The 228,921-nt window shown below is 68.1% G+C and carries 203 protein-coding genes and 1 riboswitch (1 of these 204 only partly in view); of the genes, 85 read left to right on the forward strand and 118 right to left on the reverse strand.

Annotated features, from left to right (window positions below; genetic code table 11):
- The 6 genes from DK368_RS10950 to DK368_RS10975 all read right to left on the reverse strand — a co-directional run.
- The coding region (locus DK368_RS10950; protein ID WP_275668506.1) for a pyruvate formate lyase family protein at window positions 1-320 on the reverse strand (320 nt) is incomplete at its 3' end.
- A gap of 203 nt (window positions 321-523) precedes the next feature.
- Entirely contained in the window at window positions 524-1,372 is an 849-nt protein-coding gene (locus tag DK368_RS10955; protein ID WP_114394000.1) for a fumarylacetoacetate hydrolase family protein, read from the reverse strand.
- A 172-nt stretch (window positions 1,373-1,544) separates the two neighbouring features.
- Window positions 1,545-3,845, reverse strand: coding sequence for an NADP-dependent malic enzyme (locus DK368_RS10960; RefSeq protein WP_114394001.1), 2,301 nt, complete (start codon window positions 3,843-3,845; stop codon window positions 1,545-1,547).
- Window positions 3,846-4,025: 180 nt separating this feature from the next.
- Complete coding sequence (locus tag DK368_RS10965) at window positions 4,026-6,539, reverse strand: sensor histidine kinase (protein ID WP_114394002.1); 2,514 nt, start codon at window positions 6,537-6,539, stop codon at window positions 4,026-4,028.
- Window positions 6,529-7,203 (reverse strand): response regulator transcription factor, encoded by a 675-nt coding sequence (locus tag DK368_RS10970; RefSeq protein WP_114394189.1) that lies wholly within the window; start codon window positions 7,201-7,203, stop codon window positions 6,529-6,531. The genes DK368_RS10965 and DK368_RS10970 overlap by 11 nt, the downstream gene beginning before the upstream one ends.
- Before the next feature lie 220 nt (window positions 7,204-7,423).
- Window positions 7,424-7,630, reverse strand: a complete 207-nt coding sequence (locus tag DK368_RS10975) for an MbcA/ParS/Xre antitoxin family protein (RefSeq protein WP_114394003.1) — start codon at window positions 7,628-7,630, stop codon at window positions 7,424-7,426.
- A gap of 327 nt (window positions 7,631-7,957) precedes the next feature.
- On the opposite strand from DK368_RS10975, the gene DK368_RS10980 reads away from it, so the two are divergent.
- The 13 genes from DK368_RS10980 (at window position 7,958) to DK368_RS11035 (ending at window position 22,144) form a co-directional block, all read left to right on the forward strand.
- Window positions 7,958-9,316: a 2-hydroxycarboxylate transporter family protein gene (locus DK368_RS10980; protein ID WP_114394004.1), complete on the forward strand. Its 1,359-nt coding sequence runs from the start codon at window positions 7,958-7,960 to the stop codon at window positions 9,314-9,316.
- Between the two features lie 187 nt (window positions 9,317-9,503).
- Complete coding sequence (locus DK368_RS10985; RefSeq protein ID WP_114394005.1) at window positions 9,504-10,556, forward strand: AbrB family transcriptional regulator; 1,053 nt, start codon at window positions 9,504-9,506, stop codon at window positions 10,554-10,556.
- 253 nt (window positions 10,557-10,809) lie between these two features.
- Entirely contained in the window at window positions 10,810-11,916 is a 1,107-nt protein-coding gene (gene citC / locus DK368_RS10990; RefSeq protein WP_114394006.1) for a [citrate (pro-3S)-lyase] ligase, read from the forward strand.
- A 42-nt stretch (window positions 11,917-11,958) separates the two neighbouring features.
- Window positions 11,959-12,255 carry a citrate lyase acyl carrier protein gene (gene citD / locus DK368_RS10995; protein WP_114394007.1) on the forward strand — a complete coding sequence of 99 codons (297 nt, stop codon included), beginning with the start codon at window positions 11,959-11,961 and terminating at the stop codon, window positions 12,253-12,255.
- Complete coding sequence (citE, locus tag DK368_RS11000) at window positions 12,252-13,124, forward strand: citrate (pro-3S)-lyase subunit beta (protein WP_114394008.1); 873 nt, start codon at window positions 12,252-12,254, stop codon at window positions 13,122-13,124. Before citD ends, citE begins: the two co-directional genes overlap by 4 nt.
- A 15-nt stretch (window positions 13,125-13,139) precedes the next feature.
- Complete coding sequence (gene citF / locus DK368_RS11005; protein ID WP_114394009.1) at window positions 13,140-14,660, forward strand: citrate lyase subunit alpha; 1,521 nt, start codon at window positions 13,140-13,142, stop codon at window positions 14,658-14,660.
- 6 nt (window positions 14,661-14,666) lie between these two features.
- Window positions 14,667-15,203: a citrate lyase holo-[acyl-carrier protein] synthase gene (gene citX, locus DK368_RS11010; RefSeq protein ID WP_114394010.1), complete on the forward strand. Its 537-nt coding sequence runs from the start codon at window positions 14,667-14,669 to the stop codon at window positions 15,201-15,203.
- Window positions 15,187-16,119 carry a triphosphoribosyl-dephospho-CoA synthase CitG gene (gene citG, locus DK368_RS11015; RefSeq protein ID WP_114394011.1) on the forward strand — a complete coding sequence of 311 codons (933 nt, stop codon included), beginning with the start codon at window positions 15,187-15,189 and terminating at the stop codon, window positions 16,117-16,119. Before citX ends, citG begins: the two co-directional genes overlap by 17 nt.
- An 81-nt stretch (window positions 16,120-16,200) precedes the next feature.
- Window positions 16,201-16,794 (forward strand): RBBP9/YdeN family alpha/beta hydrolase, encoded by a 594-nt coding sequence (locus tag DK368_RS11020; protein ID WP_114394190.1) that lies wholly within the window; start codon window positions 16,201-16,203, stop codon window positions 16,792-16,794.
- 488 nt (window positions 16,795-17,282) lie between these two features.
- The gene (locus DK368_RS21380) at window positions 17,283-17,432 is read left to right on the forward strand and encodes a hypothetical protein (RefSeq protein WP_155524548.1); all 150 of its coding nucleotides are present in this window, start codon (window positions 17,283-17,285) and stop codon (window positions 17,430-17,432) included.
- A gap of 572 nt (window positions 17,433-18,004) precedes the next feature.
- Entirely contained in the window at window positions 18,005-19,012 is a 1,008-nt protein-coding gene (gene pseB, locus DK368_RS11025; RefSeq protein ID WP_114394012.1) for a UDP-N-acetylglucosamine 4,6-dehydratase (inverting), read from the forward strand.
- A gap of 9 nt (window positions 19,013-19,021) precedes the next feature.
- Complete coding sequence (gene pseC / locus DK368_RS11030; RefSeq protein WP_114394013.1) at window positions 19,022-20,236, forward strand: UDP-4-amino-4,6-dideoxy-N-acetyl-beta-L-altrosamine transaminase; 1,215 nt, start codon at window positions 19,022-19,024, stop codon at window positions 20,234-20,236.
- A gap of 111 nt (window positions 20,237-20,347) precedes the next feature.
- Window positions 20,348-22,144 (forward strand): chloride channel protein, encoded by a 1,797-nt coding sequence (locus DK368_RS11035; protein WP_205028160.1) that lies wholly within the window; start codon window positions 20,348-20,350, stop codon window positions 22,142-22,144.
- 15 nt (window positions 22,145-22,159) lie between these two features.
- On the opposite strand, the gene DK368_RS11040 is transcribed toward DK368_RS11035, so the two are convergent.
- The 10 genes from DK368_RS11040 to flgK form a co-directional block, all read right to left on the reverse strand.
- The gene (locus tag DK368_RS11040) at window positions 22,160-22,894 is read right to left on the reverse strand and encodes a PIG-L deacetylase family protein (protein ID WP_205028162.1); all 735 of its coding nucleotides are present in this window, start codon (window positions 22,892-22,894) and stop codon (window positions 22,160-22,162) included.
- A 2-nt stretch (window positions 22,895-22,896) separates the two neighbouring features.
- Window positions 22,897-23,610: a WbqC family protein gene (locus tag DK368_RS11045; protein ID WP_114394014.1), complete on the reverse strand. Its 714-nt coding sequence runs from the start codon at window positions 23,608-23,610 to the stop codon at window positions 22,897-22,899.
- Window positions 23,607-24,263: a class I SAM-dependent methyltransferase gene (locus DK368_RS11050; RefSeq protein ID WP_114394015.1), complete on the reverse strand. Its 657-nt coding sequence runs from the start codon at window positions 24,261-24,263 to the stop codon at window positions 23,607-23,609. Before DK368_RS11050 ends, DK368_RS11045 begins: the two co-directional genes overlap by 4 nt.
- On the reverse strand, window positions 24,260-24,949 hold the full coding sequence (locus DK368_RS11055) for a class I SAM-dependent methyltransferase (protein WP_114394016.1): 690 nt from the start codon (window positions 24,947-24,949) through the stop codon (window positions 24,260-24,262). The genes DK368_RS11050 and DK368_RS11055 overlap by 4 nt, the downstream gene beginning before the upstream one ends.
- On the reverse strand, window positions 24,946-26,010 hold the full coding sequence (locus DK368_RS11060; RefSeq protein ID WP_162305991.1) for an N-acetylneuraminate synthase family protein: 1,065 nt from the start codon (window positions 26,008-26,010) through the stop codon (window positions 24,946-24,948). The genes DK368_RS11055 and DK368_RS11060 overlap by 4 nt, the downstream gene beginning before the upstream one ends.
- A 123-nt stretch (window positions 26,011-26,133) precedes the next feature.
- Window positions 26,134-26,916 carry a DUF1217 domain-containing protein gene (locus DK368_RS11065; RefSeq protein WP_114394018.1) on the reverse strand — a complete coding sequence of 261 codons (783 nt, stop codon included), beginning with the start codon at window positions 26,914-26,916 and terminating at the stop codon, window positions 26,134-26,136.
- Window positions 26,917-26,920: 4 nt separating this feature from the next.
- Window positions 26,921-27,334: a flagellar biosynthesis regulator FlaF gene (locus DK368_RS11070; RefSeq protein ID WP_162305992.1), complete on the reverse strand. Its 414-nt coding sequence runs from the start codon at window positions 27,332-27,334 to the stop codon at window positions 26,921-26,923.
- A gap of 188 nt (window positions 27,335-27,522) precedes the next feature.
- On the reverse strand, window positions 27,523-28,938 hold the full coding sequence (locus tag DK368_RS11075) for a flagellin (RefSeq protein WP_114394020.1): 1,416 nt from the start codon (window positions 28,936-28,938) through the stop codon (window positions 27,523-27,525).
- Between the two features lie 115 nt (window positions 28,939-29,053).
- Window positions 29,054-30,568, reverse strand: a complete 1,515-nt coding sequence (locus tag DK368_RS11080) for a flagellin N-terminal helical domain-containing protein (protein ID WP_114394021.1) — start codon at window positions 30,566-30,568, stop codon at window positions 29,054-29,056.
- 17 nt (window positions 30,569-30,585) lie between these two features.
- Complete coding sequence (gene flgK / locus DK368_RS11085) at window positions 30,586-32,166, reverse strand: flagellar hook-associated protein FlgK (RefSeq protein WP_114394022.1); 1,581 nt, start codon at window positions 32,164-32,166, stop codon at window positions 30,586-30,588.
- A 287-nt stretch (window positions 32,167-32,453) separates the two neighbouring features.
- Between flgK and DK368_RS11090 the strand changes: the two genes are divergently transcribed.
- The 4 genes from DK368_RS11090 to DK368_RS11105 all read left to right on the forward strand — a co-directional run bounded on the left by DK368_RS11090 (window position 32,454) and on the right by DK368_RS11105 (window position 37,197).
- A complete protein-coding gene (locus tag DK368_RS11090; protein ID WP_114394023.1) occupies window positions 32,454-33,452 on the forward strand; it encodes a KpsF/GutQ family sugar-phosphate isomerase in 999 nt (332 codons plus the stop codon).
- 80 nt (window positions 33,453-33,532) lie between these two features.
- The gene (locus tag DK368_RS11095) at window positions 33,533-33,742 is read left to right on the forward strand and encodes a hypothetical protein (RefSeq protein WP_114394024.1); all 210 of its coding nucleotides are present in this window, start codon (window positions 33,533-33,535) and stop codon (window positions 33,740-33,742) included.
- Between the two features lie 165 nt (window positions 33,743-33,907).
- A complete protein-coding gene (locus DK368_RS22285) occupies window positions 33,908-36,337 on the forward strand; it encodes a flagellar hook-basal body complex protein (protein ID WP_114394025.1) in 2,430 nt (809 codons plus the stop codon).
- 245 nt (window positions 36,338-36,582) lie between these two features.
- Window positions 36,583-37,197 carry a hypothetical protein gene (locus DK368_RS11105; RefSeq protein ID WP_114394026.1) on the forward strand — a complete coding sequence of 205 codons (615 nt, stop codon included), beginning with the start codon at window positions 36,583-36,585 and terminating at the stop codon, window positions 37,195-37,197.
- Window positions 37,198-38,094: 897 nt separating this feature from the next.
- Here DK368_RS11105 and DK368_RS11110 read toward each other — a convergent pair.
- Window positions 38,095-39,099 (reverse strand): OmpA family protein, encoded by a 1,005-nt coding sequence (locus DK368_RS11110; RefSeq protein ID WP_114394027.1) that lies wholly within the window; start codon window positions 39,097-39,099, stop codon window positions 38,095-38,097.
- Entirely contained in the window at window positions 39,086-39,916 is an 831-nt protein-coding gene (locus tag DK368_RS11115; RefSeq protein ID WP_240002447.1) for a motility protein A, read from the reverse strand. The genes DK368_RS11110 and DK368_RS11115 overlap by 14 nt, the downstream gene beginning before the upstream one ends.
- 489 nt (window positions 39,917-40,405) lie before the next feature.
- Here DK368_RS11115 and DK368_RS11120 point away from each other — a divergent pair, with 489 nt between their 5' ends.
- Together DK368_RS11120 and DK368_RS11125 are read left to right on the forward strand one after the other, a co-directional pair.
- A complete protein-coding gene (locus DK368_RS11120; protein ID WP_162305993.1) occupies window positions 40,406-42,130 on the forward strand; it encodes a putative bifunctional diguanylate cyclase/phosphodiesterase in 1,725 nt (574 codons plus the stop codon).
- 21 nt (window positions 42,131-42,151) lie between these two features.
- Window positions 42,152-43,615 (forward strand): methyl-accepting chemotaxis protein, encoded by a 1,464-nt coding sequence (locus tag DK368_RS11125; protein ID WP_114394029.1) that lies wholly within the window; start codon window positions 42,152-42,154, stop codon window positions 43,613-43,615.
- Between the two features lie 23 nt (window positions 43,616-43,638).
- Here the strand turns inward: DK368_RS11125 and DK368_RS11130 are convergent, their stop codons facing one another.
- From DK368_RS11130 to DK368_RS21385, 5 genes are all read right to left on the reverse strand, one after another.
- A complete protein-coding gene (locus DK368_RS11130) occupies window positions 43,639-44,511 on the reverse strand; it encodes an SDR family oxidoreductase (RefSeq protein ID WP_114394030.1) in 873 nt (290 codons plus the stop codon).
- A 581-nt stretch (window positions 44,512-45,092) separates the two neighbouring features.
- Window positions 45,093-45,848 carry a Crp/Fnr family transcriptional regulator gene (locus DK368_RS11135; protein WP_240002448.1) on the reverse strand — a complete coding sequence of 252 codons (756 nt, stop codon included), beginning with the start codon at window positions 45,846-45,848 and terminating at the stop codon, window positions 45,093-45,095.
- 20 nt (window positions 45,849-45,868) lie between these two features.
- Window positions 45,869-46,618: a TfuA-like protein gene (locus DK368_RS11140; protein ID WP_114394031.1), complete on the reverse strand. Its 750-nt coding sequence runs from the start codon at window positions 46,616-46,618 to the stop codon at window positions 45,869-45,871.
- 31 nt (window positions 46,619-46,649) lie between these two features.
- On the reverse strand, window positions 46,650-47,882 hold the full coding sequence (locus DK368_RS11145; protein ID WP_205028164.1) for a YcaO-like family protein: 1,233 nt from the start codon (window positions 47,880-47,882) through the stop codon (window positions 46,650-46,652).
- A 78-nt stretch (window positions 47,883-47,960) separates the two neighbouring features.
- On the reverse strand, window positions 47,961-48,125 hold the full coding sequence (locus DK368_RS21385) for a hypothetical protein (protein WP_155524549.1): 165 nt from the start codon (window positions 48,123-48,125) through the stop codon (window positions 47,961-47,963).
- Between the two features lie 225 nt (window positions 48,126-48,350).
- On the opposite strand from DK368_RS21385, the gene DK368_RS11150 reads away from it, so the two are divergent.
- Window positions 48,351-48,689, forward strand: coding sequence for a ribbon-helix-helix domain-containing protein (locus DK368_RS11150; RefSeq protein WP_114394032.1), 339 nt, complete (start codon window positions 48,351-48,353; stop codon window positions 48,687-48,689).
- An 82-nt stretch (window positions 48,690-48,771) separates the two neighbouring features.
- Here the strand turns inward: DK368_RS11150 and DK368_RS11155 are convergent, their stop codons facing one another.
- The gene (locus DK368_RS11155) at window positions 48,772-51,675 is read right to left on the reverse strand and encodes an AAA family ATPase (RefSeq protein ID WP_114394033.1); all 2,904 of its coding nucleotides are present in this window, start codon (window positions 51,673-51,675) and stop codon (window positions 48,772-48,774) included.
- 212 nt (window positions 51,676-51,887) lie between these two features.
- Window positions 51,888-53,081, reverse strand: a complete 1,194-nt coding sequence (locus DK368_RS11160) for an outer membrane beta-barrel protein (protein WP_240002450.1) — start codon at window positions 53,079-53,081, stop codon at window positions 51,888-51,890.
- Window positions 53,082-53,801: 720 nt separating this feature from the next.
- Here DK368_RS11160 and DK368_RS21390 point away from each other — a divergent pair.
- On the forward strand, window positions 53,802-54,728 hold the full coding sequence (locus tag DK368_RS21390) for a phytanoyl-CoA dioxygenase family protein (RefSeq protein WP_155524550.1): 927 nt from the start codon (window positions 53,802-53,804) through the stop codon (window positions 54,726-54,728).
- Here the strand turns inward: DK368_RS21390 and cobD are convergent.
- On the reverse strand, window positions 54,719-55,780 hold the full coding sequence (gene cobD / locus DK368_RS11170; protein WP_240002451.1) for a threonine-phosphate decarboxylase CobD: 1,062 nt from the start codon (window positions 55,778-55,780) through the stop codon (window positions 54,719-54,721). The genes DK368_RS21390 and cobD overlap by 10 nt on opposite strands.
- Between cobD and cbiB the strand changes: the two genes are divergently transcribed.
- Window positions 55,779-56,756 (forward strand): adenosylcobinamide-phosphate synthase CbiB, encoded by a 978-nt coding sequence (gene cbiB, locus DK368_RS11175; protein WP_114394036.1) that lies wholly within the window; start codon window positions 55,779-55,781, stop codon window positions 56,754-56,756. The two genes, cobD and cbiB, sit on opposite strands and share 2 nt — an antisense overlap.
- A 9-nt stretch (window positions 56,757-56,765) precedes the next feature.
- Here the strand turns inward: cbiB and bluB are convergent, their stop codons facing one another.
- Genes bluB through DK368_RS22290 form a run of 8 tightly spaced genes read right to left on the reverse strand, consistent with a single transcriptional unit; the run spans window position 56,766 to window position 64,492 of the window.
- Window positions 56,766-57,401, reverse strand: a complete 636-nt coding sequence (gene bluB, locus DK368_RS11180; protein WP_114394037.1) for a 5,6-dimethylbenzimidazole synthase — start codon at window positions 57,399-57,401, stop codon at window positions 56,766-56,768.
- Window positions 57,398-58,885, reverse strand: a complete 1,488-nt coding sequence (locus tag DK368_RS11185; RefSeq protein WP_114394038.1) for a cobyric acid synthase — start codon at window positions 58,883-58,885, stop codon at window positions 57,398-57,400. The genes bluB and DK368_RS11185 overlap by 4 nt, the downstream gene beginning before the upstream one ends.
- Window positions 58,885-59,499 (reverse strand): cob(I)yrinic acid a,c-diamide adenosyltransferase, encoded by a 615-nt coding sequence (gene cobO, locus DK368_RS11190; RefSeq protein WP_420818898.1) that lies wholly within the window; start codon window positions 59,497-59,499, stop codon window positions 58,885-58,887. The genes DK368_RS11185 and cobO overlap by 1 nt, the downstream gene beginning before the upstream one ends.
- On the reverse strand, window positions 59,496-60,026 hold the full coding sequence (gene cobU, locus DK368_RS11195) for a bifunctional adenosylcobinamide kinase/adenosylcobinamide-phosphate guanylyltransferase (RefSeq protein WP_114394040.1): 531 nt from the start codon (window positions 60,024-60,026) through the stop codon (window positions 59,496-59,498). The genes cobO and cobU overlap by 4 nt, the downstream gene beginning before the upstream one ends.
- The gene (locus DK368_RS11200) at window positions 60,016-60,810 is read right to left on the reverse strand and encodes an ABC transporter ATP-binding protein (RefSeq protein ID WP_114394041.1); all 795 of its coding nucleotides are present in this window, start codon (window positions 60,808-60,810) and stop codon (window positions 60,016-60,018) included. The genes cobU and DK368_RS11200 overlap by 11 nt, the downstream gene beginning before the upstream one ends.
- A complete protein-coding gene (locus DK368_RS11205) occupies window positions 60,807-61,811 on the reverse strand; it encodes a FecCD family ABC transporter permease (protein ID WP_114394042.1) in 1,005 nt (334 codons plus the stop codon). Before DK368_RS11205 ends, DK368_RS11200 begins: the two co-directional genes overlap by 4 nt.
- A complete protein-coding gene (locus DK368_RS11210; RefSeq protein ID WP_155524551.1) occupies window positions 61,808-62,635 on the reverse strand; it encodes an ABC transporter substrate-binding protein in 828 nt (275 codons plus the stop codon). Before DK368_RS11210 ends, DK368_RS11205 begins: the two co-directional genes overlap by 4 nt.
- Before the next feature lie 9 nt (window positions 62,636-62,644).
- Window positions 62,645-64,492, reverse strand: coding sequence for a TonB-dependent receptor plug domain-containing protein (locus tag DK368_RS22290; RefSeq protein WP_162305994.1), 1,848 nt, complete (start codon window positions 64,490-64,492; stop codon window positions 62,645-62,647).
- Between the two features lie 197 nt (window positions 64,493-64,689).
- A riboswitch (cobalamin riboswitch) is annotated at window positions 64,690-64,902 on the reverse strand.
- Between the two features lie 294 nt (window positions 64,903-65,196).
- On the opposite strand from DK368_RS22290, the gene DK368_RS11220 reads away from it, so the two are divergent.
- Both DK368_RS11220 and DK368_RS11225 read left to right on the forward strand, forming a co-directional pair.
- Window positions 65,197-66,480, forward strand: coding sequence for a tetratricopeptide repeat protein (locus DK368_RS11220; RefSeq protein WP_114394045.1), 1,284 nt, complete (start codon window positions 65,197-65,199; stop codon window positions 66,478-66,480).
- A gap of 42 nt (window positions 66,481-66,522) precedes the next feature.
- A complete protein-coding gene (locus DK368_RS11225) occupies window positions 66,523-68,610 on the forward strand; it encodes a motility associated factor glycosyltransferase family protein (RefSeq protein ID WP_114394046.1) in 2,088 nt (695 codons plus the stop codon).
- An 84-nt stretch (window positions 68,611-68,694) separates the two neighbouring features.
- On the opposite strand, the gene DK368_RS11230 is transcribed toward DK368_RS11225, so the two are convergent.
- The 5 genes from DK368_RS11230 to DK368_RS11250 all read right to left on the reverse strand — a co-directional run bounded on the left by DK368_RS11230 (window position 68,695) and on the right by DK368_RS11250 (window position 73,610).
- A complete protein-coding gene (locus DK368_RS11230) occupies window positions 68,695-69,231 on the reverse strand; it encodes a GNAT family N-acetyltransferase (RefSeq protein WP_114394047.1) in 537 nt (178 codons plus the stop codon).
- Between the two features lie 12 nt (window positions 69,232-69,243).
- Entirely contained in the window at window positions 69,244-71,292 is a 2,049-nt protein-coding gene (locus DK368_RS11235) for an aminotransferase class III-fold pyridoxal phosphate-dependent enzyme (RefSeq protein ID WP_205028167.1), read from the reverse strand.
- Window positions 71,289-72,302, reverse strand: coding sequence for a Gfo/Idh/MocA family protein (locus tag DK368_RS11240; RefSeq protein WP_162305995.1), 1,014 nt, complete (start codon window positions 72,300-72,302; stop codon window positions 71,289-71,291). The genes DK368_RS11235 and DK368_RS11240 overlap by 4 nt, the downstream gene beginning before the upstream one ends.
- Before the next feature lie 130 nt (window positions 72,303-72,432).
- Window positions 72,433-73,077 (reverse strand): HAD family hydrolase, encoded by a 645-nt coding sequence (locus tag DK368_RS11245; protein WP_114394049.1) that lies wholly within the window; start codon window positions 73,075-73,077, stop codon window positions 72,433-72,435.
- Window positions 73,074-73,610, reverse strand: coding sequence for a GNAT family N-acetyltransferase (locus DK368_RS11250; RefSeq protein WP_114394050.1), 537 nt, complete (start codon window positions 73,608-73,610; stop codon window positions 73,074-73,076). Before DK368_RS11250 ends, DK368_RS11245 begins: the two co-directional genes overlap by 4 nt.
- 59 nt (window positions 73,611-73,669) lie before the next feature.
- Between DK368_RS11250 and DK368_RS11255 the strand changes: the two genes are divergently transcribed.
- Both DK368_RS11255 and DK368_RS11260 read left to right on the forward strand, forming a co-directional pair.
- On the forward strand, window positions 73,670-74,383 hold the full coding sequence (locus DK368_RS11255; RefSeq protein WP_155524553.1) for an NUDIX hydrolase: 714 nt from the start codon (window positions 73,670-73,672) through the stop codon (window positions 74,381-74,383).
- Between the two features lie 465 nt (window positions 74,384-74,848).
- Window positions 74,849-75,445: an HD family hydrolase gene (locus DK368_RS11260; RefSeq protein ID WP_205028169.1), complete on the forward strand. Its 597-nt coding sequence runs from the start codon at window positions 74,849-74,851 to the stop codon at window positions 75,443-75,445.
- Window positions 75,446-75,496: 51 nt separating this feature from the next.
- On the opposite strand, the gene DK368_RS11265 is transcribed toward DK368_RS11260, so the two are convergent.
- The 6 genes from DK368_RS11265 to DK368_RS11290 form a co-directional block, all read right to left on the reverse strand.
- Window positions 75,497-76,783, reverse strand: a complete 1,287-nt coding sequence (locus DK368_RS11265) for an ABC transporter substrate-binding protein (protein ID WP_114394053.1) — start codon at window positions 76,781-76,783, stop codon at window positions 75,497-75,499.
- A gap of 185 nt (window positions 76,784-76,968) precedes the next feature.
- The gene (locus tag DK368_RS11270) at window positions 76,969-78,120 is read right to left on the reverse strand and encodes an MFS transporter (protein ID WP_114394054.1); all 1,152 of its coding nucleotides are present in this window, start codon (window positions 78,118-78,120) and stop codon (window positions 76,969-76,971) included.
- A 97-nt stretch (window positions 78,121-78,217) separates the two neighbouring features.
- The gene (locus DK368_RS11275; RefSeq protein WP_162305996.1) at window positions 78,218-79,558 is read right to left on the reverse strand and encodes a maltoporin; all 1,341 of its coding nucleotides are present in this window, start codon (window positions 79,556-79,558) and stop codon (window positions 78,218-78,220) included.
- Window positions 79,559-79,754: 196 nt separating this feature from the next.
- Window positions 79,755-80,909 (reverse strand): ABC transporter ATP-binding protein, encoded by a 1,155-nt coding sequence (locus DK368_RS11280; protein WP_114394056.1) that lies wholly within the window; start codon window positions 80,907-80,909, stop codon window positions 79,755-79,757.
- 44 nt (window positions 80,910-80,953) lie between these two features.
- On the reverse strand, window positions 80,954-81,787 hold the full coding sequence (locus DK368_RS11285; protein WP_114394057.1) for a carbohydrate ABC transporter permease: 834 nt from the start codon (window positions 81,785-81,787) through the stop codon (window positions 80,954-80,956).
- Between the two features lie 14 nt (window positions 81,788-81,801).
- Complete coding sequence (locus tag DK368_RS11290; protein ID WP_114394058.1) at window positions 81,802-82,755, reverse strand: carbohydrate ABC transporter permease; 954 nt, start codon at window positions 82,753-82,755, stop codon at window positions 81,802-81,804.
- A gap of 681 nt (window positions 82,756-83,436) precedes the next feature.
- Here DK368_RS11290 and DK368_RS11295 point away from each other — a divergent pair.
- The 6 genes from DK368_RS11295 to DK368_RS11320 all read left to right on the forward strand — a co-directional run bounded on the left by DK368_RS11295 (window position 83,437) and on the right by DK368_RS11320 (window position 89,613).
- Window positions 83,437-84,702: an ABC transporter substrate-binding protein gene (locus DK368_RS11295; protein WP_240002452.1), complete on the forward strand. Its 1,266-nt coding sequence runs from the start codon at window positions 83,437-83,439 to the stop codon at window positions 84,700-84,702.
- Window positions 84,703-84,719: 17 nt separating this feature from the next.
- Entirely contained in the window at window positions 84,720-85,751 is a 1,032-nt protein-coding gene (locus DK368_RS11300; protein ID WP_240002453.1) for a carbohydrate ABC transporter permease, read from the forward strand.
- Entirely contained in the window at window positions 85,741-86,631 is an 891-nt protein-coding gene (locus DK368_RS11305) for a carbohydrate ABC transporter permease (protein ID WP_240002454.1), read from the forward strand. Before DK368_RS11300 ends, DK368_RS11305 begins: the two co-directional genes overlap by 11 nt.
- A gap of 4 nt (window positions 86,632-86,635) precedes the next feature.
- On the forward strand, window positions 86,636-87,766 hold the full coding sequence (locus DK368_RS11310; protein WP_114394060.1) for an ABC transporter ATP-binding protein: 1,131 nt from the start codon (window positions 86,636-86,638) through the stop codon (window positions 87,764-87,766).
- Window positions 87,767-87,902: 136 nt separating this feature from the next.
- Window positions 87,903-88,631 (forward strand): sulfotransferase family 2 domain-containing protein, encoded by a 729-nt coding sequence (locus tag DK368_RS11315; protein ID WP_162305997.1) that lies wholly within the window; start codon window positions 87,903-87,905, stop codon window positions 88,629-88,631.
- A 76-nt stretch (window positions 88,632-88,707) separates the two neighbouring features.
- Complete coding sequence (locus DK368_RS11320) at window positions 88,708-89,613, forward strand: ROK family protein (RefSeq protein ID WP_114394062.1); 906 nt, start codon at window positions 88,708-88,710, stop codon at window positions 89,611-89,613.
- Here the strand turns inward: DK368_RS11320 and DK368_RS11325 are convergent.
- The 6 genes from DK368_RS11325 to DK368_RS11345 all read right to left on the reverse strand — a co-directional run bounded on the left by DK368_RS11325 (window position 89,608) and on the right by DK368_RS11345 (window position 96,290).
- Window positions 89,608-90,660: an ATP-binding protein gene (locus tag DK368_RS11325; RefSeq protein WP_240002455.1), complete on the reverse strand. Its 1,053-nt coding sequence runs from the start codon at window positions 90,658-90,660 to the stop codon at window positions 89,608-89,610. The genes DK368_RS11320 and DK368_RS11325 overlap by 6 nt on opposite strands.
- 1 nt (window position 90,661) lies before the next feature.
- Window positions 90,662-91,399 (reverse strand): response regulator, encoded by a 738-nt coding sequence (locus DK368_RS11330; protein ID WP_114394200.1) that lies wholly within the window; start codon window positions 91,397-91,399, stop codon window positions 90,662-90,664.
- A gap of 137 nt (window positions 91,400-91,536) precedes the next feature.
- Entirely contained in the window at window positions 91,537-93,741 is a 2,205-nt protein-coding gene (locus DK368_RS11335; protein WP_114394064.1) for a TonB-dependent receptor, read from the reverse strand.
- Window positions 93,742-93,972: 231 nt separating this feature from the next.
- Window positions 93,973-94,146 (reverse strand): hypothetical protein, encoded by a 174-nt coding sequence (locus tag DK368_RS21395; RefSeq protein ID WP_155524554.1) that lies wholly within the window; start codon window positions 94,144-94,146, stop codon window positions 93,973-93,975.
- A gap of 126 nt (window positions 94,147-94,272) precedes the next feature.
- Window positions 94,273-94,722: a YbaN family protein gene (locus tag DK368_RS11340; RefSeq protein WP_155524555.1), complete on the reverse strand. Its 450-nt coding sequence runs from the start codon at window positions 94,720-94,722 to the stop codon at window positions 94,273-94,275.
- 98 nt (window positions 94,723-94,820) lie between these two features.
- Window positions 94,821-96,290 (reverse strand): catalase, encoded by a 1,470-nt coding sequence (locus tag DK368_RS11345; protein ID WP_114394066.1) that lies wholly within the window; start codon window positions 96,288-96,290, stop codon window positions 94,821-94,823.
- Between the two features lie 171 nt (window positions 96,291-96,461).
- On the opposite strand from DK368_RS11345, the gene DK368_RS11350 reads away from it, so the two are divergent.
- A complete protein-coding gene (locus DK368_RS11350; RefSeq protein ID WP_114394067.1) occupies window positions 96,462-97,394 on the forward strand; it encodes a LysR substrate-binding domain-containing protein in 933 nt (310 codons plus the stop codon).
- Window positions 97,395-97,447: 53 nt separating this feature from the next.
- Here the strand turns inward: DK368_RS11350 and DK368_RS11355 are convergent, their stop codons facing one another.
- Complete coding sequence (locus DK368_RS11355; RefSeq protein WP_114394068.1) at window positions 97,448-98,848, reverse strand: porin; 1,401 nt, start codon at window positions 98,846-98,848, stop codon at window positions 97,448-97,450.
- Between the two features lie 452 nt (window positions 98,849-99,300).
- On the opposite strand from DK368_RS11355, the gene DK368_RS11360 reads away from it, so the two are divergent.
- From DK368_RS11360 to DK368_RS11375, 4 genes are all read left to right on the forward strand, one after another.
- Entirely contained in the window at window positions 99,301-100,329 is a 1,029-nt protein-coding gene (locus DK368_RS11360; RefSeq protein WP_205028170.1) for an ABC transporter substrate-binding protein, read from the forward strand.
- A gap of 6 nt (window positions 100,330-100,335) precedes the next feature.
- Window positions 100,336-101,085, forward strand: coding sequence for an ABC transporter permease (locus DK368_RS11365; protein WP_114394069.1), 750 nt, complete (start codon window positions 100,336-100,338; stop codon window positions 101,083-101,085).
- Window positions 101,054-101,824, forward strand: coding sequence for an ABC transporter ATP-binding protein (locus DK368_RS11370; RefSeq protein WP_114394070.1), 771 nt, complete (start codon window positions 101,054-101,056; stop codon window positions 101,822-101,824). The genes DK368_RS11365 and DK368_RS11370 overlap by 32 nt, the downstream gene beginning before the upstream one ends.
- A 170-nt stretch (window positions 101,825-101,994) precedes the next feature.
- Window positions 101,995-102,240 (forward strand): hypothetical protein, encoded by a 246-nt coding sequence (locus tag DK368_RS11375; RefSeq protein ID WP_114394071.1) that lies wholly within the window; start codon window positions 101,995-101,997, stop codon window positions 102,238-102,240.
- A 38-nt stretch (window positions 102,241-102,278) separates the two neighbouring features.
- Here DK368_RS11375 and DK368_RS11380 read toward each other — a convergent pair whose 3' ends face one another.
- From DK368_RS11380 to DK368_RS11390, 3 genes are all read right to left on the reverse strand, one after another.
- Window positions 102,279-102,674, reverse strand: coding sequence for a c-type cytochrome (locus tag DK368_RS11380; RefSeq protein ID WP_114394072.1), 396 nt, complete (start codon window positions 102,672-102,674; stop codon window positions 102,279-102,281).
- 95 nt (window positions 102,675-102,769) lie between these two features.
- The gene (gene fghA / locus DK368_RS11385; RefSeq protein WP_114394073.1) at window positions 102,770-103,630 is read right to left on the reverse strand and encodes an S-formylglutathione hydrolase; all 861 of its coding nucleotides are present in this window, start codon (window positions 103,628-103,630) and stop codon (window positions 102,770-102,772) included.
- 10 nt (window positions 103,631-103,640) lie between these two features.
- The gene (locus DK368_RS11390) at window positions 103,641-104,756 is read right to left on the reverse strand and encodes an S-(hydroxymethyl)glutathione dehydrogenase/class III alcohol dehydrogenase (protein ID WP_114394074.1); all 1,116 of its coding nucleotides are present in this window, start codon (window positions 104,754-104,756) and stop codon (window positions 103,641-103,643) included.
- A gap of 561 nt (window positions 104,757-105,317) precedes the next feature.
- Between DK368_RS11390 and DK368_RS11395 the strand changes: the two genes are divergently transcribed.
- A complete protein-coding gene (locus DK368_RS11395; protein WP_240002456.1) occupies window positions 105,318-105,695 on the forward strand; it encodes a hypothetical protein in 378 nt (125 codons plus the stop codon).
- 36 nt (window positions 105,696-105,731) lie between these two features.
- Here DK368_RS11395 and DK368_RS11400 read toward each other — a convergent pair whose 3' ends face one another.
- Both DK368_RS11400 and DK368_RS11405 read right to left on the reverse strand, forming a co-directional pair.
- The gene (locus DK368_RS11400; protein WP_240002457.1) at window positions 105,732-106,547 is read right to left on the reverse strand and encodes a quinoprotein dehydrogenase-associated SoxYZ-like carrier; all 816 of its coding nucleotides are present in this window, start codon (window positions 106,545-106,547) and stop codon (window positions 105,732-105,734) included.
- Between the two features lie 5 nt (window positions 106,548-106,552).
- Window positions 106,553-107,464 (reverse strand): quinoprotein relay system zinc metallohydrolase 2, encoded by a 912-nt coding sequence (locus tag DK368_RS11405; RefSeq protein WP_114394076.1) that lies wholly within the window; start codon window positions 107,462-107,464, stop codon window positions 106,553-106,555.
- Between the two features lie 227 nt (window positions 107,465-107,691).
- On the opposite strand from DK368_RS11405, the gene DK368_RS11410 reads away from it, so the two are divergent.
- Together DK368_RS11410 and DK368_RS11415 are read left to right on the forward strand one after the other, a co-directional pair.
- Entirely contained in the window at window positions 107,692-108,984 is a 1,293-nt protein-coding gene (locus tag DK368_RS11410; RefSeq protein WP_114394077.1) for an ABC transporter substrate-binding protein, read from the forward strand.
- A gap of 30 nt (window positions 108,985-109,014) precedes the next feature.
- Entirely contained in the window at window positions 109,015-109,983 is a 969-nt protein-coding gene (locus DK368_RS11415; protein WP_205028172.1) for a PQQ-dependent catabolism-associated beta-propeller protein, read from the forward strand.
- Window positions 109,984-109,994: 11 nt separating this feature from the next.
- Here the strand turns inward: DK368_RS11415 and DK368_RS11420 are convergent, their stop codons facing one another.
- Window positions 109,995-110,480 (reverse strand): DUF3280 domain-containing protein, encoded by a 486-nt coding sequence (locus DK368_RS11420; protein WP_114394079.1) that lies wholly within the window; start codon window positions 110,478-110,480, stop codon window positions 109,995-109,997.
- 39 nt (window positions 110,481-110,519) lie between these two features.
- Between DK368_RS11420 and DK368_RS11425 the strand changes: the two genes are divergently transcribed.
- Complete coding sequence (locus DK368_RS11425) at window positions 110,520-111,119, forward strand: hypothetical protein (RefSeq protein WP_155524556.1); 600 nt, start codon at window positions 110,520-110,522, stop codon at window positions 111,117-111,119.
- A 53-nt stretch (window positions 111,120-111,172) separates the two neighbouring features.
- On the opposite strand, the gene DK368_RS11430 is transcribed toward DK368_RS11425, so the two are convergent.
- The 5 genes from DK368_RS11430 to DK368_RS11450 form a co-directional block, all read right to left on the reverse strand.
- Window positions 111,173-112,477 carry a quinoprotein dehydrogenase-associated putative ABC transporter substrate-binding protein gene (locus DK368_RS11430; protein WP_114394081.1) on the reverse strand — a complete coding sequence of 435 codons (1,305 nt, stop codon included), beginning with the start codon at window positions 112,475-112,477 and terminating at the stop codon, window positions 111,173-111,175.
- A gap of 13 nt (window positions 112,478-112,490) precedes the next feature.
- Window positions 112,491-112,967: a c-type cytochrome gene (locus DK368_RS11435; RefSeq protein ID WP_240002458.1), complete on the reverse strand. Its 477-nt coding sequence runs from the start codon at window positions 112,965-112,967 to the stop codon at window positions 112,491-112,493.
- Between the two features lie 182 nt (window positions 112,968-113,149).
- Window positions 113,150-114,934, reverse strand: coding sequence for a methanol/ethanol family PQQ-dependent dehydrogenase (locus tag DK368_RS11440; protein ID WP_338045701.1), 1,785 nt, complete (start codon window positions 114,932-114,934; stop codon window positions 113,150-113,152).
- Between the two features lie 508 nt (window positions 114,935-115,442).
- The gene (locus DK368_RS11445) at window positions 115,443-116,255 is read right to left on the reverse strand and encodes an ABC transporter permease (protein WP_114394083.1); all 813 of its coding nucleotides are present in this window, start codon (window positions 116,253-116,255) and stop codon (window positions 115,443-115,445) included.
- Window positions 116,252-116,995, reverse strand: coding sequence for an ATP-binding cassette domain-containing protein (locus tag DK368_RS11450; RefSeq protein ID WP_114394084.1), 744 nt, complete (start codon window positions 116,993-116,995; stop codon window positions 116,252-116,254). The genes DK368_RS11445 and DK368_RS11450 overlap by 4 nt, the downstream gene beginning before the upstream one ends.
- A 426-nt stretch (window positions 116,996-117,421) precedes the next feature.
- Between DK368_RS11450 and DK368_RS11455 the strand changes: the two genes are divergently transcribed.
- From DK368_RS11455 to DK368_RS21400, 3 genes are all read left to right on the forward strand, one after another.
- Window positions 117,422-118,105 carry a response regulator transcription factor gene (locus DK368_RS11455; protein WP_114394085.1) on the forward strand — a complete coding sequence of 228 codons (684 nt, stop codon included), beginning with the start codon at window positions 117,422-117,424 and terminating at the stop codon, window positions 118,103-118,105.
- Between the two features lie 25 nt (window positions 118,106-118,130).
- On the forward strand, window positions 118,131-118,676 hold the full coding sequence (locus DK368_RS11460) for an ankyrin repeat domain-containing protein (protein WP_114394086.1): 546 nt from the start codon (window positions 118,131-118,133) through the stop codon (window positions 118,674-118,676).
- A 737-nt stretch (window positions 118,677-119,413) separates the two neighbouring features.
- The gene (locus DK368_RS21400) at window positions 119,414-120,130 is read left to right on the forward strand and encodes an AbiU2 domain-containing protein (protein ID WP_155524557.1); all 717 of its coding nucleotides are present in this window, start codon (window positions 119,414-119,416) and stop codon (window positions 120,128-120,130) included.
- Between the two features lie 337 nt (window positions 120,131-120,467).
- On the opposite strand, the gene DK368_RS22055 is transcribed toward DK368_RS21400, so the two are convergent.
- From DK368_RS22055 to pqqA, 10 genes are all read right to left on the reverse strand, one after another.
- A complete protein-coding gene (locus tag DK368_RS22055) occupies window positions 120,468-123,143 on the reverse strand; it encodes a hybrid sensor histidine kinase/response regulator (RefSeq protein WP_114394087.1) in 2,676 nt (891 codons plus the stop codon).
- Window positions 123,140-124,285: a nitric oxide-sensing protein NosP gene (gene nosP / locus DK368_RS11470; protein ID WP_114394088.1), complete on the reverse strand. Its 1,146-nt coding sequence runs from the start codon at window positions 124,283-124,285 to the stop codon at window positions 123,140-123,142. Before nosP ends, DK368_RS22055 begins: the two co-directional genes overlap by 4 nt.
- A gap of 98 nt (window positions 124,286-124,383) precedes the next feature.
- Window positions 124,384-125,403 (reverse strand): CBASS cGAMP-activated phospholipase, encoded by a 1,020-nt coding sequence (locus DK368_RS11475; RefSeq protein ID WP_162305998.1) that lies wholly within the window; start codon window positions 125,401-125,403, stop codon window positions 124,384-124,386.
- A complete protein-coding gene (locus tag DK368_RS11480) occupies window positions 125,384-125,881 on the reverse strand; it encodes a hypothetical protein (protein ID WP_114394090.1) in 498 nt (165 codons plus the stop codon). Before DK368_RS11480 ends, DK368_RS11475 begins: the two co-directional genes overlap by 20 nt.
- A 6-nt stretch (window positions 125,882-125,887) precedes the next feature.
- Complete coding sequence (locus DK368_RS11485; RefSeq protein WP_114394091.1) at window positions 125,888-126,388, reverse strand: hypothetical protein; 501 nt, start codon at window positions 126,386-126,388, stop codon at window positions 125,888-125,890.
- A 73-nt stretch (window positions 126,389-126,461) separates the two neighbouring features.
- Window positions 126,462-127,547 carry a pyrroloquinoline quinone biosynthesis protein PqqE gene (pqqE, locus tag DK368_RS11490; RefSeq protein ID WP_114394092.1) on the reverse strand — a complete coding sequence of 362 codons (1,086 nt, stop codon included), beginning with the start codon at window positions 127,545-127,547 and terminating at the stop codon, window positions 126,462-126,464.
- Window positions 127,544-127,822 (reverse strand): pyrroloquinoline quinone biosynthesis peptide chaperone PqqD, encoded by a 279-nt coding sequence (gene pqqD / locus DK368_RS11495; protein ID WP_114394093.1) that lies wholly within the window; start codon window positions 127,820-127,822, stop codon window positions 127,544-127,546. Before pqqD ends, pqqE begins: the two co-directional genes overlap by 4 nt.
- 41 nt (window positions 127,823-127,863) lie before the next feature.
- Window positions 127,864-128,613, reverse strand: coding sequence for a pyrroloquinoline-quinone synthase PqqC (pqqC, locus tag DK368_RS11500; protein ID WP_114394094.1), 750 nt, complete (start codon window positions 128,611-128,613; stop codon window positions 127,864-127,866).
- Window positions 128,610-129,515, reverse strand: coding sequence for a pyrroloquinoline quinone biosynthesis protein PqqB (gene pqqB / locus DK368_RS11505; RefSeq protein WP_114394095.1), 906 nt, complete (start codon window positions 129,513-129,515; stop codon window positions 128,610-128,612). The genes pqqC and pqqB overlap by 4 nt, the downstream gene beginning before the upstream one ends.
- Window positions 129,516-129,567: 52 nt before the next feature.
- On the reverse strand, window positions 129,568-129,648 hold the full coding sequence (gene pqqA / locus DK368_RS22395; RefSeq protein ID WP_114394096.1) for a pyrroloquinoline quinone precursor peptide PqqA: 81 nt from the start codon (window positions 129,646-129,648) through the stop codon (window positions 129,568-129,570).
- A 137-nt stretch (window positions 129,649-129,785) separates the two neighbouring features.
- On the opposite strand from pqqA, the gene DK368_RS11515 reads away from it, so the two are divergent.
- Together DK368_RS11515 and DK368_RS11520 are read left to right on the forward strand one after the other, a co-directional pair.
- Window positions 129,786-130,244, forward strand: coding sequence for a DUF2946 family protein (locus DK368_RS11515; protein ID WP_162305999.1), 459 nt, complete (start codon window positions 129,786-129,788; stop codon window positions 130,242-130,244).
- Window positions 130,245-130,351: 107 nt separating this feature from the next.
- Complete coding sequence (locus tag DK368_RS11520; protein ID WP_240002460.1) at window positions 130,352-132,370, forward strand: TonB-dependent copper receptor; 2,019 nt, start codon at window positions 130,352-130,354, stop codon at window positions 132,368-132,370.
- A gap of 305 nt (window positions 132,371-132,675) precedes the next feature.
- Here DK368_RS11520 and DK368_RS11525 read toward each other — a convergent pair whose 3' ends face one another.
- A complete protein-coding gene (locus DK368_RS11525; RefSeq protein ID WP_162306000.1) occupies window positions 132,676-133,656 on the reverse strand; it encodes a glycosyltransferase family 2 protein in 981 nt (326 codons plus the stop codon).
- A gap of 599 nt (window positions 133,657-134,255) precedes the next feature.
- Here DK368_RS11525 and DK368_RS21645 point away from each other — a divergent pair.
- Entirely contained in the window at window positions 134,256-135,125 is an 870-nt protein-coding gene (locus tag DK368_RS21645) for a hypothetical protein (protein ID WP_162305990.1), read from the forward strand.
- A gap of 94 nt (window positions 135,126-135,219) precedes the next feature.
- Here DK368_RS21645 and DK368_RS11540 read toward each other — a convergent pair whose 3' ends face one another.
- The 15 genes from DK368_RS11540 to DK368_RS11610 form a co-directional block, all read right to left on the reverse strand.
- A complete protein-coding gene (locus DK368_RS11540) occupies window positions 135,220-136,200 on the reverse strand; it encodes a LysR family transcriptional regulator (RefSeq protein ID WP_162306001.1) in 981 nt (326 codons plus the stop codon).
- Between the two features lie 93 nt (window positions 136,201-136,293).
- Window positions 136,294-136,701: a DUF779 domain-containing protein gene (locus tag DK368_RS11545; RefSeq protein WP_205028173.1), complete on the reverse strand. Its 408-nt coding sequence runs from the start codon at window positions 136,699-136,701 to the stop codon at window positions 136,294-136,296.
- A 178-nt stretch (window positions 136,702-136,879) separates the two neighbouring features.
- On the reverse strand, window positions 136,880-138,400 hold the full coding sequence (gene adh, locus DK368_RS11550; protein WP_114394103.1) for an aldehyde dehydrogenase: 1,521 nt from the start codon (window positions 138,398-138,400) through the stop codon (window positions 136,880-136,882).
- 139 nt (window positions 138,401-138,539) lie between these two features.
- Complete coding sequence (locus DK368_RS11555; RefSeq protein ID WP_114394104.1) at window positions 138,540-139,220, reverse strand: response regulator transcription factor; 681 nt, start codon at window positions 139,218-139,220, stop codon at window positions 138,540-138,542.
- An 80-nt stretch (window positions 139,221-139,300) separates the two neighbouring features.
- Window positions 139,301-141,688, reverse strand: coding sequence for a TonB-dependent receptor (locus tag DK368_RS11560; RefSeq protein ID WP_114394105.1), 2,388 nt, complete (start codon window positions 141,686-141,688; stop codon window positions 139,301-139,303).
- A 193-nt stretch (window positions 141,689-141,881) separates the two neighbouring features.
- Complete coding sequence (gene treZ / locus DK368_RS11565) at window positions 141,882-147,440, reverse strand: malto-oligosyltrehalose trehalohydrolase (RefSeq protein ID WP_205028175.1); 5,559 nt, start codon at window positions 147,438-147,440, stop codon at window positions 141,882-141,884.
- A gap of 127 nt (window positions 147,441-147,567) precedes the next feature.
- Complete coding sequence (locus DK368_RS11570) at window positions 147,568-147,732, reverse strand: hypothetical protein (protein WP_155524558.1); 165 nt, start codon at window positions 147,730-147,732, stop codon at window positions 147,568-147,570.
- 103 nt (window positions 147,733-147,835) lie between these two features.
- A complete protein-coding gene (locus tag DK368_RS11575) occupies window positions 147,836-148,318 on the reverse strand; it encodes a hypothetical protein (protein WP_114394107.1) in 483 nt (160 codons plus the stop codon).
- A 112-nt stretch (window positions 148,319-148,430) separates the two neighbouring features.
- On the reverse strand, window positions 148,431-149,612 hold the full coding sequence (locus DK368_RS11580) for a Gfo/Idh/MocA family protein (protein WP_205028177.1): 1,182 nt from the start codon (window positions 149,610-149,612) through the stop codon (window positions 148,431-148,433).
- A gap of 22 nt (window positions 149,613-149,634) precedes the next feature.
- Entirely contained in the window at window positions 149,635-150,687 is a 1,053-nt protein-coding gene (locus DK368_RS11585; protein WP_114394109.1) for a sugar phosphate isomerase/epimerase family protein, read from the reverse strand.
- Between the two features lie 83 nt (window positions 150,688-150,770).
- Window positions 150,771-151,787 carry a LacI family DNA-binding transcriptional regulator gene (locus tag DK368_RS11590; protein WP_205028179.1) on the reverse strand — a complete coding sequence of 339 codons (1,017 nt, stop codon included), beginning with the start codon at window positions 151,785-151,787 and terminating at the stop codon, window positions 150,771-150,773.
- Complete coding sequence (locus tag DK368_RS11595; protein WP_114394110.1) at window positions 151,787-152,782, reverse strand: ABC transporter permease; 996 nt, start codon at window positions 152,780-152,782, stop codon at window positions 151,787-151,789. The genes DK368_RS11590 and DK368_RS11595 overlap by 1 nt, the downstream gene beginning before the upstream one ends.
- A 13-nt stretch (window positions 152,783-152,795) precedes the next feature.
- Window positions 152,796-153,764, reverse strand: a complete 969-nt coding sequence (locus DK368_RS11600) for an ABC transporter permease (protein ID WP_114394111.1) — start codon at window positions 153,762-153,764, stop codon at window positions 152,796-152,798.
- The gene (locus DK368_RS11605; RefSeq protein ID WP_205028180.1) at window positions 153,761-155,311 is read right to left on the reverse strand and encodes a sugar ABC transporter ATP-binding protein; all 1,551 of its coding nucleotides are present in this window, start codon (window positions 155,309-155,311) and stop codon (window positions 153,761-153,763) included. Before DK368_RS11605 ends, DK368_RS11600 begins: the two co-directional genes overlap by 4 nt.
- Before the next feature lie 84 nt (window positions 155,312-155,395).
- Complete coding sequence (locus DK368_RS11610; RefSeq protein ID WP_114394112.1) at window positions 155,396-156,421, reverse strand: ABC transporter substrate-binding protein; 1,026 nt, start codon at window positions 156,419-156,421, stop codon at window positions 155,396-155,398.
- Window positions 156,422-156,921: 500 nt separating this feature from the next.
- On the opposite strand from DK368_RS11610, the gene DK368_RS11615 reads away from it, so the two are divergent.
- From DK368_RS11615 to tatA, 9 genes are all read left to right on the forward strand, one after another.
- Window positions 156,922-159,114, forward strand: coding sequence for a NosR/NirI family protein (locus DK368_RS11615; RefSeq protein WP_114394113.1), 2,193 nt, complete (start codon window positions 156,922-156,924; stop codon window positions 159,112-159,114).
- 53 nt (window positions 159,115-159,167) lie between these two features.
- Window positions 159,168-161,108, forward strand: coding sequence for a TAT-dependent nitrous-oxide reductase (gene nosZ, locus DK368_RS11620; RefSeq protein ID WP_114394114.1), 1,941 nt, complete (start codon window positions 159,168-159,170; stop codon window positions 161,106-161,108).
- A gap of 86 nt (window positions 161,109-161,194) precedes the next feature.
- Window positions 161,195-162,595, forward strand: a complete 1,401-nt coding sequence (locus tag DK368_RS11625) for a nitrous oxide reductase family maturation protein NosD (RefSeq protein WP_240002461.1) — start codon at window positions 161,195-161,197, stop codon at window positions 162,593-162,595.
- Window positions 162,592-163,512, forward strand: a complete 921-nt coding sequence (locus DK368_RS11630; RefSeq protein WP_114394115.1) for an ABC transporter ATP-binding protein — start codon at window positions 162,592-162,594, stop codon at window positions 163,510-163,512. Before DK368_RS11625 ends, DK368_RS11630 begins: the two co-directional genes overlap by 4 nt.
- On the forward strand, window positions 163,509-164,339 hold the full coding sequence (locus DK368_RS11635; RefSeq protein ID WP_114394116.1) for an ABC transporter permease: 831 nt from the start codon (window positions 163,509-163,511) through the stop codon (window positions 164,337-164,339). Before DK368_RS11630 ends, DK368_RS11635 begins: the two co-directional genes overlap by 4 nt.
- Window positions 164,339-164,920 carry a nitrous oxide reductase accessory protein NosL gene (locus DK368_RS11640; RefSeq protein WP_114394117.1) on the forward strand — a complete coding sequence of 194 codons (582 nt, stop codon included), beginning with the start codon at window positions 164,339-164,341 and terminating at the stop codon, window positions 164,918-164,920. Before DK368_RS11635 ends, DK368_RS11640 begins: the two co-directional genes overlap by 1 nt.
- Window positions 164,910-165,914 (forward strand): FAD:protein FMN transferase, encoded by a 1,005-nt coding sequence (locus DK368_RS11645; protein WP_114394118.1) that lies wholly within the window; start codon window positions 164,910-164,912, stop codon window positions 165,912-165,914. Before DK368_RS11640 ends, DK368_RS11645 begins: the two co-directional genes overlap by 11 nt.
- Before the next feature lie 66 nt (window positions 165,915-165,980).
- Entirely contained in the window at window positions 165,981-166,430 is a 450-nt protein-coding gene (locus tag DK368_RS11650; protein ID WP_114394119.1) for a pseudoazurin, read from the forward strand.
- Window positions 166,431-166,576: 146 nt separating this feature from the next.
- Window positions 166,577-166,738, forward strand: coding sequence for a twin-arginine translocase TatA/TatE family subunit (tatA, locus tag DK368_RS11655; RefSeq protein WP_114394120.1), 162 nt, complete (start codon window positions 166,577-166,579; stop codon window positions 166,736-166,738).
- Between the two features lie 9 nt (window positions 166,739-166,747).
- Here the strand turns inward: tatA and DK368_RS11660 are convergent, their stop codons facing one another.
- Genes DK368_RS11660 through DK368_RS11685 form a run of 6 tightly spaced genes read right to left on the reverse strand, consistent with a single transcriptional unit; the run spans window position 166,748 to window position 173,505 of the window.
- The gene (locus DK368_RS11660) at window positions 166,748-168,118 is read right to left on the reverse strand and encodes a sigma-54-dependent transcriptional regulator (RefSeq protein WP_114394121.1); all 1,371 of its coding nucleotides are present in this window, start codon (window positions 168,116-168,118) and stop codon (window positions 166,748-166,750) included.
- Window positions 168,115-169,860 (reverse strand): sensor histidine kinase, encoded by a 1,746-nt coding sequence (locus DK368_RS11665; protein WP_162306002.1) that lies wholly within the window; start codon window positions 169,858-169,860, stop codon window positions 168,115-168,117. Before DK368_RS11665 ends, DK368_RS11660 begins: the two co-directional genes overlap by 4 nt.
- Window positions 169,857-170,990: a GNAT family N-acetyltransferase gene (locus tag DK368_RS11670; RefSeq protein ID WP_114394123.1), complete on the reverse strand. Its 1,134-nt coding sequence runs from the start codon at window positions 170,988-170,990 to the stop codon at window positions 169,857-169,859. The genes DK368_RS11665 and DK368_RS11670 overlap by 4 nt, the downstream gene beginning before the upstream one ends.
- Window positions 170,980-171,852, reverse strand: coding sequence for an alpha/beta hydrolase (locus tag DK368_RS11675; protein ID WP_114394209.1), 873 nt, complete (start codon window positions 171,850-171,852; stop codon window positions 170,980-170,982). The genes DK368_RS11670 and DK368_RS11675 overlap by 11 nt, the downstream gene beginning before the upstream one ends.
- Entirely contained in the window at window positions 171,849-172,808 is a 960-nt protein-coding gene (locus DK368_RS11680; RefSeq protein ID WP_114394124.1) for a hypothetical protein, read from the reverse strand. The genes DK368_RS11675 and DK368_RS11680 overlap by 4 nt, the downstream gene beginning before the upstream one ends.
- Before the next feature lie 10 nt (window positions 172,809-172,818).
- The gene (locus tag DK368_RS11685) at window positions 172,819-173,505 is read right to left on the reverse strand and encodes an HAD-IB family phosphatase (RefSeq protein WP_240002462.1); all 687 of its coding nucleotides are present in this window, start codon (window positions 173,503-173,505) and stop codon (window positions 172,819-172,821) included.
- 424 nt (window positions 173,506-173,929) lie between these two features.
- Here DK368_RS11685 and DK368_RS11690 point away from each other — a divergent pair, with 424 nt between their 5' ends.
- The 6 genes from DK368_RS11690 to DK368_RS11715 all read left to right on the forward strand — a co-directional run bounded on the left by DK368_RS11690 (window position 173,930) and on the right by DK368_RS11715 (window position 179,330).
- On the forward strand, window positions 173,930-175,273 hold the full coding sequence (locus DK368_RS11690; RefSeq protein WP_114394126.1) for an aspartate aminotransferase family protein: 1,344 nt from the start codon (window positions 173,930-173,932) through the stop codon (window positions 175,271-175,273).
- Complete coding sequence (locus DK368_RS11695) at window positions 175,270-176,073, forward strand: MipA/OmpV family protein (RefSeq protein ID WP_114394127.1); 804 nt, start codon at window positions 175,270-175,272, stop codon at window positions 176,071-176,073. The genes DK368_RS11690 and DK368_RS11695 overlap by 4 nt, the downstream gene beginning before the upstream one ends.
- A gap of 10 nt (window positions 176,074-176,083) precedes the next feature.
- Window positions 176,084-176,437 carry an EamA family transporter gene (locus DK368_RS11700; RefSeq protein WP_114394128.1) on the forward strand — a complete coding sequence of 118 codons (354 nt, stop codon included), beginning with the start codon at window positions 176,084-176,086 and terminating at the stop codon, window positions 176,435-176,437.
- Window positions 176,434-176,823 carry a DMT family transporter gene (locus DK368_RS11705; protein WP_240002463.1) on the forward strand — a complete coding sequence of 130 codons (390 nt, stop codon included), beginning with the start codon at window positions 176,434-176,436 and terminating at the stop codon, window positions 176,821-176,823. The genes DK368_RS11700 and DK368_RS11705 overlap by 4 nt, the downstream gene beginning before the upstream one ends.
- The gene (locus tag DK368_RS11710) at window positions 176,810-178,018 is read left to right on the forward strand and encodes a DegT/DnrJ/EryC1/StrS family aminotransferase (protein WP_114394129.1); all 1,209 of its coding nucleotides are present in this window, start codon (window positions 176,810-176,812) and stop codon (window positions 178,016-178,018) included. Before DK368_RS11705 ends, DK368_RS11710 begins: the two co-directional genes overlap by 14 nt.
- Window positions 178,019-178,136: 118 nt before the next feature.
- A complete protein-coding gene (locus DK368_RS11715; protein WP_114394130.1) occupies window positions 178,137-179,330 on the forward strand; it encodes a hypothetical protein in 1,194 nt (397 codons plus the stop codon).
- Between the two features lies 1 nt (window position 179,331).
- Here DK368_RS11715 and DK368_RS11720 read toward each other — a convergent pair whose 3' ends face one another.
- The 3 genes from DK368_RS11720 to DK368_RS11730 form a co-directional block, all read right to left on the reverse strand.
- Entirely contained in the window at window positions 179,332-180,177 is an 846-nt protein-coding gene (locus tag DK368_RS11720) for a ParB/RepB/Spo0J family partition protein (RefSeq protein WP_114394131.1), read from the reverse strand.
- Window positions 180,167-180,940 (reverse strand): ParA family protein, encoded by a 774-nt coding sequence (locus DK368_RS11725; RefSeq protein WP_162306003.1) that lies wholly within the window; start codon window positions 180,938-180,940, stop codon window positions 180,167-180,169. Before DK368_RS11725 ends, DK368_RS11720 begins: the two co-directional genes overlap by 11 nt.
- Before the next feature lie 187 nt (window positions 180,941-181,127).
- On the reverse strand, window positions 181,128-181,913 hold the full coding sequence (locus DK368_RS11730) for an alpha/beta fold hydrolase (RefSeq protein ID WP_114394133.1): 786 nt from the start codon (window positions 181,911-181,913) through the stop codon (window positions 181,128-181,130).
- Between the two features lie 371 nt (window positions 181,914-182,284).
- Between DK368_RS11730 and DK368_RS21405 the strand changes: the two genes are divergently transcribed.
- Entirely contained in the window at window positions 182,285-182,476 is a 192-nt protein-coding gene (locus tag DK368_RS21405; RefSeq protein ID WP_155524559.1) for a hypothetical protein, read from the forward strand.
- A gap of 18 nt (window positions 182,477-182,494) precedes the next feature.
- Here DK368_RS21405 and DK368_RS11735 read toward each other — a convergent pair whose 3' ends face one another.
- The 6 genes from DK368_RS11735 to DK368_RS11760 form a co-directional block, all read right to left on the reverse strand.
- A complete protein-coding gene (locus tag DK368_RS11735; protein ID WP_114394134.1) occupies window positions 182,495-183,850 on the reverse strand; it encodes a pentapeptide repeat-containing protein in 1,356 nt (451 codons plus the stop codon).
- Between the two features lie 292 nt (window positions 183,851-184,142).
- The gene (locus DK368_RS11740) at window positions 184,143-184,838 is read right to left on the reverse strand and encodes a response regulator transcription factor (RefSeq protein ID WP_114394135.1); all 696 of its coding nucleotides are present in this window, start codon (window positions 184,836-184,838) and stop codon (window positions 184,143-184,145) included.
- 9 nt (window positions 184,839-184,847) lie between these two features.
- A complete protein-coding gene (locus DK368_RS11745) occupies window positions 184,848-186,833 on the reverse strand; it encodes an ATP-binding protein (protein WP_162306004.1) in 1,986 nt (661 codons plus the stop codon).
- A gap of 216 nt (window positions 186,834-187,049) precedes the next feature.
- Window positions 187,050-187,835 (reverse strand): MetQ/NlpA family ABC transporter substrate-binding protein, encoded by a 786-nt coding sequence (locus tag DK368_RS11750; RefSeq protein ID WP_114394137.1) that lies wholly within the window; start codon window positions 187,833-187,835, stop codon window positions 187,050-187,052.
- A 13-nt stretch (window positions 187,836-187,848) separates the two neighbouring features.
- A complete protein-coding gene (locus DK368_RS11755) occupies window positions 187,849-188,514 on the reverse strand; it encodes a methionine ABC transporter permease (RefSeq protein WP_114394138.1) in 666 nt (221 codons plus the stop codon).
- Complete coding sequence (locus DK368_RS11760; RefSeq protein ID WP_114394139.1) at window positions 188,483-189,571, reverse strand: methionine ABC transporter ATP-binding protein; 1,089 nt, start codon at window positions 189,569-189,571, stop codon at window positions 188,483-188,485. The genes DK368_RS11755 and DK368_RS11760 overlap by 32 nt, the downstream gene beginning before the upstream one ends.
- A 335-nt stretch (window positions 189,572-189,906) precedes the next feature.
- Here DK368_RS11760 and DK368_RS11765 point away from each other — a divergent pair, with 335 nt between their 5' ends.
- The 4 genes from DK368_RS11765 (at window position 189,907) to DK368_RS11780 (ending at window position 194,333) form a co-directional block, all read left to right on the forward strand.
- Window positions 189,907-190,518: a YceI family protein gene (locus DK368_RS11765; protein WP_114394140.1), complete on the forward strand. Its 612-nt coding sequence runs from the start codon at window positions 189,907-189,909 to the stop codon at window positions 190,516-190,518.
- 23 nt (window positions 190,519-190,541) lie between these two features.
- Window positions 190,542-191,786 carry a YceI family protein gene (locus tag DK368_RS11770; protein ID WP_114394141.1) on the forward strand — a complete coding sequence of 415 codons (1,245 nt, stop codon included), beginning with the start codon at window positions 190,542-190,544 and terminating at the stop codon, window positions 191,784-191,786.
- A gap of 301 nt (window positions 191,787-192,087) precedes the next feature.
- Window positions 192,088-193,860: a GGDEF domain-containing protein gene (locus tag DK368_RS11775; protein WP_114394142.1), complete on the forward strand. Its 1,773-nt coding sequence runs from the start codon at window positions 192,088-192,090 to the stop codon at window positions 193,858-193,860.
- 92 nt (window positions 193,861-193,952) lie between these two features.
- Window positions 193,953-194,333 (forward strand): hypothetical protein, encoded by a 381-nt coding sequence (locus DK368_RS11780; protein WP_114394143.1) that lies wholly within the window; start codon window positions 193,953-193,955, stop codon window positions 194,331-194,333.
- 19 nt (window positions 194,334-194,352) lie between these two features.
- On the opposite strand, the gene DK368_RS11785 is transcribed toward DK368_RS11780, so the two are convergent.
- Window positions 194,353-194,736 carry a rhodanese-like domain-containing protein gene (locus DK368_RS11785; protein WP_240002465.1) on the reverse strand — a complete coding sequence of 128 codons (384 nt, stop codon included), beginning with the start codon at window positions 194,734-194,736 and terminating at the stop codon, window positions 194,353-194,355.
- A 200-nt stretch (window positions 194,737-194,936) separates the two neighbouring features.
- Here DK368_RS11785 and DK368_RS11790 point away from each other — a divergent pair, with 200 nt between their 5' ends.
- Entirely contained in the window at window positions 194,937-195,458 is a 522-nt protein-coding gene (locus DK368_RS11790; protein ID WP_193552282.1) for a ferritin-like domain-containing protein, read from the forward strand.
- 6 nt (window positions 195,459-195,464) lie between these two features.
- Here the strand turns inward: DK368_RS11790 and DK368_RS11795 are convergent, their stop codons facing one another.
- The 6 genes from DK368_RS11795 to kaiC all read right to left on the reverse strand — a co-directional run bounded on the left by DK368_RS11795 (window position 195,465) and on the right by kaiC (window position 201,363).
- On the reverse strand, window positions 195,465-196,172 hold the full coding sequence (locus DK368_RS11795; protein ID WP_114394144.1) for a Crp/Fnr family transcriptional regulator: 708 nt from the start codon (window positions 196,170-196,172) through the stop codon (window positions 195,465-195,467).
- Window positions 196,173-196,300: 128 nt separating this feature from the next.
- The gene (locus DK368_RS11800) at window positions 196,301-197,353 is read right to left on the reverse strand and encodes an oxidoreductase (protein WP_114394145.1); all 1,053 of its coding nucleotides are present in this window, start codon (window positions 197,351-197,353) and stop codon (window positions 196,301-196,303) included.
- A gap of 115 nt (window positions 197,354-197,468) precedes the next feature.
- Complete coding sequence (locus DK368_RS11805; protein ID WP_114394146.1) at window positions 197,469-198,965, reverse strand: HWE histidine kinase domain-containing protein; 1,497 nt, start codon at window positions 198,963-198,965, stop codon at window positions 197,469-197,471.
- The gene (locus DK368_RS11810; RefSeq protein WP_240002466.1) at window positions 198,965-199,291 is read right to left on the reverse strand and encodes a circadian clock KaiB family protein; all 327 of its coding nucleotides are present in this window, start codon (window positions 199,289-199,291) and stop codon (window positions 198,965-198,967) included. Before DK368_RS11810 ends, DK368_RS11805 begins: the two co-directional genes overlap by 1 nt.
- A 7-nt stretch (window positions 199,292-199,298) precedes the next feature.
- A complete protein-coding gene (locus DK368_RS11815) occupies window positions 199,299-199,631 on the reverse strand; it encodes a circadian clock KaiB family protein (RefSeq protein ID WP_114394147.1) in 333 nt (110 codons plus the stop codon).
- Between the two features lie 10 nt (window positions 199,632-199,641).
- Entirely contained in the window at window positions 199,642-201,363 is a 1,722-nt protein-coding gene (kaiC, locus tag DK368_RS11820; RefSeq protein ID WP_114394148.1) for a circadian clock protein KaiC, read from the reverse strand.
- A gap of 647 nt (window positions 201,364-202,010) precedes the next feature.
- Between kaiC and DK368_RS11825 the strand changes: the two genes are divergently transcribed.
- Genes DK368_RS11825 through rfaE1 form a run of 10 tightly spaced genes read left to right on the forward strand, consistent with a single transcriptional unit; the run spans window position 202,011 to window position 214,203 of the window.
- Window positions 202,011-202,388, forward strand: coding sequence for a response regulator (locus DK368_RS11825; protein WP_114394149.1), 378 nt, complete (start codon window positions 202,011-202,013; stop codon window positions 202,386-202,388).
- 11 nt (window positions 202,389-202,399) lie between these two features.
- Entirely contained in the window at window positions 202,400-202,930 is a 531-nt protein-coding gene (locus tag DK368_RS11830; protein WP_155524560.1) for a chemotaxis protein CheW, read from the forward strand.
- Entirely contained in the window at window positions 202,909-204,345 is a 1,437-nt protein-coding gene (locus DK368_RS11835; RefSeq protein WP_114394151.1) for a CheR family methyltransferase, read from the forward strand. The genes DK368_RS11830 and DK368_RS11835 overlap by 22 nt, the downstream gene beginning before the upstream one ends.
- Window positions 204,342-204,968: a chemotaxis protein CheW gene (locus DK368_RS11840; protein WP_114394152.1), complete on the forward strand. Its 627-nt coding sequence runs from the start codon at window positions 204,342-204,344 to the stop codon at window positions 204,966-204,968. The genes DK368_RS11835 and DK368_RS11840 overlap by 4 nt, the downstream gene beginning before the upstream one ends.
- 11 nt (window positions 204,969-204,979) lie before the next feature.
- A complete protein-coding gene (locus DK368_RS11845; RefSeq protein WP_162306005.1) occupies window positions 204,980-206,602 on the forward strand; it encodes a methyl-accepting chemotaxis protein in 1,623 nt (540 codons plus the stop codon).
- Window positions 206,599-208,803 carry a hybrid sensor histidine kinase/response regulator gene (locus DK368_RS11850; protein ID WP_114394154.1) on the forward strand — a complete coding sequence of 735 codons (2,205 nt, stop codon included), beginning with the start codon at window positions 206,599-206,601 and terminating at the stop codon, window positions 208,801-208,803. The genes DK368_RS11845 and DK368_RS11850 overlap by 4 nt, the downstream gene beginning before the upstream one ends.
- The gene (locus tag DK368_RS11855; RefSeq protein WP_114394155.1) at window positions 208,800-209,867 is read left to right on the forward strand and encodes a chemotaxis protein CheB; all 1,068 of its coding nucleotides are present in this window, start codon (window positions 208,800-208,802) and stop codon (window positions 209,865-209,867) included. Before DK368_RS11850 ends, DK368_RS11855 begins: the two co-directional genes overlap by 4 nt.
- On the forward strand, window positions 209,864-211,801 hold the full coding sequence (locus DK368_RS22295; RefSeq protein WP_114394156.1) for a response regulator: 1,938 nt from the start codon (window positions 209,864-209,866) through the stop codon (window positions 211,799-211,801). Before DK368_RS11855 ends, DK368_RS22295 begins: the two co-directional genes overlap by 4 nt.
- A 54-nt stretch (window positions 211,802-211,855) precedes the next feature.
- Window positions 211,856-212,701 (forward strand): fumarylacetoacetate hydrolase family protein, encoded by an 846-nt coding sequence (locus DK368_RS11865; RefSeq protein WP_114394157.1) that lies wholly within the window; start codon window positions 211,856-211,858, stop codon window positions 212,699-212,701.
- A gap of 50 nt (window positions 212,702-212,751) precedes the next feature.
- On the forward strand, window positions 212,752-214,203 hold the full coding sequence (rfaE1, locus tag DK368_RS11870; RefSeq protein ID WP_114394158.1) for a D-glycero-beta-D-manno-heptose-7-phosphate kinase: 1,452 nt from the start codon (window positions 212,752-212,754) through the stop codon (window positions 214,201-214,203).
- A gap of 45 nt (window positions 214,204-214,248) precedes the next feature.
- Here the strand turns inward: rfaE1 and cysN are convergent, their stop codons facing one another.
- The 7 genes from cysN to cysG are packed head-to-tail and all read right to left on the reverse strand — an operon-like array spanning window position 214,249 to window position 221,839.
- Window positions 214,249-216,177: a sulfate adenylyltransferase subunit CysN gene (gene cysN / locus DK368_RS11875; RefSeq protein ID WP_114394159.1), complete on the reverse strand. Its 1,929-nt coding sequence runs from the start codon at window positions 216,175-216,177 to the stop codon at window positions 214,249-214,251.
- Complete coding sequence (cysD, locus tag DK368_RS11880) at window positions 216,177-217,127, reverse strand: sulfate adenylyltransferase subunit CysD (protein WP_240002467.1); 951 nt, start codon at window positions 217,125-217,127, stop codon at window positions 216,177-216,179. The genes cysN and cysD overlap by 1 nt, the downstream gene beginning before the upstream one ends.
- Before the next feature lie 13 nt (window positions 217,128-217,140).
- A complete protein-coding gene (locus DK368_RS11885; protein ID WP_114394161.1) occupies window positions 217,141-217,851 on the reverse strand; it encodes a phosphoadenylyl-sulfate reductase in 711 nt (236 codons plus the stop codon).
- Complete coding sequence (locus tag DK368_RS11890) at window positions 217,848-218,354, reverse strand: DUF934 domain-containing protein (protein WP_114394162.1); 507 nt, start codon at window positions 218,352-218,354, stop codon at window positions 217,848-217,850. The genes DK368_RS11885 and DK368_RS11890 overlap by 4 nt, the downstream gene beginning before the upstream one ends.
- On the reverse strand, window positions 218,341-220,050 hold the full coding sequence (locus DK368_RS11895) for a nitrite/sulfite reductase (protein WP_114394163.1): 1,710 nt from the start codon (window positions 220,048-220,050) through the stop codon (window positions 218,341-218,343). Before DK368_RS11895 ends, DK368_RS11890 begins: the two co-directional genes overlap by 14 nt.
- Before the next feature lie 11 nt (window positions 220,051-220,061).
- Window positions 220,062-220,394 (reverse strand): DUF2849 domain-containing protein, encoded by a 333-nt coding sequence (locus tag DK368_RS11900; protein ID WP_205028183.1) that lies wholly within the window; start codon window positions 220,392-220,394, stop codon window positions 220,062-220,064.
- Between the two features lie 23 nt (window positions 220,395-220,417).
- Entirely contained in the window at window positions 220,418-221,839 is a 1,422-nt protein-coding gene (gene cysG, locus DK368_RS11905; RefSeq protein WP_114394164.1) for a siroheme synthase CysG, read from the reverse strand.
- A gap of 423 nt (window positions 221,840-222,262) precedes the next feature.
- Between cysG and DK368_RS11910 the strand changes: the two genes are divergently transcribed.
- The 7 genes from DK368_RS11910 to DK368_RS11940 form a co-directional block, all read left to right on the forward strand.
- Complete coding sequence (locus tag DK368_RS11910; RefSeq protein ID WP_114394165.1) at window positions 222,263-222,715, forward strand: RrF2 family transcriptional regulator; 453 nt, start codon at window positions 222,263-222,265, stop codon at window positions 222,713-222,715.
- Between the two features lie 158 nt (window positions 222,716-222,873).
- Entirely contained in the window at window positions 222,874-224,319 is a 1,446-nt protein-coding gene (locus tag DK368_RS11915) for an FAD/NAD(P)-binding protein (protein WP_114394166.1), read from the forward strand.
- Window positions 224,320-224,625: 306 nt separating this feature from the next.
- Window positions 224,626-225,642 (forward strand): sulfate ABC transporter substrate-binding protein, encoded by a 1,017-nt coding sequence (locus DK368_RS11920; RefSeq protein ID WP_114394167.1) that lies wholly within the window; start codon window positions 224,626-224,628, stop codon window positions 225,640-225,642.
- A gap of 6 nt (window positions 225,643-225,648) precedes the next feature.
- A complete protein-coding gene (gene cysT / locus DK368_RS11925) occupies window positions 225,649-226,506 on the forward strand; it encodes a sulfate ABC transporter permease subunit CysT (RefSeq protein ID WP_114394168.1) in 858 nt (285 codons plus the stop codon).
- A 79-nt stretch (window positions 226,507-226,585) separates the two neighbouring features.
- On the forward strand, window positions 226,586-227,440 hold the full coding sequence (cysW, locus tag DK368_RS11930; protein WP_205028201.1) for a sulfate ABC transporter permease subunit CysW: 855 nt from the start codon (window positions 226,586-226,588) through the stop codon (window positions 227,438-227,440).
- Window positions 227,441-227,481: 41 nt separating this feature from the next.
- Window positions 227,482-228,522, forward strand: a complete 1,041-nt coding sequence (locus DK368_RS11935) for a sulfate/molybdate ABC transporter ATP-binding protein (protein WP_114394170.1) — start codon at window positions 227,482-227,484, stop codon at window positions 228,520-228,522.
- A gap of 83 nt (window positions 228,523-228,605) precedes the next feature.
- On the forward strand, window positions 228,606-228,921 hold the beginning of the coding sequence (locus tag DK368_RS11940) for an HAD hydrolase-like protein (protein WP_114394214.1). Its footprint extends 329 nt past the window's final position; 316 of the gene's 645 nt are visible here — the first part of the coding sequence; it begins with the start codon at window positions 228,606-228,608; its stop codon lies beyond the right edge, outside the window.

The following is a 228,921-nucleotide window of genomic DNA, read 5'->3' on the forward strand; positions in this document are numbered from 1 at the left end:
AGCGGCGCGTCGGTCTGCAGACCGACGATGATCTCGTTGTCGCGGTCGATATAGCCGGCATCATGCGCCGTGATGCTGGACGCCCGGTCCGCCGAGACGTCCAGAACACCCTTGGCCCGCTCCTGCTTCAGCAACGCGCCCAGACGCGCCCACAGCGCCGTCGTCCGCGCCGTCGGACCCGCCAGAAACGACGAGTCCCCCGTGTACGGCGTGTAGTTCGCCTTGATGAAGGCCGAAACGTTGACCTGATCCTGCCAATCGCTGCCGCTGAACCCGCGCCAGGCGTCGGTGGTGTCGAGAGGACGTGAAATCATGTTCATGTCAGGCTCCTGGAGAGCTGGGATCGGGCGCACCGCTCGACGGTGGCGTCACCGACTCCCGGTTGGTTCACGGGTGCAGCGGGAGCATGTTCCAGAATTTCATGCTGAGGCGCATTGATCTGGAACATTTGTTTCCACATTTACCGCATGGACCGCGGTGGAAAGGCAAGGCCCGCCCCTGCCGGAGCAGGCCGTCTGCGCGATCAGGCCGCAGCGGCCTCGCGCTGGATGATGTTGGACAGGCGGCCGATCCGCTCGATCTCCACCTCGATGTGGTCGCCTTCCTTCAGGAACAGCGGCGGGGTCCGCTTCTTGCCCACGCCGCCGGGCGAACCGGTGATGATGACGTCACCGGGCGCCAGCGCGCTGAAGGTGCTGATATATTCGATCAACGCCGGGATCCGGTGGATCATGTTGCCGGTATTGTCGTTCTGCACCTGCTGGCCGTTGAGGAAGGTGCGGATGCCCAGGGCATGGGGATCGGGGATCTCGTCGGCGGTCACCAGCCACGGCCCGAAGGCGCCGGTGCTGCGCCAGTTCTTGCCGGCCGTGAACCAGCTATGCTGCCAGTCGCGCACCGACCCGTCCATGTAGCAGCTGTACCCGGCCACATGGGACAGCGCCTCCTCGCGGGTCAGGCGGAAGCCGCTCTTGCCGATGATGACGGCCAGTTCGCCCTCATAGTCGAACTCGCTGGTGAAGGTCGGCTTGATCACCGGACAGGCATGGCCGGTTTGCGAGTCGGGAAAGCGGATGAACAGCGTCGGAGCGGCATTCGTCTCACCGAACTCCACGCGCTTGTCGGCATAGTTCATGCCGACGCAAAAGATCTTGCCGGGGTTCTCGATGGTGGGCAGGAACTCGATGGCGGACTCGGCGTAATCCGGTGCCGCGTCCAGACAGGCGGCAGCCTCGGCCAGACCGCCGCCGGCCAGCATCCCCTTGAGATCCGCATATTTTGGCCCCAGACGGCGCCTCAGATCGACGATGCCGCCAGCCACGGCCACGCCATAGCTGCGCGTGCCGTTGTGCCGGAAATTGACCAACTTCATCTCTTGTCTCCACGAAGACCGATCCTGGCAGGGGCCGCACGGGCCTACGGTCGGGCGACCGCGCGCATGGAACGACGCGCCCGGACAGCGGCGCACGGACACCAGGATGTTCCGATGAACCGGGCCGGCCCACCCGGACGGAGGAGGCCGGCCCGGTCGCCTGTTCCGCCGCCTACTCCGCCGCCTGGCGCAGCGGCACCGGGGCCGTGTCCAGCTGGGCATCCACCACCGCCAGCGCCGTCACATTGACAAGGCCGCGGGTGGTGATGGCGGGCGTAACGATGTGGGCGGGCGCACCGACACCCAGCAGGATGGGGCCGACAGCCAGCCCGTCGCCCAGCACCTTCAGCATCTCCACGGTGATGTTGGCCGCGTCCAGGTTCGGCATCACCAGCAGGTTCGCCGCCCCACGCAGCCGGCTGTCCGGCAGGATGGCGCCGCGCACCGTCTCCGACAGTGCCGCCTCGGCATGCATCTCGCCATCGGCCTCCAGCTCCGGTGCCCGGCGCCGCAGCAGTTCCAGCGCGGCCCGCATCTTCAGCGCCGACGGCGCGTCCGAACTGCCGAAATTGGAGTGGGACAGCAGCGCCACCTTCGGTTCGATACCGAAATGACGGACCTTTTCCGCGGCCAGGACGGTGATCTCGGCAATCTCCGCCGCTGTCGGGTCGGTGTTCACCTGGGTATCGGCCAGGAAATAGGTGCCCTTGCCCAGAATCAGCAGCGTCATCGCCGCCGACAGCGGCGCATCACCGTGGCGCCCCAGCACATCGCGCACATGGCGGTGATGATCGGCATAGCGGCCGGCCGTGCCGCAGATCATGGCATCGGCCGCCCCCCGCCGCACCATCAGGGCGGCGAAGACGCTGGCATCGGAGCGCACCAGCGTGGCCGCCTGCGCCGGCGACACGCCGCGCCGGCCCATGACCTGCTGATAGACATGGGCGTATTCGTGGCAGCGCGGGTCGCGCACAGGCTCCACCACCTCCACATCGCGGCCGGGGACCAGACGCAGGTTCAGCTCGGCCAGCTTGCGGGCCACCACCTCCGGCCGTCCCAACAGAATGGGCTTGGCGATGCCGTCATCCACGGCCACCTGGGCCGCGCGCAACACGCGGTCATCCTCGCCCTCGGCATAGACCACCCGCTTCGGCGCCTGGGCCGCCTTCTGGAACACCGGCTTCATCACCAGGCCGGAGCGGAACACATACTGCCCCAGACGCTCGCGATAGGCGCGCAGATCCGCCAGCGGCCGCGTCGCCACGCCGCTGTCCATGGCCGCCTTGGCCACGGCCGAGGCCACCTCGACGATCAGCCGCGGATCGAACGGCTTGGGCAGGATGTAGTCCGGGCCGAAGCGCAACTGCTCGCCGGTATAGGCCGACGCCACCACGTCGGAGGCCTCGATGCGCGCCATGTCGGCGATGGCCTTGACGCAGGCGATCTTCATTTCCTCATTGATGGTGGTGGCCCCCACATCCAGCGCGCCGCGGAAGATGAAGGGGAAGCAGAGGACATTGTTGACCTGGTTGGGATAGTCGGAGCGGCCGGTGGCGATGATGGCGTCCGGACGGGCCGCCCGCGCCTCCTCCGGCATGATCTCCGGCGTCGGATTGGCCAGGGCCAGGATCAGCGGCCGCGGCCCCATGGCCTTCACCATATCGCCGGTCAGCACGCCGGGGCCGGACAGGCCCAGGAACAGATCGGCCCCCACCATGGCGTCGGCCAGACTGCGCACGCCGCTGGCTGTGGCGTAGCGCTCCTTCTGCGGGGTCATGCCGCGGTTGCGGCCCGGATAGACCACGCCCTCGCGGTCGGCCAGGATGACATTGTCACGCCGCAGACCCATGCCCACCAGCAGATCCAGGCAGGCGATCCCCGCGGCGCCGCCGCCGGTGGACACCACCTTGATATCCTCGATCCGCTTGCCCACCACATTCAGCCCGTTATGGACGGCCGCAGCCACCACGATGGCGGTGCCATGCTGGTCGTCATGGAAGACCGGGATCTTCATGCGCTCACGCAGCCGGCGCTCCACCTCGAAGCAGGCCGGCGCCCCGATATCCTCCAGATTGATGGCGCCGAAGGTCGGCTCCAGCCGCGCGATGGTGTCCACCAGCGCGTCCACATCCTTCTCGTCGATCTCGATGTCGAACACGTCGATGTCGGCGAACTTCTTGAACAGGACGGCCTTGCCCTCCATGACCGGCTTCGACGCCAGCGGACCGATGTCCCCCAGCCCCAGCACCGCCGTGCCGTTGGAAATCACTGCCACCAGATTGCCGCGCGCCGTCACCTCGGCCACCCGCGACGGGTCGGCGACGATGTCCTCGCATGCGAAGGCCACACCCGGCGAATAGGCCAGCGCCAGATCGCGCTGGGTCAGCATCGGCTTGGTCGCGACGATGGCCAGCTTCCCGGCCTTGCCGCAGCGGTGATAATCGAGTGCGCGCTCTTTGAGATCGCCGGACATGGGAACGTCCCCCCTGATTGGCTTGACTGAACGACCAGGACCGGCATCCCGGTCCGATCGCCGGCGATGCAGTGCGCCGTCCGACGGGGCCGTTCGCGATCCGGTTGCTGACGAACGTCTTGCCTTATAGGCAGCCAACCTGTCGGAAGTCTGTCGGGGGGTCGGACCGGCCGTCGCAGATCAGGGCCGGGCCATGATCATCTGCCATTGCCGCAGGAAGCGCATGCGCTTGGTCTCGTCCAGGAAGACCAGCAGCGGCGGGCCGAGATCGGCGTGCTGCAACGGACCGTTCAGCTCCGCCATCAGCTGCGCCGCCGAGAACGGTCCCTCCAGTACCGGAAAGACCGTATAGAGCGGGGTGCTGTGGGCGATCAGCCCCTGCCCTTCCGGCGACAGCAGATAGTCGATGAAGCGGCCGGCCAGGGCGCGTGCCGACGATGCCTTGGGAATGACGGCGACGCGGGTGATCACCAGCGTGTAATCGCTGGGCAGCACGATCCCGATGGGCGCGCCTGCCAGCTGCCGGGCCCGGGCATAGGACCCCAGCAGGTTATAGCCGATGAGGCTGTCGCCGCGTTCAATGGAGTCCAGCATCTCGCCGGTACAGCAGAACTGGCGCACATGCCGGTCGGCCAACGCATCGGCCAACTGCCAGAACTGGCTGTTCAGCACGGAATCCTGGGTCGCCAGCAGATAGCCGATGCCGCTCTGGACGATATCGTAAGTGGCGATCCGTCCGTTATAGGCGTCGGCCTTGTCCCGGATCAGATGGATCAGATCGTCGCGGGTCTGCGGGACATCCGCCTCCGGCACGAGGGTGCGATTATAGACGAAGACCGCCGGCTCCTGGGTGAAGGCGAAGGCCTCGTCGCGCCAATTGGCCCAACGCGGCAGCTGGGCCGTGAACTTCGAATGGTGCGGCTGGGTCAGCCCATCATTGACCAGCTTCACCTGCAGGTCGGCCGCCGAGCTGATGACCAGATCCGTCACCCGGCCGCGCGGATGCGCCACATGATCGTAGAGTTCACCCGTGGTCACCTCGTCATATTCGACGGTGACGCCGGGATGGTGCGCCTGGAAATCACGGATCAGCACATCCATCACGGCAAGATCCGTGGCCGAGGCGATGCGCAGCCGCTCCGTCTCGGCGGCAGGTGCGGGATAGACCAGCTGCCGTGCCTGGCCCGACTCCGGCCACAGCAACAGGACGGCGAGTGGCAGCAGCGCCAGCATGCCTCCCCGCCGCCGTGCCGGCGATGGCGGTGGAACGCTGCACAGATTCTCCTGCGGGAAGGTGATGCGGGCGATCAAACCGCCGCCCGGCCGGTCGAGCAGATCGAAGCCGGCACCATGCCCGTCCGCCACCGCCGCCACGATGGCGAGACCGAGTCCGCTGCCGACAGTGCCGGCCGACGAGCTGCCGCGGCCGAACCGGCTGAGCACCGCCGGCTTTTCCTCATCGGGGATGCCGGGACCACGGTCGGCCACCTCCACCACCGGGCCACGCGTGCCGTCGCCCGGATAAAGCCGCATCTCCACCGCCCCGGCCTGGCCGCCATATTTGACGGCATTGTCCACAAGGTTCACCAGCGCTTCGCGCAGGATGACGGCATCGCCACAGACGGTGACGGGGTCCTCCCCGTCCTGCTCGACCCGGAACACCGTATCCTCGGCCAGGGTGGCGGCCCGCTGGACCACCTGATTGGCCAGAAGCGTGAGGTCCAGCATCGCCGGATGCAGAGCCTCGCTGCGATGGACGACCATGGCGTGGCTCAACAGCTGTGTCGTCAATTCGCTGGCCTCGACGGCATTGTGGTGGATGCGCTCGACACTGCGGCGCAGCTTGTCGGGGTCCCGCCCCTCGAGCGCCAGTTCGGCCTGGGACCGCAAGGCCGCCAGCGGCGTGCGGATCTGGTGCGCCATGTCGGCAAGGAAGGTCTTGGTTGATTCCAGGTGACCGTGGAGACGGCCCGTCAAGGTGTTGATGGCGCCCAGCAACTGGCGGACCTCGGTCGGCGCCGCCGCCTCGATGGGGCTGAAATCATTGGGCCGGCGACTGCGGATGAGATCTCCCAGGAAGGTCAGAGGCGCCAGTGCCTGCCGCACCCCGAACCAGACCAGTCCGGTGCTGACCAGCACCAGCAGGATGATGTGCCGGAAGGAATTCAGGAACAGGCTCTGGGTCAGGGCGTTGCGCTCCTCCCGGGTCTGGGCGACGACGATGGTCACCCAATGCGGACTGCGCGCCTGGACGATGAGGTGCCCCAGCGACACCATCCGCACCGGAACACCGAGGTAGGAACTGTCGCTGAACACCGCCGTATCGTCCTGCCGCGGGGATCCCGGCAGATCGCCATAGCCGATGACCGGGGTCGCCGCGGCGTCCAGCACCTTGTAGAAGACGCGGCTTTGCTGCGCCATGGCCAGGATGCTGAGTGAGGACGGGGGCAGATCCACGGTAACCGACTGGTTCTCCACCCGCACGGCATCGGCAATGGTCAGGGCCGAGGCCAGAAGCAGCTGGTCGTAGGCGCTGTCCGCGGCGCGCTTGGCGTCCATCCGGGTCTGGACGAAAAGGAACCCGGCGACAACCGCCAGGACGATCAGCAGACGCACCATCAGCCGCTGGCGCAGCGACCCCGCATCCTGGACGGCATCGAGACCGGTTTTGGGGGATCCGGGCCTAAGGGGCATGCGTCAGTTCCGCCATATAGCCCTGTCCATGCAGTGTCCGGATCGTCACCGAGGCCCCCTCCAGCTTGCGCCGCAGGCGGGAGACATAAAGCTCGATGGCATTGGGGGCCACGGCCTGATCGAGACTGCACAGCTGGTCGATCAGCGTGTCCTTGCTCATGACCCGGTTGAGGTGGGACAGGAACAGCTCCAGCAGGCGGAATTCGCGGGCGCTGAGATCCACCGGCCGCTTGTCGATGCTGACCTTCTTCGAGGCGGCATCGAAGGTCAGATTGCCGAAGATCTGTTCGGACGAGGCCATGCCGTGCTGGCGGCGCAGCAAGGCCCGGCAGCGCGCCTCCACCTCACGCAGGTCGAAGGGCTTCACCACATAATCGTCGGCCCCCAGATCCAGCGCATCCACCTTGGTATCGACACGGGAGCGCGCCGTGATCACCAGGACGGGGGTCTGATCGCCCCGCCGACGCAGCTGTTTCAGGATGGTCTGCCCATCCGGGCCGGGCAGCATCAGGTCGAGAATGATGAGCTGGTACTTCTCGGTTGCCAGCAGATCCTGGGCCAGATGGCCGTCGGACGCCCAGTCGATGCCGTAGCCGAGCTTGCGCAGCCGCTGGATCACGGCATCGGCAAGGTCTTCGTTGTCTTCCACGACGAGAATACGCACGGCGATCAACTCCCTGACGGCACGAACTCTTTCCGGGACTGGCGCCGGATCGGTCCATGCTCATTGTCGGCCGACGGACGGCCTGACAGACGGCTTTCGCGATACTATCGTCGAAAGACCTGTCAAGAAACTGTCAGGGAGCTTGCGGACGCGCCCCGGCACGCTGGGCCGGTCCGGACAGCGCCGAACCGGTCCTGCGCGCCGGGTTACGGATGCCGCGTCAGGCGCACTTCAGCAGTTCGATGTTGCGCAACTGGCGCAGAACCAGGATCAGCCCATCCTGGGATTCGGCCAGGTCGGCAGGCTTGGCCGCCAGGGCACTGTCCGGACACTCCAGCCATTCCGCCGCACGCTCGGGCGTTCCCCAGACCTCGACGGCCCGGTCGAATACGGTCGCACCGTGAAGAATGTCGTTGGCAATGGTCATGGCGGGCCTCGCTCGCGCAATAGGGTGACACGGGATACGTGAACATCCCGCGCACCCTGCCATGCCGGCCTGTCCCGATCCTGTCATCGGCGGCGCCACCTCTCTCCATCGATAGGCGAAGAGGGAGAGGCGAACTTTCCGACATCGCCCCGAACAAGGCGCCGGCACAGACAGGTTTCCGACAGATCTTAGCGCTAGGACCAACACTGGAAAGCAGGAGCAGACTGCGCCAGCGAAGCATAAGGCCCGAAGAACCCGGCGTTCTTCCGGAAATCGCCATGCAGTCTGCCAGGGCAACCGGCGAAATCTCTAAGAAGGAGCGCCCCAATGACCAGCGTTGAAGCTGCGGCCGGTATTGCGGCACAAAAAACGGCGGAAAAAGAGCGTTTCTGGCCTTATGGCTGGTGGAAGATCATGGACTTCCGCATCGGGATCATCCCGCTGCCGGCATTCCTGATCCTGTCCGGCATCATTTACTATCACGTCTGCGCGGGGAAGGTTCCCGGCGAGATCACCATGATCATCGCCCTGCTGGCGGTGTTCGGCTTCACCTGCGCCGAAATCGGCAAGCGCACGCCTGTTCTCAAGAACATCGGGGCGGCCGCCATCTTCGCCACCTTCATTCCCTCGGCGCTGACCTACTACCACATCATTCCGGTGGAAGTGGTCAAGGTGACCACCGACTTCACCAAGCAGAGCCAGTTCCTCTACCTGTTCATTGCCTGCATCATCGTGGGCAGCATCTTCGGCATGGATCGGCAAGTCCTGATCAAGGGCTTCTTCAAGATCTTCGTGCCGCTGGCCGTGGGCTCCGTGGCCGCAGCCATCGTCGGCACCCTGGTCGGCATGCTGGTGGGCAAGACCGCCTATGAGACCTTCTTCTTCCTCGTCGTGCCGATCATGGCCGGCGGCGTCGGTGAAGGTGCCATTCCGCTCTCCATCGGCTACAGCGAGATCCTGGGCCTGCCGCAGGGCGAAATGTTCGCCACCGTGCTGCCGCCGGTGATGCTGGGCAGCCTGACGGCCATCCTGCTCTCGGGCACCCTCAACTATATCGGCAAGCGCTATCCGCACCTCACCGGTGAAGGCCGCCTGCAGCCGGGCGTCGAGAACGAGATCTCGTCCGCTGCCGCCGCCCCGACCACCGGTCCGATCGACCCGGCCACCGTCGCCGCCGGCGGACTGATCGCCATCTGCCTGTATCTGATGGGCACGCTGTCGCACAAGCTGTTCGGCCTGCCGGCCCCGGTGGCGATGCTGTTCATCGCCGTGCTGTTCAAGCTCAGCAACGCCATCTCCCCGCGTCTGCAGGAAGGCGGCACCGTGGTCTACAAGTTCTTCCAGACCGCGGTGACCTATCCGCTGCTGTTCGCCGTGGGCGTGTCGATGACGCCCTGGGACAAGCTGATGGCCGCCTTCACCCTGCCCAACCTGGTGACCATCTTCGCCACCGTGGCGACACTGATGGGCACCGGCTTCCTGGTCGGCCGCCGCATCGGCATGTACCCGATTGAGGCCGCCATCGTGAACGCCTGCCACAGCGGTCAGGGCGGCACCGGCGACGTCGCCATCCTGACGGCTGCCAACCGCATGGTGCTGATGCCCTTCGCCCAGATCGCCACCCGCATCGGTGGGGCGCTGACGGTGACCTGCACGCTGATCGTCCTGGCGAAGTTCATCGCCTGACGACCACCCAGTATTCCGACGGGCGGAGCCGCCCATGGCCGGTGCCCTCAAGGCCGGCCGTGGGCGGCCTCCGTCTTTTTGCCGTTCCGTCGGCGGCGAACGCCCCTGCCACCGCAGACAGTGGGCACCTCCGGGCATCTGATACGGGGACGGGCCGGGTGCAGCGTCCTCCAGGCAAGGAAATCCGATGAAGAGCCTTCCCCCTCCCGCGCAATGGGCAGTGCTGGCCCTGCTGTCCGCAGTCCTGACGGCCGGGCTGCACTGGGCGGCGTTGCCGGCCTCGTCCCTGCTGGCACCGATGGTTGCCGGCATCGTGCTCGGCATCCGGGGGACGACGCTGCGGCTGCCGCGGGTGGCCTTCGTCGGTGCCCAGGCCGTGGTCGGCTGTCTCGTGGCCCACGCCATCACCGCGGCGACGCTGGTGGCCGTGGCGCAGAACTGGTTCTCGATGCTGGCCGTGGTGATGAGCACGGTCCTGGCCAGCGGATTGGTCGGCTGGCTGATGGTCCGGTTCGGCAGTCTGCCGGGAACGACGGCCGCCTGGGGATCGTCCCCGGGCGGTGCCGCGGCCATGGTGGCCATGGCCGCCGAATTCGGGGCCGATGCACGGCTGGTGGCCTTCATGCAGTATTTCCGCGTGGTCCTGGTGGTGCTGTCGGCGTCGCTGGTCTCACGCTTCCTGCTCGGCGGACATCTGGTCGCACCGGCGGCCCCCGCCGTCCTTGCGGTTCCGCTGGGGGAGCAGCTGTCCGCCTACGCCGTGACGCTTCTGGTGGCCGTCGGCGGAGCCTGGCTGGCGGGGCGGCTGCGGGTGCCGGCCGGGGCGATGCTGCTGCCGATGATCGGCGGGGCCGTGCTGCACGGATCGGGACTGGCCGAACTGTCCATGCCCGCCGGATTGCAGGACATCGCCTATTGCGCCATCGGCTGGACCGTCGGTCTGCGGTTCACCCCGGAGGTGATCCGCCACGCCGTCCGCGCCGTACCGCAGATGCTGGTTTCCACCCTGGCCCTTATCGGCCTGTGCGCGGCCTCGGCCTGGGGATTGATGCGGCTGCTGGGCATGGACGGGCTGACGGCCTTCCTGGCCACCAGCCCGGGCGGGCTTGAATCGATCGCCGCCATCGCCGTCGGCAGCGATGCCGACGTGTCGTTCGTGCTGGCCCTGCAGACGCTCCGCCTCGCCGTCGTCATTCTGACCGGACCGCCGGTCGCCCGGCTGATCGCCCGCTTCGCCTGACCCGGCGCATCGCGGCACCATCAAGGCCGCTCGCAGCGGCCCCTGCCACGGCCGCCTGCCCGGCGGCCATGCCGCAGCCCACCGCGCCCCCTGCGCCTCCGGCGCGCAGGCCTTTGACAGCGCTGTGACAGCAATCGCGGCTAGCCTTTCCCCATTGAGCGGTCCTGGCCGGCATCGGCCGGCAGAGGACCCGGACAGGTCCGGGATGTCCCTCATCCCGGTTCCGACAGACGCTCCAAGGGGAGCACGGCCCGTGACTGACGATTTCGAGTTCTACGCGGTTGACCCGGCTGCAAGCCCCGACGAGCGGCATGCCATCCGGCAGCTTCTGACCCGGTGCGGGCTTGATTACGAAGAGCACATCCAGGTCTTCGTGGCCTGCCGCCACGAGGGGCGGCTGGTGGCCTGCGCCGGGCTGGAAAGCAACATCGTCAAGTGCTGCGCCATCGAACCCGACCTGCGCGGCGGCTCGCTGAGCCTGACGCTGCTGAGCGAAGTGGTCCATCTGGCCTATGAGCGCGGCCATTCGCACCTCTTCCTCTACACCCGGCCGGAAAACGTGTCCTTCTTCCAGGGCTGCGGCTTCTATCCGCTGGCCGAAGTGCCGGGCTACGTCACGCTGATGGAGAACACGCCGGTCGGCATCCGCAGCTACTGCGACCGCCTGCGGACCAAGCGGATCGCTGGCGCGAAGATCGGCGCCATCGTCATCAATGCCAACCCCTTCACGCTGGGCCACCAGTACCTTGTGCGGCTGGCGGCGGCGCAGTGCGACTGGCTGCATCTGTTCGTGGTCAGCGAGGATGTCTCCTTCGTCTCCTACCGCGACCGCTATGCGCTGGTGGAACAGGGCGTCCAGGGGATCGAGCGGCTGACCCTGCACCACGGGTCGCAGTACATGGTCTCGCGCGCCACCTTCCCCGACTATTTCTTCAAGGAAAAGGGCGTGGTGGGCGATTGCTGCACGGCCATCGACCTGCTGCTGTTCCGCAGATACATCGCGCCGGCGCTGGGCATCACGCACCGGTTCGTCGGCACCGAACCCTTCTGCGAAACCACGCGCAAATACAACGCGGACATGAAGTACTGGCTGCAGACCGCGGATGCGGCAGCCCCGGCCGTCACCGTGATCGAAGAGGCACGCACCCGTGCGGGAGGCACGCCGATCTCCGCCTCGGAGGTGCGCCGCCTGCTGCGCAGCCGCGATGTCGACCGTATCCGCGCCCTGGTCCCGTCGGCGACCTTCGAGCTGCTGCAGGACAAGTACATGCCCAAGATCGTGCCGTTCGTTCCAGACCTGGCCGGCGCCGCGGGTGAACCCGACGCGGTGCCGCGGCGGGCCGTGGCGGCTGGTGTCTGAACCGGTCCGGCGGCTGCCGCCGGCCCAAGTGGAGTGAGGTCGATGAAGATCGTTAAGGAGGCTCTGGCAGGAACGCTGGAATCCAGCGACCTGCTGGTCAAGGTGTCCCCCGCTGCGGGGGACGGGCTGGACGTGGTCATCAGCAGCGAGGTGATGCAGCAGTTCGGCGCCCAGATCGAACAGGTGGTGCGCGACACGCTGAACGCGCTTGGCGTCACCGACGGGCTGGTCGTGGTGGAGGACAAGGGGGCGCTCGATTGCGCCATCCGCGCACGGGTCCAGACGGCCGTGCTGCGCGGGGCCGAGGTTCAAACCTTCAACTGGAGCGCCCTGTCATGAAACTGCGCCGCAGCATGCTGTTCCTGCCCGGTGCCAACGCCGCCATGCTGAGCACGGCGTTCGTCTACAAGCCGGACTCCATCATGTTCGACCTGGAAGACGCCGTCTCGCTTCGCGAGAAGGACGCCGCCCGTCTGCTGGTCTTCCACGCCCTCCGGCTCCCGGTCTATCGCGGGATCGAGACGGTGGTGCGCATCAATCCCCTCAACACCCCCTTCGGCCATGCCGATCTGGAAGCGGTGGTGCGGGCCGGGGTCGATGTGGTGCGCCTGCCGAAGACCGACAGCGCCGAGGACGTCGAGGTCCTGGAGCGCGAGGTCGAGCGGATCGAGCGCGCCTGCGGCCGCGAGGTCGGATCGACCCGGCTGATGGCGGCCATCGAATCCGCCAGCGGCGTCATCAATGCCCTGAGCATCGCCAAGGCGTCGCCGCGGCTGATCGGCATAGCCCTGGCCGGCTTCGACTATGTCATGGACATGCAGACCGAGCGTGGCGACGGCACCGAGCTGTTCTACGCCCGCTGCGCCGTCCTTCACGCCGCCCGCGCCGCCAAGATCGACGCCTTCGACGTGGTGTGGTCCGACCTCAACGACGAGGCAGGCTTCCTCAAGGAAGTCGACCTGATCAAGCGGCTGGGCTTCAACGGCAAGTCACTGATCAATCCGCGCCAGATCGAACTGCTGCACAACGCCTTCGCCCCCACCGAGGAAGAGGTGGACTACGCCCGCCGCGTGGTCGCGGCCGCGATTGAGGGCGAGCGCAAGGGGCTCGGCGTCGTCTCGCTCAACGGCAAGATGGTCGACGCCCCGGTCATCGACCATGCGCGGCGTGTGCTGCAGCGGGCCGAAGCCTCTGGAACCCGCAAGTAACTGGAGTGCTGTGTTGTGAACGACCTCAACGCCAACCGGCTCTCCAACGAGCCAGCTCTCGATCGCCTGCCGCGTTTCGACGGCTACGCGAAACAGACACCGTATCTCAAGGACCCCGTGCAGAAACGCGCGCGCAAGGTCTGTGAGACGCTGGAGGATGCCATCCGCCGCTCCGGTCTCAAGGACGGCATGACCATCTCCTTCCATCACGCCTTCCGGGAGGGCGACAAGACCATCAACACGGTGGTCGAGCTGCTGGCCCGCATGGGCTACAAGGATCTGACGCTCGCCTCCTCCTCGCTGCTGAGCTGCAACGCGCCGCTGATCGAGCATATCCGCAACGGCGTCGTGACCCGCATCTATACCTCGGGCATGCGCGGCAAGCTGGCCGAGGCCATCAGCAACGGGTTGATGCAGAATCCCGTCAACATCCACTCCCATGGCGGGCGGGTGAAGCTGATCCAGGACGGTGAGCTGAAGATCGACGTCGCCTTCCTCGGCGTGTCCACGGCCGACTGCTTCGGCAACGCCAACGGCATCAGTGGCCGGTCCCGCTGCGGCTCGCTGGGCTATGCCATGGTGGATGCGCAGCATGCCGGCACGGTCATTCTGCTGGCCGAGGAGATCGTGCCCTTCCCCAACGCGCCGGCCAGCATCTCGCAGGATCAGGTCGATTGGGTGGTCAAGGTCGACCAGATCGGCGATCCGTCGAAGATCAGCGTCGGGGCAGCCCGCATCACCTCCAACCCGCGCGAGCTGCTGATCGCCCGCTACGCGGCGGAGGTCATGATCCATTCCGGCTATTTCGAGCAGGGGTTCTCGCTGCAGACCGGCTCGGGCGCCGCATCCACGGCGGCCACGCGCTTCCTGGAAGGCCATATGCGCCGCAAGGGCATCACCGCCAGCTTCGCGCTGGGCGGCATCACCGGCGGCATCGTCGACCTGCACAAGAAGGGCCTGATCTCCCGGATCATCGACACCCAGAGCTTCGATGCCGATGCCGCGGAGTCGCTGCGGACCTCGCCCGACCATATCGAGATCTCCACCAACGAGTACGCCAACCCCGGCTCCAAGGGTGCCTTCGTCGATCAGATGGATCTGGTGATCCTCAGCGCGCTGGAGATCGACCTGGACTTCAACGTCAACGTCATCACCGGGTCCGACGGGGTCATGCGCGGTGCATCGGGCGGCCACTGCGATGTGGCGGCCGCGGCCAACCTGTCCATCGTCGTGGCACCGCTGATCCGCAGCCGCATTCCCACCGTGGTGCGCCGCGTGACGACGGTGGTGACGCCGGGCGAATGCATCGGTGTGCTGGTGACCGACCATGGCATCGCCGTCAATCCCAACCGGCCCGACGTGCGGGAGCGGCTGACGGCGGCGGGCCTGCCGGTCATGACCATCGAGGAGTTGCAGCAGCGCGCCGAGTCCATCACCGGCGAGCCGCGGCCGATCGAATTCCTCGACAAGGTGGTCGGGATCATCCGCTACCGCGATGGCAGCGTGATCGATGTGGTCCGGCAGGTGAAGGCCTGATCCCCCATGCCGGCCCCGTCCCCCCCCACCGGCGCGCCGGTGACGCTCGACGCCATGCTGGCGGCCCGCGACCAGCGGGCCGCGCACCAGCGCGACGCGCTGGCCCGGTTCCAGCTGCCCGTCGTCTCCGTCACGCTGGTGGCCCCGGGGCCGGTCAAGGATACGCCGCGGACGCGCTTCGCCATGGAGGTGGCCGCGGCGGACCTTGACGCGCTGTTCCGCCGCCAGGGCTGGGCCGTGCCGTTCCAGGAAATACGGACCGCGCCCACAGGGCCGGAGGCCCTCTACGCCGTCGCCGCCGACGCCCTGGCACTCAAGCGGGCGCTGGCGGAGCGGGAGGATACCCACCCGCTGGGGCGGCTCTGGGATCTGGACGTCATCTGCCCACAGCGGGGGGGGCTGTCGCGGACGGCCCTGGGTCTGGAACCACGCCGCTGTCTGGTCTGCGGCGAGCCGGGCCATGCCTGCGCCCGCGCCCGCCGGCATCCGCTGGAAACGCTGCTGGGCGTGATCGAGGAGAGGATCGATGCGTACCGGGCTTGATGACAGCTCCCTTCTCCGTCCGGCCGGATGTGGCCCGACGGACGGAGGTCCGGTGGACGGGGCGGCGCACGACCTGGCAGGCCGTCTCGCCCATCTCGTCCACCGGGCACTTCTGCATGAGGTGCTGCTGACGCCCAAGCCAGGGCTGGTCGACCGTCGCAACACTGGCGCCCACCGTGACATGGATGTCCACAGTTTCCTGGCCAGCGCCCGGGCCATCGCACCCTGGGCCCGGGTCTTCTTCGCCCGCGGCCTTGCCGCCACGGCAGTGCCGGCCAGCCTGTTCCTGCCGCTGATCCGGGCCGACGGCATGGCCTGCGAACGCGACATGCTGCGGGCGACCCGGGGGGTGAACACCCACAAGGGCAGCATTTTCGCCTTCGGTCTGCTGTGCGCCGCAGCCGGACGGCTGGCCGGGCGGGGACGCCCCCTGAGCCGCGAACCGCTCTGTGCCGAAGTGGCGGCCATTTGCGACGGCATCGTCGATGAGCTGTGCCGCACGGCAGAGGCAACAACGGCCGGGGAACATCTCTATCGCCGGTATGGCCTGACCGGCGCCCGTGGCGAAGCGGCCTCCGGCTTCGCCACGGTGCGGCAGCACGCGCTGCCGGCCTATGAACGGCTGCTCACCGCCGGGCTGGGAACGGAGACAGCCCTGCACGGGGCGCTGCTGGAACTGCTGGCCGTCAATCCCGACACCAATGTCGTGGCCCGCGGTGGCCTGGACGGGCTGGCCTTCCTCCAGGATTCCGCCCGCTGCCTGCGCCGTGACGGCGGCGTGCTGGCCCCCGATTTCCGTCGGCGCATGGACCGGCTCGATGATGCTGCCATCGCCCGCAATCTCAGCCCGGGCGGCAGCGCCGATCTGCTGGCCGTCACCTGGTTTCTGTCCCGGTTGCCGGCGGAGAGGACTTGAGACGGTCGGGGAAGCCGGCTTACTGTTGGGTGGTGGCATATTTCCGGCGCACCACCGCTGCGCCCCATGGGATTCGATCAGATGCTGGAGGTTGATGCGGCTCTGGCCGATGCGTCGGCACGTTACCGCTTCGTACTGGTACCGGGGCTCTATGACAGCGGGCCGGAGCATTGGCAGTCGCGCTGGCAGCACCGCCATGCCTTCTGGGACCGGATCACCCAGCGCAACTGGAACGACCCCGATATCGAGGCCTGGATCGGTGCCATCCGCCGCTTATTGACCGACAGGTCGCGGCCGGCCATCCTGGTCGGGCACAGCTTCGGGGCACTGGCCTCGTGTTGTCTGGCCGGCGACCGCACCCATGCCGTCGCCGGTCTGATGCTGGTCGCCCCTGCCGAACCGGCGCGCTTCGAGGTGGAAGACCGTGTCCCCACCGGCGATCTGGGCGTGCCGACCGTGGTGGTGGCCAGCCACAATGACCCGGTGATGCGGTTCTCCCGCGCCATTCACTGGAGCAACGCCTGGCATGCCGAGTTGGTCGATGTCGGCGAGGCCGGGCATATCAATGCCGAGGCAGGGTTCGGACCCTGGCCCTTCGGGCTGCATGTGCTGCGGAAGCTGGTGCTGCATATCGATGCCGAGGCCCGCAGCGGGACGCATGCCCGCGCCTGCTAAGGTCCCGGCGCAGACGCAGGATTCATGTCGTCATATCGACATTGATGTATAGCACATTGAAGTACCGAGGGCGGCGGACCGGCAGAGACGACGCCTTCGCCGGAGTCGATGTACTCGCGCATAATCCGACCACCGACCAAACCCGCGCCGCTGTCCCGCGTGATCCCGGCGCGTTGCATCCATCCTTGCGGCATCTCCACTGGCAATCGCCGCGGCCACCCTCTTAATAGCGCTAAGACTCCAGCCATAGAACGACGGAAGCACGCCCCGTCTTTACTATGATCAAGAACCGCCGGATTCAGCGGTTGGCCCTTGGCTTCTGCCTCCGATCTTCAAGATCACCCGCCGGATGATCTCATATGCGCAAAACTGCGTTGTCTTGCCGCATGCGCCGATCTACAGTACACAGATGAGAAGGGAGCAATGGCCTCCCGCGATTCGAGCCCCCTCACGCTCGGTTTCATCCACGGCTGACTGGGAGCAACGGCATGAAGGACAATTCGCTTTTCCGCTTCGTCGCCGTCAGCGGCGCCGCCTTCCTCCTGCTGATGAGCGTTGCCGCCAGCGCCGCCGGTCCCACCGCGCCGGCCTCCTCCGTGTCCCATGTGGTGAGCCGGACCGCCACGCCGGCCCCCTGAGGCGCAGGCGGTCCGTTCTGCCAGGTCGTCACCTCCCCGGTCACAGCGTTCGGCGCCGTGAAGAACAGGTCGGACGACACCCCGCCAGGCGCGAAATTCCGGACACTCCCGCTGGCAGCAGGGTCCCCGTGTTCCTGCTGCCTTGGCGCGTATCTCCCCGATCTGGTGACACTCCGACCCGGGCAGCCCGTCCAGGGACTTGGCGACTGCTCCCGCCGCGCTTGTTTATGGAACAAGGGGTGCAACCGGGCCGTTGCCCCACTCAACCCGGTTGACCAGAGTCCCATCAGTTCCTCGACGCCAGATCCCCACATCGCGACCTCCCAAAGGCCCGCTCAACAGGCGGGGGCCGCTCCGTCACAACTGGAGTGCTACGCCCTGTCGCACTTTCCGGAGCCATCGTTCCCAGACAGATTGCATGTCCGTGGCATATCCGGCGGTTGCGGCTTGCCACCGGATTCCGCAGACGACTAGATTGGAGTGGGCACTTCTTAGGCAGTCCGCCCCCGGCAGGGACGCCGGACTGCAGCGACGCCGGACAACCACCGGCGCACAGGTCGGGGGTTCGATAGATGGTGGATCTGAACGGCAAGTCGGTGCTGATCACGGGCGGCACGGGGTCCTTCGGCAAGAGCTTCGCCAAGACCATCCTGGGCCAATACAAGCTGCGCCGGCTGGTCATCTATTCCCGCGACGAGCTGAAGCAGTACGAGATGGCCCAGGACCCGGCCTTCGCCGGGCGGCCGGAGATCCGGTTCTTCATCGGTGATGTGCGCGACGTGGAACGGCTGCGCACGGCCATGCGCGGCATCGACTATGTGGTGCATGCCGCGGCGCTGAAACATGTGTCCATCGCCGAATACAACCCGTTCGAATGTGTCCGCACCAACATCATCGGTGCGGAGAACGTGGTGAAGGCAGCCATGGGCAGTGCGGTGCAGCGGGTCATCGCACTGTCCACCGACAAGGCCTGCAACCCCATCAACCTGTACGGCGCCAGCAAGCTGGCCTCCGACAAGATCTTCATCGCCGCCAACAATTATTCCGGTGGCGACGGCCCGCGCTTCGCCGTGGTGCGCTATGGCAATGTGGTGGGATCGCGCGGCAGCGTCGTGCCCTTCTTCCGCAAGCTGGTGCAGCAGGGTGCGACCGAGATCCCCATCACCGACCCGCGCATGACGCGGTTCTGGATCACCCTGCCCCAGGGCGTGGATTTCGTGCTGTCGTCGCTGACCATGATGAAGGGGGGCGAGGTCTTCGTGCCGAAGATCCCCAGCATGCGCGTCACGGATCTGGCCGACGTGGTGGCCCCCGGCCTGCCGCACAAGGTGGTGGGCATCCGGCCCGGCGAGAAGCTGCACGAGATGATGATCTCGTCCGACGACAGCCGCAGCACACTGGAACTGGCCGACCGCTATATCATCTGTCCGAATTTCAGCTATTGGCGCACCGACAATTACGAGGTGGACGGCGCCCATCCCGTGGCTGACGGGTTCTGCTACGCCAGCGACACCAACACCGACTGGCTGGACGGCGAAGGTCTGCGCCGGCTGCTGGACGAAACGCCCGACGGGCTGTGAGGCACCCCCATGACCACCGCGCCCTTCTTGCCCTATGGCCGGCAGTGCCTCGATGAGGATGACATCGCCGCCGTGGCGGCGGTGCTGCGGGGCGACTGGCTGACCGGCGGCCCCAGCGTGGCCCGGTTCGAGCAGGCGGTGGCCGCGTATGTGGGCGCACCGGAGGGGGTGGCCTGTTCCAACGGCACCGCCGGGCTGCATCTGGCCATGCTGGCGCTGGGCATCGGCCCCGGCGACGTGGTGGTGGTCCCCAGCCTGACCTTCCTGGCCACGGCCAATGCCGCCCGCTATGTCGGAGCGGAGGTGGTCTTCGCCGATGTGGACCCGGCCACGGGCCTGACCAGCGCCGCACATCTGGAGGCGGCGCTGGCGCGGGTGGCCGCGGGGCGGCCGCGGGTGCTGGCGCCGGTGCATCTCAACGGCCAGTGCGTGGAAATGGGCGAGGTGGGCGCCCTGGCCCGCCGGCACGGGCTGCGGGTGGTGGAGGATGCATGTCATGCCATCGGCGCGGCACATGTGGCCGCCGATGGCACGGTCGTGCGCGTGGGCGCCTGCCCGCAGTCCGACATGGCCGTATTCTCCATGCATCCCGTCAAGACCATCGCCATGGGTGAAGGATCGGTCGTCACCACGCGCGATGCCGAGCTGGCCCGCCGGCTGCGCCGGTTCCGCAGCCACGGCATGATCCCGGCCGCCGAGGGGGTGAGCCAGCCCGGCGAGGGGCTGGCCGCCGACGGCCAGCCCAACAGCTGGTACTATGAGATGCTCGAGCCGGGCTTCAACTACCGTGCCACCGACATCCAGTGCGCGCTGGGGCTGAGTCAGCTGGCCAAGATCGACCGTTTCCTGGCCCGCCGGCAGGCGCTGGTGGATTTGTACGACCGGTTGCTGGCCCCGCTGGCCCCTGTGGTGGCACCGATCCGGCGTATTCCCGGCTGCCGGCCGGGCTGGCATCTGTATGTGGTGCACATCGACTTCGCTGCCCTGGGCCTGGACCGGGATGCGGTGATGCGGCGGCTACGGACCGCGGGGATAGGGACCCAGGTGCATTACCTGCCGGTTCACCGCCAACCCTATTACCGCCAGCGCTATCCCGGCACGGTGCTGCCGGGCGCCGACGCGTATTATGCACGCTGCCTGTCGCTGCCGCTGTTCCCGGCCATGACCGACGGCGATGCCGAGCGGGTGGCCGCCGCTCTGGCCGATCTGGCGCGGTGCGGTTGACCCCGCCGACCGATCCCGGCGGCCCTGTCCTGCATTTCCCGAGAATCGGGGACTGGATCGTCTGTGGCATAGTCCGCGCCCTGCCGGACCCTATTCGTCTGCCCTGCCCCTATGTCGATCCTGCACCCGTCCCCCCGTTTCCTGTCCGGTGGCAGCATCCGTGCCCGGCTGGGCCTGCATCTGCGCGACAATGATCTGGCCATCGCCCTGCTGAGTGCCGCCATCGGGCTGGTGGTGGGGCTGGGCGTTCTGGGGGTGCATCAGCTGGTCGGGCTGCTGCACACGCTGCTGTTCGGCGTGCCGGCCGGCGGGCATCTGAGCGCGGGCCGCGGACTGGCGCCGCTGGCCATCAGCATCGTGCCGGTGCTGGGAGGCCTGACACTGGGGGGCCTGGCCTGGCTGTTCGGGCGCATCACCGCCCGCGAGATCGTCGACCCGGTGGAGGCCAATGCGCTCTATGGCGGGCGCATGTCGGTGGTGGACAGCCTGCGCCTGACCGCGGTCACGCTGGTGTCCAACGGCAGCGGCGGATCGGTGGGGCTGGAAGCCGCCTATACCCAGCTGGGATCGGGCATTGCCAGCCGGCTGGGTCAATGGGCCAATCTGCGCCGCAGCGATCTGCGGCTGCTGGTGGGCTGCGGGGCGGCGGCGGCCATCGCCGCCGCCTTCAATGCGCCGCTGGCCGGCGCCTTCTACGCCTTCGAACTGGTGATCGGCGCCTATACCCTGCCAGCGTTGGTGCCGGTCTGCCTGGCCGCCGTCAGCGCCGGTCTGCTGCCGCAACTGCTGGGCCAGCCGCACCTGTTCAGCCTGGAGGGCGATCTTGCGATCCACCCGGCCGATTATGGTGTCTTTCTGGTCCAGGGCGTGCTGATCGGGCTGACCGCCATTGCCGTCATGCGCTCCGTGTCGCTGGCCGAGACGCTGTTCCGCGGCACCGGCCTGCCGGGCTGGAGCCGCCCGGCCCTGGGCGGCGCCCTGCTGGGTGGTCTGGCCCTGGTCTATCCGCAGGTGCTGGGCAGCGGCCAGGGCGCAATCCAGGATGCGCTTGACCTGCATTACGGGCTGGGCCTGGCTGCGTCCCTGTTGCTGGCCAAGGCGCTGGCCGCCGCCATCAGCCTGGGCAGTGGCTTCCGCGGCGGCCTGTTCAGCAGCAGCCTGTTCCTGGGCGCCCTGTTCGGTGTCGTGCTGGCCGAGCTGCTGCATCTGGCCCTGCCCGGCCTGGGTCCGCAGCCGGAAGCGCTGGTGCTGGTGGGCATGGCCGCCTTCGGCGCCGCGATCGTGGGCGCCCCCATCACCATGGTGCTGCTGGTGCTGGAGATGACCGGCAGCCTGCCGGCGGCGGCGGGTGTACTGACCGGCGTGCTGATGGCGGGCATGGTGGTGCGCCAGCTGTTCGGCTACAGTTTCGCCACCTGGCGCTTCCATCTGCGCGGCGTGCCGATCCAGGGCGCCCATGATGTGGGCTGGCTGCGCGAGCTGACGGCCAAGCGGCTGATGCGCACTGATCCCAAGACCGTGGCCGCCAGCATCACGCCGGCCGATCTGCGCCGGCTGCACCCGCTGGGCGGGACCAAAACCGTCTATGCGCTGGACGGCGAGGGCCGCTATGCCGGCCGGGTGGACATGGCCCATGCCCATGAGCTGGCCGACGAGCAGCTGCCGCAGACCGTGGCCGGGCTGGCCGTGGGCGCAGACCAGTTCCTGCTGCCGGATACGCCGGTGCGCACGGCGCTGAAGCGCTTCTCCGAGACGGGAGCGGAACGGCTGCCGGTGCTGGATGGGCCGGTGACGCGGCATGTGCTGGGCTATCTCAGCGAAGCCTATGCCCTGCGCCGCTATTCGCTGGAGCTGGAGCGGCGGCGCAGCGACGAGCTGGGCGAGCGCAGCCTGTATGGCGGTGCCTGACCCGCATCGGCGGGATCAGGCCCGCGCCAGCTCCCGCAGCACCATGAATCCTTCCGCCGCCGCCATGCCCACCATGGCACCGGTCCAGCAATCCAGCGCCGCCACCCCCTCCAGCGAGCGGGAATGGGGGAAGGGCCGCATCTCGGCGGCGTAGGCCTCCAGCGCTGCGCGCTTGGCCGGCTGATGGCCGCTGATATCGACGAAGCGGGTGGGCTGGAAGGCGGGGCCGATGCCGGGGCCGGCCCATTCGCTGCTGGAGGGAACGGCGAAGGCGTAGAGCGCCTGCACCGGTGACCAGGCCTGCGGCCGGCAGGCCGTCAGCACCGCCTGATGCACCACGCGGTGGTCCACATTGAGGTCGCCGCCATGATGGGTGTAGATGACGTCCGGCGTGACCGCCGCGATCTGCCGCTCCACCGCCTGGACCACGTCCAGCAGGGCCAGGCTGTCCATGCGGTTGTCGGGAAAATCCAGCAGCACCGGCGGCTGCGCCCCCAGCAGGGCGGCGGCGGTGCGGGCCGCCTGCCGCCGGGCCTCCACATGGCCGGCGGGGACATTGCCGCGGGCATCCTCGCCATTGGTCATGAACAGCAGATGCACGACATCGCCGCCGGCGGCGTGGCGGGCGATGGTGCCGCCGCAGCCCAGCACCTCGTCATCCGGGTGGGCGGCCACGACCAGCACAGTGCGGGACAGGACGGCAGGGGCCGGAACGGCGGGGATGGTGGGAGCCGGAACGGTCGGGACCATGGTCACTCCTGCGCCAGCCCGCCGTCGGTGGCCAGGATGCCCAGGCTGTCGGGGCCATGGGTCAAGGCCAGATCAATGGCGGACATGTAGGGCTCGAAGCCGGGGAACGCCTGGGTATAGGTGGGATGCCGGTAATCGTGGAACAGCAGCTCGATTCCGGCCGCACGGAAGGCCGCGCGGTCAAGATAGTCGCGGCCGAACGGACCGGACAGGTAGGTGGTGGCCCCCACCTCGCGGCAGAGATTGAGGATCAGCAGATCCTTGGCGTCGCGGCAGGCGAGATCGAGGCTGGAAACCACGGGCGTGGTGATGCCGAACCCCCGCAGCAGGTCACCGGTCAGCCGACGGCAGAGCGGCAGCAGCTGGCCCGGCGGATCGGCATAGACCGGTGCCAGCCGCGCCTGCCAGTCTGCGAAGAAGGGCGCGCGGCGGTAGCTGCCCTCGATGGTCTTCCAGTGCCTAGCCGCCCAATCCTGGCCGCTGTCGATGTCGATGGCGTCCAGCGGCATGTCGCCATAGCGGCCGCCACTGCGGATCGGCACGGTCAGCCAGGTCCAGCCCTGGGCCGTGCGCACCTTGTTGCGGTTGGCGAATTTGGTCCTGCTGTTGCGGTCGATCTGCACATGATCCAGCGAGATGCACAGATCCGACCGGCGGATGCGGTCGAAATAGCCGAGCCAGGGCAGATAGGCCGGCTGCATGATGGTGACGATCATGCGCCAAGCCTTTCCCGCCGCAGATAGAGGGTGAAGTCGCCGCCATGGTAGTCGTGGCGCAGGGCGAGATGCGGGCTCACCGCCCGGCAGGCCGCCAGCACGGCCAGGGGATCGGCCTTGAACTCCCCCGCCTCCGCCGGGCCGCCCCAGAGGCTGAGGCAGTTGAAGGCGGCGGCCACGCGCGCGGCCCGGAACAGCCGCGCCGCCGTCGCGGCCAGGAACCCCATGGGGTCGGTGCTGCGGCGGTAGAAGATGCCGCTGGCCAGCACGAAATCATAAGCCCGGTCGCCCAGATCGGCGGCGCCGTCGGACAGAAGATGGAAGGCAGCGCCGGAATGGTGGCGGCGCGCATGCTCAACCATGGCGGGGGTGATGTCGACGCCGGTATAGGCGACCTCCAGCCCCTGCCCCCGCAGCCAGCCCAACAGATCGCCCTGGCCGCAGCCCACATCGAGCACGGAACAACCAGACCTCAGCCCGACCTCGGCCAGGACGCGGAAGCGCAGCTCCTGCCCGGCGCGGCTGCCCCAATCCACCGCCGCCGGGGTGCCAGCATGACGGCGAACCTGCTCGGTGAAGAAGGAGATGGTGCCGGCGTCGTCACCCGACACGGGCGGTGCAGGCGGGGACTGCGTGAAAGGGGGCACGGTCATGGCAGCCGCTCCGCCACCACGCGCCAGAAGCAGTTTGAGACGCGCCCGGGCAGCGCCATTTCCTCCACGCCGACATGCTTGACCTCGCGCAGGGTCCAGCCTACGGCGAAGAGGGCCATCAGTTGGGCATGGCCGAGGAAGCAGAGCTGGCCGCAGCCGACCAGCGGCCCGTCGGTGATGTCCACCGTCAGCCCGTCATCGATCTGGCGGCCGGCGACAAAGCTGCTGTCACGGTCGCTGTAGGCTTCCATGAAAAAGCGGCCGCCGGGACGCAAGACCCGGCGCAGTTCGGCCACGGCCCGGCGCATCCCCTCATAGCCGACACAGACCAACCCCGCCCGGTCGACGGCCAGATCGAAGAGACCGTCGGCAAAGGGCAGTGCCGTAAAGTCCCCCTGGCGCAGATCGCCCTCCAGCCCCTCGGCGGCAAAGCGGGCGCGGGCGGCGTCGATGGCGCTGGGGCTGCCGTCGATCCCGGCAACCTGGAACCCCTCCCGTGCCGCGAACCAGAGATTGTTGGCGAGGCCGCAACCGACCTCAAGCACCCGGACCGCGCTCCGCAGCCGGTCGCGCGGGGCGTTGCGATAGACGAAGCTGACGACACTGTCCCAGGGATAGCGGGCGCCGCCCCCCTCGGCATAGGTCTGTTCCCACACCGGATCGAAGGCCAGACCGGCGCCGCTCATGCGAAATCCTCCGGGGTGAAGACATGGCCGGCGGGCACGGCCCGTTTCAGCCGCAAGCCAGTGATCCAGTCCGCCGCCTTGGGCGGCAGGCCGGTGCCGGGCCGGCCGAAGCCGATATCCGCCTGCATCAGCACATGGCCGGCCGGAAGCTCCGCCGCCGCCTGGCAGGACAGGCGGAAGCTGGGCTTGAACTGGCGGTCCGGGCTGACGGCCGGGACGGACAACGCCGCCTCCAGCCCGCGCACATCCCGCACCAGGGCGGCAAAGCTGTCCGGCGTTTCGGAGAACCAATGATCGGGGCCGGGCAGCCCGCGGTCGGTGGTGAAGTGCTTCTCGATCATGACGGCGCCCAGGGCCACGGCGCCCAGGGCCGCCACGGAACCGTCGGTGTGGTCGCTGAAGCCGACGAGGCAGTCCAGCGCCGCGCCCAGCCGCTGCATGCGCCGCAGATCGACGCCGTCCAGCGGCGCTGGATAGGCCGAGACGCAATGCAGCACCACAAGATCACGTCCGCCGCCGCGCCGGAACGCCTCCACCGCATCTTCGATCTCGGCCAGGGTGGACATGCCGGTGGACAGGATGGTGGGCAGGCCGGACCGACCCATGGCCTCCACCAGTGGCAGATGGGTCAGATAATCGGAGCCGTTCTTCAGCACCGGGGCGCCGGCCGCCAGCAGATCGTCGATGCCGTCGCTATTGGTGGGCGTACTGAAGAACAGGATGCCGATGCGGCGCGCATGCTCTGCCAGATCCGCCAGTTGGCCACGCTCCAGTTCGCAGCGCTTGAACAGATCATATTGCGGTTCGGTGACGGTGCGGCCCTGGGATCGGTAGGTCAGGGTCAGGTCCCGGCTGCGCAGGAAATCCTCGGTCCGGTAGTTCTGGAACTTGACCGCGTCGGCACCGGCGGCCTTGGCCGCCTCCATCATGGTGCGGGCCAGATCCATGTCGCCATTGTGGTTGATGCCGATCTCCGCCACCAGGAAGCAAGGATGCCCGCGCCCGATGACACGGTCGCCGAGGCGGATTTCACCGGGGAGGGTGGGGACAGACGGGCTCATAGGCACCATGCGCTGGCACGGGAACACGGTCCGCAGCGACCGCGGAGGTCAACCTAGCGCCGCCAATGGGCGGCGGCAATGCCGGTCGGGTCTGGCTGCCGGAGGATCGGAAATGGAAGCGGATCAGACGTGGAGATTGATCTTCTGGCCCAGAAGTGAGGTGAGGCTTCCCCCCCCGCCGCCGAGGATGGTCAGCGCCGCCGATGCCGCGCTGTTGACGCTGCCGGACGCCTGATCGCCGCCGACGCTGATGAGGAAGCGCTTGACGAACTTCTGCTGTTCGTCCGGGTCCTTGAGCTTGTCCAGATCCACCCGCTCCTTCATCAGCTTCAGCTGGCTGTCGAAAGGCAGTTGGGTATAGCTGTCCGGCATGCCAAGGCCGATGCGGGTGACGTAGAGCAGGGCCTTGTCGGCCATCAACTGCGGCACCGTTTCCACGGACTTGATATTGCGCAGGAAATAGAGCGCCTCCTGCAGACCCGGATTGCCGTCGCCCTGTTCCCGCTCGAAGCGCACGGTCATGGCGTTGTTCATGACCTTGGTCATGAGTTCGGCATTCTTCGAAGGCTGGGTGGTCCAGTTGGAGAAATCTTTGGCGAACTGGGCAAAGCGCGGATCGGCCAAGCGGGCCGCCATCGACTTGCTGTCGTTGGGGTCCTCCGTCATCAGCTTCTTCAACAGCCCGGTTTTCCAGGACTCGCTGTCCAGCTGATAGGAGGAGAGCACGAACTCCAGAGCCTTGCGGTCCTTCAGCAATTCCTCCGGCGTGGTGATCTTGGCCATGCGCGTCTGGAAATCGGTCAGATCCTTCTGGACAAGCTTGGACGACGTGAATTTCTGCGTCAGTTCCGCGCCCTGACGCTGAATCACATTGTAGGCTGCCAGTGACCCGATTCCCTCGAGCATGGGCTTACACCGCCGTGACCGACGGCGCCTCCTTGGATGCTGCCAGGGCCGCCTGCTGCGCCGCGGACTGCTGGGCGCGCGTCTGATCGGCAAGACCGCCGGCGATTTCCTTGTTGACGTCGATCAGCGACTGCAGGCTGCGGTCGGGATCGCTCATGGCATCGAGACTGGTCCGCATCGACCAGAGACCCAGGGAGATCAACTGGGCGCGGACTTCGCGCGGCAGGGCATTCCCCTCACCCGCCAGATCGGAGATGAAGGCCAGCCACATATCGTGGTTGCGCTGCAGAGCACGGATCCGCTGCACCGGATCGCGGGCCGTGCCGAGAGCCTGGGTCACGAACCCGATCAGACGCAGTTCCAGCCCCACGGGGGTCTCAGCGGCGGCCTGACGGGATTGGTAGGCGGACAAACTCATGGTCGTGGTCTTTCGTCGTTCCGTAGGACACATCTGACCGGAATTCTGCCGGTCCGCGTTGAAAGAAGCCTTAACAGCAGAACCTTGACGCGGGCGACACCCTCACCGCCGGAGGACCGTGAACCAGGAATTTCCGGACGCTGAGAGGAAAACGGGGGCGGCGCGGACGCCGCCCCCGGGACTTACGCTTAGCGGAACAGACCCAGCAGAGACTGCGGCTGCTGGTTGGCAATCGACAGCGACTGGATGGCCAGCTGCTGACGGGACTGCAACGACTGCAGACGCGCACTCTCTTCCGCCAGGTCGGCGTCCACCAGGGCGCCCAGACCGTCCTTCAACGAGTCCATCAGGGTCTTCGAGAACTCCTGCAGACCCTGGACCTGCTTGGTGGCAGCACCCAGGGTGGAGATCTTCGTGTTCATCGCCTCGATGGCCTGGTTGACGGTATCGATCGCGGACGCCGCATTGCCGAAGCGGGCCGTGGCCGAACCGGCCGTCGTCACCGCGCCAGCACCGTCCTCGGCCCGGCCGTTGACGACCGAGACAAGGGCCGCACCGTTGGTGCCGACGGAGTTCGCCGTGTTGATACCCGCCGTGCCCACAGCCATGGTGACGTTGGACGCGGTGAGGGCAGAACCCTGGGACAGGAAGAAGGTTTCCGTGCCCGAGGTGGCCTTGGTCAGGGCGACCTGCGCGGTAGCGGCACCGCCGAAGGCGGCGACACCAACACCCACCTGGGTGATGTCCGCGCGGAAGACGTCAACGGTATTGTCGCTGTTGAGGCGGATACCGAAACCGGCTTCCTTCATCTTGTCGACGAGGTTGCCCAGCTCCTTGCCCGAGGAGAAGGCGTCATCCGCCGTTCCCAGGTTCACGGAGATGACCTTGACGTCGGCGCCGGCGGCGTTGGACAGACCGCCCGCCGTCACGGCGGTGTTGGTGCCGTCCTGGTTGAACTCGAAGACGTAAGTCTGCGTCGCCGTACCCGAACCGACCTGGAAGGAGATGGTGTCGCCATCCACGAAGTCGGTCGCGTCCGCCGAGAAGTCCAGCCGGATGCCGCCATTGTCAGCCTGAAGACCTTCCAGACCCAGGTCCTTCGACGTCGCCTGGGCATTGGCGACCGTCAGCTGACGGCCGGAAATGTCCTGCAGGAAGCTCAGCGTCGTCTCGTCACGATCGCCGCCGGTGGAGTTCACCAGCAGGTTGATGCCGTTATACGTCGCGGAGGTGGCGAAGGTGTCGATGTCGTCCAGCGTGCTCTGCAGCTGGGCGTTCATCGTCGCCTTGTCGAGACCCTGCTGCTGGGCCTGGGTGACGGTCTGCTTCAGCGAAGTCAGCTTGTCAGAAATGCTCTTGGCGCCGTTGTTCGCCACATTGATGGCAGCGAGACCGAACGCCTGATTGTCCTGAACGGCCTTCAGACCGGCCATGTCCGCGCGCATGCCCTGGGCGATGGAGAACACCGCCGGATCGTCCGAGGCCTTGTTGACCGCCAGGCCCGACTCAATGCGGGACTGGGTGGTCCGGGTATCCCGGTCGATGGTGAACAGCGAACGGATGGCGGCCTGGGCGGCCGAGTTGGTGACAATCGAGTTGGCCATGGTATTTTCTCCTGAATTGGCAAGCCACTTTTGCGGCTCTCTTACATTGACATACCCACCCCCCTTTCGCAAGGGATTCCCCGCTCCAAAGGGATAGGTCTCCCGCCTGACCGGCTTAGGTCAGGAAGTCCAGAATGGATAAGCGGTTGAACGTGGTGATCGCCTGATAACTTGCTTGAAGTTGCGTGTCAGCCGCTTTCATTTTCATCGACACCTCGGCGGCATCGGCATCCTCGGCCTTTTCCAGACCGTCCTTCGCCACACCGATCATCGACTTGTGTTTCTCTTCCAGCTTATCCACTTGACTGCGCACAGATCCGAGATGACTCACGGCCTGGTTGAGGTCGGACTGCCCCTGCTTGAGGGTATCGCGGGCGCTGGAAACGACGGCCAGATAGCGATCCCGTTCGGCCCGGCCTTCCGGTGACGAGGCATCGGCAATCGGCGCATTGTCCATGGTGGCGACGGCGGTCAGCCCCTGAATGATGCGGCGGAAATAGCTGGCATCGGCCCGCACCCCGTAATTGACGTCGAGATTGTCGTCCACGCGGGCGGTGGTGGGAGCGGTGCCATAGCGCAGCGTGCTGGAGTAGATATTGCCCACCTCCAGGCGCGGCCGGCCGGCCACCTGCTGATCGACGCCCTTGTAGGCGAAGTCAGGGTCGAAGACCACGCGCTCCATGGCCTCGTTCAGGGTCGCCAGATCCTTGTCCTTGTCGCCGGTGAAGACATAGCGTGGCTTCACATAGGTACCGGCCGGCGGAACAGTGCCGTTGAACCGCTCCAGCTGATCATCCACATCGTCGACGCTGTTGCCGTCCTGATCGACATCAAGCGCCGGCCCGACAACCGCGGTGCTGGCCCCTTTGATCTCCACCGCCGTGGCCGGCGTGCCGCTGGACGCGGTGATGGTCATGCGGTTCTCGGCATTGCCGCCGGCCGGCTTGTCGATGCTGATGGTGAAATCGGAGAAGCGCGCGTCGGCCAGGATCTTGCCACGCAGATCGGTGAGGATGCCCTCCACGGTGTCCAGAGGCGGAGCGCCGGCGGTCGAATTGAAGGTCACGCCATTCAGCGTGATGGAATAGGCCCCCGAAGGCGCGCCAGCATCGATCTGCACCGTCTTCGGCGCCGCAGCCGCATCCTGGTACTGCTTGAAGAAGCTGTCATAGGTCAGCAGAACCTGATCGAAATCACCGACCGGCGGCGTGTCGAGATCGCTGCCGGCAAAGATGTAACGGCCCTCGACCTGGGTGTTCAGCAGCCCCTTGATCTGGTCCAGCGCATTGCGGGCGTTCTGCTTGATGACGGACGGGTCCTGCACCAGCGTGCCGTCGGCCAGGGTGAGGTCGGACACCACACTGTCGACGATGCTGTTGATGCGGTTCATGGTCGTGTCCGCGACCGAGGTGCGGGTCTGCACCAGGTCGATGTTCTTCTGGTAGGTGTTCAGCCGCGCCTGCATGTCACGCAGGCCGACCGAGCGCCCCGCATCGAGGCCCAGACCGCTGAGCGTCTCCGACTTCTTGCCCGTGTCCAGCTGGCGGAACAGATCGTCATACTGGCTCCGGATCTGGTTGGTGTCCCGCAGCATCCGGAGGTAGGTGGGCATGGTGGCGATCGAGGTCATGATGGCTTCCCTCCGGCTCAGGCCGCCCGGAACAGGGCGTCGTACATCTGTTCGATGGTGGTGACCACGCGCGAGGCGGCGGCGTAGGACCGTTGCAGCGTCAGCAGTTTGACGATCTCGTCATCCAGGCTGACGCCGGTGGCGTTCTGATATTCCAACGTCATGTTCTCCGAGGTGGTCTTGGCCTCGGAAGCGGCGGCCGTGGCCGCGCCCGCCTCGCCGGAATGCTTCAGCAGCATCTGCTGGGCATAGTCGATCAGCGACAGGTTGGCCGGGAGCGTGGACTGCAGATTGCGCCGCGGATCGGCTCCCAGTCCGCCGGTGTTGAAGGCTTGGTGCGGCTTGCCGTCCAGGGCCGTGGCCCCGAAGACATGCTCCACGGCGTTCTTCAGGAACAGCGTGTCCCCGGCGACGACATCGGGCGGGTTCGAACCGCCAGCCGGCGGCGCCACCGGCGCACCGGCATCGCCATAGCGGACCAGTTCCGGCTGATCCAGCACCTTCTGGCTGACACGGATGCGCGAGGCGAAGCCCACATAGGTCGAGGGATGGGCATAGTCGACGGCCCCGCTGGTATCGCCGGGGATGCTGACACCGTCGGCATCGGAGAACAGGTGCAGGCCGGGGATCTGGCGCGTCGGGCTGTCCTTGCCGGCGAAGCGTGTGGCCACCTCATGCGCCAGCCCGTCCAGTTCGCCCTGCATGCGCGGAATCGTCTCGTCGCGCAGGTCGATCAGGGCGCCCAGCTTGCCGCCACGGATACTGGAGGTGATGTCCAAGCCGCTGACAGGATCCCCCAGCCGGATCGGTGGAATGCCGCCCCCGCCATCGGGGCTGTAGTAATCACTGGCCTGCGGCACGCAGCTGGCGGTGGAGAGGGTGTTGGCCACCCGGTCCACCAGCATGGAGCCGCTCTGCGACATTACCAGCACCGTGCCGTCGGCGCGGTTGGTCACGGTGATGTCCATGTACTGCGCCAGCTGGCGGATGCTCTCGTCACGCTTGTCGACCAGATCGGCGATGGTGGCGCTGCCGGTATTGCCGGCGCGGAAAATGGCGCTGTCCACCGAGGCGATGGTGTCGAGCAGCTGATTGACCTGGTTGACGCCTTCGACGATCTGCTGCTGGGCCTCGTTGCGCAGGTCGATATAGGCCTGGCCCGTGCTGTTCAGGGTGGTGGTGAAGGACTGTGCCTGACGGATGACCTTCTGCTGGTATTCCAGCGACTCCGGCTTGGCCTGCAGCTGCACGAAGGCGTCGCGCAGCTGGGTCAGCGAAGCCGCCACCGAGCTCTCGTCCTCCGGCTTGCCCTGGGTCTTCTCGAGGCGGCTGAGATAGCTCTGGGTGATGTCGGTCTGCGCCGCCAGACTCTGCTGCCGCAGCATTTCCCGCATCAGGGATTCGTTGTAGGCCCGCTCGACCTTGCCGGTCATGACGCCGCCGAGGCCATTGCCATAGGGCAGCGCCTCCTGCGTCAGCGACTTGCGGGTATAGCCCGGCGTCTGCGCATTGGAGACGTTCTGCGACGTCACGCCCATATTCGCCTGCGTATTGCGCAGGGAGCTCAGGGCGGAGGACATGGCGACGTTCAAGGACATGGCGAACCAATCCGTTCAGGCTTGCCGGAAGGGAAAGCAATGCCCGTGCCAAGGCGGCAAACCGCCGGTTGCCGCCAGTTGCGGACGGCGGCTGGCCGGCATGAACCCGGCGAAAGGGGGAACGGCCGGCAAAGACTGCCGCCCTGCCGGGGCAAGAGCTGCCGCCCTGTCGCGACCAGAGGGCGCGGGGGGCATGCGGTGCCCGGGGGATGCAAATCGGCGGCAATGGGGCTACACCCTTGCCCACTTTCCCCGCCAGGGGGAGCGCCCAGACCGGATGAAGTGCCATGTCCCGACCCGATGATCCCGCGCTGGCGGCCGCCCGCGCCCTTCTGCACATCGAAGCCCGCGCCGTGCTGGCGCAGGAACAGGCGCTGGATGCGGATTTCCAGGCCCTGGTCCGTGCCATCGGCGCCGATGAGGGCACGACGCTGGTGGCCGGTGTCGGCAAATCCGGCCTGATCGCACGTCTGCTGGCCAGCAAGCTGGCCTCTGTCGGAACCCGCGCCTTCTACTACAGTGCCCTGGACGCCCTCCATGGCGAGCTTGGCGCCATCCGGCGCGGCGACATCATCATTCTTCTGTCCAACAGCGGCCAGACCCAGGAGCTGGTGGATGTGGCCAAGGCGGCCCAGCTGCGCGGCGCCCGCATCGTCGCCATGGTGTCGCGGGTGCCGTCGGCCCTGTCGCGCATCGCCGACTGGACCCTGCGCTGCGCCGTGGAGCGTGAGGCCACTGACACCAAGCTGCCCACGGCCAGCACCACGGCCATGCTGGCTCTGGCCGATGCGCTGGTGGTGGCCGTGGCCCGCCAGCGCGACTTCTCCGCCGAGGATTTCGGCCGCAACCATCCGGGCGGCACCCTGGGCATCGTGCTGTCCGCCAAAGTGCGCGACCTGATGGTGGCGGCCCCGCAGTCGGTGGCGCTGGTATCCGCCGGCCAGCCCATCTTCGAGACGCTGCTGGCCATGACCTCCTTCCCCAACGGCGCCGCCCTGGTGGTCGATGGCGACCGCGTGCTGCAGGGCATCGTCACCGAAGGCGACATCCGCCGCGGCCTGGGCACCCATGGCCGGGGCTTCCTGGACCTGGACACCGGCTCCTGCATGACGGCACCGGTGCGCCGTACCTGCGGCCCGGACCTGACGGCGCTGCAGGCGCTGGAGATCATGGAGACGCCGCACCAGATCAATGTGGTGCCCGTGGTCGATGGGGACCGCCGCGTGCTGGGGCTGCTGCGCCTGCACGACATTGCCGGCATGGAAGTGGAGAAGGCGCTGGGCTGAGACACCCGACCAGGGGGACGGCCCGCCGCCCCGGTCACGCCGGACGATAAGACCGCTTCCCCCTGCCCCCACCCGACGCCATGCCCATGACGCCCGCCGATCCCGCCAGCACCAGCCTGACCCTGTACGGGACCCTGGCCCTGGTGGTCCTCTATCTGCTGTTGCTGGCCCGCAGCGCCTGGAAGCAGGGGGAGCTGGGCCAATATCTGCGTGCCCTGCTGATCGTGGCCGGGCTGATCGCCGCCCTGGGGCTGGCGGTCTGGGCCTGGGTCCGCTTCGTCGCGGGGTAAGCGCTGCCTAGCCCACCCGGTAAGTTCTGACCGGCACCCCCGGCCCGCCACCGCGGACGCGGAGCAGAATTACCCGATGATCTCCTTTGGAATCAAAGACCTTGGCACTTGGCACGGTCATTGCTTTCCCAGCGGCCCGAGCAATCTTTGCGCGGGAGAGAGATCATGAGCGTCTTCGGTGCGATGACCACAGCGGTGGGGGGCCTCTCGGCCCTCAGCAAGTCGCTGGGTCACATCTCCGACAATATCGCCAATTCCCAGACCATCGGGTACAAGCGGGTGGAAACCAGCTTCCAGACCCTGGTGACCCAGTCCAGTTCCTCGGGCCACAGCCCCGGCGGGGTGCGCGCCCGTCCCGACTTCACCAATGGGGTCCAGGGCAATATCTCGCAGACCCAGACGGCCACCAACATGGCCATTTCCGGCAACGGCTTCTTCCAGGTCAGCCGCGGCGAAGAGGTCGGCGGCAATGTCAACTTCAACAGCCAGGCCTATTTCACCCGGGCCGGCGACTTCTCGCTGGACAAGAACGGGTTCCTGCGCAACAGCGCCGGCTATTACCTGAATGGCTGGACGCTGCAGCCCGGCTCCAATCAGATCGTCAAGGGGACGCCGCAGCCGATCCGCATCCAGCAGCTGATCGACAACCCGACCGCGACCAGCAGTATCAACCTGCAGGCCAACCTGCCGCTGACGCCCAAGGCCGACCAGACCCTGGCACCGATCGAGGTGCCCATCATCGACCGCAACGGCGAAACCCGCTCGGTCACTATGAACTGGCGCAAGCAGGGCACCGACCAGTGGCGCCTGCAGATCGATGCGCCGGGCAGCAGCATCCAGCCCACGTCCGGCACCCTGGCCGGGCAACCCCAATCCTTCGGCACCCCCCTGGAGCTGAGCCAGAACACCACGCCGCAGCGGCAGGTGAGCCTGGTGACACTGACACCGGGCGGCACCGCACCCAACGAGATCGAGGATGGCAAGGCCTACAGCATCACGCTGAACGGCAAGACCTTCTCCTATACGGCGCAGAGCTTCGATACCAGCGAGTCCGTCATGGGCAATCTGGTCAATCAGGTCAATGCCAGCGGCAGCTTCAGCGATTACAGCCTGGAGATCCTTGACAGCGATGCCAGCAACCCGAACAGCACCATGCGGCTGCGCGTCACTGGCCCGTCGGACGGATCGGCCTTCACCCTGGCTTCGACCACGACGGCGACCACCGGGTCTTCCATGGCCACCAATGCCGCCCCGTCGGGCGCCACGGCCCAGGTTTCCACCTTCACCTTCAACGACCTGTCCCCCGGAGCCGGCGACACCTACAGCCTCAGCATCAATGGCCACACCTTCAGCTACACCGTGACGGCCACGGACAATCTGCGGACCGAGGATATCGCCACCAAGCTGGCCAACCAGGCCAACGAGGCCTTTGCCAATGACCAGTCCCTTGCCGGCTTCCACCTGAGCGTCAGCGGCGATACGGCGGGAACGGACAATGATCCCGTCACGATCTCCGTCACCGGCCCCAGCACCGGCGCCGCCTTCACCGCCGCCTCCTCCGCCAGCATCACCACCGCGACCCCGACGGCCGCGGTGGCCGAAGCCAGCGGCTTCGGCCTTGCCAATGCGGTGCCTGGGATCAAGCAGCAGGTGTTCCTGCCGCTGAACGGCGTGGTGGGGGATGTGGGTGACGTCTTCACCATCCCCTTCGGCGGGGACGGCCAGGGCGTCAGCTACACCACCGATGGAACCGAACAGTCCATGGAGACCATCGCCACCCGGCTTGCGGCGCTGGTGAACGGGAATGCCGACTCGCCCTACACGGCCAAGGTCAGCGGGGCCGGGCTGGTGCTGACGCGTCGGACCTACACCAACCCGCCCATGGCAACCAACGCCGGCCTCGGCCCGTCCCGGGATGAAGCCTCCACCTTCCCGTCGGCACAGAACGGCTTCGGGACCACAGACGGCCGGACTCCGGCCCACCTGTCGGTCACCTTCGGCGAGGGCGGCGTGCTGCAGAGCCTGTCCTCCGGCAACCGGGGGGCCGGCAATGCCACGGTCTCGCCCACGCAGAATGCCAACGATCCGGCCTATGTCACCTTCACCGTCGACTACGGCAACGGCCCGCAGGAGGTGCGGCTGAATCTCGGTCAGTTCGGCAGCAGCGTCAACGGCCTGACCCAGTTCGCCGGCTCCGATGTCGAGGTCTTCAACAAGACCCAGGACGGCTTCACCCGCGGCACCTTCCGTGATCTGACCGTGCTGTCCTCGGGCGAAGTGGTGGCCAATTACGACAATGGCCGCAGCCGCGTGCTGGCCCAGGTGCCCATCGTCCAGGTCAACAATGTGGACGGGCTACAGAAGGTGGATGGCAATGCCTGGGTGCCCACCACCGAAAGCGGCGCCCAGCGCCTGACGGCGGCCGGTGAGAACGGCTCAGGCAATCTGGTGGTCAGCAGCACCGAGGGCTCGAACGTCGATATCGCCGACGAGTTCACCAAGCTGATCGTCACCCAGCGCGCCTACAGCGCCAATACCCGCGTGGTCAATGCCAGCGACCAGATGCTGCAGGACGTGCTGAACCTCAGCCGCTGATGCCTTGACCGGTTGATTGCTCGATTGCTCTCTCCCAAGGCCGCCCGTCCCCGCGGGCGGCCTTTCCGTTTCGGCCACCCGACGGGCCAAGGGGAGGGGTGGCCACCAGGCTCCGTCAGCATCTCCGGCCGATTGGAATGGAAAGGTCGACAATAGATGCAGATCATTGCCCTATATCGGTTGTGAATATTTTGCTGGACCTCTCCGCGAGATTTGGGTAGCCTTCAGTCAGGAGAACCCTGACCATGATGATCGGAGCAACCCAGCCCGCCTATCGGACCTTCGAAGCGACCTCGACCGCGGTCGCCAAGGGCTCAGACTCCGGCTTCTCCGCGGCTGATCCGGCCAGCGCCTCTGTCGCGCTCTATTACAGCCCCAAGCTGCGCTTCGACACCGAGGCCAATGTGGCGGTGCTTGAGTACCGCGATGTGCTGACCGGCAAGATGGAGCGCAGCATCCCGACCAAGGCGCAGCTTGAAGCCTATGAAAAGGCGGCCAAGATCGCCCGCGAGGAGGAGGCCGACAAACGGCTCCAGGACCTGCTGGGTCTGGCCCAGGAGGAAGCGGCACTGGCCGCTGGCGGCGAGTCCGCCGCGATGGGCACCGATCCCCTGGCAATCGCCGGCGCCGGCGACATGACCGCCAGCGGTCCGTCCTTCACCAGACCGGCGGCGGCCGGCACGCTGTCCCCAGGCGCGCCCCCTGCCAGTTCCGCGTTTTCAGCGGCCGCGTTCTCCGTGACATCAATGGCCAGCGCCGTATCGAGCGGAACCGTCGGCATGGCCTCCGTCAGCACGGCATCCACCGGCAGCCCTGGCGATGCCCCCACCGGCACGGGCCGGGATGGCGTAACCGCCTGAGGGGCGGCCACCAGCGCCAGGATCCGAAAGCGCCGCCCACCGCTTGACGCTGCCGGCGACGATGTCCGGTGAGCAGTGCTGATTCTGCCCTGCGACGGCGCAGCGGCGGCCTGTCCGTGCGGGAGGGCCGGTGCGGCCGCTTCCGGTGCATGGCATGGTCCGCGCGGACCAGCAGCGGAGCGCGCCGCGGCCCCTCTGCCGATATGCGCACATCCTGGGACCAGAGCTGGAGACGACGCTCCAGATGTGCGGCGACCGCGAGAGCACGCCGTCGGAGGACCTGTCCTGATCCTTGACAGGGGACCGGCGGAAGCGGTGGATGTGCGGGTGGAAAATCTGGGCAAGCGCTCCCGGCGCCATCCTCCGCGAGGCGCGCGCCATCAAGGCCTGTCTGCCGACCACGACCGCGAGCGGCGCGATACCCACAAAAAGGCGGGACCCGCTCGACTCCACCTGGAAAAGCCAGGGATTTACAGCAGGTTGGACCAGGGGGTCTTCCTCGGCCCATCCGGCCGAGGCGTCACGGACGCGCGCAGACCTGGATTGGGGAGGCACTGGAGGAGGCCCCGGCCCGCTATGGCGCCCCGAAATCCCCAACACCGACCAGGGCCGCAATGTACGGATTCAGCGATGGACCGGAACACCAGGATCGGCCCAGGATCGGCATGGAAGGAGGCCGGGAATGGACGGCGTCTTTATCAAGCGGGCCATGGCGGAAACATGCAGGCATCCATCTGCCTGCCTTCGAGACCGGAGCGGAGTGCCGGCCGGGCTGACGGAATCACGGCCGGCATGACAATGCCCGAGGCCCCCCGTCGGCACTGGGGGGAAGGACACCGGACGGGGCATATCCTCGGAACCCGGGATCAAACATCGAAACCCACCGCCACAACCGGTTCAGGGGGCCGTGTCCACCAGGATCTCGACCCGGCGATTGCGGGCTCGGTTCTCGGGCGTGCGGTCCAGCGGGCGGGTGTCGGCATAACCCACCGCCTGTAACCGCTCCGCCGGCACACCGCTGGCGATCAGCGTGCGGACCACGGCCGCCGCCCGGGCCGAGGACAGCTCCCAGTTCGAGGGGAAGCGGGCGGTGCTGATGGCCACATCGTCGGTGTGGCCGGCAACGGTGATGGTGCCGGGCACGGCGGCCAGTGTGGCCGCCAGGGTCTCCAGCGTGGCCAGGGCCGTCGGCTCCAGCGCCGCGGAGCCGGAGGCAAACAGGATGCGGTCCTGCAGGGTGATGGTGACACGTTGCCTGCTGACCGCCAGATCCACCGTGGGCGGCAGGCCAGCCGCCTGCAGCCGGGCCAGCAGCCGCGCCGCATCGGGCGACAGGGCCGGCCCTCCGCCGGCATCGGTGGCTTCCCCGCCGTCGGGTGGACGAGCGGGGGCGGCGCCGGGCCGGGCAACCGTCGCCGTGGCCACACCACCCGTCCCCTCGCCTGTCGCCTCGCCCGCACGGCCGCCGCCATCCCCCGCGCCGCCGCCCTCGTCGCCGCCTGCGCCGGACGCGGCGCCGGCCGGCAGCAGGCCGTTCCCTCCCGGCCACAGCCCGGCGCCAGACAGCGCCCCCGGCCCGCCGCCGGATATGGTCTGGGCTCCGCCGGGCGCGCGCGCGCCCGGTGCCGCGGCGCCCTTGGGCTGCATGCCCAGGATGGCGACCATGCCCAGAAACACGGTCATCAGCAGCGTGACCATGTCCATGTAGCTGATGACCCAGTCCTCCTGCTCCTCCACCTCGGTGCTGGTGCGGCCACTGGTGGTGTCGGACAGGCTCTCGCCCGGCAGACGGCGGGGAAAGGCCGGCGGGGCCTCCGGCGGTGCGCCGGGAGCGCCGCCGGGTGGCGCCGCGGGCGGCCGGGCGCCCCCCCGCCGGACCGGCGGCGGATCAATCGTCGCCATGGCCGCCCTCGCCGGACTCCTGCAGATAGGAGGCCAGCATGTCCTGGATCATGCTGGGCGAGCGGCCGAGATGGGTCAGCACCACCCCGTCCAGCAGCACGTTCAGCATGGCCACCCGGCGGGCGGTCCGCTGCTCCAGCTTGATGGCGATGGGCTTGAACACCAGATTGGCCAGAATCAGGCCATAGAGCGTGGCCAGCATGGCCACAGCCATGCTGGCACCGATCAGGCCGATATCGCCGGCGCCGAGATTCTTCAGCATGCCGACCATGCCGGCCAGGGTGCCCAACAGGCCGAAGGCGGGCGCAAAGGAGGACAGGGTGCGGAACACCCGCGATTTGGCGGATTCGTTCTCCACGAATTTCTGGATACGCCAGTTCATGACATGCATCAGATCTTCCAGCGGGGCCGCATCGACCACCAGCTGCAGGCCCAGACGCAGGAAGTGATTGCGAACGGCGCGGGCCTTTTCGTCGGCCGCCTGGATCTGGCGTCCGTGCAGCAGCCGCGCCACCTCCAGCAGCTGCTGGACGTCGGCATCAATGGTGGAATGGTCGCGGAAGATGTTCGACAGCGCCCCGACCGCGGCCCGCAGCTCGTCGCCGCGGAAGGCCAGCAGCGCCACACAGAAGACCCCGCCGACGACGATGGCCAGCCCCTCCACATTCAGGAAGAAGCGGGCATCGCCACCGATACTGACGACGAAGGTCAGCAGGGCGATGCTGGTCACAATGCCCAGCACCGAGGTGAGGATGACGCGGGGGGCGGAAGGCCGGGCGGTACGAGTCGACGGCATGGCGGGCCTGGATGCGGGCATGCCGCACCCTGCCCGCTTTTCCGGCCATTGCCAATGATCGAGATCAACGGCCGGGCCAACCAGTCCGTCCGCGCACCGTTCAGCGGCGCCGTTCGTTCAGTTCATCAATCCAATCAATCTAAATGTTGCTGCATTCACATGGACGTTATACACAAGTCTCCCATCCCAGCCTGGGGTTGCGGCGGCAGAATGATACGCGGCGCTCCAAGCCGGTGAAACGAACCGGCCCGACGGATGCAACAAAAAGTCCGCACCCTTGATTTGGATCATGCCGCCCAAGCGTATAGCGGGCGAATGATGTGCTCCCCGGCCAATTCCGGCCAGGCTCCCGGTCCCTTCTCCCAAACGGGCGCAGCCGGGTCACACCGGGCAGAGATCATGGACGCAGCACACGGCCCCTGCATGGTCGCCGCCCCGGTGGCACAGGCGCAGCGGACAGCCGCCCCGACAGGCGGCATGCCTGGCATTCACCCTGCCGGTCCGGACGGGATGAAGTCGCCGGCCAATCTGCCGCTCAACAGTGGCGCCCTGCTGCATACGCTGATGGCTTCCACCAGCGATGGCATCGTCGTCACCGACGCCAATGGCACCATCCTCATGATCAATCCGGCCTTTACCCGGGTGACGGGGTACAGCGCCGACGAGGCGATCGGTCAGAAGACCTCGCTCCTGCGCTCTGGCCGGCACGACCGCGCTTTTTATGAGACGCTCTGGGCGGCGCTGGAAACCGAGAACCAGTGGAAGGGCGAGATCTGGAACCGCAGCAAGAGCGGTGAGATCTATCTGGAGTGGTTGCGGATCTTCCGTGTCGTCGATCCCGAGCATGGGGCTGTCCGGCACATCGGCATCTTCACCGACATCACCGATCATCACCGGGCCGAAGAGCGGGAGTTGACCGGCGATGACCGCGATGCCCTGACCGGGCTCATGACCCGGACCCGCTTCCTCCAGCGGCTGGAAGCCGCGGTCCGGCACGCCCGCCAGACCGGTGCGCATGTCGGGCTGCTGATCGTCAATATCGACCGCTTCCGCCGCATCAATGAACATTTCGGCCATGCCGTGGGCGATACCGTGCTGGTTTCCGCCGCCCACGGTCTGCGGCGCCGGCTGCCGGCGGGCGATGCCATCGCCCGCCTGTCGGGGGACGAATTCGCCATCCTGCTGTCCGCTGTTTCCGATGCCCGGCTGCTGACAGAAGTGGCGCGGTCGCTGCAGCAGGGCATCACCGCCGCCGGCGATGCCGCCGGGCTGACGACTCCCCTGACCGCCTCCGTCGGGCTGGCGCTGATGCCGGAGGATGGCGACACGCCGGACGAGCTGATGCGCCATGCGGCAGCGGCCGTGGACGAGGCGCACAAGCAGGGGGATGCAGGCATCGCCTGCCACAGCAGCAGCGCCGCCGCCCGCACCGGCCAGCGCTTCCGGCTGGAGGCGGCATTGCGGCGGGCCATCCGCACCCAGGCCTTCACCCTGGTCTATCAGCCACGGATCGATATGCGCCGGCACACGCTAGTCGGTGCCGAAGCGCTGCTGCGCTGGCATGACCCGGATCTGGGTGAGGTCTCCCCCGCCACCTTCATTCCGGTGGCGGAAGAGACGGGCCTGATCCGGGAAATCGGCGATTGGGTCCTGGAAGAGGTGGCGCGGACGGCGGCCATCTGGCGGCAGACCGACCTGCCGGCCATTCCCCTGGCGGCCAATGTCTCCGCCCTTCAGCTCAGCGATGACCGGATCGTGGAGCATGTGCGGCATCTCCTGCACAAATACGGCCTGCCACCGTCTGCGCTCCAGATCGAGGTGACCGAGACCGCCCTGATCCGCGATGCCGACCGGGCCCGCACCGTGCTGTCCGGGCTCCGGGCCTGTGGCATCCAGGTGTCTCTCGACGATTTCGGCACCGGCTTCGCCACCTTGTCGGCGCTGCGCGATCTCCCGGTCGACGAGATCAAGATCGACCGCTCCTACATCTCCCCCTTGGACCAGGCCTCTGTGGACCGGGCCGATATGGAGATCGTGCGCATGATCGTCGCCCTCGGCGGCGCCCTGGGCAAGGACATCGTCGCCGAAGGCGTTGAAACCGAGCGGCAGGCCGCCCTGCTGCGCGGAATGGGCTGCAATCTGGCACAGGGCTGGCTCTATGGCCGGCCGATGCCGTTGCAGCACCTCATGGGCCAGGCACGCCGGTCGGCCGGCATTTTGTCCGGTCAAGAGTAAGGCCGCCAAGGACAAGGACCGATGATGCAACTCGCGAACATCCGTCGACTGACATCGCTGCTGATCCTGGGCCTGCTTCTGGTCCAGATTCCCGCCATCGCCGCCGGCGAGATGGTCCTGACCGGCCATTTCACCGGAACGGCGGCTCTGCTCTCCGCCGGCCTGTTCCTGGCCGCCCTTGCCGCCTGGTGGTTCCTGCGCGGGACCGCGACGGAGCGCATGATCCTGGGCGGCCTTCTGCCCCTGGCCGCCGCCGCCGCCATGGTCGCTGTCCACGGTCTGCCCTGGCAGACCGATCTGCATATCTATTTCTTCGTGCTGATGGCCGTGGTGGCCGGCTATTGCGACCGCGCGGCCCTGATCGCCTCGGCCGTGACGCTGGAGATCCATCATGTGGCGACCAGCCTGCTGGCGCCCTCCTACCTGTTCGCCGGAGAGATCGATATTCTGCGGCTCGTCCTGCATTGCTGGCTGATCCTGTTCCAGACCGGTCTGCTGATCGCCCTGGCGACCATCCTGTCGCGCGCCTTCCACACCTCGGAAGCCGCGCTGGAGGAGGCGCATCACGCCAAGGCCGAAATCGAAAAGGCCACCGCCGAACGCGAGGCGCTGGCGGAGCGCGCCCGCGAGGAGCGGCTGACCGCCCTGCAGCAGGTGGCGGACCGGCTGGAATCGGATGTGGGCAATCTCGCCCGCGAGGTCGCCACCGTCGCCCGCCAGGCGTCGGAAGATGCCGAATCCCTGAGGCGGTTCGCCAGCGAGGGGCTGCAGATCGCCGACGGCGTCAGCCGCTCCAGCCAGGGGGCATCGCAGAGCGTCGAAACCCTGGCGGCTGGAACCGAACAGCTGGCATCCTCCATTTCGGAAATCGGCGAACAGCTGGAGCGCTCCACCCGCGCCTCGCACCGTGCGGCCCAGAAGGCGCTGGAGAGCCAGCGGATCGTGGCCAGCCTGTCGGAAACCACGCGCAGCATCGACAGCGTGCTCAGCGCCATCACCGACCTGTCGAGCCAGACGCAGTTGCTGGCCCTCAACGCCACCATCGAAGCCTCCCGGGCCGGAGAGGCCGGAAAGGGCTTCACGGTCGTGGCCAACGAGGTGAAGAATCTCGCGGCCCAAAGCGCCCGGTCCGCCCAGGAGGTGGGGGAAAAGATCGCCGCCATCCGCCAGAGCACCGAGGATGCCGTCGCCGCCATCGAGGAAATCGCCCAGGTCATCACCGATCTGGATCAGGTCAACTCGATCATTGCCGGGGCCGTGACGGAGCAGGATGCGGCCACGCGCGACATGGCAACCCATGCCGTCGATGCCGCCGCTGCGGCCAGGATGTCGGCCCAGCTGGGCGGAGATGTGGTGCGCGTCGGCACCTCGACCGGCGATGCGGCCGACCGCATGACGCAACTGTCGGACATGCTGCGCCAGCGGGTGGAAGGCTTGACCGTGGCCGTGGCCGATTTCGCCACCCAGGTCCGCCGCTCCGCCTGACCCGCGGCGCAGGACACCCTGCGTTACACCCCGGCGAATACCGCATCCAGCACCGGATCGGGATCGGGCCGTCCGATCCCGAATGACCGCTCGGCGCGCCCACTGTCGAGGGTGGTGAAGCGGGCCGGCGGTTCGTCGCCGGCCACGCCCGGCACCGGCCGGACCAATGCGGGGTCGGCCCCGATTTGCCCGGCAAGACGGAAAGCGGCCTCGGCATAGGTCAGATCCCGGCTGCCGGAGAGCTGCCATACGCCGCCGGCGCGGTCGGGATCGTCGGCAAGCCGCCCCAGAATCCCGGCACAGAGACGGGCGATCAGATCCACCGGCAGCGGCGCCATACGCAGGTCGGAGAACGGCGCGAGCGGCTGTCCGGCCCTCAGCTGTTCGGCCCATGTGGCCATCAAGGCATCTTCGGGGGCGATGACCCGCGACAGGCGGAGGATGGCCATTCCCGGCAGGGACCGCAAGGCCGCCTCGGTCGCAGCCTTCTGACGCCCATAGACGCTGACCGGACAGCATGGCTCGTCGCTGCGGCGGTCCGGACGGGCGCCATCGAAGACCTTGTCCGTCGACAGGAACAGCAGCGGAATTCCCCGCGCCGCCGCTTCGGTCGCCAGCCGGAGAGGTCCGGTGACGTTGACAGCCGCCGATCCCTCCGGGTCCGCACGGCAGGCCGCCATCCGTGCCACCGCGGCGGCGACCACGATGGCACCGGGATTCGCTGGCAGCCTGTCGAGGGAGGGCGATTCCGCCAGATCGAGCCAGGGCCGCTCCGCCGCGGCTTGCTCCCGCCGGCGGGTCGTTGCCAGCACCTCCGTGCCTTGCATCCGCAGATGGCTGGCCAGATGCCGACCGACCATGCTGTCGCCGCCAACCACCACGATAGGGTCCGGCATGCGCAAACCTCCCCCTTTGTCCGGGCGGAACCTTACAGGCGGAGGGCCGGTCACCCCAGATCTCTTCTGGAACTCTTCAGGACGCGATGGGCTGGGCCAGCTTCCGTCCCACCTGGATGCCTGGGACAGAAGCCGAGCGATCGGCCATGCCGGATGTTCGCAGCACGCTTCTGCTGATGAGCCCGGCACAGCCGAGGCACCGCCGAGCTTTCTTTCCCCCGTTCGGTGGACGCCGGATCGGGGTCGCCGATCGCCTATTTCGGCGTGTTTGCGCGCGCTGGCACCGTCTGCGCAGCCGGAGAGGAGCCGGATGGCGCGGCCTGGGACGTCGACGGCGGCGATGTCGGGCTGCCGGACTGTCCGGGAGAGGCAGGCGCTGGAACGGCCTCCGGCACCGGATTTGAAGGCACGAACATGAACTGGCGGGGCACCTGATCGCGATGGCTGGTACAGCCGATAAGAGGCACGACCAGCAAAGCGAGGACAGCTGAACGCATCAATTCCGGCCTCATCGCCAGTTCACTCCCGGCCCCCGATTCCGCGGAGATCAGGCCGGGGCCGCAGCCAATCTCTCTGCGTGATCATTGGGACATACGTTCCAAAAAAGGCAGATCGTGAACGACCATATACCCATTGCGGTAGGAGATGGCACCACTGGCCTGAAAACTCTTCATGGTCTTGTTCACGATCTCCCGCGAGACCCCCAGCATATTCGCCAGATCCTCCTGGGAAATGAAGGTTCCGATCCGGGTGCCGGAGGGGGTCGCCCGTCCAAAGCTCTGCGCCAACATGGTGATCCTCTTGGCCAGACGACGGGTGACATTCAGAAAGACCGTGTCTTCGATAATCCCACTGGTCCAACGCACCCGCGCGCACAGGACGCCCATCAGCCGGATGCACAGGCTGGAACGTGCCTCGAGAAACGGCATGAAGTCTCTGCGGTCGACACGAAGAAGTTCGGAAGGTTCCTGGGCAACGACCGTGGCTGTCCGTTCCCCCCCATCCAGCATCGCGATTTCCCCGAACATTTCTCCGGCGTCGAGAATGTTCAGCAGCATGACCTTGGCATCGGTCGACTCGGTGACAACCCCCATACGCCCCCGCAGGATGACATAGAGGCAGTCCCCTGGATCTCCCTTGGCGAAGACGCGTTCATCCGCCTGGAAACGAACCGTCCGTGAAAACTCCAGGACGGCCTCCAGCTCCGCCGGGTCCAGAACCGAAAATACACTGTTGCGCCGAAGGAACTCCTTGTCGATCAGAGAGCCGGCTACCGTATTTCGTTTCATGGCCACGCGAAGAGAGTGAACCCAGTCTTGGACATGATTCACATCCATCCGCGCGCATTGCAACCAAATTACACAGTCATGGGCATGTCCAGCGCGGAGCGGGCGGCACGCTCCCACATGACGGTATGCTCGAAAGGAAATAGGGGTCGCGGCCTCTGTGAACCGGACGGATGTTCGACGCCCAGCGTCCGCAGCATGTCCAGGGCATCTTCCCGCTTCTGATCGGCCCGGCCACAGGGCAGCCAATCCCGGAGACCCGCCAATTCGCTGCCGGGAACCCCGGCCTCCTTGGCCCGGAGCAACAGCGAACCGTACCCCCGCATCTTGTAAGGCATCGCTTTGGCCAAACACTCGAGGTGCCGGCGCAACGGGGTGGAGAGCACCCCGGCGGCATGGGCATCGGACAAGGTGCGGCGAATATTGACCATGGCCTCACTCAGCAGGGGATAGCCAAGTTCGGCCGGACCATGGGTCACCGCCACTTCGTCATCATCCTCAAGCCGTCCATCCAGGAAGGCAGAGAAAATGGCGCCAACCCCGACCATGCCGAAACCGTGCAACTCCGCAGCCCGGAGAGCCCCCATGCTCGCCGCACCGAAAACCGGAATGCCGCGGTCCAGGGCAAACAGGATCTCCTTGTGCCAGACCGCGGGGACATTCTCGAAATACCCGTCGATGATGCCGATGGCCGCGGGCTGGTCCATCACCGCCCGCAGCACATCGCCCTGGGACACCGGGGGACGGTAATCAGCGGGCAATACCTGCCGCGCCTCGGATACGGGCAGGGTCGGACCGAGGAAAATGATGGCATCGGACATCGGAATTCCCCTTCCTTGCTCCCGATCTCTGTTAGCGCCCGAGAACGCGCCGGGCGCGCGGGCCGGGCAACAATCCTGATGAGGTCTGCACCCCCTCCAGGCCCGGGACGATGACGCGCACGACCGGGATGCCGAATTCCCGGCGCGTAAGGTCGACGACCAGGGCCTGTGCCAGTCCCACAGCGGCCAACCGGTCCAGCAACGCGTCCAGATCGCCACGAAGACTGCGCCCCCCCCAGGTGGGAAGCGCATTGAAATCGCGGACGGGCGCGCCAAGACGAATGCGGGAAAGCCAGCGCGCCTGCTCGGCCGGCGCCAGAAGGCGCTGGTAATCCTCCCGCAGCAGATCATCACGTGCGCCGGAGATATAGGTGAGACGGCATTGCGCCGCCTCCGTCAGCGCCCGGGCAAGGGCGACCTCCCGGATCAGGTGCGTTCCGGAACCGTAGGCCGGTCCGATGCACTGTCCTGGACCTTCGGAGCCTTGGACCACCCGGCAATAGAAAGAGGGTATGCCCAGATCGGACGTCATATCCCAAACGCCCACTTCGACCCCGGCGCAGGCGAACCGTGTCAACAACCGGCGGCAGAGCGGGTCCGCCACGGTCTCCAGATCCAATCGGGTTTCGTCCTGGGTCTCCTCATCGCGCAGGGACCACAAGGTGCGCGCATCGCGCTCGATCACCTCGCACAGTCCGTGGATGATCGCCTCGAGCCGGTGATTCCCCGAGGCAAGCCCGTTCGACGAGGCCAGGAAACACCCGTGCCCCTGGGGAAATGGAAGCCGGTAGTCCATATGGACCAGTTCGTAGGGGACCCAAGCGGTTACGCCCGCGATCAGATCGTCGGCCTCGATCCAGAGCAGGGGCATGAACGGGGTATAGGGGCTGGACGCCGGTCGGGGAAGCGCTGCCGGATCAACAAGCCGGTTGCTGTAGCGCAGATCCTCGTAACTGCCGCGTTTGAGCGGCAGATCGATATGCTCGGCGTGCCAGCTCTCGATGGCTTCCATGAGGCCGGAAACCTTGGCCGCGGCCAGGGACGTTCCCTTGCCCTGGCTGACCGCAAGCGCCCGCGCATTGGGACGGTTCACCATCACCACCGGAATGCCGACACTGTCCAGACCGGTGACATTGGCAATTCTCGTGATCCCGAAGATCGGAAGCAATGGCCGCATGCGCGTCAGCGTCTCCTCGGCCGGCACGATGCGCCGCCAGGATAAGCTGGGCAGATGATCCGCCATTTCGTTGCTGCGGCGGAACATGCGCTCTGCGTCCTGTCGGAGCGGTTCGACCGGCCGGGAGAGCCGTGCGTGATCCCCTGAGCCTGCCATCGGGGCCGATCAGGGGAACCGCGGATTGACAAAATCGGCACCGGCCGTGAGATCAAAGACAGGTGCATCTTGATGATCCGAATGCGGCGCCTCGGACGGCAGCGCTTCGGCAACGACCCTGACGCCGGCCGGCGTCACTTCATAAAGGCGACCATCTGCACCGCGAACCAGCATGGACAGACTCCTCCTGATGGATGATCGTCATCGGCCCCGTCGGACCGACCGCTCAACGGGTCTTCCGGACCCTGGCGCAGGCCAAAAGCCCCGGTTAACCACGTTCCGGCGGTGACCGTAGCGCCTGGGATGCATGCTGGTGTGTGAAGCAGTTCACAGAGTGTTGGAGGCGCCTACGCCTAGTTTCCACAGCCATGTACACGCTCTGCCGGGGAAAGGAGCAACATGATGGGCGCGGAAAAAGAAGTGAAGACAAACAGGGCGGATCGGTCAATCCCTGTGCATCATCCTGATGACATGGACGTGGACGGGCAGCTGATCAGCCACAATGTCTGGGTGCAGGGTCACCGGACCAGCGTCAGACTGGAAGCCGTCATGTGGCAAGCCCTGCATGAGATTGCCGCCCGCGAAGAAATCACCATTCACCAGCTGATCACGCTTATTTCCGATAAGCAGGGTATCAATTCTTCCCTCACGGCGACCATCCGCGCATTTCTTGTCGCTTATTTCCGGACCTTGTTCCGAACGGCTGGCGATTTCCGCCTCCGCCCGATGAACAGCTGACCCGGAGAGGGGATCAGGGGAGCAATGCCGGGATCGTCTCGGCGGCTCCTCCTATGCAGCGGTCCGGCGCATCCGTGCCCTGTCAGGGATTGACCAGGATCGGTCTTGCCTCGCGGGTGGTCCGGTCCCCATCCGGCTTGTACGCGGCGGCATCGTGCGCCTGAGCCAGACGATCCAGACGCGCAAGCAGAAGATGGGCCCCGCGGCCCCGGGCCAGTGTCTGTGCCCGTCGCAAGGCGCTCCATCCCCTGTCCGCATGTCCCGCCAGCAGATACGCGGACGCCTCCGCATAAAGCTGCCAGGCGGTATTGCCCGTAAGCGCCTGTCGAGCGGCCAGCCGGGAGGCTTTGGCCAGATAGACGAGCCCCCCCGCCCCATCGCCGGTCCGCACCCGCATCCATCCGGCCAGCGCCAGCAGCCGCGGTTCGAAAAGAACGGCCCCCAGAGACCGCATCACCTGCAGCGCCTCCTCCGCCAAGCCCAGCGCCTCACCGGTCCGACCCTGCCAGGCCCAGATTTCGGCGACATAGGTCCAGGCATAGATCCGCTCGAAGGGAAAATCCGAGACGGATGCAAGATCCAGAATGGTTTCGACGCTCGCCGTAAGCGCTGACCAGTCCTGGAGTTCGGCCAGACAACGCGCCCGATGCACCTCTGTCATCAGCAGCGCATCCAGCTGCATGAAGCGCAGCCGCCCCGGATCAACCGGCGTATCCCCGCCGATGGCGCGTTCTGCAACCTGCAGCGCGGCATGAACCTGGCCATTCTCCGCCAGAGCCCCGACCAGCCAAGACCTTGGCTCGGGAAGGGGACGGCCGCTGAAACGGCTGGAGAGTTCAAAGGCCTGCCAACCGAGGGACACAGCTGTATCGACCTTGCCATGCACCCAATGATGGCTGATCAGGCCTCCCAATGCGGTCAGTTGCCGCCGCGGATCCCCCAGGATTTCGCATTGCCGCAGCGCCTCCTGCAGATGATCGGCGGCAGCCGTTCCCCGAGTCATGGCTGCCTTGGCCAGCAGAAGCCGGGCATCGATCCCCGTTGCCGGCTCAGCCGCCGGGACATGGCCCGACGCGGTCACAGCCAGAGTCAGAAGCTCGAAGGCTTCGTCAGCCCGGGATTGCAGGAAGGCATCCCGGCCTGAACGCAATCCGGCCTGTGCCGCTATGGCCCAGTCCGTAGCGCGAAAGGCATGGCGGCTTAACGCCGCCTCGCGCCCCCTCAAATCAGAAAATTCCGTCGCCTGCAGAAGCTCGGCCACCCTGGCATGGAGCCTGATCCGCTCTTTCCTGGTCAGATTGGCGTAGACCGCTTCATGGAGAAGCGCATGGCGGAAACTGTACTCCAGCCGCGGCAGGAGACGGGTTCCATCGATGAAGCCATCCGCCGCGAGCCGGGAAAGGTGTGGGTCGAGATCGGGCCGGGCCGCTCCCAGCACAGCCCCCAGAAGATCCACGTCGAAGGTCGGTCCGATAACCGCTGCAGCCCACAAAATGGGACGCAGCTCTGCCGGGAGCCCGTCGATCCTGGCCGACAGCACTGCCTGCACACTGGTGGGTATGGTCGGGAGCACCGGACCGACCGGCTGCAGATCCCCCCACTGGCCGGCCAGCATCCCCCCGGCAACCAGCGCACGGACGCTTTCCAGCAGAAAGAATGGATTGCCCTGGCAGCGCCGCAGCAGCCCGTCCTTCACCGGGTCGAGGAGGACTTCCGCGCCCATCAGATGATCGAGCAGCTGGCTGGCAATATCGCCGGGAAGTGGCAGCAGGTCATGCCGGGCTGCACCATCCCAGTACAATTCAGGCGCAGTCCGGGTCGACGCAACAGCAACGAGAGGAAACTCGGTTGTTGCCAGGGCGAGCCTGTCGGCAATGACCTGAAGGTCCTTATCGGCCCAATGCAGATCCTCGACAATCAACAGCAAAGGGCCGGAGCCGGCGGCACGACGGACCAGCGAGACCAGGGCATCTGCCGCCAGATAAAGGCGGGCCGTCGGATCGCCCGCCAAACCGGGGTAGGGATGGAGCAACTCGGCCAGGGCACGTCCGGGCAAGTCCCGGACCCCGTGATCAGCCAGCATAGTGCGGACCGCTTCAAGATCCGGCGGCAATGATGCGCCCAACAGGGCGGATACGAATTCATGCACGGGATCAGCGGCGCCAGCCGCCCGGACCTGTGGCAGAACCCACTCCAGCACAGGAATACCCAGTCGTCGCACGCGGGAGGCAAGTTCGGCCAGAACCCGGCTTTTCCCGATTCCCGCCTCTCCCAGCAGCAGATGGGCGCTGCCGAAACCAAGCTGTGCCTCAACCAGGGCATCCAACAACGGAGAGATGGCCTTTGTCCGCCCAAGCAGCGGCAACCGGTTGGCCGCAGTGGCCGGTCGCGCATGCACGCCGAGCTGGCGTTGACTGGGGACGGCGTCCTCGGCCCCGAGGGCGACGACGGCCGCGGGTTCCATGTCGATCCAGTCGGCAACCAGCGGCGCCAGACCGTCGCACAGGAGAATGCCGTCGACAGGGGCCGCCTGCTGCAACTTGGCCGCCAGATGGACGGGCCTGCCCGTGGCCGGCGGCCGGAAGCGCCCGCCCAACGCCTCGGGGTCCCACAGGATCTCACCAGCGCTGAGTCCGATACGGACATGGATGTCGCCAAGGCTGCCCCAGCGCACCTCGCGCAGAATGGCATCGGCAGCATAGCAGGCCCGGACACCGTGGCTTTCAAGGCTGTTCGGGACACCGAACAGGGCCAGCACGCCGTCGCCCATGGTCTGACAGACCATCCCGCCGAACCGCTCGATCTGCCGGTGCATGGCCGAAATCGCGCGGGACAGCCGGTCCTGGGCATCTTCCAGCTCCTCCGTCGCGATCAAGCCGCTGGAACCAACGATGTCACAGAACAGGACACTGGCTACACGCCGCTCCGTCCGGTGTAGCACAGCGGCTGGTACCGTCCTGGTCTGCGCGCTTTCTGCCCGCTGCACGCCCCGCTCCGCCTCGTGTCGGCCCCTCTACCCCGGCTTGAACAGCACCTGCCCCCTCAGGCGCGAGCGTGCCGACACTGTCGAGGCACGCTCTGTCTGTCCCAACCAGATATTTTGACTTTAGCACGAAAGCCGGAGTTTCGATACAAAGGTAATCGACGCTGATGTGGCGCCCGCTCGATTCCAGGGCGAACAGACGCACCCACTGCGCATTAGTATGTCGCGGTCAGCCGCAGAAAGGCAGCATTGCTTTCAAAATCACGTCCAGGGATGTTCGAAACACGGCTGGAGAAACCATATCCGACATCGATGTTGAAGAATTGGTTAAACAGGTACTTCATGCCGATTCCTGCTGAGTACAACTCCTCCTCGCGCACGCTGCCTTTGTAGTCATCCTCGGCATAACCGGCATAGCCACCGAGGATGAGATTGCGCAGGAGTTCATGATCGACCCGCACCTGGTATTCCGTCTGTACGAAGGACGAACTACCGGACAGGGTTGTCTCCTCGACCGTGTTGGAGACGCCGACGGACACCGTGGTCAGCGGCGTTGGGTTCCAATCGAGGCTGGCGCCATAGGTCAGCCCATCAACAGACGCATAGGCGGAGTCCTTGTAGTTTTGGCGGCGGTAACCGGCGAAGACTTCCCCCGTCGTGATGCCGCTGATATCGACCGCGACGCCGCCCGTCGCGGCATAACCATCGGAGTCACGCGCCGATCCCTGATCATACCGGCGCCAATTGAAGCCCCCTTGGACGAACGCAGACAGGTTGGGCGATGTCGCATAGGCAAGGCGGCCGGTGACCCCATACTCGTTGCGGTCACGGGTGTCCTGATCCAGCAGCCCGCCGCCAAAGGCGGCCACATCCTCGAAGTCGTAATTCCGCCAGTCGGCCATCAAACGGCCTGACAACCTGGCGACCTCGCGGCGCAGCGTGACACCGGCCGTCGTCAGATCATATTCTGTCGGCTCGGCCCCGCCGACATCGTTGGCAGCGCCCCGTTCCTCGTGGCGATTCTGATAGCCCGCATTGACATTGAGCGCAGTCCCCGCGGTGATATCGAAACGGCTGTCCGCCAAGGCAAAATAGTCCGTGTAGTTCTCGCTGCTGTTATCGGCATGTCGGCCCAGCTCCGCGCCGGCCCGGAGACCGACGGCATGCCGGCCCCAGTCAGAGCGCACCCGCAGTTCCGGACGGGCAATGAAGATGAAGTCGTCTACTTTTCCGGTCTGGCTTGCGTAGATATTGTCATCATATTCGCTGCTCAGCGCCAACTGGGGGAAGAGCAGGAATGAACCGGCCCGCAGCCCTTTCGCATCATAATCCGGCCGGGCGCGCTCCGTCACTGTCTGGCCGCGCCGCGGTTCCTGGGCCGAGGCAGGGCTGGCCACGGACGTCAGCATGCTGGTGCTCAGCAAACCGGCCCCTACGGCGAAGAGCGCTTTCCGCATAGTCTCTGTACCCCTTCCGTAAATTCTTCAAAACCCTCCACTGCAAGGCAGTGCATTAGCCGCCTAACACTTCGGATTTCGAGCAGCAAGAAGGGCAAATGGAGAATTCCCACTACCACGTATGGCATCCACCATCTTTCTTGACTTGTACTTTCCAAACAACCCCGGCGCAATTCAGAAAAAATTCTCTACGTCCAGACGAATTTTTCAGTATTACTTCATGTCCTCCATACACTTGATCTCTCATACAAAGCGGCGGCAATGATGGCGTTCAGATCCTCCAATTGCGGCCACCACCCGAGGTCACGAATCGCAGCGGCGGGATCGGCCACGACCTACATGGCATCCCCCCAACCGTTCCGCACGCGGCATGGATTGCCGACACGCGCGGAAGCCGGCGGGACCTGCGGAAAGGAAGCGCGTCTCCCTTCATCGATCACCATGCAAGGTCCGCCTCCCCGGGGGGCATAGGCTTGCCATAGCTGGATCTCGGCCGGAAGGCCGAATGGATACCCGTTCGATCCCGGCGCAGTGTCACCAGCGCGAGAACCCCACCTTGGCCAAAGGGTCAAGGCCCGGCATGGAATACGCTAATTGTCCGGGCTGCGCGTCGAATACAGGATTAAGTATTCACCCCTTGCGGCCCCCGCCCCTTAAATCAGGATAATGTCAATGACGGGGATCTACACCGATCATGGTTTTTCCGACACTCAACGGCGAGAGCATGTCTTGGCAGGGCATTTGTTCATTCTCTCCGACAGGCCTGGGCTTCAAGCGCTCTGCGTGCATGCGGATAAACTGATCCGGGAGGCCTTCGATGGAATAGACCCCCTGATGGCTCAACATGCCTTGACCGTCGACCAGTTTGTCGCCTGTGTCTCCCCATTGAAATCAACCTTCACGAACAGCGACGAGACAAAGTCGCTGATGCAGGCCTGTTTACGGGAGCTGGGGTGCGATCCCGCGGACACCTATTTTGATCTGCCTCGGCTTCGGGCAATTCCCAGTCACGATTATCTGACATCCGGGGTCAGCTACAATTATCAACCCCACCGGGACACCTGGTATGCCCACCCACAGGCCTTGATCAATTTCTGGATGCCTGTCTATGGCATCACGGCTGATGGCGGCATGGACATGTTTCCGGGATATTTCAACCATCCGGTCCCCAACGGGTCAGCAGGGTTCCATTATGGCGACTGGGTCGCAACGGCCCGGTACGCGGCAGCACAGCACATCACCAGCGATCCTCGTCCGCATCCCTGGCCGGATCGCCCCATCGACCGCACCGGCGCGGTTCGGCTGGCGCTCGGCGCCGCCGAGGCCATGTGTTTCTCCGGCCACCATCTGCATGCATCCGCCCCCAACCGCATGGGCTTCACCCGGTTCAGCATCGATTTCCGAACCATAAGCCTGAGCGATCTGCGCGATGGCCGCGGCCCTGCAAATCTGGACAGCGATGCCCGCGGCACGACCCTGGCAGATTTTCTCCGGGTGACCGACCTCGCCCCCCTCGATATCAACGTGATCGATATGGACCGGGTGTACCCGCCGTCGCGGCTGTCGCTGGAGGGGGCATCGGCCCTGGCTCAACCCTGACCCTTGCCGCAACCGGTGGAGGCGATGGCGCCCAAAGCCACGCGCAGCCGGTCCAGCGCCGCGGTATCGGCGGGAAGACCAAAGCGCAAAAGCGTCGGCCGATCCGCAAACCGCCGGACCAGGATCCCCCTGCCCGCCAGGGCCTCGGCCACCTGCGTCGCATCCGGGTGCGATACCAACCGGAACAGCGGAGTACCACCGCGCAGGGCCAGCCCGCCCCGGCTGAGACAATCATCCAGGTCGCGTGCGGACGCCGCAAGCCGCTGCCGCATGCGGTCAGCCCAACTCCGGTCCGCCAACGCCATCGACGCCAGGGCGATCGCCGGGCCGGGCACAGCCCATGGACCGATGGCACGGCGGAGGATCGTCGCCGAAGCGGGTGCGGCCAGGACGAAGCCCAGGCGAAGCCCGGCCAGTCCGTAGAATTTGCCGAACGACCTCAACACCAGCAGCGCCGGGTGGTCGACGTCCGCAGCCAGGCTGTGGACGGGGTCGACATCCATGAAGGCCTCATCGACCACCAGCCAGCCGCCACGCCGCCCCAGAGTCGCGGCGGCCCGCAGAAGCGTATCCCGCTCCAGCACGCGCCCGTCCGGATTGTTGGGATTGACCACCACCACGACGCCGGCACCGCTCCCCAGGGCGGCCTCCAGGTCCGGCACCATCATGGTGTCGTGACCGGCCAGCCGCCAGCAGGCGGCATGTTCGGCATAGGTCGGCCCCAGGATGGCGACACCGTTTCGTGGGACAAGGCGTGGCAGCCATTGGATGACGGCCTGGGTCCCCGGCGCGGCGACGACATGCTCCGCGCCGGGTGCGCCGTAGCAAAGGGCAGCTGCCTGGTGCAAGGCCCCCAGGGCCGCGGTCTCAGGCAATCGCGTCCACGCCTGCGCGGGAATGGGCGGCAGCGGATAGCACCAGGGATTGATGCCGGTGCTGAGGTCGATCCAGGGATCTGGTGCGTCCGGCCACGCGGCACGGGCAGCATCCAGCCCGCCCCCATGCGCTTCGTCCTGGATTACGGCAGCATCCGTGTTAAGCATCAGCGCCATGTTCGATCTATCCCTGACCCTTCCGGTCCTCTGTGTGGCGTTGCTGGTGGAACGCATCGCCGGCTACCCGGATAGCCTGTTCCGGCGGATTGCGCACCCCGTTGTCTGGATCGGTGCTCTGATCGGCTGGCTGGACAGGCGGCTGAACCGCGATGGCGACACATTCCGCAGCCGTCGTCTGTCCGGGCTGCTTGCCGTCTTGCTGCTGCTGGCGGTCGCCATGGGCGTGACTGTGCCCCTGGCACTGACCCTTCGCCAGCTTCCCGGCGGCTGGATCCTGGAGGCCGTTCTCGCCTCCAGCCTGCTGGCCCAGCGCAGTCTGGACAGCCATGTGGCGGCCGTCTCCGCCGGGCTGCGGACATCCCTGGCCGAAGGAAGGCGCGCGGTGTCCATGATCGTCGGCCGCGATCCCGAGTGCCTGGACCGGGCGGGTGTGGCCCGCGCCGCCTGCGAGAGCCTGGCCGAGAACTTCTCCGATGGTGTCGTGGCACCGGCCGTGTGGCTGCTTCTGGGCGGGCTGCCCGGCATCGTCCTCTACAAGGCCGTCAATACCGCCGACAGCATGATCGGCCACCGCAGCCCCCGGTTCCTGGCCTTCGGCTGGGCCGCGGCCCGGCTGGACGATGGGCTGAACCTGCCCGGCGCGCGCCTGACCGCCGGACTGCTGACAGGGGCTGCCTGGACGCTGCCCGGTGCCGATGCGGCCGCGGCCGGGCGGGCCGTGTTGCGCGACGCCGGGAAGCATCGTTCTCCCAATGCCGGCTGGCCGGAGGCCGCCCTGGCCGGTGCCCTGGGATTCCGCCTGGCGGGACCACGGCGCTATGGCGGCACCATGGTCGAGGATGCCTGGATGGGCGACGGGCGCGCGGACCTGGGGGCGGACGACATCGACCGGGCGCGGCGGCTGGTCTGGCGCGCCTGGACCGGAATGCTGCTGCTGGCCGGTGCGGGACTGCTGCTGACAGCCTGCCCCTGACCGGCGCCGTCAGCGGCGCAGGATCTTCTCGGCCATGGGGCGTCGATGCTCCCAGCCTTCCCGCTCCAGTTCGGGCACCGGGTCGTCCTTCACGGGATAGCCCAGGCAGAGGTAGCCGACGAAATTCCATTCCTCCGGCACATCCATCACCTGCCGCACCTCGACCGGGTCGAGGATCGACACCCAGCCGAGGCCGATGCCATGGGCGCGGGCGCTGAGCCACAGGGTATGGATGGCCATGACGGCGGAATAGGCCAGCGTTTCCGGCATGGTGCGCCGCCCCAGCCCGTGCCCCTGGTCGGGGTCGGGGTCGGCGAAGACGGCGATCTGCACCGGCGCCCGGTCGATTCCCTCCAACTTCAGCTTGGCATACTGGGCCACACGCTCGCCCTGCTCGGCCAGGGCCTGGGTATTCTCGCGCAGGAAGATCTCCCGCACAGCGGCCCGGCGGGCCGGATCGTCCACACGGACGAAGCGCCAGGGCTCGCTGAGCCCGACGCTGGGTGCCATGGCCGCATCGGCGAACAGCTGCGTCATCACCGATTCGGAGATGGGATCGGTGCGGAAATGCCGGATGTCCCGGCGCCACCGCAGCAGGGCGCGGAAGTTATCCTGGAACGGCGGGTCGAAGTCGGGAACGATCATGGTTCACCACGCGAACGGGCCACGGCCAGCAGGCCATCCAGATCCAGATGCTGTTCCATGGCATCGGCAATCTCATCCAGCGCCGCCTCGACGACCACCCGATGATCCATGCCGTCCGAGGCAGCACCCAGTCCGGATAACAACTCGGCCCGAGCAGCACCCGCGGTCAAGAGCCCATGCACGTAAGTGCCCCGGATGCGACAATCCACCGACATGGCGCCATCGGACCGGCCATCGCCCAGGGTCAGCGCCGGGCGGACGCAATCCGGACCGCTTGTGACACCCACATGGATCTCGTATCCCGAAAACATGGCACCACCCGGAAGCCGGCCCCCGACCTCCCGCACGGTTTTCCGGCTGGTCAGCACCGTCTCCACATCCAGCAGCCCCAGACCGGGCGCCGAACCCGGTGTTCCCTCCACGCCGTCGGGATCGGCAATGAAGCGGCCGAGCATCTGGTAGCCGCCGCAGAAGCCCCAGACATGGCCGCCCCGGCGGACATGGCCGGCCAGATCCACATCCCAGCCCTGGGCACGGAAAAAGGCCAGATCCGCCAGCGTCGCCTTGCTGCCCGGCAGCACCACCAGATCGGCATCACCGGGCAAGGGCCGGCCGGGCGGAACGAAGGTCAGCGAGACGCCGGCTTCGCGCGCCAACGGGTCCAGATCATCGAAATTGGCGATGCGGGCCAGCATCGGCACGGCCACCCGCAGGGCCTTTCCCTCCGGTCCCGTCGGCCGCGTCTCCAGCACCACCGCGTCTTCCGCGGGCAGACGGGCCGCCGCAGGCAGCCAGGGCAGGACACCGAATGCCGGCCATCCCGTCCGCTCCGCGATGATGCGGAGGCCGTCATCGAACAACCGGATGTCGCCGCGGAAGCGGTTGATGAGGAAACCACGGATCATGGCACGGTCGGCAGGGTCCAGCACGGCGGCGGTGCCCACCAGACTGGCGATGACGCCACCGCGGTCGATGTCCCCCACCAGCACCACGGGCACGCCGGCCGCCCGGGCAAAGCCCATATTGGCGATGTCGCCGGGGCGGAGATTGACCTCCGCCGGGCTGCCAGCCCCTTCCACCAGGACCAGATCAGCCTCCGCCTCCAGGTGGACGAAGCTCTCCAGGACACGGGGTAGCAGGGTCGGCTTCAGGGTCAGATAGTCGCCGGCCCGGGCCGTGGTCAGTACCCGCCCCTGAACCACGACCTGGGCCCCCACATCGCTCTGGGGTTTCAGCAGCACCGGATTCATGTGGACGCTGGGCGCCACGCCGCAAGCCAGGGCCTGAAGCGCCTGGGCCCGGCCGATCTCGCCGTGGCCGCCCTCCACACCCGCGGCCACAGCCGCATTGTTCGACATGTTCTGCGCCTTGAACGGACGCACGGCCAGACCGCGGCGGCGGTAGGCGCGGGCAAGCCCCGCCACCAGCAGCGACTTGCCCACATCCGACCCGGTTCCCTGCAGCATCAAAGCAGGGACGCGCATCAGAACTCGATCCCCTGCTGCGCCTTGATGCCCGCCTCGAACGGGTGCTTGACCGCGGTCATCTCCGTGACCAGATCGGCAGCGGCAATCAGCTCCGGCTTGGCATTGCGCCCGGTGACCAGCACATGCAGGTCCGGGCGGCGGGTGGAAAGGACGGCGACCACCTCCTCGATCGGCAGGTAATCGTAGCGCAGGGCCACATTCAGCTCATCCAGGACCACAAGCCGGCAGGACGGGTCCGCCATCATCCTGCACGCCACCTCCCAGGCGGCGCGGCAGGCCGCGACGTCGCGCTCCCGATCCTGGGTCTCCCAGGTGAACCCCTCGCCCATGACCCGGTGCTCGATGAGGTCGGAGAAGCGCTTCAGCGCCTCCTGTTCGCCGGTGGCCCAGGTGCCCTTGATGAACTGTACCAGACCACAACGGAAGCCATGGCCGGCGGCCCGCATCAACAGACCGAAGGCCGCCGTGCTCTTGCCCTTGCCCGCCCCGGTATGGACCATCAGCAAGCCCTTCTCGTCGGTGTTCCGGGCCACCCGCGCATCCTGGAGGGCCTTGCGCTTCTCCATCTTGGCCTTGTGGCGGCGGTTCGCCTCGTCCTGATCCATGCTCATCCTCCCTTGTCGGGCAGCACGCCCTTTACGGCCAGCGGCAGTCCGGCCACCGTGAACACCACCCGGTCGGCGCGGGCGGCGAGATGCTGGTGCAGGCGCCCCGCCTCGTCCCGAAAGCGGCGGGCCAGGGCGTTGTCCGGCACGATGCCCAGCCCGACCTCATTGGCGACCAGCACCACGGGTGCCGCCGCCCGCGCCAGGGCCGCCGTCAGATCGGCGGTCGCGGCAGCGATATCCCGGTCCGCCAGCAGCAGATTCGACAGCCACAAGGTCAGGCAGTCGACCAGCACCGGCCGGCCCGCGGCAACGTCGATGGCGCCCGGCAGGTCCAGCGGGGCCTCGACTGTCTCCCAGCCCGGCACGCGGCTGGCCCGGTGATGGGCGATGCGCTGGACCATCTCCGCATCGAAGGCCTGCGCCGTGGCGATATAGACCCATGGCCCCGGCAGGGCCGTCACCAGCCCTTCGGCGAAGCGGCTCTTGCCCGAGCGGGCGCCACCAAGCACCAGTGTCAGGTCAGCCGCCATGGCCCACCTCGCGGTTGAGACGCCAGGGCAGGGCATAGGCCTGCCCCTCGTGCCGGCCCGTCAGCAGATCCACACCATAGATGTCGGCCAGCGTCCCGCGCTCCAGCAGATCCAGCGGCGCACCGTCGGCCACCACCGCCCCGCCGGCCAGACAGACCAGGCGATGGCAGTAGCGCAGGGCGAGGGCCATGTCGTGCAGCACCACGATGACGCCCTGCCCGGCGGCGGCCCGCTGCTTCAACAGATCCATGACCTGCAACTGATGCGCCGGATCAAGGCCCGCGACCGGTTCATCGGCCAGGATCATGCGGGGCTGTCCGGCCAGAACACGGGCCAGCATGGCGCGCGTCCGCTCGCCACCGGACAGGGTGGTGACCGTCTGCTCCGCCAGTTGCAGCACGCCGCAATCGCGCATGGCGGACTGGATGGCAGCCCGATCGTCGGCCCCCTCCCCCGCCAGCGGCCCGCGATGGGGCAGACGCCCCAGCGCCACGGTATGGCGGACGCTGAGCGGCCAGTGGGCCATGCTGCCCTGTTCCAGATAGCCGATGGCGCGGGCTCTGGCGCGGGCCTCAAGACCCGACAGCGGCCTATCCTCCAGCAGCACGGCTCCCTCGGCCGGGGAGCGCAACCCGGCCAGCACGGTCAGCAGCGTGCTCTTTCCGGCACCGTTCGGGCCGATCAGCCCGACCATTTCCCCGGCAGCGACGGCCAGACCGGCCCGGTCCAGCAGAGTGCGGCTGCCGATCCGGACGGTGACGTCCCTGGCCTCCAGACGGATCATCGCATCTCTCTCCGCAGACGGGTGAGAAGGTACAGGAAGAACGGGGCGCCGATCAGGGCGGTGACCACGCCCAGCTTCAGTTCGTCATTGGTGGGCAGCAGCCGCACGCTGATATCGCCGGCCAGCAGAAGGCAGGCACCGGCCAGACCGCTGGGCAGCAGGGCCGCACCCGGCCGCTGCGCCACCAGGGACCGGACCAGATGCGGAACCACCAGCCCGACGAAACCGATGCTGCCACTGACCGACACAGCGGCCCCCACGGCCAGGGCCGTCCCCAGGACCAGGGCCGTCCGCACCCGCGGCAGGCTGACACCCAGGCTGGCGGCCGTGCATTCCCCCAGCGCCAGGGCATCCAGCGCCCGGGACTGGGACAGCAGCACCAGGCAGCCTGCCAGCATGAACGGCAGGGCAAGGCCCACATGGGACAGGCTGCGGTCGGTCAGCGAGCCCATCAGCCAGAAGGCGATCTCCAGCGCCGCATGGGCGTTCGGCGCCAGATTGAGGGCCAGGGAGGTGAAGGCCGAGGCCAAGGCCGTCACCGCGACACCGGCCAGGACGAGCGTGAGCGTCCCCGGTTCGCGGCCGGCGATGAGATGCACGATCCCGACGGCCACCAGCGCGCCCGCGATCCCGGCCAAGGGCAAGGCCAGGCCGGCAAGACCGGCGATGCCGAAATAGATGACGCAGACAGCCCCGAAGGCAGCGGCACCGGACGTGCCCAGCAGGCCTGGCTCGGCCAAGGGGTTCCGCAACAGCCCCTGCAAGGCCGCACCGGAAAGGCCGAGAACGAATCCGACCATCGCCCCCAGCACCGCACGCGGCAGCCGGATCTCCCGCGCCACCAGCGCCGTGGGGGAGTCGCCGCCGGCCAGCAGCGCCTGTGACAATTCCAGCGGCGCAATATCGGCGGGTCCCACCAGAAAGGACAGGACCAGCAGCCCCAGCATCAGCAGGGTCAGCGACGCGATCAGGGGACCGGTGCGGATCATATTGCCAATCATGGGGCACCTCCCTGTGCCGCGGAGGCCAGCAACGGCACGCCCTCCACGGCTCCCGGCCCGGCGCAGAGCCAGTAACGCAGGGGGAATTCGACAGGGCGCATGCGGCCAGCCACAGGCGCCAGCGCCGGATGGTCCAGCAGGGCCTGCCCCTGGCTGTCATGGCCGCTGCGGCGGCTGTCGATGACAAGGATATCCGGGGGATTCAGCACCAGGTCCTCCAGCGCCACACGGCCGGTCGCCCCGTGGGCATAATGGTCGGCAATGTTCTGCAGTCCGGCACGCGCCAGCATATCGGTGATGAGGCTGCGGCCACCCGGCACGTCGCCGCCGGGTCGGAACAGGGCGGCAGTCAGCCGGGAGCGGCCAGGGGGCGGCGTGATCTGGGTACGGATCCGGTCCGCCAGGGCATGCCCCCGCGCGGAGGCGCCCACGGCGGCGGCCAGCTGTTCGATCTGACCGGGAATATCGTCAAGGGAGGAGGCCGTCGGCAGCTTCAGGACGGGAACCCCCAACCGTTCCAGCATCTCCAGTGTGGACCGCCGCGTGAACCCGCCGGTCACCACCAGATCCGGCTTCAGCATCAGCACGGATTCGGCCCGGCCATCATGCCGGGGCAGGCCCTCGGCCAGGGACGCCGCCGGTGACAGGTATGGATCGCCGGCCAGCAGGCTGACAGCGGCGATCCGGTCCCGGTCCGCCACCGCCAGCACGAACTGGTCGGCACACAGGCTCAACGACACGATGCGGCGCGGCGCTTCCCCCGCGGCAACCGCCGACGCTCCCGTCAGCATCGCCAGCAGAACAGCCGGGAGCAGGCGCCGCACCGCCACGGCTCAGAACGCCCCCCGCACGCCCACATAGGCGGCGGTTCCGGAGGTGCGATAGCCGTAGACTTCCTGGTAATTCTCATCGAACAGGTTTTCGACCCGCCCGAAGACGCTGACCGCGTCGGTGACCTGCTGGCTGACGCGCAGATCCACCACCGTGTAGCTGTCCAGGATCGGGGCGCTGGCTGAGGCGCGGTCACGCTGGCGCGAGACATAGCGCAGGTCCGTGCCGATCTCGGTGCCGGCCAGCGGCCGCACCGCCGCCGAGAGATTGACCGTATGGCGCGGCCGCCGCGGCAGCGCCCGGTTGGTGGCCGGGTCCTCCGTATCCAGCAGCGTGTAATTGCCGCTCAGATCCAGCCAGTCCAGCGGACGCAGGGTCGCCGCCAGTTCGACACCCTTGGTCTTTGCCTTGGCGATATTGACGTAACCGCTGGTGAAGGCGATCAGATTGTCATAGTCGGTGTGGAAGACACCGGCTTCCAGCTCGATCCGGCCATCCAGGAAGCTCTGGACCACGCCGGCATCGATGCCCTTGCTGGTTTCCGTCTTCAGGTCGCGGTTGCCATAATCCGGATCGAACAGCTGGTACAGGCTGGGCGCCTTGGCGGCGGTGCCGTAGCTGGCGCGCAGGCGCGTGCCCGTGGGCAGGCTCCAGGACGCGGCGATGCGGCCGGTGGTCTTGCCGCCGAACCGGCTGTTGTCGTCATGGCGCACACCGCCGGTGATGAAGACCGCATCGGTGACGGCCAGCTGATACTGGGCGAACACCGCGTCGGTATGGACCTCCGCGTCGGTACCGGTGGTCTTGACCCCGCTGATGGTGGAGGTGTTCTTGGCCTTTTCCCATTCCCGCGAGGCGCCGGCGGTCAGGACATCGGCGGAACGCAGCTTGAGCTCGGTCTGGTAATCGAGGCCAGTCCGGGACCCGTCATAAGTGGAGTAGCGGTAATAACCGAGCGGCTCGTCAAAATCCCGGTCGGTATCGCTGCCGGACAGGGTCAGCGTGTGGCTCCAGCGTCCATCCAGAAGATCGAAGCCGGCCGATGCGCTGCCGTGCAGGACCTTCTTCTTCTGGCTGGCCGGGCCATCCTGACTGGTGGATGGATCGAAATCGGAGTCCATATCTTCATAACCGCCAGACAGGTTGAGGCGGACAGTGTCGGCGATGACCGTGCCCAGACGCCCCGACAGGTTCAACGCCTCGGCCCCGTCATTCTCGCCACCGGCGGCGACGCGGGAGAAGCCGTCCGACTTCACCCAGGCGGCATTGAAGCTGCCCGAAACCGTACCCACGCGGCCGGCCACCGTCCCCTGGATCCGGCGCGTATCGAACGCGCCATATTCGGCCAGCCCATTGACCCGCACCGGCCCATCAGCCTGCTTGGTGATGATATTGATGACGCCACCCATGGCATCGTTGCCATAAAGGGCCGACTGCGGACCACGCAAGACCTCGATGCGCTCGATTCCCGCCGTGGTCATAGCACTGAAATCAAAGTCATTTCCGGCACCGCTGGGGTCGTTGACCTCGACGCCGTCGATCAGAACCTTGACCTGGCCGGTGTCGGAACCGCGGATGCGCACGGCGGACGAGGCGCCCAACCCGCCTGTGCGGGAAATCGAGACGCCGGGGGTGCGTGCCAGCACGTCCAGCACCTGGGTCCGCTGGCTGGACTCGATCTCTTCTGCGGTCACGACGGTGATGGCGCTGCCGACCTGATTGAGCGGCGTCGGGCGGCGCGTGGCGGTGACTACGATCTCGGACAGGGAATCGCTGGACTGGGCGGCGGCGGCACCGGGGGCCAGGACGGCGGCGGTGGCCAACAGGGTCGAAAGATGGATGTGACGCACGGCGATGATGATCCCTTCGCAACAGTTGGACGGCGAAGGGCTGCACCCGGATCGACAACTGCCGATCCGGCGTCGTTGACACAGGCAGCATCCGGGCAGGGATCTCCCTTCCCGAACGGCAGGCCGGCACGCGCCCCTTCGCAGCGCCGGCGCGATACGGGATACCCCGCGCCCCCAGGACACCCCGCCCGGCGACCACGCAGCGCATTGCCGAGGCAGGTCTCCTGGCTCACGGGTCAATGCGGCGGCCCAGCCTTCCCAGCGCACCGGGTTCCCCGGATTGCCAGTGGCATTGATGGGCGCCGCTCACCGCTTACAGTTGCGGGGGCAGCCGCGGCTTGGACGAATATCGCCTCCACCGCGTTCCCTTTTCATCCGCTTGCGCGGAACCATCGGTGCAGCGACCCTAATCAAGCGGAGGCGCAAGAACAAGAGGCGATCCGCATCATACGGGGAAGGGCAGGCTTCGCCCCGAATGATTTTGCCGCGGAACGGCGCTGCTGCAGCGCCTGCGGATGTCACCCGGATGCCCCCTCAATTGTCCCGTTTGGAGTGGACATTCTGCTGAATTGCATGCCTATTTCTGAAGCATCGGGGTTGCAGCGGCGCAGGCTCCGAACCGGTCTTTGACCGGCATCCGGCGTGGGGCGCCGGAACCAGCCGCACGGGGGAAACCCCGTCTTCTCTGGATGGGCAGACAGCGAATGAGCAATGACATCTCCGCCCTTGCGGATATCGTGACCAGCGCCATCACCGTCGCGCAGTTCGACAAGGCGGTGGAGGCGGCCCGTAAGCTGTCGGAGATGGGGGCGTCCGACCAGATCCCGTCCCGGGCGGTCGCGCAGATGCTCTATGCCAACGGCGTAACCGAGAGCGCGCTTCCGCTGCTCCGCCGCATGGCCCAGTACCAGACCGACGACCATGTCCCGCTTTATGTCCTGGCCCACCATGCCCAGAAGCTCGGGCTGGAGAAGGAGGCGCGCCGCTATCAGGCAACGGCTCTGGAGCGGGCTCATACCCGCATCGCCCAACGGTTGAGCGATCTTGCCTCCAGCGCCGGTCCGGTTCTGCTCGGCCCCTGGCTGGGCGAGCCGGAGTTCGAGGTGCTGTACTGGATTCCGTTCCTGCGCAAGGTGCTGTCCCAATACGGGATCGATCCGGCCCGGTGCATCGCGGTGTCCCATGGCGGCGCCAGCAGCTGGTATGCCGGCCTGGCCGCCCGATGCTGGGATGTGTCGGAAAACAGTGATGCCGGAACCGTGACACGGTTGCAGGCGGAGCGTGTCGCCGCCACGGGCTTCACCTTGCAGGCAACCATCCGCAGCCAGGATGCCGCCGTGGTCAATGCCTGCCGCGAAGCCCTGGGATTGGACAGCGTGAAGGTGCTTCACCCGCTGGCCATGTTCGACATCCTGCATCCCTATTGGGCCGGGCAGATGCCCGTCGAACACGCCCTGGCGTTCCTGTCGCCCTATCCCGCCAACTGGAAGGCGGCGCCGGAGGGCGCGGTACCGGCGTGCGACATCGTCAGCAGCTTCCAGCAACGGCCCTATTTCGTTCCCTCGCCACTGACCGAGAACTTCGCCAACAGTCTTGCTGCCGCGGCGGGCCAGTTGGGCCGGTCCCTGCTGGATGTCTCGGCCCTGGTCGATGGCGGGGCGGAGAACCCGTTCGTCCCTTCGCCACGCGACAATGTCCTGGCCCTGTCAACCGACGATGTCTCGCCGGAACTGTCCCTGGCCGCCGTTGCCGCCACATTGGGTGCCGGAAAGGTCTATATGGGGACCTATGGCGTCGGCTGCTTCCTGGCGCTGGCCCAGGGGCGCCCCGCATTCGGTGCCGTCTATGGTGCCGGAACCATCGTCGCCGCACATACCCGGCTGGCCGAGGCGCTTCTTGGCTCCGACACCGTCCGCCTGCATGTGCTGGATGTGACGGACTGGGATATGTGGATGGCTGCCCTGTCCGCCGTCGAAGCCAGGGTCTGACCGGCCTTTCCTTTGCCCACCCCTTGATCAGGTAGTCGTTGCATGACCGAGCAAACGCCCCCGGCCGCCCCCGCCCCTTCTGCGGCGGACCCCAGCCAGGTGCCGCCGCTGGAGGCCATCGACCTGTTCGAGCGCAATATGCGCTTCTTCGCCCGGGCCTTGCCGTCGCTTTACCAGGGCTTCCTGACCTACAAGCCGACCAAGCAGCTGCTCTGGTACCCGGATGGAGAGGTGAATGTCCGCGGACCCAACGGGCTGATGTATCCCACCGGGGGCCGGGCCGAGAACGAAGCACAGGCCAAGAAGGCCATGCTGAGTCCGCAGCAGATCGTGATCGGCGGCGCCAGTACGATCCCCGAGGCTCCCCGCCTTTTTTCGAAGAAACGGCGCGCGGCGCTGCCGACGTTTGACTGGCCGACCCAGTATTATGACGATCGTGACCAGGACGCCCATTCCGACGATTTCCTGGTCGATGTCTTTGACTATCTGGAAAGCAACGGCATCAAGCTGAGCACCCTGCCCAAGGTGCAGAATCCCTATTTCGTCGTTCTGTATGGCATGGGGTTGGGCACGGACCTGTTACAGATCCTCGAATACCACCGCCCGCGGGTCCTGCTGCTCTGCGAGATCGACATCGATCTCGTCTACTTCTCCTGCTTCCTGATGGATTGGGAAAAGTTGTACCGGACCGCGGAATCCTGGGGTGGCAAGGTCCTGCTGAACATGGCGCTGTCTGCGGTCGAAATCTATCGCACCGTGGCCGGAACCGTGGCAGCCGAGTGCAACCTGGCCATCGATGGCATGATCAGCTATGTCCACACCCCCTGCGAGGCACCGTTGCGCATTGCCGCGGCGGAGTTCCATACGCAGCGGACGGCCCAGTTCGCCTCCTTCTTCGGTTTCATCGTCGATGAAATCAACATGATGAAGAACACGTTCCGGAATCTGCAATCCGGGACGCGGCGGGTGCTGGGTCATGTCAGCGAAAGCTGCAAGCTGCCGGTCATCGTCGTGGCCTCCGGCCCCTCGGTGACGGCCAGCCTGGACTTCATCCGCGAGAACAAGGACCGCGCCATCATCATCAGCTGTGGCTCGGCGTTGCGCATCCTGACCCGAGCGGGGATCAAGCCCGATTTCCACTGCAATCTGGAACGGGCCAAGGAAGTGTACGACATGCATGTCGAGCTCCAGAAGGAGACCGACCTGTCGGACATCTATGCCGTGATGACGACCACGGTCTGGCCGGGCATCGACAGCTTCTTCAAGGACACCATCTATTTCTTCCGTGCGCCGCTGTCGCCCGTGGGCGTCTTCGTTGACCGGGATGACGAGATCCTGAACCACGAAGGCCCGACCGTCACCAACACCGCTTTCTCGCTGGCCATGCGCCTGCAGGCGCCGGAAGTGTATCTCTGCGGTGTCGATCTGGGCTCGGCCGATCCCAAGCGCACCACCCGCAATCCCGACGCCTGGGGCGTCACTCCGCGCGAGCTGACCATCCCCGTGCGCGGCAATTACGGCACCACCGTCTTCACCGACCAGACGCTGGTGCGCCAGCGCCTGAACCTGGAGGAGCAGATCCGTCTGGCGACGGGGCAGGCCAGCCAGACCAAGGTCTACAATCTCAGCAACGGCGTGCGCATCGACGGCGCCATGCCGGCCCGTCCCGGCTATGTCCGCATGGCGCAGCCGGTGGTGGAGAAGGCGGAACATCTGACCGCCCTGGTGCAACAGTTCCCCGTCTACACCCGCGAACGGTTCGAGACGGCCTGGCTCAGCTCCGAGGTGCGTGACGGCGTGCAGGAATTGATCAAGTTCCTGACCGAGTCCCTGGTCAAAGCGGATGATTGGGACCACACGTTGATGCACGCGCTGGATCAGGTGAACCAGTACAGCCACCTGTCCTTCCGCCGGCAATATGCACGCCGGCTGTTGCGCGGATCGCTGACCACCATGTCCCAGACCTTCCAGTCCGTGTTGAACCGGCTGGAAGACCAGTCGCGCCGCAAGGAGGTGTTCAACACCTTGCGCAATCTGTATCTGGACATGCTGGAACGGGCGGAGCGGGAAGCCTACGGCCTTGCCGACGAGCTGGAAGCCGAGGACGGAGCCTTCGGCGTGATGATCTGAACGGGACCGGGGAGCTCACACCGCGCTCCCTCCCCTGACCGAGCGGGTTCCGGCCGCCCCGGACGGCGGTCCCCAGCCGATCGTTCAGACCGGGGTCAAGATCTCCAGCAGGATATCATCCTGCCAGTCGCCCTCGCAGAGCCAGTGGCGCGGGCGGCGGGCCGCTTCGTGGAAGCCCGCCTTGAGGAAGGCCCGGCGGGATCCCTCGTTGTTGCCATAACAACTGGCCGTGACCTTGTTCAGTCCGAGCATCTCGAACGCATAGCCGGTCAGGGCGGCAATGGCCTCCGCCGCCAGACCCTGCCCCCAGCAGGCACGCTCCCCCAGCATCAGCCCCAGATCGGCCCGGCGGTGATACGGGTCGATGGGGCCGAGCTTGATGTTGCCCACATGCAGGCCGCCCTCGCGCAGCACCATGCCCAGCAGCAGCGTGTCCGGGCTGGCGTTCGCCTCCTCCACGAAGGCAAGGGTGGCGGCGGCGCTGCGGTCGCCGTGGCGCACTTCCAGGAAACGGGTGACCTCCGCATCCCGGAGCCAGCCGAGATAGCGTGGCCCCACATCCGCCGCGGTCAGGGTCCGCAACAGCAGCCGCGGCGTGGCAAGGGGTGTGTGCAGGCGCATCGCCGCCCGCCCTCAGCGTACCTTGAAGATGGACTCGATGGCCGGACGGCCGAGGCGGGCCTCCAACTGCCCGGTCGCCAGTTCCTCAGCCACCACATCCAGGGCCGCACGGTAGCCCGCCAGGACCTGGGCCACGTCCACAGCGGTGTGGGCGTAGGTGACATTGTGGTTGCCGGCCGTCAGCACGCCCCGCTTCAGGATTTCCATCAGGAAGCGGGTCCGGATCGCCTCCTTGCGGGCCTTGGGATGGTCGTCGATGGAAAGAATGCTCCAGGGAGCCAGACCGATGGGGGCGAAGATCCCGTCCAGCCCGGCCGCGGTGATGGCGTTGCACACGCCATCGGCCACCGTCTTGCCCGTGCTCCACAGGCGTTCGATCACCGGCTCCCGCCGCATCTTGTCGATGGTGGCGATGCTGGCCGCCAGGGACAGGGCCTCGCCGCCGAAGGTGCCGGAGAAGAAGATCTCCTCCATCTCCCGCATGACATCGGCACGGCCGACCACGGCGGAGATGGGGAAGCCGTTGGCCATGGCCTTGCCGAAACTGGCCAGATCCGGCGTGACGCCGAACAGCTGCTGCGCGCCGCCGAGGGAGAAGCGGAAACCGGTGATGACCTCGTCGAACACCAGCAGGGCGCCATGCTTGTGCACCAAGGCCTTCAACTCCTCCAGGAAGCCCGGCGCCGGCTCGACGACCGACATGGGTTCCAGGATCAGGGCCGCGACGTCGCCGGCATGCTGCTCCAGCACGCTTCTGATGGCGTTCAGATCGTTGTAGGGCACGGCATGGGTCAGGGCACGCACGGCCTTGGGCACGCCCTTGTGGCGTGTGGTCGAGCCGATATACCAGTCCTGCCAGCCATGGTAGCCGCAGACCAGGACATGATCGCGGCCCGTATAGGCGCGGGCCAGACGGATGGCGGCCGAGGTGGCGTCGGTGCCGTTCTTGCCATAGCGCACCATCTCGGCGCAGGGGATGATCTCCACCAGCCGCTCGGCCAGCTCGGTCTCCAGCGCCGTCGCCAGACTGTAGCTGACGCCGTTCAGCATCTGATCGCGCACGGCCTGATCCACATCGGGATCATGGTAGCCGAGGACCACCGGCAGCAGGCCGCTGATCAGGTCCACATATTCGTTGCCGTCCACGTCCCAGACGCGCCCGCCCTCACCATGGGTGAGGAACAGCGGAGAGGCGCCGGTCGGAAACTGGATCCAGCTCTTGCTGAAGGTCTGGCTGCCCAGCGGGATGACCTTCAGTGCCCGCTCCAACAAGGCATTGGAGGTAGAGAAATCCGTGGCTGTGACGGTGCCCACCTCGTCGGCCAGAGACTTGGCAAAACCTTCGTCACGGACGGCCGGCGCCTGCTGCTGGCGCAGGCCGGGCACGCTGTCCAGCACCGACAGGATGTCCAGGTGCGACGGCACGCGGTCCGCCGGCAGATGGGCGGCGATGGCGCGGAGATAGGCCAGATCGGCGGGCTCGTCCACGGTCCAGCGATGGGCCGCCAGACCGGGCACGGCACAGGTCAGGTTGCGGACCTTGAAACGGTGACGGTTGTTGGCCAGGAAGGCCGTGACATGCTCCCGGTCGGAAGGACGAGTCGCCTCCAGATGCGCCGTCTTCAGGGCGGCCGCCGTCATCACCTCACAGTCGAGGCCATCGGGCCAGGTGGGCGGGCTCTGGTTGGTGGCGTAGTCGGCCCCGGTTTCCTTCAGCAGGCGCAGCACCTGACCGCAGATGGCGGGGTCGAGGAACGGGCAGTCCCCTGTCAGCCGCAGGACGATGTCCGCGCCTTCAACCAGAGCCGCCTGCGCGTAGCGGGCCAGCACATCCTGCTCGGAGCCGCGATGACAGGGGATGCCGCGCTCGGCACACCAGGCGGCCACCGGATCATCGCTGGAAGCGACGGTGGTCGCCACCACGGCGCGATCGACACCGGGAATGGACTGGGCGGCCCGGACGACCCAGGACAGGACCTCTCGTCCGGCCAGATCGGCCAGGATCTTCTGCGGCAGGCGGGTCGAGCCCATACGGGCCTGGATGATGGCGACGGTCGTCATGGCGACTTGCTCTTGGCTGCGTCGGGAAGGTTGGCAAGACGGCGGGCGGCGATGACCTGGTCCAGCACGGCCAGGGCCTCCCGCCCGTCACAGACGGGTGCGGTTCCCCGGTCGATGGCGTCCAGGAAGGCCCGCATCTCGTCCACATAATCCTCATCATCGCTGCCGGGCAGCACGGCATCGACCAGAACCCTCCCATCCGCGCCGAAATGGCGCAGGCGGCGGCCCAGCAGATCCAGCTCCAGCAGGCCCTCCGTCCCGACGATCTCCGTCGCCCGGCGGTCGGGCCGCGTCACATAATCCAGATGGATGGTCGAGCGGGCTCCGTCCGCATGGTCCAGCACGATGTCGGCCATGTCCTCCGACGGCATGTCGAGCAAACCGCTGCGCCGGGCCAAGGCCGCGACGGTACGGGCCGGACCCAACAGGTGCCAGGCCAGGTCGAATTCATGGATGATGTCGAACAGCACCCCGCCAGTGCCGGCGTCGGCGGTATAGCCGGCCCGGTAATCCTGCCAGGGTCGCCAGGCCGGCAGGTAGGAGGCGCAGATCAGACGGCCCCAGAGCAGACGGCCGATGCCGCCCGCGGCAATGATGCACCGCGCCTGCCGCACCACCGGATTAAAGCGCATGTTCAGCCCGGCGAAGACCACCAGTCCGGCCGCGGCCGCCCGGCCCAGCACGGCGGCCGCGGCATCCGGGTCATGGGCCAGCGGCTTCTCGACGAAGGCCGGCAGGCCGGCGGTGATGGCGGCATCCAGGTCGGCCAGATGGAAGCGGTTGGGACTGGCGATCAGGGCGGCACCGGCAGCGGCCAGGGCCTGATCCCGCGACTCCACGGCCCGTCCACCGGCCTGGACCAGCAGGGTCCGCCGGTCGGGCGAGGGATCGAAGCCGACCACCCCGCGTCCGAGCGCCAGCAGATTGCGGGCATGGCGGAGGCCGATGGAGCCGAGGCCGAGGACCGCGACAGGAGCAGGGGAAACGCCGGAAACGGACCGACCAGTCACGATGGCTACCCAGTGAGAACCGGCCGGGAAAGGCCGGAGGCAGGAACCGATGCGCCCATCGGCGCCATCGGATTCCTTAAGCCTAATCCATCGGGGATGCCATGTCCAAGCACGCCATGTCCCAGGACAATCACAGGAATTCGGCGATGGCGGCGAAGCGGTCGAGGCGGCCGCGCAGTCCCGCATGCCCGGCCAGGGCCGGCGGCACCGCCCGCATCAGCACGAAGGTCGGCAGGCCGGCGGCCAGGGCCGCCATCGCCCCCTGCGCCCCGTCCTCCAGCGCCAGCGAGGCGGCAGGATCACAGCCCAGCCGGGCCAGGGCGGTGCGGTACGGTTCCGGGTCGGGCTTGCCGCAGCCGACATCGTCACCGCCCACCACAAGATCGACAGCTCCCTCCAACCCGACCTGCCGCAGCCAGGCCTGCGTATGGGCGTGGGTGGAGGATGTGACCACGGCCACCTTCCAGCCCCGGTCCGCCGCCCGGACCAACACCGCCGCGGCTTCCGGAGCCGGCGGGACCATGGTGAGCGCATCGCGGGCCATGTCGGCATAGAGCCGCATCAGCGCACCATGGTCACCGGGCAATCCGTGCCGGGACATCAGTTCGGCCACGATGGCGGAGAGCGGGGGGCCGTTGAGGCGCTGGAACTCCTCCTCCGTGCCGGTGGCGCCATGGCGGGCCAGGAAAGCGTGATAGACCCCGCGCAGGGCGCCGATGCTGTCGGCCAGGGTGCCGTCCAGATCCAGGAACAGGCCGCGCCGCCCGCTGCTCATGGCCGCAGATCCTTCATGAAGCGGACGATGGCGGCCTGTTCGCCGGTGTCGGCCACCAGCACCACCGCCGGTCCCAGATCCTGGTAGCCGGCAGCGGCGAAGGCGCGCAGCGAGGCGGCGTTGCCAGCCCGTACCTCGGCCATGACCCCATCGACGCCCTGGGCACGCAGATGCCCGTCCAGGGCCAGGAGCACCGCCACACCCAGGCCACGGCCGCGGCTGTCGGGCGCCAGATTGATGCCGATTTCCACGAAGCGGCCGGACCGCGGCGGATGGTCCGCCGGCTCCAGCCGCAGGAAGCCGATGCGCCGGCCCAGATGGACGGCGAAGACCGGCCCCGGCACCGCCGTGAAATAGGTGCTGCGGAATTCCTCCAGAAAGTCCGGCCAGAGCTTCGGCCTGGGGTGGTAAGCGGCGGCCAGCGAAACGGGATCGTTGCGCCACGCCATCACCAGCCGGGCGTCGGCGGCATCGGGGCGGGCGGGTTCGAACCCGATCTCGGCGGGCAGCGGCCGGGGGCCGGCGGTGGTCACGGCTTCTCCAGGACGGGGCAAGTTGCTACCGTCCCCTTCATGCCATGGAGGCCCGCCGCTTGTCCCGCCCGATCATCCCCGCAGTCCCCGTCCTTGCCCATGCCCTGACGCCGCACCCCACCATGTGCGTGGAACCGGAGCCGTTGACCTATGACGCCGGAATCGAGGCCGAGGTGGCGCGGATCTGGGGCGAACGGCAGGCCGCCAGCAGCGGACGCCTGTTCGACGGACCGGTCTATGGTGTGGCCGGCATCGCCCCCGACCGGCTGGTGCTGCGGCCCGGCCAGTTCCGCCACGCCCTGGCGCGCTGCCTGGAACCCGAGCTGCGCCACCGGGGGCTGGACATCCGGCAGGCCGCCGTTTCCGGCCTGCTGCTGTGCCCAGAGGGGCTGGTGCTCGGGCGGCGGGCCGGCAGCGTGGCCACCGACGCCGGCCGCTGGGAGCCGCCGCCGTCCGGCGGTTTGGACCGGCCAGACCCGGTGGCGCAGATCCACGCGGAATTGCGGGAGGAGTTGGGGCTGACTCCGGCCGATCTGGACGAAACCCGGTTGATCGGTGCCCTGGAGCAGACGGACACGGGACTGGTGGACCTGCTGCTGTGCCTGACCACCCCCCTGCCCTTCGCGCTGGTCGACCAGCGCTGGCGCCAGACGGGCAGCGACGAGTACAGCGCCCTGCGCGTGGTGCCACAGACGGCGCTGCCAGATCTCGCCGCCAGCGCCAACGCCGTACCGCTGCTCCGCCCCATGCTGGCCCTGGCCGGGCTGATCTGACGCACGCCGGGAGACCGAGCAGCCAGGCCCGTCGCCACAGTGGCTTTCATTACAGGTGCCCCCGACGCCGATGAGCATCGGTGGCGATGGCCCGATGTGAACCGTGCCGGGTTTGCCGGAGCTCGCCCCCCCCATGGACCGGAGCATCATGAGCCAGACGACGAACAGGTTCTTGCCTGAGGTGCGCGACCGCGGCGTGGCTGATGTTGGACAATGAGGGTCAGCACGGCTCGCATTGGCGGGCCATCCTGTCGCTCGCGGCAAAAGTGGGCTGTTCAGCCCACCCTGAACGATTGGGTCAGGAAGGCAGGGATTGGTCGCGGCCGACGGGCTGACCTTCCCGGCCGAGAGGGCATGGGCATGGGCATTGACGCTGGCCTTCCCGGCGCGCTATCGCGGGCGGGGAGCAATTCCGCCGACGGGATGTGACAGAGTATGACGGCAAGGCCACGGGCATGGGTAAGATTGCCCTCCAGGAAGCGCCTGGACCTGCTGGATCCGACGCCGTTCGATTGGGACGATGCCGATCTGGCCCTGGGGCTGGCCCGCACCTACCGCTGGGGCGGCCATTCCGTCTGGCCGCGGCCATTGTCGGTGGCCCAGCATTCGCTGCTGGTGCTGACCCTGTCGCGCCAGCAGGCACGCCACCCCCTGGATGTGCGGCAGGAACTGCGCGAGCTGCTGCACGACGCCGACGAGGGGCTGCTGGGATTCGACCCGATTTCGGTGATCAAGCCGTTCCTGGGACCGGATTTCAAAGCCATGACCCAGCGGTTGCAGGCCGCCATCTTCCTGCGCTATGGGCTGGTGTCCTGGAGCGACGAGGAGAAGCTGGCGCACAAGCGGGCCGACCGCGTGGCCGCGGCCAGCGAGGCGCTGCATGTGGCGGGGTGGACGCGTGACGAAATCCGGCGCACGCTGAAGATCCCGCTGAAACCGCTGGATGAAGACCCGCTGCTGCCCCTGTATGGCGGCGCCCCTTGGGAGCCCTGGGCGCCGGAAATCGCGGCCGACCGCTTCCTGGCCGAACTGGCCGCGCTGAAACAGCGCGCGACAGCCTAGCCCGCCAAACCCGCCCCGGTCCCGAGCCGGGGCGGGCGGCGGCAACACCGCCTACCAGCGGCCGCCACGGCCGAGCCGGGTCAGGCGCTGGTCGAGATCCTTCATCGCCTCTTCCGCCGGACGCTGGCCGGTGAGAACGGCGTGGACCGCGGTGAAGAACTCGGTGGAGACCTGATTGTAGCGGTCACCGGTCACGGTGGCCGGCCGGGCCACGGCGCTGGTCAGGGTGCCGTACAGGTCCTTCATGATCGGCACGGACTTGATGGCGTCCTGATCCTGGTACAGGGCCTTGATGGTGGGCAGGAACGCCCCCTGGAGCACACGCCGCTTCTGCTCCTCCGGACTGGCCAGATACTTCACGAGGTCGATGGCCGCCTCCTTGTTGCGGGAGTACTTCGACACGGCCAGCTGCCAGCCGCCCAGCGTGCCGGAATTCTTGCCCTGGTCGCCGCCCTTGGGCAGCGGAGCCACGCCGACCTTGTCCTTCACCGGACTGTCGGCCCCCTGCGCCAGGGCCCAGGCATAGGGCCAGTTGCGCATGAACACGGCGTCGCCGGACTGGAAAACGCCGCGCGCCTCCTCCTCGCCATAGTTCAGCGTGCCGGTGGGGGCGATCTTGCCCATCCAGCCCGCGGCCTGCTTCAAGGCGGCGACCGCCTGCGGCCGGGTCACCGAGATCTTGCCGTCAGCTTCGACGATGGTGCCGCCGCCATTGCTGTCGATCCATTCCAGGGCGTTGCAGGTCAGGCCCTCATAGGCCTTGCCCTGGAAGACGAAGCCCTGCATGCGGGCATTGCCGGCCTTGCGCTCCCCCTCCATGACGATCCGCGCGGTTTCCGCCAGATCCGCCCAGGTGGCCGGCACCGGCCGCTTGTACTTGTCCAGCAGATCCTTGCGGTAATAGAGCAGCCCGGCATCGGTGAACCAGGGCATGCCCACCAGCCGTCCATCCACCGTGTTGTTCTTGACGATGCTGGGGAAGTGCTGATCCAGGATGTCCTTGCCCACGGCCTTGGACAGGTCCTCGAAATGCTGCCCCAGCACCCCGGGCCAGATGACATCGATCTGGTAGACGTCGATGTCGCCGGAGCCGGCGGCCAGCATCTGCTGATAGAGCGCCAGACGCTCGGTGGCCGAGCTGGGGGTGGAGACCACCTTGACCTGATTGCCGGTCTTCCTGGCCCAGGCGTCCGCCCCCTGCTGGCAGATGGCCAGTTCCTGCCCCAGCGCCCCGCAGGAGATGACGACCGTGGCCGCCTTGGCCGCCCCGGCCGTCAGCCCGCCGGCCACCAGCAGCGCCGCCGTTGCCGCCGCCCCCAGAATTCCGCGCAGTTCCATTTTTGTTGTCCTCCCTTGGATGGCTGCCATCGGGCACGGAAGCGGGGTCGGCGCCCGCCCCCGTGCCCGATCGCTAGGGAGGTAACGTCGTGGCCATACAATAGGACTGTGCGCCCGGACAGCGCTTCACCCATTGCCCCCCGCCCCTCCCAAGGGGCGGCGGCGCTGCCACCTCTGCGCGCCGGTCAGGCCACCCGCCGGCGCAGGATCGGGATGGACGCCAGCAGCAGACCCACCAGACCGAGGGCCCAGGGCAGCGTGACCAGTTCCGCCAGGAAGCCGACGCCGGGCGGCCCGCCCAGGAAGGCGAAATAGCCGACGGTGGACACGGCGGCGATGGCGACACCGGCGGAGGGGCCGGCGGCCTTGGCCGCCAGCAGCAATGTCAGGGGGAAGATACAGGACAGGCCGGCCCCGACCAGACCGAACCCAATCACCGTGGCCGCAGCCGACGGGATGGCGGCAGCCAGCAGAAGGCCCGACGCAGCCAGCGCACCACCCCCGGCCAGCACCCGCTCGGCGCCGAGACGGGCGATGATCCGGTCCCCGGCCAGCCGGCCGATGGCCATGGTGCAGGAGAACAGGGCGAAAGCCGCCCCGGCGGTCACCGGCCCGGCCTGACGCCAGTCGGCCAGCAGGATGGCACTCCAATCCGCCACCACACCCTCACCCAGCAGGCAGCAGAAGGCGATCAGCGAGAGGGCGCCCAATCCCTTGAGGGCCGCGGGATGGAATCCCTCCTGCCCGGCCCGTGCCGCCCGGCGCAGCATGGGCCGGCAGGCCAGAAACCCGCAGAGGGCCGCCAACGGCCCGACCAGCAGGAACTGTGTCGAGGGCGGTAATCCCGCACCCGCGGCCAGCGCCGCCACGGCCGCGCCGGCCAGTCCACCCAGGCTGAATCCCCCATGGAATCCGGCGAAGACGGGGCGGCCCAGGCGCTTTTCCACCTCCGCCCCTTGCACATTCATCGCCACGTCGAGGGCACCGCTGCTCATGCCGAACAAGACCAGGGCGGCCGCCAACAGCGGCAGGCTGGGCGCCAGACCCGGCAGCGGCAGCACCAGCCCCAGCAGGGTGACGGCGACAAGACAGACAGTGCGGGTGCCGATACGGTCGGCCAGCCAACCGGCCAGCGGCATGGCCACCAGCGCTCCGGCGGCGATGCCCAGCAGGGCCAGCCCCATTTCGCCTTCGGACGCAGCGAGGCGGGTACGGACCTCGGCCACGCGCGGCACCCAGTTGGCGAAGACGAACCCGTTGATGAAAAAGACGAAGAAAACGGACCAGCGTGCGGTTTCAGCCCGCCGGCTGCTCACATCCGCCTCAGTGGCGGACATAGGGATCGGTTGCTCCATCCCGGATGTTCCTGGCTTGGCGAAAACAAAACGGCCCCGCCCCCTGTCACCAGCGGGCGGGGCCGTTCCGCTTAAACGCTTACCACCAGGCTTCGACCTGGGCGCCGAAGCTCACGGCATCCTTCTTCGTCGCGCTGTCGCCGAACGCGTTCAGCCCAGCGTCGCGGGCATTGTCGTTCCAGTCGTAGTAGCTGACGAACAGGCGGATTTCCGGACGGTCGAAGAACTTGCCGCCGGCCTTGATCATCGGCGACAGCGTGTACTTCATCAGACGACGGGTGCCGCCGCCATTGTCCGCCTTGGTCTGGTCGTAGCCGATTTCGGCGGCCAGGGCGATGTAGTCGTTGAAGTGGTACATCGGACGCGCACCCAGCGACAGCCAGTTCTTGGCGCCGTCCACGGTGTAGTCCTTGCGCCACTCGTAGACGCCGGTGAACATGGCCGACCATTGCGGCGCCGGCTCCAGCGTCAGGGCTTCAACGATGCGGTAGGTCTTCTGACCGCTGCCGGCCGTGTCGTCGGAGGCGCTGCTCAGCGTCACGCCAGCGCCCTGGCCATACTGCAGGGCCAGATGGTTGAAGCCGCCGTTCGGCAGTTCCTGCTGGTGCAGGGCGGTCAGCATGAAGCCGTTCTTGCCGTCGAAATTGTCGCGATGCTCCTCGGAGAAGCGGACATCGCCACCGACGGTCAGCTTGCCACCCGGATTGACCGCGATGTCGCCCAGACGGATGTCATGGCGGCTGACGGCGCGGTCATTGTTCTGGGTCGTGCCGTTCTTGATATTGCGGATGATGCCGAGCGTATCGGTGAAGTTGTACTCGATCGCCTCGTCGTTGGAATTACGGAAGTAGGCGTAGGACAGCTTGCCGATGCCCACATTGACGTTCTCGATACCGGCGCCCGGACCCGAGGCATCCCAGTAGTAGAAGTCGTTGATGTGCACGTCATGGCGCTGATAGAAGCGCTTGCCGGCCCAGAAACGGGCATCCGGATCGCTGGGGATGACGTTGGTGGCGCCGACCCAGACCTGACGGAAGGCCGGATCAGTCTCTTCCCAGTCGTTCTCGCCCTGGACGGAGAAGGCATACATGATGTTCAGGTCGAACTTCGGGCCGTTCTTCAGCTCGGCCAGACGCCCACCCAGACCCACTTCGCCGTAGGTCTCGCACTCGTTGCCGAGACGGTACTTGGCGCGCGAGCCGGGGACCTGGAAGCAGGCCTGGTCGCCGCCGCTGCCGCTGCCGCCCACGCCGGAGCGCATGTACCCGAAGAAGTTCAGCTGCAGATCGTCGAAGGTGCCGGGAAGGCCCTTATCCGCCGCCTGCGCCGGAGCCACCGCCGCACCAGCCATCAGCAGGGCCGCCGCCGTGCAGAGAAGGCCGGTCTTGTTCCGCCACGCCCGTGTCTTAGCCTGAGACATTATTTCTTGCTCCCTTGAGTCCGGGCGATCGTGCGCCCGGGGTTGGTGATTGATCGTCCCCGCCCGCCGGTCTTCGTGCCGGCGGTCGCGGGAGGCGACCCTCCTTGCCCTCCCCCCGGCCCTTCGACCAGGAGGGGGGAACATTGTCAGCCCATCAGTGCGGTGACGTCGCCGGCCGGCGCCGCCGTATCCCTCCTCATGCGGCTGAAATGGCGGTCGACCGATCCGTCGCCTGCGACAGCGCCGCACGCTGTCGGCGGAACGACCGGCCGCTCTCATCGAAAAGGTGCAGGCGATGCAACGGCAGCACCACCTGAACCGGTTGATTCTCCTCAATCAGGACCGTGCCGGGCTGGCGCACCGCCAACGTGCTGCCGTCCTCCAGGCGCACATGCACCAGTCCGCTTTCTCCCAACTGTTCCACCAGCAGCGCCCGCCCGGCGATCAGTGCCGAGGGCACACCCGGCTCCGCGTCGCCCAGCAGCAGATGCTCTGGTCGAACGCCCAATACCAGACGATCCCCACTGGTTTCCACTGCTTCCGGAATAACCGGCACAGTTGCCGTCACTTCTCCGGGCAGTGTGACAGAAACGCCATCAACACCCTGCCCCACCATGGTGACAGGAATGAAGTTCATGGAAGGGGAGCCGATGAATCCAGCCACGAATTGATTGGATGGATTTTCATACAATTCAAGCGGAGACCCGACCTGCTCCACCTGACCCGCATTCAGCACCACGATACGGTCGGCCAGAGTCATGGCCTCGACTTGATCGTGCGTGACATAGATCATTGTGGCCTTAAGGTTGCGGTGCAGACGGGCGATCTCCAGGCGCGTCTGCACGCGCAAGGCCGCATCAAGGTTGGACAGCGGCTCGTCGAACAAAAAAACTTTGGGATGGCGAACCAGGGCGCGCCCGATGGCAACACGCTGGCGCTGGCCGCCCGACAACTCGCGCGGCTTGCGCCCCAGCAGATGCTCGATCTGCAGGATACGGGCCGCCTCGTTCACCGCCGAGTCGATCCCGGCCTTGTCCATACGACCGAGCTTTAGCCCGAAGGCCATGTTCTCGCGGGCGGTCATGTGCGGATACAGCGCATAGGATTGGAACACCATGGCGATGCCCCGCTCCGATGGCGGCTTGTCGTTGACGACCTGATCCCCGATGCGCACTTGCCCACCCGTCGGCTCCTCAAGCCCGGCCACCAGGCGCAGCAACGTGGATTTGCCACAACCGGATGGACCGACAAATACGATGAATTCCCCACTATTAATCGACAAATCCACGCCGCGGATGACGTTGGTCTTGCCGAACTGTTTCTCCACGCCCTTCAGTTCTACCGCACTCATGGCTTCCTCCTATTCGGTCTTTGGGCCGGATGCATTGAGGGAGATCATCCCTTGACGGCACCCGCAGTCAGTCCGGCGACGATGCGGCGCTGGAAGATCAGGACCATGATGATGAGGGGGACGGTGACGATGACGCTGGCCGCCATGACCCGCCCCCAGGGCAGTTCGTACTGGCTGGCGCCTGTAATCAGGGCAATGGCGACCGGGACGGTGCGCATCTCGTTGGACAGGGTGAAGGTCAGGGCGAACAGGAACTCGTTCCAGGCCGCGATGAAGGCCAACAGCCCGGTGGTCACCAGGGCCGGCCACATCAGGGGCAGAAATACCCGCGTCAAGGTGACCCAGGGGCTGGCGCCATCGACCAGGGCCGCCTCCTCCAGCTCCTTGGGCAGCTCGCGCATGAAGGTCGTCAGCACCCAGACCGTGAACGGCAGGGTGAAGATCAGATAGGACAGGATCAGCCCGGTCAGGCTGTTGTAGAGGCCGAGCCAGCGGATCAGCTCGAACAGCCCCGACAGCACCGCCACCTGCGGAAACATGCTGACGGCCAGCACCACCATCAGCAGCGTTCCACGGCCGCGGAAGCGCACACGGCCCAGCGCATAGGCCGCCGTCAGCGACAGCATCAGCGACAGGGCCACCACCGCCGTGGCGACGATGACCGAATTGAGGATGTTGGCGGCGAAGGGCTGTTCCCGGAACACCGCGACATAATTGTCCCAGACCGGATCGCTGGGGATCAGAGCCGTGCTGAACAGCCCCTGGCCGCTGCGCAGCGAGGAGACAATGGCCCAGTAGAACGGGAACAGGGTGTAAAGGATGATGACGGCGACCAGCAGATAGAACAGGCCGCGCCCGACAAGTCGTTTGGCATGCATGGCACCGGCCCTCCCTAGCGGGCATCCGCCGCCAGCCGGACACGTCCGACCGTCAGCAGGATGCCGGTGATGAGCAGGATCAGCAGGACCAGCAGGGTGGAGGCGGCCGAGCCGAACCCCACATCCTGGAAATCCACCAGATTCTGCCGGGCATAGACCGACAGGGTGGCTGTCGCCGCATTGGCCCCGGCCATGACATAGGCCAGGTCGAACATGCGCAGCGCGTCCAGAGCGCGGAAGATGATGGCCACCATCAGCGCCGGCCGGATCAGCGGCAGGGTGATGCGCCAGAACACCTTCAGCGGATGCACCCCGTCCACCCGCGCCGCCTCGTAGATCTCGTGCGGGAGCGTCTGCAACGCCGCCAGAATCAGCAGGGCCATGAAGGGCGTGGTCTTCCACACATCCACCGCCACCATGGCCCACAGTGCCGTATCGGGATTGGCCATCCAGGCCCGCGGCGCATCAAGGATGCCGAGGCCCACCAGCAGCGTGTTCACCACGCCGTAAAGGTCGTGATACATCCAGCCCCACATCTGGGCACTGATGACCGTGGGGATGGCCCAGGGCACCAGCACCGCCGCCCGCATCAGCCCGCGGCCGGGCAGATGGGCGTTCAGCACCAGGGCAATGACCATGCCCAGCACCGTCTCGATCACCACCGACGCGGTGGCGAACTTCAGCGTCACCCAGGTGGCGGTCCACCAGGCCGGATCGCTGAGCAAGAAGCCGAAATTGGCAAGGCCGACGAACGACGCCTGTTCGCTGCCGCCCAGACGAGCATCGGTGAATCCCAGATAGACGGTGCGCACCAGCGGCCAGCCGGCCACCAGCAGCAGGGCGATGACGGTGGGCATCAGGAAGAAGACAGCGGCCCGTCGCCGCCGCTGTTCCATGCGCCCCACGATTTCGACCCGGACGGGTTCGCCGGCCTCTGCCGCCACGCTGTTCGGTACGGTCGCCGTCATGGGCCGCCTCCTGCCGCTGCGATGCGGCCAGGACACGGACGCGGCGGGCGCTTCCGCTGTCGCATTTGCTGTCCCTCCCACTTTCGTTCAACGCGGCCGCTTCGTGTCGTGCGGCTTCAGCGTGCTGGACCGCCGTTCGCGAGGAACGGGCAAGCCCGGCCGGAACCGCACCGCCCGTCAGGACGGCAGTGCTCGGGCCATGCGACGCGTGGAGACAGCAAAGACGTCGGCAGCCTGTCCGGGATGAAACGCATGGAAAGGCGAGGCGGATCGGTCCTGCGACAGTTTCGTGACATCAATCTTCGGGACGGTCACCCCCAAGGAGCGCGCCATCAAGGAGAGCACCGTGCGGCAGCCCTCTGCGGGTACGGCAGATCCTGGCATTCTCAGTCCTCCCCCGATCCTGGTGGCACCGGGGCCGCCCGATGGCGGAACACCGGCCCGGGATGGTTCATCCATCCTTCGCGGGTCGGAAACAGCCGGCCGCCGTCCCGGACCCGATTACAGCTTAGGGGCAAGCCGACCGCAGGTCTGTTTCAGTTTGTTTCATTTCCTGGCAAACGATACCCCGACGAAACAATGCGGCCAAGGCATCAGGGGCCAAGCCTGTCCTAGGATCGGTTGATGCAAGAAACAGGGACCGGACAGGAACGTCCGGGTCCGCCAACGGGAGGTTATGCGATGCCCAGGATGGGTCACACCCTTTCCCTTCTGCTGCGGTCCGCCGCCGTGATCGGTGTGCTGGCGGCGACACCGGCCATGGCCGAACCCACGGTCGAAGTGCTGCACTTCTGGACCTCGGGCGGCGAGAGCCGTGCGGTGAACGTGCTGCGCCAGGACTTCGAGAAGGCCGGCGGCAAGTGGATCGACGCGCCGGTGGCCGGCGGCGGCGGTGATGCCGCCAGCACGGTGCTGCGCTCCCGCGTGCTGGCCGGCGATGCCCCGAACGCGGTGCAGCTGAAGGGACCGAGCATCAAGGAATGGGCCGAGCAGGGCGTGCTGGCCCCGCTGGACAGTGTGGCCAAGGCCGAGAACTGGGACCAGCTGGTGCCGCCGCAGTTGCAGCAGGTCATCAAGAGCGACGGCCATTATGTGGCCGTTCCCGTGAACATCCATCGCGTCAACTGGCTGTGGTCGAATCCCGCCGCCCTGGCCAAGGTCGGCGCCCAGCCGCCCAAGACCTGGGAGGAATTCAACGCCGTCGCCACCAAGCTGAAGGCCGCCGGCATCGTCCCGCTGGCCCATGGCGGCCAGCCCTGGCAGGATGCCACCATCTTTGAAACGGTGGTGCTGGGCCTGGGCGGGTCCGAGTTCTACAAGAAGGCACTGGTCGATCTGGATGAGAAAGCCCTGACCTCCGACACCATGGTCAAGGTGTTCGACCAGATGCGGACCATCCGCGGCTTCGTCGACAATGGCTTTTCCAACCGAGAATGGAATCTGGCCACGGCCATGGTCATGAAGGGCGATGCCGCCATGCAGATCATGGGCGACTGGGCCAAGGGCGAGCTGGTGGCCGCCGGCAAGGTGCCGGGCAAGGACGTGCTCTGCACCACCACGCCGGGCAGCGACGGCTTCCTGCTGAATTCCGACAGCTTCGTCATGTTCACGGCGAAGGACAAGGACCGCACCGCCGGACAGATGCTGCTGGCCAAGCTGATGCTGGGCGAGAAGTTCCAGCACGAGTTCAATCTGACCAAGGGCTCCATCCCCGCCCGCATGACCCTGCCCATGGACGGATTCGACGCCTGCGCCCAGAAATCGTCCCAGGATCTGAAGCAGGCCATCGGCGCCAAGACACTGATGCCGAGCATGGCCCATGAGATGGCGGTGCCGGGCTCTGTCCGGGGCGCCTTCCTGGACGTGGTCACGGCGCATTTCAACAGCGACATGTCCTCGAAGGACGCGGTGAAGCGGCTGGCCGAAGCGGTGACGCTGGCCCGGTAACGTCTGAGGAGACCGGGGTGGCGACGGAAGAATCGCCACCCCGTGAGGGCAAGGGACAAGAGGTCATGGTGCAACAGACGATGCCGGAGCCGGCGGCGCCGGCCGTGCCGGCGCTGTCGACACCGCCGGCGGTGTCCACGGTCAGGGCAGTCCCCGATGGCGACCGCCGCCTGGCCGACAGCGTACAGCGCCACCTGTCGAAGCTGGTGGTGGCCCCGAGCTTCGCCGCGGTACTGCTGTTCGTCTACGGGTTCATCCTGTGGACGGCCTATATCAGCTTCACCAGGTCGCGCATGCTGCCGGTCTACGGCTTCGACGGCATCGACGCCTATGTGCGTCTGTGGTCGATGACACGCTGGAACGTGGCCATCGGCAATCTGCTGCTGTTCGGCAGCCTGTTCATCCTGATCAGCCTGATGCTGGGGATCATTCTGGCCGTGCTGCTGGACCAGCGGGTCCGGGCCGAGGGGGCGCTGCGCACCATCTATCTGTATCCCATGGCGCTGAGCTTCATCGTCACCGGCACCGCCTGGAAATGGATCCTGAATCCGGATATCGGCATCCAGGCCTTCGTCCGCGGCCTGGGCTTCGAGACATTCCGGTTCGACTGGATCATCAACGACCAGATGGCGGTCTATACGCTGGTGATCGCCGGTGTCTGGCAGGCCAGCGGCTTCGTCATGGCGCTGTTCCTGGCAGCACTGCGCGGCGTGGACCAGGAGATCGTCAAGGCCGCCTATCTGGACGGCGCCAGCCTGCCCCGCATCTACTGGGGCATCGTTCTGCCGTCGATCCGGCCGGTGTTCCTGTCGGCCATCGTCATCCTGGCGCATCTGGCCATCAAGAGCTTCGATCTGGTGGTGGCGCTGACCGGCGGCGGCCCCGGCTATGCCTCGGACCTGCCGGCCACCTTCATGTACGAGATGACCTTCCGCCGCAACCAGATCGCCATCGGCGCCGCCAGCGCCATGATGATGCTGGCCACGGTCATGGCCGTCATCGTGCCCTATCTCTATTCCGAGCTGAGGGGAGGCCGCCGTGTCCAGTAGCCTGTCGGCCCTGCCGCGTACCCACACGCCGGGCGCCCGCGCCTTGCGCATCGGCCTGTATCTGATGCTGGCGCTGTTCGCCCTCTATTATATCACCCCGCTGCTGGTGCTGGTCGCCACCGCGTTCAAGACGCCGGACGAGATCCGCACGGGATCGCTGCTGTCGCTGCCGCTGGCGCCGACACTGGATGCCTGGCGCACGGCCTGGAACCAGGCCTGCATCGGTGCCGACTGCCGCGGGCTGGCACCCTATTTCTGGAACTCCGTCGCCATCGCCGTGCCGGGGGTGCTGCTGTCCACGGCGCTGGGCGCGCTGAACGGCTTCGCCCTGACCAAGTTCCGCTTCCGCGGCGCCAACGTCGTGTTCGGACTGATGCTGTTCGGCAGCTTCCTGCCGTTCCAGCTGGTGCTGCTGCCCATGGCGCAGACGCTGGGCTTTCTCGGCATGGCGGGCACGACCCAGGGGCTGGTGCTGGTGCATGTGGTCTATGGCCTGGCCTTCACCACCCTGTTCTTCCGCAACTACTATGTCAGCCTGCCCGATGAACTGGTGAAAGCCGCCATCATCGATGGCGCCGGCTTCGTGCAGATCTTCACCCGCATCATCCTGCCGATGTCGCCGCCCATCATCGTGGTCACGGTGATCTGGCAGTTCACCCAGATCTGGAATGACTTCCTGTTCGGCGCCAGCTTCGCCGCCGGCGGAGCCCAGCCCATCACCGTGGCGCTGAACAACCTGGTCAACACCACCACCGGCGTGAAGCAGTACAATGTGGACATGGCGGGCGCCCTGATCGCCGGCCTGCCCACGCTGATCGTGTATGTGCTCGCCGGCCGCTACTTCATCCGCGGCCTCACGGCCGGGTCCGTCAAAGGGTAATGCCATGGCCACGCTGACCATCGACCGCGTCCGCAAGCGCTATCATCATCAGGAGGTGCTGAAAGGCATCGACCTGGACCTCAATGACGGTGAATTCCTGGTGCTGCTGGGACCATCCGGCTGCGGCAAGTCCACCCTGCTGAACCTGATCGCAGGCCTGGACGAGATCACCGACGGGGAGATCCGCATCGACGGGCGCGTCGTCAACGGGGTTCATCCCAAGGACCGCGACATCGCCATGGTGTTCCAGTCCTACGCGCTCTATCCCACCATGTCCGTGGCCCGGAACATCGGGTTCGGGCTGGAGATGCGCAAGGTGCCCAAGGCCGAGCGCGAGGCCGCCGTGCGCAAGGTGGCGGCCCTGCTGCAGATCGAACATCTGCTGGAGCGCAAGCCGGCGCAGCTGTCCGGCGGCCAGCGTCAGCGCGTGGCCATGGGCCGGGCCCTGGTGCGCGATCCCAAGGTGTTCCTGTTCGACGAGCCGCTGTCGAACCTGGATGCCCGCCTGCGCATCGACATGCGCACCGAGATCAAGAAGCTGCATCAGCGGCTGGGTTCCACCATCGTCTATGTCACCCACGACCAGATCGAGGCCATGACCCTGGCGACCCGCATCGCCATCATGAAGGAGGGCGTGGTGCAGCAGTTCGCCCCGCCGCAGGAGATCTATGAACGACCGGCCAACATGTATGTGGCCGGCTTCGTCGGCTCCCCGCCCATGAACTTCCTGCCGGCCGTGGTTGCGGTGGAGAAGGACCGGCTGGGCCTGTTCGTGAAGTGCGAGGCCCATGGCGCCTGGTCGGACGTGTTCCTGCCGCTGCCGCCGCAGGTGCCGGTGCAGCTTGGTAACGGCTTGGCCGAGCATGTGGGACGTGAGGTGGTGCTGGGCCTGCGCCCCGAGCACATCACCCGCGCCGGCAGCGACCTGGCCTCCGGCCAGGTGGTGGTGGAGGCCAGCGTCGGCGTGCTGGAACCCACCGGCGCCGACACCCTGGCCTATATCGGCCTGGGCGGGCAGGACACGGTGGCCCGCGTCAAACCAGCCGACGCGCCACGCACCGGAGAGACGGCCAGCTTCGCCCTCGATTTGGGATCGGCCAGCCTGTTCGAGCCGAAGTCGGGCGCCCGGATCTGATCGGTGCGCCCGCGATGGGGTAGTCCCGATGCCCCCGGCCGGTGCAGATGGCCGGGGGCGGACTGGATATCTTGTCCAGGGGCAAGGAATGCCCGTAGACCGGACCGGACATCGCTGTCCGCACCGGAGATGGTCCTTGCTCTACTACATGCATGTGCCCAAGACAGCCGGAACCAGTCTGCGCCTGCTGCTGGCCGAGAAGGTCTATGCCGGGCGGCTACGCGAGATCTATCTCGATTACGGCTATTGGAATGTGCCGGCGCTGCGTGCCCAGGTGGGCCGGGGCGATGTGCTGTACGGCCATTTCTCCTACGGCTTCCATGCCCTGCTGGGCGACACGGCGCCGCGCTATGTCACGGTGCTGCGCCATCCGGTGGAACGGGTGGTTTCGCTCTACTGGCATCACCACCGGCTGCCGCAGGCCCCCTTGCATGCCGCCATCCATGCCGAAGGGCTGGACATCGCCGGCTTCGTCGAGCGGCAACTGACCGAGGAGAGCAACAACCACATGGTGCGCATGCTGGCGGCGCGGTACAGCCGTGGCCGCCGCTGGCGGGAGATCGCCGGCAACCGGCTGCACCGGGCGCTGACCGGGCGGCCGGTCCGCCCGTTGCGGACGCGGCTGCAACTGTATCGGGCCCTGCGCAACCTGAAGCGCAGCTTCGCCTTCGTCGGCCGCACCGAGGATCTGGACGGGCTGCTGGATTTCATCGCCCATGACAGCGGCCTGGAGCGGTCCTGTCTGACGCTGGGCCATGAGAATGTGCAGCGCCCTGGCGGCTTCGTCCTGCGCGACCGTGACCGCCGCGCCATCGAGAACGCCAACGAGCTTGATCTGGACCTGTACCAGCGCCTGTTCGGCTGAGGCCCCGTCGCCATTGACGCCATCCACCGGCCTGTCGCTTGATGGCCTGGGCAACGGGAGCAGGAATGGCAGTGGCATGATCCAGATCGGCATCGACTTCGGCGGCACCAAGATCGAAGCGGCGGCGCTGGACGCAGATGGCAACTTTCTCACCCGGGTGCGCGTACCCAGTCCCGGCGGCTATGACGCAGCGCTGACGCTGCTGCGCGATCTGGTGGCGCGGGTCGAGCAGGAGGTGGGAGCCAGCGGCAGCATCGGCATCGGCCTGCCCGGTTCGCCGTCGCCGCGCACCGGGCTGATGCGCAATGCCAATTCCACCTGGCTGAACGGACGGCCCTTCGCCCGCGACCTGGAAGCGGCGCTGGGCCGTCCGGTGCGGCTGGCCAACGACGCCAACTGTTTGGCCCTGTCGGAGGCCGTGGACGGCGCCGCCGCCGGCGCCCGCGTGGTCTTCGGCCTGATCCTGGGCACGGGCTGCGGCGGCGGGCTGGTGGTGCATGGGCGGCTGGTGGAGGGCGCCAACGGCATCGGCGGCGAATGGGGCCATGTGCCCCTGCCCTGGCCGCGCGCCGACGAGATCCCCGGCCCGGCCTGCTGGTGCGGCCAGCACAACTGCCTGGAAACCTGGATCTCCGGCAGCGGCCTGCGCCGGGATTTCACCGCCGTCACCGGGCGGACACTGAGCGGAGAGGAGATCGTGGCCGCAGCACGGGCCGGCGACGCCGAGGCCGCGGCCGCGCTGGACCGCTATATCGACCGGCTGGGCCGCGGCATGGCCATGCTGTGTACCATCGTGGACCCGGACGTGTTCGTGCTGGGCGGCGGCCTGTCCAACGTGGACGAGATCTATGCGCGCGTGCCGGCGGTAATCGAACGCTATGTCTTTTCCGACCATTGGTCGGCGCGCATCGTCCCGGCGCGCTGGGGTGATTCCTCCGGCGTGCGCGGCGCCGCCCGCCTGTGGCAGGGAGAGGCGCTATAGCACCCGCGGCAGCGTCACCCGCACGCGCAAGCCGCCTTCCAGCCTGTTCATCAGTTCCAGCCGGCCCTGGTGGGCGTCCACCACCGACTTCACGATGGACAGGCCCAGGCCGGACCCGCCGGTGGAACGGTTGCGTGACGGATCGAGCCGGTAGAAGGGACGCAGCACCTTCTCCATCTCGGCCTCGGGAATGCCGGGGCCGTCGTCCAGCACCTCCACCACCACTTCGGCCGTGTCGGCGGACAGGCTGACGCGGGCGCGGCCCCCATAGTTCAGGGCATTCTCAATAAGGTTGGCAAAGGCGCGACGCAGGCTGCGCGGCCGACCGCGCAGGCGGATCTGTGGCGGCGGCCCGAAGGTCAGCCGCCCGCCACCGCCACTGCCGAACACGGTGCCGACGGGGTCGAAGCTCAGCGGCGGCGGGCCGTCGAAGCCGACCGGGCGGCCCATATCGGCATAATCCTCGCACAGGCTCTGCAACAGCGCGGTGAAGGCCAGCAGTTCCACCGGCTCGCGCGCCGCGTCATCCACCAGAAAGTCGAGGGAGACGGCCAGCATGGCCTCCATCTCCTCCAGATCCGCCAACAGCTTGTCACGCACCCCCTCGTCACGCACGAACTCCGCACGCAGGCGCATGCGCGTGGCCGGAGCCCTCATATCGTGGGAGATCGCGGCCAGAAGCTGCGTGCGCTCCTCCAGCAGCCGGGTGACGGCGGCGCGGTCGCGGTTGACGGCGGCGGCCAGGGCCGCCAGCTCCTCCGGTCCGTCGGTCGGCAGCGGGCGCGGCAGGATGCAGTCATCCTGCGGTTCCGCCGCCTCGGCCAGCCGCTCCACCGGGCCGGCCAGCAGGGCCGCCAGCCCGTAGGCAAGCGCCACCAGGGCGCCGGTCACGGCCAGCAGGGCCAGCACCACCTCGCCGCGCCCCGCCTCGGCCAGCCAGAGGTGCAGCAACCCGACGACCAGCAGCGACAGCAGAACCAGGCCGACCTGGGTCAGCTCCAACCGGCTGCGGAAGCGGCCGGGCAACGGCAGGCGCCGGCGCGGCATATCAGGCCACCGCGCTGCCCGCGGCGCGGTCCTGCTCCTCCACCGGGGCCGAGAGCACATAACCGACGCCACGCACCGACTTGATCAGCTCGGTCGAGGCGCCGCCGGCTTCCAGCTTGCGGCGCAGCCGGCTGACCTGGATATCGACCGAACGGTCGAAGGGGCCGGCCTCCGCCCCGCGGTGCAGTTCCAGCAGCTCCTCCCGCGCGACCACCTGCTGCGGCCGGCGCAGCAGGGCGCCGAGAATCCGGTATTCACCGCTGCTGAGATGGATCAGCGTGCCGTCGGGCGCCCGCAGCTCGCGCCGGCCCTCATCCAGGGTCCAGCCGTCGAACCCATAGGTCTTGGGCCGTGCTTCGGCCCTGGCCGTGCCAGACCGGCGCATGACGGCACGGATGCGCGCCAGCAGCTCGCGCGGGCTGAACGGCTTGACCACATAATCGTCGGCCCCCAGCTCCAGCCCGACGATGCGGTCGGCTTCCCCGCGCATGGCGGTCAGCATGATGATGGGGACATTGGAGCGGGCCCGCAGCTGACGGCAGAGGGCGGTGCCGTCCTCCCCCGGCAACATGACATCCAGCACCACGGCATCCACCGGCCAGCGCGCCATCAGACGCGCCATCTCCGTGCCGTTGCCGGCCGTGGAGACGCGGAACCCATGCTCCAGCAGAAAGGCGTGGAGCAGTTCGCAGAGGTCGGGGTCGTCGTCGACGACCAGGATGTGTCGTTGCGCTTCCATGCCGCCCATGTCATCCCGCCGGAGCCCGTCCGACAACCGGATGATGGAGATAGCCCGAAAGGTCCGGCCCGGTAAAGAGAAAGCCCCGCCGGTCGGGCCGACCGGCGGGGCTTCAGCAATAAAACCAGCGGAGATGCTTAGAAACGCATGCTCGCGGTCACGCCATAGGTGCGCGGCTCGATGATGAAGCCGGTGAGATTGTTGAAATCGATGCCGCCTTCCAGCTGCTTCTCGTTGGTGAGATTGCGGACGAAGGCGGAAATATCGAAGCGGTCATCATGATTATAGCCGACGCGCAGACCCCCCAGCCAGTAAGCCTTGGAGTGGAACTCCTTGGACTCGTACAGGAAGAAATTGGCGCTGGTCTTGTAGGCCCAGTCGGTGAAGCCGTACAGCTCGCCATCGCCCAGCGGGATGCCGTAGCGGGCGGTGGTGTTGACGATCCAGCGCGGCGCCTGCGGGAACGGATTGCCGTCGATCAGCGCCAGGGTGCGGCCACCGCGGGTCACCAGCGGATCGGTGACGGTGCAGCTGCGGCAGGTGCCGACGGCCACGTCGCTGTCCTTGATCTCCGTGTAGTTGTAGCTGGTGCCGGCGGTCAGCAGCAGGTTTTCCACCGGCTTGACCTCCAGCTCGGCCTCGAAGCCGGCGCCGATGCCCTTGTCGGCATTCAGCAGCGTGTTGGCGTTGCTGGCGCCACCCACGGCCGTGAACTGCTGGTCCTTCACCTCGTAATAGAAGCCGGTGAGGTTCAGGCGGGCCCGGCGGCCCCAAAGGTCGGACTTCACGCCGGCCTCATAGGAGGTGACGGTTTCCGAATTGGCCGTGGTGCTGGGCACGCCCGGATCGGTGCGCGGCTGGATCGACGGGGCGCGGAAGCCGGTGGCGATGCGGGCGAAGCCATGCACGCCGTCGGTGATGAGATAGTCGGCCGCCACGTCCCAGCTGACCTTGCTGTCGGACTTGCTGACCTTGGGGTCGGTGGTCACGGGCCGGCCAACCTGATTGTAGAAGACCGTGTACTTGTTCAGGTCCTTCTGATCGTCGGTGTACCGCAGGCCGGCGGTCAGGGTCAGACGGTCGGTGACGTCGTAGCTGGCCTGGCCGAACAGGGCCCAGGCATCGTTCTTCTGACGGGAATAGGCGACGGTGCTCCAGCCCAGCGGATGCGTGGCGTTGCCGTAATTGATGTTCTGGAAGTGGACATTGTCGTGGAAATAGAAGAAGCCGCCCTGCCACTTCAGCGGACCGCTGTCGTTGGAGGACAGGCGCAGTTCCTGTGACACCTGATCCACGCCCGGAATGACGCTGGCGCTTTCCGCCGGGAAGGGAATGCCCGGATCACCCGTGAAGCTGCCGTCCACGTCGCCGCGGGAGAACACATCCACATATTCGTAGGCGGTGATCGAGGTCAGCGTCACCGGGCCGAAATCATAGGCGGCATCGATGGAGACACCGCGCTGATTGACCTCCTGGTCGTTGCCGCCATCCAGCGCCGCCTTATAGGGGCTGAAGCCGTCAACCAGATCGTTGGTGCCCGGCTTGATGATGTTGGCGCGGAAAACACGGGCAGTGCCATCCAGCGACCGCATATGGCCGTTGACCAGCACGGTCAGGCGGTCGTTCGGCGTGAACTCCACCTGCACGCGGGCGGCCGTGTCCTCGTAGCCTTCCAGGGAGTCGTTCTCGCCGGTGAAGCTGTTGTCCACATAGCCGTCGCGGCGCTGGTGCAGGAAGGAGACGCGCCCCTTGACCTTACCCTCGATCAGGCTGCCACCGACGGCACCCTCGGCCTCCATGGCGTTCCAGCGGCCATAGGACAGGCTGGCATAGCCCTCGGTCTCGTCGGTGGGCTTCTTCGACACCAGCTGGATGATGCCGGCCGGGGTGTTGCGGCCGAACAGCGTGCCCTGCGGACCGCGCAGAACCTCGACCCGCTCCAGGTCGAAGGCCGGCATGCCCTTCAGCGCCGGATTTTCCAGCACCACATTGTCATAGACCAGACTGACCGGCTGCGAGGCGTTGAGGTCGAAGTCCGTGTTGCCCAGACCGCGGATATAAAAGCGCGGGAAGGTGCGACCGAAGGAGGATTCCGCCGTCAGCGACGGCACGCGGGCCGACAGGAAGCGGATGTCGGCGCCGCCGGCCGACACGTTCTGCAGCACATCGCCGCCCAGCGTCGCCACCGACACCGGCACGTCCTGCAGATTCTGTTCGCGCTTCTGCGCCGTGACGATGATTTCTTCCAGCGTGCCAGCGTCCTGCGCCTGGGCCGCCCCGAACAAAGCCAAGGACGCCACAGCGCCCATCAGGGACGCGCGTCCCGCAACCGAACGAACCATGGAATGAAGCCTCCCAACCGGTGAGCCGACGCGACCCCTGGTGGTTCATTCCCCCCCTGCCGACCGGTTGACGGATGCCTTGTGCCCTGCCGATCCGTCCGGCCGCCTCGTTGCGGCGGACCCTATGGAGACGACCGGCCCCTGTCAACAAACCGTCATACGATAGGGACACATCTGTGTCCGCACCGCCACAGTCGGGCAGCCCGCAGAAAACAAGCGCAGAAGCAGGATTCAGGAGGCGTTGCGGACACGCGCCAACAAGGCCCGCCGATAACGGTGGGCTTTCAGCAACAGTGCCGGGTCCGCCGTGCCTTCGATGAACAGGCGGTCACCCGCGGAGCGCAGAGTGACCTTCTGGGCGGACAGGGCGGACATCAATCGATCGAGGGAACGGTCGGCACGCATGATCGGATCTCCTGCATCCATGATCCTGAACGGGGTCTCTTGGCAGGCCGGAAAGCCGGAAAGGACCCGCGACCCGGGGCGGGATCGCGGGCCAAGGTTTCCGACCGAAACACGGGTGCCCCCGGCTCAAGCGCCGGAACGCACCCGCACTGTCCGCGGCTCCGGTCGGGTCGCCAGCCACGCACCGACCAGGGCCAGGACAGCCCACCCTGCCGCGACGGCGACGGGTTGGCTGGCAGCAAGCGGTGCGAGCACCGCTGCGGAAAGAAGAAGACCGGAAAGGGCGAAGGCCTTGCCCCGCCGGCTGATGGCGCCCTGTTCCAGGAACAGCCGGATGGGTGCGCCATAGCGGGGATGGGCCAGCAGCCGTCCGGCGCGCTGATCCCCGGCCCGCAACAGGCACAGCACGGCCAGGATCCAGAAGATGGTGGTGGGCAGCAGCGGCACGGCCATGCCGATCCCGCCCAGCAGCACGAAGCCGTAACCAGCCAGCTTCCAGCCAGCCCGCGACAGCCGGCCTTGTACAGGACCGGGAGAGACGGGAACGGGCACTATGTCGGACCGGGACGGCATCATCACCACTCCAATCTTCAGGAGGATGGTGACCACCCTCCCCTGACCGTATCAGCGCCTTGTCCGTGGTCCCGCTGAGGCGGACCCAACGGGACCGGGTGTTACTCGGCGGCTACCGCCGCAGGGGCCGCCGCCACGGCAAGAGCCGCCCGGACACCGGCGCCATAGTCCGGGTGGACCGTGTCGAACAGGGCCAACTGGCGCTCCACGATGAACGCCGGCACACCCTGCATGGCCGCAGCGATGTTCGAGAACAGGCGCTGCCTCTGGCCGGCGTCGAACAGGCTGAACAAGGTCCGCGGCTGGCTGAAGTCGTCATTGCCCGCCCGGTGATCGTAGCGGTCGGCATCACCGGTGAGGCGCAACGGCGGCTCCTTCACGCCCGGGTCCTGGCTCGGGCCGTTGAAGCTGTTCGGCTCGTAGTAAACATCGGCGTTGCCCGTATCGTTGCGGAAGAACCGCATGGCCCCGTCCTTGTGATAGTGATGGACCGGGCACTTCGGGGCGTTGACCGGCAGGGCCTCGTAATGGGTGCCCAACCGGTACCGGTGCGCATCGGCGTAGGAGAAGATGCGGGCCTGGAGCATCTTGTCCGGGCTGAAGCCGATCCCCGGCACCACGTTGGACGGGCTGAACGCCGCCTGTTCGATCTCGGCGAAGTAGTTGTCGGCGTTGCGGTTCAGCTCAACCACCCCCACCTCGATCAGCGGATAGTCGCCATGTGGCCAGACCTTGGTCAGATCGAAGGGATTGTAGGGCGTCTTTTCCGCATCCAGCTCCGGCATGACCTGGACATACATGGTCCAGCGCGGGAATTCGCCGCGCTCGATCGAGCCGAACAGATCCTCCTGATAGCTTTCGCGGGTCTGGCCGATGACCTGGGCGGATTCCGCGTTGGTCAGATAGCGGTGGCCCTGCCGGGTCTTGAAGTGGAACTTCACCCAGAAGCGCTCGCCATTGTCGTTCCAGAAGCTGAAGGTGTGGCTGCCATAGCCGTTCATGAAACGCGGGCTGGGCGGCAGACCACGGTCGCTCATCAGGATGGTGACCTGATGCAGGCTTTCCGGCGACAGGCTCCAGAAGTCCCACATGGCGGTGGGCGAGCGCAGGTTGGTGCGGGGATGCCGCTTCTGCGTATGGATGAAGTCCGGGAACTTCAGCGGATCGCGGACGAAGAAGACCGGCGTGTTGTTGCCGACCAGATCCCAGTTGCCGTCCTCGGTGTAGAATTTCATGGCGAAGCCGCGCACATCGCGCTCGGCATCGGCGGCGCCCAGTTCACCCGCCACGGTGGAGAAGCGGATCAGCAGATCCGTCGTCTTGCCGACCTCCCCAAACAGCTTGGCCCGGGTGAAGCGGGTGATATCCTGCGTGACCGTCAGCGTGCCGAAGGCGCCCCAGCCCTTGGCATGCACCACGCGCTCGGGGATGCGCTCACGGTTCTGATGCGCCAGCTTCTCGATCAGCTGGTAGTCCTGAAGCAGGACGGGGCCGCGGGCACCGGCGGTGAGGCTGTTCTGGTTGTCGGCGACAGGGGCGCCGGCGGTGGTGGTCATGCGCGGAGGGGTCATGGCTGGTTCTCCCGGGTTCGGGCCGGCGGGCCGGCTTCTGGTTGTGGAGCCTAGGGGCGGATCGGTTTTCGGTGAAATCGATTGTTCGGATTGATATGATAGTCTTCACCTATCGTCGGTCCGCCCCGCCGACATCCAGAATCCCCGCGGGCACCGGAAACCCGTTCTGCGATGAACCTTCGTGATCTGCGTTACCTGATCGCCGTGGCCGAGCACCGTCATTTCGGCCGCGCCGCCGAGGCCTGCCATGTCAGCCAACCCACCCTCAGCGGGCAGATCCGCAAGCTGGAGGAGGAGTTGGGCGTTATCCTGTTCGAGCGCACCAGCCGGCTGGTGGTGCCGACCCCGTTGGCGGAGTCCATGCTGGTGCATGCCCGTGCGTCGGTGGAACAGGCCGATGCCCTGCGCGAACTGGCCCGGGCCGGCCGCGATCCCTATGCCGGCCGCTTCCGCCTGGGCATGATCCCCACCCTTGCCCCCTACGTCATGCCCTGGCTGCTGCCGGCCCTGAAGCGCAGCCTGCCGGCCCTGCAGCCTGCGGTATGGGAGGATGTGACCGACAGCCTGATCGCCCGGCTGCGCCGGCATGAGCTGGACGGCATCCTGATCGCCAGCCCGCCGGAAGGGGAGGATCTGGCTGCGGCCCTGGTCTTCGAGGAACCGTTCCTGGCCGCCCTGCCGGCAGGCCAAGCGCTGGCGGCGCGGGCGACCCTGTCGGAGCAGGACCTGCTGGGTACGGACCTGCTGCTGCTGGCCGAGGGGCATTGCCTGCGCGACCAGGCACTGGCGCTCTGCGGCACCGCCCCGGCGGAGGGTGCCGATCTGCGGGCCACCAGTCTGGAGACGCTGCTGAACCTGGTGACGGCCGGCATGGGCAGCACCCTGGTCCCGGCCCTGGCCGTCCGCCAGCTGGCCCGCGAGCGTGGCGGGCTGGCCTTGCGCCCCGTGGAGGGCGGCCGGGCCAGCCGTGGCATCCGGCTGGCCGGGCGGACGGGATATCCCCGCCAGGCGTTGCTGGACCGGCTGGCGACTCTGCTGGCCGCCGAGGTGCCAAGCGATAGCGGTTGCCGGCCGGCCATTCCGGCCCCGCGAGTCCACGCCTGAGCCGGCCTGCGGCGGGCGAGCCCCCCACCCGCCGCAAGCCGGAGAGGATCCGGTCAGAAGAACAGGATGGCGCCCAGGGCGATGGTGTCGGACTCCGCCTTGTTGCCGCCATGGGCCTTGGCCGTGGTGTTGATGTATTCCCCGATCAGCGACACCCAATCGGTCAGGCCGTACTTCACCTGTCCGACCCAGGATTTGTTGACCTTGACCAGGGTCGGGTTGATCTCGCCACCGGTCAGATCCAGCCGGCTTTCGCCATAGCTGGCCCCCAGGGTGAGTTTGCGGAGCAGGGTGTAGGTGCCCTGGACATAGAAGCCGTCGCTATCGCGCTTGTTGCCGGCCGCATCGGTGGCCAGGATGAACAGACCCGTGGTGCCGATCCCCTCGCCCGTATAGTAATAGCCGGCCAGACTGGCATCCCCCAGGGTGACGCTGCCGCCCACATCGATGCCGCTGCCGCGGTAGCTGTCGAGGCCGCCCGTGGCATCGTGCTTCTGGGTGATGGCACTGGCCCACAGCTTGCCGGTGACGGCACCGGCCTTCAGCGCATAGGTGATTTCGCCCTGGAAGCCAGGCTGGCTGTTCTCCTCGTCCGTGCCCGCCGTCCGCAGGGGCTGGAACACGCCCACGGCCAGTTGCACCCCGGCGAAGCTGGGGGAGGTGTAGGTGATCTGCGGCTGGAAGTCGGTGTAGATGTAGCCGACGCCGATGCGGCCCAGCGAGGTGTTGCTGGGGGCGGCGTTGCCGGCCGCCGTGCCGATGGAGAGCAGGGTGATGTCGGTGAGGATGGCCTCCGACGCGAACAGGCCGATATCGCGGCCGATCTTGACCTCGCCCAGCTGCGGCTTGCCGAAGGTCAGATAGGTCTGGCGGAAGTCGATGCCCGACGTGGCCAGCGCCGTGGGATTGCCGGACGAATTGGCGCCGCCCTCGCCCCAGCTGACGCTGTCGATGCCGGGATACATGCCGAAATGGGCGCCCACGTCCCAACCATCCTGGGTCGTGGTCACGTCGAACTTCAGGAAGCCGGGCAACAGGCCGTTGCGCACCGACGAGGTATCTCCCCCGACATTGATGACGCCGCCGGTCACCGTCTTGGTCGGTCCCGGATCGTCGCCGCTGTCATGGACATAGAAGCCGTTGACCGACCCGGACAATTTCAGCTCGACCGCACCGATCTTGAGCCCGACACCCTTGTCGGTGGTACGGACGACGGTGGAATCCAGGGCGGTGGCCGTGGCCGGCGGCACCGCCGGTGTCCGTGCCGCTTCGACCCGACGCGCATCCTCCTCCGCTTTCCGCTGGCTGAGAGCGCGGTATTCCTGGTCGGTCAGGATTCCCTTGGTCCGCAATTGCTGCAACAGATCGTCGGTGGTGTCCGCCTGTGCAGACACGGCGGTGGTAATGGCGGCACCCAGGCAGGCGCCGGCCAGAAACAATCCCCGGACGTTCATTTCCTCTCCTCCCATGTCGGCGGGCCTGATTTATCATCAGCACCGCATAGTTTTTTGAGCAGACCGCAAAGTTTCTGCCAGCCACACCGAAGGAATGGCTGCGATCAGAACAGCATGCAGCGGAATGCTAGAGGCTTATATCGCCCCTCTATACAGGACTTTGGTTTTCGCTGCCCCTCTATGGCGACATGACAGGCGCCAGGGAAATGCCATACAGGTATTGCTTCACCGTCCATTTTTCATCCCGGATGGATATCTGCACTGCAACAGCGGGCGAAAACAGTGTGGCCGGCCCGCGTCTATTCCACCACAGCGGGGGACCGGGGCTGCCGCACTCCCACCGTCATTGACCCTTCGTCTAATATCGGCGGCGGTTCCCTCTCTCCTACGATAGGCTCGCGCTGCGGTGACGATGTGGATGGCAGACGGCCGGCAGCGGGTGGGAGAACGCCATGCGCCGTGCGATCACGCGCCCCGCATGCGAACAGGTGGCGCGTCGGCGGCTGCTGTCGGGCATGGCAGCCCTGGGCATGATGGCCGTAGCCGGGCGGGCCGGGCCGGTGCGGGCCGCCGACGCCAGCATCCGCGTCGGCATGCTGCCCTATGGCACCGTTCATTGGGAGCTGGAGACCATCCGGCGCCTGGGTCTGGACCGGGACAACGCCGTGGCCCTGTCACCGGTCGAGCTGGCCGGTCCCCAGGCCGGACAGATCGCGCTGCAGGGCGGCGCGGCCGACATCATCGCCAGCGACTTCCTGTGGGTGGCGCGGCAGCGCGCCGCCGGGATACCCCTGACCTTCATTCCCTATTCCAGTGCCGCCGGCGCGATGGTCGTGCCGGGCGGATCCCGCCTGTCCGGCATCGGTGATCTGGAAGGGGCCCGCATCGGCGTGGCCGGCGGGCCGTTGGACAAGGGATGGCTGCTGCTGAAAGCGGTCGCCGCCCGTCGGCACGGGCTGGATCTCGACAAGGCAGCCAGCCCGGTCTTCGCCGCCCCGCCCCTGCTGTCGCAGCAGTTGGAGGCCGGGCGGCTGGAGGCGGTGCTGACCTACTGGCATTTTGCCGCCCGGCTGGAGGCCAGGGGCATGCGTCAGCTGGTAGGGGTGCAGGACTTGGCCCGCGGGCTGGGATTGGAGGGGGATGTGCCGCTGCTGGGCTACGTGTTCCGGGAGGATTGGGCCCGCGCCAACCCCGATGCCATCGCCGGCTTCGCCACCGCATCCCGGCAGGCCAAGTCCGTCTTGCAACGGGACGACCGGGCCTGGACGGCGCTACGGCCGCTGATGGAGGCGGCAGACGACGCCACGGCCGTGCGTCTGCGCGACCGGTTCCGCGCCGGCATCCCGCAGCGCTGGGGGATGGCGGAACGTCAGCAGGCGGAGCGTTTATTCGCCCTGCTGGCCGACCTGGGCGGTCCGGCGCTGGTCGGCACATCTGGCCACATCCCCGACGGCACCTTCTGGCCACTGGACTGGGGCTGATCGGCCATGGCCCCATGGCACCGGACCCTGCTGTCCATCGCCGGATTCCTGATTCTGTGGGAACTGGCGGCACATCTGGCCGCCAGCCCGACCCTGCCGGGGCCGGGCGCGGTGGCCCGGGTCCTGACGGCGGAAACGGCCAGCGGACAATTGCCGTACCATCTGGGCGTGACCCTGGCGCGCGTGGCCGCCAGCTTCGCCCTGGCCATGTCCATCGGCACCGCCATCGGGCTGGCCATGGGCCGGTCGCGCAGCCTCAACGGGTTCCTGGACCCCTGGCTGGTGCTGGCGCTGAACGTGCCGGCGCTGGTGGTGATCGTGCTGGCCTATGTCTGGATCGGGCTGACCGAGGCCGCGGCCATCGCCGCCGTGGCCATCAACAAGATCCCCAACGTGGTGGTGCAGGTGCGCGAGGGTGCCCGCGCCGCCGACCAGGGCCTGCTGGACATGGCGCGGACCTACCGGCTGTCGTGGCTGGACACGCTGCGCCATGTGCTGCTGCCGCAGTTGCAGCCCTATCTGCTGGCCGCGGCGCGCAACGGGCTGGCCCTGATCTGGAAGATCGTACTGGTGGTCGAACTGCTGGGCCGCGGCAGCGGCGTCGGCTTCAAGATCCATCTGTTCTTCCAGCTGTTCGACGTGACCGGGCTGCTGGCCTATACCCTGGCCTTCGTGGCTGTGGCGCAACTGATCGAACTGGGCCTGCTGAGCCCGATGGAGCGACATGTCGGCCGTTGGCGCACCGCCCGCCCCTGAAAGACCGGCCCTGGATCTGAACATCGCCGAGAAGACCTTTCCCGGCCAGGGACGGCATGCCGTCCCGGTGCCGGTGGTGCGGGACCTGCGGCTGCGCGTCGGTGCGCGGGAAAGCGTGGCCCTGGTCGGCCCGTCGGGCTGCGGCAAGACCACGACGCTGGGCATCGTCGCCGGATTGGACCGGGCCTTCACCGGCACGGTTCAGGGGCCAGCGGACGGGCGGCTGGCCTGCGTCTTCCAGGAGCCGCGGCTGCTGCCCTGGCGCAGCCTGGCGCAGAATGTGGAGCTGGTGCTGCCGCCGGCCCGCCGTGGCGACGGCAGCGCCCGCTGCTGGCTGGAGCGCATGGGACTGGGCGAGGCAATGGCCCGCTATCCCGGGCAGGTCAGCCTCGGCATGCAGCGCCGGGCGGCGCTGGCACGGGCCTTCGTCACCGAGCCGAGCCTGCTGCTGCTGGACGAGCCCTTCGTGTCCCTGGACGGGCCGACGGCCCGGCGCCTGCGCCGGCTGCTGGTGGAGACCCTGGCCGAGCGCCCCTGTGCGGCCCTGCTGGTCACCCATGATCTGCGCGAGGCCATCACCCTGGCCGACCGCGTCCTGATCCTGTCACCGCGGCCGACCTGCATCCTGGCCGAGATCCAGGTCCCCGGCCGACGCGAGGAGCGCACCGAGACCGATGTGGAACGCCTGCGCCAGGACCTGCTCGACCGGCCGGAGCCCGCATTCCGGCTGATCGCCTGATACGGCCGGAACGGTGCCGGCCGCCCGACCGTTCGGATCGGCGCCTGACTTTTTTGCAATGCACAACGCCGCCGGCGCTGTGTACGCTATTATGCAGACCAAGTCCGGACCACCGGCACCCCTGGGAGGGGACCTCCAAACCCGTGTCCATCCCAGCCGGAGGCCGAGCCATGCTGACCGCCATCGTCCTTGTCTGCTCCCTGTCCGTGACCCCGGATCTGCAGGCCTGCACCCGCGACAATGCCGTAGGCGTGCTGCGGGTGCCGGAACAGTTTGCCGTACCCAGCGCCTGCCTGATGTCGGGCGGCGCCTACCTGGCCCAGACCGAGCTGGGGCGCCAGCTGGCGGCCGATGAGCGGGTCAAGGTGCTGTGCCTGCCCGATGACCGTGCAAAGCGTCCGCTGCGGGCAGGCTGACGGCTGCCGGACCGGCAGCCGTCGCATCGCGGTCCCGATCAGCCCTCGGAAGCCTTGTGCAGATAGGCGATGAGGTCGGCGCGGTCCTGGGCGTTGGGCACGCCGGGGAAGGCCATCTTGTTGCCGGGCAGGAAGGCCTGCGGCTTGGTCAGCCACTGGTCCAGCTTGTCCGGCGTCCACTCGAAGTTCGCCCCCTTCAGCGCGTCGGAGTACTTGAAGCCCTCCACCGCCGCGGTGTGACGGCCGAACAGGCCGTGCAGGTTCGGGCCGACCTTGTTCGGGCCGCCCTTCTCGATGGTGTGGCAGGCCTTGCAGCGGGCGAACACCTTCTCGCCCTTGGCGGCATCGCCGTCCTCGGCGACGGCGGCATGACCGGTCAGGGTCGCGGCCGCCAGCAGGCCGGCAAACAGCAGGGAACGCTTGAACTCCACCATGGCACCGTTGCTCCGGATCTGTTCGGGGGACGACGACGGTTGGTCCGCCGCCGGGGGAAAAGGACGGCGCCGCCCGGCCCTGGACGGCGCCATCATCAAACGACCGCCGCCGCGTGGTGGCGGAGATGGTCCTCGATCACGGTCTGGATAAAGAAATAACCGTGATCGTACCCCTCGTGCCGGCGCAGGGTCAGCGCCTGTCCGGTCTGGGTGCAGGCCTGTTCCAGCAGTTCCGGCCGCAGCTGTTCCTCCAGGAACTTGTCGGCCAGCCCCTGGTCCACCAGCAATGGACCGGGGAAGCGCCGGCCGGCCTGGAGCAGCGCCACCGTGTCATGCTCCGCCCAGACGCTGCGATCAGAACCGAGATAGGTGCCGAACGCCTTGTGGCCCCACGGGACCTGCGACGGAGCCACGATCGGCGCCAGGGCCGAAACCGAGCGGAAACGGCCGGGATGGCGCAGCGCCAGGGTCATGGCGCCATGACCGCCCATCGAATGCCCCATGATGGACAGACGATCCAGGTCGGCCGCGGGGAAGGATGCGGCCACCGTCCGCAGCAACTCGCCGGTGATGTAGCTTTCCATGCGGAAATTGGCCGCCCAGGGCTGCGCCGTGGCATCGAGATAGAATCCCGCTGCCTCGCCGAAGTCCCAGCTGTCGCGGATGCCCGGCAGGTCCAGTCCGCGCGGGCTGGTGTCGGGCGCCAGCAGCATCAGCCCCAGTTCCGCCGCCACCTTCTCCGCCGCCGCCTTGATGAGGAAGGTGGTCTCGTCACAGGTCAGCCCGGCCAGGTACAGCAGCACGGGAACCCTGGCTCCGGTCGCGGCCGCCTGCGGCGGCTCGAACACGCCGAATTTCATCGGCGTGCCCGTGCTGCTGCTGTCATGGCGGTAATAGCCCACCCAGCCGCCGTGGCAGCGGTGGCGGGAGATGGTCTCCACCGTCGTGGTCGCCATGGGCCCGTCCTCAGCTGTAGGTGACGACACTGCGGATCGACTTGCCCTCATGCATCAGGTCGAAGGCATGGTTGATCTGGTCGAGCGGCATCACATGGGTGATGAGATCGTCGATGTTGATCTTGCCGTCCATGTACCAGTCGACGATCTTCGGCACGTCGCGCCTTCCCTTGGCGCCACCGAAGGCCGACCCCTTCCAGACGCGGCCGGTGACCAGCTGGAACGGGCGCGTGCTGATCTCCTGCCCGGCGGCGGCGACACCGATGATGATGGACTGGCCCCAACCGCGGTGGCAGCACTCCAGCGCCTGACGCATCAGGTGGACATTGCCCACGCATTCGAAGCTGTAATCCACGCCGCCATCGGTCAGGTCGATGATGGCCTGGACCACCTTGTCACGGCCGACCTCGTCCGGATTGACGAAATGGGTCATGCCGAACTTGCGCGCCATCTCCTGCCGGGCCGGATTGATATCGACCCCGATGATCTTGTCGGCGCCGACCATGCGGGCGGCCTGGATGACGTTGAGGCCGATGCCACCCAGACCGAACACGGCCACATTCTCACCCGCCTGGACCTTGGCGGTGTTGATGACGGCGCCGATGCCGGTGGTCACGCCGCAGCCGATGTAGCAGACCTTCTCGAACGGCGCATCGGGGCGGATCTTGGCCAGCGCGATCTCCGGCAGCACCGTGTGATTGGAGAAGGTGGAGCAGCCCATATAGTGAAACAGGGGCTGGCCATTGAGGCTGAAACGGCTGGTGCCGTCGGGCATCAGGCCCTTGCCCTGGGTGGCGCGGATGGCGGTGCAGAGGTTGGTCTTGCCGCTGAGGCAGGATTTGCACTGCCGGCATTCCGGCGTGTACAGCGGAATGACGTGGTCGCCGGGCTTCAGGCCGGTCACGCCCGGCCCCACCTCCAGCACCACGCCCGCGCCTTCATGCCCCAGCACCGAAGGGAACAGGCCTTCGGGATCGGCACCGGACAGGGTGTAGGCGTCGGTATGGCAGATGCCGGTGGCCTTGATCTCCACCAGGACCTCGCCGGCCTTGGGGCCTTCCAGATCCACGTCGATAACTTCCAAGGGCTTCCCGGCCGCCAGGGCCACCGCCGCACGAGTCTTCATCTCTTCCCTCCACTCCTCTGGCACGCTGTTGTTCGTGGTTCTGACCGTCGGCGACCGCTGCGGGCACGGAACCCCGCTGGCAACGCCGGTCAGAGTCGTTCGATGATCCGGATGGAACGGGCATTGGCCCCGATGGGCAACCATCCGGGTGCGGACCGGGCGCATGGGTGTGGAACAGCGGGGCCGCTCACCCGCCGTGCCGGGGTCAATACAGGCAAGACGCGACCGGCGGCAAGCGCAGGACGCACCCTCCGCGATGATAGGGGCCGGCGGTGTGGGGACACGCAGCATCCTCCCTGATCCTGCTCTCGGCACCGAGGACGGTACCGGGCGTTTTCCTATTTCTGGGCCACGTTGTCGCAGCAGGCAAATAGCTAATTGCTATGTCCTGTTCAGCCCAGCCTATCGCGACGGGGCCATCCAGCCCGGCCCCCGGCCTTCACGCCGGCATGGATGGTTCCCATCCCCTGGTGGCATTGCCAGGGTCGGGCAAAGCTGCGCACCATGGCGGCCTTCATCAATGCGGCCACCATCAAGAAGAGGTCGCCCGGAGGAACCCCGATGCCCCTGTCCCCCAGGATCACCGCCGGCCTGCTGCTGGCCGTGTCAACCGCCGCCCTTTCTCCCGGCACAGGCCATGCGGCGGAACCAGTGCGCAACGACTATCCCACCGAAGCCCGGGTCGACTATGTGCTGGGCTGCATGGCCAGCAACGGCCAGGGCCGCGACGTGATGGGCAAATGCGCCTGCAGCATCGACATCATCGCCGGCCAGATCAGTTACGACGACTACACGGCCGTGGAAACGGCCATGGCCATGCAGCAGATGCCGGGCGAGCGTGCCGGCATGATGCGCGACGTGGGCTGGATCAAGGATCTGCTGGAGCGGTTCCGCCAGGCCCAGATCGAGGCCGACCTGGAGTGCTTCCCCCACAGATAGCCCGCTTGCCGACTGACGCTGATCCCGGCACCCGGGTCAGGACGGCCCGCCCGGTACCGGCCAGGACTGGCGGTAGACCTTGCCTTCGCTGTCGTGGGCGTCCACCTCCAGCGTACCGCCGGCGGCGTCGGGCACGAAGGCGAAATGCAGGCTGGGGTCCTCGCTCAGCGCGATATCGGTTTCCACCTCCGCCACGCTGCGGCCGTTGTAGCGGATGCTGACCTGCCGGACATAGTCGGCCGGGATGTAGGTACGCCCGATCTGGTCGAACTGCATGCCGGTGGCGTTGGGATGGCTGATGAGCAGTTGCGCCCGCACGGGCCGGCCTGGATGGATCTCCGCCGGCAGGTTCAGCTTCATGCGGCCGGCACGGGCGCGCGCCGCCTCCGGGTCCTTCAGGGCCGGGGCGGAGCAACCGCCGCTGGCCTTGATGAAGGTGGCGGTCTGGAGCAGGCGGCCGCTGGCCGTCTCCGCCACCGCATGCATCCAGGTATATTCATTGACGCGCACGCGCGTCTCCAGCCCGCCGGCCGGATCGGCCGCCGGCCCGAAGGTCAGGCTGTAGGCCCGCGGCACGGGATTGTCGTCGATGAAGAGATGCAGCCGGATCACCCGGTCGCCGCCGAGATCACCCAGTTGCACGCCCACAGGCACCAGCGCCGCATCGCCGGCCCGGGCCGGCGCCTGGAGCGACAGGGCCGCCCCCGCCGGTTCCGGGGTGCGGCCAGGGAAGCTCATCTCCACCACCGCCTGCCAGCGCTCCTGATCCGCCGGCGTCGGCCCCTCCTGCGCCGCCGCCGGCAGGGAGGAGACCAGGAGCAGTGCCGCGGCAGGGGACAACATCGTCTTCATGGCGTTCACTCCCATTCCAGTTCGGCGTAGGCCGCCGTTATCAGCTGCGGATGATAGGTCTCGAACAGCAGCCAGCGCGTCTTCGTCTCCGCCGCTGTGCGCGGCACCGCCTCGGCCAGACCGACACCCCGGCGCTGCAGGGTGCGCACCTCTTCCGCCACGGTGCGGAGATAGGTCCGCTGCGGCTCCAGCGCGGCGGGCCAGGGGCCGGGCGGACCGTGGCCCGGCACAACCGTTCGCGCCGGCACAGCCGCCAGATCATCCATGACCCGCAGCCAGCCCAGCAGGCTGCCATCCAGCGACGGGTGGCGGTCACGGAACAGCAGATCGCCGGTCCAGAGCGTGCCGGTGGCGGTGTCGAGCACGGTCAGGTCGTTGTTGGTATGGGCCGTGGGCCAGGCGGTCAGGCGCAGCACCCGGCCACCCAGATCGAGATCGCGGCTGTCCGTCACGGCGATGTCGACCGGCAGGACCGCGGGGACCTCATCCCCGGCGGTCCGGCTGTCGGCCTGACGCGCCCTATAGGTGTCGAAGCGGGCGGCCAGGGCGGCCGGCAGCCGGCCATGGGCAACAAGGGATGTCCCCGGATCACGGAAGGCGGCATTGCCCAGCACATGGTCCGGATGCATGTGGGTGTTGATGACATAGCGGACCGGCAGGTCCGTGCGCTGGCGGATGGCGGCCAGCAATCCCCGCCCCAGCACCATCGAACCGCCACTGTCGATGACGGCCACCGCCGCACCGCCGACGATGAAGCCGATATTGGCGATGTCACCGCCATTGGCCGCTGTCGCATCCTCCTGACGCCCTTGATGCAGGAAGACGCCGGGCGCCACCTCCGTCACCGGCAGCGGATCGGCGGCCCGGACCGGCAGGGGAAGCAACAGGCAAGCCAGAAGCAGCAGTCCTGATCGCATGGGGCCGGTCCCGGATGCGGGGGAACGGCCTTTATCCTGCCCCGCGGCACCGCCCCCTGTCCCCCGGCCAAAGGGCATGGCCCCGCCCCCAGCCATGCGGATAGGGGGCGGCCTTTTTCGGCGGGATGGGTACGCAGGGTCTTGCCGCCGCCGCCGAAGCCCCGCACTGTTCCGGGAAAGACAACAGACCGACGGGCGGCACAGCCCGCGGTGGGAGGATGTCCGGCATGTGGAGACGGCGGCAGGACCCGGACCGGGCCGCCCCGGAGGCCGCCCTGGGGGCGATCCTGGCGGCTGTGCTTGCCATTCTGGCCCTGATCGGGCCGGCACCGGCCTGGGCGGCAGAAACGGCAGCGGCGAAGGAACCGGCGGGGGCGGCACCGGCGGAGCCGATGCACGTCATCGTCGGCTATCTGGGCCAGGAGGAGGTGCCGCGCCAGCCGCTGAGCTTCCTGGAGCCGGAACTGCAGGACGAGGGCGTGCAGGGCGCCCGGCTGGGCATCGCCGACACCAATACCACGGGACGCTTCCTGAACCAGCGCTTCGACCTGGTGGAAGCGGTCATCCCGCGGAACACGGACCCTGCGGTCGCCATCGCCGCGCAGATGCAGGCCCTGGCCGACAAGGGAGTCAGGCTGCTGGTGGCGGACCTGCCGGCCGAGCGGCTGGTGCAGGCACTGGACCAGCCGGCAGCCGGGGGCATGCTGGTGCTGAACGCCCGCGCCCCCGACGACAACCTGCGCAACGAGGCCTGCCGGCCCAACCTGCTGCACACCATACCCAGCCGGCGCATGCTGGCCGACGCCCTGGCCCAGTATCTGGTGTGGAAACGCTGGACGCGCTGGATGCTGGTGGCCGGCAGATACCCGGAGGATCTGGCCTATGCCGAGGCCCTGCGCCGGGCGGCGAGGAAATTCGGAGCGAAGATCGTCGAGCAGAAGAGCTGGACTTTCGAGGAGGGAAACCGCCGCGCCGATTCCGGCCATACCACGGTGCAATCGCTGGTGCCGACCATGACGCAAGGGGCCGACCACGACGTCCTGGTGGTGGCCGATGAGCGCGACATCTTCGGGGAGTACCTTCCCTTCCGCACGGCCGAGCCGCGGCTGGTGGCCGGAACCCAGGGGCTGGTGCCCACCAACTGGTCGCGGGTGCATGAGCAATGGGGCGCCACCCAACTGCACAGCCGGTTCGAGAAACTGGCCGGGCGCTGGATGACGCCGCGCGACCATGCGGCCTGGGTGGCGGTCCGGGCTGTGGGCGAAGCCGCGACGCGTACCCGCTCCGCCGATCCGGAACAGCTGAGCCGCTTCATCACCGGCCCGGACTTCACCCTGGCCGCCTTCAAGGGACAGGCGTTGAGCTTCCGCCCCTGGGACGGGCAGCTGCGCCAGCCCGTGCTTCTGGCGGGACCGCGCATGCTGGTGTCCGTGTCGCCGCAGGACGGGTTCCTGCACCGGGTCACGACCCTGGACACGCTGGGCGACGACCAATCCGACAGCCGCTGCACGCGGCAATGACAAACCAAGCCGGGAGGAATCATGGGGAGAATGCGGGCCGGACTGGCCGTGGCGCTGGGGGTGCTGACCATCCTTCCGGGAGGTGGTGCCGCGGCCTACAGCGTCTATGTCTCCAACGAGCGGTCGAACACGGTGGCCGTGGTCGATCCGGAAACGCTGACGGTCAGCAAGACCATCCCGGTCGGGCGCCGCCCGCGCGGCATCACCTTCAGCCATGATTACAAGCATCTTTATGTCTGCGTCGGCGACGACGACCGGGTGGACGTCATCGATACGGCCAGCGGCACCGTGGTGGACAGCCTGCCCTCTGGCCCCGACCCGGAACTGTTCGTGCTGCACCCGCAGAAGCCCGTCCTCTACATCGCCAACGAGGACGACAACATGGTCACCGTGGTCGATACCCAGACCCGGCGCGTGCTGGGCGAGATCCAGGTGGGGGTGGAGCCGGAGGGCATGGGCATCAGCCCGGACGGCACCGTGCTGGTCAACACCTCCGAAACCACCAACATGGCCCATTTCATCGACACCACCAGCCTGCAGATCACCGACAATGTGCTGGTGGATTCCCGGCCGCGGGTGGCCCAGTTCACGCCCGATGGCCGCCATGTCTGGGTGTCGTCCGAGATCGGCGGTACGGTCAGCGTCATCGACATGCAGACCCGGCAGGTGGTCCACAAGATCGGGTTCGAGGTGCGCGGCGTGCCCAAGGAGGCCATCCAGGCCGTGGGCATCGAGCTGACGGCCGATGGCAGCACCGCCTTCGTCGCCCTGGGTCCATCCAACCGGGTGGCCGAGGTGGATCAGAAGACCTATGCGGTGCGGCGCTACCATCTGGTGGGGCAGCGGGTATGGAATCTGGCTCTGTCGCCGGATGGCAAGCGGCTCTACACCACCAACGGGGTCAGCAACGATGTCTCCGTCATCGATGTGGCGGCGGGCAAGGTCATCAAGAGCCTGCCGGTGGGGGATTCCCCCTGGGGCGTGGCGGTGAAGCCATGAGGATGCCTCGTCTATCCTGCTTCTGTCAGCCCCAACCGGTGCCGCGCCAGCCAGCGGATGCCGTGCAGCCAAGCGGCATCATTGTCACCGCGGATGTCGGCGATGCCCACGGCCACCTTTGCACCGTCCGCCACGCGGACGGCCTGGATCTGGACGCTGAGGATCAGGGTGCTGACCTTGTGCACCTGGGCGGTGAAGACCGTGTCAGCCCCCAGCGACCGGCCCAGATCACGTTCGCAGCCATTGCAGCCATGGGACGGGCGCTGGTCGGCGATCGGCCCGGCCAGAGGGGCCGTATCCACCAGATCATAGGCGGCGGACGCCGCCACCAGCCGGCGCAGCTCATCCGTGGCCAGGGCGATGCGCGCCTGCTGGGCGGGGTTGGTCCCCTCCCCGCTGGTGTCGAGCAGATCGACGGGAAACACTGCGGCCTTCTGCGCCGCCGCGGCCCGATGCGGCAGGACCACCAAGGCCAGGGCCAGGGCGACGGAAGCCACCGCGGCCCAGGGCGCCTGGGCGGCTTGGGCCTGAGCGGTTTGGGCCTGAGCGGTTTGCTGCTGGCGGCGGGGCTGCTGGCGGGGCCGGCCCAGGCCCAGCCCCGGGGCGGGCGCGACCCTGACTTCCCCTGCGTCCAGGTGCTGGTGCCCAGCCTGTCCCCCGGACAGATCTGGAGCGGGCCGCCCGTCGACGACATTCCGGCCGGCGCCTGGACCAGCGACACCGAGGTGCGGCGGCTGGTGGAGATGGCCGGCGACCGCCGGGTGGGAACCGAGGCGCTGACGAGCGAGATCGACCGCTTTGCCGGCACCACCAAGGACGGAAACCGGCTGGTGCTGCTGTTCGCCGGCGTGTTCGAAACCCTCCAGGCCGAGCGCGGCCAGTCGCTGGACGCCATCCGCCGCTATGCCCAGGGGCAGCGGCAGATGCTGGACCGTATCGCCGCCCGGCTGCGCGACCAGCAGGACCTGTCCGCCGACGATCCCCGCCGGGCCGAGATCGCGGACGCCATCGCCTGGGACCGCCGCGTGCTGGAGGACCGGCGGCGCATGCTGCCCCCCCTGTGCGAGCGGCCCGCCCTGCTGGAGCGGCGGCTGGGCGCCGTGGCCCGCACGCTGGCCGCCCATCTGCCGCCCTGAGTGGGAGGCTCCCAGGTCCAGGCTTGTAAGGACGCGTGTGTGGACGGCACCGGTCATCCCTGCGGACCGCCGTCCAGCGGCGGTACCGGGACCAGCGGCTGGCGCGCCTCGGCCCAGCCATCGACGCCGTCGGGATACCAGAGAACCCGGCTGTACCCCCAGTCCAGTGCCCGTTTGGCCGCGTTCCAGGACATCCAGCAGTCACGCTTGCAGAAGATCAGCAGCGGTGTGTCGCTGCGGCCGCCGGTCAGCCGCTGCAGACCCGCACGGAAATACTGCTCCTGCGCGGGGGTGAGGTCGCCATGGCCCACATCGGGCAGCCAGGCGGCACCGGGGATGCTGTCATGCGGACGCGGCAACCAGCCGTCATCGCGACCGGCCGGCCGCTGTTCCGCCGGCAGCACGTCCAGCAGCACGGGCTTCTGCTCCGCCGCCAGCAGACGGACCACATCGGCCGTGGCCAGCACAGTGGCACCCGTCAGCGTTTCCGGCACCGGGGCGCGGTAGTCGGATTTGCGGTACTGCGCCGGCTCCGCCGGCCGGGCCTGCAGCAGCCGCCCGTCCCGGTCCAGCAGCGGCACGCCATACCCGGCCAGCAGCGCATCGATGCGGGCTTGGTTCTTGGAAATCCAGCCATTCAGCCAGTGTTTCCAGTCCGGCTCGTCGGGGCGGATGCCCATGGAAATGGTGAAGGACAGGCGCGTGCCGGCGGCATCCGCCACCAGCGGCACCACGGTCAGCGGGACCTTCTGCTGCTTGGCCCAATAGCCGGCCAACGGCCCCCAGATCACGGCGGCATCGGTGGTGCCGGCGGCCACATCCTCGATGGCGGCGCGGGCCGGCTGATAGGCGCGGGTGTCCACCGCCAGCTGATAGGGCTCCACATTGGTCAGGCCGTAGCGCACCAGCAGATCCACCGGCGGCGTCTGCGACACCACGCCGATGCGCGTGCCTTTCAGGGCCGGATCGGCCAGCGATGTGGCGGTCAGGCCGGACTCGGTGCGGTACACCAGCGCATAGACCGAGCGGTAATAGGGATTGGTGTTCTGCATCAGCTGCTCGCCCGAGGCCGTGCCCAGGACCAGATCGCAGCGCCGCGCTGCCAGGGTGTTGCGGACGAAGCCGATGCTCTGGGGGAACCACGTATAGGCGATGGGGATGCCGAGATCGGCGGCGATCATCTCCGCCAGCTTGTTCTCGAAGCCCTGCCCTTTCTCGTCGCTGTAGGGCAAGGCGTTGCCGTCGGCACAGATGCGGAGCGTGTCGCGTCCGCTCTGCTCCACGGCGGCAGCCAGGGGCGCCGCGGAGCCGGCCCATGCCAGCCCCGCCAGCAGCAGCAGGGGCAAAGCCTTGCGCATGCCAGTGCCCCTTTCAGTTGCTGAGACGCTCGGGCCGGCCACGCTCGACCTTGCCGTCGGAGCGGGCCTTGAGATAGCGGTAGATATCGTCCAGATGGTCCATGACGTTGGGATCGGTGCCGAAGCTGGGCATGACCCGGTCGCCGGTGGCGCCGGCCACCTTGCGGCCGTTCACCACCACATCGGTGAAGGTCCAGAAATCCAGCTTCTTCAGCGATTCCGTCAGGGCCGGGGCGAAGCTGCCGCCCAGCCCGTCCGGCCCATGGCAGACATGGCAGGAGGCATGATAGCGGCGGAAGCCGTTGTAGGTGCCCGGATCGACCTTGCCATTGTCCGCCTTGTAGGTGGGAATGCCTTCGGCATCCACCAGAGGTGCAGGCTGCGGTGCAGGGCCGCTGGGCGCGGCCGCCGTCAGCAGGGCAGCGGTCAGCAGCAATGTCGCCGTCAGCGTAAGCCGGCGCAGACCGCGCCGTTGAACCAGTCGCGTCACCAGGAACTCCTCCCATGTGGTTTGGTTGCCACCCGGCCGGCGCCGGCCGGGCTTTCCCCCTGTTGCCGGGGGTTCGTCTGCCACCGCAGGCACCGCGCGCCGGGGACCTGTCGTGGCAAGGATCGCTCGTTCAAGGGTGATGGCGCGGGCGGCCCCCGAGGGGACCACCCGCCATGCTCCGCTCACTTCGATTTCAGCTCGGCGCTCTGCCGACGCGAGCCCAGTTCGAACACGGTCAGCACGCCGCCCAGCTGGGTGTACTCACCCAGCGTGGCATGGGCACCCACCGCCCCCAGGCCCGCATTGGGTTCGGTCAGGCCGGCCGCGAGGCCGATGCCGGCCCAGCCACCGATGCCGGACAGCACCGCGATGTACTGCTTGCCATTGTGCATATAGGTGTTGACGTTGCCGATGATGCCGCTGGGCGTCTTGAACCGCCACAGTTCCTTGCCGTTGTTCATGTCGAAGGCGACCAGGAACCCTTCCAGCGTGCCGTAGAAACCGACGCCGGCCTTGGTGGCCAGAGCGCCCGACCAGACGGCGAACTTCTCCGGCTTCGACCATTTCACCTTGCCGGCCACCGGATCCCAGGCGATGAAGTTGCCCATGCCGCCATGGCTGTTCGGAGCCGGATACATGGACAGCGTCGCGCCCACATAGGGCTGGCCGGCCACGTAGCTGACCTGGAACGGTTCATAATCCATGCAGATATGGTTGGTCGGCACATAGAGCAGACCGGTATCCGGCGAGAAGGCCGAGGGCTGCTGGTCCTTGGACCCCAGCGCCGCCGGGCAGACGCCCTTGGAGTTGGTGTCCTCGCCATTGGCGAAGGTGCTGTACTTCTCGTTCACCACCGGCCGGCCGGTCTTCTTGTCGACCCGGTCGGCCCAGTTCACCGACGGGTCGTACTTCTCCGCCACCAGCAGTTCGCCGGTGACACGGTCCAGCGTGTAGCCGAAGCCGTTGCGGTCCATATTGATCAGGACCTTGCGCTTCTTGCCGTCCATGGTCACGTCGGCCAGGACGTTCTCATTGACGCCGTCATAGTCCCACTCGTCGAACGGCGTCTTCTGATACAGCCATTTCACCTCGCCCGTATCAGCATCGCGGGCGAAGATGGTCATGGACCATTTGTTGTCGCTGCCCTCGCGCTTGCCGTCCTTGGCCCGCTGCTTGGGGTTCCAGGTGCCCGGATTGCCGGTGCCGTAATAGATCAGGTTCAGCTCGGGATCATAGGTGTACCAGCCCCAGGTGGTGCCGCCGCCGATCTTCCATTCCTCGCCGGGCCAGGTCTTGACGCCCAGATCGGTCTCGCCGATGGGCTTGCCCAGCATCAGCGTCTTCTTCGGGTCGATCTTCACATCCTTGTCCGGGCCGGTGGAATAGGCCCGCCAGGCCTGCTTGCCCGACTTCACGTCATAGGCCGTCAGATGGCCGCGGACGCCGAATTCACCGCCGGAAATGCCGACCAGGACCTTGTCCTTCACCACCACGGGGGCCGCGGTCAGTGTCTCGCCCTTGCCGGCATCGCCGTTCTGGACCTTCCACAGCTCCTTGCCGGTGTTGGCGTCCAGCGCCACCAGCGTGTTGTCGGCCTGCCCCAGGAACACCCGCCCCTCGGCCACGGCAACGCCGCGGTTGACCGTGTCGCAACACATCACCGGAATGACCGAGGCATCCTGGCGGGGTTCGTACTTCCACTTCACCCGTCCCTGGTCCTTGAGATCCAGGGCATAGACGATGTTGGGAAAGGGGGTGTGGATGTACATGGTGTCCCCCACCACCAGCGGGCCGCCTTCATGGCCGCGCAGGACGCCGGTGGAGAAGGTCCAGGCCACCCGCAGATCCTGGACATTGTCCTTGGTGATCTGATCCAGGGTGCTGTAGCGCTGGCCATAGTAATTGCCAAGCTGCATGGCCCAGTTCGCCGGGTCCTTGGTCAGCTTGTTGACAGCATCATTGGCCAAGGCCGGTCCCGCCAGAAGCAGCGCGACAGCGGATGTGAGCAGATAACGAGAGCACGCCCTCATAGCCCGACTCCTCCCTATTCTGGAATTTGCTGTGGGGTGATCAACGACCGCCCCTTCTTGCGAAGCAGGTGAACCGGCCGGGCTGACGCCCACCCCTCACCGACCTCGGGATAAATTTCCAATACCCAACCCTACAAGACCGGGAAAAATGCCGCAATGGATGTCAGGTCAGTCTTTGGTATCTTTTGCATAGTCCGACTAGCACAAAAGACAAACACATGCGTAGGAATTGCGAATACTGCGATAGCAAAAATGAATGCCGCTTTGCAGCATTACGATCCGGCATCTCGCTGCCGGACAAAGCCGCCACCGCACGGCAAAGCACTGACACAGACCCGATTATTTTCCATTCACCGGCGCTTTATTTTTCAAATACCCACACTGCAACACGGCAACCGGGAAAAGTCGGTCCGGATAATCGAATGCTTCCCATATTTCTCCCGCATCAGGCGTCCCCCGCCCCGGCCTTGCGGGGCATCAGGCCCCGCGCCGGGTTGTAGGCCCAGAAGGACAGCAGCAGGACCACGATCATGGTCAGCACGACCCATCCCAAGGCGGTGCCGTCCACCTGCCCGTAGAGGGCGAAGCGCACCAGCTCGACGACATGGGAGAACGGATTGAACCGGCAGACCTGCCAGAGCAGTTCGCTGGATTCGCGCATCTTCCACAGGGGATAAAGGGCCGATGACAGGAAGAAGGCCGGGAAGATGACGAAGTTCATCACCCCGGCGAAATTCTCCAGCTGGCGGATGGTGGAGGACAGCAGCATGCCCACCGCCCCCAGCATCAACCCGGCCAGCAGCAGTGCCGGCAGCACCGTGACATAGCCGTCCGGCGGCGCCGCGATCCCGAACAGGGCGGCCACGCCCAGGAAGGCATAGACCTGCAGGATGCCCACGGCGCTGCCGGCCAGGAGCTTGGCCGTCAGCAGGAATTCCCGCGGCAGCGGACTGACCAGCAGCAGCCGCATGCTGCCCATTTCCCGGTCATAGACCATGGACAGGCTGCTCTGCATGCCGTTGAACAGCAGGATCATGGCGCAGAGGCCGGGCAGGATGTAGGTCTCATAGGTGATATAGGTCTCGTAGGGCGGCTGCACCGAGACACCCAGGGCCGCGCGGAAGCCGGCGGCGAAGATCAGCAGCCAGACCAGCGGCCGCACCAGGGCCGAAACGAAGCGTTCGCGCTGATGCACGAAGCGCAGCAGTTCCCGCCACACCACCGCCCGCAAGGCCCGAAGATAGCCGGCCGCCGTCATGCCGCGTTGCTCCCGACCAGGGTGTGGAAGGCCCGGTCCAGCGATGGCGCGTCCGCCCGCGCCTTGAGGTCGGCCACGGAGCCGCTGGCCACCACCTGTCCCCGGTCCAGCAGCACCACGGCATCCTCCGCTCCGATCTCGTCGAACAGGTGTGTGGCCCAGAGGGCCGCCACGCCCTCCTCCCGGCAGAGGGCGTGGACATGCTCGACCAGGGCCCGCCGCGACGGCACATCCAGCCCCACCGTCGGCTCGTCCAGCACCAGCAGACGCGGCCGGTGCAGCAGGGCGCGGGCCAGTTCCACCCGCCGGCGATGGCCGCCATTGAGCTGGCGCACCCGCTCCCCCGCCCGCTCGGCCAGGGCGAAACGGTCCAGCAGGGCGGCGATGCGGGGGTCGTAGTCACACCGCGCCATCCCCCGCAGGCCGGCGGCATAGACCAGATTCTGCCGGACGCTGAGGTCGAGATCGAGGGTGGACTGCTGGAACACCACCCCCATGCAGGCCAGGGCCTTGCGCGGGTCGCGCCGCAGATCGTGGCCGCAGACCGACACCGTGCCGGCGGCGGCATCGAACAGGCGGGTGATGACGGCCAGCAGCGTGGTCTTGCCGGCACCGTTGACGCCCAGCAGGGCCGTGAACCCGCCCGGCGCCACCTGGAAGCCGATGTCGCGGATGGCGAAACCGCCGGACCGGCCGGCATAGCCGAACCCGACCCCCGCCAGTTCCAGCGCCGGCACCATCACCTCCCCACCCCGGCGCCGGCCCCGGACGGCCGGAGACGGCGGGCCGCGACAGGGGGGCCGGCAGGCCGGCAAACCGGCCCGGCGATGATCCGGCGGCGCGGGGGCCGAACGATAGCGGACAGGCGCATCTCCTTTACCGGTCAGGAACGGCGGCGGGCAGGGAAAACCGCGCGCCCCTTCCCCGGCAGAGTGCGCGGGGCCGCGTCCGCGGACCACCTGTACTTTCGCACAAGAGGACGGACCAGAGCCGCCTGCGCCGCCGACAGCCCGGCCCTGGCGGCGTTTCCCGCGTCCGGCGGGGCCCGAAGGCGTGTGCGCCCTATCCCGTCCCGCTGTTGTCAGGGCCGGATCAAGTCCGTTAGTCTCATGCCCACTGAAAACGGCCAGCAGAGCCGGGCTATAAAATCAAACCGGGAGGACGTCGTGGGCAAAGTGCTGATTTCCGACGATCATCCGCTGGTCCGTGACGGTCTGCGCACCGTCCTGGCCGTGGCTTTCGACCGCTGCGAGCTGTTGGAAGCCGGCGATCTGGATGAAACCATCCACATCATCGACCGCGAAGGCGACCTTGATCTGGTGTTGCTGGACCTGAACATGCCGGGCATGAACGGGTTCGACGGGCTGGCGCGGCTGCGCCAGCGCTATCCCGCCCTGCCGGTGGTCATCGTGTCCGCCAGCTGCGACCGCCGGCTGGTGTCGGACGCCCTGCGTCACGGGGCGGCCGGGTTCGTGCCGAAATCACTGCCGCGCAGCGTCATCGCCGGAGCCCTGCGCGGTGTGCTGGACGGGGAGGTCTTCGCCCCGGCCGGTCTGGACGAGGCGGAGGCCGATGCCGCCGCCGACGCGGAGAAGGAAATCCGCCGCCGCATCGACAGCCTGACGCCACAGCAGCGGCGGGTGCTGGAACTTGTGGTGGCGGGCCGGCTGAACAAGGAGATCGCCTATGAGCTGGACGTGACCGAGACCACGGTGAAGGCCCATGTCTCCGCCATCCTGCAGAAGCTGCAGGTGTTCAGCCGCACCCAGGCCGTGATCCTGGCCAACCGTGTGCACTTCACCCCGGCGCCCCAGAGCGGCGGTCCCCTGGCCCGGGTTGCCAGCCATTGACCGCCCCTTCCCTGGAGACGGCACCATGACGGACGAGAGCGGGGACCAGCCGAGGCCGGAGGTGCCGAGGCCGGCGTTGGACGACGAAACCCTGGCCTTCGCCGCCCGGCTGTTCCAGTCCGTCCGCGGCGGGGACTCGGCAGCGCTGGAGCCGCTGCTGCGGGCGGGACTGCCGGCCAATCTGCGCAACGACAAGGGCGACAGCCTGCTGATGCTGGCGGCCTATCACGGCCATGCCGCGACCTGCCGCCTGCTGCTGGAGCATGGGGCCGACGCCGACCTGGCCAACGACCGCGGCCAGACACCGCTGGCCGGCGCCGCCTTCAAGGGCGACGCCGAGGTGGTCCGGACGCTGCTGGACGGCGGGGCGCGGGTGGACGGCCACGGGCCGGACGGGCGGACACCGCTGATGGTGGCCGCCATGTTCAACCGGGTGGACATCGTGGAACTGCTGCTGGCCCGCGGGGCCGACGCGGCGGCCCGCGATGCCGGCGGGCTGACCGCCCGCGACCTGGCCCTGGCCATGAACGCCCCGGACACGCCGGCCCGGCTGGCGACCGGCCCGGCTTGACGCGACCAAAGGCGACACAGGGCGACCTTAAGCTGACCTTAAGGCGACAAACGCGACCTTAAGGTGACATGCCGGACGGCGGATGTCGCGTGCCAATGCCTTGATGACAAAAAGACTTTTTTCCTTAAGGTGACAAAGGTGACGGATTTTCATTCCTCCGTCGCCGTTGCATCAAGTCTTTCAGTTTTCACCCTGTCCACGTGTACCTGCACGCCATCTGGTATCGCCTGTACCGGGTAGGCCGCACGGACCGTGCCGTAAGCATCACCGCGGCATCCGCCAGTCCATCTCGACCAGGCGGGACCCGCACAGGGAGCAGGCCAGCGGCCTACCCTACGCCGCGGCCGCCCGTGGGACTGCCGGCATCCAGGTGTTTATTGATATGCCGGCTTGGCAGATCACCTCCAGAGGCACGCCGGCGCTATGCGAGCAGCTGCAGCACCGCGCGACCAGCGGGGTTCGGTGACGAATTGCGCCAACAATCAGTTCGATACGCTTGGATCCCATCCATGGAACATAAGGGGAACATTGTGGCTGTGTCCAGCTGCGGCGCTGCCATGGTGACGTTGCCAAAAAAATGCACAGGATTGCTGTCATTCCATTCCAACGATAGGCTTACACCTCAAATCTCCTCCGGGCAGCGAGATCGGTGCAGGAGAGCAGCGCAGAGCAGGTGATGCGCTCCGCCACGAAGGAGAATCCGACGGTTCGGGAGGCGAATAGGTATGAAGAGAAACATGAAGAAAGATATTCAGCCACTCCAAGTCAACGAAGCAAAGCAGCGTTCGCAGCAGATCTTTCCAATATTATTCGACGACATATGGATAATGCTTCTGTCACTTACGCTGGTCGAGGCAGCAAATGATCTTCTGCTGAAAACAAGATTTCAGCAGCCATCCGAATATGAAGATACAATTAAAGTTGTCATTAATACATTACTTATCAGCAGTGTATTGAACGTTTCTCGTATCTTTGATGTCAACCCAAACAAGACTTATGATTCTCAAGACAAGGCTTCTATACCTGTTCTTATGTATCTGCTTGAGCGACCCGATGTCCGTAACGCTGTCGCGGTGGACAGCTGCGCACCAAGAGAGAGAGCGCTTTCGGGCCTGGATACAATGCTCGGCATTTACAAAGACGCTAAAGAAAAAAAGCAATTCCAGGACGCCCATCACAGGATTAAAGCATTCCGCAACCACAGACTGGCTCACCATCTTTTTGAAAAATCACAAGACAACCCTCCACTCATAAGCGACATATTCTTGTTAGCTACCGTTGCCAGGCCGATTGCAGAGCAGATTTACATTATAAAATACGGAGAAGTCCGCGAATTACTGACAGAAGAAGCAATTATAAAGCAGACAGATACTGCCTTCTGGACGAAGGCATTCTCAGCAGCACTCTGCACCGATACCGATGTTGAGGTGCCAGACACGATGTGCGGCTCGTAGGAAGCGTCGCAGAGCTGATAAGCGGAAGTACGTGCAGGCATTCATTCTGCTGCACCCCGGTATCAAACCGCGCGCAAAAATCGCTCGTTTGTTATTCAGAACTGCTCGATCGGTATCAAAGCACTCACAACGCCCATCAGAGCCCCAACTGCCCCGGAAGCCGCGAGATTCCTAGTCTTTCTGGCCCGCTGCATTCCCCGGTATCAATTCCCAGGCTGTATCAATCCGATCAGTCCCCCACAGTCCAAGAACCACGCCCGATCCAGGCGTTGGGGACAGAAAAACATAAAATAGGATTTTTGTCCACATCCGAGCTTGGCTGGCGGGATGCCCGCCCCTATGCCAGCAGCTGGGTCAGCATGGCCCGCAGCTGGGCCGGCTTGACCGGCTTGGTCAGCAGATGCAGGCCACGGGCCTGGACCTGTTCGTGGATGGCGGCGGTGCGGTTGGCGGTGATGACCAATCCCGGCAGATCGGCCCCGAAGCGGCGGCGCAGGCCGGCGATCTCCTCCACGCCCACGGCCCCGTCCTCCAGATGGTAGTCGGCCACCACCAGATCCGGCCGGCCGCCGAGACAACCGAGGGCCGACGGCAGCTCCGCACCGGCAGCGGCCACGGCGACCTGGCAGCCCCAGCCACGCAACAGCGCGCCCATGCCGTCCAGGATCGCCGGTTCATTGTCGATGACCAGGATGCGGGCACCGGACAGGGGGCTGGTGAAGGCGGGCGGGCCGGGGCTGCGCGTCTCCGCCGGACGCGCGCCGGCGCCGAAGGGCACCGTGACCGCGAAGACCGACCCTTGCCCGAGGCTGGAGCGGACCGCGATGGGGTGGTTCAGCATGCGCCCGGCCCGCTGCACGATGGCCAGCCCCAGACCGATGCCACGGTCACGGCCGGCCCGGTCGGTTTCCAGGCGGCGGAACTCCTCGAAGATCTCCTGCTGCTTGTCGGCGGGAATGCCGGGGCCGGTATCCCAGACCTCGATGCGCAGCCCGGCGGCGGTGCGGCGGCAGCCCAGCAGCACCTGTCCCCGGCGGGTGTAGCGCAGGGCATTGGAGACGAAATTCTGGAGAATCCGGCGCAGCAGGCGGATATCGCTGCGCACGACGGCCGTGGAGGCGACGACGGCGAAGCCCAGCCCCCGCTCCCGCGCCACCGGCGTATATTCGGCCTGCATGCTGGACAGCAGGGCGGCGATGGGGAAATCGTCCAACTGCGGCTGCACGGCTCCGGCATCGAGCTTGGAGATGTCCAGCAGCGCTTCCAGCAGATCCTCCACCGACTGCAGGGCGGCGTCGGTCTTTTCCACCAGCGTCTGGGCCGCCGGCTCCTGGCGCATGTCGCAGAGGGCGGAGACGAACAGGCGGGCCGCGTTCAGCGGCTGCAACAGGTCGTGGCTGGCCGCGGCCAGGAACTTGGTCTTCGACAGGTTGGCCTGTTCCGCCGTGGTCTTGGCCACGCGCAACGCCTCCTCCATCTGCAGCCGTTCACCGATCTCCTGCTGCAATTGCCCGTTGAGTTCGGTCAGGGCGGCGGTGCGTTCGGCCACGCGGCGTTCCAGCGTCTCGTTGGTGTCGCGCAGCGCCTCCGCCGCCAGCCGGCGCTCGGTCACATCCTGGATCAGGGAGAAGAACCCGATCACCGCCCCGTCCGGCCCGCGATGGGGCAGGTAGCTGGCCTGGGAATAGCGCACGCCACCGTCCGGCATGCGCCAATCCAGCTCGAAGGCCACGGCATTGCCGGCCATGACCGCCTCGATATGGGGCCGGCGCAGGGCGTACTGCTCCGGCCCCAGCAGACCCTCCATGCGGATGCCCAGGATCTGGTCGCGGGTGCGGCCGAACAGGGCGCCATAAGGGCTGTTGACGAAACGGTAGATCTCGTCCGCATCGACATAGGCGATCAGGGCCGGCACGGCATCGGTGATGAGGCGGATGCGCTGTTCGCCGTCGCGCAGCGCCTGTTCAATGCGCTTGCGCTCGGTGATGTCGGTATAGGTGGTGACGAAGCCGCCGCCGGGCATGGGGTTGCGCCGCACCTCCAGGCTGCGGCCATTGTGCCAATCCTGCTCGAAGGCCAGCGGCCGGGGCTGGCCGGCATCCCAGCGCATCACCGCGCCGGGGAAGCCGCGGGAGCCCAGCGCCGCATTGTGGGCCAGCAGCGCCTGATAGGCCGCGCCGTCATGCACCACCGTCTCCGGCAGGTCCAGCAGGCGGACAAAGGGATCGTTCCAGGCCACCAGCCGCAGGTCGCGGTCATAGACGCAGACACCCTGGGGGATGTTGTCCAGAGTCGATTGCAGCAGCACCGACTTTTCCGCCAGGGCATGCGCCCGTTCGCGGGCGTCATGCTCCTTGACGTCGGTGATGTCGGTATAGATGCCGACGATGCCGCCATCGCGGGTGCGGCGTTCGTTGATCTGGATCCAGCGGCCGTCGGACAGGGCATGCACATGCGCCCCGCCGGCATGGGCATGCTGCTCCAGCCGTTCCAGCACCCAGCGGTCCGGCCGGTCATGGGTGGTGATGACCGAGCGCTGCTGCGCCGCCAGCTCGGCGATCTCGGCGAAGCGGATGCCGGGGCGGATGCGCTCGGCGATGGCCGGCCACAGGTCGAGATAGGTCCGGTTGCACAGGATCAGCCGGTCGTCGCGGTCGAACAGGGCGAAGCCCTCATTGACGCTTTCAATGGCCTCCTGCAGGCGGGACTGGGCGGTTTCCGCCGCCTCCTTGGCGCGGGCCAGGGCGGTGTTCGACGCCTCCAGCTCGCGCAGCGTCTCCTCCAGCTGCTGGGTGCGCTCGCGCACCTTGGTTTCCAGCAGGATGGCCGTCTGGAACAGGGAGAAGGCGTTGCCATGCACATCCATGCTGCGCTCGACCCGGTCCATCAGGGCCTGGTTGATGCGCCGGAGCTTGGCGTTCTCCCGCTCCAGCGCGTGCAGGCGCGCCTGCGTCGCCGCATCGCCGCCCGCGGGATCCCCGCCGGGAACCATGATGGCGAGACCGTCCGTCATGACGCACCGATGGCCAGGCCGGTAAAGGTCTGGTTCACATGCATGGCGTTGAACTGTTCCCCATAGGTGCAGAAGCCGACCACCCCATTGTGCCGAAGCAGCGGCGCCACCGCCTGTTTCAGCTGCTTCTGCTCCAGCTCCAGGGCGCGGAACACGCAGTCGAAGCCCAGCACCAGCTCGGGCCGGCCGACCTCCCGCTCCATCCTCTGGAACAGCTCCTCCAGATTGCGGACGATGTCGATGCCCGAGGCCACGGTCAGCACGATGCCCTCGTCCACCGCACAGAAGAAGGTCAGGCTGTCATCGTCGTTCACCCGCTGGATGGCGCGCACATAATATTCGCCGCCGGTGCGCACCACCACGGGATGGGTGGCGAAGATCATGGGCGTCAGCGGCTCCCCCTCCAGCCCGACCAGGCGGGCATATTCGCGCGCCGCCGGTTCGGCATTGATCTCGGTGACGATGCGGCGGGCCGGATCAGCCCCGGTGACCACCATCTTGCGGTCGGCATGGACGAAATGCTGGTTGCGGAAGGTGGTCACCGGCCGGGTGGTGGTGAGGATCAGCAGCAGCGCCGCATCGCTGTGGACGGCGCCGTCATGCAGCACGAAGGTGCGGTGGAACCCCAGATCGTCACCGGCCGAACCACCGATCAGCGGCACATCGCCCAGCGCGTCATGGATGGCGCTGACCAGCAGCTCCTCCCGCATGCACAGCCCGTCCACCAGGAACAGGCAGACGCGCCGCGTGTCGCGGCCCAGCCGGGCAGCCCCGGTCTCCGCCCGCGCCAGCAGGCTGCGCACGGCGGGCTTGGCATCGGCCATGGTGAAGCGGCTGACGGCATCGACGCGATGGATGGCGAAGGAGAAGGCCTCGCGGGGGAAGGCCACGGCGACGATCCCGCCCTCGCGGTAGCCGTCGGGCGTCAATTCCCCGGCCGAGGTGCAGCCCACCACCGGCACGTCACCGAAACACCGGGCCAGGGCGGCGGCCAGCCGGTCGAGATCATACCGGACGGAGCAGAACACCAGCACCAGGGCCGGGGCGGCCGGTCCCGCCAGCTGCGCCCGGATCTCGGCCGCGGCATCGTCCGCCGCCGCCGCGCCGGACCAGGCGGTGCGGAGCAGCCTCGTCCTGGACATCGCATCCCTTCCCCGGAGCCCGCGGCCCCTGTTCTCGCTTACACCGGACTCTATGCGGGCCACGGCGCCATGGGAAGCCGGCGCCCCGCCGGAACCCCTTAGACATTGGTGTAATGGCCGGGGGTGGCGCGGTAATGCAGGCGGGCGGCCTCGCGGCCCACAGCCTCGGACCAGCCGCTGCGCCGGTCGGATGCCACATCCTCCACCGCCCGGCGCGCCAGCTCCGGCAACAGGTGCAGCCCGGCCAGATCATCCATGCCGATGGGGGTCTGCGGGCAGCGGTCGATGCGCAGATAGCGGGGGCCGAGGATGCGCCGGGCCTGATCCACGCCGGCATGCTCCTGCGCTGTGACCGTCAGTTCCACCAGCCGGTGCCGGCGCAGCCAGGCCAGCCCGCCGGTGGAGCCGAAGGGCCGGCCCGGCAACGGCGACGCCGCCGTGCCGATGCTGAGCACATGGATCCCCGACAACGGTGCGTGGAGATGGGCCATGGCCGCACTGACCGCCAGCAGATCCGGTGCATTGGCCACCAGACCGCCATCGGCATAGACATGATCGCCGATACGGTGCGGCGGGAAGAAGGTGGGAGCCGCCGCAGTGGCCAGGGCGGCATCCAGCAGTGTGACCGTGTCGGCCTGCGCACCCGCCAGCCCGCGCGAGCGGAAAAGGTGCGAGCGGCCCGCCGTCTGATCCACCGCGGTCACCAGCAGCGGCACCTCCAGGTCGCTGAACCGCCGCCCGGCCTGATCGCCCAGGATCGACTGGACCGCCTGGCGCAGAGGCTCCTGGGGATAGCGGGCGGTGAGCAGGTAATGGCGGAAGGGACGGCGCCGGAAGATGTGCGGCGCCCGGGTGCGGATGGCGTCGGCAATCCGGGCCGCCGGAATGCCGGCGGCGAGCCCGATGGCGATGATGCCGCCGATGGAGGTGCCCGCCAGAAGGTCGAAGCGCGTGGCCGCCGGCGCCCCGGCCGCCGCCTCGAACGCCGTCAGCACGGTGGCGGTGAACAGGCCGCGCAGACCGCCGCCGCCGAGGCTGAGACAGGCCACCAGCGCCTGTGCCGGCGCGGCCGGGGCTACCGGGCCATCCAGGGCCGGGTCAGGCCGGCGGGACGGCATAGGGATCGACCAGATGCAGGCTGTGATCGCGCACCAGCACATCGTGCCAGGGGCGCCGCCGGGTGACGAAGCGGTAGCGGCGGACCAGCGCCTGGGCCGGCACCATCAGCACGGCCCCGTCCACGGGCCAGCGCCCGGCCGGAGACCCGCCCTGCCCGGACGGCCCCTCCGCCGGCCGCTCCTCCCCCGGCTGCTCCTCCAGGCCGAGCGACAGCAGCCGCGCCCATTCCTCGGCATCGCGCGGGTCGAAATCGAAGGTGCGCGCCTGGAACGCGGTCTTGGCCTCCACCAGCCGCGGGCGCCACAGGGCGCGGTCGCGGGCCGGCCGATCCTCGATGGCGTTTTCGGCCAGACCCAGGACGACGGTGCTGACATAGGCCAGCCGGTCGGGAATGGCATTGGCCCTGGCCCAGCGCGTGACCGGCGTTTCCGTGCCCCGGATCAGGTCCAGGAACGGCTGCACGTCGAACAGATACATGGCCGGCTAGAGATCGTAGGCCGGGCGGCGGCCACGCCGCGGGACAGCCTCCAGCGCCGGAGCCGCCGGCAGGTCGGGGCGCGGGGCGAACAGGTCCGCCAGACCGGGCGTCGGCGTTCCCACCGCCTCCAGCAGGGCATCCAGCATGTCCATGCGCATGGTGACCGTGGCTTCCGGCGTGATCTGCTTGCGCCGGCCGGGGGCCACGATCCGCACCTCGCCGGGCTTCATCTGCTGCGACAGGGAGCGGGCCTCCCGCACATTGACGATCTCGGCCACGGCCTCGATGCTGCTGCGGATCGCGGCGTGCGCCGCAGCGGGCGCATCCGGCGTGCGCAGCACCCGGACCGGACCGCCGATGCCCGTGGCCGGCCTTTCCACCGCGGCCGGCCGTTGACGCGGCGCGTTGGCCACCAGCTTGCCGGTGGCGGGATCGCGGCCCACATGCAGGCGGACGCGCCGGTCGCCGGCGGCACCGGGTCCCGCGGCTTTCGTCTGATTGGCCATGGCCGACCTCCATTTCCGTGCGCACAGTCTAGGATAAACGTGTACACGGAGCAAGCGGCGGACAAGGGGCGGATCAGGAGAAGCGGCGATAGGTGAAGGCCGCGTCGTCCGCGGCGGCCTCGCGCCCGGCCAGGGCCACCAGGGCGGCATGGTGGGGGGAGCGGTTGCAGGCCGGATCGGTGGCGCCGGCATCCCCCGCCAGGGCCAGGGCCTGGCAGCGGCAGCCGCCCCAGTCGCGCTGCTTATGTTCGCAGCCCTGGCACAGCGGCGGCATCCAGCCGGTGCCGCGGTAGCGCTCGAACGCCGCCCCCGTCTCCCAGATCTCGGCCAGGGGGCGGTCGGTGACACGGTCGAAGCCCAGGCCGGGGATGCTCTCCGCCGCGTGGCAGGGGAGGACCTTGCCGGCCGGGTTGACGGTGATGAAGCGGCGGCCCCAGCCGCCCATGCAGGGCTTGGGCCGGCTGGCATAGTAATCGGGGATGACATAGTCGATGACCAGACGGCCCTTCAGCTCCGCCCGCGCCGCCTCCACCAGCCGGGTGGCGGTATCCAGCTGCCCGCGGGTCGGCATCAGGGCGGCGCGGTTCTTCAGCGCCCAGCCGTAATACTGCACATGCGCCACCTCCAGCCGGGCGGCGTCCAGATCCAGCGCCAGGGCGATCATCTCCCCCAGCCGGTCCAGGTTGCGGCGGTGGACCACGGCGTTGAGCGTCAGCGGCAGGCCGGCGGCGCGGACGGCGCGGCAGAAGGCCAGCTTCTTCGCCTGGGCGCCCTTCAGCCCGCCGATGATCTCGGCCGAGGACGTCTCGGTGTCCTGGATGCTGACCTGCACATGGTCGAGGCCGGCGGCGGCCAGGGCCGCCAGCCGGCCCGCATCCACCAGCACGCCGGAGGTGATGAGGTTGCTGTAGAGGCCGAGGGCGGCGGCATGGGCCACCAGCCCCTCCAGATCCTTGCGCACGGTGGGCTCGCCGCCGGAGAAATGCACCTGCAGGCAGCCCAGCGCCGCGGCCTCCGTCATCACCCGCATCCAGGCGTCGGTCGGCAGTTCGCCGGCGGCGCGCACCATCTCCACGGGGTTGGAGCAATAGGGGCAGGCCAGCGGGCAGCGGTGGGTCAACTCGGCCAGCAGGGCCAGGGGCGGGGCGGGTGCGGTCATGGCAGCAGCATCCCCCTGTCGGCCAGATCCTGCAGCAGGGCGGTGACATCGGCCGTCACCTCCGCCGGGTCGGCCCGGTATTCCTCGGCCAGGGCGCCGGCAATGGCGGACAGGGTGGCCTGCCCGTCGCAGCGGCGCAGCACGGCCGCCGCGATCTCGTCCAGCATCAGCACCCGCTCCGGCCCCAGCAGCACCCAGCCGTCCCGCGCCGTGTCGAAACGCAGCTTGGCATGGCGCGGCAGGGCGGGACGGCTGTCGGCGGTGAGGGCGGGCATCGTTTCACTCCTGTCCGCAAGGGGCCTGTGATCCCGTGCGATCACCGGGCATGCGCATCGGGCACGAAGGCGCCGGGCGGGATATGGCCGGGGGCCACATAGGCGTGGTACAGCGCGTCCAGCTGCGCCCACAGCACATCGCATTTGAAGGACAGGGCGGCGATGACGGCCTGCTGCTGCTCCGGCGTGCGGGCGTGGTGCTTGACATAGGCCAGCGCGAAATCGGCGTCGCGCGGCGCTTCGGTCAGCCGGTTCTGGAAATAGGCCAGCGTCCGGGGCGTGATGAAATCATAGTTGGCCAGCATGCCGGCCACGCGGTTGGCGATGATGCCGGGCGAGAACATCTCGGTCAGGCTGGAGGCCACGGCCTCCAGCACCGGGCGTTCGGCCACGAAGTGCACATAGGCGTCCACGGCGAAGCGGGTGGCCGGCAGCAGGCCGCAGCCGCGTTCCACATAATCGCGGTCCAGCCCCAGCCCGTCGGTCAGCGCCAGCCAGCGGGCGATTCCGCCCTCCGCGCCAGTCCCATCCGGGCTGCCGTCATGGTCGATGATGCGCTGGCGCCAGATGCGGCGGTCGGCGGCCTTGTCCAGCCGGGCCAGCAGGGTGGCGTCCTTGCGCGGGATGCTGGCCTGGTAATAATAGCGGTTCAGCGCCCAGGCCTGGACCTGCCCCTTGTCCAGCCGCCCGCCATGCAGCAGCCCGTGGAACGGGTGCAGATGGTGGTAACGCGCCTCGCCCACGGCGCGCAGGCGCTGTTCCAGCTGATCGGGACCGAGAAGCGCGGTCATAGGGTGATCTCCAGCCCGTCTGCCGCCACCTCCCAGCCGGCGGCGGCCAGGGCGGCGCGCTCGCGGCTGTCGTCCAGCAGGATGGGATTGGTGTTGTTGATGTGGATGTAGATCCGGCGCCCGGCCCGGAGCCCGGCCAGCCCCGCCAGCGATCCGTCCGGCCCGCCGATGGGCAGATGGCCCATGCGCCGCCCGGTCTTGCTGCCGACACCGGCGTCCCGCATCTCGGTATCGGTCCAGACGGTGCCGTCGAAGAACACCACGTCCGCCCCGTGCAGGCGGTTGAGCAGCCCGTCGGTCAGGCGGGCGCAGCCCGGCACATAGAGCAGGCGCCGGCCGCCCTGGCGCAGCTCCAGCCCCACGGTATGGCCCGCTTCCGCATCCAGCACCGGCGCCTCCCCCTCCAGATAGAGGGCGACCTTGCCGGGAACGGTGAACATCTCCAGCGACAGCCCGGCCGGACCGTCGGGAAAGGCCAGATCCGCCGTCGCGCCCGGATCGAGCGGACGGCGGGACACCAGATCCGGGTTCAGCACGCCGAACAGGCTGTTACCGGCCAGCACGCCCAGCACGTCGGGCGAGGCATAGAGCGTGAAGGCATGGGCTTCGCGCAGATCGAGCAGGCCCGCCACATGGTCCACATCGGCATTGGTCAGCACCACGGCGCCGATGGGGCTGTGGCGCAGCCCACGCGGATGCAGCGCCGGTGTGGCCTGGATCTGCTGGCGCAGGTCGGGCGAGGCGTTCAGCAGGACCCAGCGCTCCCCGTCGGCACTGACGGCCAGCGAGGATTGGGTGCAGGGCCGGGCATCGCCGGCCCTGGCCCGGCGGCAGCCGGGGCAGCCGCAGTTCCACTGGGGAAAGCCGCCGCCGGCCGCGGCGCCAAGGACGATGATGCGCATGGCTCCCCTCCGAAGCGCTCCGGGGCCGGGCGGCGGGTCGGTGTCGCGCCGGTCAGATCTCGGCGCAGGCGTAGCAGTTGATCTCGCAGCCGACGGAGATCTCGACGAAGCGGGGCTTCTTCCAGGACGTCATGGGTTCCTCCGGTGTCGTTCGCCGCCGCCCGGTCTGGCCGGCGGTCGGAGGAGCGTAGCGCCGAACGGTTCGGCGGGTTACCTATGCCTGCCATAGGGTGCGGCCGGTGAATGCTGTCCCCCTGCGGCAAAATGGACGTGAAAACCGTTCGCCGGTTCAACTATGGTGCGAGCATGGGAGGCGCCGCACGAACAGACCGGACCGGATTGCGGGGGCTGACACGCCGGCTGGCGTGGGGCGGCAGTGCCACGGCTGTGCTGGCGCTGCTGCTGAACCTGCTGGTCTGGGCGCTCTATGCTCCGGCCATGGGCCTGGGCATCCGCACCCCCATCTGCACACCCGAGGGCGCCCGCACCATCCTGGTCGATGCCCGCACGGGGCAGAAGCTGGACGAGGACGGCCCGGCCCACGCCGATATCGGCGGGCGCCACTGCCCGCTGGGCCTGCTGGCCACCAGCCTGGCCGCCCCGCCGGCCCTGCTGCTGACGGCCCCCGTTCTGCCGCGGCTGGCCGACCGGTCGCCGATCCCGGCACAGCCGGTCCCGCCGGCCCCGGTGCCGACGGGCTGGCAGGCGCGCGCCCCGCCGCTGGCCTGACCCCCCCCCGGTTCCGCCGTTTTCCCCTTCACGCGACCGCATCGAGGCCATGCCGCCTCTGCGGCCACCGGGCCATGTGTGCCCGGATTCCCACCGACAGGACCATCATGCCCGTCATGACCATGACGCCGGCACGCCTTGCCGCGTGCCTTCTGCTGAGCACCGCCGCCACTGCGATGGCGGCCGCCCCCCAGGCCGGCGAAACCCGGACCGACGAAACCCGGGCCGGCGAAACCCTGGTGCTGCGCCCGCTGGTCGTCACCGCCCCCGACACGGTCAGTCCGCTGCAGGTGGAAACCGACCCCAAGCAGCCGCGCCAGCCCGTCCCCGCCAATGACGGGGCCGGCTATCTGAAGTCCATTCCCGGCTTTTCCGTCATCCGCAAGGGCGGCACCGGCGGCGACCCCGTGTTCCGCGGCCAGTCCGGCTCGCGCCTGGGCATGCTGATCGACGGGTCGCCGGTGCTGGGTGGCTGCGGCATGCGCATGGACCCGCCCACGGCCTATGCCTTCCCTGAGGCCTTCGACCGCATCACCGTGCTGAAGGGGCCGCAGAGCGTGCGCTATGGCGGCGGCCTGTCGGGCGCGGCGGTGCTGATCGAGCGCGACACCGCCCGCTTCGACATGCCCGGCCTGCGCGGCAATGCCAGCCTGCTGGGCGGCACGGCCGGGCGCAACGACCAGCTGGTCGATGTCACCGCCGGCATGGCGGAGGGCTATGTCCGCGTCATCGGCACCCGTGCCCACAGCGACGATTACGAGGACGGGGCCGGCCATGATGTGCATTCGGCCTATAACCGGTCCAGCGGCACGCTGGTGGCCGGCTGGACACCGGATGCGCACACCCTGCTGGAAGCCAGCAGCGAGATCAGCGAGGCCCGCGCCGCCTATGCCGACCGCATGATGGACGGGGCCAAGTTCGACCGGAATTCGCACCGGCTGCGCTTCAGCCGCGACGACCTCTCCCCCCTGGTTGCCCGGGTCGAGGCCAGCGCCTATTACGACTATGTCGACCATGTCATGGACAGTTTCAGCCTGCGCCGCTGGACCGGCGGCATGATGGCGCCGCTGAGCAACCCCGACCGCGAGGGCTATGGCGGCCGCACCGCGGTGGAACTGCGCCCGCGGGAGGCGCTGACGGTCACGCTGGGTCTGGACGGCAACCATGACCGGCACAGCACGCGCAATCTCACAGCGGCGGAATACCGGGCCGGGGTGGATTACCGCGACAAGCCGCGCGTGGCCGATCTGGAATTCACCACCCTGGGCGGCTTCATTGAGGCCGACTATGCCCTGGACAAGGATCGGGTGCTGGTGGCCGGCTATCGCCTCAACCGCACGCGGGCCGAACGGCGGAGCGTTGCCAACGCCCCCGAGGACACCGACATGCTGCACAACGGGTTCCTGCGGCTGGAACAGGAGGTGACGGCCGGAGCGGTACCGCTGACGCTCTATGCCGGCCTTGGCCACAGCGAACGTGCCCCGGACTATTGGGAGCGCAACCGGCTGTTCACGCTGACGCCGGAGAAGACCACGCAGATCGATGCCGGTCTGCTGCACCGGTCCGGCCGCTGGACCGGGTCGCTGTCGCTGTTCGCCAACCGCATCGACGATTACATGCTGCTGTCCAGCAGCACCGGCAAGAATGTCGATGCCAGCCAGTGGGGCGGCGAGGCCGAACTGGGCTATGCCATCAGCGCGCAGTGGAGCGTGGACGCCTCGCTGGCCTATGTCCGCGGCCACAACCGCTCCGACGACCGGCCGCTGGCGCAGATGCCGCCCTTCGAGGCCAAGCTGGGCCTGACCTATGACGACGGCACCTGGCTGGCCGGCGGGCTGGCCCGGCTGGTGTCACCGCAGAACCGGGTCGATACGGGCTGGGGCAACATCGCCGGCACCGACATCGGCACCGTCGGCGGCTTCGCCGTCTTCTCCGCCTCGGCCGGCTGGCGCCCGGCCCAGGGCGTGACGCTGACGCTGGGGATCGACAACATCTTCGACCGCACCTATGCCGAGGCGCTGAGCCGGGCCGGCACCGCCAGCCTGGCCGGTCAGGGCTATGTCCAGACCACCCGCGTCAACGAGCCGGGACGCACGGCCTGGCTGAAGGGCAGCGTGAGCTTCTGAACAGGCGCCGCCCGGGGGGCACCCCGGGCGGCTCTCCCCGCTTTGGCGCAAGGGTCGGCCGCCTCTGTCTGGACCCGCACCGGCCGATCAGGATGCGGAACGGGGCAAGACGGGGAAGAACCGCGGATGACGCGGCGCGACGGCACGGCTTGCTGCCATGCCGCCACTGGCCGTTCTGCGGAACGCGATGGCTGAGGCTGGATGGCCGAGGCGGGCTGAACGTCCTTCACCCATTGCGCAAACCGGTGGGTGGCCAGAGCGGTCGCAGCCACCGCCACGCCGGTGGGGAAATCCGCGGCAGGGCATCAGGCCGAACGCCGGTCCTCCCGATCATTCAGACAGGCGGGATTTTCCAGAACCGGCTTGTTCCAGTGATTCTTATGCATTGAGAATTTGACCTTCCACTTCAATGGAAGGTTTTTCTCGTTCGTGCCCAGCTTGTAGGCTGTGAACTTCGCAAAAGTACGGAGCATTGCCGAGGGGATGAGAAACGGGTTTCGGCGAAGCAGGTACTTCAATTCCGAGACAACGAAGGAAAAGCCCTCGCCCGACGTTCCGCCGAATTCCTTGCACAACCAGGCTTCCTGAGCATGCAGCACGCCGATATCGAAACAGCGGCGGAATTCCTGGGCAATCGTATAGCTGTGGGAGTGAAAAGCCGTCGCCTGCCCCGCATAGGCCTTTTTCCAACCGGTCCGCAGCATGCGCCCGGCGACAATCGTATCCTCCCCAAGAATAACACGAGAGGGAAACCCACCGACGTCCCTCAGCGCCTCAATGCGATACGCTGAGAACGAGTTTGAACAGAAGATGGCCTTCAGCCCAAGGCAATGGCTGCTTTCTTTTGAGACCACATAAGAATCTTCTTTATAATTGAAGAGCCTGGCATGGGCCTCGATCAAACCCGCACCGGGACGTGGCAACTGGCGGCCATAAACCATCCCGACTTGGCAATCGTCGAAGGGTTTCAGCAGATTTTCGATAGATTCCGGGGATTCCAGAAAGGCATCCTGGGTCATCAGGACGACGAAATCCGAATTACCCAGAATGTCTATGCCAAGCTGGCGTGTCCGACCATGGTCGAATTCAGATTTCTTGATGGTTACGACCGTCGCCCCATTCTTCCTCGCCAGATCCGGCCCATGATCGGACGAGCTTGAATCAATAAGAAGTATTTTGTGAAATTTGAATGTCTGCCTTCCAAGACTTTCGAAGAGTTTTGCCAAGTCTTCCGCACCGTTGAGGGTAGGAATCAGCAATGATACTCTTTTTCCGGCAACCGACACAATATGTCCTTTCACAAGGCGACCTGCCCTAATAGGATATGAGAACACCTTACCTTTCTCCTAATCAAGCTGTCATGTGTATTTTTTTCGATCAGGCCTCCCATCAACTGCACCGTTTTGCAGAAGATGGCCAAGCCAGTCCGGTGCGACGCCAGATGCGAGGGCAGAAAGCGGATTGACGAACTGAGTGCCTCCGAATTGCACGATGGGACCGTCCGGCTGGTCCACGACCGGCAACCGACGAGACAGGTTCATCCCGCTGGTCTACGCCGACATGTGAGGTCGCCCCCGTTCCCCGGACAGCTGGATAAGTTTGGCTCGCTCGACGGAAAGGGCGGACCGGGTGACGGGGTGTCGGAAGCGGTATTCAGCGAAGTTCGAGGCGCAGGTGGCGTTGGAGGCGATCCGGGGCGGCCGAACCCTGTCGCAGCTGATGGCCCCTTCCGGGCGGCTCTCCCCGCTTTGGCGCAAGGGTCGGGCGGATTCGCCCTGGCCGTCACACAAGTTAAGAATGCTTCTCATTTCTATGAATGCGTGCCAATCTGACGCCAAACACCCGGACCGTCACCTACGGATCGCAACAAAGCAGGACTTCAGCCATGACGAGGATAGCGCCGATCACACGGGGCGGCCTCCTGCCCCTGACCATGCGGCTTCTGGCCTGGCCGCTGGCGGTGTTGCTGCCCGCCCTGTCGGTCCCGGCGGCCGGCCAGGACAGCCCCGCTGCGGCGGCGCAGCGTCAGGAACAGCAATGGCGGGAAAGCGGCGATCCAGACCTGGTCCGGCGGGCGGAAACGCTGGCTGCCCGCCGGGCGGCCCTGGAGGAGCGGGCACGGAAGGAGGACGCGGCCAGAGCCGCCCTTTTCGTCGAATATCGTGATCCGCTGACGCCGAAGCGGGTCGACCGCGTGAGCATCACCGCCAAACGGGACCTGGATCTGGGTCTGCAGGATGCCGAGGAGCGTGCCAATCTGCCGCCCTGGAAGGGGCTGGCGACGCCGCGGCGGCTGGAGGCGGGCGATCCCACCTATCCCGGCTCGGCCGCCATCCTGGAACGCCATGGCTGCCACATCACCGCCGTGGTCAGCGCCGGCATCGAGGTATCCGCACCGGACACCGCCCCCACCCTCAAGGGCAGCCTGCTGACCGCGGATTGTCCCCAGGGCATCCGGGTCAGCAGTCTTTACATCGACCCGACAGGGGCGCGCTTCACCACCCGCCTGCCGGACTGGGCCAATGTCCTGGATCTGGGGGCCGGCGGCGGCGCGACCGCCCGGTTCGAGATCGATCCGCAGGGCGTGCGCAAGGCCTCCTACGACTGGATCTGGCAGAATCACAAACTGAGCATGGAGTTCCTCCTGCCCGCCGATGCGCCGCTGGTCAACGGCCAATGGCCGGAAGCCCTGGTCATCCTGCGGGATGCGGCCAAGGCCATTTCCAGCCGGGCAGGAACGCCGCTCACCCGCTAATGCACCCGCGCAGACGCACAATTGCCGTCATCGCGTCGGAATTTCTGCCGGAGTCGACGCCCGGGGAGCGGCCCGGCAACGGCTCTCCGTCCGCCTATTCCGCCGCCAACGGCAGGGCGGGGGACGACAGGAAAGGGGGCGGCGGAGATATCGCGGGCAGGGCCACCTGGGCCGCGGCCCCTTGAAGAATGCTCAGGAAGCGGCTGTAGATGTCGACCCGCAGATTCTGCGGCGGCAGCAGGGCCACCAGCCGCCGGTCCGGCAGGCCGACGCGGTAGAGCCGCACGGCATGGTTCAGCACCGGGTTGAGCTTGGCCGCCAACGCCGGGACCAGGGCCACACCGGCCCCCGCCTCCACCAGGGCCATGGCGACCTCGTAGGTGCGGGTCTGGCAGAGCACACGGTGGCGTGGCAGCACCTCCCGGTACCATTGCTCGACCCGCCGGCTGTGCTGGGTCCCGAAATTGAAGCGGATGCAGCTGTTCAGCACCCGACGCTGGGCCTCGGGCAGGTCGCGCTCGGGATCGCGCACGCCGGACAGGTCGAGGTCCCGCGGCACCGCCAGCACCTGGGCGTCGGCCAGCAGATCGATCTGGGTGAAGGAGACGCTGGTGGCCGCCACCGAATTAGCCGCCAGCACGGCCAGGGCGACCCGGCGGCCATAGAGCAGTTCCAGCGCCTCGGCCGGCGCCACCTCATGCAGGTCGATCTCCACGCCCGGCATCTCCGCCGCCAGGGCCGGCAGGGCCAACGGCAGCACCGTGCGCCCCACCGAATTCAGCATGGCGACGGAGATGACGCCGCGCCGGCCCTGGCCGAATTCGGTCATACCGGCGCCGATCTCGTCCATCGTGGCCAGGACAGCCTCGGCCTTGCGCAGCAGGAAGCGGCCGGCATCGGTCAGTTCCAGGCTGTTGCCGGTGCGGGCGAACAGGCGCACGCCCGCCTCCTCCTCCAGCCGGGCCAGCTGTTGCGACAGGGACGGCTGGGCCAAACCCAGCACCTTGCTGGCCCGGGTCAGGCTGTCGGAATGGGCGATGGCCCAGAAGATCTCGATCTGCCGCAGGGTCATCATCGGCGAAACCCCTCCGCGTTGCGGGATCGCCGGTGGCGCGTTCCGCATCCTGATGCTAACGGGCCGCCGGCAGGGATGGTCCGGCGCAAAGGGTCAGGGTGCGACGGCGGGAGGCAGGAGGCTGTCGCCGCGCGGCGGCGGTCCCGCCGCCGCCAGCGCCGCCGCCTCGGCATCGGTGAAGACGCGGGAACGGGTGAGAAACCGCACGCCGTCCGGCGCCTCCAGCGAGAAACCGGCGCCGCGGCCCGGAACCACATCGATGATCAGCTGGGTGTGGCTCCAATACTCGAACTGGGCCGCGCCGATATAGACGGCGCAGCCCGCGATCCGGCCCAGCAGCACGTCGCGCGCCCCCACCTTGAACTCGCCGGCCGGATAGCACATGGGCGCCGACCCGTCGCAGCAGCCGCCGGACTGGTGGAACATCAACTCGCCATGCCGGGATTTCAGCGTCCCGATCAGGGCTTCCGCCGCCAGCGTGGCCAGGACACGCTCCACCATCGACATCTCCTGTGCGGGATCTTCGTTGCCGGTTCCCGGCGGGCGGGGCAGCCACCCGCCTGGCCTCCGTCCCCGGGGCGTGTGCCGACGCCGAGGATGACGCACCGGCGGAACGGACGGGCGGCCCCTGTTGGTCGGGGTTCGGCACTGCCGCCCCCCCGACCGCGGGTCCCCCGCCTTAGAAGAAGCCCAGCGCCTTGGGGCTGTAGCTGACCAGCAGGTTCTTTGTCTGCTGGTAGTGGTTCAGCATCATCTTGTGGGTCTCGCGCCCGATGCCGGACTGCTTGTAACCGCCGAAGGCCGCATGGGCGGGATAGAGATGGTAGCAGTTGGTCCAGACACGGCCGGCCTGGATGGCCCGGCCGAAGCGGTAGGCGCGGCTGCCGTCACGGGTCCAGACCCCGGCCCCCAGGCCGTACAGCGTGTCGTTGGCCAGTTCTAGCGCCTCCTCGTCGGACTTGAAGGTGGTGACGGCCACCACCGGTCCGAAGATCTCCTCCTGGAACACGCGCATGTCGTTGCGGCCTTCCAGCACGGTGGGCTGGACATAGAAGCCCTCGGCCAGCTCGCCCTCCAGCTGGGCGCGGTGGCCGCCGGTCAGCACCTTGGCCCCTTCACCCTGGCCGATCTCGATATAGCTGAGGATCTTGTGCAGCTGGTCGCTGCTGGCCTGGGCCCCGATCATGGTCGAGGGGTCCAGCGGGTTGCCCTGACGGATGGCCTGGACCCGCTTCAGCGCCTTTTCCATGAAACGGTCGTAGATCTTCTCATGCACCAGGGCGCGCGACGGGCAGGTGCAGACCTCGCCCTGGTTCAGGGCGAACATGCTGAAGCCTTCCAGGGCCTTGTCCAGGAAGTCGTCATCCTCTGCCGCCACATCGGCGAAGAAGATGTTGGGCGACTTGCCGCCCAGCTCCAGCGTCACCGGAATGATGTTCTCCGACGCGTACTGCATGATCAGCCGGCCGGTGGTGGTCTCGCCGGTGAAGGCCACCTTGGCGATGCGCGGGCTCTGGGCCAGGGGCTTGCCCGCCTCGATGCCGAAGCCGTTGACCACGTTCAGCACACCGGGCGGCAGCAGGTCGCCGATGATGTCCATCAGCGCCATGATGCTCATGGGCGTCTGCTCGGCCGGCTTCAGCACCACGCAGTTGCCGGCGGCCAGGGCCGGCGCCAGCTTCCACGCCGCCATCAGGATGGGGAAGTTCCAGGGGATGATCTGGCCGACGACGCCCAGCGGCTCATGGAAATGATAGGCCACGGTGTCATGGTCGATCTCGGCCAGCGAGCCTTCCTGGGCACGGACACAGGCGGCGAAATAGCGGAAATGGTCGATGGCCAGCGGGATGTCGGCCGCCGTGGTCTCCCGGATCGGCTTGCCGTTGTCCACCGTCTCCACCAGGGCCAGCAGGTCGAGGCGTTCCTCCATGCGGTCGGCGATGCGGTTGAGGATGGCGGCGCGCTCCGCCACCGCGGTGCGGGCCCAGCGCTCCCGGGCCTTGTGGGCGGCATCCAGCGCCAGTTCGATATCCTCGGCGGTGGAGCGGGCCACCTGACAGACGGCGCGGCCGGTCACCGGGGAGATGTTGTCGAAGTAATGCCCGCGCACCGGGGCAACCCATTCGCCGCCGATAAAATTCTCGTACTTGGAGCGCAGGGCGATGCTCGATTTCAGCTTCTCAAGGGCTTGGTGCAGCACGGTCAGGGCCTCCCGCTGATGGTATGCGGCGCCGGATCGTTGCCGGCGCGCGTCTGCAACTGCGGCGGCCACGGTGCGCGCGCGGAAGGATGCGGTAAATTGGACTTTGTGCGGAGACGGGGCCAGTCCGGACTGGGGATCAGCCCGGCAGCGTTTCATCCAGCTGGCGGACGGCGATGCGCACCAGATCGGCCGTGCGGCGCACGCCATAGCGGTTGCGCAGGCGTACCAGCGTGTTGGCCAGGGTCTTGTAGCTGATGCCCAGGCGGCGGGCGACACTGTCCAGCTCCGCCGTCTCGGCCAGAAGCCGCATGATCTCCCCCTCCCGCTCCGGCAGGGGGGCGTCCACATCCCGCTGCGGCCGCCCCGGTCCCAGGGCGGCCACGGCGCAGGCCATGCGATGGTCGAGCCACAGGCGTCCCTCCAGCACCGTTTCCGCCGCACCGGCCATGACGGCGGGATCGTCGGACTTGCAGAGATAGCCACGGACCCCGGCCTCCAGGCAGCGGGCCACGACCGATGGCGCCTCATGCATGCTGAACACCAGCACCGGCGGCCCCAGCGCCACCAGCTGGCGGACCAGATCAAGGCCGGTGGGCGATCCGGGCAGGTTGAGATCGAGAATGACCAGGGCCGGCGGGTCCCGCTCGACCAAGGCCAGGGCCGACGGCCCGTCCGCCGCCTCCACCACGCGGAAACGGCCCAGCGGCGGCTCCAGCAGCCGGCGGCAGCCGGCCCGCACCACGGCGTGGTCGTCCACAACCAGCACATCCACCGCCGGCATGTCCGCCACCGACCTGTCCTCTGCCAGACCGTCCATGCCGTTTCCCCTCCCCGCCGGGTCCCGGGCAGGATAACGGGCGGACCGCCCCCTGCCAATCCGCCCGATCGGTCGCCCCGTCAGAACCGCACCCGCAGGCCGGCCAGGATGGTGCGGGGTGCGCCGGGCGACAGGAAGCGGGGGTCTTCATAGCCCAGCTCCTCGGCCTCGCCATAGAGGCCGAACGTCTCATAATCCGTGTCGAACAGGTTCTCGACCCGGCCGAAGATCTCCACCCGGCCCAGCGTGTAGCCCGCCTCCAGGTTGACGATGGTGTAGCCGTCGATGGTGTCGGTCAGGTTGGCCTCGTCCCCGCGCAGGAACCGGCCGGACGCCGTCACCATTTCCGCCCCCAGGCGGAGATCGTCGGTCACCGCCATCTCCGCCCCCAGCTTCAGCAGATGCTTGGGCACGCCGGGAATGCGGTCGCCCGAGGTCACCGCGATCTCCCCCTCCTCGTCGGCCTCGGGATTGTCCGGGGCCTGGATGGCGAAGTCGGATCTGAAGGTGGCGCGCACGAAGGTGTAGGAGGCGAACCAGCTGATGCGGCCCACGCTCCCCGACAGATTGGCCTCCAGCCCCAGCCGCTCGGTATCGCCCACATTGTCGAAATAGCCGGTGCCGATGATGGGGCCGGCCGAGATGAAGATGATATCGTCGCGGTTGCGGGTGCGGAAACCGGCCAGGGAATAGCGCACATCCAGATCACGCGCCGGTTTCCAGTCGCCGCGCACGCCCGCCTCGATCGTGCGGGCCACCACATCGTCCAGCGGCGGATCGGCCAGGAAGGCGTTGGGGAAGCGGCAGGGCTTGTCCGGATCGGCGCAGGACAGCTCCGCCGGGGTCGGCACGCGGTTGCTTTCGGTATAGCTGGCATAGAGCGTCGCGGCCTCGGCGGCGTTCCAGGTCAGACCCAGGCCGGGATTGAGCCGGTTATAGGCGTGATCGCCGGTGAGGTCGGTGCCGATCTGGTCGCGCAGTTCCAGATCGGCCCGGTTCCAGCGCAGGGACCCGGACAGATGCAGCGCCGGCGTCAAGGACAGGGTGTTGCTGACATAGACGCCATAGAGCCAGCTGCGACTTTTCAGGCCCACATTGAATTCGTCGTTGCCGAGATCGATGCCCAGGCTGCTGGTGCCGCGATCCGGCCCCAGCACGCCCAGTTCCGTGCCACTGCCATAGCGGGTGCGGGCATAATCCACGGTGGCGCCGCCGATCAGGATATTGTCCATGCCGCCCAGTCTGCCGGTCCAGGCCAGCTGGCCGCTGGCGCCCCAGCCATCGGTCTTGGTGCGGGTGCGGTTGAAGACGGCGTTGGGCTCGTCCTCCAACTCCTCCACCGGATTGCCATTGGCATCGACCAGGACAGAGGGCGTGCCCTCCACCTCCGGTCCGTCATCCTCCTCCTCGATCTCGGCGCCGAAGCAGAGCGCCTCGGCCGGCGGGGTGAAGCCGGGCACCAGCCCGACGAAATCCTCGCACTCCTCGAATTCGGCCTGGTCGCCATTGGCCGTGGTGCGCTTGAGATGGCGGTAATAGCCCCCGCCCTGGAGCAGCAGGCTGTCACTGATGTCGGTAGAGCCGCGCAGGGCGGCGGCGAACAGCTTGCTGTCGGTGATGTCGGGATAGGTGAACACCGCTTCCCGCCGCTGGGCCAGCAGATCGGCAGGGGACGGGCCGTTGCCCGCCAGTTCCGACTTGGCGCCGGTCAGGCTGAGACCGACCTCGCTGCCGGCCGGGCTGCGCCAGGACAGATCGGCGAAGCCGCGGCGGATCTCGCTGTCGCTATGGTCGCGCCAACCGTCATCCTCCAGATAATTGGCGCCGCCATAGAAGCCGACAGGGCCGCTGCTGCCGCCATATTCGGCCGTGGCGAAGCGACGGCCATGGGAGCCGGCGCCCAGTTCCACCATGCCGCCGGGGGCGGTGAAGCCGTTCTTCATGGTCAGCACCACGGCACCGCCGATGGTGTTGGGACCGTAGACAGGATTGGAGCCGGGGATCACCTGCATGCGGTCGATGGCGAAGCCGGGCAGCAGATCCCACTGCACCACATCGCCGAACGCCTCGTTGGCGCGCATCACCCCCTGATAGACAGCGACCCCCTGCGGCTCGCCCAGGGCCGGGGCGGCGGTGAAGCCACGGATGGTGACACCCTGCTGCAGCGGGTTGCCGAGACTGTCCACCGAGGAGACGCTGCCCAGGCGACGGGTCAGCGCCTCCACCGCCGTCCCCAGGCCGGGACGCTCGATCTCCTCCGTGCCCAGGGTCTGGACATTGGACGGCACACGGGACAGAGGCACGCCACTGCCCGAGGGGGCGATGCCGATCACCACCACCTCTTCCAGCATCGCCACGTCCGTGCGGCCGTCCGCTGTCTGCTGCGCCGAGGTTGGAAGCGGCGCCAAGGCGGTGCCGGCCAGCATCAGCATGGCCGCGCGCGCGGCCCCATCCCGGTATCTGCGCATGGGCTCTCCCCGTTCCCGCCGTCGGACGCGGCTTTTCCTTGCTGTTCAGGGGACAGGAAAGCACCCGGTGCCGCAATTGGCCTAGGGATGTAGAAAAATGTCCCGACGCCCGCCGGGCCAGGACTCCAAGCCCTTATCCGGCGTCGGATAATCCGGCGTAAGCCAGGATGGGCCGCGGTCAGGCCGGCCGCGGTCAGGCCGAAAGGCGTCCTCTGCGGTGTTCGGCGGCGAAGATGTCGCTCAGGACCTGCAGGCGCGGACTGGTGGCGAAATCCTCCAGCGACAGGGTCAGCTTGCGCCGCCAGTTCGGGAACTGGGCGCCGGTGCCCGGCACATTGACCGGGTCCACATCGCCGCTGATATCGTCCAGCTGGGCCAGGGCCAGGGCGGCACGGCCGCGGGCCAGGAAGGCATGGGCGGCCACGAACAGGGCATCGTCCCCGATCGCGTCGAGATCGCCCGCGTCGGGCAACAGCCCTTCACCGCGCAGGGCCTGGACCAGACAGGCCCGGTCGCGGGCGCGGCGCTGCCGCTGGCGCTCCGCCTCCCCCGCCGCCGGAAACAGGCCCAGCCGGTCCTTGAGTCCGATCTCGGCCCCGGCCCACCAGGCCGGAAGCGTGGGCAGGTCGTGGCTGGCGATGACGGCCAGGGACAGCGGCGGATAGGCGTCCGGCGCCTTGAACGTCCCCTGCTCCATATCCTGTTCGAAATAGAGCACGCGGTAGGAGAGCACCCGGGCCGCGGCCATGCGCTCACGGAAGCCGGGCGGCACCGTGCCCAGATCCTCCCCCACCACCAGACAGCGGTTGCGCTGGCTTTCCAGCGCCAGGATGCCCACCATCTCCTCCAGCGGATAGGCGACATAGCCGCCCTGCCGGGGCGAGGCGCCCTTGGGCACCCAGTAGAGATGCTGCAGGGCCATGGCGTGGTCGATGCGCAGGCCGCCGGCATGGCGCATGTTGGCCCGGAGCAGGTCGATGAAGCTGCGGTAGGCCTCGTCCCGCAGGGCGGCGGGGTTCCAGGGCGGCAGCCCCCAATCCTGGCCGCCGGGCATGAAGATGTCCGGCGGCGCGCCCACATGGGCATGGGAAACCACGGCCCGGGGGTTGGCCCAGGTCTCCGCCCCCGCCGCGTCGGCGCCCACGGCCAGATCGCGGTAGAGACCGATCTCCATGCCGGCGTCGCGGGCCTGCGCCGCGGCAACGCCCAGCTGGCGGTCGGCCTCCCATTGCAGCCAGACCATGAAGTCGATGACGTGCCGGTGGTCCGCGGCGAAGCGGGCCACGTCCGGCGAGTCCGGGCGGCGGAAGACCTCCGGCCAGTCATGCCAGTCCGCCCGGCCCTGCTCGGCGAAATGGCGGCGCAGGGCCAGGAACAGGCAGGGACGCTCCAGCCGCTCCCCCTGCTCGCGCCGGAACGTCTCGAACGCCTGCCAGCGCGGCGCGCCGGCCGCCGCCCGGCAGCTGTTGAACAGCGCCCCCAGCGCCTGCATCTTCAGGTCGGCCACGGCGCTGTAGTCCACCTGCGCCCCCTGCCGGGCCGCCTCCAGCCGGGCCTGGACGTCCGTTGCGGCCACGAGCGCCTGCACCTCGGCACAGCCGGCGAACTCCGGCACCGCCGTCACGTCGATGGACAGCACGTTCAGCAGCAGGCGGCTGGCCGGGGAATAGGGGCTGGCATGTTCCGGATCATCGGGGAACAGGGCGTGCAGCGGATTGAGGCCGATCACACCGGCCCCGCGGTGCGCGGCCAGATCCACCAGCGTGCGCAGGTCACCGAAATCGCCAATGCCCCAGTTGGTGGCGGAGCGCACGGTATAGAGCTGGGCCGCCAGCCCCCAGAGGCGGCCGCCCGCCGCCAGCGTCGGCGGCAGCCAGCAGCGGCCGGGGGAGACGATCAGCGCCATGGTCCGGCCCGCCGCCTCCAGCCGGTGATAGCCGTCGGGCAGGTCGTCCGGCAGGGCCAGGGACAGGCGATGGAAGCCGCGCCCGTCGATCTCCAGCGTGTCGAGGGGCCGGAGATCGCGGGCGGTCCCCGTGCGTTCACCGCCCTGCTCCAGCAACAGCCGCCAGTCCAGACTGTCACTGCCGGCGGGCAGGACGACCGGCAGGGTCCAGCGGCCGGCGGCCCGGTCGAGCACGGCCACGGGCGGCAGGATGCGCTCCACCTCCTCCCGGTCCAGGGCGGCGAGGTAGCAGGCCGCCGACTCCTCGTCCGCCGCATCGCCCCCTATGGCGACGCCCATGGCCGCCAGCAGGCGGCGCTTGGTTCCAGCCGAGGTCCGCACCGGCCGACCGGTGGCGTCGTCATAGCCGGGTTCGATGCCCAGCCGCCCGGCCAGCCGGTCGAGGGCAGTGGCAGTGGCAGTGGCGGCCTCATCCTCCGCCTGACCGCCGCCGGGTCCGCCATCCGGCATGCCCGCGGGTTCCAGCGACCAGCGCACGGCCCAGGGGCCGAAGCGGCCATCGTCGCCCACCGCTCCCTCGTGCCAGATCTCACGGCCGGCCGGCGCGGGGAAACCCTCCACCGGGTCCGGCGAAAGGTTGGCGGCCAGGGTCAGGACCAGACTATCAGCCAGCGGCCAGCGCACCAGCACGCCGGTGGCGCCGATGCGCCGATAGCGGCCGGAGCGGGCGCCGGCCAGACGCGGCACGATCTCCGCCCGCCGCACGGCCAGCACGCGGACATACCAGTCGAGCCAATCGGCATGGACGGGATCGGACAGGGCCTGCCAGTCCAGCGTGGCGGAGCGGAACGTCTCCTCCGCCATGGGATCGGGGATGCGGGCGCGGGCGGCCTCGTCCTGGAATTCGGGGAAGCGGGCGAACTCCTTGCGCCGTCCCTCACGCACGGCGTCGGCCAGATCGGGGCCGAAATCGCAGAAGAAGGGGAAGGGCCGCGCCGTCGCCCATTCCTCCCCCATGAACAGCATGGGGATCTGCGGCCCCAGCAGATAGAGGCAGGCCGCGGCCCGCACGGCCTCCGCCGGTGCGCACTGGGCGATGCGGTCGCCGAAGGCGCGGTTGCCGACCTGATCGTGATTCTGCAGGAAGGCGACGAAGGCGGTGGGCGGCAGATGCGCGCTGGGCTGGCCCCGCTCCTCCCCGCGATAGGGCATCATCTCGCCCTGGAAGGCGAAGCCCTCGGCCAGGGCGCGCCCCAGCTTGTCCACATCGCCGGCATAATCGCCGTAATAGCCGGCGCTCTCTCCGGTCGCGGCCACATGCAGCACATGGTGCATGTCGTCGTTCCACTGGGCGGTGTAGTGGCGCGGCCGGCCCTGCTCGTCCCGCTCCAGCCGGCTGGCCTGGTTCTCCTCGTTCTCCAGCAGCAGATGCACCGGGCGGTCACCGGCGACGGCGCGCACGCGCTCGGCCAGCTCGTCCAGCAGATGACGGTCGCCGGAATCGAGGATGGCATGGACGGCGTCCAGACGCAGGCCGTCGAGATTGAACTCCTCGATCCAGTAGAGGGCGTTGTGGATGACGAAGGCCCGCACCACGGCGCTGCCGACATCATCGTAGTTCACGGCGGCGCCCCAGGGGGTGTGGTGCTTCTCGGTGAAGACCTGCGGCGCGTAGAGGGGCAGGTAGTTCCCCTCCGGCCCGAAATGATTGTAGACCACATCCAGAAGGACACTCAGGCCCTTGGCATGGGCGGCATCGACCAGGGCCTTGAAGTCCTCCGGACGGCCATAGGCGCTGTCGGGCGCGTAGGGCAGCACGCCGTCATAGCCCCAGTTGCGCCCGCCGGGGAAATCGGCCACCGGCATGATCTCGATGGCGGTGACGCCGAGCCGCACCAGATGGTCCAGCCGGCCGATGGCGGCGCAGAAGGTGCCCTCCGGCGTGAAGCTGCCGATATGCAGCTCGTAGAGCACCGTCTCCTCCCAGGGCCGGCCCTGCCAGTCCAGGCAACGCCAGCGGAAGGCCATGGGATCGACGACCTGGCTGGGGCCGTGCACATCCTCGGGCTGGTGGCGGGAGGCGGGGTCGGGCACGGCCATGCCGTCGGCCAGCAGGAACCGGTAGCGGCTGCCCGGTCCGGCGCGGTCGGTCACCAGACCGTGCCAGCCATCCTCCCCACGCTCCAGCGGCAGCGGCTCGTCCTGGCCGTCCAGCGACAGGCGGATGCTGTCCTGGGCCGGCGCCCACAGGCGGAAACGCACCTGACCATCGGGTTGCAGCTCGGCCCCGAACGGCATGCGGTGGGCACGGTGCGCCGGCGCCGCGGCGGGGATCGAGCCAGGGGCAGAGGAAGCGGCGGAGACGGGAACGGACACGGGGGCCGGCTGCGCCGCCACAGGCTCCTCCAGGATGGCCAGAACCCCGGCCAGAGGGATATCCACCCAGTCCGGCCGGTTGGCGACCTCATACGCCACCTCGTACAGCGCCTTTTCCAGCATGAAGAAGCGGATCAGCCGCACCGTGTCCACCGGATCGGCGGCACAGCCGGGGCACCCTTCGGACGCGGCGAGATAGGCGGTCAGGAAGCCACGGCTGGCGTCGCGGGCCCAGGCGGCGAGACGGCCCTGCAGGGCGGCACCGCCGGGACCACGGGCCACCGCGGCGGCGGCGTAGGAGAAGGAGCGCAACATGCCGGCCACGTCACGCAGCGGGCTGTGCTTGGCCCGGCGTTCGGCCAGGGGACGCAGCGGCTCGCCTTCGAAGTCGATGAGGACGGCATCGCCGCCATCGGCCGTCACCAGCACCTGTCCCAGATGGTAGTCGCCGTGGTGGCGGGTCTTGGCCACGGCCAGATCCCGCGGCAGCAGGGCGGCGAGATGGTCCGGCAGATTGTCACGCCGGGCCAGCAGCCGCTCCGCCAGGGAGCGGGCCGGCGGCGTCAACCCGTCCAGGGAGGCGGCCAGCCCGTCCAGCGCCCGCCGCCCCATGGCAAGAGCACCCGCCCGCCAGCCGTCCAGATCGGTGTTGTCCACCGCCTCCGGCCAGATGTCCGGCCCCCAGCTCTGCGAGGCGCTGCCGTCGGCCGCCAGGGCCCGGTGCAGCTCCGCCGTGCGGCGGCCCAGCTGGTGGACCCAGGCCAGCGTGTCCTCGTCGCGGCGCAGCCGCTCCAGCATCCAGGACCAGCCGTCGCCCCGGTTGGCGACGAAGCCCTGAAGCACGGCCAGGGTGGTCGGCTCCTCCCCCGCACCGCCCGGCAGGTCGAAAGCGCCCAGCAGCGGCGGTGTCGCGGTGAACCCGCGCTGTTGCAGCAGCGCCCCCATCTCCCGCTCGGGATGGATGCCGGGTTCCAGCTTGCGGAAGACCTTGAGGATGGCATCCTCGCCGATGCGCAGCGAGGTGTTGGACTGCTCCGCCGTCCCGCGGCGGATCGGGAGCTCAGCCGCGGGTTCCCCGCCGCGCATGGCGGCGGTGAAGGCGCGCACGAAAGCGTCGGAGGCGAAGGCATCGGCCAGCACCGCCTGCTCCGCCGGATGCGCCTCGGCCAGGATGGCGGCATCCCGCCCGGCCAGATCAGCGCGCGGCAGCAGGGCCAGGGGCACGAACAGACGGAACGGGCTGCCGCCGGGCGGCTGCACCCGCCATACCGCCAGGGCGGCCGGATGCTGCGGCAGGGCGAACGGCTCCAGCCGGTCGAGGCCGACCTGGGGCGGGCCGGCATCCTTGGCCGGATACCAGCGCTGCCGCATCAGGAAGGCCGGCAGATGCATATCCGCCAGGGCTTCGAGGCCGGGCGGCCAGGACGAGGCGTCAGGCGAGGGGGCGGCAGTCCACGGGGAAGCGTTCATGGCGGTGTCCGGCAACGGAAAACAGCACCATGAAACAGCAGAGCCGGTTCAGCGTTCCTCCCGCCGGCCAGCCCCGATCAAGCCCCGATATGGCAAAGGGGGCTGAAGACGCCCACCGGGAGCAGGATCAGGCGGCCCGGCGCGGCGCGGTACGGGCCTTGACCGGCACGGGCACGGGCGTCGGCGCGAACAGGTCACGCACCCCCATACCGATGGCCAGGGCCAGAAGCAGCTGCACCAGCGCGAAAACCCCGACGCAGGCCGCCAGAAGGCTGAAAAGAACCGTGTCCATGGCCACACTCCCGTTGCTGACGGGACCAGCCTGGACCAGGGCGGGCCTGCCGCCCTTGACCTGGGTCAAGACACCACGAAGGTCACAACAATTTTCAAACGAATCATTTGACCCGGCGAACCTTGATGATGAGCCCCGACCCGCCGCCGATGAGATTGTAGGTGCCGAGGGCACCGGGCTTCACCGTGACCACATCACCGGCCTTCAGACGGACGCTGGCGCTGTCGCGCTGCAGCCAGACCTGCCCGTTATCCAGGGTGAACACCATCCGGCCTTCCGCATTCTGGCGCAGGGCCGCGATGGTGGCCTTTACCTCCTGCTCGGGCGCCGCCTCGGCGCGGGGCCTGGCCAGCTGTTCCGCCCCCAGGCCCTGGACCGCCGGTGCGGCCGTCGCAGCGGGTGCGGCCGGCCCCGGTCCGCGCAGGGCGGGCACGCGGCTGTTGAAACAGGCCAGCCGGTCCGGACCGTCGGGGACGCTCAGACAGTTCAGGACGGCATCCAGCGCCGACGTCTGCGCCCGCGCCGCGACCGGCAGGGAGAGGGAGGACAGCAGGGCCAGGGCCAGAACCGGGGAAGCAGCGCGCATGTGACCGCCTTCAAAAAAGCAACCGGAGCGCGCGCAGGCAGCGCCGCGCGGCAGCGGACGATAGCAGCCCCGGCGCGGCGGCGACAAGCCGCCGTGCGGCCCCGTCCGGCGGTCAGCCCAACGGCACCCAGACGGAGCCGCGGGCCGCGGAGTCCAGGCAGGCGCTGACGAAGGCGAGGCCGCGCACGCCCGCCGCGACGTCGGGCAGCGGGCAGTCCGGGTCCATGGCCGAGGCGGGCGGGGCCGCTTCCCCCGCCCCTGCACCCTCCTGGTGCGCCAGCAGCAGGTCGGCGGCGTCACGGTAGAGGTTGGCGAAGGCTTCCAGGTAGCCCTCGGGATGGGCGGCGGGCACGCGGCTGGAGGCCGCGGCCACCGGCCAGGACCCGGCCCCGTTGCGCCGCAGCAGCTGGCGCGGCTGGCCCAGCGGGGTGAACCACAGCTCCTCCGGCCGTTCCTGCCACCATTCCAGCCCGCCCTGCGTGCCATAGACGCGCAGCGACAGGTTGTTGCCGTTGCCGGTGGCCACCTGGCTGGCCCAGAGCCCGCCCTTGGCCCCGGAGGCGTAGCGCAGCAGGATGCCGGCATCATCATCCACCCGGCGGCCCGGCACGAAGGCGGTGAGGTCGGCCAGCAGATGCACCGGCTCCTCCCCCGTGACAAAGGCGGCCAGATTGTAGGCATGGGTGCCCACATCGCCGATGGCACCGCCCAACCCGGCCTTGGCCGGGTCGGTGCGCCAGACCGCGCCCTCCGCCCCCGTCGCCTCCACCGGCTCGGCCAGCCAGTCCTGGGCATATTCCACCTGGACCCGCCGCAACGTGCCGATCCGGCCCGCCGCCACCATGGCGCGGGCCTGCCGCACCATGGGATAGCCGGTATAGGTGTGGGTCAGCACGAAGCGCCTGCCCGTCGCGGCCACCAGCGCCGCCAGAGTCTGGGCATCCTCCAGCGTCGTGGTCATCGGCTTTTCGCAGATGACATGGAAGCCGGCCTCCAGCGCGGCCTTGGCCACGGGGAAATGCAGGAAATTCGGGGTGACGATGACGACGGCATCGATGGGGTCCGGCCGCGCCGCCTCGGCCGCCAGCATGTCCTGGTAGCCGCCATAGGCCCGGTCGGGGGCGATGCCGATGGACCGGGCGAAGTCGCGGCCCCGGTCCGGGTCGGCGTCGAAGGCGCCCGCCACCAGCGTGAAGCGGTCGTCCATGCGGGCGGCGATGCGGTGGACGGCCCCGATGAAGGCCTTGTGCCCGCCACCGACCATGCCGAGGCGGATGCGTCGCGTGCTGGTCATGCTCCGGCTCTCCCCTGTCCGATCAGCCGATGCCGAGAAGGCGGCGGTTGGCGGCGGCATCGGCGCCGCTGCTGGCGAAATCATCGAAGGCGTGTCCGGTGACACGGATGATGTGGTCGCGGATGAAGGCGGCCCCTTCGCGCGCCCCATCCTCGGGATGCTTCAGCGCGCATTCCCATTCCAGCACGGCCCAGCCGGCGAAATCATACTGGGCCATCTTGGAGAAGACGGCCTTGAAGTCGATGGCGCCGTCGCCCAGCGACCGGAAGCGGCCCGGCCGGTCGACCCAGGACTGGTAGCCGCCATAGACGCCGGAGCGGCCGCTGGGCCGCAGTTCGGCGTCCTTCACATGGAAGGCGCGGATGCGCGGGTGGTAGATGTCGAGGAAGGCCAGATAATCCAGCGCCTGCAGCACGAAATGCGAGGGGTCGTAGAGGATAGCGGCACGCGGGTGGCCGTCCACCGCCGCCAGGAACCGCTCGAAGGTCACGCCGTCATGCAGGTCCTCGCCGGGATGCAGCTCGAAGGCCAGATCCACCCCGGCCTCGTCGAAGGCATCGAGGATGGGGCGCCAGCGGCGCGCCAGTTCGGCGAACGCCTCCTCCACCAGCCCGGCCGGACGCTGCGGCCAGGGATAGACATAGGGCCAGGCCAGGGCGCCGGAGAAGCTGACATGGGTGGCGAGACCGAGATTGCGCGAGGCGGCGGCGGCAAGGCGCATCTGCCGCACCGCCCAGTCGGTGCGCGCCGCCGGACGGCCGCGCACGGCCTCCGGAGCGAAGCCGTCGAACAGGGCATCATAGGCCGGATGCACCGCCACCAGCTGGCCCTGGAGATGGGTCGACAGCTCGGTGATCTCCACCCCCGCCTCGCCCAGGCGGCCGCGCAGCTCGTCGCAGTACGCCTTGGACGTGGCCGCCCGCTCCAGATCGAACAGCCCCGCCGTGGTCGGCAGCTGCAGCCCGACATAGCCCAGATCGGCCGCCCAGCGCGCCAGATTGTCCAGCGTGTCGAAGGGCGGCTGTGCGCCGACGAATTGCGCCAGGAAAATCCCGGGTCCACGCAGTGTCTTCATGGTGTCTCTCTCCTACGCAATCGGGCCTACGCAATCGGGCCTACGCAATCAGGCGGGACGGGCTGTCGATCAGTGGTCGGCAGTCAGGGGTCGTGACAGGGGGCGGTCGAGGACCGGATGACCAGCCGGGTCGGGAAGCAGTGCTGCGGCACCGGGGCCGACCGGGATTTCTTCAGCTGCCGGATCATCAGGGCCATGGCGGCCTGTCCGATCTCGCGCCGGGGCTGATGGATGGTGGTCAGCGGCGGGTCGAGCATCCCGGCCACCAGCGTGTCGTCGAACCCCACCACCGACACGTCGCGCGGCACCTGGATTCCGTGGCTTTTCAGGGCACCGATGGCGCCGAGGGCCATCTGGTCGCTGGCGGCGAACAGGGCGGTGAAACGGCGGCCCCGGTCCAGCAGGCCGAGTGTCAGGGCGCGGCCGGCGGACAGGCTGAAATCCCCCTCCACCACCAGATCGGGGTCATAGGCGATGCCGGCCTGCTCCAGCGCCCGGCGGTAGCCCTCCAGACGCGCGGTGCCGAGATGTTCGCCCAGCGGGCCGGTGATGTGGACGATGCGGCGATGCCCCAGCTGCAGCAGATGCGTCACCGCCTCGAAGGCGGCGGCGGCGTTGTCCACCCGCACCGTGGGCAGGTCGAGGCCGGCGATGGCCTCCAGCGCCACCACCAGCGGCGGCAGCCGGTCGTTGCGCAGGCTGTCGGGCAGCCGGCCGATCATCAGGATCAGCCCGTCGGCATGGCGCTCGCGCACGGCGTCGATGTAGTGGCGGATGCGGCGGTCGTCGTCGCGGGCATCGCCCATCAGCACCTTGTAGCCGGCGGCGAAGGCCGCTTCCTCCACGCCCTTGTAGATGTCGAGGTAGAAGGGGTTGGAGATGTCGCGCACCAGCAGGATCACCGTGTGGCTGGCGCGGCGGCGGAAGGCGCGGGCCTGGTCGTTGGGAACGAAGCCGATGGCGGCCACCGCCTCCAGCACCCGCCGCCGGGTGTCCTCGCGCACCTTCTCCGGCCGCGACAGGGCGCGGGAGACGGTGGCGGTGGAAACGCCCGCCATATCGGCCACGGCCTTGATGTTGGGATGCTCGGCCATGGTCATCACACCCGCGGTCCGGTCTGGCGGCCGTAGAGCGCCAGCAGCAGCAGCAAGGTCCCGCCGAAGATCAGCTGCCGGCCCCAGAAGTCCAGATGCAGGGTGGTCAGCACGCTTTGCAGCAGCACCAGGGCGATGGCGCCGGCCACGGTGCCGACATAGCCGCCGGTGCCGCCGGCCAGGGAGGTGCCGCCGATGACGACGGCGATGATGGTGGGCAGCATGTACTGGTCACCGACACTGATGAAGGAATTGCCGGTGTAGCCGATGACGAAGACACCCGTCAGCCCGGCCAGTGCCCCGGACAGGCCGTAGACCAGCGTGCGCACGGCCCGGACCGGCAGTCCGACCAGCCGCGCCGCCCGCGCATTGGCGCCGACGGCATAGATGGCGAAGCCCAGCGCCGTGCGGCGCAGCAGCAGACCCATCAGCACGATGAGGACGGCCCAGGCCAGCAGGATGCCGGGCAGGCCGAGCAAGGCCGGCTGGTTGATGAAGCCCATCAGCGCCGGGGCGGCGTTGCCGGACGGGATGCCCTGGGAGAAGACCACCAGCCCCCCCTGGATGATGGCCATCATGCCCAGCGTCATCACCAGCGGCGGCAGCCGCACCAGGGTCACGCCCAGCCCGTTGACCAGCCCCACCAGGAAGGTGGCGCCGCAGGCCGCCAGGATGGCGTGGGCGATGGCGGCATCACTGCCGTTCATGACATTGCCGGCGATGATGGCGCCGAAGGAGATCTGTGCCCCGATGGACAGGTCGATGCCTTCGCCGCCGGCCAGGATCACCAGATTCTGCCCGGCGGCGGCGATGCCCAGCAGGGCCGCCACGGTCAGCAGGCGGATGATCTGGTCGCCGCGGGCGAAGCCGGGCGACAACATCTCGCCCAGGCCCAGCAGCACGATGATGGCCATGAGGGCCAGGGCCAGCGGGCTGGCGGCCAGCGTGGCAAGGCGGGAGCCGGTGGAAAGGCCGGACGGGGAGAGCGAAGGCGCGGTCATGATCGGTCTCCCCTCAGCGGCGGCGGGCCACGAGAACGCCCCCGGCCAGCGCCGCGAGCACGATCAGGCCCTGGACCAGGGTCTGGTATTCAAAGGGCAGGCCGGCGAAGAAGATGACATTGCCGATCATGCCCAGCAGCAGCGCCCCCAGAATGGAGCCGGCGGCCCCGCCGACACCGCCCGACAGCAGCGTGCCGCCCAGCGCCACGGCCGAAACCGAGCCGAGACCCAGGCTCTGCCCCAGCAGCGGATCGCCGCTGGCCGTTTCCCCCGTCAGGCAGAGGGCGGCGAAGCCGGCGAACAGCGCGCTGATGAGATAGGCCGACAGCCGGATGCGGCGAAGGTCGAGGCCGCTCTGGAAGGCGCCGCCGCGATTACCGCCCACGGCCTTCAGCCAGGTCTGGAACGGCCGGCGGGCCAGCAGGGCCACGAAGCCGATGGCCAGCAGCAGGATCAGCAGCACGGTGGGCAGGCCCAGCACCGCGCCGCCATAGGTCTGCCAATAGGCGTCCGGCACCGGCAGGCCGGCCTGGGGCAGGATGCGCAGGGCCAGGGCAGAGAACAGGATGGCCGTCCCGAAGGTTGCCACCATGGGCTGCAATCCCACCACCCCGATCAGCAGGCCGTTGACCAGGCCGCAGGCCAGCGCCACCGCCAGCCCGGCGGCAAGGCCGGCCAGGATGGCGTCCGGCCCGTCGCCGGTGGCGGCGATGACCGTGACGGTGACCACATTGACCAGGGCGGCGACGGCGCCCACCGACAGGTCGATATCACCGGCCAGGACCACATAGGTCTGGCCGATGGCCACCAGCACCAGCGGCAGGAAGGTGGTGAGGTTCGATTGCAGCACTGTCCCGTCGAAGAAGCCGGGCTGCAGCAGGCCGTTGACGATCACCAGCACGGTCAGGGCCGCCGCGGTGATGGCCCAGGCGGGCAGCGCGGCCGGCAGGGCGGACAAGGCGGATGGCAGCGCGCGTTTCATGCGGCGTCTCCGTAGGCGGCGCGCGTCAGGTGGAAGGAGTCCAGGGTCGGGCCGGAGAGTTCCGTCACCACCGCCCCGCCGTTGAAGACCAGGATGCGGTCGGACTGATCCAGCAGTTCGGCCTCCTCCGACGAATAGAGGATGATGGCCACCCCGCTGTCCGCCAGCTGGCGGATCAGGGCGAAGAGGTCGGCCTTGGCACCCAGATCGATGCCCTTGGTGGGGTCATCCAGCAGCAGCAGCCGCGGCCCAGTGGCCAGCCAGCGGGCGATGAACACCTTCTGCTGGTTGCCGCCGGACAGGGTGCCGATGGCGTCGTCCAGACCGGCATATTTGGTCTTCAGCGAAGCCGCCACCCCGGCCAGCCGCGGCGCCAGCGTGCCGGCCCCGACACGCCAGCGGCGTTCGCGCACCAGCACGGCCGCGGCCAGGTTCTCGAAGATGGAGCGCCCGGCCAGCACGGCATCGGCCACGCGGTCGCCGGAGACATAGGCGATCCCGCGGGCCACGGCATCAGCCGGCGCGCGGATGCGCACGGGCTGCCCGTCCAGGCGCAGGCGGCCGGCCGTCAGCGGATCGGCCCCGAACAGCCCGCGCAGCAGCGCCGACTGCCCCTGCCCCTGCAATCCGCCCAGGCCCAGGATTTCCCCTGGCGCCACCGCCAGCGTGATGTCCCGCAGGCGTCCGCCCCCGACCCGGTCAGCCTGGAGCAGCGGGGCCGCCGCGGGACGGTCGGCGCGGGTGCGCCGGCCGGCCTTGCGCACATCCCCGATCATCAGCCGCACCACACTGTCCTGATCGGTATCGGCGATGCACAGATCCGCCACGGTTTCCCCGTTGCGCATGACGGTGACGCGGTCGCACAGGGCGAAGACCTCGTCCAGCCGGTGGGAGATGAAGACGGTGGACACGCCTGCGGCCCGCCGGGCGCGCAGGATGTCGAAGAAGACCGCCACCTGACGGGCATCCAGGGCGGCCGTGGCCTCGTCCATGATGACGATGCGCGGCGACTTCGACAGGACCTTGAGGATCTCCACGATCTGACGCTGGCCCGGCGTCAGATCCGCCACCAGGGCGTCGGGTGTCAGGCCCGGCCCGGCTGTATCGCCGAACAGCGCGATCAGCGCCTCCGTCTCCGCCCGCAGCCGGGTCCGGTCGATGAAGCCGGCGCGGGTGCGCGGCTCCCGCCCCAGGAAGATATTGGCCGCCACCGACAAAGGCGGGATCAGGCTGAGTTCCTGGTAGAACAGGGCGATGCCCGCCGCCTCGGCCTCACGCGGGGTGGCGAAGCGCACCGGCCGGCCCTCGATCAGCAGGCTGCCCGCCGTGGCCGCATGGGTGCCGGCGATGATCTTGCTGAGGGTGCTCTTGCCGCAGCCATTGGCCCCCAGCAGGGCATGGATCTCGCCCCGGCCCACGGTCAGCCGGCCATTGCCCAGCGCCTGCACGGCACCGAAGCGCTTGACGATGTCGCGGGCCTCGATGGCAGGCCCCAAGGGGGTGGGGGCCGGCATCGGAAGGGCCGGCGTCTCGGGCGTTCCGGTCATGGCATCCCCGGTCATGGCTGGCGTCGGATCTGGAGGGGGCGGGCACCCGGACCGGATGCCCGCCCGGGCATCAGGACAGGACGGTCACTTGAAGAAGGCGGCGGCCTGCTCCGGCGTCACCGTGGCGGTGACGGACCAGTAGCCGGGCTTGCCCTCGGCCTCCTTCAGCCGCGCCGGCAGGGTGGCGTTGTCGACGAAGGGGATCGGAATGTAGAGGGCGTTGCCATAGACGCCGCCGAAGATGCCGTCCTTGAACGCTTTGCCCTGCAGCTTCAGCACAGCCACGTTCAGGGCCGAGGCCATGACGCCCGGCGGGTTGACCGATGCGCCGGAGGTCAGCTTCTCAGAAGCCCAGACCGTCATGAAGTCCTTCCGGATCTCGCCGGTGGCGGCGATCTTGTCCTTCTTGCCGGCGGCGATGATGGCCCGCCATGCCCCGGCGGCCATGCCGTCCTGCACCCAGACACCCTGGATGTCGGGATAGGTCGCCAGCAGGTTCTGCATGGTCTGCTGCCCCTGGGCCTGATCCCAATTGGCGTTGGCCTCGTTCAGGATCTTGATGCCCGGCGCGGTCTTCAGCACCTCGCGGTAGCCGGCCACGCGCATCTCGTTGGCCGGGTTGCCGGCCACGCCATTGATGACGACGATGTTGCCCTTGCCGCCCAGCGCCTCCACCAGCCACTTGGCCGACTGCATGGCCCAGGCCTTCTGGTCGATGCCGACATAGATGGCATCCTTGGACGACACTTCGGCATCGGTGGCGATGACCAGGATGCCCTTGGCCTTGGCCTGGGCGAACACCGGATTGAAGGCCGTGGGGCTGTTGGGGTTGATGATGATGGCATCAACGCCCTGGTTGATGAAGTTGCGGACCTGACCGATCTGGCCCTGGGCATCGACCGTGGCGCTCTGCACCACAACCTCGACCGGCACGCCCTTGTCGGTCCAGGCCTTGGCGGCGGCCTGCGCCTCCTCGATCATCTGGGTGCGCCATTCGCTGCCGACCCAGCCGTTGGACAGGCCGATCCGGAAGGTCTTTGCTTCGCTGGAACCGGCCATCAGACCGACCATGGCGGCGACGGCGGTCGCCAGGAGCCAACGCTTCTTCATTCGAATTCCTCCGCATGCCCGCGTTCGGGACGAATGCAACCGATTACATTATCGTTTTCGCCGGGACTTCCCGCCCGAGCGCGCTGTTCCTTGGTAATGCAATCGGTTACATCGGTCAATCCATCCGCTCTGGCTAGGACTGCGCATTTTGCGCGCACCCGACCGGAACGGCCCTCCCCCGCGACGGTGGTGCGACAAACCATCCCGGTCTTTGTGCCGGCACAAAGACACCCGCCCCCTCCCCGCCTATCCAAATCTGCCGGGCAACGGTGCCGCCGGAAGCCGATTCCGCCGGCCCTGCAACGGCCGATCGATTCCCCGGGCGAATTGATCCGCATCAATGATCAAAGGGCAGGAAAACCCGTACCGATCGAAAGTCAAACGGGCCAAGAAAAGGCACTTGATAAATGTCAAACGGTCATTTGCATGATTTAAAGCGAAAATCAGGCCTGGTTGTTTTATGGGCATTACTGGCTTTTATTTCTATAATCTTCATTGAGATGCCCTGTGTTGCCGCCGAAACGCGCGGCAGCACCTACCTGAAATCCATCGCCCCTGCTGATCTTTTCCCTGGCGCCGACCGCTTCGGGCCGGCGGATGCGCGCGCGCCGGCCTTTCCCGTCTATAAGGGCGACACGCTGCTGGGATATGCCTATCTGACCACCGATCTGGTGGACACCACCGGCTATTCCGGCCGCCCCATCGACGTCATGGTCGGGCTGACACCCGACGGTGTCATCGCCGGTGCCAAGCTGATGGCCCATCATGAACCCATCGTGCTGGTCGGCATCCCCGTGGCCCGGGTCGAGGCCTTCATCGCCGGCTATATCGGCCGCAACGTCTTCGACCCAGCCCTCAGCAACGCCAGCGCACCGCCCGTGGACATCGTGTCCGGCGCCACCGTCACCGTCATGGTCATCGGCGACAGCCTGCTGCGCTCGGGACGCAAGCTGGCGGGTGCCCTGGCCCTGGCCGGCAGCGACCATGCCGGCCCGGCCCAGGCCGCCCGCACCATCGATATGAGCCGCCAGCAGGTGGAGGACTGGGAAACCCTGCTGGGCGACGGGTCGGTGCGCCGGCTGCTGCTGACCGTGGCCGACGTCAACGCCGCCTTCGACCGGACCGGCCGCGCCGAGGCTATGGACCGGCCCGAACCCGGTCCCGAGGACGACACCTTCATCGACCTCTATGCCGCCCTGGCCACCATTCCGACCATCGGCCGCAGCCTGCTGGGCGATGCGGAGTATCAGGCGCTGCTGTCCCGCCTGAAGCCGGGGCAGCAGGCGCTGCTGCTGGCCGGGCGCGGCCGCTATTCCTTCAAGGGATCGGGTTATGTGCGCGGCGGCATCTTCGACCGTGTCGAGCTGGTGCAGAACGAAGCCGGCGTGCGCTTCCGCGACAAGAACCACAAGCGCCTGGGCAGCCTGGCCGCGGCCGGCGCCCCCGACCTGCCGGAGATCGGCCTGTTCATCGTGCCGGAGACCATGACCTTCGACCCGGCCCAGCCCTGGCGGCTGCAGCTGCTGGTGCAGCGGGCCACGGCCGCCCTGGACAAGAGCTTCGTCACCTTCGACCTCAGCTATCTGCCGCCGGAGACGTATCTGCAGGCCGCTGCCCCCGCTCCGGCGCAGGGCACGTCGCCGGCCGGCCCCCTTCCGCCCGCGGCGCAGACCGAGCCGCCGGCCGAGATCCCGCTGTGGCAGCGCATCTGGGAGAACAGGGCGGTCGACATCACCCTGACTCTGGGGGTCATCACCCTGGTCACGGCCATCTTCTTCTTCCAGGACATGCTGGTCCGCCGGCCCGTGCTCTATGGCCGTGTCCGCACCGGCGTGCTGCTGTTCACGCTGCTGTTCCTGGGCTGGTACGCCCATGCCCAGCTGTCCGTCGTCAATGTCCTGACCTTCGTGGACGCCATGCGCCACGAGTTCCGGTGGGACTATTTCATGATGGACCCGCTGCTGTTCCTGCTCTGGTTCGCGGTGGCGGCGTCGCTGCTGTTCTGGGGCCGCGGGGCGTTCTGCGGCTGGCTCTGCCCCTTCGGCGCCCTGCAGGAACTGTCCAACAAGGCGGCCCGCCGGCTGAAGCTGCCGCAGGTGAAGGTGCCCTTCGCCCTGCATGAGCGGCTGTGGCCGATCAAGTACATCATCTTCCTGGTGATCTTCGGCCTGTCGCTGCACAGCCTGGCCATGGCCGAGATGGCCGCCGAGGTGGAGCCGTTCAAGACCGCCATCATCCTGCACTTCGTGCGCGACTGGTGGTTCGTGCTGTTCGCCGGCGTGCTGCTGCTGGCCGGGCTGTTCATCGAGCGCTTCTTCTGCCGCTATCTCTGCCCGCTGGGCGCCGCCCTGGCCATTCCCGGCCGCATGCGCATGTTCAACTGGCTGCGGCGCTACCGGGAATGCGGCAATCCCTGCCATCGCTGCGCCGTGGATTGTCCGGTGCAGGCCATCCACCCCGATGGCCGCATCAACCCCAACGAATGCATCCAGTGCCTGCACTGCCAGGTGCTCTACCACCACACCCAGCTCTGCCCCGTCGTGGTCGGCCGTCTGAAGAAGGCCGAGCGCCGGGCCGCGGCCCTGACCTCCAACCCCTCCCTGCCGCCGGCGGTCAAGGCCGCCACGGCCATCGAGCCACCCGCCATCGAAACCCCGGCCGCCGCCACCGCGGCGAAACCGGCTGACGCGTGACCCCCCGGTCGCCATCCCCCCGCGCCTGTGCGGGAGATCCTGAGGAGCCCCCAATGTCGGACAAGATTGAAAAAACAGACGGGTTGAACCGCCGCGCTCTCCTGGGCGGAACCGCCAAGGCCGCCGCCCTGGCCGGTCTCGGCGCCGCGGGCGGCGGGGCGCTGGCCGGCGGTGCCGGGCTGCTGTCGGCCCGACCCGCCCAGGCCGCCGCCGCTGCCGGCGGCAAGCAGAGCCATGAGGTGAAGCCCGGCGACCTGGACGAATACTATGTGTTCCATTCCGGCGGCCAGTCGGGCGAAGTCCGCATCATGGGCATCCCCTCCATGCGCGAGCTGATGCGCATCCCGGTGTTCAGCCGCTGTTCGGCCACCGGCTGGGGCCTGACCAACGAAAGCCGCAAGATCCTGACCGAGGGGCTGTTGCCGGAAACCAGGAAGTTCCTGGAGAAGCGCGGCGGCGTCTATCTGAACGGCGACCTGCACCACCCGCACATGTCGTTCACCGACGGCACCTATGACGGCCGCTACATCTTCTGCAACGACAAGGCCAACACCCGTGTCGCGCGCATCCGCTGCGACATCATGAAGCCCGACAAGATCATCGAGATTCCCAACGCCGCGGCCATCCACGGCCTGCGCCTGCAGAAATATCCGCGCACCGGCTATATCTTCGCCAATGGCGAACAGCGCGTGCCGACGCCCAATGACGGGCGCGACCGGACCGATCCCAAGAAGTACCGCTCGCACTTCTCCGCCATCGACGGCGACACCATGACGGTGGCCTGGCAGGTCTGGGTCGACGGCAACCTCGACAACACCGAGGCGGACTATCAGGGCAAGTACGCCATGTCCACCTGCTACAACTCCGAAGAGGGCGTGACCCTGGCGGAGATGACGTCGAAGGAGCAGGACTGGCTGGTCGTCTTCAACATCAAGCGCATCGAAGAGGCGGTGAAGAGCGGCAAGGCCCAGATCATCAACGGCGTGCCGGTGGTGGACGGGCGGCACGGTTCCCCCTACACCCGCTATATCCCCGTGCCCAACAGCCCGCACGGCATCAACATGGCGCCGGATGGCATCCATGCCACCGCCAACGGCAAGCTGTCGCCGACCGCCACCGTGTTCGACGTGCGCAAGTTCGACGATCTGTTCAACGACAAGATCCAGCCGCGGGATACGGTCGTGGCCGAGCCCGAGCTGGGTCTGGGACCGCTCCACACGGCCTATGACGGCCGCGGCAACGCCTACACCACCCTGTTCCTGGACAGCCAGGTGGTGAAGTGGAACATCGACAAGGCCAAGCGCGCCTTCAAGGGCGAGAAGGTCTCCCCCATCATCCAGAAGCTGGACGTGCATTACCAGCCGGGCCATCTGCACTCCTCCATGGGCCAGACCAAGGAGGCCGACGGCAAGTGGCTGATGGTGCTGAACAAATTCTCCAAGGACCGCTTCCTCAACGTCGGTCCGCTGAAGCCGGAGAACGACCAGCTGATCGACATCTCCGGCGACGAGATGAAGCTGGTGCATGACGGCCCCACCTTCGCCGAGCCGCATGACACGCTGATCGTCCACCGGTCCAAGGTCAATCCGCGCAGCGTCTATGACCGCGCCGACCCGATGTTCGCCGACGCCGTGAAGCAGGCCAAGGCCGACGGGGTGACGCTGGAGACCGATGCCAAGGTCATCCGCGACGGCAACAAGGTCCGCGTCTACATGTTCTCGTCCGCCCCGTCCTTCGCCCTGGAGGAGTTCACGGTGAAGGAAGGCGACGAGGTCACGGTGTTCGTCACCAACATCGACGATGTGGACGACCTGACCCACGGCTTCACCGTGACCAACCACGGGGTTGCCATGGAGATCGGGCCGCAGCAGACCTCCTCCGTCACCTTCACCGCCGACCGGCCCGGCGTCCACTGGTACTACTGCCAGTGGTTCTGCCACGCGCTGCACATGGAAATGGGCGGCCGCATGATCGTCGAGCCGAAGAGCGCCTAAGGCTCGACACCCCTCTCTCCCCCTCCCCGGTCTCCCCGGCGGGGAGGGGGCCTTCTTCCCCACAGGCGCCGACAGGACCACCGCCCGTGACAGCCTTCCCCTTCATACGCGGCACATTGGTGCTGGTGCTGCTGGCCGGCGGACCGGCGGCGGCGGCACCGGCGGCGGCGGCGGCAACAGTGCCGGTGGCGCCGGGCGGATTGCAGGCGGCGTTACGGGCAGCCCAGCCCGGCGACACGCTGGTGCTGCAGCCCGGCCTGCATCCCGGACCGGTGGTGATCGCCACGCCCCTGACACTGACGGCGGAACCGGGCGCCGTCATCGATGGCGGCGGCCAGGGCAACAGCGTCACCGTGACCGCGCCCGACGTCACGCTGCGCGGCCTGGATGTACGCCATTCCGGCAGCAGCCTGTTCGACCAGAATGCCGGCATCTTCCTGGACAAGACGGCGGAGCGCGCGCAGGTCGAGAGCAACAGCCTGACCGGCAACCTCATCGGCATCTATGCCTGGGGCGCCGCCGATGTGCGCATCCGCGCCAACACCGTGCGCGGCCGGACCGATCTGCGGCTGTCCGAGCGCGGCAATGGCATCCAGCTCTGGAACGCGCCCGGCACACAGGTGGTCGGCAACAGCGTGCGGGACGGGCGGGACGGCATCTTCGTCACCACCAGCCGGAACAATCTGTTCAAGGACAACCAGTTCGAGAATGTCCGCTTCGCCATCCACTACATGTACACGAATGACAGCGAGATCTCGGGCAACCGCTCGCTGGGCAACCATGTGGGCTATGCCCTGATGTACTCGCACCGGCTGCTGGTGCGGGACAACCTGTCGCGGGGTGACCGCCAGCACGGGCTGCTGCTGAATTACGCCAACGGCTCCCGCATCGAAGGCAATGTCATCGCCGGCCGCTTCGAGACGGTGCAGACGGCGGCCGGCGGCGAGGACGAGGCCCGCGACGGCGACATGCCGCTGGAGGCCGACGCCGATCCCACGGCCCCGCGCAGCGGCACCGGCAAATGCGTCTTCATCTATAACGCCAACAAGAACCTGCTGCGCGGCAACCGGTTTGAGGGCTGCGAGATCGGCATCCACTTCACCGCCGGGTCCGAGCGCAACAGCATCACCGGCAACGCCTTCATCGGCAACCGCACCCAGGTCAAATATGTGGGTACCCGCAGCCTGGACTGGTCGTCGGACGGCGTCGGCAATTACTGGAGCGACAATGCCGCCTTCGACCTGGACGGCGACGGCATCGCCGACGAGGCCTATCGCCCCAACGACGTGGTCGACCGCGTGGTCTGGGCCCACCCCCAGGCCAAGCTGCTGCTGAACAGCCCCGGCATCCAGGTCATCCGCTGGGCGCAGAAGCAGTTCCCCGCCATCCATCCCGGCGGCGTGGTGGACAGCCGGCCGCTGATGGCGCCGCCGGCCGATACGAAACCGGACCGTCTCCGCACCGCCGAGCAAGGATCGACGCCATGAGCACAGCCCCCACCGTCGAGGCCCGGGCCGTCTGCAAGCGCTATGGCCGGCACGAAGCCGTGCGTGGCGTGGACCTGACCCTGCATCCCGGCGAATGCGTGGCCCTGGTCGGCCACAACGGCGCCGGCAAAAGCTCGCTGATCAAGCTGATGCTGGGCCTGACCCACCCCACCGGCGGCAGTCTGCACGTGCTGGGCCAGGACCCGGCGGGACCGCAGGCCGCGCGCATCCGCCGGCAGGTCGGCTTCCTGCCCGAGAATGTGGCCTTCCACCCCGGCATGACCGGGCTGGAATGCCTGGACTTCTACGCCCGCCTGAAGGGCCTGCCGACGGCCGGCAACCGCGATCTGCTGGAGCGGGTCGGACTGGGACGCGAGGCCGCCGGCAAGCGCATCGGCACCTATTCCAAGGGCATGCGCCAGCGCCTCGGCCTGTCCCAGGCCCTGCTGGGCGCGCCGCGGCTGCTGTTCCTGGACGAGCCGACCACCGGCCTGGACCCAGCCCTGCGCCAGAGCTTCTATGCCATCGTGCGGGAGCTGCGGGATGGCGGAGCCACGGTGCTGCTGTGCAGCCACGCCCTGACCGAGCTGGAGGGTCAGGCCGACCGCGTGGTGGTGATGAATCGCGGGCGCAAGGTGGCAGAGGGCTGCCTTGCCACCCTGCGCCAGCTGGCCGACCTGCCCGTGCGCCTGCGCGTCCGTCCGGTGGACGGAACCCAGGCCGGGACGCTGTGCGCCCTCTACGGCATCCCGGCCCAGGACGGGCCGGTGGTGGCGCTGAGTTGCAGCGGGGCCGACAAGCTGCCCCTGCTGCGGCACCTGCTGGAGAGCGGCATCCCGCTGGAGGATCTGGAGGTGGTCCAGCCCAGCCTCGATGACATCTACGCCCATTTCCTGGCCCGGGAGGACGCGGCATGAGCACGATCCTGACCATCGCGGCGAAGGAGGTGCGCGACGGCCTGCGCAACCGCTGGGTCGCCGCCACCACCCTGCTGATGGCGGCCCTGGCCCTGACCCTGACCTTCCTGGGCGCGGCGCCCACGGGCACCGTCGGCGTCGGCCAGGTGGAGGTGACCATCGTCAGCCTGTCGAGCCTGACCATCTTCCTGCTGCCACTGCTGGCACTGCTGCTGTCCTTCGACGCCATCGTCGGCGAGATCGACCGCGGCACCATGCTGCTGCTGCTGAGTTATCCCGTGGCCCGCTGGCAGGCCCTGCTGGGCAAGTTCCTGGGCCATCTGGCCATCATCGCCTTCGCCACCCTGTGCGGTTATGGCTGTGCCGGGGCGGCCCTGTGGGCGACCGTGCCCGCCATCGGCCCGCAGAGCTGGGCCGCCTTCGCCGCCATGCTGGGGTCCAGCGTGCTGCTGGGCGGTGTCTTCGTCTCGCTGGGCTATCTCGCCAGCACGCTGGTGCGGGACCGCGGCACCGCTGCCGGCATCGCCGTGGCGCTCTGGCTGGTGTTCGTGCTCCTCTACGACATGGGGCTGCTGGGCCTGCTGGTGGCGACCCAGGGCCAGGGGCTGGGCACGGGGCTGCTGAACGCCCTGCTGCTGGCCAACCCGGCCGATGCCTACCGCCTGTTCAACCTGGCCGGCTTCGCCGAGGTCGGCCGCTATGCCGGCATGGCCGGACTGGCCGCCCACGGCACGCTGGCCCCGGGCCTGCTGCTGCTGGCGCTGGCCGGCTGGCTGCTGCTGCCGCTGGGCCTGTCGGCCCTGATCCTTTCCAGGAGACAGATCTGATGCGCATGGGCCTTCCCGCGGCGGTGCTCGCCGCCCTGCTGCTGGCCGGCTGCGGTGACACGCCGGTGGCCGAAGCCCCGGTCACCCCGGCCGCCATCACCGCCGACGCCGTCGGCCAGTATTGCGGCATGAACCTGGCCGACCATCCCGGCCCCAAGGGGCAGGTGCATGTGCGCGGGCGCAGCCGGCCGGTCTGGCTATCGTCGGTGCGCGACACCTTCGCCTTCCTGATGCTGCCGGAGGAGCCGAAATCCATCCGCGCCGCCTTCGTCTCCGACATGGGACGCGCCACGGCACCGGACGCCGCCGCCCCCGATGCCTGGGTCGAGGCCCGCCAGGCCTGGTACGTCACCGGCTCCACAGCACCGGCGGCCATGACCGGGGCCGAACTCTATCCCTTCGCCGAGGAGGCTGCCGCCCGCGCCTTCGCCAGCGCCCATGGCGGGCAGGTCCGCCGCTTCGCCGACATCACGCCGGCGGAAATCCTGGAGGCGGACGGGGACGATACGGCCGGCCCCGCTCCCGACGCCGGGGCCGCGGGTCCGGCCCGGCAGACGGCGGAGGGCCATCATGCGCACTGAGCGTCAGGGCACCGACCGGCGCCGGTTCCTCTGCATCAGCGCCGCCGCCGCCGGGCTGGCGCTGATGCCCCGCCGGGCCGCCGCCGCGGCCACGCTACACCGCTGGGACGGAACGGCGCTGGGTGCCGACGCCAGCCTGCGGCTGGTGCATCCCGATGCGGGCACGGCCCGCCGCCTGATCGACCTCTGTCTGGCCGAGGTGGCGCGGCTGGAGGCGGTGTTCAGCCTGTACCGCGCCGACAGCGCCCTGGTGCGGCTGAACCGCGACGGGCGGCTGGACGACCCGCCCGCCGATCTGGTGCGGCTGCTGGGCGAGGCCGGCGCCTATGCACGGGCCAGCGGCGGTGCCTTCGATGCCACGGTGCAGCCGCTCTGGCGCCTTTACGCAGAACATTTCGCCCGGGACGGCGCCGATCCCGCCGGCCCGCCCGCCAGCGCTGTGGCCGCGGCCCGCGCACTGGTCGACCACAGCGCCGTGCAGGTGGCGACGGACCGGGTGCGGTTCGCCCATCGCGGCATGGCGGTGACGCTGAACGGCATCGCCCAGGGCTACATCACCGACCGGGTGACCGAGATCCTGCGCCGGGCCGGCATGACCGATGTGCTGGTCGATATGGGGGAGATCCGCGCCAGCGGCCGGCGCCCCGACGGCCGACCGTGGCAGATCGGCCTGCGCGCCCCCGTCGGCGGCGGCATCGGCACCACGCTGGCGCTGGTGGACCGCTCCGTCGCCACCTCCGGTGCCGAGGGCACCCGCTTCGACCCGGCCGGGCGCTTCAGCCATCTGCTGGACCCGGCCAGCGGCCGGGCCGCCCCCCGCTGGACCCAGGTGACGGTGCTGGCGCCGACAGCGACCCAGGCAGACGCCCTGTCCACGGCCCTGTCCCTGCTGGACGAGCCGCAGGCCCGCCGGCTTGTGGATGCCATGCCGGGCGTGGGCGCCCGCCTCACCGCCGCCGACGGCGGCTGTCTTTCCCTTGGGGCCGCCGCCTGATGGCGGACCACGGCCCGTTGCTGCCGGCCCAGGCCGGTCCTTCCATCCGTTCCGAGAGGTTATCCGATGCGTATCCTGACCGCCATCCTCGCCCCCGCCCTGACCGTTGCCGCCCTGCTGGCGGGCGGGTCGGCCCAGGCGGCCCAGCATGAGGTCAAGCTGCTGAACCGCGGCAGCGACGGCATGATGGTGTTCGAGCCGGCCCTGGTGAAGGCGGCACCCGGCGACACCGTGACCTTCGTCGTCAGCGACAAGGGCCACAATGTGCAGTCCATCGCCGGCATGCTGCCGGCCGGTGTGCAGCCCTTCGCCTCCGACATCAACCAGGGCTACACGCTGACCGTGACCGAGGCGGGCGTCTATGGCGTAGACTGCAAGCCGCACTATCCCATGGGCATGGTGGCGCTGATCGTCGTTGGCGACGGCAAGGCCAACCTGACCGAGGCCAAGGCCACCAAGCTGCCGCCCAAGGCCAAGGAACGGATGGACAAGCTGTTCCAGAACGCCGGCCTCTGAACACCATCGGCCGTTCATCGTCACCGGTGAACGGCCCCGGCCTGCAGCGGCACAACCCGGGGTCCCATGCCACCATCCGGGAATGATGACCGTCCCTTCTCTCCACCCGGCCCGGCGCAGCCGGCGCCCTGCACAAGGAGTCCATCATGGCCATCGGCATCTGGCAGGCCGTCATCATCCTGCTGATCGTTGTCCTGCTGTTCGGCGCCGGCAAGCTGCCCCAGGTCATGGGCGATGTCGCCAAAGGCGTGCGCAGCTTCAAGAAGGAACTGGGCGGGTCCGCGGACGAGCTGCCGCCCGCCCCATGAGCAACGGCCTCAGGAGGCCACGCGGGCGATGCGGATGCCCAGCTTCTTCACCCGGTGCCACAGGCTGCGCTCGGTGATGCCCAGAAGCTCGGCGGCCCGCGCCTGCACGCCCCCCGTCTCCCGCAGGGCCGCCGTCAGGATCTCGCGCTCGTACCGTTCCAGCTCCGCATCGAGATCGTCGGGCAGGGCGGTCTGCGCCGGCGCCATGCGCGGACGGTCCTCGAAGAGATAGGGGGGCAGGTCGGCGACATCGACCAGGTCCCCCTGGGCCACGATCACCGCCCGTTCCACGCAGTTCTGCAATTCGCGGATATTGCCGGGCCAGTGATAGGCACCCATGGCCGCCGCCGCCGCCTTGCTGAACCCGGACAGGCGCTTGCCCATGGACCGCGCATGCTTGGCCAGGAAATGCTCCGCCAGCAGGTCCAGATCGCCCTCGCGGTTGCGCAGGGCCGGCACCTGGATGGGAAAGACGTTCAGCCGGTAATAGAGATCCTCCCGGAAACTCCGGTTCTCCACCGCGGCCCGCAGATCGCGGTGGCTGGCGGCGATGAACCGCACATCCACGGTCACCGGTCTGGTGCTGCCCACCATCTCGAAGGTCTGTTCCTGGATGGCGCGCAGCAGCTTGGCCTGCAGCGGCAGCGGCATGTCGCCGATCTCGTCCAGGAACAGGGTGCCGCCATTGGCGGCGGCGAAGCGCCCTTCCCGTGTGGCCGTGGCCCCGGTGAAGGCCCCCTTCACATGGCCGAACAGCTCGGCCTCGATCAGGCTCTCGGGAATGGCGGCGCAGTTGACCGCCACGAAGGGCTTGTTGCGGCGGGGACTGTTGTCGTGGATGGCCCGCGCCACCAGTTCTTTGCCGGTGCCGCTCTCGCCGTGCAGCAGCACGGTGGCACGGCTGGCGCAGACCTCGGTGATCTGGCGCAGCACCTGCTGGAAGGAGGCGCTGGTGCCGACCAGACTGGCGAAATCATACTTGGCCCGCAGCTCTTCACGCAGCCGCAGGTTTTCCGCCTCGGTCTCCCGCAGTTTCAGGGCGCGGCCGACGGTGGCGATGACATCCTCGATCTCGAACGGCTTCGAGATGTAATCGAAGGCCCCCTCCTGGATCAGGGCCACGGCATCGCGCACGCTGGCATAGGCGGTCATGATGACGACCGGGACCTCCGGCCGGGCGGCCGACAGCAGGGCCAGCAGCTCACGCCCGCCGGCACCGGGCATGCGCAGATCGGTCAGCACCAGGCTGACGGGGTTCGCATCCATCCAGGCCAGGGCCGCCGGCACGCTGTCGACGAAATGGCTGGGGAAGCCCCGTGCCTCCAGGGCGGCGGCGACCACCTCGCCAAGCCGGACCTCGTCATCCACCACCAGGATCATACCGCCCCTCCTCCGGTCACCTTGCGCGCCGGAAACCGGATCAAGAACAGGGTCCCCTGGCCGTGGCCGGTTTCGACGTCGATGCTGCCGCCATGCTGTTCGACCACATAGCGGACACGCGCGAGGCCCAACCCGGTCCCCCGTGGCTTGGACGTCACGAACGGCTCGAACAGCCGCTCGCGGATCTCATCCGGGATGCCCATTCCACTATCACGCACGCAGACGGAAATTCCTGCGCCGTCCTGCTCCACCTTCGTCGACAGCGTGCCGCCCCCCGGCATGGCATCCATGGCGTTGAGGACCAGATTGAGGAGGCACTGGCGCAGCTGCTCGGCATCGCCCTCCACCTCGGCCGGGCCGGATGGACGCACCAGCTCCACGACAATGCCGTGGGCGGTCAGGTCCGGCGTGGCCCGGTCCAGCACATCCGCCAGCACCGCCCCCACATCCACCGGCCGGCGGGACATGGTGCGGGGCCGGGCGAAATCGAGCAGGTCATGCACCAGATTGTCGATGCGGCCCACCTCGTCCAACACGAATCCCACCAGGCGGTCGGCACTGTCCGGCAATTGCGCCTTCAGGCGCAGAACCTGGCTTGAGGTCTTGATGATGCCCAGCGGATTGCGGATCTCATGCGCCAGCACAGCCGCGGCCTCGCCCAGAATGGCCAGCTGCTGGCGCCGCCGGACCTCGGTTTCCCGGGCCCGCAGGACCTCCAGACGTTCCGCCATCTCGTTGAAACCGGCGGCCAGTTCGGACAGTTCCCGCCCGCCATCCACATCGACCCGCGCCGCGTAATCCCCCTCGTGGACCTGCCGGAGCCCCTTGGACAGCTTGGCCAGGGGCCGGGAAATGACCTTCGACACGGACAGCGCCACCAGCAGCGAGAAGAGGCCGGCCGCCGCCGACAGCGGCAGGAACAGCGGCAGGGTCCGCAAGAGGGACATCAGCGAAAAGGGCCGGCCCAGATGGCAGGCGATGACGCCGACAAGCCGTCCGTCGCGGTTGCGCAGGGCGGCAAAGGCCGTATCGATGGAGTCGTTCGCGTCGCTCTTGGCCAATGTCGCCGGCTCACCCGCCGACAAGCGGTCAATGACCCCCGGCGGAAGCCGCGACCATTCGCCGGGGGCAAGAATGCTCATCTGCAACGATGGCACGGCCCCGGACACCTGCTCCACCGGCCCGTCCCAGCGATCGGCCACGAAGACGAAGTACTTGCTGTCCCCGCGGCGGAACATGCGCGAGGCGCCCAGCAGCAGGATCTGCTCGCCTTCATGGGTGGTGGTGTAGAAGCCGCTGTCCTGGCTGCGGGGAAGCCACGACGTATCCTCCAGCGCCCCCTGGGCGAACAGGAGCCGGCCATCGGCGGTATAGACCGCCATGACCTCGTAGCCGACGGATTTCAGCAGGTCGGCGGGCAACGTCAGCAGAACCTCGTCCGGTTCCCGCGATTCAATGGCAAGGGTATTGGCGATGATGCCGGCCGCCTGTTGCGCCTCCTCCTCGTCATAGGGGACCATCTGGCCGGCGAACTGGGCAGCGTCCTGCAGCCACAGTTCCACATTGTCGGCGAAGGCTTCGGCAATGATGTTCGCGGCGATGAGGCTGGCCACGAGGACCGGGACGGCACTGACCAGCAGGAAGGCCAGCACCAGTTGCCAGCGCAGCGTCATGGTCCGCAGGACGGAGGACAGGGCCGACCACAGGGACGGACGCACGGCACCCGAAGACCGATCCGTCATGCTGACCGGTCCCGTGCCGGCCCCAGATCCGGGTCCCAGCGATCGAAATGCAGCCATGGCGCCGCGGCGCGCAGCACCGGGTTCAGCAGACGCAGACGGCTGCGGACGAAGATGCCGGACGGCATCAGGCTGCTCCCGAACCGCATTTTGGAGGCGTAGGCGGTCTGCCCCGATTGCAGCAGACGGCGCCCCGTCTGCAGGGCGAAACGGACATTTTCCATCCAGCTGACGGCATAGATATTGTGCTCCGGCCCCAAGGGATAGGCCATGCCCAGGAACTTGTCGATGATCCGGTCCGGCTCCAGGAACAGCAGGTTGAAGGCCGCCAGCTCACCACCGATCCAGTAGAGGACAAAGCGGGCGCGGCCGTCCAGTGCCGCGGCCACGGCCCGGAAATAGCCCTCCGGCAGATCCTCGAAATCACCGTAGCGCACGGCGCTGTGATCGCGGGTGCTGGCATAGAGCGCCTCGATCCGGTCGGCCACATCGTCGATGCGGTCGCGATGCTCGATGCGGAGGGCGGCACGGGCCTTCAGCTTGCGCCGCAGGTCCTTGCGGGTCCCGGCCGACAGGCTGGCCAGATAGGCCCCCTCGTCCTGTCCGGTCAGGTCCAGCACAGCCACCGGCAGGCTGCGCAGACCGACATAGCCCCTGGCCGACAGCGCCGCCGCCAGCGGCGTGTTCTCAGGCGCGGCCAGGTCCTTGAACGCCAGCAGCCGCGCCCGGGTGGCGGCCGCCTCCGCCTCCAGCAGGGCCAGGAAGGCATCCAGGACCCGGTCACGGGCCGCGGCATCCAGCCCCGGCCGCACCGCCACATGGCAGCGCTCGGCCAGGGCCGAGCCGACCCCCAGCAGGCGCCAGGTGAACAGGCCCGGCAACCGGCGCGCCACGGCCTGCACGGCAGCCGTGGCCGCTCCCTGGAACGGCGTGTCGAGCCGGTATTCCATGGTGAACAGCGGGGCCGCCATCGCAAGCCCGCCGGCGTCACGGACCACGGCGAAGCGGCCGCCGACCGCACGGTAATAGGCCCAGCCTTCGGCCTCCTGCGGGAAGCAGGCCGTCCATTGCGCCGCCGGTATCCCGGCAATATCCGGCAGGATCTCGGCCCGCAGCCCGGGTTCAGCCGACATTGGCCACCGCCTTGACCGGCGTTCCCCGGCCCAGGGCCGCCGTCTCCGCCGCGGCCAGCGCCGACAGGAACGTCGAGGCCCGACGCGCCACCAGATCACGCTGCCGGTCCACCGTGACCAGGTGATAGGAATCCTCCAGGATCAGGGCATCGACACGCCCGCCCAGATGCCTCTGGAAATGGAAGGCGTTCGACAGTCCCGCCGTGTCATCCTCCCGGGCATGGACCACCAGGGCCGGCTGCCGGATAGCCGGCAGGCGCGGCCGCAGATCGGCGCTCAGACGCCACATTTCCCGGATCGCCGATGAGGGCGTGGACATCAGGCCCGCCGTGTCGTTCCCGGCCGTGTGCAGCGCCTGGGCCACCATGGAGCGGATACGCTTATCCTTGACGCCGTAGGGGTCCTTCTCGACGAAATGATAGCGGCGACCGATGGGCGTATTGATCAGCAGGCGCAGCAGGAAGCTGTACCAGGGGATCGACCAGCCATCATACCAGAGCGTCGGTGCCAGCAGCATCAGGCCACGCACCCGGTCTGGCTGCCCGGCGGCAAGGCGGGCGGCCAGGAGGGCGCCCATGGACAGGCCCCCGGCCACGATCAGGTCGCATGTCTGCTCCAGCCGCACCAGCGCCGTGTCCAGGCTGGCGAGCCAGTCCTGCCAGCGGCTGGCGACAAGCTCGGCCTCGGTGGCACCATGCCCCGGCAACTGGCAGCAGAGCACCGTCGCCCCGTCCCGGTTCAGGCGGCGGGCCAGGGACCCCATCTCGACAGGCGTCCCCCCCAGGCCATGCACCAGCAGCACGCCCAGGCGCCGGCCCTCCACCCCCTTGCCGGCGAGGAAAATGGTCTTGTCAGCGGTCATGTCGGCCAAAGCCCTTCTGCGGCCATGGCATCGGCCGCGTGCAGAATGCGCGTGTTGGTCAGGTCGTTGATGGAACCGGCCGCAGCGCGGTCCACCGGCGGCAGCCGGGGATGGTCGGTGGCGGACAGGAACCAGCGGAAGGGGTCGCGGTAGACCGGGACGGAATAGTCGCCACAGACATCCATGCCGCGCAGCGGGCGCCGCCGGGCCAGACGCCGGACCAGGGAGAGCACGGCATCCAGCCACAGGCCGCCCTGGTCCCAGTTGGTCACCGCCTCCTCCGGCCCCAGCGCATCCTTGTCCAGCGACACCCAGATCGGCGTCGGCGGCAGACGGGCGTCCAGCGCCGCGGCGAAGGCCTCCCAGTCCTGCCCGGCCAGACAATCCCAGTGGATGTGACAGGCCCTGGTCCGGCAGCCCGGCCCGTTGACGGGACGCCCCCACAGGCGGCTGGGCGCCGCCCGCCAGGGATGCACCTCCAGCCGGCCGGAGCGGATGGCATCGAGATTCGCGAACGCCAGTTGCGGCCGGACGAAATCATCGCTGGCCGGACCGATGGTCACCACCCGCTCGACGCCCGGCAGGTCCAGGGCCCGGTTGACCCAGCCGCCACAGTTCCAGGTGGCCGGAAAGCCGGTCCAGTCCGGATGGTTGTCGATATGCAGGATGGTCAGGGGTCCCTTGGCCGCGGCGATGAAAAGGGCCGCCAGATGGTGGAAATCCCCGGACCCGTAGAAGATCAGCGGCGCTCCGCCCTGACCGGCGGGCACGATGCGGGCCATGCGCCCGGACAGATCGGCCAGGGCCGACCGGCTGGCGACGATGCGCAGGGCGGGGGCGAGATCGCGGGCCGGGATCAGCATGGCCTGTCCCGATGTCAGCCGGGCGCGCAGACCGGACTGGTCGGCCACACTGCCATCGAGATCGACGGCGATACAGCGGAGTTGAGCCGCCATGACCCGTCCCTCACGCCACCTGCCGCCCGTCCGCCGCCGCCGGGAACATCTCCGCCAGCCAGGTGTGGAAGGCCGGCGTCAGATCGGAAAAGCCGGTGAAGGCCGTGTGGGCAATGCCATGGGCCGCGCAATGGACCGCCAGCTTGCCTTTGGCGAAGACGTGGTCGGCGACCCCGGCGCCACAGAAATCCGAGCGGCCATCCCCGATGAGAACCGTGGCGGGATGGCCGATGCCGCCGCCGACCGACGCGCATTTGCAATTGCCCGACGCCGCCCTGCAGCCCTGCCGGGCATGGGGGAAATCGAGATGCCAGCGATCCTCCCCCCTCGAGGTCAGCCGGTTGGACAGCACCGGCAGGTCCAGGCCCAGCCGCCGCAACACCATCCGCGCCACCTGGTCGAGACCGTCGGAGAGGATGGTCACCGCCAGCCCCTCCTCGCGGCAGAGCCGCATGAAGCCGGGGAAACCGGGATCGATGGCCAGACCGGCGGCGAACTGCTCCAGCGCCTCCGGCGTCAGCCGCAGCAGACCCACCTGCCGGGCCATGCATTCACGCGAACCGATCTCGCCCCGCGCCCAGGCCTGTTCCACCGTCTCCCATCCCGGTTCGGCGAACTGCTCCAGCAACAGGTCGGTGGTGTCGGCAACGGAAATGGTGCCGTCGAAATCGATATAGAGCCGCGGAGAGATGCGCATGGGCTGATCCGGTCGGAGGGTGGCGCCGGCCATGTGGCCCGGCCCTGGATGCTGATCCGCAAGCGGCGTGCCAGCCGCGGAGCAGCACCGGCCCGGCCCCATAATCCACCGGACAGCGCCCGTTTCCCTGCATCGCTCCCGTCCGGCCGCCGGATCGTGGAGCGGGGCGATCTACAAATTTTGTAGCTCGCCCCCGAACCTGTAGCCCCCAGGCTGCGGCGGCGCGGACAGGAGCGGCCACCGGCCTGCCACCGGCGCTGCCGCGGTTCCCCTAGGCGCAGCAGGGCTTCCGCCCCGGTTCCAGCCGGATCGTGGCCGCGATGCCCCGGGCTTGGCATGGGGAGTGCAGATGGAGGGGCAGCCCGGCGACGGCAGCCCCCCGCCCCGCCGTGGTGTCGCATCCCTTGCATACAGGCTTTCCGCCATGACCATGCAGTATCAGCAGCCGAACCGGTACCGCCAGAGCGCGGCCCTGTTCGAGAAGGCCAAGACCCTGATCCCGGGCGGCGTCAACAGTACGGCCCGGGCGACCTGGTCCGGCTGGGACCCGCATCCGCTGTTCATTTCCCATGGGACCGGCTCCCGCGTCACCGATGTGGACGGCAACGAGTATATCGACTACCTGCTGGGTCTCGGCCCCATGCTGCTGGGGCACCGTCCCGCCGCCGTCACCCAGGCGGTGGTCGACTTCATCGAGCAACGCGGAACGGTGTTCGCCCTGCCGGCGGCCGAGGAGCTGGATCTGGCGGCCAAGATCAGCGCCGCGGTACCCAGCATGGAGCGCGTGCGCCTGTGCAACACCGGCACGGAGGCCGTGCTCTACACCGTCCGTCTGGCCCGCGCCTTCACCGGGCGGCAGAAGCTGATCCGCTTCGAAGGCATGTATCACGGCTTCTCCGACGGCGTGTACTGGAGCAAGCACCCCTATCTGGCCTTCGCCGGGCCGGACAACGCACCGAAGCCCGTGGCCCAGGGACCCGGGATGCCGGCCGGCGTCGAGCAGAGCCTGATCATCCTGCCCTGGAACGATATCGACGCCCTGCGCGAGACGCTGGAGCGTGAAGGCGACAACATCGCCGCCGTGCTGACCGAGCCGGTCATGTGCAACACCGGCTGCATCCTGCCCAAGCCGGGCTATCTGGAGGCCATGCGCGACCTGACACGCAAGCACGGCGTGCTGCTGATCATGGACGAGGTCATCACCGGCTTCCGCATTTCCCTGGGCGGCGCCCAGGGCTATTACGGCATCACACCGGACCTGTCGGTCTTCGCCAAGGGGCTGGGCGGCGGCTTCCCGGTCGCCGCCATGGGTGGCCGGCGCGATATCATGGCGCTGGTGGAACAGGGGCGGGTCTCCATCGCCGGCACCTACAACGCCAACGGCATCGCCGTTTCCGCCGCCAACGCCACGCTGGACATCCTGGCCCAGCCCGGCATGTATGAGCGGCTGCACGCGGTCAGCGACCGTCTGCGCGAGGGGCTGACCCGGATCATCCACGATCTGCGTGCGCCGGCGCATGTGGTCGGCGTCGGACCGGTGCTGCAGCTCTGGTTCTCCCGCCATCCCATCCACAATTACCGCGATGCCGTCCGCCATTCCGACGACAATGCCTTCCGCCGCTGGTGGGAAGGCATGCTGAACCGGGGCGTGATGTTCCATCCCGGCGCCTTCGAGAACCTGTTCGTCTCCTTCGCCCACACGGAGGCGGATGTCGATCAGACGCTGGCCGCCGCCCGCGAGACCCTGTCGGAGATGCTGGTGGCATGACGGTGCGGGCCGCTTCCGGTGCCGCGGCGGCGGCCCTGTTCCTCCTGGGATGTCCCTCGGCCGGCCCGGCCCGTGCGGCGGAGTCCGCCGGCCCCGTGCTGGACCTGTCCTACGGGGCCGGCGGGCTGACCGGCCCCCGCTATGCCGGCGCCAAGACGGTGGATGCCTGGGCCTTCCCCTATATCAGCGGCAGCATCGGATCGAGCGTGGAGGTGGATACGCTGGACGGCATCCGCTTCACGCCGCTGTCCGGCGACGGCCTGTCCCTGGGCATGATCAGCCGCTACCGGGCGGGACGGGCGGGACGATCCCTGCCGGTGCCGCTGCGGGGGCTCGGCGGCTATCGGGATGCCGTCGAGCTGGGCGGCTTCGCCAGCTGGGAGGACGGCCCCTTCGGGCTGGAGCTGCTGGCCACGACCGATCTCGACAGCGCCACCGGCGGCGCCACGCTGGAGGCGCGGGCCACCCTGTCCCTGCCGTTCGGTGACCCGGACACGCGGCAGGGCCTGCAGATCGGCCCGGTGCTGCGGGCGACCAATCAGCAGCTGCAGCAGCGCGTGTTCGGCGTCAACGAGCGGCAGGCGGCGGCCACGGGGCTGTCGCCCTTCCGCCCGTCGGGCGGGACCGAGCAGGTGGGTGTCGAAGCCGGCCTGGCCCTGTCCCTGACGGGACGCTGGTCCCTGCGCGGGGTCGCTTCCTGGAACCGGCTGGTCGGCGATGCCACCCGCTCGCCGCTGGTGCGCGAGGGCGGAACGCGGGACCAGCTGGCCAGCGGCCTGTTCCTCGTCTTCACTCCATGAGGTCCGCCCCATGACGGGTACCGTTCTCATCCTCTGGCTGATCAACATCATCTGCGACACCGGCGGCCAGCTCGCCTTCAAGGCGGCGGCCGCCGCCGACGGGGACGGGCTTGCCCGCTGGAAGGCCATGGCCGGCAAACCGTGGGTCTGGCTCGGCCTTGCCGCCTATGTCATCGAGTTCCTGGCCTGGCTTGCCTTCCTGTCGCTGGTGCCCCTGTCCGAGGGCGTGCTGCTGGGCTCCATCAATATCGTCCTGATCATGATCGCCGGCCGCATCCTGTTCGCCGAGCGGCTGTCGCCGCTGCGCGTGCTGGGCATCCTGCTGGTGACCGCCGGTGTGGGCGTCGTCGGGATCGGTGCATGATGCGGAAATCCACGATCATCGGGTTCCTGTGCCTGGCCGGCTTCGACGTCATGGCACAGCTGTCGTTCAAGACGGCAGCCACGGCCGCCCTGCCGATGTCGCCCGACCTTGGCTGGGTCCTGCGCGTGCTGGCCGAACCCGCCGTCTATCTGGCGGTGCTGGGCTATATCGGGGCCTTCTTCACCTGGATCAGCCTGCTGAAGCACGCCCCGGTCGGACCGGCCTTCGCCGCCTCCCATCTGGAGGTGGTCCTGGTCATGCCCTTCGCCGTGCTGCTGTTCGGCGAAGCGGTCGGGTGGATTCAGGTGGCGGGGGCGGGTCTGATCCTGTCCGGCATCGCCTGTCTTGCCCTGGACGAGTCCCGGACGCCCCATGATGCCGCTTAGGCGCGAACTGCCGCCGACCGCCGGCCTGCCGCTGTCCTGGCGCGATCTGACCGGTGGCGGCCCGGCCCGGCTGGCCCGCGACGCCGCCGGTTTCCTCGGTGTCGACGAATTGCTGCTGACCTGCTCGGGAACCGCGGCCCTGGTCGTGGCCCTGATGACGCTGAAGCAGACCAGTCCGCGGCGGACGGTGATCATCCCCGGCTTCACCTGCCCGCTGGTGCCCATCGCCATCGCCCAGTGCGGCCTGCGCGTCCAGACCTGCGACCTCGTCCCCCGGGGGCTGGACATGGACCCGGTTCAGCTCCGCCATCTGTGCGACGCGGACACGCTGGCCGTGGTGCCGACCCATCTGGCCGGCCGCATCGCCGATGTGGCGGCCGCGCGGCAGGCCGCGGCGGCCGTGGGCGCCTGGGTCATCGAGGACGCCGCCCAGGCCTTCGGCGCCCGCACACCGGCGGGCCCCGTCGGCACCCAGGGGGATTTCGGGCTGTTCAGCCTGGCCGTCGGCAAGGGCCTGACCCTGTATGAGGGCGGGCTGCTGCATGTGCGCGACGCGACGCTGCGGGCGCTGGCGCGGGAGGTGGCAACATTGCTGCTGCGGCCCGACTGGCGGCAGGAGATGGTGCGGGGCCTGCAACTGGCGGGCTATGCCGCCCTCTACCGGCCCGGCCTGCTGGCCCTGGCCTATGGCGACGGGGTGCGCCGGGCCTTGCGCAACCAGGATCCGGAAACGGCAGCCGGCGACCGCTTCGGACGGGAGATCCCGCTGCACGCGGTGGGGCGCTGGCGCCAGCGTGTCGGCAGCCGGGCCTTGACGCGGCTGGCCCCCTTCCTGGCCGATGGCCGGACCAGGGCGGCCCGCAACGCCGGGCGGTTCGCGGCCGTGCCGGGTGTTGCGGTCTTCACCGACCGGCCGGGCGATGACGGGGTCTGGCCGTCGCTGCTGCTGCGGTTGCCCGACCGCGCCAGCCGCGACCGGGCCCTGGACAGGCTGTGGGGGGCCGGCCTGGGCGTGTCACGCCTGTTCGTGCATGACCTTGCCGGCTATGATTTCCTGCGCGACATCGTTGCGCCGGCCCCCTGCCCCCAGGCGCGGATGCTGGCGGACACCAGCCTGAGCGTCGGCAACTCCCCCTGGCTGACGCCCGCGGATCTCGACCGGATCACCGGGATTCTGGCCGACGCCGTGGCCTGATCCGCGGCGGGACGGCCGACGCCCTCCCAGGCATTCCCATTGTGAACCGAGTTTGCTTTTTGGTTCACCAGCGATACACTTTCCGGCGGCTCGATTCCCGCCGGAAGTGTCCTGCCCCATGGCGCATACCCCTGCCCGTCTGCCCGACATGCTGCCCCTGCGGGTCGTTGCGGATCTGGAACGGGCGGCAACGGCGCTGGCGCGGCTGGATGGGGCGCTGCTGGGCAGCCCGCTGGTCCCGGCCTGGCAGTTCCGGGCCACGCTGGCGGCGGCCACGGCCCTGGCCGAAGCCGACGGGCTGCGGCCCGACAGCCGGCGCGTGGCCGCCATGGCCCTGGGACTGCGGCAGGAAGCCCCGGCCCCGCTGCTGAGCTTCGCCAACGGAGAGGCCGAACGCGACCAGGGCGCCGCCGCCCATGCGCTGCGCCTGTTCCTGCTGCTGCGCGACAGCCTGACTCTGGACGAGACACCGGGTCCGGATGCGGACGCCGATCCGCTGCTCCACGGCGTGGCGGCGGCCCGGGCGCATCTGGAACAGACACACAAGGACGGACCGGTGCTGCTGGCAGCCGGGCTGGGCCTGCGCCACTGGATCGAGACCGGCGGCGACCGGCCATCGGTCTGGGCCGCCCTGCCCGGCTTCCTGGCGCGCAGCGGCGCCCTGCGGGTGCCCTGCCCGCTGGTGGTCGGCGCCGGCAGCCTGCGCGCCCGCGCCGACTGGACACGGCCCCTGCCGGACTGGCTGCGCATCTTCCTGCATTGCATCACCCGCGAGGCCGATCAGGCCCTGACCCTGCTGCTGGATCTGGAGCGGGTGTGGCGGCAGGCCCGGCGGCAGGCCATGGCGCAGTCGCGCAGCCATTCGCGGCTGCCGCAGGTGGTGGATCTGTTGGCCCTGGTGCCCATGGTCAATCCGGAGAGCCTGGCCCGCTTCCTGTCGGGCGGCCGCGACCCGCGCCAGGGGCACCGCCCCGTGGATGACGACGGCCCCTACTGCTCCCCGCGCGGGGCCGCCAAGATATTGGAAAAAATGGAGAGTCTGGGACTGGTGGTGGAGTTGTCGGGGCGCGGCACCCACAAGGTCTACAGCCTGCCAGATCTGGCCCCCCTGCGCAGCCAGAGCCAGCCGGCCCGGCGCCGCGCCGCGCCGGCCACGGCGGCGGAACCGGACATGACCAGCCTTCCGGTTCCGGCCCGGCTGGATGCGCCGCCGCTGGACGAAGCGGCACTGGAAGCGGCCACCGCCGAACTGGATGCTGTGCTCAGCCGGCTGGAAGCCCGGCTGCGCGGCCGCTCATCCGACGTCGGATAACTCAGCCCAGGATCTCGTCGATCCGCTGGCGCAGCGCCTGCAACTGGTCGCGCTGGGCCGCCGTCAGCGTCCCACCCTTGCCCTTCAACGGCTCCAGCGACGTCATGGTCCGGGCCAGCGTGCGGAAGACCGGAGACAGCCCCGCCGCCGGTTTGGCCGGCCGCGCCGGCGCCCGCCCGGCCTTTTCCTCGCGGATGGCACGCACCGTCAGGGCACCCTCCCGCGCCCGCTGCCACAGGGCCAGCTGCCGCTCCGGATCAGCCACGGTGGCCAGTTCGATCAGCAGGGAGCGGGACACCGTCTTATCCGACGTCGGATAATCGTCGCGGATGCGGGGATGCAGGGTCAGCAGGCGCAGCAGCGCACTGACCTGCCCCTGGCTCTTGCCCACGGCGGCCCCCAGTTCCTCCTGGGTATAGCCGTGCTTGTCGAGCAGACGTTGCAGGGCGGACGCCTCTTCCAGGGCGGTGAGATCCTGGCGTTGCAGATTCTCGATCAGGCCGATCTCGTCCACATCGCCTGTCGTGACGATGGCATAGAGGGTGGCCCAGCCCAGCATGCGGGCGGCCCGCCAGCGGCGTTCGCCCGAGACGATCTCATAGACGCCGTCGCGCCCCTGCGCCTCCCGCACCAGGATCGGATGGATCAGGCGCACGCGGGCCATGCTGGCCGCCAGCTCCCGCAGCGCATCCTCGTCGAAATGCCGCCGCGGCTGGTCGGCCCGCGGCTCCAGCTTGTCGAGATCAATCTCCAGCAGGCGCGGGAAATCGCCCGAGGTGCCGAACAACGGATCGCGCGCCACCCGTTCGATGGCGGAGCCGAAGGTGTCGCGTCGCTTAAGCTTCATGGGCCAGTTCCTTGGCGACGGTGCGGTAGGCGTTGACGGGATGGTCCAGCGGCAGCACCTTCAGCGCAACCTCACCATTGTAGGAGGCCTGGTCGAAGCCGGTGGCGCGGTGGACCGGCGGGAAGATGCGGGTCATGCCGCCCAGCTTCTCCTGCAACTCGTCCAGAACCTGCCGATTCACCTTAAGCTTGGGGTCGTGCAGGGTCGGCAGGATGCCGACCACCTTCAAGGACGGGTTCAGCCGCCGTTGCAGCTTGGTCACGGTTTCCAGCAGCAGCGGAATGCCCAGCATGTCCAGGAACGCCGTCTTCACCGGAATCAGCACCCGCTGCGCCGCCACCAGCCCGTTGGCCGTCATCGGCCCCAGATTGGGCGGCGTGTCGATGAGGATGAAATCATAGAGGTCGCGCACATCCTGCAGCGCCTCCTTCAGCACCATGTCGCCGCCGGCCTCGTTGCGGATGCGCATCTCCCCCTCGGCCAGGGAGATGCCGGAGGGCAGCAGATCGATGCGGGCGGCATCCACATGCACGATGGCCTTGGCGATCGGCGTCTGCTGGAACAGCACATGGAAGAGCGTGGCCTTGTCCTGCTCGAACTGGAAGGCATCCAGTCCGACAGCGGCGGTGGCGCTGGCCTGAGGATCGGCATCCACCACCAGCACCTTGTGTCCCAGATCGGCCAGGGCCGTGGCCAGATTGACGGCGGTGGTGGTCTTGCCGACACCGCCCTTCTGGTTGGCAATCGCGATTGTCACGCCCATTGTCGCCATCCTCCGTGCCCGGCGGGAGCCCCTGGAAGGCGGGCCACACGGCACCGGACTGCGTCGCGACACTACGGATCGGCCGCGGGGCCGTCAATGCGTAGAGACGGCGTTATGTGGCGATGATGCCGCTATCCGACGTCGGATGGTCCCCGCGGCCCTTTATCCGACGTCGGATAGCACCGCCTTACGGCTGGTCGAGGAAGGCGTCCACCACGGCCATGAAGGCGTCCGGCTTCTCCACATGCAGCCAGTGCTCGGCATCGGGGATCATCTCGATCCGCGCCGCCGGGAAGTAGCGGCGCACGGCGGGCACCGTCTCCGGGGCCAGATAGTCGGAACGGCCGCCCCCGACGAACAGGGAAGACCCGGCGAAGCTGCGGCCGGACAGGTCGGGAAAGCCGATCAGCGTGTCCATGGCCGCATCGATGGCTTCGAGATTGAGGCGCCAGCGGAAGGCGCCGTGATCCAGGGTCAGATTCTGGGCCAGGAAGGAGCGCATGCTCGGCGATGGCACGGCATCGGCCAGCTGCGCCTCCACCTCGGCCCGGCGGGTGATACCGTCCAGCCGCGCCGCCCGCATGGCCGCGACATAGGGGGCATGGCTGTGGCCGTAGGTGACCGGGGCGATGTCTGCCACCACCAGCCGACGGACCCGGTCGGGATGCAGCAGGGCCAGGGTCATGGCCGCCTTGCCGCCCATGGAATGCCCCAACACATCGGCACGGGCGATGCCGCGGTCATCCATGAAGCGCAGCAGGTCCGCCGCCATGTCGGGATAGCCCATGGCTGAGTCCCAGGGCGATTCGCCATGGTTGCGCATATCCAGGGCCATGGCCGGGCGGCGGGCACCGAACCGCTTCAACAGCTGGTTCCAGTTGCGGGCCGACCCGAACAGGCCGTGCAGCACCAGCAGGGGAACGCCGCCCAGGGTTTCACCGGCCTGAAGAGAGGTCAGGGGCAGGGCCACCATCACACACCTCGGAAATAGCAAGGACAGGGGAGGGGGCTTAGCACGGATCGGATGGTGCAGGCGACCCCGGCCTGCGCAGCATTCTTTTGCTTTGATATCGAATTATTCCGCCGGCCAGAGTCGGTCCGGGCTGACGGCCCCGCCGACCGGTGTGCACCAGCGGATATCCGACGTCGGATGACGGCGCCACCTTCCCGTCCCGGGATCGGGCTGTGGAACCGGCAATACGGCAGAAGCGGCTTTGAAGGACAGGGCCGCCGAGCGAACGGCGGAGCATGCGATCAAATTCCAGTCGGAAAGGCGCATTGGCACACCCATCTGCCGGGTTTGGTGTGCTATTCTTACCCAACAGTCGGAATTGGCCCGGACGAATGAGCAAGATCCTCGATATTCTTCGCCCCTACGGACGCCCGTCTCCCAAGGAGGAAGCAATTCTTGATGCAATCCTGGAACGGGTGGGCCGACAGGCCCTGACCCCGGAGGACGCCATCGACGAAATCATGGACCGCCTGGACTGGCCGCTGGAACGCGCGGCGGCCGAAGTCGACGGCTATCTGGAATAGGCCTGAGGCGGGCAGGGATCACGCCACGCCCGCGGTCGGCAGCAGAACATCCCGGGCACCGCGCAGATCGGCCTGATGCATGTCGGCATCGCGCAGATCGGCCATGGTCATCACGGCATCGGTCAGGATGGCGCGGCGCAGAACGCAGTTCTGCAGGTTGGCCTGGGTCAGGTCGCTGTCTTCCATGCGCGCGGCGCTCAGATCCGCCCCCGCGAGATTGGCACGGATCAACCGGGCCTTGCTGAAGTTGGTCGGCCAGCTCTGGCCGTTGCGCAGTTCCATGGGGCTGGCCACGGCATTGCAGATCTGGGCATCGTGCAGAATGCTGCGTTCCAGACAGGCGCCGCGCAGATCCACACCGTCCATCCTGGCCTGACGCAGATCCGCCATCGACAGGTCGGCCATGGCCAGGACCGTGCCGCTGAGATTGGCTCCGCGCAGACAGGATTGTTTCAGCACCGCCGCCGACAGATTCAGGTTCGACAGGTCCTGGCCGCTGAGATCCAGCGCCGTCAGGTCGGCACGGACGCCCTTGTGCCCATTGCTGACAATCCATTCGCGGTGCTGGCGCAGCGTCGCGCCGACGATCCCCTCGACCCCGTCAAGGCGGCGCAGAATATCGGCGCCGGTAAGATTGGCCGTGGACAGATCGACCTCGTCCAGCAAGGCGCCCAGCAGGCTGGCCGAGGACAGGTTGGCGTTGCGCAGAAGGGCGCGGGTCAGAATGGTGCCGTCCAGGCGCGCGCCGGACAGGTTGGCGTCGGACAGATCCGCCCCTTCGAGATTGCAGCCGGTCAGATCGGACCCGCTGAGATCGGCGCGCACGAACACGGCACCGCGCAGATCCGTGTCGCGCAGATCGGCCTGGATAACGAAGGCATTGGACAGCTTGGCCCGGCTGAGATCGGCACGGACCATGCTGGCCTCGGACAATTCCGTGGTGTTCTGATTGACCCCCATGGGGGCCAGTTCGCCGTTCTTGCTGCGCATGAGAAAGCCGTCGCGCAGATCCGCCTCGGTCAGGATCACACGCGCCATGCTGGCCCCCCGCATGGCCGCCCCCCGCAGATCGGCCCGCACCAGATTGGCCCGCGCCAGCTTGGCCCGCCGCAGATCGGCCCCGAACAGGCAGGCCCCGCGGAGATTGGCACCCTCCAGATTGGCGCTGAGCAGCTTGCTCCCCGTGAGATCGGCGCCGGCCAGGTTGGCCTGGGCCAGATTGGCATGGGACAGGTCATGGAACTTCAGGCAGGCGCGGATGCCCCCCATATGGCCTTGCAGAAATCGACGATGCAGCAGCAACACCCGCTCGATCTCGGTAGGCCCGATCTTTGTATAGCCGATGTCGAGGCCGTCCAGGGTCGTATGCTTCATCGTGCCCGAAATGTCTGTTTGTTTGCCCCGACACCGCCAGAACGGACCCGGCCAAGGTCTGTGAGCATACCGCACCGGAGAGCCGAACGGCACCGTATGCTTAGGGCTAGGGTCAAAAAGATTAGATCCGTCACAGACAAAATGCTGACACACCGCCCTATATATTACCAGAGGCCAACAGCATCATTGCGTCGGGCGCCGAATAGTTGAAATCACCTTTCAGCCGGGCCGGACGCTGCGACCGGAAGCGGGGCCGGCCCCGCCATCAGCACCCCGTAGACCCGATCACCGGTCAGTCTCCCCCCGCATCCGCCAGGGGCAGGGCGTAGCCAGCGCCGCGGATGGTGCTGATGACAAGGCCGCGCCCCTGCTCGTCCTGAAGTTTCCGGCGCAATCGACCGATCAGCGTGTCCACGGTATGGGGATTGACCGTGCGCGGGTCACGGTTGCTGATGACGTCAAGCAGGAAGTCGCGGCCCAGCGGCTGAGGCCGGACCGCGGCCAGAGCCGCCAGAATGTTGAATTCACCCGTGGTCAGGGTCACCAGGGTTCCATCCGGCCGGAACAGCTCGCGCCGCATCGGGTCCAGCAGCCAGCCATCCAGACGCAGCGTGGCCGTCGCCGGCTGGCGGCGGCGCAGCACATTGTTGATGCGGGCCACCAGCTCACGCACGTTGATGGGCTTGGTCAGGTAATCGTCGCCCCCCAGCTCCAGACCCCGCAGGCGGTCCGCCTCATCGTCGCGGCCGGTGACGAAGATCAGCCCGGCCCGGTCGCGCAGACGCAGATTACAGGCCAGCTCCAGCCCGTCGCCATCGGGCAGGTTGATGTCCAGAAGGATCAGATCCGGCCGGGCCCAGACCAGATGCTGCCGCAACTCGACGACCGAGCGCGCCCGGATGACGGCGAATCCGTGCTCCGTCAGAGCACCGGCCATCAGCGCCATCATCTCCGCGGCATCTTCGACGATGAGAATGGTCGTGCTCATGGGCGGTCCTCAGGCGTCCTGCCGGGAAAGGGCATCGTCGATTTCATGCAGAAGCACCAGGCCGAGACGCTGCCGCTCGGCCGGATCGGCCGGAACCTCGTGCGCCAGGGGGATGGCCGCGGCGGCCAGGGCGCTGAAGCCGAAGCTTCCCGCCGATCCTTTCAGCCGGTGGGCGATGGCCAGGATATGGGCATCGTCCCCCGCGGACAGCGCCCGCTCCAACGCCGCCCGCTGATCGCGGCAGGCCTGGAAGAACAGGGTACGGGCCGGCACATGTCCGCCGGCGGGCACCGGCGGCACCCCGTCCATTGGCACGGCACAGGCGGGGGCATGACGACGCATGGCATCCATCAGCTGGGCCGGCTCGACCGGCTTGGCCACAAGCTCGTCGATGCCGGCGGCCAGATAGACGGCCTCGTCGTCGCGGCTGACATTGGCGGTGACGGCGATGATGGGGATCATCGATTGCTGCAGGTCCGGCAGGCTGCGGACCCGCCGGGCCGCCTCGACGCCGTCCACCCGGGACAAGCGGATATCCATCAGGATCAGATCGAATCCGTGCTGGGCCAGCATGGGACAGACAGCATCGCCGTCATCCACCGTGACCAGCCGGTGTCCCATGGGTTCCAGCAGTTCGCGCAGGACCGCCTGGTTTTCCGGCGCATCCTCAACCACCAGGATGGTCAGGGGGGGCAGGGGAGGCAGCGGTTCCTCCACCGTCCGCACCGGCGGCGCCGTCCGTTCGGCGGGGAAGATGACATGGAAGCTGGCACCCCCCCCCGGCCGGTCGCTGACCCCGACCGAGCCGCCCATGGCCTGGGCCAACCGGCGAACGACGGCCAGACCCAGGCCGGCCCCGCTCTGCCGGCCCACCCGGTCATAGCGGCGGAAGGGCTCGAAGATCTCGTCCTTGACGCTGTCGGGGATGCCGGGTCCCTGATCGTCCACGCTCAGACGCAACCGGTCGCGCCCGGCCTCCAGCGGTTCGGCCTGCAACCGCATATCGATGATGCCGTGGCTGGAATATTTGATGGCGTTGCCGATGAGATTGGTCAGCACCTGCTGCACGCGCAGCCCATCGGCATAATAGGCGGCATGCAGCCCCTCGATGCGGCTGTGCAGCCGCAGGCCCTTGGCTTCGGCCTCCGGCTGCATCAGCCCGACGACCTCCCGCACCAGCGCGGCCAGATCGACCGGCTCCACCACCAGCCGGACGGAACGCGCCTCGATCCAGGCCAGATCCAGCGCATCGTCCAGCAGTTGCACCAGACGGCGTCCGGCATCATGGATGATGGCAAGCCGCCGGGCCTGATCGGGTGAAGGCGCATCGCGCCGCATCAGGCCGACCATGCCCATGACGGCATTCATCGGCGTGCGGATCTCATGGCTCATCAGCGCCAGGAACTCCGCCTTGGCCATGGCTGTCAATTCGGCCCGCCGCTTGGCCTCGGCCAGATCGAGATTGATCTGCTGTTCGCGCCGCACATGCAGGAACTGCTCGCGCCGCAGCCGGTTGGTGGCCTGACGCATGAAGCCGCCGACCACGAAGGCCACAGCCGTCAGCAGGGCGATGATCATCAGATCGGCCGCCGCCTCCGCTTCCGGCCGCAACACGCCCCAGAACAGCAGGCTGATGACCGATCCATAGGCGGTCAGAATCAGGGAGCGGACGAAGGGGCCGGGCAGGCAGGTGTTCAAGGCCACGGCGATCAGGGGAAAGAAGGCCCCACCATGGCGCAAGAGCATGGGATGATCGAACACCAGGGCATTGGCCGCGAAGAAGAAGACAAGATACAGATGGGCGATGGCCAGACCGTTGCGTGCCGACCGGGACCGGCTGAGCGCCGCCAGCCCAAGCAGAAACCCGATGGCAATGGCCACCCGCACCGACAGGAAATAGGACAACGTCGCCGGAGCCCCGGCGAAGGTGACCAGATCCATCGGGATGAACACAAGACTCGTCAGCGAGGCGGCGCTGATACAAACCTTGGCCATCAGCCGCTCGGAAGGCCAGACCGAGCGGCTATAGGTCTCCTCCAGGTCTCGGTCGGCGAATTCGCCGGTCCAGCTGAATATCTTGTCTGCCTGCGCGGCTATGGTTACCTCCAACGGTCGGGGCGACGCCACCATAGCACAGGCACTTGGCATCGGACCGCACTGTCAGGGCGCCATAACGATACGGGTGCGCGCCGGGAGGCGGCAGCCGCCGCCTCACCAGGCCGGAATCAGCGCGCCCTTGAACGTCTGTTCAATAAAGGTCTTCACCGCATTGCTGTGATAGACGGTCAGCAGCGTCTTCACCCAGGGCGCGTCGCGGTCGGCCGGACGCACGGCGATGACGTTGGCATAGGGGCTGTTGGCATCTTCCCGACCAAGGGCGTCACGGGTGGGGACCAGCCCCGCCTCCAGCGCGTAGTCGCCATTGATGGCCGCCAGATCGACATCGTCCAGCGCACGCGGCAACTGCGCCGCATCCAGCTCGATGATGCGCAGCCGCTTGGGATTGGCCGCGATGTCCAGCGGCGTCGCCGTCAGCCCGGCCCCGGGCCGCAGCGTCAGCAGCCCGAACTTGTCCAGCAGCAGCAGGGCGCGGCCGCCATTGGTGGGATCGTTGGGGATGGCGACACGGGCACCGTCGGGCAGGGCGGTCAACGCCTTGATCCTGTGCGAGTACAGGCCAAGGGGGACGGTCACGGTCTTGCCGACGGAGATCAGATCATAGCCGCGGTCGGCGATCTGGTTGTCGAGATAGGGCTGATGCTGGAAGGAGTTGGCCTCCAGATCACCGGCGGCCAAAGCCGCATTGGGCACGACGTAATCGGTGAATTCGATGATCTGGATATCCAGGCCAGCCGGCTTGGCCAAGGCGCGCACCTGCTCCATGATCTGGGCATGGGCACCGGTGCTCACCCCGATGCGGATGGTCTCGGCCAGGGCCGGCAGGGCCGCCAGCGACAGGGCGGCGGCGGCAATCAGCGTCTGCGTCAGTCGGCGCATGGATCGGATGTCCTCAGCGGATGGGGGTACGTTTGTCGAGATGGCGGGCCAGCGCCTCGCCACCGGATTGCAGCAGTTGCACCAGAACCACCAGGATCAGCACCACGGCCAGCATCATCTCGGGCATGAAGCGCTGATAACCGTAGCGGATGCCGAGATCGCCCAGGCCACCGCCGCCCACGGCGCCGACCATGGCCGAATACCCGACCAGGCTGACCGCCGCCAGGGTCAGGCCGCGCAGGATGCCGGCGCGGGCCTCCGGCAGCAGCACCTTGGCGACGATCTGGCCGGGGCTGGCGCCCATGGCCTGGGCGGCCTCCACCAGGCCGCGGTCCACCTCGCGCACCGCCGCTTCGACGACGCGGGCGATGAAGGGGACGGCGGCCAGGGTCAGCGGCACTGTCGCGGCCGCCGTGCCGATGGAGGTGCCGGTGATGGCCCGGGTCAGCGGCACGATGGCCACCACCAGGATGATGAAGGGGGTGGAGCGGGCGGCATTGACCACCAGCCCGACCGACCGTTGCAGCATCGGCCGCGGCAGCAGGTCCCCCGGTCCGGTCAGGGCCAGGAACAGCCCCAGCGGAATGCCGGCCAGACTGGCCAGGCCACCGGCCACCCCCACCATCAGCAGGGTCTGCAGCGTGGCGTCAGACAGCAGCGCGAAGAGCTGGGGCGACATGGCCAAGAACCTCGATCTGGGCGCCCGCCGCCGTCATGGCGGCCAGGGCATGGTCCACCGCGGCGGCGGATCCGGTGAGTTCGACGACGAAGGCGGCAAAGGGCTGGTCGCGCAGCGGCTGGACCCGGCCCGCCAGAAGCATGGCATCCACCCCGGCCTGGGCCGCCGCACGGCCCAGCAGCGGCTGGGCGGCCGCCGGCCCCGCGGCGGTAAAGCGGACAATGGTGCTGCCGCCGGGCACCGGCGCGGACACCAGTCTGGCGGCCATTTCCGCCGGCAGCACGGCCCCGGTCTCGTCCACCAGGAAGGTGCGGGTCGTGGGCTGCTGCGGCCGGGCAAACACCTGCTCCACCGGCCCATCCTCGATGATCCGGCCGGATTCCAGCACCACCACGCGGTCGGCGACCTGACGCACCACCGCCATCTCGTGCGTCACCAGCAGCACGGTCAGACCGAGATCGCGGTTGATACGGGCCAGCAGTTCCAGGATCTGGCGCGTGGTTTCCGGGTCCAGGGCCGAGGTGGCCTCGTCACAGAGCAGAACGCCGGGATTGGGCGCCAGGGCGCGGGCGATGCCGACGCGCTGCTTCTGCCCGCCCGACAGTTGCGAGGGATAGCGGTCCGCCTTGTCGGCCAACCCGACCAGATCCAGCAGCTCGGCCACTCGGGGGCCGATGCGGGCCGTCTCCCACCCCGCCAGTTCCAGCGCCAGGGCGACATTGCCGGCCACGGTGCGGTTGGCCAGAAGATTGAAATGCTGGAAGATCATGCCGATGGAGCGGCGCGCCTGGCGCAGCGCCGGTGGCGCCAGCCCGGTCAGCTCAAGGTCGCCCAGATGGACCCGGCCGCTGTCCGGCCGTTCCAGCAGGTTGACACAGCGCAACAACGAGCTTTTGCCGGCCCCGCTGGGACCGACGATGGCCGTGACCGACCCGGCGGCGACCGTCAGGTCGATGCCGTCGAGAGCCGGAACGGCCACACCCTTGCCCTTGGCGGCATAGGATTTGCGGATCTGGTCCAGCCGGATGGCCGGCGCTCCGCGGGACTGCGCTTCCATGGCACTTCAACCAAACCAGCGCCACGGCGGCGGGCAGACCCGCGCGGCGCTTTAGCATTTGGTGACGCGGCGCAAGCTGCCCTCAACGAGCCGCGATCCCGAAGGATGGCCCTATCCTGCCGCGCTCCCCCGGCTGCGTCCACCGCACAATCAACGGGGCTGATATGTTGTCCGCCCGGTTCAACAGCACCCGCCCGTAGATACGAACGCCGCAGACGCAAGGGAAAAATTGTTCCACCAGGCGGGACGATATTTTTCCACATGCGCAGATTGTACCGGGCCAATCCCGTGCTTAGATCAGGCACCCCATCGCAACGCCCTTTGGAGGACGATCCATGCGTTCCACCCTGATCCGGTCCCTGCTTGTGACCGCGACCCTGCTGGCCATGCCTGCCGCCGCGCAGGACGTGACCCGCGACGCTGCCGCCGTCAAGGCCGGCACCTACGCGGTGGAGCCGAGCCACACCAAGGTGCTCTATGCCATCAACCATCTGGGCTACTCGACCTATTACGGCGCCTTCCCCAAGGCCCAAGGGTCGCTGACGCTGGACCCGGCCAACCTGGACAAGTCCAGCCTGGAGATCACCATCGACGTGGCCGCCATCGACAGCAGCGATGACGCGCTGGACAAGCATCTGCGCGGCCCGGATTTCTTCGACACGGCGAAGTTCCCGACCGCCACCTTCAAGAGCACCAAGATCGAGCGCACGGGCGCCAACACCGCCCGCATCACCGGTGACCTGACGCTGAAGGGCGTGACCAAGCCGGTCACGCTGGATGCCACCTTCAACCAGGCCGGCGTCAATTTCATCAGCAAGACCTATTCGGTCGGTTTCGACGCCGTCGGCACGCTGAAGCGCTCCGACTTCGGCATCAAGGCCTATGTGCCCGCCGTCGGGGACGAGGTCACGCTGCGCATCGGCAGCGAATTCCAGCTGAAGCCGTAAGGCTGAGGACAGGGAGCGTCGTCATGACCGCCGGACATCCGTCACGCGCCGCCGCGGCGGCGCTCCCCTCCCACCGCTACACCGGTGTGGCCATGGCGCTGCACTGGCTGATCGCGCTGGCCGTGCTACTGCTGCTGGCCAGCGGTCTGGTGATGACGCGCATCCCCTCCGGCCCGGCCACCTTCAGTCTGTATCAGGCTCATAAGGCCCTGGGCCTGACCGTGCTGGCCCTGACGCTGCTGCGCGTCCTCTGGCGGCTGACGCACCGGCCGCCGCCCCTGCCGGACAGCATGCCGCCGCTGGAGCGGCTGGGTGCCCATCTCGGCCATTTCGGCTTCTATGTGCTGCTGCTGCTGCTGCCGCTGACCGGCTGGGCCGCCGTGTCCTATTCCGCCCTGAACCTGCCGACCAGCTGGTTCGGCCTGTTCCTGGTGCCGCACCTGCCGGGGCCGGCAGATCCCGAAATCCGGACCCGCGCCGCCGAGGGGCTGGGCGGGCTTCACGGCATCGGCGGCTGGGCCATGCTGGCGCTGCTGCTGGTGCATGTGGCCGCCGCCCTGCGCCATGCCCTGATCCTGCGCGACGGCGTGACCGAGCGCATGCTGCCGACCCGCGGCCCCAGCCGGCGCCAGGGACTGGTTCTGGCCGGATTGCTGCTGGCCGCCACGGCCGGCATCCTGACAGTGCGCGGCACGACGCCCGGCACTCCGACGGCAGGGTCGGCGTCCCAGGCGGGACACTCCGTTCCGCCGCCGACGGGTGCGGGGCAGGGGAACTGGATCATCGATCCCGCCGGCTCCAGCCTGCGCTTCACCGGCAGCCAGATGGGACAGTCCTTCGAGGGCGCTTTCGGCCGCTTCCAGGCGGAAATCAGCTTCAACCCGGCGGCGCCCGAACAGGGGCATGCCGTGGTCACGGTGGACACCGCCAGCGCCCGCACCGGTGACGACCAGCGCGACGGCGCCATGCCGGAGACCGACTGGTTCAACATCGCCGCCTTTCCCCAGGCCCGGTTCGAGGCCGACCAGTTCCGCCGCACCGGGGACGATGCCTTCGAGGCGGTGGGAACCCTGACGCTGCGGGGCGTCAGCCGCCCCCTGGTCCTGCCCTTCACCCTGCGCCCCGAGGGCGGCAAGATGCGGGCGGAAGGTGCGGTGACCCTGGTGCGGACCGACTTCGGTGTCGGCCAGGGGCAGTGGTCGTCCGGCGACTGGGTCGGGTTGGAGGTGGCGGTCCGCGTGTCGGTGCTGGCAACACCGGGCCAATGACCGACCGGGTCGGCCGGGGATACCGGCCAGGGCGCCGACGGGTGCGCCCCCCGGCCTGTGCATCGCATTGTGGTATCCCGGTTCCGCCCACAATGAACTTCAGGCCGAATACGGGAATTTCAAAGACAGAGACAACCGCCAATATTTAATGCCGGGGCTTCACTCCCCTGCCTGATCTTGCCGCAAGTCGGGGAGATGGCCGCCATGACCGCGACAAAGGCGGGCATCGCGGAAATCGTCATGTATCTGTCACCGGTATGCAGTAGCCTCCACGCCACAATCGCGGACAGGGGAACGATCGATGCCGGTCTCGGCAGTGCCGGTCGACGCACGGACCGGGCCAGCTAGCGGACAACACTGGCAGGATATCCTTGCCGGCCTTCAGCATGCTTTTCAGCCCATCGTGCAGATCCGCACCGGTCGGTGCCACGGGTTCGAAGCGCTGATCCGCGGCTGGGACAAGTTCGGCTTCACCAGCCCGCTGGACATGCTGGACCGTGCCGCCGAGGACGGCATGCTGTCCCTGGTGGAAACCACGCTGACCAGCCGGGCCGTGGAGCGCTTCGGCGTGCTGAACGGGTCGGCAGCGGCCAAACTCTTCCTCAACATCGATGGACGCTATGAACATGCGGCGGAGCGTCTGAGCCGGCTGGGACGCTCCCGCGATATCCAGATCGTCCACGAAATCTCCGAATGCGACACCAGCGCCGTCGGCCCGCGGCTGCAGACGGCGGTTGAGCTTTACCGCAAATCGGGGATCGGCATCGCCCTGGATGATTTCGGAGTCGGCTTCGGCGGTCTGAAGCTGCTGTACGAATCCCGGCCGGACTATGTGAAGATCGACCGCTTCTTCATCGACGGCATCGAAAGCGACCTGCGCAAGCGGGCCATCGTCAGCTATCTCGTGGGCTATGCCCATGCGCTGGGCATAGCCACCATCGCCGAGGGGGTGGAGACGGCGACGCAGTTCTATGTCTGCCGTGATGTGGGCTGCGACTTCGCCCAGGGCTATCTTCTGGCCCATCCGACCATCTATGAAGACAGCCTGCCCACCATCAACGCGGCGGTGGAAACCCTGAACAGCCGTGACCGGCGCCAGGCCACCGCGGCCCGCGACCGGCTGGGGGAACTGCTGGAACGCATTCCGCCGCTTCCCATCGATTCCCACCGCTCGGTCCTGCTGGACCTGTTCGGCAATCCGGGGGCGCCGCCGGTGGTCCCCGTGGTCGGGCGGGACGGTTCGCCCCGGGGTCTGGTGCGTGAACGGGATCTGAAGCCGCTGATCTATTCACGCTATGGCAGCGACCTGTTGCGCAACAAGGTGGCCGCCCACCGGCTGGACGACTTCATCGTGCCCTGCGCCATCTGCGATATCAGCACGCCGATCGAGCGCGTGGTGGAAGCCTTCTCGGAAGATTCGGTGACCGACGGCGTCATCATCGTGGAGGGGGGCGAGTATGTCGGCTTCCTGGGCAGTCATGCCCTGCTGCGGCTGGTGCATGAGCACCGTCTGGCGGCGGCGGCCGACCAGAACCCGCTGACGCGCCTGCCCGGTAATGATGCCATCGTGCGGCATGTTGAAGAGATCCTCAGCGTCACGGACCGGCCCCACGCCATCGCCTATATCGACTTCGACCATTTCAAGCCCTTCAACGACACCTACGGCTTCCGTCAGGGCGACCGCGCCATCCTGATGTTCAGCGAACGGCTGAAACTGGCCGCCTCGACCCTGGGCGGGTTCGCCGGCCATGTGGGCGGCGACGATTTCGTCCTGGCGCTGAGCGGCCTGGACAACGATACGGCCGGCCGCGAGGTGGCGACGCTTCTGGAGCGTTTCCGCTCCGATGCCGAAAGCCTGTATGGCGTGGAAGCCCGCGAGCAGGGCGGCTTCCATGGCAAGGACCGCGACGGGGCGCCGCGGCTGTTTCCGCTGCTGGCCGCCAGCGCCGTGCTGCTGCTGATCCCGCCGGGCGGGGTGGAGGGCATCGGCGCCGACACGCTGGTCCGGACCCTGTCGGCCAATAAAGCCGCCGCCAAAGCCGATCCCAACAAGATCTGCCGCGTCTTCCTCTGATCCGCGCGGCGGCCAAGACATGCCTGCCCGATCGTGGTACTGTTCATGCTGGCCTATTGCACCGATGGACGTAGCGCATCAGGGAGGCTGGGATGGACGGCAAGGTCGCAGGGTACGCCCCCGTCGGCAAGAAGGAGGGGCTGTTGACTCCCGAAATGGCAGACAGTGCGGAACGGCAGCGGGTCCGCCACTTCCTGGACTCCATGCAGACCGCCATCCTGGAAGCCAATTGCCTGGTCATGACCCAGACCCTGCAGGGACTGAACCGGGATACGCTGCTGCGCATGGCCGTCCGGGTCGCCGAATTGCGGGCCGACTATATCCGGCTGGGCATGGACGTCGCCAGCCGCCAGCATCCGGATGCAGAAGCCCTATTGGACCTGAAGCGCCGGCGTGAAGCCTACCAGGAGATGGCACAGGCCTTCGAAGCGGCGGAGCGCGTCATCGAGCGCGGCTATATCCGGCTCGACTGACGCCCCGGGCTGCTGCGCCTCACGGCGCGCGTCTGGCGGACCCGGTGGCGGGATCGATGGTCAGATAGGGCAGGCCGGCCTGCTTCCAGGCGGCGAAGCCCCCACCCAGTTGGGCGATGGCCGGCATGCCCGCCGCCACGCACCGCTCCGCCACCCGGTGCGAGCGCATGGCCGACCCGCACATCAGCACCGGCGGTCGCCCCACCGGCAGGTTGTCCGGATCGAAGTCGGACATGGGATAGAGCAGCGCCCCCTCCACATGCTCGAAGGCGTATTCGCTGGGCGTGCGCACATCGATCAGCACGATCTCGCGCCGCCGCAGCTTGTCCTGCACCGTGGCGGGGTCCAGCGTCTCGATGGTGCCGGCCTGTGTCTGTTCCATGGTCTTCTGACCCGTGCTCATGGCATCTCCCCCCGATCCGGCGCGGTTGCCCGGTTTCCTGTCCAGGCCCCAGCAGATAGGCCGCCGCCCCGGCATCCGCCTTGCGAATCCGCAAGCGTATCGCTGCCACCGTGCCGCCGCCACTCCACTTGACAACCCGCAAAGTCTGCCCGTGCCTCCAGCGGCATTCTGCCGGCAGCGTTCCGAACGGAGACAGGATCATGCCGGAGCAGAACCCCGAGCGCGGAGACGGCCCATGCCGGAGCGGGCCGCTGCCGGACGCCGTCGTCGATGCCCTGCTGGCCGCCCTGGATGACGAATTCCAGGCGGAAGCCACCTACAGGGCGGTGATCGGGCGCTTCGGGCGTGTGATGCCCTTCGCCGTCATCCTCGGTGCGGAACAGCGGCACGCCGCCGCCGTGATCCGGCTGCTGCACCGCTATGGCCGGGCGGCGCCGGCCAACCCCTATCATTGGGCGCCGGACCAGATTCCCGGCAGTCTGGCCGCCGCCTGCGATGCGGCGGTGGCGGCGGAAGTGAAGAATGCGGCCCTGTACGACCACGCCCTGCTGCCGGTGGTGCAGGGCTATCCCGATATCGAGGCCGTGTTCCTGCGCCTGCGCGACGCCTCCAGCCACTGCCATCTGCCGGCCTTCCGGCATTGGGCGGAGATCTACCGCTCGGAGGGGGCGCAGCGGGAGACGGCGGAGGAGCCGTGCCGCGGCGGCGATGGCTGCTGCTGACGGTTTTCAGTCCGTCCGCGCCGCGGCCATCAGGCCGTCGCGGTCGCACAGCACAAGATTGTGGGCGATCTCGCGGATCAGGCCGGCGCGCTTGAACTCGGAAATGGTCCGGCTGGCCGTTTCCAGGGTCACGGCCAGCATGGCGCCCAGATCCTCGCGGGTGAACAGGCGGACAGGCTGTTCCGGCTGCTCCGCCGTCAGATGCAGCAGCAGCCGGGCCAGACGCTGGCGGGCGCTGCCGGTGGACAGGTCGGTCAGGAAATCGTCGGCCACGCTCAGGGCCTCGTACCATTTCTCCATCAGCCGGCGATGCAGCCGCGGTGTCTCCGCCTGCAACTGGCCGATGACCTCCCGCGGGATACGGCAGACCTCGGTCGGCTGGACACAGATGGCGATATGCTCATAGCTGGGCCGCACCAGGGCCTCCAGCCCGGCCACCGCGCCCCGGCGGAACAGGCGGACGATGCGCTGGGTCCCGTCGGCCTGCACATGCACCAGCTTGACCATGCCGGAACGGATGGTGAAGACGGCCCGCGCCGGTTCATCCAGCCCGTACAGCTGCGCCCCGGCATCGAAATGCAGTTCCTCGATGGGCAGATGGATGTGCTGGAAGTCGGTCTCCTCCAGCTCGGAGAACAAGGCGAGATGCCGGATCGCGCAGTTCCGGCAGGCCGCCGTTCCCTTCCAGGCCGCTTCGATCTGGGGTGTTTTCACCCTGCAACTCCAGACTGAACCATTCACCGATCAACAAACTGGCCGGGTCGACGCCAAACGGCAAGGGGAAGAGGACACCCCCGAAGCGAAAGTTGGCGGTGGAGACGGTCCCCGTCGACGTTGATCCCCTACAGCCGGACCGGCAGCACCCGGCCACCGGCCGCACTTTCGCAGCCCAGATCCAGCAGCCGCATGACGGTCGCCGCATCGGCAGCGGTGACCGGAACCGGGGCACCGCTGCCGATGGCGTCGCGCACCCCGGCATAATAGTGGCGGTAATCGCCCGCAGCTGCCTGCTCCGTAACCGGGGCGGAAACCTGCCCGTCGGGCGTATCGCCCGCAAAGAAACAGATCCGCTGGCCGGGCAGCGACCAGTCGGCGCCTCCCGGCCGCTGCCCGGCCTTCAATGCCGGCTCCTGCGCGTCCAGCCCATCGACGGTCAGGCTGCCGGCGGTTCCATGCAGGGTGAAGCGGGGGCAGGGGGCGGCGGCCAGCATGCCGGCTTCCAGCAGCACCCGCCGGGTCTCATAGTGCAGCACCGCCTGGAACCAATCGTCAGCCGAGGCCCCCGGGCGCTGGCAGGCGCGGTCAAGGGACAGCCGATCCGGCGGTCCGAACAGGCACAGCGCCTGATCGAGCAGATGGGGACCGAGATCGAACCAGAGGCCACCGCCCGCTCCCGGCCGTTCGCGCCAGCGGTCGCGCACCTGCGGCCGGAAGCGGTCGAAATGGGACCGCATCTGCACCACCGTGCCCAACCGGCCGGAGCGCAGCACCTGCTGCACCGCCAGGAAATCGCCGTCCCAGCGCCGGTTATGGAAGACCGACAGAACCAGCCCGAGGGCACGCGCCTCGGCATCCAGGGCCACCGCGTCGGCATGGCTGGTGGTGAAGGGCTTGTCCACGACCACATGGCGCCCGGCCGCCAGCGCCTGACGGGTCAGGGGGGCATGGCTGTCATTGGGGCTGGCCACCACCACCAGCCGCAGCGACGGGTCCAGCAACGCCTGTGCCAGATCGGGGAACACCCGCATATCCGGCAGGTCGGCCCGCACCTTGCCGGGGTCCGACGACACCACGGCCGCCAGCCGCAGGCCGGGAACCGCACCGATCAGCGGCGCGTGGAAGGTGCGGCCGGCATAGCCATAGCCCACCAGAACGACATCGATGCTGTCCGTCATGTTTTCTCCCGCCCCCTCCGGTCCCGGCCGGGACCATGCCATCCGGGAACCGGTGTGCCACGCGGGCAGTGGTGACCGCAACCGGGAGGGCCGACAGGGCGGGAAAATGGCCGGGTCAGCGGCCGGACCGGCCGTCCCGGTCCAGCCCGGTCAAGGCACCGGCCGTGGGCAGGCTGATCCGGCAGAATAGGCCGGTGGGGCGGAAGTCCATCTCCGCCTGGCCGCCCAGCTCATGGCCGATGCCGCGCTCCACCAGCATGCGCCCGAACCCCCGCCGGCGCGGCGGGTGTACCGGCGGCCCCCCGGCTTCCAGCCAATCGACCCGGACCATCCCGTCCCGCAGCGCCCATTCTACCTGGATACGCCCGGCCTCGGTGGACAGGGCCCCGTACTTGGCCGCGTTGGTGGCCAGCTCGTGCGCCACCAGTCCCAGCGCCAGCGCCGCCCGCGGCGACAGGTCCAGGGCGGGTCCGGCCAGACCGACGCGACCGCCGTCGGGATCACCATAGGGCGCCAGCTCGGCTCGCAGCAGCGCGTGCAGCGACACCCCATCCCAATGGCTGTCCGACAGCAGCGAATGGGTTTCGGCCAGGGCGCGCAGGCGCCCCTCGAATGCCTGGCGGAAGCCGGCCAGATCGGTTTCCCGCGCTGCCGTCCGGGCGCAGATCGACTGCACCGTCGCCAGGGTGTTCTTGACGCGATGGCTGAGTTCGGCCATCAGCAGCTGCTGCCGTTCCTCGGCCCGCTTGCGGGCGGTGATGTCCGTCAGGGTGACGACACAGCCGATGATGCGGTCGCGCGCGCCGAACAGCGGCCCGGCGCTGACCAGAAGCGATGCCCGCCCGGCGGGTGTATCCAGCGTCGCCTCCACCCCGCGCACCACCTGCCCGGCCAGGGCGCGGGGCAGGATGTCGCTGCCGTTTCCGACCATCCAAACCAGTGGAAACGCCGAGGCGAAATCACGCCCGACAACATCGGCCGCCATCAGCCGCGACATGGCGAGACTGGCATGGGTTACCCGGCCGGCCGGATCACAGACCACCACGGCCTCGACCGCATGGTCCAGGACGGAGCGGGCCAGCCGTTCCGCCGCCTCGGCCTCCTCCCGCCGCCGCCGGTCGCTGAGATCGCCGACCACCACACAGGATGCGCCGTCCGCCCATTTCGGCAAGGGACTGGCCGCCAGCCAGATCGGAACGCGGCTGCCGTCCGGACGGACCAGCTCCGCCTCGCGGTTCTGCCGCCGGCCGGACGCGATCCAGGACGGGTCATGGCCCGGCGCCAGCAGTTCGGCCAGGGGCCGGCCCGTGATCTGATATGGCGGCCGCCCGGCCAGCCGGGCCAGGCTGGCATTGGCATAGAGGATGATCCCCTCGTCGGAGAGGGTGAGCGCCCCTTCGGGCATTTCCTCGATCAGGACACGATAGGGTTCGTCGGCGCTGCGCAGCGTGTAGATCTGCGGCCCGCGCGGCCCATCGACCACCAGAGCGTCCACCTCGCCGGTGCGGATGGCCGCCAGCGTCTCTTCCGCCTCGGCCAGACGGACCCGGAGCTCGGCGATCTCCGCTGCCAGGGCGGCTTCCCGGCCGGCGGCGCTGGGCGAAACGGCCATCAGCGTGTCCGGATATCCAGGCCGGCCAGGACACGGTCCTGATCGGACAGATCGCCCACCAGCTTGCGCAGGGGCGAGGGCAGTTCCTTCACCAGCGTCGGAGCGGCCACCACCTGGGCCTGCGAGGCCAGATGCGGCTGCTGGTACACATCCACCACCTCCAGCCTGTAGCGGTCGCCGAGATGATCGCGGCAGATGCGGCGGATATTCTCGATGGCCCGCATGGATCGGGGCGTGGTCCCCGTGACATAGAGACGGAGGACATAATCCTCGGGCTGGCTGGCCGGACCGGCCCCGAAATCCGAAGGTTTCTTGGAACCGGTCACGGCATCCTCACGGCGCGGAACGAAGATCAAGTCCGACAAGAACCCGGTCGGTGTTGGAGAGATCGCCGATAATCTTCTTGATGGGGGCGGGCAGGCTGCGCACCAGCGTCGGCACGGCCAGGATCTGGTCGCCCTGGGCCAGTTGGGGATTCTCCAGCAGGTCGATCACCTGCACATCGTAGCGGCCATCCAGATGCTCCTCGCAGATGCGGCGGAGATTGGCGATGGCTGTCAGGGATTTGGCGGACTTGCCCGCCACATAGAGTCGCAGCTGCATCGCCGCCCCTTTCTCTTCGGACATGGACTGGTCACCCCCCCTGTCCAGCACGGATCGATCCATGGCGATCTCCCTAGTCCTCGGCGGACTGCATGGCCCTGCGGCTGTGGGCCATGGCCCTGTGGGCTTCCTCGGCCATGCGCACAACCGCCGCATCCTCGTCGGCCAGCAGGCGCAGCTCCTCGTCCTCCAGCTCCAGCTCGGCCTGGAGGGCCTCCATCTGCGCCAGCAGTTGGGCGCGCTTGCGGGCAATGGTCCGCCGGCGCCGGTCCATTTCCGCAGCGCGCAGCTGGCGCGCGGCCCGGTCGCGGGCCTCCTGCGCCAGTCGCGCCGAACCGGTCAGCACACCCTCCGGCCCCAGATAGGCCGGGCGCAGGTCGATGCCGTCATCCGACATGAGGAATTCCCGCACCTGGTTGGAATGGGCCATGCCACGGGATTTCAGCAGATAGAGCTGCCGGTTCTGTTCTCCCGCCGTCTCACGGTTCAGCAGCAGCAGCCAAGTGTCCATCAGCGAAGAAATACCGGCATCGGTCCGCGCCTCGGCCGAACCGCCCTGGGTCAGGTTGGTGAACAGGGTGGTGATGGACCGGCTTTTCAGAAAATCCACCAGCCGCAGCAGCATGGCATGCACCTCGAAGCCCGATCCGATCTCCATCAGGCTGGACATCGGATCGATGACGACCACGTCGGGCCGCAGCCGCGCGACATCACGGTGGAAGGCGGCCAGATGCATCTCCAGTCCATAAAGGGTCGGGCGGCTGGCATGGAAGACCAGTTGCCCCCTCTGCTCCCATTGGGCCAGATCCAGGCCGGTGGAGCGCATATTGCGCCGGATCTGGGCCGGTGATTCCTCGAACGCGAAATAAAGCGCGCGTTCGCCCCGCCGGCAGGCCGCTTCCACGAAGGTGGCGCAGATGGTGGACTTGCCCGTGCCGGCCATGCCCGACACCAGCACGCTGCTGCCGCGGAAGAAGCCCTGACCACCCATCATGGCGTCCAGGGCGGGAATGCCAGTCGGCACCCGCTCTTCCGATGCCGGATGGTCAAGGCCCAGCCCGGTCACCGGCAGCACGCTGATGCCGTGCCGGTCGATCAGGAACGGGTATTCGTTGGTGCCATGGGCCGTGCCGCGATACTTCACAATGCGCAGCCGGCGCGTGGAGACCTGACCCTCGACCCGGTGGTCCAGCAGGATCACGCAGTCCGACACATATTCTTCCAGCCCTTGCCGGGTCAGAGCGCCGTCGCCGCGCTCGGCGGTGATGACAGCCGTGACACCCCTGTCCTTCAGCCAGGAGAACAGGCGCCGCAGTTCGGCCCGCAGCATGGCCTCGTTGGAGAAGCCTGAGAACAGCGCCTCCAGCGTGTCCAGCACCACCCGCTTGGCTCCGATGCGGTCGATGGCGAAGCCAAGGCGGATGAACAATCCCTCCAGATCGTAGTCCCCGGTCTCCTCAATCTCGCTGGGCTCAATCTGGATATGGTCGATGGCCAGAAGACCCCGCTGCTGCAGATCCACCAGATCATAGCCGAGCGAGGCGACATTCTGCTCCAGGTCGGTCGCCCGTTCCTCGAACGTGACCAGCACGCCCGGTTCACCCAAATTCTGGGCGCCGTGGACCAGGAAGGTGGCGGCCATCAGCGTCTTGCCGCATCCGGCCGAACCGCAGATCAGCGTCGGCCGGCCGGCCGGGACACCGCCGCCGGTCAGCTGATCCAGACCATCAATGCCCGTCAGAGCCTTGACAATGCCCGGGGCGGTGCCCGGGATCGTGGAGTCGCGCACGGCCATGCCATTTCTCAGTGGAAAGACCTCCATGGGACACCACACGTTACGCAACCGGCGCAATAGCCCTATGGTCCGGCCCCCTACACATTTGGCCCTAGACCTTTGGCGGCGCAGCCCCGCGGCGGCCCCCACCGGAAGCCAGGAACGGGGCGGCAAAAAAGACGGTATTCGCGGGAACGGTGACGGACGCCGGGCGGCAGAATCCAGCCCCGAACCCGGCCCCAGACCCAACCCTGGGGCATCCGCCACGCCCCTTTGGCACCGGCCACCCCTGCTTTTGTCACGAAAAGGGCGGCCGGTACCCGCCGGATGCACTGTAAACGGGCATTCCAGCCGCATCGCCATACCGCGAATTGGTGCAAGCCGGGCGGGTGGAGGGCATTTGCCCATGTCCCCGTTCCCCCGCACGGCGCCCCCCGGTACGGACTCCGGACCGGTCCCGGAACCATGCCGGAAACCATGCCGGAGGAGGGGCCGGTCTACCAAAGACCTCGGCGCATAGGCCCTCGATCAACCATTGGTATGACCAAGGCCATAGCCCTGAACGAATAAGGATTGTGCGGCACCGGACCGCTAGAGTGCGGCCGTGACGGCGGGCCGCACTCCGGCGGCGCGCGTTCGGCGTTACCAGCAAAAAGGGGAGATCCGGTGTGGCGACGGAAAAGACTGCCCAGCGCGTCCTGATCGTCGAAGACGAGTTCCTGATCGCCCTGCATGTGGAAGATGTCATGACCGGCCTCGGCTTCGAGGTGGTCGGGCCGATCCCGACGCTGGAGCAGGCCCTGGACATCGCCCGGTCGGAACCCCTGGATGGCGCGGTGCTGGATGTCAATCTGGCCGGGACCTACGTCTTCCCGCTGGCAGAGGAACTGGCCCGGCGCGGCGTTCCCTTCATCATGACCACGGGCTACGAGGCCTTCAGCGTGCCCGAAAGCCTGCGTGACCGCCCCCGGCTGCAGAAGCCGGTGCGCGAAGCCGAGCTGATCCGCCTGGCCCGCAGCATCTTCGGCGGACAGGCCGTGGCGTGAAAGGCGACACCATGCCGGACCGTCCCCGACTCCCGCTGCCCCAGCTTCTGCTGTTCGACCTGGGGGAGCGACAGTGCGCCTTGCCTGCACCGGCGGTCGGGCGCGTCCTGCCCATGGCCACCCTGGCCCAGCCCCCCGGCCTGCCACCGCTGCTGGCCGGATTGCTGCTGCTGCCGGACGAGGCCCTGCCGGTGATCCGCACCGCCCGTCTGTTCGACCTGCCCGAGGCGCCGCCGACGGCGGCCACGGCCCTGGTCCGGCTGTCCGGAGCGGTGGCAGCCCTGCTTCTGGTCGACAGGGTCGTCGGTCTGGTCGCCCAGCCGGAGGGCCAGCGCCTGCCCGTGGCGGCCGACAGCACCTTCTCCGGTGTGGCCAGTGCGGAAATCGACCTGCCCCGCGGTCCCTGCACCATCCTTGATCCCGCGCGGATTCTGCTGCGGGAGGAGCAAGCGCGCATCGCGGCGTTCCTGGCCGAGCAGGGCCGCCGCCTGGAACGGACCCTGGGCGCGGAGGACCGGGCATGGCGCCCATCCCCATGCTGAGCGCCGATCCGGCGTTCGACGCGCTGAAACGCTGGGTGGCGGACACCACCGGCATGTCCTTCCTTCTGAGCCGCGATGACACGGTCGGCCATGCCGTGCAGCAGCGGATGCAGATCCATGGCCTGACATCGGTCGCACACTATCTGCGCTGGCTGGATTCGGCGGACGGCAGCGAGGAGGCCCAGGACCTGATCGCCGAGCTGACCATCGGCGAGACCTATTTCTTTCGTTTCCGCGCCCAGTGGACGGCGTTTGTCGAGCGCATCATCCCCGACATCCTGGACAGGAACCGCACGCTGCGGCGGCTGCATCTGTGGTGCGCCGGCTGTTCCAGCGGGCCGGAACCCTATACGGCGGCCATCCTGCTGCAGGAACAGTTCCAGCATCGTCTGGAGGGCTGGGACCTGCGCATCCTGGGAACGGACATCAACCGGCAGTTCCTGCATCTGGCCCGGCAGGCGCGCTATTCCGACTGGGCGTTCCGGGCCACACCGGACGAGGTGCGCACCCGCTGCTTCACCCGGGTCGGCCGCTCCTGGGAACTGCGGCCCGCCTACCGGCAGGTTGTGAGCTTCCAGCAGCACAATCTGGTCCGGGGGGCCTTTCCCCCGGACCCGGCGCTGATGCCGGACCTGATCTTCTGCCGCAACGTCTTCATCTATTTCGATGGCGCCACCAACCGCCGGGTGATCCGGCAGTTCCGCGACATCCTGGCCGATGATGGCTGGCTTCTGGTCGGCCATGCCGAATCCGATCTCAGCCTGTTCGACGGGTTCGACTGTCTGGCCCTGGCCGATACGACCCTGTACCGGAAATCCACTCATGCACCGGAGCGCCGCCGCAGGGACCAGCCGCGGCCCGTCCTGGCACGGCCCGTCCTGGCACGACCGGTTCCACCGCCGGCCCGCCCGGTGCTGCCGAAAGCCGTGTCCCCCGCCCGGTCAGCGGCGCCGGCCGTAGCGCGTCCGCCGGTGCAGACCGGCGCAGAGCCGACGCCGCCGGAGAGTGTCGATGGCACCGACCGCTACCGGCTGGTGCTGCACCAGCTGGCGGCCGAGGCCGATGGCGACGCGGCCAGGCTCGCCCTGGACTGGCTGGCCGAGGATCAGATGAATCCGTGGCCGCATCTGGCCCTGGCCGCCGTTCACAGCCATCGCGGCGAGGACGACAAGGCCGAACGCAGCCTGCGTGACGCGCTCTATCTCGACCGCACCTTCCTGCTGGCCCATTACGAGCTGGGTTGCCGTCTGGCCCGGCGCGGCGCCGGCGACGAGGCGCGGCGCAGCTTCCGCACGGTCCAGTCCCTGTGCCTGCGCCTCGGCCCTGCCGTCCCCGTTCCCGGTGCGGCTCCCCTGACCGCAGGCGATCTGGACAGCGCCGCCGCCCTGCAGCTCAACCGGCTGTCCCCGCCATGACCACGCCATTCGACTGGCCGCTGTTGCGGCACCGCATCGCCGAGGCCCGCGCCGGCGCCGCCCGCCGGGAGTCCGAACGGCTGGAGGCCTTGTGGCAGCGGCGGGCACGGCAGCTGCGCCACCAGCCCGACGGGGACACCCTGCCCGATGCCGGAACAATCCCGGTGCTGACGGTGCGCGTGGGAGGAGAGTGGCTGGCCCTGCCGCTGGCCCAGCTCTCCGACGCCATTCCCGGCGCCCGCATCACCCCGGTCCCCGGCTGGCCGCCCGGCCTGCCCGGCGTCGTTAACCGGCGCGGCAGCATCCAGCCGGTGGCCGATCTGCGCACGCTGCTGCACCTGCCCCTGCCGACAGACAGGGCACCCGCCGCCCTGGTCCTGTTCCTGCGCTCCGCTGTCCGCAGCTACGGCCTGCTGGTGGACGAGGCCGGCGAGCTGCGCCGTGTCGATCCCGCCGCCTTTGCCCCGGCCGGCGGCCATCCCGTTCGGAGCCTACTGGTGGTCGGCAACGATGCCGACGGTCTGCTGCTGCTGGACCTGAGCCGCCTGGACGCCATCGACCTGTTCAGCCCCGGGACGCCATCCTTCGCGCCGGGCACCCCATCCCACCCGCCCGCACCATGAGGCCCGCCCGGATGCACCCCGCCTCCTCCGTCCTGCCCTGGCAGGGCAAGCGCGTCGGCACCAAACTGATGCTGATCACCGGCATCTTCGCCGCAGCCATCCTGGTCCTGATCCTGTCGACCATCGGCGCCCTGCGGTCACAGCAGAACGATGCCGCCTATGCCGACGCCATCGGCCGCCAGCGCTTCCTGATCCAGCGTTATGTGGCCGATGCCATCAATGCCGGAATGGGCATGCAGACGGACTATCTGCGCACCAAGCAGGTGCTGGACAGCAATCTGTCCGCCATGCTGGCCGGAGGACCCGTGGTGGTCAGCCTGGATTCCAATGCGCAGGTCGATCTGCCGCCGCCGGTGACGGAGGAGATCGCCACCGCGCTGCGCGACCAGCGGCTTCTGCTGAACCGCCTGTCAGCCAGCATCGACCGGTATATGAAGCTGCCCGAGGCCGACCGCCGCGACCCCGCCGTCCTGGAGGAGCTGGCACGCGGGCGCGTTGAAACGGGACTCAAGGCCGACGACGCCGTCAAACTGTTCGTCCGCTACGCCCAGAATGAGGTCAGCCGGATCGTCGGCGTGCAGATCGCCCTGGGCATCATCGCCGTTCTGGCCGGTGTCCTGGCCGCCCTGCTGATCAGCCGCAGCATCGTCCAGCCGCTGCAACAGTGCGTCGCCCTGGCCGGTGCCATCGCCGCCGGCGACCTGCGACAGCAGCCGCTGCCCGTGCGCTCCCGGGACGAGGTGGGCCAGCTGACCGAGAGCTTCAACGCGATGCTGGAGGCCCTGCGCGCCATCACCACCGAAACCCGCAGCACCGCCGCCCATCTTGCCGCCTCGGTGCAGGAGATCCTGGCCTCGATCCAGGAACAAGCCTCCAGCACCCGCGAGCAGGCGGCTGCCGTGCAGGAGATCACCACCACCGTGGAGGAGATCGGCCAGTCGGCGCAGCAGGTTGCCGAGATGGCGCGCGAGGTGGGCAGTGCCGCCGACAGCATTGCCGGCAGCGGCCAGACCGGCCTGACCGCCGTGCAGGAGGCCACCGCCGCCATGGAGGCCATCCGCAGCCAGACCGAGAATGTGGCGGAGACCATCGTGGCGCTGAGCGAACGCACCCAGGCCATCGGCGACATCGTCTCCAGCGTCAACGAGATCGCGGAACAGTCGAACCTGGTGGCACTGAACGCCGCCATCGAGGCTGCCGGGGCCGGGGAACAGGGGCGGCGCTTCTCCGTCGTCGCCAATGAGATGAAGGCGCTGGCGGATCAGGCCAAGGAGGCGACCAAACAGGTCCGCTCCATCCTGGAGCAGACGCAGCGCAACATCAGCAGTTCGGTGCTGCTGACGGAAGAAGCGCTGAAGCGGGTCAGCGCGGGACGGGACAAGGCGGCCACGGCGGAAGAGGTCATCCGCCAGATGGCCGGCAGCGTGCGCGATACCAGCGGCTCGTTCCAGCAGGTGGTGGGCGCCACCGGCCAGCAGCAGATCGGCCTAGAGCAGATCGCCCAGGGTTTGCAGCAAATCCGGCAGGCCAGCGTCCAGGCCGCCAGCGGCACCGACCAGCTGGCCAAGGCGGCCGAAAGCCTGGGCCAGCTCGGCGGAACCATGACCCGGCTGATGGAGAAGTACCGGTTGTGAACGACCTGCAGGAGCGACTGCAACAGGCCTTCCGCCAGGAGTCGCGGGACTATCTGGAAGGTATCCGGACCCTGCTGGAGTCCGCCGAAGCCGGCACCGCCCCGGGCGCAGCGGCCCTGGAGGAGGTGTCGCGCCTGGCCCACAGCCTGAAAGGGGCCGCCCGCGCAGTCGATCTGTTGCCGGTCGAAGCCCTGGCCCACCGCATGGAGACGCTGTTCGACCGTATCCGCCATGGCCGGGACCGGCTGGACGGCGCCTGTCTGCGCCTGATGCGCGACCTGCTGGATCAGATGGAAGACTGGGTCGCCAGCCTGGGGGGGCACCCGCCCCCCGACGACACGGCGCTTCTGGCCCGGCTGGATGCACGGCTGGCGGCCCTCCCGGCCGGTGCGCCGGCAGCGGTTCCCCTGCCGCCGGAGATCACGGAGGCCGAGCCGGATGCTGCGGCGGAGTCGCCGCTGCCGCGCGGAGCCGGCGATAGCACCATCCGCATCGATGCCGGCCAGCTGGACCGGGTGCTGCTGTCGGGCACCGAACTGGTGGCGGCCCAGTACCGCCAGGGACAGGTGCTGCGCATGTTGCAGGAGGTGGGCGGCACCCTGGCCGACCTCCAGGGCAGCTGGCTGCGGCTGCGCAAGACCCTGGCCACCGCCGTGCCCGGCGGGCTGGAACAGGGGGGGCTGATCACACTGGTCGAAGGCTTCGAGCTGCAATTGCGCGATGCCGTCCGCACCCTGCGCACGGCACGGCAGGTCAAGGAGCTGGCGGTCCGCACGACCCGCCAGCTGGGCGAGGATCTGCAGGAGGATCTGCGGGACGCCCGGCTGGTGCCGGTGGACACGGTGTTCGGCAGTGTCCGTGCCATGGTCCGGGATCTGGCCGCCGAGCTGGGCGTGGCCGCCGACCTGCGTGTCCAGGGGCAGGAGGTGCGGGCCGACCGGCTCGTGCTCCAGAGATTACGCGACCCGGTGCTGCATCTGCTGCGCAACGCCGTCGGCCACGGGCTGGAGCCGCCGGCCGAACGGCGGGCCGCCGGCAAGCCGGAACAGGGGCAGGTGCTGCTGGGCTTCACCGTGGCGGAAGGACAGCTGACGGTCACGGTGGCCGATGACGGCCGCGGCATCGATACAGCCCGGGTGCGCGATGCCGCCCGCCGCCTGTCCCTGCTGCCGCCGGGACCGGAGCCAGCGGACGACAGCGCCATCCTGGCCCTGATCTTCACGCCCGGCTTCACCACCCGGCACGAGGTGACCACCCTGTCCGGTCGCGGGCTGGGCCTGTCCATCGTGCGTCAGGCGGCCACCCGCCTGGGCGGGCATGTCACGGTCAGCAACCGCCCGCAGGGTGGCACCGAGTTCCGTCTGGTGGTTCCCGTCGCCGCCATGGCGCAAACCCTGCTGCTGGTGCAGGCCGGGGGCCAGACCTATGGCATCCCCGCCGAGAGCATCGACCGGCTGCTGCGGGTCCGCCGGTCCGACATCGGCTCCGTCGAAGGGCGGCCGGTGGTGCGGACCACGGAGGGCATGCTGCCCCTGGCCGGACTGGCCGCCCGGATCGGTCTCGGCGCACAAGCCGTGTCCCCCGCCCAATCGGCGTTGCCTGTCCTGGTCCTGCAGGGCCAGGGCCAGAGGTTGGCCCTGGCCTGCGATGCCTTCCTGGGCTTGCGGCAGTCCCTGGTCAAGGATTTGGGCGGCCCGCTTCCGCCCGGCGGCACCGTCGCCGGCGGCATGCTGCTGGATGATGGCGGCGTGGCCCTGGTGTTGAACCCCTATGGCCTGCTGGGCGTATCCCACCGGGGCGATGCTGTCACACTGGCCGACCGCCCGGTGGAGCGGCGCACGCCAGTGATCCTTGTGGTCGATGACAGCCTGACCACCCGCACCCTGCAGAAGAGCATCCTGGAGGCCCACGGCTACGAGATCCGCATGGCCGTGGATGGAGTGCAGGCGCTGAAGCGTCTGCGGGCCGAGGCGGTGGATCTGGTCATCACCGATGTGCAGATGCCACAGCTGGACGGGTTCGGTCTGCTTTCCGCCATCCGCGAAGACCCGGCGCTGGTCCGTCTGCCGGTCATTCTCGTTACGTCGCTGGAGCGGCGCGAGGACCGCGCCCGCGGACTTGCCCTGGGAGCCGATGCCTACATCGTGAAGCGTCAATTCAATCAGGACGAACTCCTGTCGACCATCCGGCAGCTGTTATGAAGAAGATCCGTGTTCTCATCGTGGAGGACTCACCGACGGTCCGCCTGGTGCTGGAGCAGATCATCGGTGCCGACCCGCGGCTGGAGGTAGCAGCCTCGGTCGGGTCGGCCGAGACGCTTTTGACGGTGCTGGAGACGGTGGCGCCGGATGTGATCTCGCTCGACATCCGCCTGCCCGGCATGAACGGGCTGGACGCCACCCAGGAGGTGATGCGCCGGCGGCCCACGCCCATCGTCGTCGTCGCCGCCGATGTCAGTGCCGAGGACGGGCGTCTGGCCATGAACGCGCTGCGGGCCGGCGCCCTGGCCGTCATGGAAAAGCCCGTGGGGTTCGGCCATGCCGCCTATGCCGGCGTGGCCCAGCGCCTCTGCGACCAGCTGGTGCTGATGAGCAAGGTCAAGGTGGTGCGGCAGATGATGCGCCGCCCGCTGGCCCTGACCAGCGATCAGCCGGCCCCGCCCCGCATGGCGGGGCCGGTCCCGGCGGACGGCTATTCGGTCCTGGGCATCGTCGCCTCGACCGGGGGACCGGCGGCCCTGGTGCAGGTGCTGGCCGGCCTGGGACCCGGCTTTCCGCTGCCGGTGCTGCTGGTTCAGCATATCGGCGGCGGCTTCCTCGATGGCTTCGCCGACTGGCTGTCCAGCCAGACGCCTTTTGCCGTGCGTATCGCCCAGTCCGGGGAAACCGCCCGGTCCGCTACCGTCTATCTGGCGCCACCCGACCGGCACCTGCTGCTGCGTGGCCACCGGCTGGAGCTGTCGGCCGAACCGCCCGTGGCCGGGCAAAGGCCCTCGGGCACTGTTCTGCTGCAGTCAATCGCGGCCAGTGCGGGACCGCGGGGCATGGGCGTCGTGCTGACCGGCATGGGCCATGACGGGGCCGAGGGTCTGCTGGACCTGGCCCGCGCCGGGGGCCATACCGTGGCCGAGGACGCCTCCACCGCGGTGGTCTACGGCATGCCGGCCGCCGCCGTCGATCTGGGGGCGGTCAAAGCCCTGCTGCCGCTGACCACCATCGCCCCACACCTGCTGGGCCGGGTCGGCGCCCGCGGAGGTGTCCAATGACGGATCTCCGCATCCTGCTGGTGGAGGACTCGCCGACGCAGGCCCTGCGCCTGCAGGACATGCTGCAACGGCACGGCTACGAGGTGGAGGTGGCGGCCAGTGCCGAGGCGGCCCTGCCGGTGCTGAACCGCAAGCTGCCCCATCTGCTGATCGTCGACCACCATCTGCCGGGGCTCCAGGGCATGGATCTGTGCCGGCAGGTCCGGCTGCATGTCGCCAGTCTCAGCATGCCGATCCTGATGCTGACGGCGGATGAAAGCCCCGAGCGCCAACGCGAGGGGCTGGACAGCGGCGCCGACGATTTCCTGCCGAAATCCGCCGCGCCGGCCGAATTGCTGCTGCGCGTCCGCAATCTGCTGCGCCATGCCCGCCGCGACACCGAGGTGGATGTGCTGCCGGCACCGGTATTCCGGCAGGCCCGTGCCCTGGTCGCCGGGATCAGCCGACAGGCGGCCCGCGACCTGGACGGGCTGCTGCATGACGAGGGCTGTCTGGTGGAGCACCGGGAAACCGGCTCCGCCGCCCTGGCGGCCCTGGCGGCCGGCGGCTATGACTGCACCTTCGTCGCCGAGCAGTTGCCCGATATGGCCGGTGTGGATTTCTGCCGCCGGGTGCGCGCCGCCCTGCCGGAGATGCCCGCCCTCATCATCGTGCGCCAGGGCGATGCCGATCTCAGCGACGGGATGTCCGACCTGCTGGGAGCCGGCATCGACGACCTGATGCGGCTGGAGCCGTCGCGGGCCCCCTTGCGGGCCCGTCTGCGGGCCATCCTGCGCCGCCGTTTCCTGGAGGATCAGAACCGGCGCCTGCTGGCCGAGTTCCGGGCGCGGGAACGCCGCACCCTGCTGCTGGAAGCCGAGCGCAATGCGGCCGAGGCCAGGGCAGCCCTGGCCGATCAGTTGCGGCTGACCAATATCCAGCTGGAGGAGGCCAACCGCCGCCTGGCGGAGCAGGCCCAGATCACCCGGACCATCACCGACAACATCGCCTCGGCCCTGGTGATGACGGACGCCGCGGGCGATGTCACCTTCCTCAATCCCGCTGCCCGTGCGCTGCTGGCAGCGACACCGGCCGAGCTGTGCGACGGCCGCCTGTTCCGGCGCCTGCATATGCCGCCGGTACCGGGGCACGCCCTGCCCGGTCCGGCCAAGGACAAGCCGGCCCTGCTGGATGGACCCGGCGGGGAGCGGACACCGGTCAGCGTCACCATCGCCCCGCTGGCCGCCGACGACGGGCGGCCCAGCGGCGCCGTGATCCAGATCGTCGATGTGACCGAACAGCGTCTGGCCGAGGAGCGGCAGGAGCTGATGATGGCCGAACTGAGCCACCGGGTGAAGAACACCCTGGCCACGGTCCTGTCGATCGGTACCCAGACCCGCCGGCGCCACCACACGCTGGACAGCTTCTGGCCAGCCTTCGAGGGGCGGCTGCGCGCCTTGTCGGCCACCCACAATCTTCTGGCCCGGCATCATTGGGAATGGGTGCGCCTGTCGGAGATCATCGCCCATGAGGTCCGGCCCTATTCCGGCCAGGAACCGGACGATGTGCGGGTCAGCGGACCGGATGTCGAGCTGCGGCCCAAGGCGGCACTGGCCTTGGCCTTGGTCTTCCACGAGCTGGCCACCAACGCCGCCAAATATGGCGCCTTCGTCAACCCGGACGGCTTCGTCGATATCAGCTGGACCCTCGATCGCCGCCCGGCCGGCACCTGTCTGGCCGTGACCTGGAAGGAGCGCGGCGGCCCGCCCATCGCCACGCCGCCCTCAACCGGCTTCGGCTCGGTGCTGATCCGCCAGAGCCTGACCTATGAATTGCAGGGATCGGCCCGGCTGGACTTCCAGGCCGACGGGCTGCTCTGCCGCATGGGCTTTCCCATCGGGGATACGGTACGTCCTGTCTTGGATGGCAGCAGCCTGACTGCCAGCGAGTCCTGACCAGCCTGAACCGGCGGCGCACAGCCGCGCCGTCGCGCCAGAGGGAGAGCATCGATGAAACTGCTACGTCATGGGCCCAAGGGGGCCGAACGGCCCGGCCTGCTGGCCGCCGATGGCAGCATCCGCGACCTGTCCGCCCATGTGGACGATATCGCCGGCGCGGTGCTGTCCGATGCCGGGCTGGACCGGCTGCGCGCGGTCGATCCGCTGTCACTGCCCGTGGCGGCTCCCGGCACCCGCCTGGGTCCCTGCGTCGGACGGGTGGGCAAGTTCATCGGCATCGGCCTGAACTATGCCGACCATGCCGCCGAGACCGGTGTGCCGCTGCCGCCGGAGCCGCTGATGTTCCTGAAGGCCACCAGCTGCATCAGCGGTCCCGATGACGACATCATCCAGCCCCGCGGCAGCACCAAGCTGGACTGGGAGGTGGAGCTGGCCCTGGTCATCGGCCGTCCCGTCGCCTATGCCGACGAGGCGGAGGCCGCCGCCAGCATCGCCGGCTGGTGCGTCTGCAACGACATCTCCGAGCGGAACTTCCAGCTGGAACGGGCGGGTCAGTGGGACAAGGGCAAGGGCTGCGACAGCTTCGGCCCCATCGGCCCCTGGCTGGTCACCCGCGACGAGGTGGCCGACCCCACCAACCTGTCCATGTGGCTGGAGGTCAACGGCCAGCGCCGCCAGCAGGGCAGCACCCGCACCATGGTGTTCAAGCCCGCCTTCCTGGTCAGCTATGTCAGCCAGTTCATGAGCCTGCAGCCCGGCGACATCATCACCACCGGCACCCCGCCGGGCGTGGGCATGGGCCAGAAGCCGCCGGTCTGGCTGAAGCCGGGCGACAGGATGCGCCTGGGCGTCGAGGGGCTGGGCGAGCAGAGGCAGACCGTGGTCGCCTGCCCCTGATCTCCGGCGGACGGTGACAGCGGCGCCGGGCAGGGGTAAATAGGGCGGCCATGAGCGACCTGACCGCCCTGATCGATGCCCTGCCCGACGCCGCTGTGCTGGTGGTGGGCGATGCCATGCTGGACCGCTTCACCTACGGCATGGTGGACCGGATCAGTCCCGAAGCCCCCATCCCCGTGCTGCGGGTCCAGCGCGAGGTGCTGACGCTGGGCGGTGCCGGCAATGTGGCCTGCAATCTGGCCGCCCTGGGCACCGGCGTGCGCTTCCTGTCGGTGCTGGGCGACGACGAGCCGGGCCGCACCCTGCGGCAGCAGGTGGCCGAGCGGCTGGGCGACGCCGACGGGCTGGTGGTCGAGCCGGGCCGCCGCACCACCACCAAGACCCGCTTCATCGCCGGATCGCAGCAGCTGCTGCGCGCCGACGGAGAGACGGTGGCCGATATCGCGCCCGCCAGCGCCGACCGCCTGCTGGCGCTGGCGGAACAGGCGCTGGACCAGTGCGCCGTGCTGGTGCTGTCCGACTATGGCAAGGGCGTGCTGACGCCGGCCCTGGTGACCCGGCTGATCGACGCGGCCAAGGCCCGCGGCCGTCTGGTCGTGGTCGATCCCAAGGGCCGTGACTACAGCCGCTACCGCGGTGCCGACGTGCTGACCCCCAACCGCAAGGAGCTGGCCGAGGCCAGCGGCCTGCCCGTGTCCGGCGACGGCGCGGTGGAGGCCGCCTGCCGGCATCTGATCGCCGGCTGTGGTGTGGCGGCCCTGGTCGGCACCCGCAGCGAGGAGGGCATGTCGGTGGTCACTGCCGATTCCGCCACCCATCTGCGGGCCGAGGCGCGGGAGGTGTTCGACGTCTCCGGCGCCGGCGACACGGTGGTGGCGGTGCTGTCCGCCGCCCTGGCCGCGGGGGCGGAGCTGACGGCCGCGGCGCGGCTGGCCACGGTGGCCGCCGGAATCGTCGTGGCCAAGGTCGGGACCGCCGTGGTCCGCCCGGACGAGCTGCGCACGGCGGTGCATCGCAGCGGCTGGGAATCCGACGCCATCAAGGTGGTGGGGCTGGAGGCGGCGCTGGAGCGGGTGGCCCGCTGGCGTGTGCAGGGGCTGAGGGTGGGCTTCACCAACGGCTGTTTCGACCTGCTGCACCCCGGCCATGTCTCGCTGCTGTCCCAGGCCAGGAGCGCCTGCGACCGGCTGGTGGTCGGGCTGAACAGCGATGCCTCGGTGAAGCGGCTGAAGGGCGAGACCCGCCCGGTGCAGGGGGAGGGGGCGCGGGCCACCGTTCTGGCCTCGCTCTCCAGTGTCGATCTGGTGGTGGTGTTCGAAGAGGACACGCCATTGCGCCTGATCGAGACTCTGCGGCCGGATGTGCTGGTCAAGGGGGCCGACTACACCATCGCCACCGTGGTCGGCGCCGATGTGGTGCAGTCCTATGGCGGCACCGTGTTCCTGGCCGACCTGATCCAGGGACAGAGCACCACCCGCATGGTCGAGCGGATGAAGCGGTAAGCGGGCGCAGCGGTTCCCGATGAGGCGCCCCATCGGGAACCGGGATCAGATCGCCGCGCCGTCGATCAGCAGGTCCGTTTCCAGCAGGCCGCGGCGCTTCAGTTCGGCGATGATGCGGTCCGCCGCCTCCTCCACTGTCATCTCGGCGGTGCGCAGATGGATGTCCGGTGCCTCCGGCGGTTCATAGGGGCTGTCGATGCCGGTGAAATCGCGGATCTCCCCGGCGCGGGCACGGCGATACAGGCCTTTGACATCGCGCGCCTCGGCCACGGCCAGATCGGTGTCGACGAACACCTCCAGGAACTCGCCCGGCCCCATCAGGCTGCGGGCCAGGGCGCGTTCGGCCCGGAACGGCGAGATGAAGGAGACCAGCGTGATCAGCCCGGCCTCCACCATCAGCTTCGACACCTCCGCCACCCGGCGGATATTCTCGACCCGGCTGGCGTCGTCGAACCCCAGGTCGCGGTTCAGCCCATGGCGGACATTGTCGCCGTCCAGCAGCATGGTGTGTCGGCGCAGGGCGAAGAGCTTCTTCTCCACCAGATTGGCGATGGTGGATTTGCCGGCCCCGGACAGGCCGGTGAACCACAGCACGCAGGGCCGCTGCCCCTTCAGCCCGGCGCGGGCGCGCTTGTCCACGTCCAGCGCCTGCCACTGGATGTTGGTGGCCGGGGCCAGCACCTGCCGGACCATGCCGGCGGCCACCGTCTCGTTGCTGACCCGGTCGATGAGGATGAAGCCCCCGGTCTCCCGGTTCCGGTCATAGGCATCCAGGGCAACCGCCTGATCCAGCGTCACCAGACACAGGCCGATCTCGTTCAGCGCCAGCGCCTCCGCCGGTGTCCGTTCCAACGTGTTGACGTCGATCCTGGCCTCGGGCGCCAGGGTCGCCAGCGCCGTGCGGGTGCCGCCCTTCAGCAGGTAGGAGCGGCCGGGCACCATCGGCTTCTCCGCCATCCAGACCAAGGCGGCCTCCAGCCGGGTGCCGGACCAGGCCGGATCGTCGGGCGCGCACAGAACGTCGCCGCGGCTGATGTCGATCTCATCCGTCAGGGTCAGGGTCACGGACTGGCCGGCGACAGCCTCGTCCAGATCGCCGCCATAGGTGACGATGCGGGCCACCCGGCTTTCCGTGCCGCCGGGCAGGACCCGGACCCGGTCGCCGGGCCGCACCCGTCCGGCGGCGATCAGGCCGGAAAAGCCGCGGAAATCCAGGTTGGGACGGTTGACCCACTGCACGGGCAGGCGGAACGGCTGCGCCTGCGGGTCGCCCGCCACCTCCACCTGCTCCAGATGCTCCAGCAGGGCCGGTCCCCGGTACCAGGGGGTGGCCGGGCTGCGGCTGACGACATTGTCGCCATAGACGGCCGACAGCGGCACCGGCGTGATCTCGGCAAAGCCCAGCGGCCCGGCGAAGGCACGGTACTCCGCCACGATCCGCTCGAACACGGTCCGGTCGAAGCCGACCAGATCCATCTTGTTGACCGCCAGCACCACATGGCGGATGCCCAGCAGCGACACCAGGAAGCTGTGCCGCCGGGTCTGGGTCAGCACGCCCTTGCGGGCATCGATCAGGATCACCGCCAGATCGGCGGTGGAGGCACCGGTGACCATGTTGCGCGTGTACTGCTCGTGGCCGGGCGTGTCGGCCACGATGAACTTGCGCCGGTCCGTGGCGAAGAAGCGGTAGGCCACATCGATGGTGATGCCCTGTTCCCGCTCGGCCGCCAGACCGTCCACCAGCAGGGCGAAATCCAGCTCGCCGCCGCGGGTGCCGACCTTGCGGCTGTCCGCTTCCAGGGCGGCCAGCTGGTCCTCGAACAGCATCTTCGATTCATAGAGCAGACGCCCGATCAGGCTGCTCTTGCCGTCATCGACGCTGCCGCAGGTGATGAAGCGCAGCAGGCTCTTGTGCTGGTGGGCGTGGAGATACTGCTCCACATCGGCCAGGGTCAGATTCTCAGCGGCGCGCATCAGAAATACCCTTCCTGCTTCTTGCGCTCCATGGAGGCGGACCCGTCCTTGTCGATGACACGGCCCTGCCGCTCGGAACTGGTGCTGACCAGCATTTCCCGGATGATGGCGGGCAGCGTGTCGGCGCTGCTTTCGATGGCGCCGGTCAGGGGATAGCAGCCCAGCGTGCGGAAGCGCACCCGGCGCATCTCCGGCACCTCGCCGGGGCGCAGCGGCATGCGCGCATCATCCACCATGATCAGCGCCCCGTCGCGCTCCACCACCGGCCGCTCCTTGGCGAAGTACAGCGGCACGATGGGGATCTTCTCCAGATAGATGTATTGCCAGATGTCCAGTTCGGTCCAGTTGGACAGGGGGAAGACGCGGATGCTCTCCCCCTTGTTCTTGCGGGCATTGTAGAGTCGCCACAGCTCCGGCCGCTGGCTCTTGGGGTCCCAGCGGTGCTGGGCCGAACGGAAGCTGAAGATGCGTTCCTTGGCCCGGCTCTTCTCCTCGTCACGGCGGGCACCGCCGAAGGCGGCGTCGAAGCCCCATTTGTCCAGGGCCTGCTTCAGCGCCTCGGTCTTCATCACGTCGGTATGGACGGCCGAGCCATGGGTGAAGGGGCCGATGCCCCGGGCGACCCCGTCCTGGTTGATATGGACCAGCAGTTGCAGCCCCAGCGACTTCGCCATGCGGTCGCGGAACTCGATCATCTCCCGGAACTTCCAGGTGGTATCCACATGCAGCAGCGGGAAGGGCGGCAGCGACGGGTAGAAGGCCTTCATGGCAAGGTGCAGCATGACGGCGCTGTCCTTGCCGATGGAATAGAGCATGACCGGATTCTCGGTCTCCGCCACCACCTCGCGCAGGATGTGGATGCTCTCCGCCTCCAACCGTTCCAGATGCGAAAGGACCTTTGCATCCGGCCGAGCCTGGATATCGCCGTGGGTGGACATTGCCTCAAGCATTCGCCGCTGATCCTCAGAGTCCCGCCGGGGCGGGGTGCGGCCGGTGGATGCCGCATTCGGTCTTGGCCTGGCCGCGCCAGCGCCCCGCTCTCACATCCTCGCCAGCCGCAACCCGGTCGGTGCAGGGCATGCAGCCGACCGAAGGGTAGCCATCCGCCTGCAGAGGATGACGCGGCAGCCCATGGCTGTCGAGATAGGCCTCGATCTGGTCACGGGTCCAACTGGCCAGCGGGTTAACCTTCACATGGGCGCCATCGGCCTCGAACAGCGGCAGGGCGGCGCGGGTGCTGGCCTGATAGCGCTTGCGGCCGGTGATCCAGGCGGCGTAGGGGGCCAGTGCCCGCGCCAGCGGACGCACCTTGCGCAGGGCACAGCACGCATCGGCATGGCGCAACCACAGGTCGCCCGCGGCATCCTCCGCTTTCTCTTCGCCCGACTCCGGCCCGATCTCCCGCACGCCGGTCAGTCCCAGCCGCTCCACCAGTTGGCGGCGGTAGCGCTGGGTTTCGCCGAACAGCTTGCCGGTGTTGATGAACAGCACCGGGGCGGCGGGGTCGGCCTGCGCCAGCATGTGCAGCAGCACGGCGCTCTCCGTGCCGAACGAGCTGACCAGGGCCAGACGGCCGGGGAACACCTCCGTCAGCAGGAGGCGCAGCAGAGCCGGCCCCTGCACTTGGCCGTACCGGTCATTGAGGTCGGCGGCAAGGAGCTGTTGTGGCGTCATGACGGCTCTCCCGCCCGCAGATGGCGGCGCAGCAGCGACAGGGTCGGCGCGTCATCCTGGGCCGCCTGATAGGCGATGCTGAATTCGCCCAGCGCCCGACGCCAGGCGTCGGTCAGGCGCTCCGCCGGCACCTCCACCGTATCCACGCCGACGCGCGTCAGCATCAGATACTGGTCGGGGATGATGTGGCCGACGGCACGGATCTCGCCCTGCCAGTGATACCGCTCGCGTAGTTCGCGTGCGCCGGAGAAGGCGCGGCCATCGCGGAACTTCGGCAACTCCAGCGCCACCAGGGCCAGCGTGCCCAGATCCGGCGCGATCTCCCCCACCAGCTGGTGGCTTTTCAGACGCACGCCATACCGCCGGCCAGGGGGCAGGGCGTCGTGCAGCGTGCGCCAGCGCTCCAGCGGGACCAGCACGTCAACACCGTCGGGCAACGGGTCATCATCCGTCACGGCAACGAAACGATCCTCGACGACCGTGCCGTTCTTAAGCAGCGGCATGGATGGACTCCTTGAACGGGCCATGGCCCGTGCGGTTCAGCGTGTCGATGAAGCGCTCACCCGGCCGTCGCAGCGCCAGATAGGTGGACACCAGCGTCTCCACCGCATCCACCACCCCGTCGGCGCTGAAGCCGGGACCGGTGATCTCGCCCAGGGCGGCGGCGGGACTGGCGGACTCGCCACCCAGCAGGATCTGGAAGAACTCCTCGCCCTTCTTGTCGACGCCCAGGATGCCGATATGGCCGACATGATGGTGACCGCAGGCGTTGATGCAGCCGCTGATCTTGATCTTCAGCTCGCCGATCTCGTGCTGGCGGTCCAGGTCGCCGAAGCGCTCGGAAATGCGCTGGGCGATGGGAATGGAACGGGCATTGGCCAGGGCGCAGTAATCCAGGCCGGGGCAGGCGATGATGTCGCTCACCAGGTTCAGGTTGGCGGTGCCCAGCCCCTCGGCCTCCAGCCCTTGCCACAAGGCGTGGAGATCATCCTGGCGCACATGGGCCAGCACCAGATTCTGCTCATGGCTGACCCGGACCTCGCCGAAGCTGAAGCGGTCGGCCAGATCGGCCAGGGCCTCCATCTGGTCGGAGGTGGCGTCGCCGGGGATGCCGCCGACGGGCTTCAGGCTGACCACGGCAATGGCGTAGCCAGGCTGGCGATGGGGATGGGTGTTGGAGCGCAGCCAGCGGGCGAAAGCCGGATCGGCGGCACGGGCCGCCTCCAACGCCGCCGACCGGGCGGGCAGCGCCTCGAAGGGCGGTGGGGCGAAATGGCTTTCGATGGCGGCGACGATGGCCGGGTCCAGGCGGAAACGGTCCCGCGGCAGGCGGGCATATTCCTCCTCCACCAGATTGAGGAAGGCCTCCGCCCCCATCTCATGGACGGTGACCTTGATGCGCGCCTTGTAGATGTTGTCGCGCCGGCCCAGCTGGTTGTAGGTGCGCAGCACGGCTTCGAGATAGCCGATCAGCTCTGCCTCCGGCACGAAGTCGCGCGCCTTGACGGCCAGGAAGGGGCTGCGCCCCTGGCCACCGCCGACATAGACGGTGAAGCCCACCGCGCCATCCCTGTTGCGGGTGGCGATCAGGCCGATGTCGTGGACCTGCACCGCCGCCCGGTCCTGCGGGCTGCCGGAAATGGCGATCTTGAACTTGCGCGGCAGGAAGGTGAATTCCGGATGCAGAGTCGACCATTGCCGCAGGATCTCGGCATAGACGCGGGGATCGACGATCTCATCCGCCGCCGCCCCGCAATAATGGTCGGCGGTGACATTGCGGATGCAGTTGCCGCTGGTCTGGATGGCATGCATGTCCACCTCGGCCAGGGCGTCCAGCATGTCGGGGATGTCCTTCAGCGCCGGCCAGTTGAACTGGATGTTCTGGCGGGTGGTGAAGTGGCCGTAGCCCTTGTCCCAGCGCCGGCCGATCATGGCCAGCTGGCGCAGCTGCGGGCTGCGCAGCACGCCGTAGGGGATGGCGATGCGCAACATGTAGGCGTGCAGCTGCAGATAGACGCCGTTCATCAGCCGCAGCGGCTTGAACTCCTCCTCCGTCAACGCGCCGGACAGGCGGCGCTCGACCTGACCGCGGAACTGGGCCACGCGCTCACGCACGAAGGTCTTGTCAAAGGCATCGTAGCGATAGGCGCCGGCATGGGCATCGGGCGCCAGATTGGGGCGGCTCTGGATATGGGTCATGGCCGGGACACTCAGGCGGCGGTCGGGGATGACAGGAGGGTGGCTTGCAGGCCCAGATCGGGGCGGACGCTGGGTCCCAGCGCCTTCATGCGTTCGCGCATGTGCAGGGGGCGGGTCCGTCCGTCCACCACCTCCACATCGATGGGATAGACATCGACCACCTGCTGCGTCCGCTCCGCCTCCTTGCCCACGGACAGGGCCGCGGCAATGGCTTCACCGCTGAACACCGCGGCGGCCTCCACCCGCTCCACCCAACCATCGCCGTCCCCCAGCCAGACGGCCCGCCCATCCAGCAGACGGCTGGCGGTGATGGATTGCAGGGGACCTTTCGCCTTCACCAACATCGTTCAGAGCTTCCTTGCCAGGGTCAGACGGCTTCGCGCAGGGCGGGGGCGGCCATTTCGGCGATGCGGGCCGGATCGGCCAGCCGCACCACCTCCCCCACCACGATCAGGGCCGGACCGGACAGGCCATGGCCGGAGGCCAGATCCGGCAAGGTGCCGAGCGTGCCCACCAGCAGCGTCTGATCGGGACGGGTGCCCTTCTCGATCAGGGCGGCGGACGTGGCCCGGTCCATCCCGGCATCCATCAGCCGGCGGGCGATCAATCCCACCGTGGACAGGCCCATATAGATGACCAGCGTGTGCTTCAGCCGGGCCAGGGCCTGCCAGTCCAGGTCCGGCTCCGCGCTGTCGCCGACGCCGGCCTTGGCATGGCCGGTGATGAAGGTGACGCCCTGGGCCAGGCCGCGATGGGTGACGGGGATGGTGGCGGCGGCGCCGCACCCCAGCGCCGCGGTGATGCCGGGCACCACCTCGACCGGGATGGCGGCGGCGCGCAGCGCCTCCACCTCCTCGCCGCCGCGCCCGAAGACGAAGGGATCGCCGCCCTTCAGCCGCACCACCCGGTGCCCGGCGGCGGCCTCCGCCACCAGCAGAGCGTTGATCGCCGCCTGGGACAGGGTATGACGGTCCTTGCTCTTGCCCACATAGAGGCGGCGGGCATCACGGCGCACATAATCCAGGATGCGGTCATCCACCAGCTTGTCATGGACGACCACGTCGGCATCCTGCAGCACCCGCAGCGCCCGCAGGGTCAACAGATCGGGATCGCCGGGACCGGCGCCCACCAGGGTTACACGGCCGCCCGGCTCCTGCCCGTGGCCGGGATCGTTGACGGCCTGCAGCAGCTGCGCCCGGGCGCCGGCCTCGTCGCCGGCCAGGAAGCGGCGGGCCACCGGCCCGTCGACGATGCGCTCCCAGAAGCGGCGCTTGGCCGTCTCCTCCTGCCGGGTCGCCTTCACGGCGCCGCGGAAACTGTCGAGAAAGGCCGCCAGCCGGCCCAGACCCGGCTCCAGCGCCGCCTCCAGCCGCTCGCGCAGGCGGCGGACCAGCACCGGGCTGGCGCCGCCGCTGGAAATGGCGATGGTGATGGGATCGCGGTCGATGATGGCCGGCATGATGAAGCTGCACAGATCCGGCCGGTCCGGCACATTGACGGGAACCCCGGCATCGCGGGCCGCGGCGGCCAGGGCCGCATCCGCGTCCGGGTCGTCGCTGGCGGCGAAGGCCAGCACATGGCCGGCCACATCGTCCGGCCGCACGGGCCGGCGGTGCAGAACGGCGGCAAGGGCCGACAGCTCGGGCAGGGGATCGGGCGCGATGATGGTCAGACGGCAACCGCTGCGCGCCACCAGCCGTGCCTTGCGCAGGGCCAGTTCGCCACCGCCGGCCACCAGCACGGGCCGGCCGTCGAGCGGGAGCGAGACCGGAAACGTCTTCAGGGCCATGCCATCCTCTATTACGCACCGCAATCGGTCCGCCAGAATTGGGCGCCGGCACCAACACTGTCGAGTGGAAATATTATTTTTACGTCAATATTGTGTTGTTATAAATGAACGCGCAGATCAAAAACCCATGTCGTTACAAACGGTTGAGCCGCCCGTTGCAGCAGCTTTATTCACCGCCTTGCGTCGGGCTCGACGCTGGCATGCTTGCCCCGCAGGAAGCGCCGTAGAATTGCCATATCCACGCTTCAATAGTGTTGAATATGGATCGATGATCAGGTTCCGGAGAGTCCGGCGGCGGCAAGGCCGTGTGGCGATCAGGCAACGCGCCCGCTTCCGCCTTGGATCTCCAACAACTTGTCTGTTGAATCCGGCGCGCTGCGCCCCCATGACTCGGGACACAAGATCTGGAGCCGATCCGGCATCATGCTTTCCCAGCGCTGCAAATACGCTCTCCGGGCCGCCCTGTACCTGACCGACCAATGGCCTGGGGGCGGGACCGCCCGCATCGCCGACATCGCCGCCGCCGAGGGAATTCCCCGAAAATTCCTGGAAGCCATCCTGCTGGACCTGCGCAAGGGCGGACTGCTGGAAAGCTGCCGCGGACGCGACGGGGGCTATCGTCTGGCCAAGGCCCCGGACCATCTGTCCATCGGTGACATCATCCGCGTCGTGGAAGGCACGCTGGCCCCGATCCAATGCGCCAGCCGCAACCGCTTCGAGCCCTGCGCCGACTGCGGCGATCCGCAGGAATGCGTGATCCGCTGGGCCATGCTGAAGGCCCGCGACGCCATGGCCGTGGTGCTGGATCGCTGTACGCTGGCCGAAGCGGCACGACAGCGTCATTCCCTGTCCACGCCCCTCGATTTCGTGATCTGACCCTCCGGCTGCGCAAGGCCCCTCGCCGAAGGCGCGCGAATCCGGCCATTGACTCTCGCCCGACTCCAATTCCTATAATGACAATAGGGATTGTAGATGGATGAATGCCGCCGGCACGGCCAGGAGCGATCCCACAGACGACATTCAGGGGAGACGACATGGCGCCAGCAGTTGTCGCGATCGTCGGCGCCGGCTTCAGCGGCTCGCTGCTGGCGTTGCATCTGCTGGGCGCCGGCCGGTATGCGCCCAAGATCCTGCTGTTCGAGCGGGCAAGCGGCTTCGGCAAGGGCGTGGCCTATGCCACCGGCAATCCCTCGCATCTGCTCAATGTCCGCGCCGCCAATATGAGCGCCTTCCCCGACCGTCCCGATCACTTCCTGGACTGGCTGCGCCGGCAGCCGGGGATGGAGGCGGCCGGTCCCGCTTCCTTCGTCCCCCGGGCCACCTATGGCGCCTATCTCCAGGACATGCTGACCCAGGCCGTGCGCCAGCCCGAGGCGGCGGGACGGCTGGTCCTGGTGCCGGATGATGCTGCCGCCCTGCGCCGGCAGGCCGACGGGCTGGTGCTGACGGCCGGCGTCGGCAGGGATTACCGGGTCGATGCCTGTGTGCTGGCCATCGGCAATCTGCCGCCGGAAACGCCGGCGGTCGGCGACTGGGCGTTCTACAGCTCCCCCCGGTTCCATGCCGACCCCTGGCAGCCCGGCATGATCGCCGAGATCGGCCGCCAGGACCGGGTGCTGCTGATCGGAACGGGGCTGACCATGGTGGATGTCGTCCTGGCCCTGCAGGCACAGGGCCATCGCGGCCGGGTCCATGCCCTGTCGCGGCGCGGCCTGCTGCCCCGGCGCCACCCGGCTGGCGCCACCCATGCCGTCCCCTCGGCACCAGCCCTGCCGGGCGCGCTGTCGGACGCCCTGCATACCGTGCGCGCAGCCATCCGGGCCGAGGTAGCCGCCAGCCGCGACTGGCAGCCGGTGATCGACAGTCTGCGGCCCTGGACCCGCAGCCTGTGGCAAGGCCTGGACACGGGCGCCAAGGCCCGCTTCCTGCGCCATCTCCGCCCCTGGTGGGATGTACACCGGCACCGGCTGTCGCCCCCCGTCGCCGACCGGATACAGGCGATGCAGGCCGCCGGCCTGCTGCAGGTGACGGCGGGCCGCCTCCGCCACATGGCCGATACCGGGGCCGCGGCCCGTATTTCCTGGCTTCCGCGTGGCAGCGAGCGGATCGAGGAGCAGGAGGTGGACCACGTCATCAATTGCGCCGGTCCCGGCTGCGACCTGCGCCGCGCACGCGACCCGCTGGTGCAGGACCTGCTGGCCTCCGGTCTGGTGCGGCCCGATCCGCTGCATCTCGGGCTGGATGTCAGCACCGCCGGCCAAGTCATCAGCGCAGCCGGACAGGCGGTGGAGGGGGTCTACGCCATCGGCCCGGTCACCCGCGGCGCCTTCTGGGAAATCACCGCCGTTCCGGACATCCGCGTCCAGGCCCGGGATCTGGCCCGGATGCTGCTGACGCAGCGCACCACGCAAACGGCCGGGGCACCGCAGCCGACCGCGGCGGGGCGCGAGGCTGCCGGCAGCGCCCATGATTCACAATGATCTACTGTAGTATGTTTTATTTTTCCTATTGACCGAATAGGAATTAGGAGTCAGCCTTCCTTGCGGCGGCCTGCACCGCCCGCGGCAATTTCCGCTCCGCTTGCGCCGCGTCACCAAACGCTAAGCGCCACGATCCGGCGTCGTGGTGCCCGAATGACGGGAGAGTCCGCTTTGTCCGCGACAAAATCCGAATTTCATGGCCTCATGGCGTCCAGCATCTCCAGCTTTGCGCAGGGATACCCTGCTGGACCAGGTCCGGTTCCGGGCCGCGATCCCGCGGCCTTAACAGCGAAGGGAGAGTGAGCAATGTTCGGCATTCGTCGTGCGGCCGTTGCCGCTGTTCTCGCCCTTGCCGTCGGCGGTGCCGCCGCTCTGGCCCAATCCAAATCCGTCGAGCTGCTGAATGTCAGCTACGATCCGACGCGGGAATTCTACAAGGAGTTCAACCAGGCCTTCGCCGAGGCCTACAAGCGGCAGACCGGCACCGAAGTGACGGTGAAGGCCAGCCATGGCGGCTCCGGCAAACAGGCGCGCTCCGTGATCGACGGGCTGGAGGCGGACGTGGTCACGCTGGCGCTGGCCTATGACATCGACGCCATCGCCGAGACCGGCAAGCTGCTGCCGGAGGACTGGCAGTCGCGCCTGCCCTACAATTCCACCCCCTACACCAGCACCATCGTCTTCCTGGTGCGCAAGGGCAATCCCAAGGGCATCAAGGACTGGGACGATCTGGTGAAGCCGGACATCCAGGTGATCACGCCCAATCCCAAGACCTCGGGCGGCGCGCGCTGGAACTATCTGGCCGCCTGGGGGTATGCCCAGGACAAGGCCGGCGGCGACGAGGCGGCGGCCCGCGCCTTCGTGGAGGAACTGTACCGGCATGTGCCGGTTCTGGACACCGGCGCCCGCGGCGCCACCACCACCTTCGTCCAGCGCGGTATCGGCGACGTGCTGCTGGCCTGGGAGAACGAGGCCTTCCTCGCCATCGAGGAGCTGGGTCCGGACAAGGTGGAGATCGTCGTCCCCTCCAAATCCATCCTGGCCGAACCGCCCGTGGCCCTGGTCGACAAGAATGCCGATCGCAAGGGCACCCGCACCGTGGCCGAAGCCTATCTCACCTATCTCTATACGCCCGAGGGACAGGAACTGGCGGCCAAGCACTATTACCGCCCGCGCCTGCCGCAGCTGGCCCAGAAATATGCCGACCGCTTCCCCAAGCTGGACCTGTTCGATATCGGCCGGTTCGGCGGCTGGAAGCAGGCCCAGAAGGTCCATTTCGCCGATGGCGGCGTTTTCGACCAGATCTACAAGCCTGGACGGTAAGGTGTGATGGCCGGACGCCTGACGATTCTCCCTGCCTGGCTCCGGCCTGAACGCACGGTCATCCCCGGCCTCGGGCTGACGCTCGGGGTTACGGTGACCTATCTCACGCTCATTGTCCTGCTGCCCCTGGCGGCCTTGGCTCTGCGCCCGGCGGAGCTGGGGCTGGGCGGCATCTGGGACGCCGTCACCCAACCGCGGGTCCTGGCCGCCCTGCGGCTGAGCTTCGGGGCGGCCCTGCTGGGCGCCGGCATCAACGCCGTGTTCGGGTTGATGGTGGCCTGGATGCTGGTCCGCTATGATTTCCCGTTGAAGCGGGTGATCGACGCCATCGTCGATCTGCCCTTCGCCCTGCCGACGGCCGTGGCCGGCATCGCCCTGACTTCCCTCTACGCCCCCAACGGCTGGGTCGGCCAATTGCTGGACCCGCTGGGCATCAAGGTGGCCTTCACGCCGCTGGGCGTCATCGTCGCCACCACCTTCATCGGCCTGCCCTTCGTCGTCCGCACGGTCCAGCCGGTGCTGGAGGATCTGGAGAGCGAGCTGGAGGAGGCGGCCGGCAGCCTCGGCGCCAACCGCTGGGAAACCTTCTCCCGCGTCATCTTCCCCCTGATCCTGCCGGCCTTGCTGACCGGCACCGCCCTGGCCTTCGCCCGCGCCGTGGGCGAGTACGGCTCCATCATCTTCATCGCCGGCAACATGCCCATGGTCTCGGAGATCGCCCCCCTGCTGATCGTCATCAAGCTGGAGCAGTTCGATTATGCCGGGGCCGCGGCCATCGGCCTGACCATGCTGGTGGCCAGTTTCCTGATCCTGTTGATGGTCAATCTGCTGCAGCGCTGGAGCCGGCGCTGGTCCGGCGAGTAGGGAAGGGGACAGCATGGCCATTCCCATCGATACCGCCGACGACACGGAAGGCCTCCGCAGCGAGGCGTTCGTCGTGACCATGCCGCCGCCAAGACCGCGCGGCGCCCTGGACGATCCGCTCTGGGTCAAGCTGCTGGTCAGCGGCATCGGCCTGCTGTTCCTGCTGCTGTTCATCCTGTTGCCGCTGCTGGCCGTGTTCACCGAGGCGCTGCGCCGGGGCGTGCAGACCTATCTGGAGGCACTGACCGAGCCCGACGCCCTGGCGGCCATCCGGCTGACCCTGGTCGTGGCGGCCATCGCCGTGCCGGCCAATCTGGTGTTCGGCGTCTGTGCCGCCTGGGCCATCACCAAGCACCGCTTCCCCGGCAAGTCGCTGCTGCTGACCCTGATCGACCTGCCCTTCAGCGTCAGCCCCGTCATCTCCGGTCTGGTCTATGTGCTGCTGTTCGGCGCCCATGGCTGGTTCGGCAGTTGGCTGCGCGACCATGGGATCCACATCGTCTTCGCGGTGCCGGGGCTGGTGCTGGCCACCGTCTTCGTGACCTTCCCCTTCATCGCCCGCGAACTGATCCCGCTGATGCAGGCGCAGGGGCGGGACGAGGAGGAGGCGGCCATCACCCTCGGCGCCTCGGGCTGGCAGACCTTCCGCCGGGTCACCCTGCCCAATATCCGCTGGGGCCTGCTGTATGGCGTGCTGCTGTGCAACGCCCGCGCCATGGGCGAGTTCGGCGCCGTCAGCGTCGTCTCCGGCCATATCCGCGGGGAGACCAACACCATGCCGCTGCATGTGGAGATCCTCTACAACGAGTACAATTTCGTCGCCGCCTTCGCCGTGGCCTCGCTGCTGGCCCTGCTGGCCCTGGTGACCCTGGTGCTGAAGTCACTGCTGGAATGGCGCTACGGCGCCGAGCTGGCGGCCACACGCCGCCGTTGATGCCACCACGGATTAGAGCCAAGGACTGCCGAGACCTGCCCATGAGCATCCAGATTTCCGGTATCAACAAGCGGTTCGGCGGGTTCACGGCGGTCGACCATGTGGACCTGTCCATCGCCAGCGGCGAGCTGATGGCCCTGCTGGGACCGTCGGGATCGGGCAAGACCACATTGCTGCGCATCATCGGCGGGCTGGATTTCGCCGACAGCGGCCAGCTGCTGATCGACGGGGTGGATTCCACCGTGTCGGAACCGCACGCCCGCCGCGTGGGCTTCGTCTTCCAGCATTACGCCCTGTTCCGGCACATGACGGTGTTCGAGAATGTGGCCTTCGGCCTGCGCGTCGCCCGGCGCAGGCCGCGCCCGGCGGAAGCGGCCATCCGCGACAAGGTCATGGGGCTGCTCGATCTGGTGCAGCTGGCGCCGCTGGCCCAGCGCTATCCCAACCAGCTGTCGGGCGGCCAGCGCCAGCGTGTGGCCCTGGCCCGGGCGCTGGCCACCGAGCCCAGCGTGCTGCTGCTGGACGAGCCCTTCGGCGCCCTCGACGCCAAGGTGCGCAAGGATCTGCGGCGCTGGCTGCGCGACATCCACAAGGGCATGGGCGTCACCACCGTGTTCGTGACCCACGACCAGGAGGAGGCGCTGGAGCTGGCCGACCGCGTCACCATCCTGCATCAGGGGCGGGTCGAGCAGGTCGGCACGCCGGCGGAGGTCTATGATCATCCGGCCTCGGCCTTCGTCTGCGACTTCCTGGGCGGCGGCACGCGGCTGGACTGCACCCTGGCCGGCGATCATGCCGATATCGCCGGGCTGACGGTGCCGCTCGCCAATGATGTGGACGGGCGCGGCGCGGGCATCGCCTTCGTCCGTCCGCACGATGTGGAGATCCTGCCCGCCGCGGCCGGCGCCGCGGCCCGGATCGCCGCCCTGCATCCGGTCGGGCCGGAGCTGCGCGTGGATCTCGATCTGGCCGGGCACCGGCTGGAAGCGGTGCTGGACCGGCAATCGCCCGAAGCCATCGGCCTGTCGCCGGGTGCCCTGGTCGGCGTGCGCCTGCGCCGCGCCAACGCCTATCCCGCCTGAGGAACACGGGTCCCTTTGCCTTCCGGCCGCGCCTGCATTAAGCAGGAGCCGGGGCGCCGCCGCGGGCGGCCGGGGGGGTGCCGGTGGCTTACAGACTGCTGATCTTCGACTTCGACGGTACGCTGGCCGACAGCGCCGACTGGTTCCGCTATGGGCTGAACCATGCCTCCCGGCGCTATGGTTTTCCCAGCCTGGACGAGGAGACGTTCGCCCGGCTGCGGGGGCACGACAACCGCACCATCATCCGCCATCTCGGCGTGCCGGCCTGGAAGATCCCGCTGATCGCCCGCCATCTGCGCCGCCTGGTCTCCACCGAGGCCGACCGCATCCGCCTGTTCGACGGGGCGGCGGACCTGCTGCATACGCTGCACCGACGCGGGGCGCGTCTGGCCATCGTCA

It is taken from the genome of Oleisolibacter albus (assembly GCF_003336875.1).
Taxonomy (GTDB): domain Bacteria; phylum Pseudomonadota; class Alphaproteobacteria; order Azospirillales; family Azospirillaceae; genus Niveispirillum; species Niveispirillum album.

Bases quoted from the DNA above. Each gene is read 5' to 3' on its own strand.
- DK368_RS10955 (WP_114394000.1), bottom strand. From the start codon at position 1,372: ATGAAGTTGGTCAATTTCCGGCACAACGGCACGCGCAGCTATGGCGTG.
- DK368_RS10960 (WP_114394001.1), bottom strand. From the start codon at position 3,845: ATGTCCGGCGATCTCAAAGAGCGCGCACTCGATTATCACCGCTGCGGC.
- DK368_RS10965 (WP_114394002.1), bottom strand. From the start codon at position 6,539: ATGCCCCTTAGGCCCGGATCCCCCAAAACCGGTCTCGATGCCGTCCAG.
- DK368_RS10975 (WP_114394003.1), bottom strand. From the start codon at position 7,630: ATGACCATTGCCAACGACATTCTTCACGGTGCGACCGTATTCGACCGG.
- DK368_RS10980 (WP_114394004.1), top strand. From the start codon at position 7,958: ATGACCAGCGTTGAAGCTGCGGCCGGTATTGCGGCACAAAAAACGGCG.
- DK368_RS10985 (WP_114394005.1), top strand. From the start codon at position 9,504: ATGAAGAGCCTTCCCCCTCCCGCGCAATGGGCAGTGCTGGCCCTGCTG.
- citD (WP_114394007.1), top strand. From the start codon at position 11,959: ATGAAGATCGTTAAGGAGGCTCTGGCAGGAACGCTGGAATCCAGCGAC.
- citE (WP_114394008.1), top strand. From the start codon at position 12,252: ATGAAACTGCGCCGCAGCATGCTGTTCCTGCCCGGTGCCAACGCCGCC.
- citX (WP_114394010.1), top strand. From the start codon at position 14,667: ATGCCGGCCCCGTCCCCCCCCACCGGCGCGCCGGTGACGCTCGACGCC.
- citG (WP_114394011.1), top strand. From the start codon at position 15,187: ATGCGTACCGGGCTTGATGACAGCTCCCTTCTCCGTCCGGCCGGATGT.
- DK368_RS11020 (WP_114394190.1), top strand. From the start codon at position 16,201: ATGCTGGAGGTTGATGCGGCTCTGGCCGATGCGTCGGCACGTTACCGC.
- DK368_RS21380 (WP_155524548.1), top strand. From the start codon at position 17,283: ATGAAGGACAATTCGCTTTTCCGCTTCGTCGCCGTCAGCGGCGCCGCC.
- pseB (WP_114394012.1), top strand. From the start codon at position 18,005: ATGGTGGATCTGAACGGCAAGTCGGTGCTGATCACGGGCGGCACGGGG.
- pseC (WP_114394013.1), top strand. From the start codon at position 19,022: ATGACCACCGCGCCCTTCTTGCCCTATGGCCGGCAGTGCCTCGATGAG.
- DK368_RS11035 (WP_205028160.1), top strand. From the start codon at position 20,348: ATGTCGATCCTGCACCCGTCCCCCCGTTTCCTGTCCGGTGGCAGCATC.
- DK368_RS11040 (WP_205028162.1), bottom strand. From the start codon at position 22,894: ATGGTCCCGACCGTTCCGGCTCCCACCATCCCCGCCGTTCCGGCCCCT.
- DK368_RS11045 (WP_114394014.1), bottom strand. From the start codon at position 23,610: ATGATCGTCACCATCATGCAGCCGGCCTATCTGCCCTGGCTCGGCTAT.
- DK368_RS11050 (WP_114394015.1), bottom strand. From the start codon at position 24,263: ATGACCGTGCCCCCTTTCACGCAGTCCCCGCCTGCACCGCCCGTGTCG.
- DK368_RS11055 (WP_114394016.1), bottom strand. From the start codon at position 24,949: ATGAGCGGCGCCGGTCTGGCCTTCGATCCGGTGTGGGAACAGACCTAT.
- DK368_RS11060 (WP_162305991.1), bottom strand. From the start codon at position 26,010: ATGAGCCCGTCTGTCCCCACCCTCCCCGGTGAAATCCGCCTCGGCGAC.
- DK368_RS11065 (WP_114394018.1), bottom strand. From the start codon at position 26,916: ATGCTCGAGGGAATCGGGTCACTGGCAGCCTACAATGTGATTCAGCGT.
- DK368_RS11070 (WP_162305992.1), bottom strand. From the start codon at position 27,334: ATGAGTTTGTCCGCCTACCAATCCCGTCAGGCCGCCGCTGAGACCCCC.
- DK368_RS11075 (WP_114394020.1), bottom strand. From the start codon at position 28,938: ATGGCCAACTCGATTGTCACCAACTCGGCCGCCCAGGCCGCCATCCGT.
- DK368_RS11080 (WP_114394021.1), bottom strand. From the start codon at position 30,568: ATGACCTCGATCGCCACCATGCCCACCTACCTCCGGATGCTGCGGGAC.
- flgK (WP_114394022.1), bottom strand. From the start codon at position 32,166: ATGTCCTTGAACGTCGCCATGTCCTCCGCCCTGAGCTCCCTGCGCAAT.
- DK368_RS11090 (WP_114394023.1), top strand. From the start codon at position 32,454: ATGTCCCGACCCGATGATCCCGCGCTGGCGGCCGCCCGCGCCCTTCTG.
- DK368_RS11095 (WP_114394024.1), top strand. From the start codon at position 33,533: ATGCCCATGACGCCCGCCGATCCCGCCAGCACCAGCCTGACCCTGTAC.
- DK368_RS22285 (WP_114394025.1), top strand. From the start codon at position 33,908: ATGAGCGTCTTCGGTGCGATGACCACAGCGGTGGGGGGCCTCTCGGCC.
- DK368_RS11105 (WP_114394026.1), top strand. From the start codon at position 36,583: ATGATGATCGGAGCAACCCAGCCCGCCTATCGGACCTTCGAAGCGACC.
- DK368_RS11110 (WP_114394027.1), bottom strand. From the start codon at position 39,099: ATGGCGACGATTGATCCGCCGCCGGTCCGGCGGGGGGGCGCCCGGCCG.
- DK368_RS11115 (WP_240002447.1), bottom strand. From the start codon at position 39,916: ATGCCCGCATCCAGGCCCGCCATGCCGTCGACTCGTACCGCCCGGCCT.
- DK368_RS11120 (WP_162305993.1), top strand. From the start codon at position 40,406: ATGAAGTCGCCGGCCAATCTGCCGCTCAACAGTGGCGCCCTGCTGCAT.
- DK368_RS11125 (WP_114394029.1), top strand. From the start codon at position 42,152: ATGATGCAACTCGCGAACATCCGTCGACTGACATCGCTGCTGATCCTG.
- DK368_RS11130 (WP_114394030.1), bottom strand. From the start codon at position 44,511: ATGCCGGACCCTATCGTGGTGGTTGGCGGCGACAGCATGGTCGGTCGG.
- DK368_RS11135 (WP_240002448.1), bottom strand. From the start codon at position 45,848: ATGGATGTGAATCATGTCCAAGACTGGGTTCACTCTCTTCGCGTGGCC.
- DK368_RS11140 (WP_114394031.1), bottom strand. From the start codon at position 46,618: ATGTCCGATGCCATCATTTTCCTCGGTCCGACCCTGCCCGTATCCGAG.
- DK368_RS11145 (WP_205028164.1), bottom strand. From the start codon at position 47,882: ATGTTCCGCCGCAGCAACGAAATGGCGGATCATCTGCCCAGCTTATCC.
- DK368_RS21385 (WP_155524549.1), bottom strand. From the start codon at position 48,125: ATGCTGGTTCGCGGTGCAGATGGTCGCCTTTATGAAGTGACGCCGGCC.
- DK368_RS11150 (WP_114394032.1), top strand. From the start codon at position 48,351: ATGATGGGCGCGGAAAAAGAAGTGAAGACAAACAGGGCGGATCGGTCA.
- DK368_RS11160 (WP_240002450.1), bottom strand. From the start codon at position 53,081: ATGCTGACGTCCGTGGCCAGCCCTGCCTCGGCCCAGGAACCGCGGCGC.
- DK368_RS21390 (WP_155524550.1), top strand. From the start codon at position 53,802: ATGACGGGGATCTACACCGATCATGGTTTTTCCGACACTCAACGGCGA.
- cbiB (WP_114394036.1), top strand. From the start codon at position 55,779: ATGTTCGATCTATCCCTGACCCTTCCGGTCCTCTGTGTGGCGTTGCTG.
- cobD (WP_240002451.1), bottom strand. From the start codon at position 55,780: ATGGCGCTGATGCTTAACACGGATGCTGCCGTAATCCAGGACGAAGCG.
- bluB (WP_114394037.1), bottom strand. From the start codon at position 57,401: ATGATCGTTCCCGACTTCGACCCGCCGTTCCAGGATAACTTCCGCGCC.
- DK368_RS11185 (WP_114394038.1), bottom strand. From the start codon at position 58,885: ATGCGCGTCCCTGCTTTGATGCTGCAGGGAACCGGGTCGGATGTGGGC.
- cobO (WP_420818898.1), bottom strand. From the start codon at position 59,499: ATGAGCATGGATCAGGACGAGGCGAACCGCCGCCACAAGGCCAAGATG.
- cobU (WP_114394040.1), bottom strand. From the start codon at position 60,026: ATGGCGGCTGACCTGACACTGGTGCTTGGTGGCGCCCGCTCGGGCAAG.
- DK368_RS11200 (WP_114394041.1), bottom strand. From the start codon at position 60,810: ATGATCCGTCTGGAGGCCAGGGACGTCACCGTCCGGATCGGCAGCCGC.
- DK368_RS11205 (WP_114394042.1), bottom strand. From the start codon at position 61,811: ATGATTGGCAATATGATCCGCACCGGTCCCCTGATCGCGTCGCTGACC.
- DK368_RS11220 (WP_114394045.1), top strand. From the start codon at position 65,197: ATGAGCAATGACATCTCCGCCCTTGCGGATATCGTGACCAGCGCCATC.
- DK368_RS11225 (WP_114394046.1), top strand. From the start codon at position 66,523: ATGACCGAGCAAACGCCCCCGGCCGCCCCCGCCCCTTCTGCGGCGGAC.
- DK368_RS11230 (WP_114394047.1), bottom strand. From the start codon at position 69,231: ATGCGCCTGCACACACCCCTTGCCACGCCGCGGCTGCTGTTGCGGACC.
- DK368_RS11235 (WP_205028167.1), bottom strand. From the start codon at position 71,292: ATGACGACCGTCGCCATCATCCAGGCCCGTATGGGCTCGACCCGCCTG.
- DK368_RS11245 (WP_114394049.1), bottom strand. From the start codon at position 73,077: ATGAGCAGCGGGCGGCGCGGCCTGTTCCTGGATCTGGACGGCACCCTG.
- DK368_RS11265 (WP_114394053.1), bottom strand. From the start codon at position 76,783: ATGGAACTGCGCGGAATTCTGGGGGCGGCGGCAACGGCGGCGCTGCTG.
- DK368_RS11270 (WP_114394054.1), bottom strand. From the start codon at position 78,120: ATGTCCGCCACTGAGGCGGATGTGAGCAGCCGGCGGGCTGAAACCGCA.
- DK368_RS11275 (WP_162305996.1), bottom strand. From the start codon at position 79,558: ATGTCTCAGGCTAAGACACGGGCGTGGCGGAACAAGACCGGCCTTCTC.
- DK368_RS11280 (WP_114394056.1), bottom strand. From the start codon at position 80,909: ATGAGTGCGGTAGAACTGAAGGGCGTGGAGAAACAGTTCGGCAAGACC.
- DK368_RS11285 (WP_114394057.1), bottom strand. From the start codon at position 81,787: ATGCATGCCAAACGACTTGTCGGGCGCGGCCTGTTCTATCTGCTGGTC.
- DK368_RS11290 (WP_114394058.1), bottom strand. From the start codon at position 82,755: ATGACGGCGACCGTACCGAACAGCGTGGCGGCAGAGGCCGGCGAACCC.
- DK368_RS11295 (WP_240002452.1), top strand. From the start codon at position 83,437: ATGCCCAGGATGGGTCACACCCTTTCCCTTCTGCTGCGGTCCGCCGCC.
- DK368_RS11310 (WP_114394060.1), top strand. From the start codon at position 86,636: ATGGCCACGCTGACCATCGACCGCGTCCGCAAGCGCTATCATCATCAG.
- DK368_RS11320 (WP_114394062.1), top strand. From the start codon at position 88,708: ATGATCCAGATCGGCATCGACTTCGGCGGCACCAAGATCGAAGCGGCG.
- DK368_RS11325 (WP_240002455.1), bottom strand. From the start codon at position 90,660: ATGCCGCGCCGGCGCCTGCCGTTGCCCGGCCGCTTCCGCAGCCGGTTG.
- DK368_RS11330 (WP_114394200.1), bottom strand. From the start codon at position 91,399: ATGGAAGCGCAACGACACATCCTGGTCGTCGACGACGACCCCGACCTC.
- DK368_RS11335 (WP_114394064.1), bottom strand. From the start codon at position 93,741: ATGGTTCGTTCGGTTGCGGGACGCGCGTCCCTGATGGGCGCTGTGGCG.
- DK368_RS21395 (WP_155524554.1), bottom strand. From the start codon at position 94,146: ATGCGTGCCGACCGTTCCCTCGATCGATTGATGTCCGCCCTGTCCGCC.
- DK368_RS11340 (WP_155524555.1), bottom strand. From the start codon at position 94,722: ATGATGCCGTCCCGGTCCGACATAGTGCCCGTTCCCGTCTCTCCCGGT.
- DK368_RS11345 (WP_114394066.1), bottom strand. From the start codon at position 96,290: ATGACCCCTCCGCGCATGACCACCACCGCCGGCGCCCCTGTCGCCGAC.
- DK368_RS11350 (WP_114394067.1), top strand. From the start codon at position 96,462: ATGAACCTTCGTGATCTGCGTTACCTGATCGCCGTGGCCGAGCACCGT.
- DK368_RS11355 (WP_114394068.1), bottom strand. From the start codon at position 98,848: ATGAACGTCCGGGGATTGTTTCTGGCCGGCGCCTGCCTGGGTGCCGCC.
- DK368_RS11360 (WP_205028170.1), top strand. From the start codon at position 99,301: ATGCGCCGTGCGATCACGCGCCCCGCATGCGAACAGGTGGCGCGTCGG.
- DK368_RS11365 (WP_114394069.1), top strand. From the start codon at position 100,336: ATGGCCCCATGGCACCGGACCCTGCTGTCCATCGCCGGATTCCTGATT.
- DK368_RS11370 (WP_114394070.1), top strand. From the start codon at position 101,054: ATGTCGGCCGTTGGCGCACCGCCCGCCCCTGAAAGACCGGCCCTGGAT.
- DK368_RS11375 (WP_114394071.1), top strand. From the start codon at position 101,995: ATGCTGACCGCCATCGTCCTTGTCTGCTCCCTGTCCGTGACCCCGGAT.
- DK368_RS11380 (WP_114394072.1), bottom strand. From the start codon at position 102,674: ATGGTGGAGTTCAAGCGTTCCCTGCTGTTTGCCGGCCTGCTGGCGGCC.
- fghA (WP_114394073.1), bottom strand. From the start codon at position 103,630: ATGGCGACCACGACGGTGGAGACCATCTCCCGCCACCGCTGCCACGGC.
- DK368_RS11390 (WP_114394074.1), bottom strand. From the start codon at position 104,756: ATGAAGACTCGTGCGGCGGTGGCCCTGGCGGCCGGGAAGCCCTTGGAA.
- DK368_RS11395 (WP_240002456.1), top strand. From the start codon at position 105,318: ATGCCCCTGTCCCCCAGGATCACCGCCGGCCTGCTGCTGGCCGTGTCA.
- DK368_RS11400 (WP_240002457.1), bottom strand. From the start codon at position 106,547: ATGAAGACGATGTTGTCCCCTGCCGCGGCACTGCTCCTGGTCTCCTCC.
- DK368_RS11405 (WP_114394076.1), bottom strand. From the start codon at position 107,464: ATGCGATCAGGACTGCTGCTTCTGGCTTGCCTGTTGCTTCCCCTGCCG.
- DK368_RS11410 (WP_114394077.1), top strand. From the start codon at position 107,692: ATGTGGAGACGGCGGCAGGACCCGGACCGGGCCGCCCCGGAGGCCGCC.
- DK368_RS11415 (WP_205028172.1), top strand. From the start codon at position 109,015: ATGCGGGCCGGACTGGCCGTGGCGCTGGGGGTGCTGACCATCCTTCCG.
- DK368_RS11430 (WP_114394081.1), bottom strand. From the start codon at position 112,477: ATGCGCAAGGCTTTGCCCCTGCTGCTGCTGGCGGGGCTGGCATGGGCC.
- DK368_RS11445 (WP_114394083.1), bottom strand. From the start codon at position 116,255: ATGACGGCGGCCGGCTATCTTCGGGCCTTGCGGGCGGTGGTGTGGCGG.
- DK368_RS11450 (WP_114394084.1), bottom strand. From the start codon at position 116,995: ATGGTGCCGGCGCTGGAACTGGCGGGGGTCGGGTTCGGCTATGCCGGC.
- DK368_RS11460 (WP_114394086.1), top strand. From the start codon at position 118,131: ATGACGGACGAGAGCGGGGACCAGCCGAGGCCGGAGGTGCCGAGGCCG.
- DK368_RS21400 (WP_155524557.1), top strand. From the start codon at position 119,414: ATGAAGAAAGATATTCAGCCACTCCAAGTCAACGAAGCAAAGCAGCGT.
- DK368_RS22055 (WP_114394087.1), bottom strand. From the start codon at position 123,143: ATGACGGACGGTCTCGCCATCATGGTTCCCGGCGGGGATCCCGCGGGC.
- nosP (WP_114394088.1), bottom strand. From the start codon at position 124,285: ATGTCCAGGACGAGGCTGCTCCGCACCGCCTGGTCCGGCGCGGCGGCG.
- DK368_RS11475 (WP_162305998.1), bottom strand. From the start codon at position 125,403: ATGCCGTCCCGCCGGCCTGACCCGGCCCTGGATGGCCCGGTAGCCCCG.
- DK368_RS11480 (WP_114394090.1), bottom strand. From the start codon at position 125,881: ATGTATCTGTTCGACGTGCAGCCGTTCCTGGACCTGATCCGGGGCACG.
- DK368_RS11485 (WP_114394091.1), bottom strand. From the start codon at position 126,388: ATGGCCAATCAGACGAAAGCCGCGGGACCCGGTGCCGCCGGCGACCGG.
- pqqE (WP_114394092.1), bottom strand. From the start codon at position 127,547: ATGACCGCACCCGCCCCGCCCCTGGCCCTGCTGGCCGAGTTGACCCAC.
- pqqD (WP_114394093.1), bottom strand. From the start codon at position 127,822: ATGCCCGCCCTCACCGCCGACAGCCGTCCCGCCCTGCCGCGCCATGCC.
- pqqC (WP_114394094.1), bottom strand. From the start codon at position 128,613: ATGACCGCGCTTCTCGGTCCCGATCAGCTGGAACAGCGCCTGCGCGCC.
- pqqB (WP_114394095.1), bottom strand. From the start codon at position 129,515: ATGCGCATCATCGTCCTTGGCGCCGCGGCCGGCGGCGGCTTTCCCCAG.
- pqqA (WP_114394096.1), bottom strand. From the start codon at position 129,648: ATGACGTCCTGGAAGAAGCCCCGCTTCGTCGAGATCTCCGTCGGCTGC.
- DK368_RS11520 (WP_240002460.1), top strand. From the start codon at position 130,352: ATGCCCGTCATGACCATGACGCCGGCACGCCTTGCCGCGTGCCTTCTG.
- DK368_RS21645 (WP_162305990.1), top strand. From the start codon at position 134,256: ATGACGAGGATAGCGCCGATCACACGGGGCGGCCTCCTGCCCCTGACC.
- DK368_RS11540 (WP_162306001.1), bottom strand. From the start codon at position 136,200: ATGATGACCCTGCGGCAGATCGAGATCTTCTGGGCCATCGCCCATTCC.
- DK368_RS11545 (WP_205028173.1), bottom strand. From the start codon at position 136,701: ATGGTGGAGCGTGTCCTGGCCACGCTGGCGGCGGAAGCCCTGATCGGG.
- DK368_RS11555 (WP_114394104.1), bottom strand. From the start codon at position 139,220: ATGGACGGTCTGGCAGAGGACAGGTCGGTGGCGGACATGCCGGCGGTG.
- DK368_RS11560 (WP_114394105.1), bottom strand. From the start codon at position 141,688: ATGCGCAGATACCGGGATGGGGCCGCGCGCGCGGCCATGCTGATGCTG.
- treZ (WP_205028175.1), bottom strand. From the start codon at position 147,440: ATGAACGCTTCCCCGTGGACTGCCGCCCCCTCGCCTGACGCCTCGTCC.
- DK368_RS11570 (WP_155524558.1), bottom strand. From the start codon at position 147,732: ATGGACACGGTTCTTTTCAGCCTTCTGGCGGCCTGCGTCGGGGTTTTC.
- DK368_RS11575 (WP_114394107.1), bottom strand. From the start codon at position 148,318: ATGCGCGCTGCTTCCCCGGTTCTGGCCCTGGCCCTGCTGTCCTCCCTC.
- DK368_RS11580 (WP_205028177.1), bottom strand. From the start codon at position 149,612: ATGACCAGCACGCGACGCATCCGCCTCGGCATGGTCGGTGGCGGGCAC.
- DK368_RS11585 (WP_114394109.1), bottom strand. From the start codon at position 150,687: ATGAAGACACTGCGTGGACCCGGGATTTTCCTGGCGCAATTCGTCGGC.
- DK368_RS11590 (WP_205028179.1), bottom strand. From the start codon at position 151,787: ATGACCATGGCCGAGCATCCCAACATCAAGGCCGTGGCCGATATGGCG.
- DK368_RS11595 (WP_114394110.1), bottom strand. From the start codon at position 152,782: ATGACCGCGCCTTCGCTCTCCCCGTCCGGCCTTTCCACCGGCTCCCGC.
- DK368_RS11600 (WP_114394111.1), bottom strand. From the start codon at position 153,764: ATGAAACGCGCGCTGCCATCCGCCTTGTCCGCCCTGCCGGCCGCGCTG.
- DK368_RS11605 (WP_205028180.1), bottom strand. From the start codon at position 155,311: ATGACCGGAACGCCCGAGACGCCGGCCCTTCCGATGCCGGCCCCCACC.
- DK368_RS11610 (WP_114394112.1), bottom strand. From the start codon at position 156,421: ATGAAGAAGCGTTGGCTCCTGGCGACCGCCGTCGCCGCCATGGTCGGT.
- DK368_RS11615 (WP_114394113.1), top strand. From the start codon at position 156,922: ATGCCCTGTGTTGCCGCCGAAACGCGCGGCAGCACCTACCTGAAATCC.
- nosZ (WP_114394114.1), top strand. From the start codon at position 159,168: ATGTCGGACAAGATTGAAAAAACAGACGGGTTGAACCGCCGCGCTCTC.
- DK368_RS11630 (WP_114394115.1), top strand. From the start codon at position 162,592: ATGAGCACAGCCCCCACCGTCGAGGCCCGGGCCGTCTGCAAGCGCTAT.
- DK368_RS11635 (WP_114394116.1), top strand. From the start codon at position 163,509: ATGAGCACGATCCTGACCATCGCGGCGAAGGAGGTGCGCGACGGCCTG.
- DK368_RS11640 (WP_114394117.1), top strand. From the start codon at position 164,339: ATGCGCATGGGCCTTCCCGCGGCGGTGCTCGCCGCCCTGCTGCTGGCC.
- DK368_RS11645 (WP_114394118.1), top strand. From the start codon at position 164,910: ATGCGCACTGAGCGTCAGGGCACCGACCGGCGCCGGTTCCTCTGCATC.
- DK368_RS11650 (WP_114394119.1), top strand. From the start codon at position 165,981: ATGCGTATCCTGACCGCCATCCTCGCCCCCGCCCTGACCGTTGCCGCC.
- tatA (WP_114394120.1), top strand. From the start codon at position 166,577: ATGGCCATCGGCATCTGGCAGGCCGTCATCATCCTGCTGATCGTTGTC.
- DK368_RS11660 (WP_114394121.1), bottom strand. From the start codon at position 168,118: ATGATCCTGGTGGTGGATGACGAGGTCCGGCTTGGCGAGGTGGTCGCC.
- DK368_RS11665 (WP_162306002.1), bottom strand. From the start codon at position 169,860: ATGACGGATCGGTCTTCGGGTGCCGTGCGTCCGTCCCTGTGGTCGGCC.
- DK368_RS11670 (WP_114394123.1), bottom strand. From the start codon at position 170,990: ATGTCGGCTGAACCCGGGCTGCGGGCCGAGATCCTGCCGGATATTGCC.
- DK368_RS11675 (WP_114394209.1), bottom strand. From the start codon at position 171,852: ATGACCGCTGACAAGACCATTTTCCTCGCCGGCAAGGGGGTGGAGGGC.
- DK368_RS11680 (WP_114394124.1), bottom strand. From the start codon at position 172,808: ATGGCGGCTCAACTCCGCTGTATCGCCGTCGATCTCGATGGCAGTGTG.
- DK368_RS11685 (WP_240002462.1), bottom strand. From the start codon at position 173,505: ATGCGCATCTCTCCGCGGCTCTATATCGATTTCGACGGCACCATTTCC.
- DK368_RS11690 (WP_114394126.1), top strand. From the start codon at position 173,930: ATGACCATGCAGTATCAGCAGCCGAACCGGTACCGCCAGAGCGCGGCC.
- DK368_RS11695 (WP_114394127.1), top strand. From the start codon at position 175,270: ATGACGGTGCGGGCCGCTTCCGGTGCCGCGGCGGCGGCCCTGTTCCTC.
- DK368_RS11700 (WP_114394128.1), top strand. From the start codon at position 176,084: ATGACGGGTACCGTTCTCATCCTCTGGCTGATCAACATCATCTGCGAC.
- DK368_RS11705 (WP_240002463.1), top strand. From the start codon at position 176,434: ATGATGCGGAAATCCACGATCATCGGGTTCCTGTGCCTGGCCGGCTTC.
- DK368_RS11710 (WP_114394129.1), top strand. From the start codon at position 176,810: ATGATGCCGCTTAGGCGCGAACTGCCGCCGACCGCCGGCCTGCCGCTG.
- DK368_RS11715 (WP_114394130.1), top strand. From the start codon at position 178,137: ATGGCGCATACCCCTGCCCGTCTGCCCGACATGCTGCCCCTGCGGGTC.
- DK368_RS11720 (WP_114394131.1), bottom strand. From the start codon at position 180,177: ATGAAGCTTAAGCGACGCGACACCTTCGGCTCCGCCATCGAACGGGTG.
- DK368_RS11725 (WP_162306003.1), bottom strand. From the start codon at position 180,940: ATGGGCGTGACAATCGCGATTGCCAACCAGAAGGGCGGTGTCGGCAAG.
- DK368_RS11730 (WP_114394133.1), bottom strand. From the start codon at position 181,913: ATGGTGGCCCTGCCCCTGACCTCTCTTCAGGCCGGTGAAACCCTGGGC.
- DK368_RS21405 (WP_155524559.1), top strand. From the start codon at position 182,285: ATGAGCAAGATCCTCGATATTCTTCGCCCCTACGGACGCCCGTCTCCC.
- DK368_RS11735 (WP_114394134.1), bottom strand. From the start codon at position 183,850: ATGAAGCATACGACCCTGGACGGCCTCGACATCGGCTATACAAAGATC.
- DK368_RS11740 (WP_114394135.1), bottom strand. From the start codon at position 184,838: ATGAGCACGACCATTCTCATCGTCGAAGATGCCGCGGAGATGATGGCG.
- DK368_RS11745 (WP_162306004.1), bottom strand. From the start codon at position 186,833: ATGGCCAAGGTTTGTATCAGCGCCGCCTCGCTGACGAGTCTTGTGTTC.
- DK368_RS11750 (WP_114394137.1), bottom strand. From the start codon at position 187,835: ATGCGCCGACTGACGCAGACGCTGATTGCCGCCGCCGCCCTGTCGCTG.
- DK368_RS11755 (WP_114394138.1), bottom strand. From the start codon at position 188,514: ATGTCGCCCCAGCTCTTCGCGCTGCTGTCTGACGCCACGCTGCAGACC.
- DK368_RS11760 (WP_114394139.1), bottom strand. From the start codon at position 189,571: ATGGAAGCGCAGTCCCGCGGAGCGCCGGCCATCCGGCTGGACCAGATC.
- DK368_RS11765 (WP_114394140.1), top strand. From the start codon at position 189,907: ATGCGTTCCACCCTGATCCGGTCCCTGCTTGTGACCGCGACCCTGCTG.
- DK368_RS11770 (WP_114394141.1), top strand. From the start codon at position 190,542: ATGACCGCCGGACATCCGTCACGCGCCGCCGCGGCGGCGCTCCCCTCC.
- DK368_RS11775 (WP_114394142.1), top strand. From the start codon at position 192,088: ATGCCGGTCTCGGCAGTGCCGGTCGACGCACGGACCGGGCCAGCTAGC.
- DK368_RS11780 (WP_114394143.1), top strand. From the start codon at position 193,953: ATGGACGGCAAGGTCGCAGGGTACGCCCCCGTCGGCAAGAAGGAGGGG.
- DK368_RS11785 (WP_240002465.1), bottom strand. From the start codon at position 194,736: ATGAGCACGGGTCAGAAGACCATGGAACAGACACAGGCCGGCACCATC.
- DK368_RS11790 (WP_193552282.1), top strand. From the start codon at position 194,937: ATGCCGGAGCAGAACCCCGAGCGCGGAGACGGCCCATGCCGGAGCGGG.
- DK368_RS11800 (WP_114394145.1), bottom strand. From the start codon at position 197,353: ATGACGGACAGCATCGATGTCGTTCTGGTGGGCTATGGCTATGCCGGC.
- DK368_RS11805 (WP_114394146.1), bottom strand. From the start codon at position 198,965: ATGGCCGTTTCGCCCAGCGCCGCCGGCCGGGAAGCCGCCCTGGCAGCG.
- DK368_RS11815 (WP_114394147.1), bottom strand. From the start codon at position 199,631: ATGGATCGATCCGTGCTGGACAGGGGGGGTGACCAGTCCATGTCCGAA.
- kaiC (WP_114394148.1), bottom strand. From the start codon at position 201,363: ATGGCCGTGCGCGACTCCACGATCCCGGGCACCGCCCCGGGCATTGTC.
- DK368_RS11830 (WP_155524560.1), top strand. From the start codon at position 202,400: ATGCCGGACCGTCCCCGACTCCCGCTGCCCCAGCTTCTGCTGTTCGAC.
- DK368_RS11835 (WP_114394151.1), top strand. From the start codon at position 202,909: ATGGCGCCCATCCCCATGCTGAGCGCCGATCCGGCGTTCGACGCGCTG.
- DK368_RS11840 (WP_114394152.1), top strand. From the start codon at position 204,342: ATGACCACGCCATTCGACTGGCCGCTGTTGCGGCACCGCATCGCCGAG.
- DK368_RS11845 (WP_162306005.1), top strand. From the start codon at position 204,980: ATGCACCCCGCCTCCTCCGTCCTGCCCTGGCAGGGCAAGCGCGTCGGC.
- DK368_RS11855 (WP_114394155.1), top strand. From the start codon at position 208,800: ATGAAGAAGATCCGTGTTCTCATCGTGGAGGACTCACCGACGGTCCGC.
- DK368_RS22295 (WP_114394156.1), top strand. From the start codon at position 209,864: ATGACGGATCTCCGCATCCTGCTGGTGGAGGACTCGCCGACGCAGGCC.
- DK368_RS11865 (WP_114394157.1), top strand. From the start codon at position 211,856: ATGAAACTGCTACGTCATGGGCCCAAGGGGGCCGAACGGCCCGGCCTG.
- rfaE1 (WP_114394158.1), top strand. From the start codon at position 212,752: ATGAGCGACCTGACCGCCCTGATCGATGCCCTGCCCGACGCCGCTGTG.
- cysN (WP_114394159.1), bottom strand. From the start codon at position 216,177: ATGCGCGCCGCTGAGAATCTGACCCTGGCCGATGTGGAGCAGTATCTC.
- cysD (WP_240002467.1), bottom strand. From the start codon at position 217,127: ATGCTTGAGGCAATGTCCACCCACGGCGATATCCAGGCTCGGCCGGAT.
- DK368_RS11885 (WP_114394161.1), bottom strand. From the start codon at position 217,851: ATGACGCCACAACAGCTCCTTGCCGCCGACCTCAATGACCGGTACGGC.
- DK368_RS11890 (WP_114394162.1), bottom strand. From the start codon at position 218,354: ATGCCGCTGCTTAAGAACGGCACGGTCGTCGAGGATCGTTTCGTTGCC.
- DK368_RS11895 (WP_114394163.1), bottom strand. From the start codon at position 220,050: ATGACCCATATCCAGAGCCGCCCCAATCTGGCGCCCGATGCCCATGCC.
- DK368_RS11900 (WP_205028183.1), bottom strand. From the start codon at position 220,394: ATGTTGGTGAAGGCGAAAGGTCCCCTGCAATCCATCACCGCCAGCCGT.
- cysG (WP_114394164.1), bottom strand. From the start codon at position 221,839: ATGGCCCTGAAGACGTTTCCGGTCTCGCTCCCGCTCGACGGCCGGCCC.
- DK368_RS11910 (WP_114394165.1), top strand. From the start codon at position 222,263: ATGCTTTCCCAGCGCTGCAAATACGCTCTCCGGGCCGCCCTGTACCTG.
- DK368_RS11915 (WP_114394166.1), top strand. From the start codon at position 222,874: ATGGCGCCAGCAGTTGTCGCGATCGTCGGCGCCGGCTTCAGCGGCTCG.
- DK368_RS11920 (WP_114394167.1), top strand. From the start codon at position 224,626: ATGTTCGGCATTCGTCGTGCGGCCGTTGCCGCTGTTCTCGCCCTTGCC.
- cysT (WP_114394168.1), top strand. From the start codon at position 225,649: ATGGCCGGACGCCTGACGATTCTCCCTGCCTGGCTCCGGCCTGAACGC.
- cysW (WP_205028201.1), top strand. From the start codon at position 226,586: ATGCCGCCGCCAAGACCGCGCGGCGCCCTGGACGATCCGCTCTGGGTC.
- DK368_RS11935 (WP_114394170.1), top strand. From the start codon at position 227,482: ATGAGCATCCAGATTTCCGGTATCAACAAGCGGTTCGGCGGGTTCACG.